This is a genomic window from Microbacterium sp. LMI1x-1-1.1, assembly GCF_040676205.1.
GTDB classification, from domain to species: domain Bacteria; phylum Actinomycetota; class Actinomycetes; order Actinomycetales; family Microbacteriaceae; genus Microbacterium; species Microbacterium aquilitoris.
This window is the reverse complement of record NZ_JBEGHM010000001.1, coordinates 1-224,393: the sequence shown is the minus strand read 5'-3', so window position 1 is coordinate 224,393 and position 224,393 is coordinate 1. Positions and strand designations below refer to the sequence as shown.

Below are 224,393 nucleotides of genomic sequence, written 5' to 3'. Positions count from 1 at the left end.
CACTCGACCTTCACCGGAAGGCCCGCGAGGCCCTCCGCGACGGCCTGCGACTGCTCGGCGACCTGCCGCAGCGTCTCCTCGCCGTAGAGGTTCTGGCTGCCGGTGACGAACCAGACGGTGTACTGCTCGAGGCTGGTGGAGAGGGTCATGCTGTTCCTTCGTTCGATGAGCGGATGCCGCGCAGCGGCAGAGCGGTGATGGCGGCGCTCTCGACGGCCAGGCCGTCGCGGTAGCGCGCGAGGTAGTCGGCGAACCCGGCGACGTCGGCCGGGTCGGGGTCGGCCGTGACGGAGGCGGCCCCCGCGAAGACCTGGTCGGTGAGGTACGACGCGAGGTCCTGGCCGGGCTCCGCGGCGGCGAACGCCGCGAGGACCGCCATGCCCCATGCGCCGCCCTCAGCCGCGGTGTCGCCGACGGTGACGGGCGCGTCGAGCGCGCCGGCGAGGAAGCGCTGTGCGACACCGGCGGTGCGGAACACGCCGCCGTGCGCGAACATAGCGTCGAGCGCGACACCCTCCTCGGCGAGCGTCTGCATGCCGATCGCGAGCGTCGCGAAGACACCGTAGACCTGTGCGCGCATGACGTTCGCGAGCGAGAAGTCCGCGTCGGGGGTGCGCACCACGAGCGGCCGGCCCTCGTCGAGACCGGCGATCGGCTCGCCGCTCAAGTGGTTGTACGCGAGGACCCCACCGGCATCCGCAGCGCCCTCGAGCGCTTCGCGCAGGAGCGTCTCGTAGACGGCGTCCGTCGTCATCGACTGACCGGATGCCGCGGCGAACCGCGCGAACAGCGACGCGTACGACGCCAGCTCGCTCGCTCCGTTGTTGCAGTGCACCATCGCGACCGGGTCGCCGGCGGGCGTCGTGACGAGATCGATCTCGGTGTGGACGCGCTCCAACGGACGCTCGAGGACCACCATCGCGAAGATGCTCGTGCCGGCGCTGACGTTGCCCGTGCGCGGCGATACCGCGTTCGTGGCGACCATGCCGGTGCCGGCGTCGCCCTCTGCGGGGGCCGCCACGGCGCCCGGGCGGAGCGTGCCGGTCGGGTCGAGGAGGGCGGCGCCTGCGGCAGTGAGAGTCCCGGCATCCGCCCCCGCGGGAAGGACCGCGGGCAGGAGGTCCGTCAGGCTGCGTCCGGCGAGGAACCCGGCGGCGTGCGCGTCGTACGCCGCGATGCGGCCGCGGTCGTAGCCGCCGTTGGTGCCGATCGGGAACATGCCCGACGCGTCACCGACGCCGAGCGCGAAGCGTCCGGTGAGCTTCTCGTGGACCCATCCGGCGAGGGTGTTGATCTTCGCGAGCGAGGCGAGGTGCGCCTCGTCGTCGAGGACGGCCTGGTGCAGGTGGGCGATCGACCAGCGGAGCGGGATGTTGACGTCCAGCAGGTGGGTCAGCTCGGCCGCGGCGGCACCGGTGGACGTGTTGCGCCAGGTACGGAACGGCACGAGGAGGTTCCCCTCGGCGTCGAAGGCGAGGTAGCCGTGCATCATCGCGGAGACGCCGATGCCGGCGAGCTCCGTGAGTTCGGCGCCCTGTCGGCGGACGTCGGCGACGAGGGCGGCGTATGCCGCCTGCAGGCCCGACCAGATCGCGTCCTCGGAGTAGGTCCACACGCCGTCTACGAGGGCGTTCTCCCACTCGTGGCTGCCGACGGCCAGCACGGTGGTCGGGTTGCTCGCGTCGACGAGGCAGGCCTTGATGCGGGTCGAGCCGAGCTCGATGCCCAACGCTGCGCCGCCGGAGAAGATGACGCTCATCGGCGGGCGTCCGTGCTCTGGCCGTACACGTTCTGGTACCGGTTGTAGAGGGCGTCGATCTTCTCCTGCGGGATCGGGATCAGCTCGCCCCCCTGCCGCGCGAAGTGCACGGTGCGCGCGGCGTCCTCGCACATGACGGCTGCCTTCACGGCATCCTTCGCGCTGACGCCGATCGTGAACGGTCCGTGGTTCTGCATGAGCACGGCGCGCGAGCGGTGGCCGGTCAGCGTCTCGACGATGCCGCGGCCGATCGAGTCGTCGCCGATGATCGCGAACGGCCCGACCGGGATCGGGCCGCCGAACTCGTCGGCCATGCCGGTGATGACGCAGGGGATCTCCTCGCCGCGCGCCGCCCAGGCAACCGCGTAGGGAGAGTGGGTGTGGACGACGCCGCCGACGTCCGGCATGTTCCGGTACACGTAGGCGTGCGCGGCGGTGTCGCTCGAGGGCGAGCGGTCGCTGCCCGGGGTGCCGGGAACGACGGTGCCGTCGAGGTCGCACAGGATCATGTTCTCGGGCGCGAGGTCGTCGTACGAGACGCCGGACGGCTTGATGACGAAGAGGTCGGCACTGCGGTCTTCACCAACGCGCACGCGTCCCGAGACGTTGCCCCCGGTCCAGACGACGAGGCCGTAGCGGACGAGTTCGGCATGCAGGGCGGCGACGTCCGCGCGGACGGCCGCGATCGCCTCATCGAGATCGGTCATGCGGTTGATGTTACCGGTAACATCTCGGTCGCGCCAGAGTTGGCTCAGCCGGGCGGCGCGGCGCTCGATGCGCGTGCGATGAGCACCGGCTCCGCGACGTCGCCGCGCGCGGGCAGGCCGAGGGCCTCGGCGACCACGCGCTGCGCCTCACCGGCCGTGTCGACGCGCACCGTGGTGAGCGCGGGCGTGTAGAAGGCGGCATCCGCGTTGTCGTCGAAACCCGTGACCGAGACGTCCTCGGGAACCCGCAGGCCCTCGGCGACGAGGCCGGCGATGAGGCCGAGCGCCATCTGGTCATTGGCCGCCGCGACCGCCGTCGGCCCGTCCGCTCCGCGCACCGCGACGGCCACCTCGCGCGCGATCGAGGCTCCCGCCGCCGCGCTCCAGTCGCCGTGCCAGATCGCCGCGGGACGGATGCCGGCGGCATCCAGCGCACCATCGACGCCCTCGTCGCGGGCCGTGGCCTCGAGCCAGTCGGCGGGTCCCGCGAGTCGCGCGATGCGCCGATGGCCGAGCGTGACGAGGTGGTCGACAGCGAGCGCCGCGCCGGCGCGCTGCCGGGCGGCGCCCTCACCGGTGTGCAGCGCGGCGAGCGGGGTGTCGCCGGCGACCTGTCGCAGGGCGGGGAGCGTGGCGGTGTGCGGGGCGACGACGATCAGCGCATCGACGCCCTGGGCGAGCAGCCGCTGGGCGGCATCGGTGACGGATGCCGGGTCCGCGGCATCCGCGTAGGTCGTCGCCAACCAGCGGTCCGCCGCCCGCGCCGCCGCGTCGAGCGCGGCGATGCCCGCGCCGGGGCCCCACAGGGTGGCGTCGGAGGCGACGACCCCGACGGTGCGGGTCGTCGAGGTGCCCAGGGATCGTGCGGCGTTGTTGACGCGGTAGCCGAGTTCGGCGATCGCCGCTTCGACGCGGGCACGGGTCTCGGGCCGAAGGTTCGGGCTGTCGTTGATGACGCGCGAGACGGTCTGCGTCGAGACTCCGGCGCGGGCGGCGACGTCGCGGACGCTCGCGCGCATCGTCCCGGCCCGTCCCATGGCGCTCACTGTAGCCCTGCCCGCGGCGGCCCCTTGCACGCCGAGTCGCCCGATGTCGAGGAGCGGGAGCTCATCGGCCAGCAGGATTACGGTGGAGGATTCACGCCGACGACGGAGGAGGGACCGGATGCGGCTGCTGCAGCGACTCGCGCTCGGGCGCTTCTACGCGCGCCTGCCCGAGTGGGTGCGGGTGATCGTCGCGGTGGCGGCGGTCGTGCTCGGCGTGGTCATCGTCATCCGCCCGACCACGGCCCTCGGCGTGCTCGCCTGGCTCATCGGCGGCGGCATGGTCCTCACCGGCGTGCTCGATCTGACCGGCCGCGACGGCGAGGGCCAGCGCCCCCGCTGGCGCACGATCACCGGCGGAGCGTGGGTGGTCGGCGGGCTCATCGTGCTCCTCACCCCCGGCCTGACGGTCCGTGTCGTCGCGACCCTCGTCGGCATCCTGCTGTTCGCCGCGGGCGCGGCGGGACTCGTGGCCGTCTTCGCGAAGGGACGCACGCTGGATGCCCGCGTCGCGGATGCCGCCTTCTCGATCTCGGGTGTGATCTTCGGCGTCCTCGCGCTGTTCTGGCCCGACATCACCCTGCTCGTCGTAGCCGTCGTGTTCGGGGCCCGCCTCATCATGAGCGGGGTCACCGACCTCTGGATGCGGCTGCGCCGTCGCCGCGACACCCGCGCCGAGCGCCGCCACGAGCCCCGCAGGCTGCGCCGGTGGGGGCGCACCGTGACCGCTCTCGTGTCGGTCGCGCTCGCCGTGACGACCGCGCTCGTGACCGTGCCGCTGCGTGAAGGCTCGACCGTCGTCGACGACTTCTACGCCGCGCCCCGTGACATGCCCGGGCAACCGGGCCGGCTGATCCGGGCGGAGCCGTTCACCGCCGGCATCCCGGTCTCCGCGACCGCGTGGCGGATCCTCTACACCACCACGGGTGCGACGGGCGAGGTGCGCGTCGCGAGCGGTGTCGTCGTCGTGCCGACGGAGGGCGACGGGAAGTGGCCGATCGTCGACTGGAACCACGGGACGACGGGCTTCTCGGAGAGCTGCGCCCCCTCGCTGCAGCCGCGCGGTCTGTGGTCGGGTGCGCTGTACATTTTGCCGACGATCATCCGGCAGGGATGGGCGGTCGTCGCGACGGACTACATCGGCCTCGGCACCGAGGGGCCGCATCCGTACCTCATCGGTCCGCCGAGTGCGACGGCGTCGCTCGACGCGGTGCGCGCCGCGCGGGAGTTGCAGGATGCCGACCTCGGCACCCGCACGGTCATCTGGGGCCACTCGCAGGGCGGCGCGGCCGCGCTCTGGGCCGGCTCGATGGCGCGCGAGTACGCGCCCGAGCTCTACGTGCAGGGCGTCGCGGCGCTCGCGCCGGCGAGTGATCCGTCCGCCCTCGTGCAGAACATCTCGAGCGTGACCGGCGGCAGCATCTTCGCCTCGTACGCGTTCGCGGCGTTCTCGTCGATCTACGACGACGTGTCCTATGACGAGTACGTGAGGCCGGGTGCCGACACCGTCCTCCGGCAGATGTCGGAGCGATGTCTGTCCGATCCCGCGATCGTCGTCTCGGTCGCCGCCTCGCTCGGCATGAGCGGCGATCCGCGGCTGTTCTCGGAGCCCCCGGCATCCGGTCCCCTCGGCGTGCACCTGCGCGAGAACGCGGCGCCCCTCCGGCAGAACGCGCCCGTGCTGCTCGCCCACGGCGGGGCGGACAGTGTCATCCCCGTGGCGACCCAGACCGCATTCGTGCAGCGGATGTGCTCGGCTGGTCAGGTCGTCGACTACCGCGTCTACGACGGCTACGAGCACGCGGCGGTCGTCGAGCGTCCGTCGCCGCTGCTCGACGAGCTCATCGAGTGGACGACCGCCCGGTTCGCGGGCGAGCCGGGCCCGGAGAAGTGCTCGACGACGAGGAAGTGAGCCGGGGGTCTGGGTGCGCCCATAGGGTGGGACGCATGACCGAGAACACCCTTCCCTCCGGCATCCATCTCGACGAGTTGAGCTCCGACGTCCGACCGCAGGACGACCTGTTCCGTTACGTCAACGGATCGTGGCTCGACCGCACCGAGATCCCCGAGGACAAGGCGCGGTGGGGGTCGTTCCACCTCGTCGCCGAGCAGGCCGAGCACGACGTCCGGGCGATCATCGAGGAGTCGACGGACGCAGAGCCGGGCACCGAGACCCGCAAGATCGGCGACCTGTACGCGAGCTTCATGGACACCGACACGATCGAGGAGCGCGGCGCCGACGCCGTCGCCCCGCAGCTGGCGCTCGTCGACCGGGTCACCGGCATCCCGAGCTTCCTGAGCACCGCCGGGTCGCTGGAGCGCGAGGGCGTCTCGGGTGTCTTCGGCACCTACATCGAGCCCGACCCGGGCAACCCGCAGCGCTACGTGATGTTCCTCGTGCAGGGCGGGCTGTCGCTCCCCGACGAGAGCTACTACCGCCTCGACAACTTCGAGAAGACCCGCATCGCGTTCCGTGCCTACGTCGCGAAGCTGTTCAGCCTCGCCGGTGTCGACGATGCCGAGGCGCAGGCCGACCGTGTCGTCGCCCTCGAGACCGAGATCGCGTCCCACCACTGGGACAACGTCCGCAGCCGTGACGCCGTCGCGACCTACAACCTGATGTCGTGGGATGCCGCAGTGCAGCTCACCGGGGTCGACCTCGCCCCGTGGCGCGACGCCGTCGCCGCCGGCAAGACGGGCGTCATCGAGGAGGTCGACGTCAACCAGCCGAGCTTCTTCGAGGGCCTCGGCACGCTGCTGGTCGAGGGCCGCCTCGAGGACTGGAAGGCGTGGCTGCGTCTGCAGGTCATCCGTTCGTCCGCTCCGTTCCTGTCGCAGGCCTTCGTCGACGCGAACTTCGCGTTCTACGGCACCGAGATGACCGGCGTGCCCGTGAACCGCGAGCGCTGGAAGCGCGGTGTCTCGCTCGTCGAGGCCGCGCTCGGCGAGGCGGTCGGCAAGGTGTACGTCGAGCGCCACTTCCCGCCGCGCGCCAAGGAGGAGATGGACGTCCTCGTCGACAACCTCATCGAGGCGTACCGGCAGTCGATCTCGTCGCTCGAGTGGATGACGCCCGCCACGCGCGAGCGCGCGCTCGAGAAGCTCGAGGCCTTCACCCCGAAGGTCGGCTACCCCGTGAAATGGAAGGACTACTCGGCTCTCGAGGTCGACGCATCCGACCTCATCGGCAACGTCCGCCGCTCGAACGCGTGGCAGCACGACCAGCAGGTCGCGAAGCTCGGCTCGCCCATCGACCGCGACGAGTGGTTCATGACCCCGCAGACGGTCAACGCGTACTACAACCCGCTCATGAACGAGATCGTGTTCCCCGCGGCGATCCTGCAGTTCCCGTTCTTCGACATGGAGCGCGATCCGGCCGCGAACTACGGCGGCATCGGTGCGGTCATCGGGCACGAGATCGGCCACGGCTTCGACGACCAGGGGAGCGCATTCGACGGCACCGGTGCGCTCAACGACTGGTGGACCGACGAGGACCGCACGGCGTTCACCGAGCGCACGAAGACCCTCATCGAGCAGTACAACGCGCTGGTCCCGCAGGGGCTGTCCGAGGGGCACACCGTCAACGGCGCCCTCACGATCGGCGAGAACATCGGCGACCTGGGCGGCCTCGGCATCGCGATCAAGGCGTACCGGCTGCACCTGAAGACGACCGGGTCGACGGATGCCGACGGTCCCGTCATCGACGGACTCACCGGCATCCAGCGTCTGCTGCTCAGCTGGGGTCAGATCTGGCAGCAGAAGGGGCGCGATGCCGAGACGATCCGTCTGCTGACGATCGACCCGCACTCGCCGAACGAGTTCCGCTGCAACCAGATCGTCCGCAACATCGACGAGTTCTACGCCGCCTTCGACGTGACCGAGGCCGACGCGCTCTGGCTCGATCAGGACAAGCGCGTCACCATCTGGTGACCGCGGTGCGCGGCGCGCCGGTCGTCAGCATCGAGCTCGAGTTCGATGCGGCGACCGAGCGCGCCGTGCGCGCGGAGTGGCAGGCGCTCGCCGACGCCGGGCTGTCGAGCCTCGCCGCGCACACGTCGCCCTCGAATGCCCCGCACGTGACGCTGCTCGTGCGTCCCGCGGTGACCCGCGCGCGGGTGCCGCTGCCCGCGGCGTTCCCCGTGACGCTGGGTGCGGTCGTACTCTTCGGGGCGGGGGAGCGGCGGGTGCTGGCCCGTTCGGTCGTCCCGTCGGCCGAGATGCTCGCCCTGCACGCCGCCGTGCACGAGGCCGCCGGCGCCGGCGACGACGCTCCGCACACCGCGCCGGGCGAATGGATGCCGCACGTCACCCTCGCGCGCCGGATCAAGGTGTCCGACCTCGAGCGCGCGCTGCCGCTGCTCGGCGACCCCATCCTCGGGACGGCGCGCGGGCTGAGGCGGTGGGACGCGGCATCCGCCACCGTCACCTCGCTGGGAGAGTTCGGGGGCTGAGCGCGGGGTCTGTGCGCCCGTCGCGCTGTGTGCGGGGTCTGTGCGCTCATCGCGCTGTGTGCTTCCCCTGTCGCGACACGCCGTGTGGCGCTGCCGTTTGCGACAGGGGAGTGCGGGGCGTGGTCGCCCCCTGTGCTTCCCCTGTCTCAACACGCGGTGTGGCGCTGCCGTTTGCGACGGGGGAGTGCGACGGGCTGAACGCGCGCTCAGTCGCGCCGGATGGCGGGCTGCGAGCGTCGCGGGCCGCCGTTCGGCGCCGATGAACGCTTCCGGGGACGCAACGGGCCGCCCTGACGGCTCGCGGCGGCGAATCGCGTCCCCGGAACCCCGCGTCAGAAGACGATCGTGTGGTTCCCGTGCCGGATGACGCGGTCCTCGGCGTGCCAGCGCACCGCGCGGGACAGCACCTGGCGCTCGACGTCGGCGCCGCGGCGCACGAGCTCGGCGGTGGTGTCGGCGTGGGTCACGCGGATCGTGTCCTGCTCGATGATCGGGCCCTCGTCGAGGTCGCCGGTGACGTAGTGGCTCGTCGCGCCGATGAGCTTCACGCCGCGCTCCTTCGCCTTGCGGTACGGCTCGGCGCCGATGAAGGCGGGCAGGAACGAGTGGTGGATGTTGATGACCGGCACCGCGAGCTCGGCGAGGAACTCCGGCGAGAGGATCTGCATGTAGCGGGCGAGCACGACGAAATCGACGTTGCCCTTCAGCAGCTCGAGGATCTTCGCCTCGGATGCCGACTTGTCGGGACCCGGCGTCGACGGCACGTGGAAGAACGGCACCCCGAACGAGCGCACGTCATCGGCCGACGTCGCGTGGTTCGAGACGACCATCGGCACCGTGATGGGCAGCTCGCCGCGGCGGTTGCGCCACAGCAGGTCGAGCAGGCAGTGGTCCTGTTTCGACGACAGGATCGCCATGCGCTTGGGCACCGACTGGTCGGTGAGCGACCACTCCAGATCGAACGGAGCGAGCGTGTCGCCGATCTCGGTCTCGATCGCGGGGCGCTGCCCCGCGAAGCCCGGGCGGTGGAACACGACGCGCTGGAAGTACGCGCCGCCGCGGGGGTCGTCCGAGTACTGGTCGAACTGGACGATGTTGCCACCGATCCGCGTGATCATCGCCGAGACCGCGGCGATGATGCCGGGGCTGTCCTTGCCGTGCACGATGAGGCAGGCGTGGTCGGGGTGGAGCTGCGACACGGACGAAGTCATCCCTCGATTCTGCCCTGTGCGATGACGGATGCCGACCGCGTGACGCGCGGCATCCGTCAGCGCACGCCCTTCATGAGCGACAGCACCGGCTTCACGCAGACCAGCAGCAGCACGCCCATCGCGATCGAGATGAGGCCGAGGGTCGAGAAGTAGGGCACTTCGTTCTCGGGGTCGTACAGCGTCGCGAGCTGGCCGGCGATGGCGGTGCCGAGCGACACCGACAGGAAGAACAGCGCGACCATCTGCGTCTGGAACCGCTCCGGCGCGAGCTTGGTCGCCGCCGACAGTCCCACGGGCGAGAGCATCAGCTCGGCGACCGTGAAGACGAGCAGGATGCCGACGATCGCCAGCAGCGGCGTCGAGTTCGCCCCGCCGCCTGCGAAGGGCAGGAACAGCAGGAACGCGACGCCCATGACGCCGACGCCGAACGCGAACTTCACCGGCGTCGACGGCTGGCGTGAGCCGAGCTTCGACCACACCGCCGTGAAGACGCCCGCCAGCAGGATGATGAACACCGGGTTGATGGACTGCACCCACGGGATCGGCATCTCCCAGCCGAACAGGTTGCGGTCGAGGCGCTCGGCCGAGTACAGCGTCACGACCGTGAACTGCTGCTGGTAGAGCGACCAGAACACGACAGACGTGAGGAACAGCGGCAGGAAGCCCCACACGCGGCTGCGTTCCTGCGAGGTGATCTGACGGCTGAGCAGGATGACGGCGAAGTACGCGACGGCCGCGAGGATCACCGCACCGATCACGATCAGCGCCAGGTTGTCGGCGCGGATGACGCCGGTCAGGACCAGGACGACGATGACCACCACGGCGGCGACGCCGATCCCGGCGAACAGCGGGTAGCGTCCGCGCGGCAGCGGGTTGGGCACCACGCGCGCCTCGGCGGGCAGGCTCCGGCGGCCGAACGAGTACTGGGCGAGGCCCAGTGCCATGCCGAGTGCGGCGAGCCCGAAGCCCCAGTGGAACCCGAGGGTCGACTGCAGCAGTCCGGTCAGCAGGGGGCCGGCGAAGGCGCCGAGGTTGATGCCGAGGTAGAACAGCGAGAAACCGGCATCCCGTCGGGAATCGTCGGCGGCGTACAACGTGCCCACGACGCTCGTGGCGGTCGCCTTGAGCCCGCCCGACCCGAATGCGACGAGGATGAGGCCGACGGTCACACCCGCGAAGCCGGGAAGCAGAGCGAGGGCGATGTGCCCCGCCATGATGACGATCGCGCTGAGGAAGAGCACGCGTTCGGCGCCGAGGATGCGGTCGGCGACCCACGCCCCGAGGACGGTCGACAGGTAGACCGCGCCGCCGTAGGCGCCGACGATGCTCGCCGCGACCGTCTTGTCGACGCCGAGACCGCCGTCGGTGACCGAGAAGTACAGGTACAGCAGCAGGATGCCCTGCATGCCGTAGAAGCTGAAGCGCTCCCACATCTCGACGCCGAACACGTGCGCGAGCACGAACGGCTGACCGAAGAATCGGGTGTCGCGCGCTGCGGTGTCGTCGGAGGACGGGAGGTCGACGGGAGGTACGTTCCGCATTCGTCCCAGGTTAGGCACCGGTCCTGGACGAGGCACCCAGGTTGTGCGACACCCCGCGCGGGTGTATCAGTCCTCGCCGACGGCGGCGCGGGTGGCGTGACGATCGGCGAGCAGCGTGTCGCGGACCCGACGGCGGAGCACCTTGCCGATGAGGGACTTCGGCAGCTCCTCCCAGACGACGTAGGTCGTGGGCCGTTTGTACTCCGCGAGGCGCTCGCGGGCGAGCTCGCGCGCGGCGGCCTCGTCGAACGTCGCGCCGTCCTCCAGGACGACGACGGCGGTGACGACCTCGGCTCCGCCGCCGCGGGGGATGCCGACGACCGCGGTCTCGGCGACGCCCGGCGAGGCTGTCACGACCTGCTCGACCTCCGAGGGGGCGACGTTGAAACCGCCCGTGATGATGAGCTCCTTCTTGCGGTCGACGACCGTGACGAAGCCGTCCTCGTCCTGTTGCACGAGGTCGCCGGTACGCACCCAGCCGCCCTCGAGGAGGGTCGCGGCGGTCTCCTCGGGACGGTTCCAGTACCCCGCGAACACCTGCGGTCCGTGGATGAGCAGCTCGCCGGTCTCGCCCTGCGCGACCTCGCGGGTCGGCTCCTCGGGATCGACGACCTTGATGTCGGTCGAGGGGAACGGGATGCCGATGGCCCCGATGCGGCGCGACTCGTCGAACGGGTTGGCCAGGGCGATGGGGCTCGTCTCGGTGAGGCCGTACCCCTCGTTGAGCATGCTGCCCGCGAGCTTCTCCCAGCGTGAGACGACCGTCGGGGTCAGGGTCATCGCTCCCGAGATGGAGTACACGACGCGGCTGAGGTCGAGGGCGCCGTCGCGGGCGACCCGGGCCAGCCGGTCGAACATCGGCGGGACGGCGGGGATGAACGTCGGCGGGAAGGTCTTCGCGGCATCCACCACCAGTTCGGGGTCGAAGGTGGGGAAGAGCACGGCGCGCGACCCGGTCTCGACCGAGTAGATGACCGACAGCAGCAGACCGAAGGAGTGGAACATCGGCAGCAGGCCGTAGATGCTGCCCTCGCCGTGGCGGAAGTCGGGCATCCACGCGGCGCCCATGCGCGCGTTCGCCCACAGGTTGCCGTGGGTGATCATGGCGCCCTTCGGGTCGCCCGTCGTGCCCGAGGTGTACTGCAGGCAGGCGAGGTCGTCGCGCCCGGGCCGCGGGTGCCCCGGGGCGATCGGTGCGGAGTTCTCGAGCCGTGTGAACGGGATCGTGCCGGGCGCGGCGGCCGTGAGCTTGCCGCGCGACTCCCGGGCCTTCGCGACGGGCAGGCGCAGCAGCATCCGCATCTTCAGCGGCATCGCGGTGGTCACGTCGACCGAGACGACGTCGCGGATGCCGAGCTCGGCCGGCAGCGACTGCACGAGCGGTGCCACCTTGTCCCACGCGATCACCGTGCGGGCGCCGTGGTCGCGGAACTGCACCTCGAGCTCGTCCCGCGTGTAGAGCGGGTTGTGCTCGACGACGACCGCGCCGAGTCGCAGCACCGCGTAGAACGCGACGACGTGCTGCGGGGCGTTCGGCATGATCAGGGCGACGCGGTCGCCCGCGCCGATGCCGAGCTTCCGCAGCCCCTCGGCGACGCGCGCGACCCGCGAGCCGAGCTCGTCGTAGGTCACCGCCCTGCCGAAGAACGCGATCGCGTCGCGCTCGCCGTACCGGCCGACGCGCTCGTCGAGCAGGTCGATGAGCGACCCCGTCACGGGTTCGATGTCGACCGGCGTGCCGGCGGCGTAGAAGCGGTTCCAGGCGCGGGTCTCGTTCAGCTGCACGGCGACGATCCTAGGTCGCGCAGGTGCCCAGCGCGTTCCCCCTTGCTCGGTGCGTGCCCGCGCGCAAGCGGGTGGCCGGAGTGTCGGGGCGCCTGCGACGCTCGAGGCATGACCGACGATGCGCTCACCGCCCGCCGCGCCCACTACGCCGGGTTCTTCGGCGACCTTCCCCGCACGGACTACGGCGTCGTCGTCGGCAACTGCCAGGCCGAGTCGGTGCGCATCGTGCTGGACTCCGACGACCTGACGCTCCTGCGCGTCCCGCCGGTCTACGAGATGGATGCCGCCGAGGCCGCACGCCTGCACGAGGTGCTCGCGGGCGCCTCGGTGCTCATCGCGCAACCCGTGAAGGACGATTACCACGACCTCCCGCTGGGGACGCGGCAGCTCGCGGCATCCCTCCCCGCGTCGGGTCGGGCCGTCACCTTCCCGGTCGTCCGCTTCTCGGGCCTCTACCCGTTCCAGGCGGTCCTGCACGTGCCGGGGACGGAGGAGGATCCGCCGATCGTCGCGTACCACGACGTCCGCACCCTCGCCGAGGCGGGCGGCATCCCCGTCCGCGATGCGCTGGGCGCTGGCGCCGTCCGTGCCGAGGCGGCCGACTCGATCGCGGAGCTCGAGCGGCGTGAGCAGCAGCTCGACGTCGGGGTCTCGGACCTGTTCGCGGCGCCGGGCTTCGACCTCGTCCGCACCGTGAACCATCCGGGCAACCCCGTGATCCTCGCGATCGGCGACCGCGTGCTGCGGGCCCTCGGGCGACAGGGCGCGGCGATCGATCCGGGCCGGCCGCTGCTGGACGCCGTCCACGCGCCGCGCGAGGACTGGGTCATCGACGCGTGGGGACTCGACGCCGTGCCTGAGCCGGTGTGGCGGGTCAACGGCGATCTCGTCGATCCCGCCGAGATCCGCGAAGCGCACCTCGAGTGGTACCGCCGGAACCCCGACTTCGTCCGCGGCGCCCTCGAGCGACTCCGCCCGACGCTCGAGCGCTGGCGGCGCTGACCGGCGTAGCGTGGCGGGATGGCTGACGCGCTCGACATCCGCGAACTGCACACGATCGACGAGATGGTCGCCGCGAGCGGCGTCTTCGAGGCGGTCTGGGGTTCTCCGGACGGCGGGATGCCGCCGAACCTGCTGCGGGCTCTGCAGCACGCCGGCAACTACGTCGTCGGCGTGTTCGACGGCGAGCGTATGGTCGCGGCATCCGCTGCCTTCTTCGGGCCGCCGTCCTCGCGCAGCATGCATTCGCACGTGACGGGCGTCCTGCCCGAGGCGCAGGCGCGGGGCATCGGCCGCGCGCTCAAGGCGCATCAGCGCGAGTGGGCGTTCGCGCGCGAGGTCGGCACCATCACGTGGACGTTCGATCCGCTCATCGCCCGGAACGCCCACTTCAACCTCGAGGTCCTGGGCGGGCGGGTCACCGATTACCTCGTCGACCACTACGGCGACATGGGCGACGCGATCAACAGCGGCGACGAGAGCGATCGGCTGCACGTGGCGTGGCACCTGGCGTCGCCTGTCCCGACGCCCGAGGCATCTGATGTGATCGCGACGGTCGCGATCCCGAGCGACATCGAGGCGCTCCGCCGGGAAGATGCGGATGCCGCGGCCCGCCTCCGCCGCGAGGTCCGCGACGCGTTCCGCACGCAGCTCGACGCCGGCCTGGTCGTCGGCGGCTTCCGCACCGGCGAGGGGTACCTGTTCGTCCGGAGCTGAGGCGCGGCGTCAGCCCGCCCGTCGGGCCCCTTCTCCGAGCGACTCGAGCTTCGCCCAGGCGATGTCGGGGTGGATGCGCCCGCCGAGGCCGCAGTCGGTCGACGCGATGACGCGGTCGGCGCCGACGATGTCGGTGTAGCGGCGGATGCGCTGCGCGACGAGGTCGGGGTGCTCGACGACGTTCGTCGCGTGGCTGACGACGCCCGGGACGAGGACGAGGTCCTCGGGGATCCGTGCGTCGGCCCAGACGGCGAACTCGTGCTCGTGGCGGACGTTTCCCGCCTCGAACGAGATCGACCCGACGTTCGCCTCGAGGACGACGTCGAGGATGTCCTTCAATTCGACGTCGGTCGTGTGCGGACCGTGCCACGAGCCCCAACACAGGTGCAGGCGCACCTGCTCCTTCGGAAGGCCCTCGATGGCGCGGTTGATCGCCTCGATCCGGATGCGGGTGAACGCCCGGTAGTCCGCGGCCGAGGGCTCGGGGTCGATCTGGTCGAAGTTCTCGGCCAGCGACGGGTCGTCGAGCTGCAGGATGAGGCCCGCGTCGGTGATGGCCCGGTACTCCTCACGGAGGGCATCGGCCCACGCGTCGATGTGCTCCTGCTCGGACGCGTAGTAGTCGTTGTGCACGCGTGCGGCGGACCCGGGCGCGATCGCCGTGAGGAAGCCCTGCTCGCCGTCGTGGAGCGCTGCCGTGAGGTTGCGGATGTCCGCCGCCACCGCGTCGTGGCCGCGGTACGAGAGCGGACCCGTCGTGGTCGGGAAGGCCGAGGCGATGCGCCCGGTCTCGACGGCCTCGGTATAGACCGCGGGGAACCGCTGCCGGTCACGACGACCCAGGAAGCTCGTGAGGCGGACGTTCCCCGGGCTCGACAGCACGGGCGGCTCAGTGAAGGCGTTCACCTCGGTGAGCGACAGCCCCGCGACGCGCTGGAAGGAATATCCCCACCACGCGCCGTAGTCGACCGGGTTCGTCATGGCCTTCCCGAACTCGCCGTCGCCGACGAGGGTGATGCCCGCGGCGCGCTGGCGTTCGACGACGTCGGCCACGGCACGCGCCGTCAGCTCCTCGGCCTCGGCGCTCGGCAGCAGGGTGAAGCCGTCGTCGGCGAACGCGCGCGCGGCGTTCGCCTCGATCAGCGCGGTCGAGCGGGGAAGGCTTCCGGAGGTGGTCGTCTCGAGGGGCATGGGCCGAGTCTAGGAATCGACGGATGCCGCTGCACCCGTCGTGCAACGGCCCGTAACCTGACCCCATGCCGCTCGCTCAGCACGCCGCATCCGTCCGCCTCGACGAGATCGAGCTCCGGGTGCTCCGCATCCCGCTCGTCGCTCCGTTCACGACGTCGTTCGGCACCATGACCGACCGCGAGGTCATCGTCGTCCGCGCGAGGACCGATGCGGGCGAGGGGTGGGGCGAGGTCGTCACGCAGAGCGCACCGGTGTACTCCAGCGAGTACACGCAGGGTGCGTGGGACGTCACGACGCGCTGGCTCGGTCCGGCGCTCCTGCAGCGCGGGACCCTCGCGCCCGAGGACGTCGTCGGCGTCCTCGACCCGTTCGTCGGCCACCGGATGGCGAAGGCGGGGCTCGAGCTCGCCCTGCTCGACGCCGCCCTCCGCGGCGAGGGGCGCTCGTTCGCGTCGTACCTGGGCGGGACGGCGGCGACCATCCCGTCGGGGGTGAGCGTCGGCATCCAATCCGATCCGGCGGCCCTCGTCGAGACCGTCCGCGGGTACCTCGACGAGGGGTACGTCCGGATCAAGATCAAGATCAAGCCCGGCCGCGACATCGCCGAGACGGATGCCGTGCGCACCGCGTTCCCCGACATCCCGCTGCAGGTGGACGCGAACTCCGCTTACACGCTCGCCGACGCCGACACGCTGGCGCAGCTCGACCGGTTCGGCCTGCTGCTCATCGAGCAGCCGCTGCAGGAGGACGACCTCGTCGACCACGCCGCCCTCGCGCAGCAGCTGAAGACGCCCGTCTGCCTCGACGAGTCGATCACCTCCGTCAAGGCCGCGCGCGACGCGCTGGCCCTCGGCGCGACGACGGTCATCAACGTCAAGGCGGGTCGCGTCGGCGGCTACCTCGAGGGGCTCCGCATCGCCGACCTCTGCGCGTCGGCCGGGATCCCGGTCTGGTGCGGCGGCATGCTCGAGACCGGGATCGGCCGCGCCGCGAACGCCGCGCTCGCCGCGCACCCCGCGTTCACGCTGCCGGGCGACGTCTCGGCATCCGCTCGGTTCTACGACCGTGACATCGTGGCGGAGCCCGTCGTCCTCGAGGACGGACACGTGCGGGTGCCGACGGGGCCGGGCCTCGGCGTCGAGGTCGACCTCGACGCGGTCGAGGCGTTCACCGTCGCGCGCGCGACGCTCCGCGCCTGACGGTCAGGCGGGCGTCGCCCCCGCATCGTCGAAGGCGATCAGCGAGAACGCGCGCCGTACGACGTCGGCGGGTGGTTCGTCGCCGCCGTGGAACGCCCACCAGACGAGGGCCGCGTTCGACGCGCCGCTGAGCGCCTGCGCGCGGACGACCGTCGTCAGGTCGTCGGCCGACGAGCCGTCGCGCTCGGCGATGAATTCCACGACCGCGTCGGCCAGCGCTCCGATCCTCGCGGAACCCATGGCCCAGAGGGTCGGGTTGTCGCGGATGACGTGGAGTCGATGACGGGTGACCTCGATCATCTCGTCGGGGATGGTCGCAGCGGCGGCGAAGGCTCTCCGGATCGCCTCCCAGGTGTCATCCTCTGCCGCGCTGCTCGCGAGGCAGGCGTGGAAGCGATCGACCGCCTCGTCGAGACCGCCCCAGACCAGCGAGGCCTTGCTGGGGAACAGCCGGAACAGTGACCGGCGGCTCACATCGGCTGCAGCCGCGACATCGTCCATCGACACGACATCGAACCCGCGCTCGTCGAAGAGTCGGAGCGCGAGGAGGGAGACGCGGTCGGGGTCGATGGTGCGGGGCCGGCCCGAGGGGCGTTCGCTGGGGGAGTTCATAGACACCTTTCGGCACTGAGTGCTAAAACTGTACCGGCGCACCGAGCGCCACTCTCGAAGGAGGAGACATGACCGAAGCGACCACCGGCCGATTCGCAGGCAAGACCATCATCGTCACGGGCGCGGGTTCGGGCATCGGACGCGCCACCGCGGTCCGGATCGCGCGCGAGGGCGGACGCGTGATCGCGACCGACGTCGTCGCCGAGCGCCTCGACGACGTGCGTGCGGAACTGTCGGACCTTCCCGTCGAGACGGTCGTCGGCGACGTGTCCCGCGCCGAGACGATCGACCTCATCATGCGCGCCGCCGCGGACCGCGTCGACGGGCTCGCCAACGTCGCCGGCATCATGGATGCCTTCCTCCCGCCGAGCGAGATCGACGACGCCACCTGGGAACGAGTGCTGAGCGTCAACCTCACCGGCCCGATGCGGCTGACGCGAGCCGTACTGCCGCTCATGATCGCCGCGGGATCCGGCGCGATCGTCAACGTCGCATCCGAGGCGGCCCTGCGCGGATCCACGTCCGGCGCCGCCTACACCTCGTCCAAGCATGCGATCGCCGGGTACACGAAGAGCGTCGCGTTCTTCCACGGACCGCAGGGGATCCGCGCGAACGCCGTCGCTCCGGGAGCCGTGGCGACGAACATCGAGGCCCCGATGCGCAGTGAATACGCGGCATCGCGAGTCGGTCCGATCTTGCAGGCGATCGTCCCTCCCGTGGCCCAGCCCGAGCAGCTCGCCGCAGCCATCACGTGGCTGCTCAGCGACGACTCGGCCAACGTGAACGGCGTCCTCCTGCCGAGCGACGGCGGGTGGTCGGCGATCTGAGCCGGCGGTCAGGGGGCGTCACCAGACGATGCCGCCGCCCACCGAGATGCCGCCCCACGTGAGCAGCACGAAGATCGCGGCGAAGACGACCGGGGCGATGCCCTTGCCCCTGCGGGCGAGGCCCTTGAACAGGGCGATCACGACGAGGATCGCGGCGACGATCGACAGCCCGCCGCCGACGAAGAAACCGATGAACAGCGGGATCGGCATGAGGATGAGGCCGAGCAGGCCGACCCAGAAGGCGGCCCAGGCGGTCGGGTTCGAGCGGCGTTCGGTGGCGTAGGACATCACCCCATCCTGGTGTCCTGCGCCCGATCCCGCGACGGGGCTGTCGTGGATCCCGAGACCTGATAGAGGGTGAGCGAGCGGTCGAACGGCCCCCGCTGCGCGCCGAGCGGCTGCGTCAGCGGGGCATCGAGGGACGCGCCTCGTGCGGGTCGCGGCGCTGCGGGATGAACAGGGCGACGCCGAGGGCGATGACGGCGGCGCCGAGACCGAGGGCGAAGGAGAGGTGGAACGCCTCGGGCGCCGGGACGGGTGTGCCGCCGAGGTCGACCGTCAGGGCGGCGAGCACCGCGCCGACGACGGCCGCGGCGATCGAGGTGCCGAGCGAGCGGAACAGCGCGTTGAGGCCGTTCGAGGCGCCCGTCTCGTGCTGGGGTACCGAGCGCATGATCAGCATCGGCATGCCGGCGTAGCCGAAGCCGATGCCCACGCCGATGAGCAGGTTCGCGACCAGCAGGTGCCAGACCTCCGACGCCCACAGCAGCGAGTAGCCGTACGCGAGGATCAACGCGCTCGCACCCATGATGAGCAGCAGGCGCGGGCCGATCGTGCGGGCGAGGCGTCCCGAGAAGGGCGAGAGCACCATCATCACGAGACCGGCGGGCATGACGATGAAGCTCGCCTGGACGAGGGTGAGTCCGAATCCGCCGACGGATGCCGGTAGCTCCAGCATCTGCGGGTACGACACGTTCGAGGCGAACAGCGAGAAGCCCATCGCGACCGATGCGAGGTTGGTGAGGAGCACGGCCGGACGCGCCGCGACCCGCAGGTCGAGGAGGGGCTCACGGATGCGGAGTTCGAACCAGCCCCACACGAGCAGCACGGCGAGGCCGCCGAGCCCCAGGGCGAGCGTCGCCGGCGACGTCCACCCCCACTCGTTGCCGCGCGAGACGGCGAGCAGGGCGCCCGTCAGACCGATCGCGAGGCCGATGGCCCCGGCGAAGTCGAACCTGCCCGCGGTCCGCAGGACGCTCGCCGGCACGACGAGGGAGACGAGGACGAAGACGACCACGCCGAGTCCGGCAGCCATCCAGAAGAGCACGTGCCAGTCGCTCGTCTCGGTGATGATCGCGCTGACCGGCATGCCGACGGCGCCGCCGACCCCGAGGGTCGCGGACATCAGGGCGATGGCGGCATCCACCCGGTCCTCGTGCAGCACGTCGCGCATGATCGAGATGCCGAGCGGGACGACGCCGGTGACGGCGCCCTGCAGTGCACGTCCGACGATGATGCCGCCGATGCCGGGGGAGAGGGCGGCGATGACCGACCCGACGATGAGGAGCCCCAGCAGGATGAGGACGATGCGGCGCTTGCCGTACATGTCGCCCAGTCGCCCCGCGATCGGCGTCGAGACCGCCGCCGCGAGCAGGGTCGCCGTCACGACCCACGCGGTGTCCTCGCGCGAGGCGTTCAGGAGCTCGGGGAGCTTCGCCTGGATCGGCACGACCAGGGTGAACATGAACGACGACGCGAGTCCCGCGATCGCCAGAACGGCGACGATGGCGCCCTGTCGTGGCATGCGGGTGAGTCTGCGTCTGTCGTCCGAGGGCATCCCTCCAGGTTAAGCCCGGCCGACGACGTCGGAGCCTGCCGGGCTCATCCCCGGCGGATCATCCCGCCGAACGCCAGTCGTCCGACTCCATGTGCGAGCCCGCCTGCGGGCCCATCTGCAGCATCCCGCCGTCGACGACCCAGGTCGCGCCCGTCACATACGACGACGCCGGTGAGGCGAGGAAGGCGATCACGTCGGCGATCTCCTCCGGCTTGCCGGGACGGGGGATCGGGATGCCGGGGCGATGCGTGTTCTCGGCGTCCTCGGCATCCATGTCGTTGATGGGCGTCGCGATCTCGCCCGGGGCGACGGAGTTGACCGTGATGCCCTTCGGGCCGAGCTCCTGGGCCATCGTCTTCACGAGCCCTTCGAGGCCGTGCTTCGATGCGACGTAGGCGGCCGAGCCGACGCGCGGCTGCGAGCCGTGGACGCTCGTGACGGCGATGATGCGCCCCTCCTGGCCGGCATCGGCCATCAGCTTCGCGGCCGTGTGCATGCCGACGAAGGCGCCGTCGAGGTTCAGCCCGACGACGGTGCGCCACCCGTCGATGTCCATGTCGAGGAACGGTCCGCCGGTGCCGCCGCCGGCGTTGTTGACGAAGACGTCGAGACCACCCAGCTGCTCGGCGAGGTGGCGCACCGTGCCGGGGACCGACTCGAGGTCGGTCGCATCGAACTGCGCGACGACGGCGTTGCGGCCGCGGCGGCGAACCTGCTCGGCCGTCTCGTTCGCGCCGTCCTCATCGGAGTGCCACGTCACCCCCACGTCCATCCCGGCGTCGGCGAGGGCGAGGGCGGTCGCGCGCCCGATCCCGGAGTCGGAGGCGGTCACGATGGCGCGGCGGGGCGAGAAGGTCATGGTCCGACGCTACGAACCGACGCGACCGCGGCACACCCGCTTGACAGCACTGCGGCCCCGGACGTACCGGAGCCGCAGTGCTGTCAGTGCGAGGTGGTCGAGCGCAGGTGGGTGATGTCGGCGTCGGACAGGAGTGCCCGCGGCATGACCGCGACCGGTCCGAGCGGCGAACCGACCTTCAGCAGGAGCGCGTCGCCGGCGGCATCCACTCGGCGGAAGGCCGTGTAGCGGATGTCACTCGTACCGAGTGCCGAGGTCGCCCGCATGCCCTCGGCGGTGAGCGTCGCCGTCGCGACGAAGCCCACCGGGTAGGCGCGCAGGATCGAGGATCGGACGGCGATCCACGACGCGATCACCGCTCCGCACAGGATGACCACCATGGCGATGCCCACCCACGCAGCGCCCTCACTCCCCGTGGCGGTGAGGAACACACTCAGGATCACGATCAGGGCCGTGGCGGTCATCAGCACGATCCAGGACGGCCGCGTCAGCTGCCAGCGGAGGAAGCCGCGCGCGAGGCGGGAGGCCAGCTGCTCGTCGACGACGAGCGACCGGCCTCCCTCGGGCGTGCTCACACCGCGTCCGGCGAGGGGGTGTCGACGGGCGCTGCCGGCTCAGCGGCGGGCTCCGCCGCCCGGCGACGCAGCGGCGCGGCGTCCTGCGCCGCCTGCTCGTTCTGCAAGCCCTGGGCGATCCCGCGACCCGTGGCCTGGCCCTGGATGATGCCGCGCAGGTCGATGCCCGTCGCCGCCTGGACGGCGTCGAACGTCGCGCGCATGCTCGAGGCGCTCTCGCCGGCGATGTGGCTCGATGCCCCCTCGCCGCCGAGCACCGTGATCGAGCCGACCTTGTCGAAGCCGCGTGCGAACTCGGTCATGAGCGGCACGAGCGACTCGATGGCGCGCTGCGCGAGCAGGGCCTGCTGGTTCTCGGCGAGGGCGTGTGCCTCTGCCGTGAGGGCCGCAGCGCGTGCTTCACCCTCCAGCCGCACGGCGGCGGCGTCGGCCTCGGCGCGCAGGCGCGTGGCCTCGGCTTCCTGGGCGGCGATCTGCGCACGGGCCTCAGCGGCCTTGACCTGCGTGTAGGCGTCGGCGTCGGCGGAGCGCTCGCGCTCGTAGAGCGAGGCGTCGGCGACCTTCTTGACGTCGGCGTCGAGCTGCGCCTGACGGTTCTCGGCCTGCTGCAGGAGGACGGCCTGCTCGCGCTCGGCACGGGCGAGGGCCTCGGCCTGCTCCGCCTCGGCGCGGGCACGACCGACCTCGGCCGCGGCTGCGGCGGAGTTCTTGTCGTACGCGGTCTGCTCGATGAGGTTCGCCTCGTCGGTCGCGATCTGGCGCGCCTTGACCTCGCGGGCGGCGTTGATGCGCGCGACCTCGGCCTCGCGGCGGACGCGCTCGACCTCGGTCGCGCCGAGGGCGTCGATGTAGCCGTTCTTGTCGGTGACGCCCTGGATCTGGAACGAGTCGAGGATGAGGCCCTGCGACAGCAGGTCGCTCTTGATGCCGTCGGCGATCTGGTCCGACAGCTTCTGCCGGTCGTTCATGAGCTGCTCGACGGTCAGGGTCGCCACGACTCCGCGGAGCGCACCCTCGAGCTGCTCGGTCGTGAACTGCTCGATCGCACCGTCCTGCGAGAGGAAGCGCTCGGCCGCACGACGGACGAGTTCGGGGTCCGAGCCGATCTTGACGAGGGCGACACCGCTGACGTTGACCGTGACACCGGTGGATGACTGGGCCGTCGGCTCCATCTTGATCTGACGCGCGCGCAGCGAGATCATCTCGGCCCGCTGCGTCAGTGGGTTGACGAGCGCGCCGCCGCCGGTGATGACCGAGATGCGCGATGAATCCCCCGACGCGTTCTTCTGGTTGCGTCCGACGATGACGAGCGCCTGGTCGGCCTTGGCGACCTTGTACCACGCCCGCAGCACCACCATGAAGATGATGATGAAGACGATGACGGCGACGACGGCGATGGCGCCGATGACGAAAGCCCCGCCTGTGACGAGTGCGTCCATGTGTGATTTCCCCCGAGTCTCGATGTCTCTGCGCGGCACGGTGCACGTGCCCACTACGAACGTATCGGTTACTCCAGCCGCGTGACGAGGGTGCGGCTCCCGCCCTACGCTGGCCTCATGACCACCCCTCCTCCTCCGCAGCCGCCCCAGCCCCCGTTCGGGGCGTACACGCCTGTGCCGCCGATGCGTCCCGAGGACGAGAAGTTGTGGGCGACCCTCACGCATCTCAGCGGCATCTTCACGGGATGGGTCGGGCCACTCGTCGCCTACCTCGTGCTGCGCGACCGCGGTCCGTTCGTGCGCGCGCACACGGCCGCCGCGCTGAACTTCCAGCTCACGATGCTCATCGCCAGCATCGTCGGTGCCATCCTCATCCTCATTGGCATCGGTCTGCTGATCCTGCTGGTCGTCTACGTGCTGCTGATCGTGATCGCGATCATCGGCGCAGTGAAGGCGAACCAGGGGCAGTGGTACAACCCGCTGGTGACGATCCGTTTCGTCTCCTGAGCCGCGTCGCCCCGGCGAAGAGGCCCGGATAGACTGACGGATGCCGCGTTCTGTGGCATCCGCGCTGTCGCGCACCCTCTTCACAACGACCATTGGAGCCACCGTGGCCGAGCAGTCCCGTCTCGACAAAGTCATCGCCCTCGCCCGCCACCGCGGGTTCGTCTTCCAGGCGGGCGAGATCTACGGCGGGTCGCGGTCGGCGTGGGACTACGGCCCCCTCGGGACCGAGCTCAAGGAGAACATCCGCCGCCAGTGGTGGCAGACGTTCGTCCGCGGACGCGGCGACATGGTCGGCCTGGACTCGTCGATCATCCTCCCCAAGCGCGTGTGGGAGGCATCGGGGCACGTCGCGACCTTCACCGACCCGCTCGTCGAGTGCCTGCAGTGCCACAAGCGTTTCCGCGAGGACACGCTGATCGAGGACTTCGAAGCCCGCAAGGGCCGCAAGGCCGAGAACGGTCTCGGCGATGTGCCCTGCCCGAACTGCGGCACCAAGGGTCAGTACACCGAGCCGAAGTCGTTCTCGGGTCTCGTGAAGACCTACCTCGGCGTCGTCGACGACGAGAGCGGGCTCTACTTCCTGCGCCCCGAGACCGCTCAGGGCATCTTCGTGAACTTCTCGAACGTGCTGACCGCGTCGCGCAAGAAGCCGCCGTTCGGCATCGGCCAGGTCGGCAAGGCCTTCCGCAACGAGATCACGCCGGGAAACTTCATCTTCCGCACGCGCGAGTTCGAGCAGATGGAGATCGAGTTCTTCACGCCGCCCGCCGAAGCCGGTGAGTGGTTCGACCACTGGGTCGAGGCGTGCTGGAACTGGTTCCTCGACCTCGGCATCGATCCCGAGAACATGCGGCAGTTCGACGTGCCCGAAGAGGACCGCGCCCACTACTCGACCGCGACGATCGACGTCGAGTACCGGTTCGGCTTCGCGGGCAAGGAGTGGGGCGAGCTCATGGGCGTCGCCAACCGCACCGACTATGACCTTTCGAGTCACATCGAGGCGTCCGGGCAGAAGCTCGCGTACTTCGACCAGGCATCCGGCGAGACCTACGTCCCTTACGTCATCGAGCCGTCCTTCGGTCTCACCCGCGCCATGATGGCGTTCCTCGTGGACTCCTACCGCGAGGAGGAGGTGCCGAACGCGAAGGGCGGCACCGACACCCGCACGGTCCTGGGCCTCGACCCGCGCCTGGCGCCGGTAAAGGTCGCCGTCCTGCCGCTGAGCCGCAACGAGCGCCTGTCGCCCCTCGCCCGCAAGGTCGCCGACGATCTGCGCGCCAACGGCTGGAACGTGGACTTCGACGACGCGGGTGCGATCGGACGCCGGTACCGGCGCCAGGACGAGATCGGTACACCGTTCTGCGTCACGGTCGACTTCGATTCGCTCGACGACGACGCCGTGACGATCCGCGATCGCGACTCGATGGCGCAGGAGCGCGTTTCGCTCTCCGAGCTGCACACCTACCTCGCCCCGCGCCTGCGCGGCGCCTGACCCCGCGACGCCTCGTGCGCGCTGCGGCGCGAGGCGTCAGCCCTTGGCGGCCTTGGCTTCCGCCTTCGCGGCGCGCTTGTGCTCCCGCACCTTCGTGAGCGATTCCGGCGAGACGATGTCGGCGACCGAGCGGAACGAGCCCTCCTCGCCGTAGGCGCCGGCGGCCTCGCGCCACCCGTCGCCCGCGTAGCCGTACTGCTTGCCGAGCAGGGCGAGGAAGATGCGCGCCTTCTGGTCGCCGAACCCCGGAAGGGCCTTCAGCCGCTTCAGCACCGTCCGCCCGTCGGGCTCGCCCTGCCTCCACAGCGCCGCGGCGTCGCCGCCCCACTCGTCGACCAGCGTCTGGCAGAGCGCCTGCACGCGAGCGGCCATCGAACCGGGGAAGCGGTGGACGGCCGGGGTCTGGCTGAAGGCGGCCGCGAACTCCTCGGGATCGGCCGCGGCGATCTGCGCGGCATCCAGCCCACCTGTGCGGTCGCGGATCTTCAGCGGGCCGGCGAACGCGGTCTCCATCGCGATCTGCTGGTCGAGCAGCATCCCGATCAGGAGGGCGAGCGGTTCGTCGGTGAGGAGTGCGTCGGCGGCACCGTCGCCGGTGATGTGCAGGGCCATGCCTCCATGTTCCCACCGTAGGCAAGGTGCGGGTGGGGGAGGATGGGAGGATGACCGCCGACGCCGCCACCGACCTCATCTCGCAGGCCCGACGGGCGCGGGTCGCCGTCGTCGGGGGCGGGATCGCCGGGCTCGTCGCGGCACTCCACTGCGCGAAGGTCGGGATCGGTGTGACGCTGTTCGAGGCGGGCGATCGCCTCGGTGGGATCGTGGCCTCCGCCGAGCTCGACGGCAGGGTCACGGATGTCGCCGCCGACGGCTTCCGCGTCGCCCGTGGCGCCCTGGCCGAGCTCATCGACGAACTGGGCCTGCGCGACGCCGTGGTCCCGGCGCAGGATGCCGACACCTGGGTCGCCGGTCCGCACGGCGTCGCGCCGCTGCCGGCGGCGTCGATCCTCGGCATCCCGGCCAACCCGTTCGACCCCCGCGCGCGCCGGATCATCGGTGCACGCGGCGCGTGGCGGGCGTACGTCGACCGCCTGCGCCCGCCGCTGACGATCGGTGCCGAGCGGAACCTCGGCACCCTCGTGCGCCAGCGCGTGGGGGAGCGGATCCTCGACCGCATGGTCGCTCCCCTGACCTACGGCATCCATGGCGTGCCGCCCGAGCAGGTGGACGTCGATCGCGCTGCTCGCGGTCTGAACTCCGCGCTCACCCGCACCGGTTCGCTCTCGGGCGCGGTCGCGCAGCAGCTGGCCGGGAAGGATGACGCCGCCCCTTCTCGCGCGAGCATCGCGGGTGGGATGTCGGTGTTCGTCGATGCTCTCGCGGAGCGCCTGACGGACCTCGACGTCGAGGTCCGCGCGGTGGCGGAGGTCACCGCGATCGAGCGTGCGGGTGCCGGGTGGTCGCTGTCGTGGGCGGCGGCGGACGGCGAGAGCGGCGTCCACGAGGTCGATGCGATCATCGTCGCGACACCCGAGCGCACCGCTCGACGGCTGCTCGCCCCGCACCTGGACGGCCTCGACGGCCCGACCCTTTCTCCGGAAGACGTCGACGTCGTGACGCTCGTCCTCGACGCCCCGGGCCTCGACGCGCGTCCGCGGGGACACGCGGTCTACGCCGTCCCGGGCGAGGCGGCGGCGCTCGCGGTCGTCCACGCGACGGCGACGTGGCCGCATGAACACGGCGAACCGCACATCGTCCGTGTGACCCTGCCCGCCGGCGAAGGGACGGATGCCGAGGCGATCGCCGCAGCCACGGCGGCGGCCGCCGAGCTCCTCGGCGCCGACGTGGGCACCGTCCGCGCCGCGTACCGGGCGCGCTGGCCGCGTGCGCTGCCGTCGTCGGCCCTGTCGCCCGCGCGGGACGAGCTGCGCCGTGCGGCCCGCACGAACGAGCGCCTCGGCGTCGTGGGTGCCTGGATCGACGGCACCGGGCTCGCCCGGGTCGCCACCGATGCCGAGACCGAAGCGGAACGCATCCGATCGGGCCTCCTATGGCACTCCGACGGTGAGGGTGCAACGACCTGAGCCGCCTGTCAAGGGTGGATACCGCGAACGGCATGCGCCGATACGCTGGGTGCTCGGCACCACATCGCTTCGAACGTGAGGAATCGCCATGAAGGGCAAGATCGGAATCGTCGTCGGACTCACCGCCGGCTACGTCCTCGGGGCCCGCGCGGGCCGCCAGCGCTACGAGCAGATCAAGGACGCCTACCTGCGGGTGTACAACACGCCCGCCGTGCAGAAGCAGGTGGACAAGGTCGCCGAGTTCGGCAAGTCCGCCGCGTTCGCCCTGCCGAGCGTTCTCTGGAACGGTGCCGTCAAGGTCACCCGCGCCGCGACCACCTCGGGCACCCCGGGCCAGAAGCTCGACGCCGCGCTCGACGCATCCGAGGATGCGGCCGACGACGTGAAGGATGCCGCCAAGACCACCGCTGACGCCGTGTCCGGCTCCGCGAAGAAGCCGGCGAGCCGGGCCTCGTCCGGTTCGACGGGCGGCTCGCGCAAGAAGCCCTCGTCCGCGTCATGAGCACCCCCCGCGGATTCCGGGACCGCCGCGACGAGAGTCTCCTCGGTCTCGTCGGAGAGCTGCCCGAGCTCGTCAAGAACCTGATCGTCGCCGAGATCACCGCGGCGAAGACGTGGGCGGCGCGGACCGGGAAGGATGCCGGCATCGTCGGCCTCTGGTTCGTCCTCGCCCTCTTCTTCCTGTTCTGGACGCTGCCGGCCATCGGCGCGTTCACCGTCATCGGGCTGTCGTCGTGGATGGCGCCCTGGCTGGCGGCTCTCATCCTCGTCGTGCTCGGATTGCTGCTGGTGGTCATCACCGCGTTCCTCGGGTACCTGAGGGTCCGGCGTATGAAGAATCGTGAGAATCCCGCGAAGGCACTGTCCACCGACGCCCGAATCGTGAAGGAAGTGGCCGATGAGTTCTGACCTCCCCCGCACCGCCGTCCCGCTCGGGATCACCGACCCGGTCGAGCGTGCGCGCGCTGAGCTGAAGGCGGCCCTCGCGGCCATCGAAGAGAAGGCGAACGTCCCCAAGCGGGCGGCTCGCGCCACGCGGCGTGCGCAGGTCTCGGCGCGTGGCTTCGCGGACCGCAACCCGTCCGGTGCCGCAGTCGCCGTGGTCGGCACTGCGCTGGCCGTCGGCGTGGTCGTCTGGGGCGTCGTCCGCCTGTACACGCGCTGACGCCTCCCCGCGTCGTCGCTCCCGACGCCGGGGGTATGCTCGGAACAGGCAGCGGCGACGGCGCGAGTGCTGCCGACGACACGGTCCCGAACGTGCGCATCCGCGCTCATGTCGATGAGCGTCGGCCGTCTCGCTGCGGGGCGGCCACCGCCTATACGAGAGTCGAACCATGAACACATCCGCTGCGACAGCACCGAAGCCCCTCAAGGGCTGGCGTGTGCTCGTCCCGCGCGGAGGTCCCTGGGGTGACAGCGTCGCCGCCGCTCTGCGTGCCCAGGGAGCGACGCCGGTCATCGCCCCGCTCATCAACTTCGCACCCTCCGAAGACCCGACCGACCTCGAATCCGCACTCCGCGACCTCGCCTCAGGCGCGTTCGACTGGGTGACCCTCACGAGCTCGACCACGGTCGACGTCCTGCATGCGTACCGAGCGGTCATCCCGCACACGACGCGCGTGGCCGCCGTCGGCGAGACGACCGCCGCCGCTCTCGGCGCCGTCGGCTACCGCGTGGATCTCGTCCCCGAGGAGGACAACTCCGCCGCCGGCATGGCCGCTCAGCTCATCGCGCTCGAGCCCGACCCGATGCGCGTGCTCACGCTTCGCAGCGAACTCGCCAAACCCGTCCTGACCCGACTGCTCGAAGAGGCGGGGCACGACGTCCGGAGCGTCATCGCGTACCGCACCGTCGGCGTGCCCGTGACCGACAAGGTCGCCACCGATGTCCGTTCCGGACGCATCAACGCGATCCTCGTCACGAGCGGATCGGTCGCCGAGCAGGTGTACGAGCAGTTCCCCGAGATCCCCGAGGCGACCGTCATCGCCGCCATCGGCCCCCGTACCGCGAAGGATGCACGGCGTGCGGGCCTCGGCGTCAGCGTCACGGCGAAGGAGCAGACGGTCGCCGGTCTCATCGCCGCCGTCGGTCAGTTCCCGCTCCCGCACGCGATCGACGAACTCGCCCCTCCCACCGGTTCGTTCCCCCGAATCCAGGGCTGAGGCCGTGGTCGAGACCGTATCGTTGCGGCTCGGGCATCCGTCGCGGTGGATGCGTTTGGCAGACTGATCCCATGGTGACGCTGCTGCTCGATTCGTCGCGACTGGAGGTCGCGCTCTCCGCCACCGAGCGTGTGCTGGCGTTCCGCAAGGATGCCGTCCGCGTCGAGCGCGCGCACATCGTCAAGGTGCAACTCGTCGACGATCCGTGGACGTGGCTGCGCGGCGTCCCCGCTCCCGGCACCGTCGTCCCCCGGACGGTTGCCATGGGGGTCTGGCGTTCCGCCGGCGGCGACGATTTCGTCCTCGTCCGGCGTCGGAGGCCGTCGGTCGTGATCGACCTCGAGGGCGACGCGGAGTTCCAGCGGCTCGTGATCACGACCCGCCACGGTCTGGCGCTCGTGCAGGCGCTCCGCCTCGACGTCGAGGATGAGCCGACCGACGTCGTCCAGCTCGTCACGACCGAGATCCCGGTGCAGAGCGGCGATGCCTCGGCGCGCCCGACGGGCCGGCCGTCCCGGCGTCGCGCGCCGCGCCCGGCGCAAGCCTGACCGGTACAGTCCTGACCGACGCCGCTCTCGGCCGGTGCGGGGGAGCGGCCCGGTAACGTTGCCCGGGTGAGTGAACCCGCGGCATCCCGTCTGCTCGTCCGTGCGGAGGGCAGTGTCGGGCGCATCACCCTCGACCGGCCCGAAGCGATCAACGCCGTCGACCACGGCATGATCCGCGGCATCGCCGACGCGCTCGACCGCTGGGAGCACGATCCCGACATCCGCCTCGTCCTGCTCGACGGCGCGGGTGACCGCGGCTTCTGCGCCGGCGGCGATGTCCGGACCCTCCGCGAGCAGATCCTGGCGGGGGATGCCGAGGCCGCGATGGGCTTCTTCCGAGACGAGTACGCGCTCAATGCGCGCATCGCCGCTTACCCGAAGCAGATCGTGGTCTTCGCCGACGGCGTCACGATGGGCGGGGGGATCGGCTTGGCCGGTCACGCCTCGGTGCGCATCGTGACCGAGCGTTCGCGCCTGGCGATGCCCGAGACGCGCATCGGTTTCACCCCCGATGTCGGCGGCTCGTGGCTGCTCGCGCACGCTCCCGGCCGCATCGGCGAGTACCTCGCGCTGACGGGCAGGACGATGGATGCCGCCGACGCGATCTACGCCGGATTCGCCGACCACCTCGTGCCCGCCGATCGGCTGGACGACGTCCGCCACGCGCTCGTCACGCGCGCCGACCCGGACACCCCGACCGAGATCACGATGCTGTTCGATGAGACGCCCGAACCGTCGCGCCTGGCGTCGGCGCGCGGCTGGATCGACGACGCCTTCGCGGCCGAGACGGTCGCCGACGTCATCGTGCGCCTGCGGGCGCGGCCCGAAGCGGATGCCCGCGCCACCGCGGACGAGCTCGAGACCCAGGCGCCGACGGCGCTCATCGTGACCCTGGCCGCCGTGCGGTCCGCCCGAGGGGTGCCCGGGCTGCGGGCGGCGCTCGCGCAGGAGTACGCCCTGGTCGACTGGTTCGGGCGGACGCAGCCCGACCTCGTCGAGGGCATCCGCGCGCAGCTCGTCGACAAGGATCGCTCGCCCCGGTGGCGGCCGGCGACCCTGGCCGAGGTCCCTGCGGGCACGGCGGCGCAGGCGCTGTCGTTCGCCCCCACCGTCCCCCTCTGGAGCTGACGTGTTCGACAGTCCTCTCTCCGCCTCGGCCTACGAGGTGCTCGGCGTCGCGGTCGATGCGACCGACGACGATCTCCGCAAGGCCTATCGCCTGCGTCTGAGGCAGACCCACCCCGACACCGGCGGCGACGCCGCGCAGTTCGTCCAGGTGCAGCGTGCGTGGGAACTCGTCGGCACCGCCGAGGCGCGCGCCTCGTACGACCGGGGGCAGGGGTTCGGAGACACCGTGTCGTACGCGCCCGACGCGTCCGCTCCGATGTGGCGTCCGGCCGCGCGCCAGACCGACACCCGGCCGCGCGCCCGGTCGTTCGGACAGCCCGGCGGCTGGCGCCGCGAACGCTACCTCGACCTGATCCGCGAGTGGGCCGGCCGCGGCGTCGACCTGCCCGATCCGTACGACCCGGCCCTGGTGCGGAGCGCGCCTCACGAGGTGCGGCGGCTCTTGGCGGACGCGCTCGCCGAGGAGGCTACGGCGCGCATCGTCGCCGAGCTCGGGATGGGGTACACGGTCTGGCACGACGTCGCCGCCGACCGCCGCGATCCCGACGTGAAGCTCGATCACATCGTGCTGGGCCCGAGCGGCCTGTACGCCGTTCTCTCCGAGGACTTCGGAGCGCCCGTCCGCACCCGCCGGGGCGAGATCGAGGGCGACGCGGTCGTGGGCTCGCCGGTCGCGCAGCTCGTGCTCGCGGCGCGCGGGCTCGGCCGCGCGGCGAAGGTGAAGTTCAGTGCGGCGCTCGTCGTCCTGCCCGACGACGACGTCGTCTCGGCGGTCGAGGAGCTCGGCAAGGTGAAGGGTCTCCCCGTGGCCGTCGTCGCCCGCAGCGCCCTCGCGACGGTGCTCCGCCGTGGCGTCAGCGGAGCGCGCGAGATCGGCGGCAACGAGCTGTTCGACGTGCGGACCCGACTGCAGCAGACGGTCCGGTTCGCCTGAGCGTCAGCCGCCGATGCCCGTGAGCTCGAGCGGGTGCGTCAGCCGCCACCAGGCGTCGGGGCCGGGGAGGGCTTTCTCGACGCTGAGCGGCACCTCGACCTCGGCTGCCGGACCCGTCAGCGTGAGGTCTCCGGCGTCCGCGCCTGCCGTCGCATCGCCCTCGACGTCGAAGGATGCCGCGCTCTTCGCGGTCGCGCCGTTCCACAGCAGCAGCGACGCATCCTTCTCCGTGACGATGCGGCTCTTCGCGCCCCACGCCGTCCTGGCCTCACCGACGACGGTCCCCGCCGGAAGGACCGTCGGAGCAGCGGCCTCGTCGGCGAGGTCGCCGAGCAGGCGCTCGGCCTCGCCGGCACGCGCATCGTTCGTGGGCTGCCCGGCGACCGAGGCGAAAATGGTCGTGGGGATGCCGCCGACGTCGATCTTCTGCGCGGCGACGAGGTTGTAGTACCCCGCGTAGCTACCGGTCTTCAGCCCCACGACGCCGTCCGTGCCGAGGAGGGCGTTGGTGTTCTCGAACGTCCCCGCGCCGGGGAGCTCCGCGGTCTTGGTCCCGACGATCTCGGCGATCACCGGGTTCTCGAGGGCCTTCTCGGCCAGCGCGATCATCGCCGCCGGGGTCGCCACGTTGCCGCGGTCGTGGCCGGAGGCATCCGTCACCGTGATGCCGTCGAGGCCGTTCTTCTCGAGCCACGTATCGGCAGCCGTCGCGTAGTCGGCGACGGAGCCGAACGCGTCGGTCGCGAGACGGTTCGCGTAGTTGCTGGCCGACGCCATCAGCATGCCCTGGAGCATCTGGTACTCGGAGAGGGAGCCGTCGTCGGGCACGTTCAACGCCGACTGGTTCTGCGCGACGTAGCGCCAGTACTCCTGCCGGTCCGCGAAGCCGAAGTCGTAGGCGGGCCCCTGCTCGCCGGACGCGAGCGGCTTCTGATCGAGGATGACGAGGGCGGTCACGAGCTTCGTGGTGCTCGCCATCTGTGCGGGATCGTTCGACGAGACCGCCGCGGGGAAGCCGTCGATGCCGACCGCGGCCTCGCCGTCGGTGGGCCACGAGATGGCGCTTGGAGCACCGGCCAGCGGCGCCGTCTCGGTCGCCGTCGCCGTCGCGGAGGTGGACGAAAGAGGCCAGAGCAGCATGGCCGTCGTGTAGGTCGTCGCAAGAGCGACGATCGCGAGCGCGGGGATCCCGATCACGCGTCCGCGGGTCCGCCGCCGACGTCGCATCGGCGGCAGCAGGTCGTACGCCGCCCCGCTTGTCGCCGGTGCGACGCGCGTCGTCGGATGCCCGTCGTCGTCGACCCAGGCGAGAGCGAGCCTCGTCGCCGGCGCGGGGTCGTCGGAGGGCCGGGTGCGCCGGGGCCGGCGCGTGCGGGTAGCGGCGTCGTCCACGGTCACGGGACCACGGTATCGCGCCCGGGGCTGCGGCTATACTCGACGCACAACCACGGGAGTCCGGTGAGCCGGGCTGAGAGGAAGCGACCCACGCTTCGACCGTCGAACCTGATCCGGATCATGCCGGCGCAGGGAGGAGAACACACATGCACGCTGTCGCGTCCGAAACCGACACGCTCACCGCTTCGTCACCGAACCGCTCCCGCTGGCGCGTCGTCGACATCGTCGTCGCCGCCGTCCTCGGCGTCGCCGTCGGCCTTCTGTTCTGGTTCTGGAACGGGGTCGGCTACGGCTGGTTCGAGGTGATGGATGCCGCGACCCCCGGCCTCGGCGGCTTCGCCGTCGGCATCTGGCTGATCGGCGGCGTCATCGGCGGCCTCGTCATCCGCAAGCCCGGTGCCGCGCTGCTGGTCGAGGTCGTCGCCGCCGTGGTGTCGATGATCATCGGCAACGTCTGGGGCGCCTCGACCCTGCTGTCGGGGCTCGTGCAGGGTCTCGGCGCGGAGCTCATCTTCGCCGTGTTCCTCTACCGCCGCTTCGGAATCGGGGTGGCCGCACTCGCGGGCGTCGGCGCGGGCGTCGCGGCCTGGATCTTCGAGTTCTTCTTCGGCTCGTCGCCCAACATCGCCAAGACGCTCGAGTTCAACCTCATCTACCTCGGCACGATCATCGTCTCGGGCATCGCGCTCGCCGGTGTCGTGGGGTGGCTGCTCGTCCGCGCCCTCGCCAAGACCGGCGCACTCAGTCGGTTCGCGGCCGGTCGAGAACAGGCGGACGAGGTCTGACCGGCGGGTCCCGGCCCGCGGGACTGCGCGCCCGCGGGTGGGGCTGGCGCTACGCCGGCCGGCGCCTCCCCGCCGTGCGCGACGTCGATCTCGACATCGCGCCCGGGGAGCGCGTGCTGCTCCTCGGTGCGTCGGGTGCAGGCAAGTCGACGCTCCTCGCCGGGATGGCCGGTCTGCTCGGCGGCGACGAGGACGGGACGACGTCGGGGCGGATGACCGTCGACGGTGCCGACCCGACCACCCAGCGCGGCCGGGTCGGGCTCGTGTTGCAGGACCCCGACGCCGGTGTCGTCCTGTCCCGTGTCGGCGACGACGTCGCCTTCGGGTGCGAGAACCTCGGCGTCCCGCCCGAGCGCATCCCCGAGCGGGTGCGCGCGTCGCTCGACGCCGTCGGTCTCGACGTGCCCCTGGACCGCGAGACGGCGAAGCTCTCGGGCGGACAGAAGCAGCGGCTCGCGATCGCGGGCGTGCTGGCGATGGATCCCGGCCTGCTCCTGCTCGACGAGCCGACCGCCAACCTCGACCCCGTGGGGGTGCGAGAGGTCCGGGCCGCGGTGGGGCGGGCGGTGGATGCCACCGGCGCCACGCTCGTCGTCATCGAGCACCGCACGGACGTCTGGGTCGACCTGATGACGCGCGTCGTCGTGCTCGACGCGGACGGGGGTCTCCTCGCTGACGGCACGCCCGCCGAGGTGTTCACGCGTCACGCCGACGCGCTCCTCGCCGCGGGGGTCTGGCTGCCGGGGCATCCCGTCGACCTCCCTGCGCTGCCGCCGGCCGCGGCGGGCGGTCCGGTCGCGCTCCGCGCTCGCGGGCTCGCTGTCTCGCGCGACGGGCGGACCCCGGTGCGCGAGGGACTCGACATCGACGTGCCGGCAGGCGCGGCATCCGTCGTCACCGGTCCGAACGGCGTCGGCAAGTCGACCCTCGCCCTCACCCTGGCGGGCCTGCTGCCGGAGTTCGCCGGGACGGTCGAGGCGGGCGTCGTGCCGGCGGGACGAAAAGGTGTGCGGCCGTCGCGGTGGACCTCGCGCGAGCTGCTCACCCGCATCGGCACCGTCTTCCAGGACCCCGAGCATCAGTTCCTCGCCTCGACCGTCCGTGCCGAGCTCGAGGTGGGTCCGCGCGCGCTGAAGCTGCCGGCCGCCGAGATCGACGCGGTCGTCGACGACCTGCTCGACCGTCTCGGACTCGTGGCCCTCGCGCGGGCGAACCCGTTCACCCTCTCGGGCGGGCAGAAGCGGCGGCTGTCGGTCGCCACCGTGCTGGCCACGTCGCCGGAGGTCATCGTCCTCGACGAGCCGACGTTCGGGCAGGATCGCCGCGGGTGGGCGGGCATCGTCGCGCTCCTGCAGGAGCAGATCGCCGGCGGCCGGGCGGTCGTTGCGGTCACGCACGACGACGACATCGTCCGGCTGCTCGGCGGGCGGCGCATCGACCTCGGGGCGGTGGCGCCATGACCCTCGCCCGCTCCGGCATCGAGACGGCGAGGCGGGACGCCTGGCTCGACGGCGTGAACCCGGCCGTCCGCATCCTGATCGCCTTCGTCCTGTCGATCCCGCTGCTGACGACGATCGACGCGGTCAGCGCAGCGGTCGCGGTCGTGCTCCTGACACTCTGCATCCCCCTGACCGGCATCGGCATCGGGACGGTCCTTCGCCGTATGGCGCCGATCCTCGTCCTCATGCCGGTCGCGGGGCTCAGCATGCTGCTCTACGCGGAACCGGGCGGACGGGTCTACGCGTCGTTCTGGTACGCCACGATCAGCGACGACTCCATCGCCTTCGCGGTGGCCGTCGGCATCCGCGTCATCGCGTTGGCCCTGCCGACGATCCTGCTGTTCAGCCGCGTCGACCCGATCGAGCTCGCGGCCGCCCTCGCCCAGATCGTGCGGCTGCCCGCGCGGCTCGTGCTCGGCGTCCTGGCCGGCACGCGGACGCTCGGCCTGTTCGTCGACGATTGGCGCGCGATGCGGCTCGCACGGCGTGCCCGCGGCGTGGGGGACCGGAACGCGGTGCGCCGGTTCTTCTCGATGGCGTTCGTGCTGCTCGTGTTCGCGGTGCGACGCGGGACGAGACTCGCGACGGCGATGGAGGCCCGCGGGTTCGGCTCGGCGATCCAGCGCACGTGGGCGCGCACGTCACGGCTCTCGCGGCGGGACGCTATCGCCGTGGTCGGCGCCCTCGCGATCATGGCGGCGGCGATCGGCGTTGCGTTGGCCGTCGGCTCGTTCCGGTTCGTCTGGATGTGACGCGCCTGGCGCATCTGTCGCGCGGGCGCCCTCAGCACACGTACGCGAAGCAGATCGAGCGGGGCATCGTCTCGGCGTACGGCTCGTAGACCGGGATGCGGGTGAACCCGAGCGACTCGTAGAGGGCGACCGATTCGGGCTGCGGGATGCCGGTCTGCAGGATGACGCGCTCCGCGCCGCCCGTGCGGGCCCGGTCGAGGGCAGCATGCATGAGGGCGCGCGCGATGCCGCGACCCCGAGCCGCCGCGGTGACGACGAGTCGCTTGATCTCCCATTCGTCGCCGAGGCGGCGGAGGATGACGTGGCCCGTGGGGGTGCCGTCGGCATCCACCGCGATCAGCGTCGCGACGATGTCGTCCGGGTGCATTGCGAGCGCGCGGGAGCGGGCGGCGCGGCGTTCGGCCGGCTCGTCGCCGTGGAACCCGTCGTAGCGGGCGCCGAGGTCGGCATCCAACTCGTCTCGGAGTGCCGTCGCGCGCGGGTCGTCCCACGCGACCTCGAGGAGGCGGGGTCCGGTGCTCGTCCGTTCGCTCACCGAACGAGCCTATGCGCCCGGCCGCGGGTCGGTCTTCGCTCGCGCCATGTGGCGGGTGTTCCGCGCCGCGCGTCGCCCTTCGGCGCGAGCGAACGACCCCGGCGGCTGGTAGCGTCCGCGGTATGACCGCCGGCACCGCAGCGTCGCGCCCCACCGGTGTGGCCGCGGTCCTCGCGGTCGCCGTCATCCAGGTGCTCGCGATCGTCGTCACCGCGGTGCTCTGGTTCTTCCACACCGTCTTCGCCGGCGGTGCCTGCGGGGCGTCGTGCGACGGGGCTGCAGCGGATGCCGCGGGCATGCTGTTCATCGCGGCGGCGGTGTTCGACGCCGCCATGCGCTGACGCCTCACGTCGCGTTCCACAGGTCGCGGTAGTACGCGAGGCGTTCCTCGTCGGGGTCGACGCCGTACGCCTCGAGCAGCAGAGCGTCCCACCCGGGGCCGTAGTTCCAGCCGGTGCTCATCGCCGCGACGGCGATGTCGCCCCACCGGTCGCCGAGGCCGAGCTGTCCCATGTCCACGTGACCGCTCCACCGGCCGTCGTCGCCGATCAGCGTGTTCGGCGCGCACGCGTCGCCGTGGCACACGACGAGCTGCTCGATCGGCGGCCCGTCCCGAAGGTCGGCCGGCACGACGACACCCCGTTCCGCCGCGTTCGCGACCCGCGACGGCACAGTCCAGTCGAAGGGGCAGGATGCCACGGGCAGGCTCTCGTGCAGCGCGCGAAGGCCCTCGCCGATTGCCCGGACCACCGTCTCGGGACGCGCGACCCAGTCGGGGTGCACCGCCGAGAGCCCGGCGATCGATCTGGTGACGAGCCACTCGGTCTCCCCGTCGTCGCCCTGCTCGACGACGGTCGGCACGCGGACGTACGGCGCAGCCCAGGCCAGCCGTTCGGCCTCGTCGGACATCGAGGTCTCGAGGTGGACCGGTCCGATCTTGATGTAACGCTCGTCGTCGGTGCGCAGCGTCATCCCGCCGAGCTTGTTGGTCCAGACCGGCGTGAGGGCAGCGCCGCGCGCGAGCCGGCGCGCGATCGGCGGCACCGGAGCGTCGTGCTGCGGGATCGACATCCCTCCATCCTGCCGTCGCGGGGACGGGTTTGTCGTGCCCGCAGCGTGGGACGGCTAGCCTGGAGGCATCCCGTCGCCGTGGCACCCAGTCGCGCGTCGGGTGGAACCCGATACCGTTCGAAGGAGAGCGCATGGACATCGCCGGATCATCCGCCGTCGTCACCGGGGGAGCCAGCGGGCTCGGGCTCGCCACCGCTTGCCGCCTCGCCGCGCAGGGCGCGCACGTCGTCATCGTCGACCTGCCGTCGTCCGCCGGAGCCGACATCGCGGCCGAGCTCGGTGGGACGTTCGCCGCCGCCGATGTGACGGATGCCGCCCAGGTCGAGGCCGCGGTGGCCGCGGCATCCGCCGTCGCCCCGCTTCGCGTCGCCGTCAACTGCGCCGGGATTGCGCCGCCCGCGAAGGTCCTCGCGCGGGACGGGTCGCCCAACCCGGTCGCGGACTTCGAGCGCATCGTCCGCATCAACCTCATCGGCACGTACACCGTCATCGCGCACGCGGCGGCGGCGATGGCGGCGACCGAACCCACGGCATCCGGGGACCGCGGCGTCATCGTCAACACCGCGTCCGTCGCCGCCTTCGACGGGCAGATCGGGCAGCCGGCGTACTCCGCGAGCAAGGGCGGCGTGCACGCCATGACCCTGCCGATCGCGCGCGAGCTGGCGCGCTCCGGCATCCGCGTCTGCACGATCGCGCCCGGGATCATGGAGACCCCGATGCTCGCGGGGCTCCCCGAGGCGGCCCAGGAGTCCCTCGGTCAGCAGGTGCCGTATCCCGCCCGGCTCGGCAAGCCCGACGAGTACGCGGCGCTCGTGCAGCACATCGTCGAGAACGGGTACCTCAACGGTGAGACGATCCGCCTCGACGGCTCGATCCGCATGGCCCCCAGATGAGTGGAGAACCGATGAGCGACACGATCCTGCTGCAGCGCGACGGCGCTCTCGCGCGGCTGACCTTCAACCGCCCCGCGTCGCTGAACGCGATGGACTTCGAGATGGGCACGCGCTGGCGCGACCTCGCGCACGAGCTGACGGGCGACGACACGGTCGGGGCGATCGTGCTGGATGCCGCGGGCCCGGCCTTCTGCGCCGGCGGCGACGTCGTGCAGATGGCGACCTCGGGCGGCAGCGGCGGCACGATCACCGAGATGGCCGGGGTCATCCACGACGGCATCCGGACGTTCGTGGAGTCATCGACCCCGATGGTCGCCGCGGTGCAGGGCGCGGTCGCCGGCGGTGGACTCGGCCTGATGCTGACGGCCGATTACATCGTCGCGTCGCCCCGCGCGGTGTTCGTCAGCAAGTACGCGAACATCGGGCTCACTCCCGACCTCGGGGTCTCGACGCTGCTGCCCGCGGCCGTCGGTCAGCGTCGGGCACTGCAGCTGCTCCTCACCGACACGACGATCGATGCGCCCACGGCGCTCGAGTGGGGGCTCGTCGCGGAGGTCGTCGACCAGCCCCGCGAGCGTGCCGAGCAGATCGCGCGCACCTGGCTCGACGGCGCCACCGGCGCGTTCGGCCAGGCGAAGCGCCTCGTCCGCTCAGGTGCCCACCGGTCCTTCGCCGACAACCTCGACGACGAGGCCCGCACGATCGGCGCCGCGCTCGACACCGCCGACTCGAAAGCCCGCGTCGCCGCGTTCGCCGCGGCATCCCGTTCGCGTCGATCCTGATCCCCTGGAGAACCCATGACCCTCGCCGGAAAGACCATCCTCATGTCGGGCGGCAGCCGAGGCATCGGCCTCGCGATCGCCCTTCGCGCCGCCCGTGACGGCGCGAACATCGCCCTGCTCGCCAAGACCGACACGCCTCACCCGAAGCTCGAGGGCACCGTGCACTCCGCCGCGGAGCAGATCCGTGCGGCCGGCGGCAACGCGCTGCCCATCGTCGGCGACGTCCGCGACGACGGCGACATCACCGAGGCCGTCATGAAGACGCAGGGCGAGTTCGGCGGCATCGACATCGTCGTCAACAACGCGTCGGTCATCGACCTGTCGGGCTCGCTCGAGCTGGCCGCGAAGAAGTACGACCTCATGCAGGACGTCAACGTGCGCGGCACCTTCATGCTGTCGCGCGCGGCGCTGCCGATCCTGAAGGATGCCGGCAACCCCCACATCCTCTCGCTGTCGCCGCCCCTCAATTTGTCGCCGAAATGGCTCGGCGCGCACACCGGCTACACGCTCGCGAAGTACGGCATGACGATGGCGACGCTCGGCATGGCGGCGGAGTTCGCGAAGGACGGCGTCGCCGCCAACACCCTCTGGCCGCAGACGACGATCGCCACGGCCGCGGTGCAGTTCGCCCTCGGCGGCGACCGGATGATGAAGGTCAGCCGTACGCCCGAGGTCTACGCCGACGCCGCGTACGAGGTGCTCTGTAAGCCGGCCCGAGAGTACACGGGCCAGACGCTCATCGTCGAGGACGTGCTGCGCGAGGCCGGCGTCACGGACCTCTCGGGCTATGCGGCGACGCCGGGCACGCCCGACACCGAGCTGTTCCCCGACATCTTCCTCGACTGACCCGTTCGCGGGAGCAGGAGTCTCGGCGCGACACGCCGAGGGTCACGAGCGGATGCCGGGGCGTCGCGCCCGATCCATTGCATCCGCGCACGCGCCGCCGCATCCGCGCTGCGGATCGATCGCCGCGCGCAGCCTCAGACGAGGCCGAGCTTGACGAACGCGTTCCAGACGCCGTCGTCGAGCACGTCGGTCGTGACGTTCCCGGCGCGCTCCTTGAGGGCGGGGTCGGCGTTGCCCATCGCGACGGGGCAGCCGACGACGTCGAACATCTCCGCGTCGTTCCAGCTGTCGCCGATGCCGATCGCGTCGGCGACGTCGAGGCCGAGCGTGTCGAGGACCCGGAGGATCGCCGACCCCTTGTTCACGCCGCGCAGGCCGATCTCGCCGTTCGATCCGCCGGGGAGCGGGATGCTGCCGGGGATGACGTGGAACCGGTCGCCGAGGTCGGCCTGGGCCCGGTCGACGCTGTCGGAGCGCTTGCTGATGAACGTGGTCTTCGCGATCGCGTCGAGGTTCGCTTCGCTGATGGGTCGATACGTGACGATCGGCTTCGGCTCGATCGTGTCGGTCTGGCCGAGCCGGCGCGCCGCTTCGAGGTGGCGCTTGCGGCGCTCGGCGAAGTACTCGTCCAGCATCCCGCCGACGCCCTCGCTCGCGAAGACGGCTTCATCGGACTGCAGGAAGAAGTCGATGTCCTCGGACTCGAAGTACGAGATCAGCCGGTCGGTGTCCTCGCGGGGCATCGGGTCGGCGAACAGCAGCTCCTCGCCGCGGACGGCGTACGCGCCGCCGTTCGTGATGGCGCCGTCGTATCCGATCTCACGGACCTTGGGGTGGATGTCGCCCGCCGCGCGTCCCGTGCAGAGGTAGACCAGGTGCCCGTTCTCACGCGCCGTCCGGATGGCGGTGATCGTCGAGTCGGCGATCGCCGTCCCGTGCTCGAGGATGGTTCCGTCCACGTCAAGGAAAGCGATGCGCGTCATCCCTCCATTCTCCCGGATGGAGATGGACGGCCGGTGCGCGCCGGGGTCAGAGCTTCTTGCGCAGGAAGACCTGCTCGGTGCCGTTGTCCCCGGGCACCCGCTCGCTCTCCTCGTACCCCTCGCGCTCGTACAGGCGGATGTTCGCCTCGCTGAGCGACCCGGTGAACAGCTCGGCCGTCGTCGCGCCGGCCTCACGGCCCCGCTCCTCGACCGCGGTGAGCAGGCTCGTGCCGAGCCCGGAACCCTGCTGGTCGGGGGCGATCGCGATGCGGCCGATGAGCAGCAGATCCCCGTCGACGCGGGCACGCACGCAGCCGACGATGCGCTCGCCCTCGAGAGCGACGCAGCCGAGGTTCTCCTCGAGCTCGGCCCGCACCTCGTCGAGGGTCTGCGTGAGCGGCGGCATGTCGACCGCGTTGTAGATGAGCGCCTCCTGCACGAAGGCGGCCCGTTGCAGGGTGAGGACCTCGCCCGCGTCGTCGACGGAGATCGGGCGGATGCGGGGAGTCGTCACATCATTCAGCGTAATGCGGGACCGGGGCCGAAGCCCCGCGAGCCTAAAGTGACCGCATGCCCGATGTCCGCACCGCGATCGCCGACCGCCCCCTGATCCTGGACGGGGGACTCGGGACGATGCTCGAGGCTCGGGGGCACGATCTCACCGGCGCGCTCTGGTCGGCCGGCGTCCTCATCGACGCGCCCGGAGACGTCCGCGACGTGCACGCCGAGTTCGTCGCTGCGGGCGCCGAGATGATCACCACCGCCTCGTACCAACTCGGGTACGACAACCTCGGCGCGGCCGGGTACGACGGGGCGGCCGTCGACGGGCTGCTCGCGGCGTCGGTCCGGCTCGCCCGCGAGGCGGCGGAAGGACGGGCGTGGGTCGCGGCATCCGTCGGGCCCTTCGGAGCCGTGCGCGCCGACGGCAGCGAGTACACGGGCGACTACGGGATGACGGTCGCCGACCTCGCCCGCTGGCATCGCCGTCGGATCGAGGTGCTCGCCGGTGCGGGACCCGACCTGCTCGCTATCGAGACCATCGCCTCTCCCGCCGAGGTCGAGGCGATCGCCCTCGCGCTCGAGGGGATCGACGTCCCGGCATGGATCTCGCTCTCGGCAGCGAGTACGGCGTTCGAGGGCGACGGCCTCGCAGGCGCGCTCGCCGCGGCGGCCTCCGCCCCGGGCGTCGTCGCGGTCGGCGCCAACTGCTGCGCGCCGCCGCTCATCACCACCGTGCTCGACCGTGTGCCGATGGGGACGGCCGCCGTCGTCTACCCGAACAGCGGCGAGACGTGGGACGCGGCATCCCGGTCCTGGCGGGGCGAGGCGGGAGCGGCGTTCACCGAGGCGGAGGCATGGGTGGATGCCGGTGCCCGCCTCATCGGCGGATGCTGCCGGACGACCCCCGCCGACATCGCGGCGCTCGCCGCACGGCTCGGCGGCCCGGGACACAGCGATGCGGCCGTGGCGAACCACGACCGCATCGGGGGGTGAGTCAGCGCGAGAGCGATGCGCCGTTGGTGCGGATCACCTCGGCGTACCAGTCGAACGACGCCTTCTTGTAGCGATCGAGCGATCCCGATCCGTCGTCGTTGCGGTCGACGTAGATGAATCCGTAGCGCTTGCTGAGCTGCGCGGTCGACGCCGAGACGAGGTCGATGCAGCCCCACGTCGTGTAGCCCATGAGATCCACGCCGTCGGCGATCGCCTCGCCGACGGCTTCGAGGTGCGCCTGCAGGTAGGCGATGCGGTAGTCGTCCTGGACGGTCTTCACACCGTCGACCTCGACCAGCTGGTCCTTCGCACCGAGGCCGTTCTCGACGATGAACAGCGGCTTCTGCCAGCGGTCCCAGAACTGGTTGAGCACGAGGCGAAGGCCCACGGGGTCGATCTGCCAGCCCCACTCCGACTCCTTGAGCGTCGGGTTCTTGACGCCGCCGAAGAGGTTGCCTTCGCCCATGACGCGCTTCGACTCGTCGGTGGTCTCGCAGATCGAGGAGTAGTAGCTGAACGACACGAAGTCGACGGTGTTCTCCTTGAGGAGCGTCCGGTCCTCGTCGGTGATGGTCAGCTCGACGCCCTGTTCGCGCAGGCTCCGCAGGTAGTAGCCCGGGTACTCGCCGCGCACGTGGATGTCGCCGAAGGCGAGGTTGACGCGCTCGGTCGTGAGGGCGGCGAAGACATCGTCGGGGTTCGGCGTCAGCGGGTAGACCGGCATGGACAGCACCATGCACCCGACCTGCGCGTTCGGCGCCAGCTCTCGGGCGGCCTTCGTCGCCAGGGCGGATGCCACGAGCTCGTGGTGGATCGCCTGGTACAGGTCCGAGGGGGACAGCTCGTCCTTGGGGGTGTTGATCCCGCCCGACATGAACGGCGCGTGGACGATCGAGTTGATCTCGTTGAAGGTCAGCCAGTACTTCACGCGCGCGCCGTAGCGCGAGAAGAGGGTCCGCACGTAGCGCTCGTAGAACCCGATCATGTCGCGGTTCACCCAGCCGTCGTAGGTCTCGGCGAGGTGCAGCGGCGTCTCGTAGTGAGAGATGGTCACGAGCGGCTCGATGCCGTGGCGCTCGAGCTCGTCTAGGACGCGGTCGTAGAAGGCGAGGCCGGCTTCGTTGGGCTCCGTCTCGTCACCCTTCGGGAAGATGCGGCTCCAGGCGATCGAGAACCGGAAGGTCTTGAACCCCATCTCGGCGAAGAGCGCGATGTCCTCGGCGTAGCGGTGGTAGAAGTCGATGCCGACCTGCTTGAGGTTGTCGTCCGTCGGGCCGTCGGTCCGGGGGGTCATGATGCCCTGCGGCATCACGTCCTGGATCGAGAGTCCCTTGCCGTCTTCGAGGTATGCGCCCTCGAGCTGGTTCGCGGCGGTCGCGCCGCCCCAGAGGAAGCCGTCGGGGAACGAGATGGTGCTCATGAGTCGCTTTCGTGTCGTGTCGTGTGTCTTCGAGGGGGAGGGTGGATGCCGGGCGCCCCCGCTTCGGGTGCGGGCGGCACCCGGCATCCGGATCGGGTCAGGCCGTGACGGCAGCGGACTCGACCGAGACCGCCGTGAACAGCGGCTCGCCGTGCGCGACGGGGCCCGAGGCGAGGTCCGTGATCGCCGGGTAGAGCTCGCCGTTGGTGACGACGACCGGGGTGGTCAGGTCGTACCCGGCCTTCTCGATCGCGTCGCCGTCGAACTCGAGGAGCAGATCGCCGGCCTTCACCTGCTGGCCGGTGGTGACCTTCACATCGAAGTGCTGTCCGGCGAGCTTGACGGTGTCGATGCCGATGTGGATCAGCACCTCGGCGCCGTCGGCGTGACGCAGACCGATCGCGTGACCGGTCGGGAAGGCCGCGGCGACCGTCGCATCGAACGGCGCGTACAGGGCGCCGCTGCGGGGGAGGATCGCGACGCCGTCGCCGAGCGCACCCTCCGCGAACGCGGCATCCGGCGTCTCGGACAGGTCGACGACCGTCCCGTCGAGCGGGCTGAGGACGACGAGGTCGTTCTCCGCCGAGGCCGGCGCGGGGGCGGCATCCTCGGCCGGCTCGACGAAGCCGACGATCGCGGTGAGCAGGAACGGGACGACGATCGCGACGCCGAGGCCGATGATGAGCATGATCATGTTGCCGTTGCCGAAAAGCGCCGGGAGGGCGAGACCGGAGGGGACGACGAACGCCTTCGCGAAGACGCCGCCGATGCCGATGATCGCGCCACCGATCGCGCCGCCGACGATACCGAAGGCGAACGGGCGCTTGAGCGGCAGGTTGATGCCGTAGATCGCGGGCTCGGTGATCCCGGCGAGGAAGCCTGACAGCGTCGCGGGCGCGGCCAGCGACTTGAGGTTCTTGTTGCGGGCGCGCACCCAGACGCCGGCGACGGCGGCTGCTTGCGCGAGGACGGCGGCGAACACGGGCCCGACGAGCAGGATCTGCCCCGTCGTCTGGAACTCGAGGGTGAACAGCGGGACGAGGCCCCAGTGCAGACCGAAGATCACGAAGACCTGCCAGAGGCCGCCCATGATCGCGCCGCCCGCCCACGGGGCGTTGTCGAAGACCCAGCCGATGCCCTTGCCGAGGCCGCCGCCGAGGAGGTCCGAGATCGGGCCGATGACGACGAACACGAGCGGGACAGCGAACAGAACCACGATCATCGGGGTCATGAAGCGCTTCACGGCGCCCGGCAGGACGCGGTAGAGGAATTTCTCGGCGTGGCTCTGCAGCCACACGACCACGATGATCGGGATGACGCTCGAGACGTAGCTGACCATCGTGAACGGGATGCCGAAGAAGGTGAGACCCGGCTGGCCCACGAGGCCCGCCATCGTCGGGTAGACGAGGGCTCCGGCGATGGCCAGCGAGGTCCACTCGTTCGCCTTGAAGTACCGCGCGGCGGTGATCGACAGCGCGATCGGCAGGAAGTTGATGAACGCGTCCGACAGGGCGTTGAGGACGGCGTAGGTGGTCGTGTCCGTCGTGATCCAGTTGAAGGTCACCGCCGCGGCCAGGAACGCCTTCAGCAGACCGGTTCCGGCGAGCGCCCAGAGGACGGGGGTGAAGATCGACGAGATCATCGAGATGAAGCGGTTGAACAGATTGCCCTTCGGGGCATCGTTCGCGGCGCCGTCGGAAGAGGCTGCACCGAGCTTCGAGATCTTGCCGATCTCGGCGAAGACGTCGGGGACGTCGTTGCCGATGACGACCTGGTACTGGCCACCGGCCTGAGCCACCGTCACGACACCGGGCGTCGCCTTCACGGCGGCGGTGTCGGCCTTCGACTCGTCTTTCAGCACGAAACGCAGCCGGGTCGCGCAGTGCACGAGCGAACTGACGTTCTCTTCTCCGCCGACGCCCTGGAGGACTCCGGCCGCGGTCTTCGAGTAGTCCATGGGGACACGCTCTTCCTTGCCGCATCGGCGCGGCAGTCTCGGGTGGGGCACGCGTCGGGTCCGTTTCCGGGCAACAAAAAAACCTGAACTCGTTCATCGCTCGAAAGCGATGTGAGTTCAGGTTTTGCCTGCTGCCGCAGTAACAATCCGTCGCGTGCAGGGCTGCATCGCCCTGCGGAACGTCACGTTAGCATGCGCCCGCATGAAAGCGCCAGGGGTTCAGTCCTCGGCGGTCCCCGTGGCTGCGGCGCCGACCTGGGAGGCCAGGCGCTCGACGTGGACGATCACGTAGAGCAGTTCCTCATCCGTCAGCTCTGACTCGGTCGCCGCCATGACGTAGGCCTTGACCTCCTGGGCGATGGCGAACGAGCGCGGGTAGCTGTGCTTCGCGAACTCGAAGAACGAGCTGTCGCCGCTGCGGAGCATCGTGCGCGACACGAGGCGCTGCAGCAGGAACTGGATGTGCAGGACGAACCGCGCGTAGTCGGGGCTGTCGACGTCCAGCGAGACGCCGAGGCCGTTCTCGACCGTCATCACGACGTGCTGCACGCGCCGGAACAGCAGTGCCGCCGTGCCGTTGGGTTCGTCGCGGGTCGCGTTGAGGACGTGCATCGTGAGGAAGACGGCTTCCTCCGCAGGCAGCTCCGTGTCAAGGGCAGCCGAGATCGACTCGGCCATTGCCTTGGCGGCTGCGAACTCCGCGGGGTGCAGGACCCGCAGCTCCGGCATGTTCGCCACCGGGATGCGGATGCCCTTCGCGAGCCGCTCGAGCACGAACTGCACGTGATCGATGACGGCGATCGTCAGCGGGCGGCCGAGCTGGTGACCGAGCGATCGTTCGGCCTGGTCGACGGCCCGCGAGACCGCTTCGATGATCGCGTAAGGGGTGTCGGTGAGCATGCGGCGCTCGCGCTCGCCGTCCTCCCCGGTGTCGAGGATGAAGGTCTTCTCGACCTTGGCGGGGTCGAGGGTGTCGGACGGCTTCAGCTGGAACCCCAGGCCGCGGCCCATGAGCACCCGCTCCCGACCCTGCTCGTCGAGGGAGATCACGACGTTGTTGTTGAGCACCTTGTGCGCAACCGTTCCGCGACGCTGCGGAGCCCCATCCGTCATGCCCCGAGTCTACGGTCGCCCGGCGTCCATCCAGCCCGTCCCCGGTAGCCTGGAACCCATGACCGAGTCCCCCTCCGCGCGCCCTGAGGGCATGTCCGCCGTGCGCACGACGACACCCAAGCAGGTGCGGCCCACGACCGAGGGGTGGACGCAGGCGAAGGATGCCGAGGGTCGCCCGCTCCTGCAGTTCGCGAGCCCCAAGCGCGGCAAGCCGCCGGTGCACCTCGCCGACCTCGATCACGCCGCGCGCGTCGAGAAGCTGACCGAGCTCGGGATGCCGGGCTTCCGCGCCGGTCAGCTCGAGAAGCACTACTTCCAGCACTACACGTCGGACCCCGCCCACATGACCGACCTCCCGGCGGGCAACCGCGAGGAGCTGGTCGGCGGCCTCCTGCCGAACCTCATGACCGAGGTGCGCCGCCTCGAGACCGACGGCGGCGACACGATCAAGTTCCTGTGGCGCCTGCACGACGGCGCCCTCGTCGAGTCGGTGCTCATGCGCTACACCGGCCGCATCACGCTGTGCGTGTCGAGCCAGGCCGGCTGCGGCATGAACTGCCCGTTCTGTGCCACCGGCCAGGCCGGGCTCACGCGCAACATGTCGGCGGCCGAGATCGTCGACCAGGTCGTCCGTGCCAACCGGCTCATCGCCGACGGCGGCCTCGGCGACCCCCGCAAGGTGGGACACAAGGACGAGCGCGTCACGAACATCGTCTTCATGGGGATGGGTGAACCCCTCGCCAACTACGCCCGCGTCATGCAGGCCGTCCGCACGATGGTCGACAAGAAGCACGGCCTCGGCATGAGCGCCCGAGGCATCACGATCTCGACCGTCGGCCTCGTCCCCGCGATCCGCAAGCTGAGCGCCGAGGAGATTCCGGTCACCTTCGCGCTGTCGCTGCACGCGCCCGACGATCTGCTGCGCGACGAGCTCATCCCGGTGAACTCGCGGTGGAAGGTCGACGAGGCCCTCGACGCTGCGCGCGAGTACTTCGAGAAGACCGGCCGACGCGTCTCGATCGAGTACGCGCTCATCAAGGACATGAACGATCACGCCTGGCGCGCCGACCTCCTCGCCGAGAAGCTCAACCAGCGCGGCCGCGGCTGGGTGCACGTGAACCCCATCCCGCTCAACCCGACGCCCGGATCGATCTGGACCTCGTCGGACGTCGACGTGCAGAACGAGTTCGTCCGGCGCCTCAACGAGGCCGGCATCCCGACGACCCTCCGCGACACCCGCGGCAAGGAGATCGACGGCGCGTGCGGCCAGCTCGTGGCGACCGAGGACGACCAGGTAGCCGCGGCAGCATCCGTCTGAGCCCGGTCACTCCGTCACGCCGGTGGCGACGGTACCTTCCGTCACGCCGGCGGCGTGAAGGCGATCGTCGGCCGACCGTCGTCGACCGTGACACGGCACCGGACGCCGTAGACCTCCTCGATGAGTCCGTCCGTGAGGACCTCGGCCGGAGGGCCGGCCGTGACGGCGCGGCCGGCGGCCAGGACGAGCACCTCGTCGCAGAACATCGCCGCGAGGTTGAGGTCGTGGAGGGCCACGACGACGGTGACGGGGAGGGTCCGCACGAGGCTCAGCAGCTCGAGCTGATGGCGGATGTCGAGGTGGTTGGTCGGCTCGTCGAGTAGGAGCTCGCGGGGTTCCTGCGCGAGGGCGCGGGCGATCTGCGTGCGCTGCTGCTCGCCGCCCGAGAGGGTGTGCCAGCGGGCATCGGCCTTCGCCGTCAGGCCCGCTTGCGCGAGGGCGGCGTCAACGACCTCATCGTCGCGGGCGCGATCCGGCCCCCAGAGCGAGGCGTGCGGTGTGCGGCCGAGGCGGACGACGTCGCGGACCGTGAGGTCGACCTCGGTCGTCGCGTGCTGCGTGACCGCGGCGACGGTCCGCGCCACCTCGCGACGTCCGCGGTGGCGGATGTCGGAACCGTCGAGCAGGACCCGGCCCGCGTCGGGTCTCGCGATGCCCTGCAGCAGGCGCAGGAGCGACGACTTGCCCGACCCGTTGGGGCCGAGGAGGCCGACGACGGATCCGGGCTTCGGTATGAGCGAGACGTCGTCGACGACGAGGGCGCCACCGCGGCGCCACGACACGTGCTCGGCGACGAGACTCATGCGCGCCTCCGACGTCGGACGAGGAGGGCGACGAAGACCGGCACACCGATCAGCGCGGTGCCGACACCTACGGGGAGCGGTGTCGGCGCGAACGCGACGCGGGACACGGCATCCACCCCGATCATGAACACCATGCCGAGACCGATCGTCACGGGGATCACGCGGGCGTGACGGGAGCCCACGATCAGGCGTGCGGCGTGGGGCAGGACCAGCCCGACGAACCCGATCGCGCCGGCGACGCTGACGAGGGTTGCGGCGATCAGCGCCGTCAGGACGAGGAGCAGCATCCGGGTGCGCGCGACATGGATGCCGAGGGATGCCGCGACGTCGTCGCCGAACGCGAAGGCGTCGAGTGGGCGCACCGAGGCGACCGCGACGACCGAGCCGATGAGGACGACGACGGCGCAGAGGACGACGTCGTCCCAGCGGACGCCCTCGAGCGAGCCGAGGAGCCAGAACATCACGCCGCGCGTCTCGTCGGAGTCGGCGAAGGCGAACACGGCGAGTGAGGTGAGCGCGGAGAAGAACTGCGTCGCCGCGATGCCCGCCAGGATGAACGATGCGGTGCCCCCGCCCGTGAAGCGCGACACGACGAGGACGAGCCCGAACGCCACGAGTGCGCCGAGGAACGCGCCGCCCGAGAGGGTGAGGATGCCGCCGCCGATCCCGAACACGCCGAACAGGACCGCGCCGGTCGAGGCGCCGGAGGAGACGCCGAGGACGAACGGGTCGGCGAGGGGGTTTCGCAGCAACGACTGCAGGATGATGCCGCAGAGGCCGAGTCCGGCACCGCACGCGGCGGCCACGAGCGCCCTCGGCAGACGCTCCTGCCAGACGATCGCATCGGCCGCGACGCGCACCGGGATGTCGGTGACGCCGAGGTGATTGGTGATGACGTCGCGGACGTTCACGAGCGACACGTTCGCGGGGCCGAGCGTCAGTGCGACGGCGATCGTCAGGACGACGAGGCCGACCGACAGCGCCGTGGCGACGATCGCGAGCGGGATGCGGCGGGCCCGGCGATGAGGCAGCGCCGCGGTGGCGGTCAGCGCCCCGCCTCGTTCTCGTCCCACCAGGCGCGGATCTTCTCGAGCCCGTCGACGAAGCGGATCGAGGGGTTCATCTCGGCGCCGTGCAGGGCGATGAAGCGGGTGTTCTTCACGGCGTCGAGCGAGCGGGTGACGGGGTCGCTCTCGAGGAAGGCGACCTTGTCGTCGAGTCGGTCACCGGGGAAGCGGTCGCGCTGCAGGTCGCCGAGGACGATCACGTCGGGCGCGGCGTCGACGACGGCCTCCCAGGAGGTGGCCGGCCAGTCGTCGGTCTCGGCGGGGAACGCGGGAGTCATGCCGGTCTCGCGCGCGAGGATCGCCGGGGCGCCGCTGCCGCCCGCGACGTAGGGCGTGCGGGTGTCGGCGAACCAGAACAGCACCTTCTCGCCGCCGAAGTCGACGCCCTCGACGGCTGCCGCGGCGCGCTTCTTCAGTGAGGCGATGAGCGCGTCGCCGCGGGACGGGACGTCGAAGATCTCGGCGAGCTCACTGATCTCGCGGTAGAGGTCGTCGACGGTCAGTGGGGCGGTGCGCGTCCCGCCGCCGTTGACGCTCCGGTCGTCGGAGCAGTCGGTGGGCGAGAGGTACGAGCCGATGCCGGTTTCATCCAACCGATCGCGCGTGACGACGCCGCCCTCGGCGTAGTGGCGCCCGAACGACGCCGTCACGAAGTCCGGATCGGTGCCGAGGACGACCTCGTAGGTCGGGGCGTTGTCCGCGAGGCGCGGGACGTCCTCGTTCGCCTCGGCGAGCGATGGGAGCACGGGGTCCGTCCACGACGCGGTGCCGACGATGCGGTCGGCGAGGCCGAGCGACAGGAGGATCTCGGTCGAGTTCTGATCGAGCGACACGACGCGCTGCGGCGCCGCATCCACCTCGACCGTCCGCCCGCAGTTCTCGATCGTGAGCGGGTAGTCGGTCGATTCCTCGCCGGAGGAGGCGGCCTTCTGCGCCACGACCTCGGAGGCCCCGCAGCCCGAGAGGGCGAGGGCGGCGACGGTCAGGGTGGCGAGCAGAGCGGAACGGCGGGGGAAGGGCATCGATGGTCTCTCGTCGGGGGCCGGGGACGTCGATGGTCGATCGTAGCAAGGTAAGCCTTACCTTCCCGAATCGCCTCGCTCGGCACCGGGTGCCTCGACGCCGTCCGCCGCGTTTGGCGAGACTCTGTCAAGGGGCGAATCCGGACGAGGCCCGGGAGTAGCGTCGGTGACATGGTCAACTATCGATTCCTGGGCAACAGCGGCCTCAAGATCACCGAACTCACCTACGGCAACTGGCTCACCCATGGGTCCCAGGTCGAGAACGACGCGGCGATCGCGACGGTCCACAAGGCCCTCGACCTCGGCATCAGCTCGTTCGACACCGCCGACGCATACGCCAACACGGCGGCCGAGTCTGTCCTCGCCGAGGCACTCAAGGGTCAGCGCCGCGAGTCCCTCGAGATCTTCACGAAGGTCTACTGGCCGACCGGCCCCAAGGGTCCGAACGATCACGGGCTGTCGCGCAAGCACCTGCTCGAGGGCATCAACGGCTCGCTGAAGCGGCTGAACACCGACTACGTCGACCTCTACCAGGCGCACCGCTACGACTACGAGACCCCGCTCGAGGAGACGATGCAGGCCTTCGCCGACATCGTCCGCCAGGGCAAGGCGCTCTACATCGGCGTCAGCGAGTGGACCGCTGAGCAGCTCCGCGCCGGACACGCTCTGTCGAAGGAACTGGGCTTCCAGCTCGTATCGAACCAGCCGCAGTACTCCGCACTGTGGCGCGTCATCGAGGGCAAGGTCGTCCCGACCTCCGAGGAGCTCGGCATCTCGCAGATCGTCTGGTCGCCGCTGGCGCAGGGCGTCCTCACCGGGAAGTACAAGCCGGGTCAGCCGCTCCCCGAGGGGTCGCGCGCGACCGACGAGAAGGGCGGATCCGACATGATCAAGCGCTTCATGAAGGACGAGACCCTCTCCGCCGTGCAGAAGCTGCAGCCGATCGCCGAGGGTGCGGGCATCACGATGCCGCAGCTCGCCCTCGCGTGGGTGCTGCACAACCCGAACATCGCCGCGGCGATCATCGGGGCGTCGCGTCCCGAGCAGCTCGAGGACACCGTGAAGGCCTCGGGCATCGAGCTCGACGACGACACGTACGCCGCCATCAACGATGCGCTCGCGCCGGCAGCGGTCACCGACCCGGAGGAGACGTACTCGGTCTCACCGAAGTCCCGCCTGATCTGACGCGCGTCGCCCGTCCGTGGCCACGCACAGCGCCGGCATCCTGCTCTACCGTCTCGACGGTGAGGGCGGGGTGTCGGCGTTCGTCGCTCACATGGGCGGGCCGTACTGGGCGAACAAGGACGAGGGTGCCTGGTCGATCCCGAAGGGCGAGCTCGAGGACGGCGAGGATGCGCTGGATGCCGCGAAGCGGGAGTTCCACGAAGAGCTCGGCGTCCTGCCGCCCGAGGCCGACTACGCCGAGCTCGGCACGTTCGCGTACTCGTCGGGCAAGCGGGTGACGGTCTTCGTCGCCGACGGCGCCGGCTTCGAGGCGGACGCGTTCGTGTTCGGCGAGTTCGAGATGGAGTGGCCGCCGCGATCGGGCCGGACGGCATCGTTCCCGGAGGTCGATCGCGCCGAGTGGATGCCGCTGGCCCGGGCCCGTGAACGCGTCGTGAAGGGGCAGCGGCCCGCACTCGATCGGCTGGTGGAGCTGCTGGCTCAGGCCCGCTGAGTCAGCGCTTCTTCTTGGGCGCCTCGGACACGTCGAGCTTCTCGTGCTTGCCGCCGAGCGACGACCACGCGGATTCCTTGCCGGATGCCGCGTGTTCCGCCCCGCGCACGGCGCGCTCGTCGGCCCACTCGTTGAGGACGTGACCCCGGTGGCCGCGGACATGCTCGAGTACGACGTCGGGAAGGCCTGCCGCGCGGCGGGCGTCACGAGCCACGATCAGCTGCTCGAGAAGGTCGACGTTCTTGGTCGGCGCACCGGTGGAGGTCTTCCAGCCGCGGCGTCGGTGACCGTCCATCCACCTCTCGTAGGTGTCGATCGCGTACTTCGAGTCCGCCTGGACCACGAGCTCGCTGACATCCGCGTGATCCTCGATCGCCTTCAGGAGACCGAGCAATTCGCCGACGTTGTTGGTGCCCTGGATGACCGAGCCCGCGGCCCAGTGGCCGTCCTCGCCGACCCAGGCCCACCCCGTCGGTCCGGGGTTGCCCTTGCAGGCGCCGTCGGTGGCCACGACATAGCGGGAGGTTTCGGTCACCGGTCCACGGTACCCGTGCGCGGCACGGAGGCCGCGCACAGGCCCCGGGTCACGGGCGCAGCAGGACCTTGCCGACGCGGCCGGCGGTCAGGCTCGCACGGGCGGCGTCGCGCGCCTGCTCGAGCGGGAAGGTCGCCGAGACCGGGAGGGTCAGGACGCCGGACGAGAGGTGCTGGGCGAGCTCGCCGAAGAGCTGGCCGCGCTTGGCGGCATCCATCTGGGTGCTGACCTTGCTGCCCCAGAAGCCCTTGATCGTGATGTGACGGAAGATGACCGGGCCCGAGGCGAGCTCCATGACCGGGGCATCCATCGCGCCGAAGACGACGAGGGTGGCGTTCTCGCCGAGGAGCGAGAGGACATGGCCGCTCGACTCGCCGCCGACGGAGTCGACGCCGGCGATGATCGAGGCGCCGCCGGTGATCTCGGCGACCTTGTCGCGCCAGTCGTCGGTGTCGACGGCGACGATGCGGTCGATACCCTGATCGGCGAGCTCGGCGACGGCGGCGCTGCGGCGGACGAGGCCGACGACGTTCAGGCCGCGGGCGCGACCCATCTGAGCGACCATGCGGCCGACGGCGCCGTTGGCGGCGTTCTGGACGATCCAGTCGCCGGGCTTGAGGTCGAGGAAGTCGATGAGGCTGATCGCGCTGAACGGCATGGAGACCAGCTGCGCGGCCTGCTCGTCGGGAAGGCCCTCGGGCACGGGGATGAGGCCTGCGGCGCGGGCGACGAACTGCTCGGCCCAGACGCCGAAGGTGCCGCCGGTGGCGACACGCTGACCGACCTGCAGGTTCTCGACGCCCTCGCCGAGCTCTTCGACGACACCGACGGCCTCGGTGCCGGAGCGGGCGGGGAGTTCCGGCTTGAAGCCGTAGGTGCCGCGGATGGTCCACAGGTCGTGGTTGTGGATGGGGGAGGCGAGGAGGCGGACGCGGACCTCACCGGCGCCGGGCGTCGGGTCGGGGGTCTCCGTCGTCTCCAGGACGTCGGCCGGTTCGCCGAAAACGGGGTGGGTGACTGCGCGCATGTTTTCTCCAAGCGTCATTGTGTAACGATCGGTACAATATACTACGAGTGACCGAGAGGATCCACCATGGGCCGCACCAGCGCATTCGACCGCGACGACGTCATCCGCGCCGCGCGCGACGTCTTCTGGGCGCGCGGCTACGCCGAGACCGGCATCGGGGAGCTCGAGCAAGCGACCGGTCTGAAGCGCTCGAGCCTCTACCACGCCTTCGGCAGCAAGAAGGGGCTCTTCGAAGCCGTCGTAGCGCGGTACCTCGATGAGGTCGTGCGCTCGCGCATCGGTCGCCTACATCAGGCGGATGCCGGTCCCGAGGCGCTCGAGCGGTACATCGCCGAGATGCGCGCTGCGATCGCCAGCGGCACCCCCCGGGCGCAGGCGGGATGCCTGCTGCTCAACGCCGCGTGCGCACCCGTCGTCGACGACGATCCGGACGTGCGTGCGCTCGTCACGGGGTACACGGATGAGCTCCGATCCGCGATCGCTGCGGGCGTCGACTCCGCGCGACCCGAGATCTCCGCAGGGTCGCGAGCGGCGCTGGCGGAGGTCTGCGCATCGCTCGTCATCGCGGCGCTTGCCGTCGCGAGGGTGGATCCGGATGCCGCGGACCGCAGCCTCGAGGCCGTGCTGACGGCCGTCGCCTCATGGGATGCCGGTGCCGTGTCCGTGTATACATAACTTCCCGATTCAGGCTCGCCCGCCCCCGGAGGGTCGCCTTGTGCATACACTGAGGCCATGACCGATGCCCCCGCGCGTTTCGCCGGCGTGCGCGCGTACGAGACGCTGCTGGCCGAGATCCAGGACGGCACGCTGCGCCCCGGCGCCGTGCTGGGCGAGGTCGAGCAGGCTGCGCGGCTCGGGGTGAGCCGGACCCCGCTGCGTGAGGCGCTCCGCCGTCTGGCCGCCGATGGGCTCGTCGAGCAGGCATCGCCGCGGGTCACCGTCGTCACCGGCATCGACGTCGACGACATCCGCGCGCTCTTCGACGTCCGCCGCGCGCTCGAGGAGACGGCGGCGCGGTTGGCCTCGCGTGCGCCGGACCGCTCGATCTTCGCTGCGCTCGCCGCGGACTTCGCCGCCGTCGACGCCGGCGATGGGCCCGTCTCCGATGCCGACGCGTACTACGCGCTCATCGCGCGATTCGATGCGGAGCTCGACGCGGCCGTCGGCAACGACTACCTGACGTCCGCGTTGCGCACCGTCCGCACGCATCTCGTACGCGTCCGGCGTCTCGCCCGCGACAAGCCCGAACGACTCGCGGCATCCGTCTCGGAGCACCGTCTCATCGCGAGCGCGATCGCGTCAGGCGATGCCGACCTCGCCGCGCACGCGACGCACGTGCACCTGCACAACGCCCTGACCTCGATACTCGACTCCCTGTCCGACACCCCGGAGGAAACGACATGACCGTCACCCACCACGTCCGCGTCTACCGCAGCGACGAGCCGCTTCCCCGCGAGGAGCAGCTCGCCTACAAGATCGCCCAGGTCGCCGTCGACCCGGTCGCGGTCGAGTCCGACGTCATCGACATGATCATGAACCGGATCATCGACAACGCGGCGGTGGCCGCGGCATCCCTCACCCGTCGACCCGTCAGCGCGGCCCGTTCGCAGGCGCTGTCGCACCCGGTGTCGACCGGCGGCCACGGCGGAACGGTCTTCGGCGTCGACAACGAGACCCGCACGAGCCCCGAGTGGGCGGCGTGGGCGAACGGCGTCGCCGTGCGTGAACTCGACTACCACGACACCTTCCTCGCGGCGGAGTACTCGCACCCGGGCGACAACATCCCCGCGATCCTGGCCGTCGCGCAGCACGTCGGCGCCGACGGCGCCGCGCTCGTCCGCGGCCTCGCCACCGGATACGAGATCCAGGTCGACCTCGTCCGAGCGATCAGCCTGCACAAGCACAAGATCGACCACGTCGCACACCTCGGCCCCTCCGCGGCCGCGGGCATCGGCACACTCCTCGGCCTCGACGTCGACACGATCTACCAGGCCGTCGGCCAGGCTCTCCACACCACGACCGCGACGCGTCAGTCGCGCAAGGGCGAGATCTCCACGTGGAAGGCGCACGCCCCCGCCTTCGCCGGCAAGACGGCGGTCGAGGCCGTCGACCGTGCGATGCGCGGCGAGACCTCGCCGTCCCCCATCTACGAGGGGGAGGACGGCGTCATCGCGTGGCTCCTCGACGGCAAGGACGCCGCGTACGACGTGCCGCTCCCGGCAGCCGGCGAGCCGAAGCGCGGCATCCTCGACACCTACACGAAGGAGCACTCGGCCGAGTATCAGGCGCAGGCGTGGATCGACCTGGCCCGCAAGCTCGGCACCGAGCGTCCCGAGCTCCGCGACCCGGCGAACATCGCCTCGATCGTGCTGCACACGAGCCACCACACGCACTACGTGATCGGCTCGGGCGCCGGCGACCCGCAGAAGTACGACCCGACGGCATCCCGCGAAACCCTCGACCACTCGATCCCGTACATCTTCGCGGTCGCGCTGCAGGACGGCGGGTGGCACCACGTCGACTCGTACGCGCCCGCGCGCGCCGGTCGGCCCGACACGGTCGAGCTCTGGCACAAGGTGACGACGGCCGAGGATGCCGAGTGGACGCGCCGCTACCACTCGGAGGACCCCGACGAGAAGGCGTTCGGCGGTCGGGTCGAGATCACGCTGACCGACGGCTCGACCGTCGTGGACGAGATCGCCGTCGCGGATGCACATCCCCTCGGAGCCCGCCCGTTCGCCCGCGCGGACTACGTGCGCAAGTTCCGGCTGCTGGCGGAGCCCGTGCTCGAGCCCGCCGAGATCGACCGGTTCCTCGCGCTGGTGGAGCGCCTGCCCGAGCTGACGGCCGACGAGGTGCGGCAGCTCGACATCGTTGTGGCGCCGGGCGTGCTCGAAGCGGCGCCGGCCCCGAAGGGGCTGTTCTGATGACCGGGCTGATGGGTCGAGCGTTCGGTATTCAGTCTCTGCGCTCGGGCGTCCGGCCTGGCGGGTGTCTCGAACCGCGCGGTTCAGGGGCGCGTGTCGACGGCGACGATACGTCGGGACTGAATACGGAACGCCCCGTGGGCGGAAGGGAGGCGCGCTGATGCTGTACGCACAGACACCCGCGCACGAGAAGCGCCGTCTGTTCCGCGAGCGGCTCGCGACGGGGGAGCTGCTGCGCTTCCCCGGCGCGTTCAACCCGCTGTCGGCCCGCCTCATCGAACGGAAGGGCTTCGAGGGCGTCTACATCTCGGGCGCCGTCCTCTCCGCCGATCTCGGGCTCCCCGACATCGGACTGACGACACTGACCGAGGTCGCCGCCCGCGGCCAGCAGATCGCCCGCCAGACGGAGCTCCCCGCGATCATCGATGCCGACACGGGGTTCGGCGAGCCCATGAACGTGGCGCGGACGATCCAGACCCTCGAGGACGCCGGCATCGCCGGTGCGCACATCGAGGATCAGGTGAACCCGAAGCGCTGCGGCCATCTGGACGGCAAAGCGGTCGTCGACGAGGACACGGCACTCAAGCGCATCCGCGCCGCCGTCGACGCGCGTCGCGACCCGAACTTCCTCGTGATGGCGCGCACCGACATCCGGGCCGTCGACGGGCTGGATGCCGCGACCGACCGCGCGCGCAAACTGGTGGATGCCGGCGCCGATGCGATCTTCCCCGAGGCGATGCGGACCCTCGAGGAGTTCGCCGCCGTGCGCGAGGCGGTCGACGTGCCGATCCTCGCGAACATGACCGAGTTCGGCAAGAGCGACCTGTTCACGGTCGACCAGCTGCGGGACGTCGGGGTGAACATCGTGATCTGGCCGGTGTCGCTCCTGCGCATCGCGATGGGCGCGGCCGAGCGTGCGCTCGATACGCTGATCGACGAGGGGCACCTGACGTCCCGCCTCGGCGAGATGCAGCACCGCGCCGACCTGTACGACCTCATCGACTACGAGTCGTACAACCACTTCGACACGAACGTCTTCACCTTCCGCATCGACCGCTGACGGTCGACGAACAGGAGCGAACATGAGCGACCCCGACATCAAGAAGGGCCTCGCCGGCGTCTACGCCGACACGACGGCGATCAGCAAGGTCAACCCCGAGACCAACTCCCTGCTGTACCGCGGGTATCCCGTACAGGAGCTCGCGGCGACGCAGCCGTTCGAGGCGGTCGCCTACCTGCTGTGGCACGGCGAACTGCCGACCGGCGACCAGCTCGCCGAACTGCAGGCGGTCGAACGGGCGAACCGGGCGCTGCCCGCCGACATCCGCTCCTTCATCGACGCGATGCCGACCTCGGCGCACCCGATGGACGAGGCGCGGACGGTCGTCAGCCTGCTCGGCGCGTTCGAGACCGCGGGCATCGCGAACGTGCTGGATGCCGCGGGGACGCCGGCGGAGAACCTGGACCGCAGCATCCGCCTGTTCGCGATCCTCCCCGCCGTCGTCGCGTACGGTCAGCGCCGCCGCCGGGGGCAGGAGATCGTCGAGCCGCGTGAGGACCTCGGGTACGCCGCGAACTTCCTCTGGATGACCTTCGGCGAGGAGCCCGACGAGGCCGTCATCGACGCGTTCAACCGTTCGATGGTCCTCTACGCCGAGCACTCGTTCAACGCGTCGACGTTCACCGCCCGCGTGATCGCGTCGACGCTGAGCGACCTGTACTCGTCGGTGGTCGGTGCGATCGGCGCGCTGAAGGGACCGCTCCACGGCGGCGCGAACGAGGCCGTCATGCACATCTTCGACGAGATCGGCTCGGCCGACGCCGTCGTGCCGTGGCTCGACGAGGCCCTCGCCGCCAAGCGCAAGATCATGGGCTTCGGCCACCGGGTCTACAAGCGCGGCGACTCGCGCGTGCCGACGATGAAGGCCGCGCTCGACACACTCGTCGAGCACTACGACCGGCCCGACGTCGCCGAGTTGTACGAGACGCTCGAGTCCGAGTTCGTCTCGCGCAAGGGCATCTACCCCAACCTCGACTACCCGTCGGGCCCGGCGTACAGCCTCATGGGCTTCGACACGCTGACGTTCACGCCGCTGTTCATCGCCGCCCGCATCACCGGGTGGGCGGCGCACATCATGGAACAGCAGGCATCCAACGCCCTCATCCGCCCCCTGGCGGCGTACAGCGGTTCGGTCGAGCGGCACATCGAGGGTTACGTTCCGGATGCCGCCGAGGTCGAGGCGCTGGAGCGGCCGGAGGAGGCCGCGGGCTGATATTTTCCCACGCGGACGCGTGGGCGTGGTATCCAGGAGGTCCTGGCGATGGAGCAGGGCTCATCTGTGACGCGCCGGGAGATCCTGGGGTGGTTCTCATGTCATATCGTCCTGTGCGGAGGTGGGCGAGAGTCCACGCCGTTGTCGCCATGCTGGCCGGGGCCGTCGTCCTCGGCGCGCTGACCGCGGCGCCGTCGAGTGCCGTCTCGGAGAATCCGCGCCTGTTCTGCGATCTGCCCGGGCAGAAACTCGCGATCTCGCCGATGAATCTCCTCAAGGCGGGCCAGCGGATCTGGTGGAAGACGAGCCTGACGGGCGAGTACGCCAGCACCCTCTCGGGTGAATACGTCGGCAAGCTGTACAACGCGCTGGGGGCGGACACCGCGGGCCAGCCGCGGGACCTGCTGCTGGTGAGGCTCGATGGCATCAACGGCGAGCCGGGCGAACTCGACACAGGAGTATGGGCCGGGATGTCCGGCTCACCCGTCTACGACGACCGGCAGAGACTCATCGGAGCGATCTCCTACGGATTCAGTTCGCTGCCGAACAACGTGGTCGGCGTCACTCCCGCCGCGTACATCAAGTCGCTCGGCGTCCTGCCGGCGTCCAAGACCCTCGGCCGCTCGCAGACCGAGAGCGTTGAGGACATGGTGAACGAGCCGTCGACCGCGCGCAGTGCCACCCTCAAGCGCATCGACCCGGTCCGAGTGACGATCGGCTCCTCGGCGTCCGACATCGATGAGACGACAACCCGGCTGAGCGATCGCATCGACGGATTCCGGGGCGTTGCCGCGACCGGGCGCGCGGTCCCCGGCGGGGAGTATCGTGCACGCGATTATCCGATCCTCGCGGGCGGCAACATCGCGGTGTCGTATGGGTACGGCGCGATCACCGAGGCCAGCGTCGGCACCGTGACCGCTGTCTGCGGCACGGAGGTCTTCGCTTTCGGTCATCCGAGCAGCGGCAACTCGAAGCTGTCCGCCAACATCCACGGCGCACTGACCGCGCGGATTGTTCCGGATCCGGAGGGCTCCTACAAGCTGATCAGTGCGATCGGCAAACCGAAGGGCAAGCTCGTCGAGGATCGGACCGTCGGCGTCCGCGCGAAGTTGGGGATCATCCGCCCGACGATCGAAGTTCGCACGACCAGCGCGTATGGGGATGTGAAGAACGCCATGACCACGAATGTCTCGGAGCAGCAATTCGTCGCGAGCGCGGCGTACACGCAGCTCGGGAACGAGGTCGTCCGCATGCTCGACAACGTGCAAGAGGGTTCTGCCCGGGTGGAATGGAGAATCACCTACCAGCGTGCCGACGGAAGTACAGCGATCCTGAAGAACGCCAATCGGTATTCGAGCAAGACGGATCTGCCGTACGTCGTCGGTGAGGGCGTCGCCAACGACGTGGCTGCCTTGCAGAGCAACTCTTTCGAGGAGGTCCGGATTCAGTCAGTCCATGTCTTGACGCGTTTCGAGTCGGACCACCGGATCGCGAAGGTGGGCGGTGTGCAGATGCTCAAGGGCGGTAAATGGGTGACGGTGGAATCGGGCAGTGTCACCAAAGTCGCTCGCGGCGGGTCGTATTCGTTCCGCGCGGTGCTCAGCCCTGCCCCGGGAGCGGAGAAGGTGACGGAGTACGCGCCGTTTACGCTGACGGTGCCGAGGGATGTGCGCAGCACGTACCAGGTCGAGCTGTTCGCTCCGGATGCCGATGACGAGTTCGGGGGAGAAGGGCCCGCGCCGCGGACCTTCGCGCAGTTCGTCGCGGGGCTCGACGACAACCATCGTTCCGATGTCGTCACGCGGGAGGTGTCCTACACGTCGACGGCGGGCCCGCGGAAGGCGAGCGAGGCCACGATCGTGACACCCACGGTGCTGGTCGCGAACGGGGCATCCGTGTCCGTGCGGTTCGAGGTCCCCGCGGCACGCTGATTTTCCCCACCGGGACGCCCCACGTGGTATTCAGGACATCTGCATGACCAGTGGCCGAGCACCTTCGGTCTCGGCGCGCACACGTCACCCTGGGGGGAACGCACCATGTCATACCGTCCTGCGCGGAAATCGGGGGTCTCGCGCGTCGCCGTGGCGACCGCTGCCGCCACCGTCCTCATCGCGTCACTCACGGCGGCGCCGGCGAACGCCGTCTCGTCGGACCCGAACCTCTTCTGCGATCTGCCGGGCCAGCGCCTGGCGATCTCGCCCATCAGCGGCCTGAAGGAGGGTGAGCCCGTCACCTGGCGCTCCACCGTCAAGGGCACCAAGCCCACGACCTTCACCGGTGAGTACATCGGCAAGCTCGACAACGCGTTGGGGACGGATGCCGCGGGCAAGCCGCGCGATCTGCTCCTCGTGAAGCTCGACGGCGACATCGTCAACGGCACGTCGGGTTCGCTCGCCGCGGGCGTGTGGGCCGGGGCATCCGGCTCGCCCGTCTACGACGCGGACGGCGCCCTGCTCGGCGCGGTGTCGTACGGTTTCAGCTCGCTTCCCGACAACGTCGCGGGGGTGACGCCGGCCGCGTACATGAAGGCGATCGGCGCACTGCCGGCATCCAAGACGCTCAGCCCGTCGCAGACGCAGACTGTCGAGCGGATGGCCGACGAGAAGTCGACGGCTCGTCGCAGCAGCACGCTTCGCCGCATCGAGCCGGTGCGAGTGACGATCGGGACGTCGGCGAGTGACCTGGACGACGCCACCGACAGACTCAGTGAACGCATCCCCGGCTTCCGCGGCGCGGTGGCAGGCGGCCTCGCCGTGCCCGGTGGCGAGAATCGCGCGGCCGACTATCCGATCGTCGTCGGCGGCAACATCGCGATGTCGTACGGCTACGGCGCCGTCACCGAGGTCAGCGTCGGCACCGTGACCGCTATCTGCGGCACGGAGGTCTTCGCCTACGGCCACCCCGGCAGCGGCAACTCAGCTCTCTCCGCCAGCATCCACGGCGCATCGGCGGCGCGCATCGTCCCCGACTCCGCCGGCTCGTACAAGATGGTCAGCGCGATCGGCCGGGTCAAGGGCAAGCTCCTCGACGATCGGACCGCCGGCATCCGCGGCAAGCTCGGCGTGCCCGCTCCGACGATCGAGATCCGGACCACCAGCGCCTACGGCACCCTGAAGAACACGACGGTCACGAAGGTGTCCGAGCCGGGGTTCATCCCCGGCGCCGCGTACGCGCAGATGGGCAACGAGGCGGTCCGGATGCTCGACAACGTGCAGAAGGGCTCTGCGCGGGTCGAGTGGACGATCACGTATCAGCGGGCGAACGGTGCGACGGCGACCCTGAAGAACGTGAACCGCTACGCGAGCCCCTCCGAACTGCCCTACTACGTGGGTGACGGTGTCGCGAATGACGTGGCGGCGCTGCAGAGCAACCCGTTCGAGGATGTACGGATCCTGTCGGTGAACGTCCTGACGCGTTTCGAGTCGGATTACCGGGCGGCGGCTTTCAGCGGTGTGCAGATGCTGAAGAGCGGCAAGTGGGTGACGGTGGATTCGGGCAGTGTCCTGAAGGCCGCTCGTGGCGGGTCGTATTCGTTCCGTACGGTGCTCGCTCCGGCTCCGGGTGCCAAGAAGGTGACGGAGTACGCACCGTTCACGGTCACCGTGCCGAAGGATGTGCGCAGCACGTACCAGGTCGAGTTGTTCGCCCCGGACGCCGACGACGAGTTCGGTGGAGAAGGGCCGGACCCGCGGTCCTTCGCGCAGTTCGTCGCGGGGCTCGACGACAACTACCGTTCCGATGTCATCACGCGGGAGACGTGGTACACGTCGACGGCGGGGCCGAGGAAGGCCGGCGAGGCCACGATCGTCGCACCCACGGTGCTGATCGGCAATGGGGCATCCGCGTTCCTCCGGTTCGAGGTCCCGGCCACGCGCTGACGTCATCGATCCCGGCGACCGCGCCGCAGCTCATCACGGGCTGCGGCGCGGTCGTATGTACGGCGTCGGCGCGGTCTGCGAGCATGAGGCCATGGTGGACACCACGAGCACGGAGCGCATCGTCATCGTCGCCGGGGCGCGCACTCCCGTCGGCCGCTTCGACGGCGCCTTCCGAGGGACACCCGCACACGAGTTGGGCGCGCAGGCGGTGTCCGCCGCTCTCGACCGCTCGAGGGTCGACCCGTCCCGCGTCGGCGAGGTGGTGATCGGCGCGATCGGTCAGGTCGCCGGCGACGCCTACATCGCTCGACGCATCGCGCTCGCGGCAGGCCTCGCCGACGACACTCCCGCCTTCACGGTGAACCGGCTGTGCGGGTCGGGGCTGCAGTCCATCTGGTCGGCGGCGCAGGAGCTGCGCTGGGGCGGCATCGATGTCGCCGTCGCCGGCGGCGCCGAGAACATGACGCGGATGCCGTTCTACGACATGGACGCTCGCTCGGGCGCGACGCTCGGACACCGCCGGCTGCTCGACGGCACCCTCGCGATGCTGACCGATCCGTTCACCGGGCGGCACATGGGGACGACCGCCGAGACCGTGGCCGAGCGCTTCGGGGTGACGCGCGCCGAGCAGGACGCGTACGCCCTCGAGTCCCAGCGCCGCGCATCGACGGATGCCGCCCGCGCCGCCTTCGCCGAAGAGATCGTCGCCACGACGACCACCGATCGACGGCCCGTAGAGGTGACACGGGATGAGCACCCGCGTCCCGACACGACGCTCGAGGCGCTCGCCCTGCTGCGTCCGGCGTTCACCCCGGACGGCACCGTCACCGCGGGGAACGCCTCGGGGATCAACGACGGCGCCGCCGCGACGGTGCTGATGCGGGAGTCGGACGTGCGCGCCGAGGGACTCCCCGCGCTCGCGACCATCGAGGCCGTCACGACCGCGGCGCTCGACCCGGCGATCATGGGGTACGCGCCGACGATCGCGCTGCGGAAGCTCTTCGCCCAGACGGGGCTGAGCCCTGCAGACGTCGCGACCGTGGAACTCAACGAGGCGTTCGCGTCGCAGGTGATCGCGGTCATGCGCGACACGGGGCTCGACCCGGAGCGGACGAACCCCTACGGCGGGGCGATCGCGCTGGGCCACCCCGTCGGTGCGACCGGCACCATCCTGACCGTCCGTGCGGCGCTGACCCTGCAGCGCACGGGCGGAGAGTTCGCCATCGTCACGATGTGCATCGGCGGCGGCCAGGCGCTCGCTGCGCTGTTGCGACGCTGGGACGCCTGACCGAGGCATCCATCTGCGAGCATGAAGGGATGACGGATTACGCGACCATCCTCACCGAGACGCGCGGACGCGTCGGGTGGATCACCCTCAACCGACCCGAGGCGCTGAACGCCCTCAATGCGCAGGTCATGCACGATGTCGTGGATGCCGCGGAGGCCTTCGACGCCGACGCCGGGATCGGCGCGATCGTCGTCACCGGCAGCGAGCGGGCGTTCGCAGCCGGCGCGGACATCAAGGAGATGGAGGCGCTCAGCGGCAGCGAGATGCTGCTCGCGAACCACTTCGGCCAGTGGTCGCGGTTCGCAGCGGTGCGGACGCCGACCATCGCCGCGGTGGCGGGCTATGCGCTCGGCGGCGGGTGCGAGCTCGCGATGATGTGCGACATCATCCTCGCGGCCGACTCGGCTCGGTTCGGGCAGCCGGAGATCAGTCTCGGGGTCATCCCGGGGCTCGGCGGGACCCAGCGGCTCGTGCGGGCGATCGGGTCGTTCAAGGCAGCGGAACTCGTGCTGACGGGGCGGCAGCTGACGGCGGACGAGGCGGAGCGGTCGGGCCTCGTCTCGCGCGTCGTGCCGGCGGCGGAGCTTCGGGACGATGCGCAGCGCACGGCGGAGACCATCGCGTCGAAGCCGCTGCCCGCGCTGTACGCGGCGACGGCGGCGCTCGACGTCGCCGTGGAATCGACACTGGCGGAGGGGCTGCGGTTCGAGCGGCAGGCGTTCGCCGGGCTGTTCGACACCGCGGACCAGAAGGAAGGCATGGCCGCCTTCCGCGAGAAGCGCGCACCGGAGTTCCGGCACCGATGAGCGCCGTCCGCCTTGTGCGCTCCGAGGGTCTTGCGGCAGCGCCGTATGCGTATGCGGCGCACGTCGAAGCAAGGGCCGAGCTGATCTTCCTCGCAGGTGCGTGCCCGCTCGCCGACGACGGCTCGACGGTCGCTGTCGGTGATGTGGCGGGTCAGGCTCAGCGCTGCGTCGAGACGATGCTCGTCGCGCTGGATGCCGCTGGTGCGACCCTCTCCGATGTCGCGTCGACGCGGGTTCTGGTGGCTTCATCGGACCGGCACGACCTGGTGGCGGCGTGGAACGTGGTGCGTGAGGCCTTCGGTGAGCATGACGTGCCCAGCACTCTGATGGGCGTGGCAGCGCTGGGGTACGAGGATCAGCTGGTCGAGATCGAGGCCGTTGCGGCGGTCCGAGGAGGTTGAACTGCCCGCCGCAGTCGGGGCCCGACCGGGAGCCTCGCGCCCGACCGTAGACTCTGAGGCGATACCGAGGAGGAGTCAATGAAGATCGTCGTCCTGCTGAAGGAAGTGCCGGACACCTGGGGTGACCGCACGCTCGATCTCGAGACGGGGCTCGCCGCGCGTGACGCATCCGAGCGTGTCCTCGATGAGATCGGTGAGCGCGCTCTCGAAGCCGCCCTCACGTACTCCGAGGCGAACGAGGGCACCGAGGTCGTCGTCATGACGATGGCATCGGATGCCGCGACCGCCTCCCTCCGCAAGGGGCTCGCGATGGGGGCTCACTCCGCCGTCCAGGTCACCGACGATGCGCTGCGCGGCGCCGACCTCGGCGTCACGGCCCGCGTCCTCGCCGCAGCTCTCCGCCGCACCGGCTTCGACCTCGTCATCACCGGCAATCTCTCCACCGACGGCGCCGGCGGCGTGCTCCCCGCGATGCTCGCCGAGCACCTCGGCGTCCCGCAGGCCACCGCTCTGTCCGCCGTCGAGATCACGACGGATGCCGTCAGCGGCACGCGCGCGACGGACTTCGGCACCGCGTCGGTCACCGCGACGCTGCCCGCCGTCATCTCGATCACCGAGGCGCTGCCCGACGCTCGCTTCGCCAACTTCAAGGGCATCATGGCGGCGAAGAAGAAGCCGTTCGAGGTGCTGTCGCTCGCCGATCTCGACGTCGACGTCGACCCGGCATCCGCCCCGCAGTCGATCATGACCGCGGTCGCGCAGAAGCCGCCGCGGCAGGCGGGGACGAAGATCGTCGACGAGGGGGATGCCGGCGAGAAGCTCGCAGCCTTCCTGCTCGAGAACCGGCTGGCGTGAGAGACCGAGGAGAACATCGTGACCGACTTCGCCCCTGACGCAGTCCTCGTCTGGCTCGACGTGACCCCCGGCGGAGACCTCGCCGCTTCCGCAGCTGGGCTCATCGGCGCCGCCGCCTCGATCGGCACCCCTGTGGTCCTCGTCGTCGCCGACGAGTCCCGGCACGCCGACCTCGCCGCCGCGGCCGGATCCCTCGGCGCGTCGACCGTTCTGACCGCCGGGCTCGGCGGCGCCGACGCCGCGCTCACGGTGCCGATCGTCGACGCGGTGGCCGCGGCATCCGCTCTCGTGCAGCCTGACGCCGTCCTCATCTCGAACTCCATCGAAGGCCGGGACGTCGCGGGACGGTTCGCTGCCCGGACCGCTGCGGCCCTCTGCGTCGACGCCGTGGGCGTCTCGCGCGACGACGACGGCGTGCTCGCGCAGCACTCCGTCTACGGCGGCGCCTACAACGTCATCGCGGGGGCGACGTACGGACCGCTCGTGGTCACGGTCCGGCAGGGGTCGATCGATGCGCGGGCCGAGGCCGTCGACGCGCCGACGATCGTCGGACTGCAGGTCGAGGCATCCGGAGCGCCCGCCGCCACCGTCACGGGCTTCGACGAGGCGGTCGCCGCCTCGAGCCGCCCGGAACTCCGCGGCGCGGCGAAGGTCGTGTCGGGCGGGCGCGGGCTCGGCTCGGCCGACCAGTTCTCCCTCGTCGAGCAGCTCGCCGACGCTCTGGGCGCGGCCGTCGGAGCCTCCCGCGCTGCAGTGGATGCCGGTTACGTCCCCTACTCGTACCAGGTCGGCCAGACCGGTGTCTCGGTGTCACCGCAGTTGTATGTCGCACTCGGCATCTCGGGCGCCATCCAGCACAAGGCGGGCATGCAGACGGCGAAAACCATCGTCGCCGTGAACAAAGATGGAGAGGCACCGATCTTCGACATCGCCGATTTCGGTGTCGTCGGAGACCTGTTCACCGTCGTGCCGCAGCTGATCGCGGCGCTCGAGGCGGGAAAGAAGTAGGAGCGGATGGCGACATACGCGCGTTCCGTGCGCCGCGGACTCCCGCGCGCCTCCGGCGGCGACCCCTGGCCGCCCGCCGAGGAGGCCCCTGCGCCGGTGGCCGGCGCACCGACGCCGGTCGACCCGCCCGCGCCCGTCGACCCGCCCGCGCCCGGCGCGCCACCCGTTTCCGTCGAGCCGACGGAAACTGCGCCCACCGGTACCGCGTCGATGCAGAACGCGTCGGCTCGAGGTGCTGCGACGCGCCGGGGGCTCCCGCGCACGCCGGGTGGCGAGGCCTGGCCGCCCGCGGCGTCGACGGCGCCGGATGCCGCGACCCCGGCCTTCCCCGCCGTCGAGAACCTGCCTCGCGAGGCTCATGGCCACGGAGCGGACCCGGTCCTCGTCGACGCGGCTGAGCCCGCGGCATCCACCCCCGCGGCCTCCACAGTCGCAGCCTCCACCGTTGCGGCCTCCGCAGCCGCGGCCTCGGCGGACGACGCAGGCTCCGGCGCGGTCCGCCGCGGCCTCCCGCGCGCCGCCGGCGGAGACGCCTGGCCCCCCGCCGAGACCACGCCCGCCCCGCGCGCCGCGCCTCCCTCTCGCGAGACTGCACGTGGGGGCCCAGACAGCGGTCTCGCGCCGCAGTCTCGGAGCGCGGATGCAGTCTCGGCGTCCTCGGAGCTCGAGCCCGCGGCCGCCACCCCGGAGCCCGCGCCCGCCGCCCCGGCCGCCGCCGCGCCGGCCACGCCGCGCGCACCGCTCGCCGAACGGCCGCTCGCGCACGCCGGCGTCGCCCGGCGGCCGGCCGCGAAGCCGAACCCCGCGCGCATCGGCCCGTTCACGAAGGTGCAGTGGGCCGGCGTGGTCGTCCTCGGCGGCGCGGCGGTCCTCTACGTCGCGGCGATGGCGGTCCTCGCCGTCCGGTGGATCCTCAGTCTCGAACCGCTGCAGGACTTCCTCACGACCTACCCGGGCGAGTACCACCTGCCCGAGGGGGCGCCCGTCGGGTTCCCCGCGTGGCTCAACTGGTCGCACTTCCTCAACGCGTTCTTCATCGTGCTCATCATCCGCACCGGGCTGCAGGTCAGGTCCGAGAAGCGCCCCGCGGCCTTCTGGATCTCGAAGAAGGACCGCAAGCGTCGCATGAGCCTGACGCTCTGGCTGCACCAGGCCCTCGACGTCCTGTGGCTAGCCAACGGTGTGATCTTCGTCGTGCTGCTGTTCGTGACCGGCCAATGGATGCGGGTGATCCCGACCTCGTGGGAGGTGTTCCCCAACGCGGTGTCGGCGGCTCTTCAGTACGTCTCACTGGACTGGCCGACCGAGAACGGCTGGGTGAACTACAACGCGCTCCAGCAGCTCGCCTACTTCGCCACTATCTTCATCGCCGCCCCCCTCGCCGCGATCACGGGTTACCGCATGAGTGCGGTGTGGCCGAAGCAGGCGACGACGCTGAACCGGATCTACCCCGTCGAATGGGCGCGCAAGATCCACTTCCCGACGATGCTCTACTTCGTCCTGTTCATCGTCGTCCACGTCGCTCTCGTGCTGTCGACCGGGGCTCTCCGGAACCTCGGCCACATGTACGCGGCGACCGGTTCGACCGACCCCCAGGCGTACGCCGACAACTGGACCGGCTTCTGGTTCTTCGCGCTCTCGATCGCGGTCACCGTCGCGGCCTACGTCGCGATGCGTCCGCTCGTCGTCGCCCCGATCGCCCGCCTGTTCGGCGAGGTCAAGAGCCGCTGACGCAGCCCGGCGCGCGCGTCGGGTGACACATGCACGACCGGCGGCGCTGGTGTCGCCGCCGTGCGCCGCGCAGGCGGCATCCGCCCCACCGGTCGTGCATCCCTCGCCTCACCGGCGCAGCCGGAACAAAGTCCGACGGCGCGGCATCCGAAACGGGATGCCGCGCCGTCGAGTCTCGCGCTCGTGCGTCAGCGCACGAAGCGGACTTCCGTCAGCGTCTCGCCGAGGAAGGGTTCGGTGTGGTTCGCCCCGTCGAGCGTGAACCCGTTGCGCGTGTAGAACCGGTGCGCGCGGGGGTTGTCCTCGGCGACCCAGAGGTACAGGTCGGTGTCGTCCTCGGGCACGACGGCGTCGAACAGGCGCTGGCCGATGCCGGTGCCGTGCCACGCGTCGAGGAGGTAGATGAAGTACAGCTCGCGGTTGCGCGGTGCGTCGCGGTCGCGGGCGGGGCCGGACCCGGCGAAGCCCACGATCTCGCCGTTCACGAGGGCGGCGACCATGCGGAAATCGGGGCCCTGCTGAGCCCAGTGGGTCCACAGCTCGGCGAGTCGGCGGGCCGACACGTTCTCGAGGGCGGCCTTGCTGATGAGGTGGTCGTAGGTCTCGTGCCAGCACGTCGCGTGCACACGGCCGAGGGCTTCCGCATCCACGTCGCGAACGGGACGGACGACGGTGTCGGTCTGCAGTTCGGGCTCCATGGCCAGACTCTACGCACGGCCCGTCGGATCGTGAAATCGACAGTGGCGGGCCTGCGCGGGCCGCGCCGGCACTGTCGACAAGCGACAACGGATGCCGCACTGTGCGCGTGTACATGGCTAGGCTCACCGCTCGTGAACGTATGGTGGCGGACCCTGTTGACCCTGATGCGCGCGCGGGTGATGTACCGTCGCCGCGGACCGATCCCGCCCGATGCCGTCGGTCGCATCCGGCTCCGGACCCTGCCGACCGACATCGACCTGCTCGGCCACATGAACAACGGCCGGTACGCGTCGCTGTTCGATCTCGGCCGGTTCGACCTGCTGACCCGCACCGGCATCTGGCAGACGATGAACGAGCGCGGCTGGTACGGCGTGGTCGCGAGCGAGACCGTCACCTTCCGGAAGTCCCTCCAGCTGTGGCAGCGGTTCACCGTCGAGAGCCGCATCATCGGCCACGACGACAAGGCCGTCTTCCAGATGCACCGTGCCGTGGTGAAGGGAGAGGTCTACGCCGAGATGATCCTGCGGGTCCGGTTCCTCCGCCGCACGGGCGGGATCGTGCCCCTCGAGGAGCTCTTCGACGCCCTGCACCGCCCCGACACCCTGGCTCCGATCCCGCAGTGGATCCAGGACTGGGCCGCGGCATCCGCTCTGCCTTCGACGCGTGCGGAAGCGCCGAGCATCTGGCCCTAGCGCCCGGCCCTCGCGTGTCCCGCCGCGCGCGCCCGAGGCGCCCTTAGGCTGAGCCTCATGTCGGACACGTCTGCCGCGCCACAAGCGCCCACCGCCGACCTCGCCGAGCGGGCCATCGCCCTCGCAGAGCGCTGGGTCGCCGAATCCGCCGAGGTCGCTGTCGACCCCGCCGCCGAGCGTCTCGCGGGGGTGCTGAAGGACCCCAACGGCCTGCCGTTCACGCTCGGTTTCGTCGACGGTGTCATGCGGCCGGAGTCGTTGACGGCCGCGGCGACGAACCTGCAGCGGGTCGCCCCGCTCGCGCCGGCCTTCCTGCCCTGGTACCTGCGGGCCGCTGTCCGTGCGGGGGGTGTCGTCGCGCCCCTGCTTCCGACCCCGGTCGTCCCGATCGCCCGACGCGTGCTGCGCGAGATGGTCGGCCACCTCATCGTCGACGCCCGCCCCGACAAGCTCGGCCCGGCGCTCCAGACGCTGCGCGAGTCCGGCGCGCGCCTGAACCTCAACCTCCTCGGCGAAGCCGTCCTGGGCGAGTCGGAGGCGCTCCGTCGCCTCGAAGGCATCCACGAGCTCGTCCGCCGAGACGACGTCGACTACGTCTCGGTCAAGGTGTCGGCCATCGCCAGTCACCTCTCGATGTGGGCCTTCGACGAGATCGTCGAGCGCGTCGTCGAGCGGCTGCGTCCCCTCTACCTGTCGGCGGCGGAGGACGGCACGTTCCTCAACCTCGACATGGAGGAGTACCGCGACCTCGACCTGACGATGGCCGTGTTCATGCGCGTCCTCGACGATCCGCGCCTGCGCGACCTCGAGGCCGGCATCGTGCTGCAGGCCTACCTGCCCGACGCCCTCCCCGCCCTCCGCACGCTGACCGCGTGGGCGCGCGAGCGCGTCGCCGCGGGTGGTGCGCGCATCAAGATCCGTCTCGTCAAGGGCGCGAACCTCGCGATGGAGCACGTCGACGCCGTCATGCACGACTGGCCGGCCGCTCCGTACGACACCAAGCTCGACACGGACGCGAACTACGTCCGCTGCCTCGACGAAGCGCTCCGCCCCGAGAACACCGAGGCCGTGCGCATCGGCGTCGCCGGCCACAACCTCTTCCACATCGCGTACGCCTGGCTGCTCGCCGGTCAGCGCGGCGTGCAGCGCGACCTCGAGGTGGAGATGCTCCTCGGCATGGCGCAGGGCCAGGTGCAGGCCGTCGCGCGCGAGATCGGGCACGTCCTGCTGTACGTCCCGGTGGTGCGCCCCGACGAGTTCGACGTCGCCATCAGCTACCTCGTCCGCCGTCTCGAGGAGAACGCGTCGAGCGAGAACTTCCTCTCCGCCGCGTTCGACCTCGCCTTCGACCGCGCCATGTTCGTCCGCGAGCGCGACCGCTTCACGGCGTCGCTCGAGCGTGCCGCCGACCGCGCGCTGATCACGGGCCCGCGGCGCCGCCAGGATCGCACCGCGAACCCCGACGCCGGTGAGAACGCGGCGACGACGGATGCCGCCCCCGCGACCGACGCCGACGACGCCGCTCTCACGCAGGTCGTCCTCGGGATCGCGGCCAGGGACTCCCGCCCGACCGACCTCGGCGAGACTCAGCCCGCCGATGCCACCGGACGTCCCGCCCTCTTCGGCGGCGACGCGTTCGTCGAGACCGCCGTGTTCTCCTCGCGCGAGACCGCGGTCTCCGCGGGTGCCCCCGGCTTCCGCAATACGGCCGACACCGATCCGGCGCTCCCCGCGAACCGTGAGTGGGCGCGATCGATCCTCGGCCGGGTCGCGACCTCGACGGCGGGGGATGCCGCGATCACCGCCGCCCGCATCGGCACCGAGTCGGAGCTCGAGGCGACCCTCGGCCGGGTGACGGCGGCGTCCGACGCGTGGGGTTCGCTGCCGGCTGCGGATCGCGCCGAGGTGCTGCTGCGCGCGGCGCGTGCGCTCGAAGGCCGCCGGGGCGAGCTCATCGAGGTCGCGGCATCCGAGACGGGGAAGACCCTCGCCGAAGCGGACGTCGAGGTCAGCGAGGCGGTCGACTTCGCCCGCTACTACGCCGCGACCGCGCGAGAGCTCGACAGCGTCAGCGGCGCGGTCTTCGTGCCGGCCCGTGTGACCGTGGTCACCCCGCCCTGGAACTTCCCCGTCGCGATCCCGGCGGGGGGAGCGCTCGCCGCGCTCGCGGCCGGATCGGGTGTGGCCTTCAAGCCCGCGCCCCAGGCGCGACGCTGCGCCGCCGTCGTCGCCGAGGCGATCTGGGAGGCGCTCGACGAGGCCGGTGTCGGTCGCGACGTCCTCGCCCTGGTCGACCTCGACGAGGGTGGGCTCGGAAAGCAGCTGATCACGCATCCGGTGGTCGACCGGGTGATCCTCACCGGGTCGTTCGAGACGGCGTCGCTGTTCCGCTCGTGGCGGCCCGACCTTCCGCTGCAGGCCGAGACGAGCGGCAAGAACGCCATGATCGTGATGCCGTCGGCCGACCTCGACCTCGCGGCATCCGATCTCGTCCGTTCGGCGTTCGGTCACGCGGGTCAGAAGTGCTCGGCTGCGTCGATCGCGATCCTCGTCGGCCCGGTCGCCCGGTCGCAGCGTTTCTCTCGTCAGCTGGTGGATGCCGCGACCTCTCTCCGCGTCGGTTCGCCCGAGGACCCGCTGACCGAGGTCGGACCTCTCGTCGAGAAGCCCTCCGGCAAGCTCGCGTGGGCGCTCACGACGCTCGACGAGGACGAGCAGTGGCTCGTCGAGCCGCGCGAACTGCCGAGCGAGCGGTACGACGGTCGGCTGTGGAGCCCCGGCATCCGCACCGGGGTGAAGCCGGGGTCGCGCGTGCATCTCGAGGAGTTCTTCGGTCCGGTCCTCGGTGTCATGCACGCGCGTTCGCTCGAGCACGCGATCGAGCTGCAGAACGCGGTCGACTACGGGCTGACCGCCGGGCTCTACACGCAGAACCCCGACGACCTCGCGCTCTGGCTCGACCGCGTCGAAGCCGGCAACCTCTACGTCAACCGCGGCACGACGGGCGCGGTCGTCCAGCGTCAGCCGTTCGGCGGCTGGAAGCGCTCATCGGTCGGCGGGGGGGCGAAGGCAGGCGGCCCGAACCACCTCATCGGGCTCGGATCGTGGCGGCCGACGTCGGGCGCCGGAACGTCGTCGACGCTGCACCTGAAGGGTCTCGACTCGTCGATCACCGACGTCATCGAGGCCGCGCAGCCTGCCCTCGGCTACGAAGCGTTCGAGTGGCTCCGCCGGGCCGCTCTCTCGGATGCCATCGCGTGGAACCGCACCTTCGGCAAGGTCGTCGACGTGTCGCACCTGGGTGTCGAGCGCAACCTGTTCCGGTACCGGCCCGCGAGGGTCGAGATCCGTTCGACGACGGATGCCGCGCCCCAGGCGTTCGTGCGGGCGATCATCGCGGCGGTGCGCGCCGGGTCGGCGTTCACCGTCAGCACCCCGACGGGTCTTCCCGCCACGGTCCGCTCGGCGCTCACGGCACTGGAGGTTCCGGTGTTCGTCGAATCGAACGAGCAGTGGATCGCGCGGATGGCCGGGCCCGCCGCGGAGGACGGCCCGTCGCGGGCAGATCGCGTGCGGCTGGTCGGGTCCCGCGCCGAGATGGACGAGGTCGCGGGGGCGCTCGGCGTGGCGATCGCGGGCGACGCCGACCTCGCCGTCTACGCCGACGAGATGACGCAGGCGGGGCGCATCGAGCTGCTCCCGTTCCTCCGGGAGCAGGCCATCTCCATCACCGCTCACCGGTTCGGGAACCCCGATCACTGGAGCGAATCGGTCATCTGACGGACGCCGGCGGTCTGATGTGCCTGGATTTATCGATCCGCAGAAGAAAACAACTTATCTTTCTGGATTCGACGGCGCTCGTGTTGTTTGAATAGTCGAGCGCTTCTGGGGAGCGCGCATGGAACACTTCGGGGGGAGTGTCGCCCCGGGTCCGAGATCCTCTGGTCTCGGGCTCGGGGCATCCGTCCTTCAGGCGTAGCGCGGCAGGCGGACGGCGGCCTCGGGGTCCGCGTCGTCGCGCGGCGTCATGAACGAATCGACGAGCGCCCGCACCGTGAGGCCGAGCAGCGTCCACTCGCCCGCCGGGGTGCCGTCGGCTCCCGAGAGCTGATACGTCGGGTGGCCGAGTCGCTCGAGTGACCGGATCGCGAATCCCTCCGCCAGAGCGGCCATCGCCTCGGCGAAGTCCTCGATCGTCAGGCCCTCCCGGAGGCGCATGCCGTAGGCGTCGATGACGTACTGGTACACCTCGATGAAGGCTTCGATCGACTCCCGGTGGCGCTCGTAGCTGGCCTCGGTCAGCTCGGGCCACGTGTCCGCGGTCGTCCGCAGGGCGAGGGCGACGCGGAACGACTGCGCGTCCAGGAGGTCGGTGGGATCCTCGGTCGTGAGCTCCGAGGCCTGCACGTGCGCGAGCGCTGCCCCGCGGATGATCTCCTCGCCCGAGGCGCCCGCGGCGATCAGCTCATCGACGCGGGCGCGGATCGCATCGGCCGGGCCGGCCACCCGCATCCGCACCATCGCCACAGCGAGGTCGCGGTGGTAGTCGGCCTGGTCGTCCCACAGGCGGTACGCCGCTCCGGTCGTCAGGCCTGCGCGGCGGAGGACGTCCTGAAGTCGGATGTGCTGCACGCCCGCGCTGACCCCGCGTTCGAGGAGCATCTGCATCCCGGCGCGCAGCAGGAGGGCTCTGGTCTGTTCACCCGTGCGTCTGGCCATGGTCTGCATCCTGTCAGTTACCGGCCACCCCGCGCGGCATGCATCCACCGGCTACGGCGTCGGTGCGACCTGCCATGATGGAATCCGGCGTGCCCGATCCGTCGGCTTCTGCAAGCTCCGTCGGGCCTCTGGACAGCGTCCGCCGCCCCGGAGACGAGGAGCGAGAATGACGACGCAGTCCGACACGGTCACCCGCATCGCCCAGCACCGTCGATACCTGATGTGCCGGCCCGAGCACTTCACGGTGTCGTACAGCATCAATCCGTGGATGGAGCCCTCGCGGCCCACCGACACCGCGAAAGCCGTACGCCAGTGGCAGGCGCTCCACGACGCGTACGTCGCGCTGGGCCACGAGGTCGAGCTCATCGACCCGGTGCCGGGTCTGCCCGACATGGTCTACACCGCGAACGGCGGTTTCATCGTGGGCGGTCGGGCGTTGGGCGTCCGCTTCCGCGTCGACGAAAGGCGCGGCGAGGAGCGTCCGTTCATGGACTGGTTCGCCGCGCACGGCTTCGAGGTCGTCGAACCCGTCGAGGTCCAGGAGGGCGAGGGCGATTTCCTGCTCGTCGGCGACACGATCCTCGCCGGGACCGGGTTCCGCTCCGTCGGCGACAGCCACCGCGAGCTGGCTCGGGTCTTCGAGCGCGAGGTCGTCTCGCTGCGCCTCGTCGACCCGCGGTTCTACCACCTCGACACCGCGATCACCGTGCTCGATCCCGTCGAGGGGCCGGGCGGCGTCGAGCGGGCCAACATCGCCTACCTCCCCTCCGCCTTCGAGGACGAGTCGCGTCGGATCCTCACCGAGCGCTATCCCGACGCGATCCAGGTGTCGGATGCCGACGGTGCCGTCTTCGGGCTGAACGCGGCCAGCGACGGACTCCACGTCTTCGTCTCGCCCCGCGCGACCGCCTTCGCCGCGCAGCTCGAGGAGCGCGGCTACATCCCCGTCCCCATCGACCTGTCCGAGCTGCTGCTCGGCGGCGGCGGCATCAAGTGCTGCACGCTCGAACTGCGCGGAGGTGCGCGATGACCGATCTCGATCTGCCCACGTCGGACGCCGTGATCTCGGCCGAAGAGGCCCACGTCGCCCACAACTACCACCCGCTCCCCGTCGTCGTCGCCGAGGGCGAGGGTTCCTGGGTGACCGACGTCGAGGGCAAGCGGTACCTCGACCTGCTGTCGGCCTACTCGGCGCTCAACTTCGGGCACCGGCATCCGGCCCTCGTCGCCGCGGCGACCGAGCAGCTCGGCCGGCTCACGCTCACGAGCCGCGCGTTCCACAACGACCGGCTCGGTGCCTTCGCCGCGGCGCTCGCCGAGCTGTCGGGCAAGGACATGGTCCTGCCGATGAACACCGGCGCCGAAGCGGTCGAGACCGGCATCAAGGTCGCCCGCGCGTGGGCGTACCGGGTGAAGGGCGTCCCCGAGGGGCGTGCCAAGTTCCTCGTCGCGTCGGGCAACTTCCACGGTCGGACGACCACGATCGTCGGCTTCAGCGACGACCCGCAGGCGCGGGACGGCTTCGGCCCGTTCGCGCCCGGATTCGAGATCGTGCCCTACGGGGATGCCGCGGCGCTCACCGCGGCAATCGACGACGACACCGCCGCGGTGCTGATCGAGCCCATCCAGGGCGAGGCCGGCGTCGTCATCCCGCCGGACGGGTACCTGCGCGCCGTCCGCGAGGCGTGCACGGCGGCGAATGTCCTCTTCATCGCCGACGAGATCCAGTCGGGGCTCGGCCGGGTCGGCACGACGTTCGCGTGCGAGCGCGAGGGTGTGGTGCCCGACCTGTACCTGCTCGGCAAGGCGCTGGGCGGCGGCATCCTGCCGGTGTCGGCCGTCGTCGGCGACCGCGACGTCCTCGGGGTGATCCACCCCGGCGAGCACGGGTCGACCTTCGGTGGCAATCCGCTCGCCGCAGCGGTCGGGCTCGCCGTCGTCGAGATGCTCGCGACCGGAGACCTGCAGCGTCGCGCGCTCGCGCTGGGCGACCACCTGCGCGCGCGCCTCGAGCCGCTCATCGGCGCGGGGGTCACGGGGATCCGCGTCGCGGGCCTCTGGGCGGGCGTCGACATCGACCCGGCGAAGGGGGCCGGGCGCGAGGTCGCGGAGCGGCTCCTCGCACGCGGCGTCCTGGTCAAGGACACGCACGGTCAGACGATCCGCATGGCGCCGCCGCTGATCATCCGCGCCACCGAGATCGACTGGGCCGTCGAGCAGCTGCGCCTCGCGCTCGCGGACTGACCGCACGGCGAAACACTTCGGCAACACCGCCCGGATTAGGCTCGTCGCATGGGTGACCTCTTCGACGGATACGGCTCCACGCTGGCGCCTCGCAAGACCCCGTCCGGTATTCCGGCGTTCGACGAGATGTTCGCCGAGATCGCGCACCCGGGCGAGGCGGCCCGGTCCCGATCGTCGTATCGCGAGCTCTATCAGGCGCTCGCGCAGATGACCCAGGAGGAGCTGCGCGGGCGCACCGAATCGCTCGCCAGTTCGTACCTCGCGCAGGGCGTCACGTTCGACTTCGCGGGCGAGGAGCGACCCTTCCCGTTGGATGCCGTGCCCCGCGTCATCGCCTACGACGAGTGGTCGCGCATCGAGAAGGGCGTGCAGCAGCGCGTCCGCGCGCTCGAGGCCTTCCTCGACGACGCCTACGGGCACCAGCACGTCGTCCGCGACGGCGTGCTGCCGGCGAAGCTGATCGCGTCGTCGCAGTACTTCTACCGTCAGGCCGCCGGCATCCGTCCCGCCAACGGCGTCCGCATCCAGGTCTCCGGCATCGACCTCATCCGCGACGAGCACGGCGAGATGCGCGTTCTCGAGGACAACGTCCGCGTGCCGTCGGGGGTGAGCTACGTCATCTCGAACCGCCGGGTCATGGCGCAGACGTTGCCCGAGCTCTTCGTCTCGATGCGCGTGCGGCCGGTCGGCGACTACCCGAACAAGCTGCTGCAGGCGCTCCGCAACTCCGCCCCTCCCGGGGTCGACGACCCGAACGTCGTCGTCCTCACGCCGGGCGTCTACAACTCCGCGTACTTCGAGCACACGCTCCTCGCGCGGCTCATGGGCGTCGAACTCGTCGAGGGGCGCGACCTGGTCTGCCAGGGCGGCCGGGTGTTCATGCGCACGACGCGCGGACCGCGCCGCGTCGACGTCATCTACCGCCGCGTCGACGACGACTTCCTCGACCCGCTGCAGTTCCGGGCCGACTCGATGCTCGGCGCCCCCGGGCTCATGCTCGCCGCACGGCTCGGGAACGTCACGATCGCGAACGCGGTGGGCAACGGCGTCGCCGACGACAAGCTGCTCTACACGTACGTTCCCGATCTCATCCGGTACTACCTCGCCGAGGAACCGATCCTCAAGAACGTCGACACGTGGCGCCTCGAGGATCCGGGCGCCCTCGAAGAGGTGCTCGACCGGCTCGACGAGCTCGTCGTGAAGCCCGTGGACGGCTCCGGCGGGAAGGGGCTCGTCGTGGGCCCCGACGCGAGTCCCGCCGAACTCGACGCGCTCCGCACGAAGCTCCGCGCCGATCCGCGCGGCTGGATCGCACAGCCCGTCGTGATGCTCTCCACGATCCCGACCCTGGTCGACGACGGGATGCGTCCGCGCCACGCCGATCTGCGCCCCTTCGCCGTCAACACCGGCGACGAGGTGTGGGTGCTCCCCGGCGGGCTGACGCGCGTCGCCCTCCCCGAGGGCCAGCTCGTGGTCAACTCGAGCCAGGGCGGCGGCTCGAAGGACACCTGGATCGTCGGCGGCGACGCGCCGAATCGCGGCGAGTACGGGCAGTCGCAGTCCCTCGCCGGTCTCGTCGCCGAGCAGGCCACCGCGACCTCGGCCATCCCGATCATCTACGACGCACAGGACGAGCCGGATCACTCCCCGCAGGATCGGCCGCGCACGCTGTCCGAACAGCAGGAACAGCAGCAGCAGGGCAGTGACGCCGAGGGAGGGGATGAGGGATGCTGAGCCGCATCGCCGAGAGCCTGTTCTGGATCGGCCGCTACATCGAACGCTCCGACGGCACCGCCCGCATCCTCGACGTGCACCTGCAGCTCCTCCTCGAGGACCCGTGGATCGACGAGGACACCGCGTGCCGGTCGCTCATGGGCGTCATGGGTGCGACGCCCCCGAAGGGCGGCGGGGAGGTCACCCGCACCCACGTGCTCACGCTCCTGGCCGTCGACCGGGTCAACCCGTCGTCGATCGCATACTGCCTGCAGGCGGCCCGCGAGAACGCCCGTCGGGCGCGGGAGATCGTGTCGACCGAGCTCTGGGAGACGCTCAACACGACGTACTCCCGGATGCCACGCCGCCTCAATGACGAGAAGACCCACGAGTTCTTCCAGTGGGTCCGCGAACGGGCCGCGCTCGCCGTCGGCGTCACCGACAACTCGTCGAGCCACGACGAGGCGTGGCAGTTCTTCACGCTCGGTCGGTCCATCGAGCGCACCGACATGACCGCGCGGATGCTGGCGACGCGGTCGCTGACCGAGGCATCCGGTCCGTCCTGGACGACCATCCTGCGCTCGTGCGGCGCGTACGAGGCGTACCTCCGGACCTACCGCGGGATGCCGAGCTCGCAGAACGCGGCGGAGTTCCTGCTGCTCGACCGGCTCTTCCCGCGGTCGATCATCCACTCGATCCGCACGGCCGAGCAGTGCATGAGCGCGATCGACCCCGTAGCCGATCGCGTCGGGCACTCCAACTCGGTGCTGCGGGCTCTCGGGCGTATGCGCAACGAACTCGAGTACCGCCCGATCGACGAGGTGCTGACCGAGCTCCCCGCCCACATGCAGAGCGTGCAGTCGGTGACGCGCGAGGCGTCCGAGGCCATCCGGGCGCGGTTCTTCCCCACCCAGGCCGAACCCAGCTGGATCGGAGAGACCTCATGAAGCGCCTGCGCATCGAGCACACGACCGGTTTCGACTACCCGGGCGAGGTGGGGGCGTCGTACAACGAGGCGCGGATGCTGCCGACGACGAGCGACAGTCAGTTCGTCCTGAGCTCCCAGCTCGACATCGACCCGTCGACGAACGTGAACTACTTCGTCGACTACTTCGGCACGCGGGTGGCGGCCTTCGACGTGCTCGCCAAGCATTCGGCCCTGCAGATCACGGCGCGCTCGCTCGTCGAGGTGCGCGCACGGCCGCTGACCCACCCCGACATGTCGTGGGACGCTCTGGCGCGCGACGCTCAGCGGTCGATCGGCACGGTCGAGATGCTGTCGCAGACGCGGCGCACCGAGCCGCATCCCGAGGTCGCCGACCTCGCCGCGGGCATCGCCGCCCAGCACGAGAACCCCTCGCACGCGGCCCTGGCGATCGCGACGGCGATCGGTCAGGCCGTCGAGTACGTGCCGGGTGCGACCGAGGTGCAGTCGACCGGCGCCGAGGCATGGGCCGAGCGGAAGGGCGTGTGCCAGGACATGGCGCACATCGCCCTCGGCGCGCTGCGCTCGGTCGGCATCCCGGCGCGCTACGTGTCGGGATACCTGCACCCGAACCCCACCGCCGAGGTCGGCGTCCCCGTCATCGGGGAGTCGCACGCATGGATCGAGTGGTACGCGGGGTCCTGGCACGGCTTCGACCCGACGAACGACGCCGAGATCGGCGATCGTCACGTGACGGTCGGTCGCGGGCGCGACTACAACGACGTGCCGCCGCTGCGCGGCGTCTACGCGGGCCCGTTCAAGAGCCGTCTCGAGGTGAAGGTCCTCATCACCCGCGAGGCCTGATCGCGCGGACGAGGCTCCCCGTCAAGCGGGGGAGTCGTTCGGGTCGAGGGCTTTGAGGGTGTCCTCCTCGACGGCGTTGTCGGCATCGAGCTGATTCTCGGTGCCCTCGTCGCCGCCGGTCGGGTCGTCCTGTTCGGGGGTCGTGGATGCGTCGCTCATGGCGGTGACGCTACGCACCGCGGGCCGCGGCATCCGCCCCCTTGACAGTCGGCCGCCGACGGGAGGGGCTCGGGGCCGGGACTTCCCCCGAAGTCGACCGGTCCCCGATCCGCCGAATCGAAGCCTGATCCGACGGTTCCCCCGTGGCATACGATACGGGCGCGGCGGCGGGCGGGAAGGCGCTCGAGTGCCGCGATCCGGCGCGGATACGGTCGTCGCCCCGGTCGGGCCTTCCGATCGGCCGCCGAGTTTCATCCGATTGAGTGAACCATTCCTCCACCGGCTCGACGTAACCGCTGAGAGGCGTCAGTCGTGGCATGCTCCTAGGCGACCCGCACCGAACCGGACCTCGCCGCATCACGGAAACACGCCCCGATGACTTCACCCCCGCTCGTCACGACCGACACCGCGAACTCGCATATCGCACTGCAGGGATCCGCCCGCGCCTCGTGGTTCTTCGTCGTCGCGGTCTTCCTCACGACGGTCGTCCAGGCCCTCGTCTCACCGACCGTCGCGTTGCTCGAGGGAGGCCAGCCGTGGCCGCTCCCCGTGCCGGTCGGGGCCGTGTACGTCCTCCTGACCCTCGGCTGCGCCGTGCAGGCCGGCGTCCTCTTCCTGTCCCAGCGGCTGCCGCGCTCCACGATCGTCGTCGTCGTCGGCATCCACCTCGCCCTGGCGACGGGACTCTCGGTGCCGACGTGGCTCATGGGGATGTCCCTGCCGATCTCGGTGGCGATCTTCCTCGCGGCGACGCGGTTGGCCGCCGCCCGGGCCATCGCCTGGTGCGTCGTGGTGATCCTGGCCGAGTCCGTCGTCCTGCTCTGGTGGGTCATGACGACGGGTGCGAGCCTCACCGCAGCGGTCGGGTGGATGGCGGCCCAGGTCGTGTCGATGGCGGCCCCGGCGGTCGGCGGGACGGCGCTCGGCCTCTGGTGGTCGGTGAAGGCGAGACGGATGCGGGTGGCCCGGCAGCAGGCTGAACTCGCCGCGCGTGAGCACGATGACCGCGTCGCCGATGCGCAGCGCCGCGAGCGGGCCCGGATCGCGCAGGAGCTCCACGACATCGCCGGGCAGCACCTCGCAGGACTCATCACGCTCGCCGACGCCGCCCTGAAGGTCGCGCCGACGCACGCCGGCCAGGCGTTGGCGTTGATGCAGGACGTCCGCGACGAGGGTCGGTTCGCGGCGGCGGGACTCGCCGGAGCCCTCGCGGATCTGCGCGCAGGCGACGTCGGCCCGTCCGACGCCACGCAGGACCTGCGGCATCTCGAGGAGCTGGTCGGCTTCTGGCGTGCGCGTGGTGTCGCCGTCGCGCTCACGGCGACCGGCGATCTCGACTCCCTTCCCGCCGTGGTCTCGGCGACGGCGTTCCGCTGCACGCAGGAGGCGCTGACGAACGCCGCGAAGCATGCGCCCGGGGCGCCGGTCGACGTCCGGATCTCGCGGAACGCCGACAGCATCGCCGTCACGGTCTCGAACGGACCCGCCGTCCCGGTCGGCGACCTGTCCGGCATCGGGCTCGGGTGGGGCCTCGGCGGCATCCGTGAGCGGGTCGAGATCCTGGGCGGCTCGTTCTCGGCAGGAGCGGATGCCGGTGGCGGCTGGACCCTGGCCGTCGGCATCCCGGTCGCCTCGGACGAGGGGACGGCGCCGTGACCGCCCCGCGTGCGCCGATCCGGGTCCTCATCGCGGACGACAACAGGTCGGTCCGGAAGGGCCTCCGCCTCCAGCTCGAAGCCGCCGGCGGCATCTGCATCGTCGGCGAGGTCGGCAACGGTCTCGATGCGGTGCGCGTCGCGCAGGCCGAGACGGTGGACGTCGTGCTCATGGACATGCAGATGCCGGGCATGAACGGCGCGGATGCCACGCGGCGGCTGCTCGCTGCCGAGGGCGACGTGCCCGCGGTCATCGTGATGACGAGCTTCGCGGTCGACGGCTACATCACCGACGCGATCGACGCGGGCGCGGTCGGATACCTCCTGAAGAGCTACGACTCCGACCAGGTGGTCGCCGCCGTCGAGGCCGCGGCACGCGGCGAGTCGATCGTGTCGCCGCGTGCCATCGCACCGGTTCTCCGGGAGTTCGTCCGACGGCGCGGCCCCGATCCGGACGTCGAGCGGCTCGCCTCGCTCAGCCCCGCGGAGCGGCGCGTGGTCGCCCTGCTCGCCTCGGGGATCACCGCGAACGAGGCGATCGCGGCATCGCTGCACGTCTCCGTCCACACGGTGCGGACGCAGTTGCAGTCGGCGCTGCGCAAGGTCGGCGTCGCGGACCGGACGCAGCTCGCGCTGTGGGGTGTCCGCAACCGGCTCGACTGACTTCGGGCTGCGCGGGAGTCGATTCAGGGACGCGGGCGGGCCGCGGCATCCTTCCGCGTCGCGATGTCCGTATCGGGGAGCCGGATCGGGGTGGTCCCGGCGACCTCGTCGCTGAACTCCTCGGGAGCGACGACGCTGATGGGCCGGGTCTCGTCGATCGTCACCGCGAACCGGCGCGACTCGTGGCGGTGCAGGCGGCCCGAGAAGAGCAGCCAGCCGCCGCCGACGGCGAAAGCGATGAGGGCCGCGGCCGCGCCGAGCAGGATGGCGGCGCGGGGGCCGAAGGCATCCGCCACCCAGCCCACGATGGGTGCGCCGAACGGCGTGCCGCCCATGAGGATCGCCATGTAGAGCGCGAGCACGCGTCCGCGGAGCGCCGGCTCGGTCGTCGTCTGCACGTACCCGTTCGCGGTCGTCAACGTCGTGACGGTCGAGAAGCCGATGAGCATGAGCGTCGCGGCGTAGGCGATGTAGACCGGCATGGCTGCCGACAGCGCCGACGCGACCGCGAAGAGTCCGAGCCCGCCGATCACCAGGCGCAGGCGCGCCCGGTCGCGCCGGGCCGCCAGGAGGGCGCCGGCGAGCGATCCGATCGCGAGGATCGAGCTCAGCACGCCGTAACCGTCGGCGTTCTGCCCGAACTCGAGGGCCATGGTGGATGCCAGGATCGGGAAGTTCATCCCGAAGGCGCCCAGGAGGAACACCATGATGAACGTCACGACGAGGTCGGGCCTGCCTCCCACGTAGCGCAGCCCGTCGGCCATCCGTGACGCGGTCCGGAGCTTCGGGCGCGGTACGAGTTCGGCGGGACGGATGAGGATCAGCGCCACGAGCATCGCGAGGAATGTGAGGGCGTTCACCATGAACACCCATCCGGTGCCGACCGCGACGATCACGATGCCGGCGACGGCGGGCCCGATCATGCGGGCCGTGTTGAAGGATGCCGCATTCAGTGCGACGGCGTTCGAGGCGTTCTCACGTGCGACGAGGTCGGAGACGAAGGCCTGTCGGGTCGGGTTGTCGAAGGCGGCCACGATCCCGAGGGCGAACGCGAAGGCGTACATCGTCCACAGGTTCATGCTGCCCGTGAGCAGGAGGACGCCGATGATGAGGCCGAGCAGCATGAGCGAGCCCTGCGTGAAGAACAGGAGCTTGCGGCGGTCGAACCGGTCGGCGACGAGACCGGTGACGCCGACGAGCAGCAGTGGGGGAGCGAACTGCAGCGCCATCGTGACGCCCATGGCCGTCGCGTCGTTGTCGGTCAGCTGCGTCAGCACCACCCAGCTGAGGGCGGTCGACTGCATCCACGCGCCCACGTTCGAGACGAGGGCGCCGATGAACCAGACGCGGTAGTTGAACACCGAGAACGAGCGGAACATGGCGGAGCTCATCGGCCGGCCACCTCCTGCATGATCGCAGCGGCCTTCGCGAGCGTCGCGCGCTGCGCGGCGCTCAGTTCCTCGAACGCGTGCTCGAGCCACGAATCGCGCCGGCGGACGGTCTCGACGACCACCTCGCGACCCGGCTCGGTGAGGTCGATGACGACCTTCCGGCGGTCGCTCTCGTCGGGGGTGCGGGTGAGGTAGCCGAGTTCCTCGAGGCAGTTCACGGTGCGGTTCATGGACGGCGCCGAGACGCGCTCACGCTCGGCGAGCTCGCCGAGCGTGTGGGGCCCGTGCACCTTGAGGCCGGCGAGGACGGCGAACTGCCCGTCGCTCATCGTGTCGACGGCGCGCTGCGAGCGGAGGCGCCGCGCGAGACGGAAGGTCGCCATGCGGAAGTCGGATGCCGCGAGCGCGAGCTCCGTCGTCGAATCGTCCGTCGTCGAGGTCTCGGGTGCACTGCTCATTTTCGTTAGCATAACTCATTAGTCTGGCTAAGAGCTTGGAGTCCGGCATCCGTCGACCGCGTCAGCGCCCTAGGATTCGAGCCATGCCCGAGTTCATCGATGCACACGGCATCGCGATCGTCTACGACGTCCACCCGGCGCAGGGCAACCCGCGCGGCGTCGTCCAGCTCCTCCACGGCGTCGGCGAGCACGCCGGCCGCTACGGCAGCACCATCGCCGCCCTCACCGCCGCCGGCTTCATCGTCTACGCCGACGACCACCGCGGCCACGGCCGCACGGGACTGCGCCAGCACGGCGGCGATCACTCCCGCCTCGGGCGGCTCGGCCCCGGCGGCCTCCGCGCCACCGTGGCGGGACTGCAGCTGTTCACGCGCGTCATCCGCGACGAGAACCCCGGGCTCCCGCTCGTCCTCCTGGGGCATTCGTGGGGGTCCTTCCTCGCGCAGAAGCTCGTGAACGCGGACCCCCGCGCGTACGACGCCGTCATCCTCTCGGGCTCGTCCCTCCTGTGGCCGGGGGACTTGAACGCCGCGCCCCTCAACAAGCGCTGGGCAGGACCGGACGCCACCGGCGTCGAATGGCTGTCGACGGATGCCACGGTCGGCCGTGCGTTCCTCGACGACCCGCTCACGACCACGGTGCCCCTGCTGAAGCTCTTCGGTCCGGTCGACACCCTGCGCCTGATCGGCAAGCCGAAGCGCGACCTCGGCGTCGACGTCCCCGTGCTCCTCATGGTCGGCCGGGACGACCCCGTCGGCGGACCGCGGAGCGTCCACCGCCTGGCCGACGCGTACCGTTCGCGCTCCGGCCTCACCGACGTGACGACGCTCGTGTACCCCGAGGCGCGCCACGAGATCTTCAACGAGCGCTGCGCGCCGGAGGTGCGCGCCGACCTCGTCGCATGGCTCGACGCGCGCATCGCGCGGCGGGACGCGGCATCCGTCCCCGAGAGTGGATCCGCACCCGTTGCGGGCACGGGAGAATAGGACCATGCACGGCGAGTACAAGGTCCCTGGCGGCAAGCTGGTCGTCGTCGACCTCGAGGTGGAGGACGGCCGCATCGCGGACTTCCACCTCGCGGGCGACTTCTTCCTCGAACCCGACGACGCGCTGGCCGACATCGATGCGGCGGTGACGGGTCTGCCCGTCGAAGCCGACGTCGCGACGATCGCCGCCGCCGTCCGCGGCGCGCTCCCCGAGGGGGCGCAGCTGCTCGGCTTCACGCCCGAGGCCGTCGCCACCGCCGTCCGCCGCGCGCTCATCGTCGCGCCGGGCTGGGCCGAGTTCGAGTGGGAGGTCGTCCACGAGAAGGCTGTCTCGCCCGCGATGAACCTCGCGCTCGACGAGGTGCTGACCGCTCGCGTGGGCGACGGTCGACGCACCCCCACGCTCCGCATCTGGGAGTGGAACGAGTCCGCCGTCGTCATCGGATCGTTCCAGTCGTACCGTAACGAGGTCGACCCCGAGGGTGCCGCGAAGCACGGCTTCCAGGTCGTCCGACGCATCTCCGGCGGCGGCGCGATGCTGATGGCCGCGAACTCGATCGTCACCTACTCGCTGTACGTGCCGGCATCCCTCGTCTCGGGCATGACCTTCGCAGACTCCTACGCGTTCCTCGACGACTGGGTGCTGCACGCGCTGCGCTCGCTCGGGATCGACGCGACGTACCAGCCGCTCAACGACATCGCATCGTCGAAGGGCAAGATCGGCGGCGCGGCGCAGAAGCGCCTCGCCAACGGGGGAGTGCTGCACCACGCGACCCTGAGCTACGACATGGACGGCCAGGTGCTGACCGAGGTCCTGCGCATCGGACGCGAGAAGCTCTCCGACAAGGGCACGGCATCGGCGGCCAAGCGCGTCGACCCGCTCCGCAGCCAGACCGGCATGGCGCGCGCCGACATCATCGAACGCTTCAAGGAGACGTTCACCTCGCTCTACGGCGCGAAGGCGGGCTCGATCTCCGAGGAGGAGTACGCCGAGGCCGAGGCGCTCGTCGAGTCGAAGTTCTCGACGGACGCCTGGCTGCGCCGCGTTCCGTGACCGTCGAGATCCATCTCGGCGACAACCTGGAGGTCGCCCGGCGCCTGCCGGACTCCTCGTTCGCGCTCATCTACCTCGACCCGCCCTTCAACACCGGGCGTACCCAGGAGCGGGCGATCGAGTCCGCGGTCCGCACGGCGGGGTTGCAGCCCGATCCCGACGCGCCCGCGCCGGCCGTCGGTCCGGTCAAGGGCGGCTTCCGCGGCGCTTCCTACGCCCGCACGCGTGGCGCGTTGAAGCTGTACGACGACCGGTTCGACGACTACTGGGGGTTCCTCGAGCCGCGGCTGCGCGAGGCGTGGCGGCTCCTGGCCGACGACGGCACCCTCTACGTGCACCTCGACTACCGCGAGGCGCACTACGCGAAGGTCATGCTCGACGCCGTCTTCGGTCGGGAGTGCTTCCTCAACGAGATCATCTGGGCCTACGACTACGGCGCGAAGTCGCGCAAGCGCTGGCCGAGCAAGCACGACACGATCCTCGTCTACGTCAAGGATCCGTCGGCGTACTTCTTCGACTCCGATGCCGTCGACCGAGAGCCCTACATGGCTCCGGGGCTCGTCACCCCCGAGAAGGCTGCTCGCGGCAAGCTGCCGACCGACGTCTGGTGGCACACGATCGTCCCGACCTCGGGGAGGGAGAAGACCGGCTACCCGACCCAGAAGCCCGAGGGCATCCTGCGGCGGATCGTGCAGGCGTCGAGCCGGCCGGGCGATCGGGTGCTCGACCTCTTCGCCGGCTCGGGGACGACCGGCGCGGTCGCCCACGCGCTCGGCCGCGACGCCGTGCTCGTCGACCACAGCCCCGAGGCGCTCGCCGTCATGCGAGCCCGGATCCCCGAGGCGACCGTCGTCGGCTGAGCCCCGGCATCCGCTCGCCTGTCACGACGCGCCGTCGGCGGGCGCGGTTCGGGACAGGGGAGCGTCGTCAGGGGCGACGGATGCGGGGAGCCGCAGCGCGCAGGCGCGACACGTCGGCGTCGTCGAGGAGCTCCCGCGGCACGATGATCGCCGGTCCCGTGAGTCCGGTGATCCGCACCATGACCGAGTTCGGCGCCGTCGAGACGCGCCAGATGGCGGATGCAGCGACCGTGAGGCTCGTGGCCGAGGTGGTCACCGTCAGGCCGGCGTCGGTCGCCGCGACGGTGAGGCGGTCTCCGTGCGGGTAGATCCCCTCGATGACGCGGGCGAGTTTCTGCGACCCCATCCGGCGGACGGAGAAGAGGGCGATGACGAGGACCACGGCCCAGAACCCGGCGATCACGAGGGAGCGGAAGTTGCCGTTCAGGGCGAACATCCCGACGCCGAGCAGGAGGAACAGGGCGATCCCGGCCGCCCATGGCCCGGGCTCCTTCGTCCGCTGATGGTCGCGTGCCAGGCGTGCGGTGACCGCACGGTCGATGACCATCGACTTCCCCGTCGTCGTCTCCTGCACTGCGGCATCCGCCATGGCGACCCCCTCGCTCGTGCCTTCATCGTGGCATGCGGCCTGTCCACGCACCAGCGCCGGCAGCCCACCCGGCGACGGGCGGACTGCCGACAGGAGGCATCAGTCCTGCAGGAAGTCGAGCAGCACCTCGTTGACCTCGGCGCCGTGGGTCCACAGCAGGCCGTGCGGGGCGCCCTCGATCTCGACGTACGTCGCCTCGGGCAGGAGCTCGCGGAACCGCCGCGCGGTCGCGTCGATCGGCAGGATGTTGTCCGCCGTGCCGTGGACGATCAGTGCCGGAACGGTGACGGCGGGGATGTCGCCGCGGAAGTCGGTCGGCCACGTCAGGGGCGCGGCGGCGATGGCGGCGTTCCCCGCCTGGTTCGCGACGGCGATCGACGCGTCGACGGCCTCCTGCGAGATGCGGTCCCCGAGGTAGTCGTCGAGGTTGTAGAAGTCCCGGAAGAACCCGGTCAGGAAGGCGTACCGGTCCTCGGCGACGGCAGCCGCCGTTCCGTCGAAGAAGGCTTGGTCGCCGGCGCCGTCGGGGTTGTCGTCGGTCTTCAGCAGCCACGGCTCGAGCGAGCCGAGGAAGGCGACCTTGGCGATGCGGTCCGCGCCGTAGCGCGACAGGTAGCGTGCGATCTCGCCGGTTCCCATCGAGAAGCCGACGAGCACCGCGTCGGTGAGCTCGAGTTCCTCGATGAGCGCGTGCAGGTCGGCGGCGAAGGTGTCGTAGTCCGAGCCCGACGCCGTCTTCGTCGACGCGCCGAACCCACGGCGGTCGTAGGCGATGACGCGGTAACCGGCCTCGAGGAGCGCGGCCTGCTGCTTGCCCCAGGACTCCCCGTTCAGGGGGAACCCGTGGATCAGCACGACGGGCTGGCCCGATCCCTGATCGGTGTAGAAGATGTCGACGTCGACCGAGTTCTCGGTCCCCACGGTGATGTGCGCCACAGCGGCTCTCCTTCCAGCCGGAGCGGACCTCCGGCGACACCTCGACGCTACGGTCCGCGCGGCTGCCCGACCAGCGGTTGACGGATCCTTCGTCCGTCGTTCACCGCACGACCACCGGTACCGTGGCCTCATGGCGTCGATCGACCTGAACGCGGACCTCGGTGAGACCGTCGACGGCGTGCCGACCGCCGACGACGAGGCGATGTTCGCGGTCGTCTCCAGCGCGTCGGTGGCCTGCGGCGGACACGCCGGTGACGCCGCGTCGATGACGGATGCCGTCGCCCGCGCGACGGCTGCGGGCGTCGCCGTGGGCGCACATCCCTCCTTCGTCGATCGGGCCGGCTTCGGCCGTGTCACGCGCGCCGTCGCGCCCGACCTCCTCCGCACGCAGGTGCGCGAGCAGATCGGCGCGCTCGTCGCCGCCGGCGCCGACCTCCGCTACGTGAAGCCGCACGGTGCGCTCTACCACTCCGTCACGGTCGATTCCGCGTCGGCGGAGGCCGTCGTGGCCGCCGTGGCCGACATCGCCCACGATCTCGGCAGGCCGCTGCCGTTGCTCGGGATGCCGGGTGTCGTCGTTGAGGCCGCGGCGGCCCGCGGCATCCCGTTCCTCGTCGAGGCGTTCCTCGACCGCGGCTACCTGCCGTCCGGCGCGCTCGTGCCCCGCGGCGAAGCGGGCGCGCTGCTGCACGACGCCGACGCGGTCGCCGCGCGGGCGGCCCGGCTCGCCGGCGACGGGCTGGTCGACGCGGTCGACGGGTCGATGCTCCGCGTGCAGGCGGCCTCCCTGTGCCTGCACGGCGACACCGCGGGGTCGGTCGCCATGGCGCGGGCGGTGCGGGCCGCGCTCGACACGGCGGGGGTCGCGGTGCGCGCCCCGTGGTGATCCGCCCGTTCGGCGACAGCGCGCTCCTCGTCGAGGTCGGCGGGCTCGCGGATGTCCTCGACCTCCATGCGCGACTCGCCGACGCGGCCCCGCCCGGCGTGCTCGATCTGGTCCCGGCGGCGCGGACGGTGCTCGTGCACGTCGACACCGCCGTCCTCCCGCTGTCCGCAGCCCGCACCTGGATCACGGCGGGGGAGAGCGCCGAGAGGCGCGCCGGCACGGCGCCGGCGCAGACCGAGGTCGAGCTGCCCGTCGCCTACGACGGCCCGGACCTCGCCGAGGCGGCATCCCTCGTCGGTCTCTCACCCGACGCGCTCATCGGGCGGCACCTCGCGGCGCGGTGGCGCGTCGCGTTCACCGGCTTCGCACCCGGGTTCGGGTACCTCGTCAGCGACGACTGGAACCTCGACATGCCGCGACGGGCGACGCCGCGCACCCGCGTGCCCCGCGGCGCGGTGGCGCTCGCCGGCGGGTTCACCGGCGCCTACCCGCGCGAGACCCCCGGCGGGTGGCAGCTGATCGGCACGACGGACGCGCCCCTGTTCGACCCCGCCGCTGCCGAGTCCGTCCTCCTCCACCCCGGAACGCTCGTGCGGTTCCGCCGCGTCGCCTCGGTGGCCGTCGCCGCGCCCGCGCAGGCCGTCCGGCCGGCGGGAGCCCCCGCGTTCGACGTCGTCGACCCGGGCGCCCTCGCGACGGTGCAGGATGCCGGTCGCCCCGGACGCCTGGCCGACGGGATCGCCCTCTCGGGAGCGGCTGACCGTCCAGCGTTCGCGGCTGCGAACCGGCTCGTCGGCAACGCCGAGGGTGCTTCGGCGATCGAGATCACCCTGGGCGGGTTCCGCGCGACCTCCTCCCGCGATCTCTGGATCGCCGTGACGGGTGCGTGGGGCCCGGTCCGCATCGCCGACCGTGACGTCGACGCCTACCGCCCGGTGCCGTGGCCGGCCGGCACCGACCTCTCGATCGGCGCGTTCCGGGCCGGCGTGCGCGCGGTCCTGGCCGTGCGCGGCGGTGTCGCCGCGGCAGCGGCGCTCGGGTCGGCCGCGACCGACTCGCTCGCCGGTCTCGGGCCGGCGCCGCTGCGCGCGGGCGACGCGGTCGCGACGGCGGATGCCGCGCGGCATCCGGTCCCCGCAGTGGACCTCTGGCCGTGGACGCCGCCGGCCGATGTGCTCGAGATCGCGATCGCCGCGGGGCCTCGCGCAGCGTGGTTCACCCCCGAGGCGCGTCGGGCGCTCGTCGAGAGCCGGTGGGTGGTCGGGGCGCGGGCGGATCGCGTCGGCATCCGCCTCGACGGTCCGTCGCTCGCGCGGACGCCGGACGCGGTGGGGCGCGAGCTCCCGAGTGAGGGGATGCTGCCGGGCGCCGTGCAGGTGCCGCCCGACGGCGTCCCGGTGATCCTCGGTCCCGACGGTCCGGTCACGGGTGGATACCCCGTGATCGGTGTCATCACGGCGGCCGGCCGGGCGGCACTCGCGCAGGCTCGGCCGGGCTCTCATCTTCTGTTGCGGAGCGCAAGCCCCCGCCGGTGACACGCCTCGCCGCGTAGGGTCGGCGGCATGTCCCTCCGCCGCGCCTCCGCCGTCCTCCTGCTCCTGGCGGGACTGGGTCTCGCCGGATGCGCCGCGGAGTCCGCTCCGCCCGCCGAGTCGAGCCAGGCGGCTCCCGAGAGCGACGCCGTCGAGTTCGCGCCGGCGTCGGGCGAAGTGATCACCGCCGAGCAGTACACACTGACCCTGCCCGAGGGATGGGGCTACCCCGACGGTGCTCCCGACGGCTTCGACGAGACGACCTTCGCGGCCGACCTGACCATCGAGGACGGCTACCGCGACAACGTCAACATCCTGGTCTCCCCCGGGGGAGAGGTGACCTCCGAGCAGGTCGAGGAAGCGGGGGTCGCCCAGCTCGAGGAGGCCGGCGCGTCCGACGTGAAGGCGCTCGAGCGCGTCACGGCAGCCGGCTCCGAGTCGGCCCACCTGTCGGCACGCGTCGAGCAGGGGGAGACGCCCTACGTGATCGACCAGTTCTACCTGGTCAACGCGGGACAGACCTACATCGTGACGTTCGCGTCGGATGTGGAGAAGTCGCAGGAGGAACGGGACGCCCTCGCGCAGTCCGTCCTCGTGACCTGGCAGTGGACCTGACCCACGCCCGCGAGTTATACCGCAGCCCGTCGAACTCGTCAACGATTCGACTGGACACGGCGCGTCGCGCGTCCTATAGTGGGTAGTTGCGCTCCCCTCTACTTGCCCTCATATGGTGGTCGGCTTGTGCCTGCGCCCCCGACGGTCTCCGTCGGCGCGCGCCGCAGGCGTTGACGGGAGTACTCCACCTGACGACAAGGAAAACCAGCCCTCCCCGGGCTCACGGAGGTAATCCCCTTGGCTGCTGCGCGCAACGCAACTTCCACCACCACCAACAAGAACGGTCGCGGAGCATCCCGCCTCTCGTTCGCCAAGATCTCCGACACGCTGGAGGTCCCTGACCTCCTCGCGCTGCAGACCGAGTCGTTCGACTGGCTCGTCGGCAACGAGGCATGGAAGGCACGCGTCGCTCAGGCGCAGGCCGAGGGCCGCACCGACGTGCCCGAGATCAGCGGCCTCGAGGAGATCTTCGAAGAGATCTCGCCGATCGAGGACCTGGGCGAGACCATGCAGCTCTCGTTCACGAACCCGTACCTCGAGCCCGAGAAGTACTCCATCGAGGAGTGCAAGGAGCGCGGCAAGACCTACGCCGCCCCGCTCTACGTCGAGGCCGAGTTCATGAACCACCTCACGGGTGAGATCAAGACGCAGACGGTCTTCATGGGTGACTTCCCGCTCCAGACCGCCAAGGGCACGTTCATCATCAACGGCACCGAGCGCGTCGTCGTCTCGCAGCTCGTGCGTTCGCCCGGTGTCTACTTCGACAAGACGCCCGACAAGACCTCCGACAAGGACATCGTTTCGGCGCGCGTCATCCCGAGCCGCGGTGCGTGGCTCGAGTTCGAGATCGACAAGCGCGACCAGGTCGGCGTCCGCATCGACCGCAAGCGCAAGCAGTCGGTCACCGTCTTCCTGAAGGCCCTCGGCCTGTCGAGCGAAGACATCATGCAGGAGTTCGCGGGCTTCAGCTCGATCGAGGAGACCCTCGAGAAGGACACCATCCTCACGAAGGAAGATGCGCTCCGCGACATCTACCGCAAGCTCCGTCCGGGCGAGCAGGTCGCCGCCGAGGCCGCCCGCGCGCTGCTGGACAACTTCTACTTCAACTCGAAGCGCTACGACCTCGCCAAGGTCGGTCGCTACAAGATCAACCAGAAGCTGGGCATCGACAAGGCCCTCAGTGACTCGGTCCTGACCGTCGAGGACATCGTCGCGACGATCAAGTATCTCGTCCGTCTGCACCGCGGCGACGTCAGCTACGACGGCGTCCGCAGCGGCAAGCCCGCCGAGATCCGCCTGGACGTCGATGACATCGACAACTTCGGCAACCGTCGCATCCGTGCCGTCGGCGAGCTCATCCAGAACCAGGTCCGCACCGGTCTGTCCCGCATGGAGCGCGTCGTCCGCGAGCGCATGACCACGCAGGACATCGAGGCGATCACGCCGCAGACCCTGATCAACGTCCGCCCCGTCGTGGCCGCGATCAAGGAGTTCTTCGGAACCTCGCAGCTGTCGCAGTTCATGGACCAGAACAACCCGCTCGCGGGTCTGACCCACAAGCGTCGCCTGTCGGCGCTCGGCCCCGGTGGTCTGTCGCGTGAGCGCGCCGGCGTCGAGGTCCGTGACGTCCACCCCTCGCACTACGGCCGCATGTGCCCGATCGAGACCCCGGAAGGCCCGAACATCGGCCTGATCGGTTCGCTCGCATCGTTCGCTCGCATCAACGCGTTCGGCTTCATCGAGACGCCGTACCGCCGCGTCGTGGGCAACAAGGTCACCGACCAGATCGACTACCTGACGGCGGCTGAAGAGGCCGACTACGTCGTGGCCCAGGCCGGTGTCGAGCTCAACGCCGACGGCACGTTCGTCAACGACCGCATCCTGGCCCGTCGCGGTCAGGGTGGCGAGGTCGACCTGTTCCCCGTCGACGAGATCGGCTACATGGATGTCTCGCCGCGCCAGATGGTGTCGGTCGCGACCTCGCTCATCCCGTTCCTCGAGCACGACGACGCGAACCGCGCCCTCATGGGTGCGAACATGCAGCGTCAGGCCGTCCCGCTGCTGCGCAGCGAGTCGCCGATCGTCGGCACCGGTATGGAGGGCTACGCCGCCATCGACGCGGGTGACGTCCTCACGGCTCAGAAGGCCGGTGTCGTCTCCGAGGTCTCGGCCGACGTCGTCACCGTCCAGCTTGACGAGGGTGGCACGCAGGACTACTTCCTCCGGAAGTTCGACCGCTCCAACCAGGGCACGTCGTACAACCAGCGCGTCGTGGTCTCGGCCGGTGAGCGCGTCGAGGTCGGCGAGGTCATCGCCGACGGTCCCGCCACCGAGGAGGGTGAACTCGCCCTCGGCAAGAACCTCCTCGTCGCGTTCATGACGTGGGAGGGTCACAACTTCGAGGACGCGATCATCCTCAGCCAGGAGCTCGTCAAGAACGACACCCTCTCCTCGATCCACATCGAGGAGTACGAGGTCGACGCTCGCGACACCAAGCTGGGCAAGGAGGAGATCACCCGTGACCTCCCCAACGTCAGCCCCGACCTGCTGAAGGACCTCGACGAGCGCGGCATCATCCGCATCGGCGCCGAGGTGCGTCCCGGCGACATCCTCGTCGGCAAGGTCACGCCCAAGGGCGAGACCGAGCTCTCGGCCGAGGAGCGCCTGCTCCGCGCGATCTTCAACGAGAAGAGCCGCGAAGTCCGTGACACCTCGCTGAAGGTTCCCCACGGTGAGCAGGGCACGATCATCGCCGTCAAGGAGTTCAACGCCGAGGACGGCGACGACGAGCTCGGCTCGGGCGTCAACCGCCGCGTCGTGGTCTACATCGCCCAGAAGCGCAAGATCACCGCGGGCGACAAGCTCGCCGGTCGTCACGGCAACAAGGGCGTCATCGCGAAGATCCTGCCCGTCGAGGACATGCCGTTCATGGCGGACGGCACCCCGGTCGACGTCGTCCTCAACCCGCTCGGCATCCCCGGTCGAATGAACTTCGGCCAGGTCCTCGAGACCCACCTCGGATGGGTCGCGAAGCAGGGCTGGAAGGTCGACGGCTCGCCGGAGTGGGCTGCGAAGCTCCCCGAGCAGGCTCGCGAGGCCGCTCCCGGCACGAAGGTCGCCACCCCGGTGTTCGACGGCGCGTTCGAGGAGGAGATCGCTGGTCTCCTCGACTCCACGAACCTGACCCGCGACGGAGAGCGTCTCATCGACAGCTCCGGCAAGGCGAAGCTGTTCGACGGTCGCTCCGGTGAGCCGTTCCCGGCCGGCATCTCGGTCGGTTACATGTACATCCTGAAGCTGCACCACCTTGTCGACGACAAGATCCACGCACGCTCGACGGGCCCCTACTCGATGATCACCCAGCAGCCGCTCGGCGGTAAGGCCCAGTTCGGTGGCCAGCGCTTCGGTGAGATGGAGGTCTGGGCGCTCGAGGCCTACGGCGCCGCATACGCGCTGCAGGAGCTGCTGACGATCAAGTCCGACGACATCGTGGGCCGCGTCAAGGTCTACGAAGCGATCGTCAAGGGCGAGAACATCCAGGAGCCCGGCATCCCGGAGTCGTTCAAGGTCCTCATGAAGGAGATGCAGTCCCTCTGCCTGAACGTCGAGGTCCTCTCGGCCGACGGCACCGAGGTGAACCTGCGTGACAGTGACGACGAGGCCTTCCGTGCAGCGGAAGAGCTCGGCATCAACATCTCCACCCGGTTCGAGTCGACGTCGATCGACGAGATCTGACCCGTACCGGCAACGAACAGAATTCCGACACAGGAGAATCAGTGCTCGAGTCACACACCTTCGATCAGCTTCGCATCGGTCTCGCCACCGCCGACGACATCCGTCGTTGGTCCTTCGGCGAGGTCAAGAAGCCCGAAACCATCAACTACCGCACCCTGAAGCCCGAGAAGGACGGCCTCTTCGGAGAGCAGATCTTCGGACCTTCGCGCGACTGGGAGTGCGCCTGCGGCAAGTACAAGCGCGTCCGCTTCAAGGGCATCGTCTGCGAGCGCTGCGGCGTGGAGGTCACCAAGTCCTCCGTCCGTCGTGAGCGCATGGGCCACATCGAGCTCGCCGCCCCCGTCACCCACATCTGGTACTTCAAGGGCGTTCCCTCGCGCCTCGGATACCTGCTGGACATGGCGCCGAAGGACCTCGAGAAGGTCATCTACTTCGCCGCCTACATGGTGATCTCGGTCGACGAGGATGCGCGTCACCGCGACCTCCCGACCCACGAGGCGAACCTCCGCCTCGAGATCAAGAACATCGCCGACCGTCGTGACGCTCGCGTCGCCGACCGCCTGCAGAAGCTGGAAGACGAGCTCGCCGCCCTCGAGGCGGAAGGAGCCAAGGCCGACCAGAAGAAGAAGGCCAAGGACGCCGCCGAGAAGGAGATGACCACGATCCGCAAGCGCGGCGACGAGCAGGTCGCCAAGCTCGAGCGGATGTGGGACGAGTTCCGCGGTCTCGAGGTCGGTCAGCTCAAGCAGGAAGACGACATCTTCCAGGAGCTGCAGGACCGCTTCGGTCAGTACTTCGAGGCCTACATGGGCGCGGAGTCGATCAAGCGTCGCCTGCTGGCGTTCGACCTGGCCGCTGAGGCCGAGTCGCTCCACCTGCAGATCTCCGAGGGCAAGGGCCAGCGCAAGATCCGTGCGATCAAGCGTCTGAAGGTCGTCAACTCGTTCCTGTCGACGGGTATGAGCCCCGCATCGATGGTCCTGGACGTCGTCCCGGTCATCCCGCCGGAGCTCCGCCCCATGGTCCAGCTCGACGGTGGCCGTTTCGCCACGTCCGACCTGAACGACCTGTACCGTCGCGTGATCAACCGCAACAACCGTCTCCGTCGCCTGATCGACCTCGGTGCCCCCGAGATCATCGTCAACAACGAGAAGCGGATGCTGCAGGAGGCCGTCGACGCCCTGTTCGACAACGGCCGCCGCGGTCGTCCCGTCACCGGTACCGGCAACCGCGCCCTGAAGTCCCTCAGCGACATGCTGAAGGGTAAGCAGGGTCGTTTCCGCCAGAACCTGCTCGGCAAGCGCGTCGACTACTCGGGCCGTTCGGTCATCATCGTCGGCCCGCAGCTGAAGCTGCACCAGTGTGGTCTGCCCAAGCAGATGGCGCTGGAGCTCTTCAAGCCGTTCGTCATCAAGCGCCTGATCGACCTCGGTCACTCGCAGAACATCAAGGCCGCCAAGCGCGCCGTCGAGCGCACCCGTCCCGAGGTCTGGGACGTGCTCGAGGAGATCATCCGCGAGCGTCCGGTTCTGCTGAACCGTGCGCCCACGCTGCACCGCCTCGGCATCCAGGCGTTCGAGCCGCAGCTCGTCGAGGGCAAGGCCATCCAGCTCCACCCGCTCGTCTGCGCCGCCTTCAACGCGGACTTCGACGGTGACCAGATGGCCGTGCACCTGCCGCTGTCGGTCGAGGCTCAGGCCGAGGCCCGCGTGCTGATGCTCGCCTCGAACAACATCCTCAAGCCGTCTGACGGCCGTCCGGTCACCCTGCCCTCGCAGGACATGATCATCGGTCTGCACCACCTGACGACCCTCAAGGAGGGCGCTGCCGGTGAGGGCCGTGTGTTCGGTTCCGTCGGCGAGGCCATCCTGGCCAAGGACGAGGGCACCCTCGACCTGCAGGCCAAGGTCCGCATCCGCGTCCCCGGCCTGACCTTCCTCGAGGGGGAGGCTCCGGAGGGCTACGAGCGTCACGGTCTGGTGGATGCCTCGCTCGGCCAGGCGATCTTCAACGACACCCTCCCCAAGGGCTACCCGTTCGTTCGCGAGCAGGCCGACAAGGGCAAGCTGTCGCAGATCGTCAACAAGCTGGCTGAGGAGTACCCGAAGACCGAGGTCGCGGCATCCCTCGACCGGATCAAGGACGCCGGCTTCTACTGGGCCACTCGTTCGGGTGTGACCGTCGCCCTCAGCGACGTCCTCACGCCGCCGAACAAGAAGGAGATCGTCGCCGCCTACGAGAAGCAGGCAGCGAAGGTCCAGGGCCAGTTCGAGAAGGGCCTCACGACCGACGCCGAGCGTCGTCAGGAGCTCATCAAGATTTGGACCGAGGCGACCGACGAGGTCCAGAAGGCGATGCGGGACAACTTCCCGGCCGACAACACCATCAACCGCATGGTGAGCTCGGGTGCCCGTGGTAACTGGCTGCAGATCCGCAACATCGCGGGTATGCGAGGCCTGGTGAACAACCCCAAGGGTGAGATCATCCCCCGTCCGATCATCTCCTCGTACCGCGAGGGTCTGTCGGTGGCGGAGTACTTCATCGCGACGCACGGTGCCCGCAAGGGTCTGGCCGACACGGCCCTCCGTACGGCGGACTCGGGGTACCTCACGCGTCGTCTCGTCGACGTCTCGCAGGATGTCATCATCCGCGAGGAGGACTGCGGCACGACCAAGGGTCTCGAGTTCACGATCGCCGCTCCCGGCGCCGACGGCGAGCTCGTCCGCGACGCGAACGTCGAGAACTCGGTGTTCGCCCGTACCCTCGCCGCCGCTGTGGTCGACGCTCAGGGCACCGTCCTGGCCGAGGCCGGCGACGACGTGGGCGACGTCCTCATCGACAAGCTGGTCGCCGGTGGCATCGAGAGCATCAAGGTGCGCTCGGTCCTGACCTGCGACTCGGCCGTCGGTGTCTGCGCGAAGTGCTACGGCCGTTCGCTGGCCAGCGGCAAGCTCGTCGACATCGGCGAGGCCGTCGGCATCATCGCCGCTCAGTCGATCGGTGAGCCCGGTACCCAGCTGACGATGCGTACGTTCCACACCGGTGGTTCGGCATCGGCGGACGACATCACCCAGGGTCTGCCCCGTGTCCAGGAGCTGTTCGAGGCTCGTACCCCCAAGGGTGCGTCCCCGATCGCCGAGGCCGACGGTGTCATCAAGATCGATGAGACCGACAAGGCCAAGAAGCTCATCCTGACTCCGGACAACGGCGACGAGCCGCACGTCTACCCGGTCCTCAAGCGCGCCACCCTCCTCGTCGAGGACGGCCAGCGCGTCGAGGTCGGTCAGCCCCTGCAGGTCGGCACGCTCGACCCCAAGGAGGTCATGCGTGTCATGGGTGCCCGCGAGGTGCAGAAGTACCTCGTCGGCGGCGTGCAGGGCGTCTACCGCTCGCAGGGTGTGCCGATCCACGACAAGCACATCGAGGTCATCGTGCGCCAGATGCTGCGCAAGGTCACGGTCGTCGACCACGGCGAGACGGACCTGCTGCCCGGTGAGCTGGTGGACTTCAAGCGCTACCAGCAGATGAACCGCGAAGCGGTCGCCGCGGGCAAGCGCCCCGCGTCGGGTCGTCCCGAGCTGATGGGTATCACGAAGGCGTCGCTCGCGACCGAATCGTGGCTCTCGGCCGCGTCGTTCCAGGAGACCACCCGCGTCCTCACGCAGGCGGCCATGGAGGGCAAGAGCGACCCGCTCGTCGGCCTCAAGGAGAACGTCATCATCGGAAAGCTCATCCCCGCCGGCACCGGCCTTGCGAAGTACCGCAACGTCGTGGTCGAGGCGACGGAGGAGGCCAAGAGCGAGCGGTACCCCAACCGCATCTTCGCCTCGGACGGTGCGTACAGCGACGCCGACCTGAGCTACGTCGACTTCGACAGCTTCTCGACCGACGACTTCACCCCCGGCAGCTACAACTGACCGAGGTGTGATCGTCTGACCGAAGGCCCCTGGGACTCGTTCCCGGGGGCCTTCGGCGTTGCCGCGCGGAGGTGGCGCGGCGGGGCCACTACCGTGGACGCATGGCACGGGTGGGTGGGCGCAACGCCGCTTTCGCATGGTTCGTCGGCATCGTCAGCGCGGCGATCGTCGTGACGTTGCTCGTCCTCGCGATCCCGATGTTCCCGGTGGCGTCGCAGTGGCTCGCGCAGAGCGGACGGACGTCGGACGGGTCCGACGGTGCCGGGGCTCCGTCGCCCGGGGCATCGAGCGCCTCCGGTGCCGCGTCATCGCCGCAAGGCTGCCGCGACCTCTACAACGACGCCGCGTGGGCGGTCCTGCGGCAGACCGACGGCGCCGTGGTCACCGCGTCGACGGACCCACCCGTCTCGACTGCGAAGGACGTCGTGGCCGCGCTCCAGCCCGCGGTCGTCCTCACGTGTCGCTGGACGTCCGATGCGGGTGAGATCTCGACGACGGTCGCGACCGTGCCGACGGATGCCGGGGCCATCGCTGCCGCATCCCTCCCCGCCAAGGGGTTCACGTGCGCCGACGACGACGGGCGCGTCCGATGCGAACGCACGGACGGCGATCTGGTCGAGTCGGTCGAGGCGGGCGGTGGCCGGTGGCTGTCGACGTCGCAGCAGGCGTGGCATCCGTCCCGGTACGCCGAAGGCGTGGCGGATGCGGTGTGGCCGGCCGAGGGGTGAGCCCTCAGCCCCGGACCCGAGCCCTCAGCCCCAGATCTTCGACACGATCGCCGCGGTGTAGCCCTGCGGGGCGAGGTTCGAGTACTGCGTGTCGATCGCCACTCCGTCGCGCCAGTAGACGGTGCGACCCACGGGGAGGCCGAGGTCGTCGGTGCCGCTCTTCTCGCACCGCAGGCCTTCGTCCGGCTCGTAGCAGAGGTAGCCGTCGTCGACGCCGAGCAGGTACAGGGCGTCGCGCGCTTCGCGCTCGGGGGAGTAGCCGACGACCGTGACGAGACTCGTGCGGCTGGCGCCCGGGTCGGCCCACACGCAGACGCGGCTGCTGTCGGGACGGATGCCGCCGCCCATCCCCGGGGCGTTCAGCGGGATGCCCTGGAGGGTGGTGAGGATGCTGTCGCTCAGGATGCTCTTGCAATCCGAGGGGAGTGGAGTGGTCGACGTCGAGGGGCCGAACGGGAAGTCGGCGATCGCGACGGGTGTCATCGTCGGTGTGGGGGTTCCGGATGCCGCATCCGTCGGTGCGGGCCGGAGCGTGTCGGGCTCGGGGGCGCAGGCCGACACGGCGGCCGCGAGCGCGGCGGCGCCGACGAGGGCTCCGACGGCCCGTCCGATGCGTGCGCGCCGAGAGGACATGGTCACCACGATACGCACACCGCGCCACGCCGCCTGAAGAAACGACGGGGCGCCTCCCCGGCGCCCGCGGAACGCCGGGATACGCTCGCTTGAGCGGTGGCGCACGCCCCCGCGTGAGGAGTGACACGGCAATGAGCGACCCCAAGTTCGGCGAGCGGAACGACCAGGCCAACGAGCCCGCTTACGGTGAGCCGATCGAGGAGCCGACGACCTCCGACGACTCCCGCGGTGTCGACGACGTCGTCGGCAGTGCGAACGACAGCCTCGCCGACGCGGAGGCCGCCTCGCGCACCTCGGATGAGCGCACCCGCGGCGACCGTTCCTTCGACGTGACCGATCGGGGCTCCGACCTGTCGATCGACTACGGCAAGTACAGCGAACCCGACGCGCCCGTCGCCTCCAGCGCGGTCAGCAGCGAACCGCTCTACCGCCCGTCGGCCGAGACCCGCGACGATGCGGTGACCGAGGCCATGCCTCACGCCGATGCTCCCACCCGCGTCAATGAGTCCGTCCCCGCCGATTCGACGACGGATGCCGCGCCCCCCGCCGCAGCGACGGCTGCCGCCTCCCACGTAGACCAGACCCCGACGACGGTCACCTCCAGCGAGCCCGCCGCCGCGCCGACGGCCGCGTACTCGCAGCAGCCGATCTTCGTGCAGGCGCCCGAGGCTCCCCGCCCGCGCGGCAACCGCGGCGCTGCCGGCCTCATCGGCCTGCTCGCCGCGCTCGTCTTCGCCGTCCTCTACCTCGTGGCGATCCTCGGGCTGGATGCGCTCGAGAACGGACTCACGGTCGACACCGTCGGGCAGCGGCTCGTCGAGGTCGTGACGACCTGGGCATTCTGGGTCCCCGTCGCCGTGTTCTTCCTCGGCTTCTGGCTGCTCGGCGCGTTCATCAACCGCGGTCGCTGGGGTCTGTGGGTCGTCTTCGGGCTGATCGTCGGTGCCGTCGCTTACGGCGGGCACATCCTCGGGCAGCTCTTCCAGGCCCCGTTCTGGTCCATCGCGCCGTCGCGCGCGAACGAGATCGTCGGCGAGCAGCTCCTCGCACCGCTCGCCGTCATCGCTTTCGTCCTCGGTCGCGAGATCACCATCTGGTTCGGTGCCTGGGTCGCCCGCCGCGGTCGTCGGGTCACCGAGCTGAACGACGAGGCGCAGCGCGAGTACGAGCGCACCCTCGAGGCCGGCCCCCAGCTCCACCAGTACTGATGACTGCCCGCGGCTGATGACCCAGCCCGCCGGCGTCGCAGCGCCGATCGCCACGTTCTTCGCGGCGGTCGGCTTCGCTGCGCTCGCGATCTGCGGATTCGGCTTCACGAGCCTGGTGACCGACACCGACGTCATCGCCGCACCGGGCCTCGGGCAGGGCGCCGGCATCGCCGCGATGCTGCTCGCGGCGGCCGCGTTCGCGGGCGCCGAGTACGGCGCGGTGCGCCGCGGACGGTACCCCGCCGCGGTGTGGGTCATGATCGCGACGGTGGCCGGTTATCTGGCGGGGATCGTGCTCGGGGGAGTGCTGACGGGTGCGGATGCGGCGCTCGCTCTGGGGGCGGCGGGCACGTTCTCGCTGTCCTGGTTCGCCCTCGTCCTCGCCGTCACCGCCGCCGCGGCGTCATGGGCCGGGATCGCCCTCGGGCGGACGCGCGCACGCCGACCCGAGTGGCCGTGGGAGCGCAGCGACGAGGACGAGTGACGGGCGCGGCATCCCGATGGCCGGAAATACCCCCGATCGGCCCGGATCTCCGCGAGAATGGGTCCGTGGAGCGCTCGCTCGAGACGCAGGTGAACCAGGCCGTCGAGGCCTGGTTGCGCTGGTTGCCGCGCTGGGAGCCCGCGACGCACCGTGGCCGGGTCGCTCCGTGCCGCCGATGTCTGGGGTCGCCGATCCTGTCGGCAGCGGGCCTCGGCTCCGACGTCCCGCACGGTGTGCAGCACGGCCTGTCGACGCGGATCAAGACGATCGTCGACTCGTCCGTCGCGCAATACACCGAGCGCAACCTGCCCATGCTGCAGGCCGAACTCGATCAGCAGGCTGATCGCAACAGGTCCCGCACCTACCGCCCGTCCGAGGGACTCGAGCCCGAGTTCGAGGGCCTTCCCCTCGACCCCGACCCGGTTCCCGGCGCGCCCTTCCTCTTCACGATCGCCGGCATGGCCGATGAAGCGGATGCCGCCGTGCCCGCGCTCCCGCCGCTCACCGAGGATGCGAAGGCCGCACTCCGGCAGGAGGTCCGGCTGGCCGACGAGTACGCGAGCATGGTCGGCCGCGAGGTGTGCACGATCCTCCTGCGCCACCGGCTCCGGATCCAGACCGCGGTCGCGCAGTACGTGGAGCCGCAGATCGCCGCGATGCTCGAGGAGCTGACACGGTCGCTGGATGCGCCGTTCGACACCGGCGAGGGACTCCCGGGCGTCTGACCGTATGCCTCACCTGCTCATTTAGGGTGGGGGGATGAACACGGGTGTCGACAGCGGTGCGGGTGTCGTCCTGGGACTGCTGTCGATCATCCTCGGCCTCGCCGTCTACGTCTGGATCGCCCTTGCACTGTCGGCCGCCTTCCGGAAGATGGGCGAGGAGTCGTGGCATGCCTGGGTGCCGGTGCTGAACGTCGCCGTCCTCCTCCGCTGGGGCGGGTTCTCGCCCTGGCTCGCCCTCCTCGTGCTCGTCCCCGGCCCCGGGACCGTCGCGGTGTGGGTGCTGATCGTTGTGACGATCCACCGCCTGAACCCCGGTTTCGGCTACGGCACCGGGATGACGGTGGTCGGTGCGCTGCTGTTCCCCGTATGGGTCACGATCGTCGGGTTCGGGCCGGCGGAGTGGCGCGGTGCTCGTCCCGCCCACCTGCGACCCGCGTCACCGTCGCCTGCCCCCTCCCCGCTGTATCCGCCGCTCGACTCGTTCTCCTCGGAGTTCGGCGCCCCGCTCCCGCCGCCGGCATTCCCCGCACCCGCCGAGCCCGCCCCGGCCGTCCCGCGCGCCGGGACGACACCGCAGCCCCCGGCATCCGTCGCCCCGGAGCCGTGGACGCCGGTGGCGCACGATGCGCCCGCGGTCGAGCAGTCCGCTCCCGACGAGGCGCCTCTCGAGCAGCCCGATCCCACGTCACCGAATCCGACCTTCCGTTCCGAGTCGCCCTGGCGGGAGGACGTGGACGAGGTGTCCGCGGTGTCTCCTGCGCCCTTCCCGCCGAACGCAGCCCGCGGCGGGGCCGTCGATCCCGCCGCCGACCCGGGGATCATCTCCGCGGTTCCGGGCCGCGACGAGGCACCCGTCGCCTGGGTGCGCCCGGCTGCGGTGGGAGCCGACCGCGACGAGAGCGACGTGTTCCCGGAACTGACCGACGAGGTGTCCGCCGTGGCGGGCTCCCCGGCGGCGGGCGCACCGGTCGCGGCGACGCGGTCGGTGTCGGCGCAGGAGCGCCTGCGCGACGAGGCCGATGTCGCTCCGATGGACGACGAGCTCGAACGCACGGTCGTTGTCCGGCGTGGCCACGCCCGGTGGGAGCTCGTGCTCCCGGACGGGGCGACCGTGCCGCTGTCGGGAGACGTCGTCGTCCTCGGGCGCAACCCCGTCGCCGACCCCGCGCATCCTCGGGCGCAGCTCGTGGCGATCGCCGATCCGACGCGCACGGTGTCGAAGACCCACGCGCGTCTGGAACGCCGCGGCGACGCGTGGCGCATCGTCGATCTCGGCTCGACGAACGGCATCCTGCTGCCGAATCTCGGGGCGGACGTCGAGGTCGAACCGGGCGTCGACGCCGAGGTCGCCGATCGCTTCCTGCTCGGGGACGCATCGATTCGTCTGCAGCGAGTGGATGCCGGTTCCTGAGGCTCGACGATCGTCACCTGAGCACTCGCGGTGAACACCGGCCTCGTTTGACCCGGGTTCGCGATCCCGCGTATCATTGACCGGGTGTGCGCATACGCGCGCCCTGCGACGTGCCTCGGTTCGGAGCAGGCGAGGCGAACGCATCCAGGGACAGGGCCTGCGAACAGGTCACCCCCACGGCATATCCATCACCCCGCACGTCGCACTCGCGGCGCGCTGATGGATCTGTGGTGAAACCACGAACGCTGTCACCGTGCAGCACCTGTGCGAGGCGAGAGCCGAGCGCAGATCGACAAGGAGAGAACGTGCCAACCATTCAGCAGTTGGTTCGCAAGGGTCGCTCGCCGAAGGTCACCAAGACCAAGGCGCCCGCCCTGAAGGCGAACCCGCAGCAGGCGGGTGTCTGCACCCGCGTGTACACGACCACGCCCAAGAAGCCGAACTCGGCGATGCGCAAGGTCGCCCGTGTGAAGCTCCGCAACGGGACCGAGGTCACCGCCTACATCCCCGGTGAGGGCCACAACCTGCAGGAGCACTCGCTCGTGCTGGTCCGTGGTGGTCGTGTTAAGGACCTCCCCGGTGTGCGTTACAAGATCGTCCGCGGCGCCCTGGACACCCAGGCCGTCAAGAACCGTAAGCAGGCTCGCAGCCGCTACGGCGCCAAGAAGGGTTGAGTTAGATGCCTCGCAAGGGACCCGCACCCCGCCGCGTCGTCGTCAACGACCCGGTCTACGGTGCTCCGATCGTCACCCAGCTGGTGAACAAGATCCTCGTCGATGGCAAGAAGTCCATCGCCGAGGCCATCGTCTACAACGCCCTCAAGGGCGTCGAGGCGAAGAACGGCCAGGACGCCGTCGCGACGCTCAAGAAGGCGCTCGACAACGTCCGCCCCACCCTCGAGGTCAAGAGCCGCCGCGTCGGTGGCTCGACCTACCAGGTTCCCGTCGAGGTCAAGCCGCACCGCGCGAACACGCTCGCGCTGCGCTGGCTCGTCTCGTACGCGAAGGGTCGCCGTGAGAAGACCATGACCGAGCGCCTCCAGAACGAGATCCTGGATGCCTCGAACGGCCTCGGTGCCGCGGTGAAGCGCCGCGAGGACACCCACAAGATGGCCGAGTCGAACCGCGCCTTCGCGCACTACCGCTGGTAATCAGCACCTCGGTGGCCGGCCGGGCAACCCCCGGCCGGTCACCTCGCGACATCCGTCACTACACGTAAGGACACCCCGTGGCACAAGAAGTGCTCACCGACCTCAACAAGGTCCGCAACATCGGCATCATGGCGCACATCGATGCCGGCAAGACGACGACGACCGAGCGCATCCTCTTCTACACGGGTGTCAACCACAAGCTGGGCGAGACCCACGACGGCGCCTCGACCACCGACTGGATGGAGCAGGAGAAGGAGCGCGGCATCACGATCACGTCTGCCGCCGTGACCTGCTTCTGGAACAAGAACCAGATCAACATCATCGACACCCCCGGTCACGTCGACTTCACGGTCGAGGTGGAGCGTTCGCTCCGCGTCCTCGACGGTGCCGTCGCCGTCTTCGACGGCAAGGAGGGCGTCGAGCCCCAGTCCGAGACCGTGTGGCGTCAGGCCGACAAGTACGACGTCCCCCGCATCTGCTTCGTCAACAAGATGGACAAGCTCGGCGCGGACTTCTACTTCACCGTCGAGACCATCATCAAGCGCCTCGGTGCCAAGCCGCTCGTGCTGCAGCTCCCGATCGGTGCCGAGAACGACTTCGTCGGCGTCATCGACCTCGTCGAGATGCGCGCACTGGTGTGGCCCGGTGACTCCAAGGGTGACGTCACCATGGGCGCCAAGTACGAGGTCCAGGAGATCCCCGCCGACCTCAAGGACCGCGCCGACGAGTACCGTCAGAAGCTCCTCGAGACCGTCGCCGAGTCCGACGACGAGCTGCTCGAGAAGTTCTTCGGAGGCGAAGAGCTGAGCCTGGCCGAGATCAAGGGCGCCATCCGCAAGATGACCGTCGCCGGCGAGCTCTACCCCGTGCTCTGCGGCTCCGCGTTCAAGAACCGCGGCGTCCAGCCGATGCTCGACGCGGTCGTCGACTACCTCCCGTCGCCCCTCGACGTGCCCGCCATCGAGGCGCACGACCCGAAGGACGAGGAGAAGGTCATCGAGCGTCACCCCGACGCCAACGACCCGTTCGCCGCGCTGGCCTTCAAGGTCGCCGTGCACCCGTTCTTCGGCCGCCTGACCTACATCCGCGTCTACTCGGGTCAGCTCGACTCGGGTGCGCAGGTCATCAACTCGACCAAGGGCAAGAAGGAGCGCATCGGGAAGATCTTCCAGATGCACGCCAACAAGGAGAACCCGGTCGACGCGGTCACCGCCGGCAACATCTACGCCGTCATCGGCCTGAAGGACACCACCACCGGTGACACCCTGGCCGACCCGAACGAGCCGGTCGTCCTCGAGTCGATGACGTTCCCCGAGCCCGTCATCGAGGTCGCCATCGAGCCGAAGACCAAGGCCGACCAGGAGAAGCTGGGCATCGCGATCCAGAAGCTCGCCGAAGAGGACCCGACGTTCCGCACCGAGCTCAACCCCGAGACCGGTCAGACCGTCATCAAGGGCATGGGCGAGCTGCACCTCGACATCCTCGTCGACCGCATGAAGCGCGAGTTCCGCGTCGAGGCGAACGTCGGCAAGCCGCAGGTCGCGTACCGCGAGACGATCAAGAAGACCGTCGAGCGTCACGACTACACGCACAAGAAGCAGACCGGTGGTTCGGGTCAGTTCGCGAAGATCCAGTTCGCCCTCGAGCCCCTCGAGGTCACCCCGGACAAGATCTACGAGTTCGAGAACAAGGTCACCGGTGGCCGCATCCCGCGTGAGTACATCGAGCCCACCAACCAGGGCTTCCAGGACGCCATGCAGGTCGGCGTGCTCGCCGGCTTCCCCATGGTGGGTGTCAAGGCGATCCTGACCGATGGTGCGTCGCACGACGTCGACTCGTCCGAGATGGCGTTCAAGATCGCCGGTTCGATGGGCTTCAAGGAGGCCGTCCGCAAGGCGAACCCCGTTCTCCTCGAGCCGCTCATGGCGGTCGAGGTCCGTACTCCCGAGGAGTACATGGGCGACGTCATCGGCGACCTGAACTCGCGTCGTGGCCAGATCCAGTCCATGGAGGACGGTGCGGGCATCAAGATCGTCCGCGCCCTCGTCCCCCTGTCGGAGATGTTCGGCTACATCGGCGACCTGCGCTCGAAGACCTCGGGTCGTGCGGTCTACGCGATGGAGTTCGACAGCTACTCCGAGGTCCCGCGCGCGGTGGCCGACGAGATCGTCCAGAAGACCAAGGGCGAGTAACACCCGCTCTTCGGATGCCGGGGGCCCGGCCCCCGGCATCCGCCCAAACTGAATATCGTCACGTCAACTACACTGACAACATCCCCGTAGAAACCCGGTCGCAATCCAGCGCCCGGATGACTACACGACAGTCCTGAGGAGGACCCAGTGGCCAAGGCCAAGTTCGAGCGGACCAAGCCGCACGTCAACATCGGAACGATCGGTCACGTCGACCACGGCAAGACCACGCTCACCGCTGCCATCTCGAAGGTGCTCGCCGACAAGTTCCCGTCGGCCACCAACGTGCAGCGTGACTTCGCGTCGATCGACTCCGCTCCCGAAGAGCGCCAGCGTGGCATCACGATCAACATCTCGCACGTCGAGTACGAGACCCCGAAGCGTCACTACGCGCACGTCGACGCCCCGGGTCACGCTGACTACATCAAGAACATGATCACCGGTGCTGCCCAGATGGACGGCGCGATCCTCGTGGTCGCCGCCACCGACGGCCCGATGGCTCAGACGCGTGAGCACGTCCTGCTCGCCAAGCAGGTCGGCGTGCCGTACCTGATGGTCGCGCTGAACAAGGCCGACATGGTCGACGACGAGGAGATCCTGGAGCTCGTCGAGCTCGAGGTCTCCGAGCTGCTCGCCTCGCAGGGCTTCGCCGAGGACGCTCCGGTCGTCCGTGTTTCGGGCCTCAAGGCGCTCGAGGGCGACGAGAAGTGGGTCCAGTCGATCCTCGACCTCATGGAGGCCGCGGACGAGAACATCCCCGACCCCGTGCGTGACAAGGACAAGCCGTTCCTCATGCCGATCGAGGACGTCTTCACGATCACCGGTCGTGGAACGGTCGTCACCGGTCGCGCCGAGCGTGGCACCCTCGCCATCAACTCCGAGGTCGAGATCGTCGGCATCCGCCCGACGCAGAAGACCACGGTCACGGGTATCGAGATGTTCCACAAGCAGCTCGACGAGGCCTGGGCCGGCGAGAACTGTGGTCTGCTCCTCCGTGGTCTCAAGCGTGACGACGTCGAGCGTGGCCAGGTCGTCGTGAAGCCGGGTTCGGTTACGCCGCACACCAACTTCGAGGGCACTGCCTACATCCTCTCGAAGGAGGAGGGTGGCCGTCACAACCCCTTCTACACGAACTACCGCCCGCAGTTCTACTTCCGTACCACGGACGTCACCGGCGTCATCTCGCTGCCCGAGGGCACCGAGATGGTCATGCCCGGTGACACCACGGACATGACGGTGGAGCTCATCCAGCCCATCGCCATGGAAGATGGACTCGGCTTTGCGATCCGTGAGGGTGGCCGCACCGTCGGCGCCGGCACGGTGACCAAGATCATCAAGTAAGTCCTTTCGGACTCACCGACAAGGGGTCGGGCCTTCGGGCCCGGCCCCTTCGTCGTTGCCGCGAGGGGTGCCGCCCGAATCCTCGGCGACCTAGACTGACCGCGCCGCGACACCCGCGCGGGCATCGATGGAGATGAGGGAGAGTATGGGAATCGACGACATCGTGGGCAAGGGGAAGCAGTTCCTCGAGCAGCACAAGGACGAGATCGAGAAGAACCTGAAGTCCGACCAGGCCGAGGACGTGAGCGACAAGGTGCTCGACGCGGCGGCCGAGTTCGTGAAGAAGGTCGCTCCCGACTCCGTCGACGCCAAGGTCGACGAGGTCCGCGACAACGTGGATCGGCGCATCGGCAACGAGTGACGATCGCGCGAAGGGGACGGATGCAGCTCGCATCCGTCCCCTTCCGCGTCCCCGGCCGGCGGTCCGCCGTCTGACAGAATGAACGTCGGATGGTGAGGATCGGATGACGCAGGTGAAGCGGGACGCGTCGTGAGCGGCATCCTCGTCCACGAGTGGTTGTCTCGGCACGGGGGCTCTGAGAACGTGTTCGACGTGCTCGGCGGGGTGTTCCCCGACGCCGAGCGGTGGTGCCTCTGGAACGAGAGCGAGGGACGATTCTCGGGCGTCCACGAGACCGCTCTGGCCCGGACCCCCCTCCGCGGGCACAAGGCGGCCGCCCTGCCGCTCATGCCGCTGGCCTGGCGGGCGCTGCCGGAGCGGGAGGCCGACTGGGTTCTCTGCAGCAGTCACCTCTTCGCTCACCACGCACGATTCCGCGGGGCCGCGCGCGAGGCGCCGAAGCTCGTCTACACCCACACCCCGGCGCGGTACATCTGGACGCCCGAGCTCGACGGCCGGGGTGGCGGCGTCGCCGCTCGCGCCGCCTCCGCCCTCCTGAAGCCGCTCGACCGGCGCCGCGCAGCCGAGCCCGTCGCCATCGCCGCCAACAGTGCCTTCATCGCCGACAGGGTCGCGCGTGCCTGGGGCCGAGACGCCACCGTCATCCACCCGCCGATCGACGTGGCACGGTTCGCCGACGCGCAACCGACGGACGAGACGGATGCCGCCGTCGCCGGCCTTCCGCGCGACTATCTGCTCGGGGTCTCGAGGTTCGTCCCGTACAAACGCCTCGAGCTCGTCATCGACGCCGGGGTCGCGTCGGGCCTCCCCGTGGTGCTGGCGGGTGGGGGAGCGGACGAGGAGAGGCTGCGCGCGTACGCGGCGGATCGGCGGCATCCCGTCACGATCGTCCGCGACCCGTCGTCCATCCTGCTCGCCGCGCTCTACCGGGGCGCGCTCGCGCTCGTCTTCCCCGCCGTGGAGGATTTCGGCATCATGCCGGTCGAGGCGATGGCGGCGGGCACGCCCGTCGTGGGCAACGCCGTCGGGGGAGTCGCCGAGAGCGTCATCGACGGGGTCACCGGCGCGCTCGTCCACGAGTGGGCGGGCGAGGACCTGCGCGCCGCGGTCGAGCGCGCGGTGGCGTCGAGCCGCGAGGCGTGTGTGAGGCGCGCATACGAGTTCGATCGTCCCGTGTTCGAAGCGCGCATCGCCGACTGGGTCGCGGAGAAGACAGCGTGAGCGGGCTCCTCGTCGACGACCGGTACCGCGGTGCGCACGGGATCGGGCGCTACGCCCGCGAGGTGCTCGGTCGTCTCGATCGCGACTGGCGCGGCCTGGGACTGGACGGCACGCCCTACAGCCCGTTCGACGCGTTCCGTGCCCTGCCGGATCTCGCCGCGGGATCCGTGGTCTACTCGCCCGGGTACGGGGCGCTGGTCCGCGCGCCGCGGCAGGTCCTGACGATCCACGACCTCATCCAGCTCGAGAGCCCCTGGCCTGGCCGCGCGAAGTTCCTCGCCTACTACGGCGGCCCCGTGCGGCGTGTGGTCCGGCGAGCCGGCATCGTCCTCACGGTGTCCGAGACCTCGGCCGAGGCGATCCGGCGGTGGCTGCGCGACGACGCCGTCGACGTCGTCAACGCCGGCAACGGGTGCTCCGCCGCCTTCACCCCCGACGGCCCGCGCGAGGTCGCATCCGACCCGTACGTCCTGTTCGTCGGGAACGTCCGAGCGCACAAGAACCTCGACGTCGTGCTGCGCGCCCTCGCGGTGACCAGTGGCATCCGTCTTCGCGCGGTCGTGCCGGCCGGCGAGTCGGACCAGGTGCGGCAGGCCGCCGAGCGACATGGAGTCGAGGCCCGGGTCGACGTGGTGAGCGGTGTCGACGACGCGCGGCTCGCCGAGCTCTACCGGGGCGCCGCCGCGACCGTCATGCCGTCGTTGCTCGAGGGGTTCGGACTGCCCGCCCTCGAATCCGTGGCGAGCGGGACGCCGGTCATCCATTGGGCCGGATGCCGCGCCGTCGCCGAGATCGTGGACGGGCGCGGCCCGGCGATGACCGACGCGCACGATGCGCACGAGTGGGCCGCCGCGATGACGGATGCCGCCGCATCCCCTCGCGCCGTCGACCCGCCGCGCGGCACGTACGACTGGGATCGCACGGCGGGGATCGTCTCCGCGACGCTCGCGCGTGCGGGCGGGTGAGCGGGTGCCGGGTGAATTCGCGCTCCGGGGCGAACGTATAGAGTGACTGGGCGGCACCGGTGGCGTGTGGCTCCGGCCGCCGTAACGCAGCCCGGCCACCGCAGCGAACGTGCTCGGTCGGACACGATCTGATTCGGGGATGTCGGCGGCGCCGTGGCGTGTGGACGTCCTCCCGATCGATGAGGGGTGCGCGCGTCGGCGGGGGCGATGCCCCGCCAAGGGCGAGTGGGCGCGAGCCTGCCGCAGACATGCGCCGAACGACGTGTTCGGCTCGTCGCCACCCGGGGGCGAGGATGCGATATGGATAAAGTGGGGATCTATGCGATTGATTGAGTACGACGCGTCCGAATTGACTCCTGAGGAGTGGCGCGACGGGGGCGAGGCTCGAGCGTTCAACCCGACGATCGCAGAGGTCGATGGCGGCTACGTCATCGCCTATCGCGTCGTCCAGGTCGACTCCGACCATCGGCGCATCGCCACCGCCCGCCTCGACGCCGATCTGGCGTTGGTGCAGGGCAGCGTCCGTCCTCTGTCGGACGAGATCGTATTCGCTGACGAGGGGCTTCCCGAGCGCGCGAAGACGTGGCACGCGGACCCCGTGTACCTGTGGCTGCGCGGCCGCCTCTACCTCCTCTGGAACGACGGGGGTGCTCGTCCGAGCAACCACCAGTTCCTTCTCGAGATGACGTCCGACGGTCAGCACCCGGCGTCGCCCGCCCGGGAGCTGACGACCCTCGACCGACGCCCGATCGAGAAGAACTGGACCCTCTTCGAGGCGGACGGCGAGGTCTACGCGAGCTACTCCTACCGGCCGCACCGCGTTCTCCGCGTCGACCTGGACAGCTCCGACACCCGCATCGTCGCGACGACGGCCCACCGCAGCAACTTCACGACGGACTACGAGCGCATCTTCGGCATCATCCGTGGCGGGGCACAGCCCGTCCGCCGCGGCGACAGCTTCCTCACCCTCGCGCACACGAGCTTCAAGACGGCCGACGGCCGTGTCTACCGGGGCGTGCTGCTCGAGTTCGAGGCGACGGCCCCCTTCCGGATCACCCGGATCGACGAGGTGCCCTTCGACCTCCCGAACCCCCGCGGCGCCAACTTCAAGCACGAGAAGCTCAACCCCGACGTGCACGAGGTCGTCTATCCGCGCGGCATGGTCCAGCGCGGCGACGACTGGGTGGTCGCCTACGGTCTCAACGACGAGGAGTGCGCTGTCGCCATCGTCCCCGGGGACGCGATCACGTCCGCCCTCGGTACGCAGGTGCGCAGCATCTTCACCACCGCGGATGCCCGTGCCCGCCTGACCTCGCTTCCTACCGAGGACGTCAGTTCCGGCTCGTCACCGAGCCTGCCGGTGTTCTGGTACGACGCGAAGAACAAGCTCTTCGACCCGTTCCCCGCCGGCCGTCGTTTCAAGACGGGCAACTTCGGCGACCTCGCCTCGCGCTGGGCGGCGAAGCGGGTTTCGGGCGTCGAGCTGCGCGAGCCCGCTCCCGGGGCACCTCGGCTGCTCGCGATCGGCTCCGTCCTGCAGCGCGCGACGGACGGCGATGTCGTCTGGGGCTCGGGCGTGAAGGGTGGCTCCGATCCGCTGCCGGTCGGGATCGACCTGGACGTGCGCGCGGTGCGTGGACCGTACTCACTGGAGTATCTGGCCGAGGCGGGCGTGTCGACGGAGCGCGTCACGCACACCTTCGACCCGGGCGTGCTCTTCCCGACCCTCTTCGCCTCGGAACTCGCTCAGACGCCCGACCGTCCGGGGCTCCGGATCGTGCCGCACTATCGCGATGACCTGGTCCTGCGCCGGAAGCACTACGAGAACCTCGATGCCTTCATCTCGGTCGACACGACTCCGCTCGGCATGATGCGAGCGATGAAGGGTGCGGACCGCGTGATCGCGAGTTCGCTGCACGGCATCATCTTCGCCGAGGCGATGGGGATCCCCGCCTACTGGTTGGCCCCGGTTGGCGGCGAGGACGAGCTCAAGTACTACGACTACTACTACGGCACGGGTCGTACGGACGTGAAGCGGTTCGAGTCGATCGACGACGCGATGCGGGCAGACCCCATGCCGCTTCCGACGTTCGACATCGAGGCGTACCTCGCGACGTTCCCCCACGACGCGGTCGACCGCCTGACCTCGGACATGATCCGTCCTGGCCAGCGGTTCCCGTTCACGCAGTGGGGACTCCACCACTTCGCCCGCAACTTCCAGCTGGCGGGTTTCGGCATCCGCGATCAGCAGGGCGTCTGGATGACGGAGCCCCGCGCCGCACTCAGCGGCGAGCTCGAGGGAGCTCCGGGCGACGTATTCGACGTCACGATCACCTTCGCCCCCGGCGACCCCACCCTGTTCGCCAACTCGCAGAGCCTGCGCGTCCAGGCGAACGACGGCCCCGCGCAGGTCGTGCGGTGGCGCCCGGGAGGACGCGACCCCGTCGAGGTCACCTTCCAGGTGACCGCTCGCTCGACGAACCCCCTCCTGCAGCTGGACTTCGGTGTGACCCCCTCGCCGGCGACGACGAACATCACCCTCGTCGACAAGCTGGCCCGCCGCGACCCGACCGGGCTGCTCCGGAAGATGATCCCCGCAGCGCCGCTCGGCAAGAAGCCGCGCTACGGCGTCATCAAGGCGGTGCGGGTGTCGTCGCTCACGCGACGCGCGTGACTGCGCCGCGGGTGGGGCGTCCCTCGGGGCGCCTCACTCGCGCGGCGGGATGTCCGCGGGGTAGAGGCCCCGCAGATTCGCCAGCTCTTTCTTGTAGGTGAGCGCCTCGCTCATTCCCCACTTCTCGGCGAAGTCGAGTGACTGGCGGCCTTTGTCCTTGCCGGTGAAGTGCAGGACGAAGTGCTCGAAGCCGCCCGCGACGAAGTGGCGCGGCCGGCAGTTGAACGCGGTGTAGTCGAGTTGGGCGTAGAAGCCGTCGACCGCGAAATCCGGGTTCGTCATCATCTGATAGACGAGCGCATCCTGATCTCCACCCGTCCAGTACCCGTAGACCGAGTCGTCCCACCACTCGCGTGCCTTGGCCAGATTGGTCGCGATGGTGGCGTCGATGAGCTTCCGGCCCAGCTCGGTGTTGCGGATCAGCATCGTGCCCGAACTCATCCAGGTCCAGAGGCCGGTGTCCTTCGGGCTCGCGCAGAAGATGATCGTCGCATCCGGATGCGCCTCGATGAAGCTCGTCAGGGTCGTCTTGCGGCCGGTGAAGAACGCGTCGTCGTCGATCCAGAAGAGCCAGTCGAACAGCGGCAGGAATTTCTTGATCTTGGCGAGCTTCAAGAAGAAGTTCTTGTGCTGAGCGGGTTCGGCCACTGGGGCGATGTCGAAGATGTAGGTGTACCCGTGGGCGCGCGCGTAGAGCTCGTGATTGACGTGCGCGTTCGTCCGCAAGCGGTCGCAGTAGCTGATGATCCCGACCCGCGGACCGGTTGGCTCGCTCATGGTCGGGATGTTACGGCACGGGTCGGAACGACCGCAGGCACTTGCGCTTCGCGGTGGCGCAGGGCATGTGGCCGGATGCCGCCGGGTAGGATTCTCGTGCCTCACACCGCATACCGGCGCGCGCGCGTCAGACAGGTCTCGCTTTGTCTCTTCCCCCTGATGTCATCGTCTGTTCGTTCTTCACCGATGACGAGTACTACCGCGGATGGGCCAAGAAGCTCGAGGAGAACCTCGACGATCTGGGCATCGCGCACGTCTTGCGTGAGGTGCACAAGGAGCCTGGTCAAGACTGGGCTGACATCTGCCGCCAGAAGGTCGCCTTCCTCGACACCGTGTGCCGTGAGAACCCGGACGCGCGCGTGTTCTGGACGGATGTCGACTGCGAGATCCTCGACCTTCCCGCGTACGTCCGCAACTTCACGGCCGACATCATCGGCTTCCAGCACGGTTTCTCCCGCCCGATGGAGATCGGCTACAAAGCCGCCACTCGTTTCTGGGCGCCGAGCTTCATCGGCGTGAACACGACCCCGGCGGCCCGGAAGTTCGTCTCGGATGCCGCCGACTTCGAGCGCCTGTCGACGCTCAAGGCCACGGATGACTACTTCTTCGAGGAGTCCTGGCGCGCGAATGCGGACTCGCTCAGCTTCCAGGTGATCCCCGCCGGCGGCGTCCTGGGACGCGGTAACGGCGACGTCACCGCCTTCTACGCGTTCGGGTCGAGCGGCAACGTTCCGCAGTTCCGGAACCTGGTCGTGCAGCACACCGCTCCCGGAGCCAAGGCGGCTCCGACGTCCCGCGAGGCCGGCGCGATCGCCTGGAAGGTGCGCGTCAAGGTCGCCGCCTACCGGGCGCTCAAACAGGTCGACGCCGTCGTGACGCGGGTCGCGCCGCAGCGTGCGCCTCTCGTGCGCGACTGGGTCAAGCAGCATCCGCTCATCCACCGCATCCGTCCGATCACGCCTCCCAAGGCCGACAACCACCGTTCCCGCCTTCTTGCGCAGGCCGTGGCCGTCGGTCAGCGGGGCGACCTCGAGCGTTTGGACGCGATCGAACGTCGGCTGCACGCCGGTGGCATCCTCTCCGCTGCGGAAGCCGCCACCGTCGATGCGGCGAAGGCGTTCGCGTCGTACGCCACCTTCGGGTCCCCGGCCGCTGACTCGGCCGACACGACCGCGGCGGTGCCCCTCGTCTGGTGGCCCCGTCCCTTCCCCGGCAACTTCGGGGACTGGTTGAGCCCGCTCATCGTGGCGAGCGTCGCGAACACTCCGGTGGAGTTCGTGCCGGCGACGGGCAACGCGCGCAAACCGCATCTCGTCGGCCTCGGTTCGATCGCGAAGTTTGCGAACGAACACTCCGTCGTGGTGGGTTCCGGTGCGTCTGCGGGCGATGCGGAGCTCCACCCCGGGGCGCGGTACCACTCGCTCCGTGGTCCGCTGACCGCCGACATCCTCACCGCCCGCGGCGGCCCCGCCGTCACCACCTTCGGCGATCCCGGAGTGCTCCTGCGTCGCGTCCTGCCCATGGAGCGCCCCGAGACGAACGGCCGGCTGGCACTCGTCCGTCACTTCACCCACGCGACGCTCCCGGTGCGCCGGCCCGCCGGCCTCGATGAGATCAGCGTGCTCCAGTCCAGCCCCGAGAGTCTGCGGACGTTCATCGAGAAGCTGCACCAGTACGACGGCATCGTCACGAGCGCGATGCACGTCGCGATCGCGTGCCACAGCTACGGCATCCCGGTAGCGTTGATCGGGTTCGAAGGTGCGGCGAGCACCGTCGCCGGCGACGGGATGAAGTACCGCGACTACTCGCTCGGCGCGGGGCTCGAGCGGCTCTGGGAGCCCCAGCAGCTGATCCTCGACCTGCGCAACGTCGACCTTCGATCGATGCTCGACACCGAGTACGTCGCCGAGGAGAAACTCGACGAGGTCGAAGCAGCCATCAAGAACGCGGTCGCCGACTGGCGAGATATCGTCGCCTGAATGTTCCGGGACATCTTCGCGGCGTTCGCCCAGCAGTTCCCGCGCTGGCGGGAGCGGCGCATGATCATCGCGCTCCTCGTCCTGATGGCGATCCTGCCGGTCGGGGAGCTCCTCGTCCTGCAGGTGTTCTCGAACCTGCTGGTCGAGGCCTCGCAGTCCCTCGCCGGGAAGCTCGGCACGGTGGTGCTCCTCCTGTCGCTCTTCCTCGCGGGGTTCGCGGTGACACGAGGACTCCAGCACGGGACGAAGTTCTGGCGTGTGCGCATCTTCCGCGCCGCTTTCGCCGACCTGCAGGACCGAACCGGAGCGGGCGCCGCGAACTGGCAGTGGGCGAGGGCCTTCGGCGTCTCGTCGATCATCGCCGACCTGATGCAGATCGTCGCTGTGCTGGGCGTGCTCTTCTACTTCGATCTCGTCATCGGAGGCGTGAGTGCCGTCCTGACGGTCGTCGTGATCATTCCCCTGTCCCTGCTGTACCGGCGTCAGCTTCGGGTTCAGCTCGAGTTGATGGATGCGCCGGTGAAGCGCGTCGAGGCGCCCATCCGGGAGCGCATCTACTCCGGCGAGTTCGCCGCGATCGCGGCATCCGCCGGAAGTGGGATCGCCCTCGCGCTCGTCGTGCTGCGGATCTTCTCCGGCGGGCTCGACGTCGCCACGGCGATCGTGCTCGCCATGGCCCTGCGCATCTACTTCGGTCGCATCGCGGCGCTGTCTCCCACCTTCATGCGCTTCGCGCGTGACTCGCTGCGCCACCAGCGGGACGTCGAGCGGTATCTCGCCCGAAACGGGGGCGCCCCGGATCCGGCGGCCGACGGCGATTTCGACAGCGATACCGACGCCGACCCGGATGCCGTCGCCGCTCCCGTCAAGGACGAGAAAGCGGAGAGCCGGCGTCGATCGGCTCTGGTCGGCCGGATCCTCCTCGAGGCGCAGCGGGGCGAGAGCGCCCGCTTCCACCGGGCCGCGTCGCAGCTCTGGTCGAACGGCGATGTGACCGGGCCGGAACGTAACGCGATGCGAGGCGCCGAGGCCTTCCTGGCCTATGCGACCGCGTCCTCCGCCGAGGCGGTAGCCGACGATCCGGTTCCACTGTTCTGGTGGTCCAAGCCGTTCCCGGGTTCGTTCGACGAGTGGTTGAACCCCTATCTCCTGGGAGCATCGACAGGGCGGGCGGTGCGGTTCGCTGCCGCGACGGGCGCGCAGGAGGTCCCGCCCCATCTCATGATGGGCGGGTCGCTCGCGTCCCATGCGCAGTCCCGCTCGATTCTCGTCGGAACCGGTGTCTCCAAACTCGAGGCCACCGTCGAGCCGACGGCCGAGTTCATCTCCCTCCGCGGACCGCTCACTCATCGCGTCGTCCGCCGCAACGGCGGCAGCGTCACCGACAGCTTCGGCGACCCCCGCCTTCTCCTCCGGCGCGTGCACCCGCTCACGCTCGGGGGCAACAACGGGCGGCTGGCCTTCGTGCGCAACCACTCGGATGCCGGCGTCCCCTACGTGCTCGCCGAGAACATGGATGAGATCTCCATCAGCGGTTCCGCTCCGGAACAGGTCGTCGGCCTCGTCGACCGACTCGCGACCTATCGCGGCGTCGTGACGACGAGCCTCGGCGTCCTCGTCGTCTGCCAGAGTTACGGCATCCCGAGTGCCCTCGCCTGTGAGGAAGAGAGCCGGCGGATCAAGCGTATGGACATGGAGCTCCGTGACCACCTGCTGGGCTCGGGTGCAGAGGGGGACTGGGAGCTCCACAAGGTTCCTCTCGACCTCGGCCGCGTGCCGTGGTCGCTCCGCCTCGTCGGCGAGAGGATCGCCGACACCAAGCTGGACGAGATCTCGGCGGCGCTCGAGTTCGGACTGAGCCGGCAGGCCGAAGCGGTCGCGGACGCCCTCGAGCGCGAGCTCGCGGATCAAGAGCTCCCGGGCGATGGCTGACCGTCCGGGTCGTCGCCTTCGCGTCATGCAGCTGCTCGCTGACCCGAACCGGTCCGCTCGCCCCGTCGAGAACCCCTACACGTCGCTGCTCGTCTCCTCGTTGCCGGACGAACGGATCGAGACGCGGTACTTCGGATGGGCGGACGTGCTCACCTCGGACGCTGACGTGGTCCACATGCACTGGCCCGAGAACTCCCTCCGGCATCCGCGAACGGCTGTGCGTCTCCTCAAGCGCGCCCTGTTCCTGCTGTTCATCCTGCGCCTCCGGATGGGTCGGATCGCCGTCGTGCGGACGGTGCACAACGCGCGGCCGCACGAAGAGGGGGACCGCGGTGAGCGATGGATCCTCGGCCTGCTCGAGGCTCGGACGACGCTGTGGGTGACGCTCAACGACGTGACGCCGACGCCGGATCCCCGCAGGACGGTGGTCATCCCGCACGGGCACTATCGGGATCGGTTCGCCTCTCCGACGCCGGAGCCGCGGCGAGGGAATCTCGTCCACTTCGGGATGCTGAAGCCCTACAAGGGCGTCGATGAACTGATCAGCGCCTTCGCCGCCGTGCCCCACGAGCTCGATTACCGCCTGCACATCGTCGGGGAGAGTCACGACGGGCCGCTGACCGAGCGGGTGCGCGCGGCTTCGCGCCGCGATGAGCGGATGGACATCGACCTGCGGTTCGTCGACGAGACCGAACTGGCGGATGCCGTCGGTGCCGCGGAGATCGTCGTCCTGCCGTACCGCGCGATCGAGAACTCCGGCTCGGCGCTGCTCGCCCTGTCGCTGCATCGCCCTGTCATCCTCCCCGAGTCCCCTTCGACCCGGCTCCTGGAGGAGGAGTTCGGTGACGAGTGGGTCGGCCTCTACCGGGGACCGCTCACCGCCGAGACCCTCCAGCGCGCAGTCGAGGACCTCCGCGATCGACCGAGGGACGCCGCCGGCCCCGACATGTCGGAACGCGACTGGCCGCGCCTCGGCTCGCTGCTGGCCGATGCATACGACCGCGCTGCCGCATCGCTCAGGCGCCGGGCCTGATCACAGGCCGCCGACGAATGTGAGGATGGCGGCCACCTTCGCCGTCCACGAATGGGACTGGGCGAGTTGCGCGCCGGATCCGTTCGGCTCGCGCCTCTCCAGAGCCGCCTGCAGTGCGCTCTGGGCCTCCGCCTCGTCGGCGTAGGTGTAGACCCCGTTCGGGGGATCGGAGGCGATGACCGGAGTGCGACGCGAGACCACGTTCAGCCCGCTCGCGAGGTATTCGTACAGCTTCATGGGGCTGCGACCGGCGTTGCCGGGGTCATCGGACAGGGGCAGCAGGCCCACGCGGGCCGCCGCGAAGCGCGCGGGGAGCTCGTCGTAGGGGAGAGCGCCGAGGACGGCGACGTTGTCGGGGAGCGTCGGGGGCTCGCCGGTGAGCGGCCCGATCAGCTCGAACCGCACGTCACGGTGCGCACCGGCCCAGCGTGCCACCTGCCCCCAGTCGAATCGCCGGTCGAGGGCGCCGGCGTAGACGCACGTCTCGGCGCGGGTGCCGTTCGTCTCGGTGAACCGCGCCGTGTCGACACCATTGGGCACGACGATCGCGGGCACGCGCACGTCGCCGAGGCCCCGCAGCACCTCGACCGATGTCGCGATGACACCGTCCACGTGGTGGAGGGCGTCACGCTGCAGACCGGCCTTCATCCCGCGCGGGTACTCGTCGGTCGGGCGGTAGACGACGATGTCGGCGAGCTCTCGCACGGACTGGTGCCACATCAGCGGTTGGTCCACGAGGACGAGGTCGAACCGGTCGAGCCGGCGCCGTCGTAGTTCGGTGGCGACGGAGAAGGTGCCGATGCCCGCGGGGAGCACGGTACGCGGCACGATGTGTCGCACCCCCGAGGCATCCACCTCATCCGAGGGCGTGGCGCGCGCGCGACTGCGAGGGACGCGACCGAGCACGCGATGGACCATCGAGATCGGCGTCGAGAGGTGGACGACGTCGTGGCCGAGGCGGGCGAGTTCCGCGGAGAGGTGGTGGCTGCCGACGCGGAAGATCCCGTGGCTGTCGGTGTGGCTGACGAAGAGGATGCGCATGGGCTGATTCACGGCGTCTGTGCCGCCGATGTGCTCCAGAGGTCATCAGGGAACGCCTCGAGCAACGCCGCGGCATCCCACCCGCGGAGTGGAGGGGCAGGAGGCGTGTCCAGAGCGGCGCGCCAGTCGGATGCCGCGACGGGAAGCGCTCGGCCCGTCCCCGCGTAGTAGTCCTCGTACTTGAAAGCCGGCTCGGTGCTCGCGGCGACGAGGACGGCGGGGACGCCGAACGCCTCCGCGACGACGATCCCGTGGAGCGAGCTCGCGATCACCGACTCCGCCGATGCGATCTGCCGGACCTTCTCGAGCGCCGGTCCCCTCGGCGACAACGCCGTCGGGGGGAAGCGGTGCCGGTCGTGCAGATTGGGGACGAGGACGGTGCCGCCGGAGCCGCGCACGATGCCGAGCTCGTCGTCCGTCCACAGGTGGGGGAGGAGGAGAGCCGGGTCGCCGAACACCTCGCTCGAGCGGTTCCCTCCCTCACGCAGGCGGGCCGCGGTCAGCGGGCCGCGCACCGCGCGGACGTCGAGGTCCCTCGGGATCGGGGCGGGCTCCTTGACGTTCGCCCCGCTTCCCCAGACGACGTCGCCGGGGCGGGCGAGGTGCAGGATCGAGCCCACGGCGAGGATGCGGCGCAGCTCCGGCCGCTCCTCGAGTCCTCGCGATCGTGCGATGCGGGCCACGATCTCCGGGCCGAGCAGGTCGCCGAAATTGTTGACACGCGGACCCACGTGGATCCGTGCCGTCACCCGACCGGATCCGAGCTTCCGGCGAGGGTTCCAATACACGACGCGCGGCACGGTCCCTCATCTCGGTCGGCGAACGCCCCGAGCCTAGTCGACGGATGCCGCGCCCCCTCCGCCGGGCCGAGCGCAGCGATCCGCCGATTCGGTGAGGCCAGGGACATCTGTGAGGATGGGGGCCGACTGTAGACGTATCGAGAGGCTGCGACAGGTGCGGATCAAGAAGTGGCAACTTTTCGCGGGCGGTGCTGTCGTGCTCGCCGGTGGGCTCACGACGGCGATCATCGTCTCCAACTCCTTCGCCTCGAACGGCGTGGCGCCCACGACGCGGCCGACGGCCGAGGCGCAGCAGACGCCCACCCCGACACCGACTCCCGAGCCGCAGCCGGCACCGGAGCCGCAGTCCGCGCCGTCGTACGGTGATCTGGTCGGGTGGGATCAGGCAGGGACGACCACGGTCGCCCGGGTGCTGCCGCAGGTCGGCGATGCCGCGGCCGGGTCCGTCGCCGCGTACGTCGACGCTCCCGTGGTCGACAAGCAGACGACGGTCCTCCAGTCCGTCGCGAAGGTCGATGCGGGTGCGCAGTACACCTTCACGGCGCAGGTCCGCTCTGCCACGGCGTTCCCCGAGCCGGTCGACGCGAAGATCGTCGTCGGCGACACCGAGATCCCCCTCCCCGACATCAGTGCCGCATGGTCCGAGGTGACCGCGGACGTCCGCGTTCCCGCAGGCGCCGACACCGTGGCGGTGGGCCTCGTCGTCACCGGCCCGGTGCGCGGCCTCGGGCTCGACGCCGTCTCGCTCACTGCGGTGACCGGCGGATCGAACGCCGTCGCCAACGGCTCGTTCGAGGACGTCAAGACAGACGACCGCATCCTCAACCGCTCCCTCATCCTGCCGGCGAGCCGACCCGTGCTGGCCGTCCGGCTGCCCGAGGGCGCCGCTTCCTGGAAGGCTCTGGATGCCGCAGGCAAGGTCGCCGCGTCCGGTAAGGCCGATCTCTCGAGCCCCATCAGCAGTGTCGACCTGACCGGCCTGCCTCAGGGGTACTACGACGTCTCGGTCGAAGCGGGCGGCACGTCGGTGTCGACGCTTCTCGGCGTCGTCGATTTCGACGGGGTCGAGATCGCGAAGGACGACCGGTTCGGGGTGGGCCTGCACGTCGAGAACGGAATCTACGCCGGCGCCGCCGACCTCGCGGCATCCCTCGGGATCGGGATGGCGCGCAACGACGTCCTCTGGCGCGACAACGAGACAACGAAGGGGAGATACGACTTCGCGGACCACTACGTCGACGGCTTCGCCCGCCTCCACGCGCACGACATCAAGGTGCTCGGCATCGTCAACTACGGCAACTGGCTCTACGGCAACGGGCAGGTTCCGGTGTCGGGCAACGCCATCGCCGCCTACGGCAAGTACGCGGCTGCGATCGCCGACCGCTTCGACCTGGTCGGGCTCGAGGTCTACAACGAGTTCAATCACGCTCGCTTCAACAAGTCCTCCTGCGGCACCTCGCCGCGCTGCTACGTGCCGCTGCTGAAGTCCGTGCATGACCAGGTCCGCAAGGTCGACCCGAAGCTCCCGATCATCGCGGGGGCGACGGCGCGGTACGAGTCGGACTGGTTCGACGGGCTGTGGCGCGCGGGCGGACTGAGGTACTCCGACGCCGTGAGCTTCCACCCGTACGAGGTCTCGAGCAAGCCCGAATCGCTCGCCGGCATCATCGACGAGGCGAACAGCAGCATGACGGCGAACGGCAAGACGACCCGACCGATCTGGATCACCGAACTCGGAAGCTCGTCGAAGACGGGCGGCCGCACGGTGTCCGCTCAGGCGGACTACCTGGTCCGGACCGCGACGACCGCCCTCGCCGGTGGAGCCGAGAAGTTCTTCTGGTACGACCTCATCAACGATGATCCGGATCCCGGCAAGCACGAGGGCAACTTCGGCATGTACTACCAGAAGAGCAAGGGCGTCGCGGCCCTCCAGCCCAAGCCGGTCGGCTACGCCCAGGCCCTGATGATCTCGCAGCTCCAGGGGCGTGCGTTCGCGGCATCCGAGTCGGTGGGCAAGGGCATCCAGTCGCACCGTTTCGGCGACGAGGCGAATGCGGTGCGCATCGTCTGGTCGCCCGCCGGCGACGGCGCGATGACGCTCAAGAGCGACGTCCCGGTGGCCGTGACGAACATGAACGGGGCCACCCGGTCGGTCGCCCCGGTCGACGGCGTCGTGACGATCCCCGTGAGCCCGCGTCCCCAGTTCGTCCAGACGAGCGCGGCGCCCGCCAACGCGACTCCGACGCCGACTCCCACTCCGACGGCCTCCCAGGCTCCCGCCGAATAGACTGTGACCCATGCCTCCTGAGACCCGTCGCGGCGCCCGCGAAGCGGCCGCCCGAGCTGCGGGAGACGCGTCGCCGTCGACCGATGCCTCCACCGAAGCCAAGCCCAAGGCCTCGCGTCGCAGAATCGTGGGCCGCGTGGTCCTCGGCCTCGTGATCGTCGTCCTGGGGCTCTCCGCGTGGTTGGCCGTGAAGGTCGTCATCGCGAAGAACGGCCTCGAGTCCGCGCAGGCGGCGGTCGCGTCCATTCAGAACGGCGGGCAGGTCTCCGAGGCCATTCCGCGGCTCTCCTCGGGCGCGGCGGATGCGGCGGGCGCTGCAGCCGACCCGGTCTGGCGCATGGCGGAGTTCCTCCCCTTCGCCGGCGACAACCTCCGCGGCGTGCGGCTGGCGTCCGAGACGCTCGACGTCTTCGCGAACGGCGTCGGTCGCCCGGTCTTCGCCATGCAGGATGACGGCAAGGGCAAGATCCTCGCCCGTGCGCTGCCGCTCATCGAGGCCGCAGCGCCGAAGCTCGACAAGCTCCGCGGCGAGCTGACGGGTGTCGCCGCTTCGGGCAGTCTCGTCGGGCCGGTGAAGGCCGGCGTCGAGCAGGTAGCAGAGGTGGCGGATGCCGCCGGGCCGCTGTTCGATCTCTTGCCCCGACTCCTCGGCTCGGACGAGAAGCAGAACTACCTGCTGGTGTTCCAGAACAACGCGGAAGCCCTGCCTCTGGGAGGAAGCTCCGCCTCGCAGACGCTCATCACCGCCGATGCCGGTGACCTCGCGATCGCCAACCAGGCCAGCAGCGCCTCCTTCGTCGAGGGGTCGTTCGTCGACATCGACCTGCCCGAGTCCGCGAAGACGCTCTACGGCAGCCGCTACGGCAGCTACATCAACCTCGCGCCGTCGCAGCCCGACTGGCCCGGGGCGGCCGCCATGGTCAAGGCGTTCTGGAACCGCGACATCGACGACACGCGGATCGACGGCGTCATCTCGGTGGACCCCGTCGCCCTGCAGCGCATCCTCCTCGCGACCGGCCCCATCGAGGTCGACGGGATCACCATCGATCACAACAACGCCGTGAAGACCCTCCTGAGCGACGTCTACAAGTGGTGGAACCCGTACGACGATCCCGACCTCAAGTCGGACGCCTTCTTCGCCGGTGTGGCGGGCTCCGTTTTCAGCAAGATCGCCAGTGGCGACTTCAACATCAAGGACATGGCCTGGGCCATGACCGAGAGCATCAACCGCGGCAGCATCCTCGCGTGGAGCAGCGATGCCGAGACGCAGGAGATCATCGGTGAATCGGGACGCCTGTCCGGCATCCTGCCGAAGGAGAACACCGCGCAGACGGTGAATGGCGTCTTCTTCCGCAACGTCTCCGCGTCGAAAATCGACTACTACACGAAGACGGCCGTCGAATCGACGCTCTCCTGTGCCGATGGGGTCGCGACCCTCACGACCACCGCCAAGGTCTCGCTCGACATCACCCAGGGTGCAGCCGAGGATCTTCCGACGTACGTGCAGAGTCGGGCTCAGGGCGCGAAGTACTTCGGCACGCAGGTCTACATGTACGCGCCTCCGGGAATGGAGCTCGCCTCCACCGAGACCACCGGTGGTGCCTCCGCCTTCCGGCAGGGGAACGTCGACCTCGGCCGGGTCGTCGAGCCCTTCCAGGCCCGATTGACCCCCGGCGGGACCTTCACCGTGACCGCGACCTTCACGGGGAAGGGCGATTTCGGACCCCTCGAGCTGTGGACCACCCCGATGATCCACGAGACCAAGACGACGGTCACCGACACGTGCCATTGAGCGGCTGAGCGGGTATTTCCAGCTGTTTGATAACATCCTCGGAGACCGGCACCCGTCCGTCGTCGAAGATGCGAGGCCTGCCGGAGGAGTGGACGTCGTCCGCGCCGTCGACAGGAAGGCAGACCTCCGTGATGCAGACCGCTCGCACTCCGGCGTGGGGTCACCGCACCGGTCGGGCGGGCGAAGGGTGCCCGTGCTGAGGCGGGCCGCCGAACGGCAGGGCACTCGCATCGGGCGGCGCCTCGGCCGGCGCCCGAGCAAGCCGTCGCTGGTCGTCCCCGCGCGTCGCTCCGCGCGTGATTGGCCGGCGCGGTTCAGCGGTCGCATCGCCTACAGCGATCTCGTCGTCATCGTCGCCGTGCTGTTGGCCTTCCGGTTCCTGGTCCTCCCCGACACGCAGCGGGACGTGACGTGGCCGAGTGGTCCGCAGATCCCGTACGACGTCGCCCTCGGTCTGATCGGGATCGTCTGGCTGGTGGCGTTGAGCGTCTTCGAGACGCGGGATCGCAACATCGTCGGTGCGGGCGAACAGGAGTACCGCCGGTTGGTGAACGCGACGATCGCCGTGTTCGCGATCTTCGTGTCGGTCGCGTTCTTCCTGCGCATCGAGGTCTCGCGCGGTCTGTTCCTCGTCGCGATGCCGGTGGGTCTCGTGGCGCTCATTTTCTCGCGCTGGCTGTGGCGCATCTGGCTGCGGCGGCAGCAGCGCCGGTCGAAGTACGTCTACCGCGCACTCGTCCTGGGAGAACCGGCGAAGGTCGGCATGATCATCCGCGCGATCCGGCGGGCGGACACCTCCGGATTCGACATCGTGGGTGTTGTGACGAATGCGCGGGGTCGGCAGTCCATCGGCGACGTGCCGGTCGTCGGCGGCTTCGCCCACGCGATGCAGGCGATGGATGCCACCGATGCCGACACGATCATCGTCGCGGAGGCGGACGAGGTCCACCCCGAGATGATGCGTCAGCTCGGATGGGATGTCGCGGACCGCAACGGCAACCTCGTCGTCGCTCCGGCGCTGACCGATGTGGCGGGCCCCCGCATCCATTCCCGCCCTGCGGCGGGTCTGCCGCTCGTGCACGTCGAGTTCCCCCGCCTCGAGGGCGTCCGTCGATTCGCCAAGCGGACGTTCGACCTGTTCGGCTCCGTGGCTCTCATCGTCGTCTTCTCCCCGGTCATGCTCGTCACCGCCGTGGCGATCCGGATGGAGACGCCGGGGCGCGTGCTCTATCGCCAGCCGCGGATCGGCCTGGGCGGCGACGAGTTCGGGATGCTGAAGTTCCGCTCGATGGTCGCGGACGCCGACGACCAGCTCGCAAGTCTGCTGGACATGCAGGGGACGAACGACAGTCCTCTGTTCAAGGTGGCCGACGACCCGCGCATCACGAAGGTCGGCCGCGTCATCCGCAAGCACTCGCTGGACGAGCTCCCGCAGCTGTTCAACGTCCTCGTCGGCACGATGAGTCTCGTCGGGCCCCGCCCGCAGCGTGCCGCCGAGGTCGCGCTGTACGACGACGCCGCCCACCGCCGGCTGCGTGTGAAGCCGGGGATGAGCGGTCTTTGGCAGGTCAGTGGACGGTCCACCCTGTCGTGGGAGGATGCGCTGCGCCTCGACCTCTACTACGTCGAGAACTGGTCGTTCATGCAGGACCTGCAGATCCTGGTGCGCACGCTGACGGCTGTCATCGCGCCGGGCCGGACGGCGCACTGAGGCCGACGGGGGAGCGTACCCCGGTGCGCGACACGCCCGGGTTTGCGACACGCCCGGACGGCACGTAGACTGTACAGGTTCCACATTCCTGCGCTCTGCGCGGGATCACTGCCAGGGCAGTGCATAGGCGTGAAGCCTAGGCCGCGGGCAGCAGAACATCACATCCCCACACCCCACTCCGGAAACGGATCTGCACGCATGCGTGCGCGGGGGACGGGATGCCGCAGGTAGCCCTGCGGACTGACATCAGAACAGCGGTGCCGATCACCTCGCCTCCGGGCGGGGAGAAGTGCCCGGCGCGTAAGCGCCCCGTGCGTCCAATGCCCCCGAGGTACGACGCGAGAAAGAGAGTGAGCAGACAATGGCGGGACAGAAGATCCGCATTCGCCTGAAGTCGTATGACCATGAGGTCATCGACTCGTCGGCACGCAAAATCGTCGACACCGTGACCCGTGCGGGCGCGACGGTCGTGGGCCCCGTGCCCCTTCCGACCGAGAAGAACGTGATCGCCGTGATCCGTTCGCCGCACAAGTACAAGGACAGCCGCGAGCACTTCGAGATGCGCACCCACAAGCGCCTCATCGACATCATCGACCCGACGCCCAAGGCCGTCGACTCGCTGATGCGTCTCGACCTCCCGGCCGACGTCAACATCGAGATCAAGCTCTGAGGTCGATCATCATGGCTGACATCAACTCCAAGGTTTCCAAGGGCCTGCTGGGCACCAAGCTCGGCATGACCCAGGTCTGGGACGAGAACGGCAAGGTCGTTCCCGTCACCGTCATCGAAGTCGCCCCCAACGTGGTGACCCAGGTGCGCACGCCCGAGCGCGACGGCTACAACGCCGTTCAGATCGCTTACGGCCAGATCGACCCCCGCAAGGTCAACAAGCCCCAGACGGCTCACTTCGACGCCGCTGGTGTGACCCCGCGCCGCCACCTCACCGAGGTGCGCACGGCGGATGCCGCTGACTACTCACTCGGTCAGGAGCTCACCGTCGACGCCACCTTCGAGGCCGGCCAGCTGGTCGACGTCGTCGGCACCAGCAAGGGCAAGGGCTTCGCCGGTGTCATGAAGCGTCACAACTTCAAGGGCGTCTCGGCTTCGCACGGTGCGCACCGCAACCACCGCAAGCCCGGCTCGATCGGCGCATCGTCGACCCCGAGCCGCGTCTTCAAGGGCATGCGCATGGCCGGCCGTATGGGTGGCGAGCGCGTGACCGTCCTCAACCTCACGGTGCACGCCGTCGACGCCGAGAAGGGTCTGCTGCTCGTCAAGGGCGCCGTCCCCGGTGCTCGTGGCCGCATCGTCTACGTCCGCAACGCAGTGAAGGGTGCCTGATCATGGCTGACTCGACTCTCGCGCTCGACGTCGTGAAGGCAGACGGCAAGAAGGCCGGCTCCGTGGAGCTGCCCGCCGCACTGTTCGACGTCAAGACGAACATCCCCCTCATCCACCAGGTCGTCGTCGCGCAGCTCGCGGCGGCTCGCCAGGGCACCCACTCGACCAAGCGTCGCGGTGAGGTCTCGGGCGCCGGCCGCAAGCCCTTCAAGCAGAAGGGCACCGGTAACGCCCGTCAGGGCTCGATCCGCGCGCCGCACATGACCGGTGGTGGCATCGTCCACGGACCGAAGCCGCGCAACTACTCGCAGCGCACCCCCAAGAAGATGGTCGCCGCCGCCCTCCTGGGTGCGCTCAGCGACCGGGCACGCGGTGGTCGTCTGCACGTTGTCGACTCGTTCGGCATCGAAGGCGCTCCCTCGACGAAGGCCGCTGTCGCGGTCCTCGGCCAGCTCGCGCCGACCAAGAACGTCATGGTCGTCATCACCCGTGATGACGAGCTGACCGTCAAGAGCGTCCGCAACCTCGCGTACGTCCACGTGCTGACGTTCGACCAGCTCAACGCCTACGACGTGCTCGTCTCCGACGACATCGTCTTCACCAAGGCCGCCTACGACGCGTTCGTCGCTGCGAAGGCCGGCGCCACCGAGGAGGTCTCGGCATGACCGCCGTCAACAAGGACCCGCGCGACATCATCCTGAAGCCGGTCGTCTCCGAGAAGAGCTACGGGCTCATCGACGAGGGCAAGTACACGTTCCTCGTGGACCCCCGCGCCACCAAGACCGAGATCAAGCTCGCCATCGAGAAGATCTTCGGTGTCAAGGTCGCGTCGGTGAACACGCTCAACCGCCCGGGCAAGGCCCGCCGCACCCGCTTCGGCACCGGTAAGCGCAAGGACACCAAGCGCGCCATCGTGAGCCTGAAGTCGGGCACCATCGACATCTTCACGGCCGTCGGCTGACAGCTGGGATAGAGGACTAGAGACATGGCTATTCGCAAGTACAAGCCCACGACCCCCGGTCGTCGCGGTTCGTCGGTCGCCGACTTCGCTGAGATCACGCGATCGACGCCCGAGAAGTCGCTCCTTCGCCCGCTGGCGAAGACCGGTGGTCGCAACAACCAGGGCCGCATCACGACCCGTCACATCGGTGGTGGCCACAAGCGCCAGTACCGCGTCATCGACTTCCGTCGTAACGACAAGGACGGCGTCAACGCCAAGGTCGCTCACATCGAGTACGACCCCAACCGCACCGCACGCATCGCGCTGCTGCACTACTTCGACGGTGAGAAGCGTTACATCCTCGCCCCGAACAAGCTGTCGCAGGGTGACATCGTCGAGTCGGGTGCTGGCGCCGACATCAAGCCCGGCAACAACCTGCCGCTGCGCAACATCCCCACCGGTACCGTGATCCACGCGATCGAGCTCCGCCCCGGCGGCGGCGCGAAGATGGCGCGCTCGGCTGGTGCGTCCGTCCGCCTCGTGGCGAAGGACGGCCCCTACGCGCAGCTTCGTCTGCCCTCGGGTGAGATCCGCAACGTCGACGCACGTTGCCGCGCCACCATCGGTGAGGTCGGCAACGCCGAGCAGTCCAACATCAACTGGGGTAAGGCCGGCCGTAACCGCTGGAAGGGCATCCGCCCGACCGTGCGTGGTGTCGCCATGAACCCGGTCGACCACCCGCACGGTGGTGGTGAGGGTAAGACCTCCGGTGGACGTCACCCCGTCACTCCTTGGGGCCAGGCCGAGGGTCGTACCCGGCACCCCAACAAGGAAAGCGACAAGTTGATCGTTCGCCGTCGCAACGCCGGCAAGAAGCGGAAGTAGGAGTAGAGGAAGATGCCTCGCAGCCTTAAGAAGGGCCCCTTCGTCGACGAGCACCTGCTTCGCAAGGTCGTCTCGCAGAACGAAGCCGGTACCAAGAACGTCATCAAGACCTGGTCGCGCCGTTCGATGATCATCCCCGCCATGCTGGGACACACCATCGCCGTGCACGACGGACGCAAGCACATCCCCGTGTTCGTGTCCGAGACCATGGTCGGTCACAAGCTGGGCGAGTTCGCGCCCACCCGCACCTTCCGCGGCCACGAGAAGGACGACAAGAAGGGTCGTCGCCGCTAAGGCGGTGGCGCTCTCAGAGAGAGGAAGAGGAGGAGTAGTAATGGTGGAATCCATCGCACGCGTGAAGCACATCCGCGTGACCCCTCAGAAGGCTCGTCGTGTCGTCGCGCTCATCAAGGGCAAGCAGGCTCAGGAGGCTCTCGCCATCCTGAAGTTCGCTCCCCAGGGTGCCAGCGAGCCCATCTACAAGCTCGTGGCCGCCGCGGTCGCGAATGCTCGTGTGAAGGCCGACAAGGACAACGAGTTCCTGGACGATCAGGATCTGTACGTGAAGAACGCCTACGTGGACGAGGGCACGACGCTGAAGCGTTTCCAGCCCCGCGCCCAGGGTCGCGCGTTCCAGATCAAGAAGCGCACCAGCCACATCACGGTGGTGCTCTCGACCCCCGAGGTCGCTGACACCGCTGCGGCTGACACCAAGAAGGCGAGCAAGTAATGGGACAGAAGGTCAACCCGTACGGCTTCCGCCTCGGCATCACCACCGACCACGTGTCGCGCTGGTTCTCGGACTCCACCAAGCCCGGGCAGCGTTACGCCGACTACGTGGCCGAGGACGTCAAGATCCGTCGTCTCCTGACGACGTCGCTCGACCGTGCCGGCGTGAGCAACATCGAGATCGAGCGCACGCGTGACCGCGTCCGCGTCGACATCCACACCGCCCGTCCGGGCATCGTGATCGGCCGCCGCGGCGCCGAGGCCGAGCGCATCCGCGCCGACCTCGAGAAGCTCACGGGCAAGCAGATCCAGCTGAACATCCTCGAGGTCAAGAACCCCGAGGCCGACGCTCAGCTGGTCGCCCAGGGCATCGCCGAGCAGCTCTCCGCTCGTGTGGCGTTCCGCCGCGCGATGCGCAAGGGTCTGCAGGGCGCGCAGCGTGCCGGTGCCAAGGGTGTCCGCATCCAGGTCTCCGGCCGTCTCGGCGGCGCTGAGATGAGCCGGTCGGAGTTCTACCGCGAAGGCCGTGTGCCCCTGCACACGCTCCGCGCGAACATCGACTACGGCTTCTACGAGGCCAAGACCACTTTCGGCCGCATCGGCGTGAAGGTCTGGATCTACAAGGGCGACCTCACCAACAAGGAGCTCGCTCGCGAGCAGGCCAACGCACCGAAGTCCCGTCGTGATGACCGTGGCGGCGACCGCCGCCGTGGCCCGCGCAACGAGGCCCCCGTCGCAGAAGGAGCGTCAGCCTGATGCTTATTCCCCGCAAGGTCAAGTACCGCAAGCAGCACCACCCGAAGCGCGACGGCGCCGCCACCGGCGGCACCACGGTCAGCTTCGGTGAGTACGGCATCCAGGCGCTGACCCCCGCTTACGTGACGAACCGTCAGATCGAGTCCGCTCGTATCGCCATGACGCGTCACATCAAGCGTGGTGGAAAGGTGTGGATCAACATCTACCCCGACCGTCCGCTCACGAAGAAGCCGGCCGAAACCCGCATGGGTTCCGGTAAGGGTTCGCCCGAGTGGTGGGTCGCCAACGTCAAGCCGGGTCGCGTCCTCTTCGAGGTCGCGGGCGTCAACGAGGAACTCGCTCGTGAGGCCCTGACCCGTGCTATCCACAAGCTGCCGCTCAAGGCACGCATCATCAAGCGCGAGGAGGGCGACGCGTAATGGCTGTCGGCACCAAGACGCTCGCCCCGAGCGAGCTGGACACATTCGAAGACCAGCGCCTCGTGGAGGAGCTGCGCAAGGCCAAGGAAGAGCTGTTCAACCTGCGCTTCCAGTCGGCCACCGGCCAGCTCGAGAGCCACGGCCGCATCCGTGCGGTCAAGCGCGACATCGCGCGGCTCTACACCGTCATCCGCGAGCGGGAGCTCGGCATCCGTGCCACCCCCGCCCCGGTCGAGACGGCCACCAAGGCGAAGAAGAGCAAGGCCAAGAAGGCGGACGAGTCCGCTGAGGCCGCGAAGGAAGAGGCCGAGTGATGGCTAAGAAGGATGCCGCCGAGGCGACCGTGGCCGCTGGTCACGAGTCGTCCGAGCACGACGTCCGCGACGTCAACGCCCGTGGGTACCGCAAGTCCCGCCGTGGCTACGTCGTCAGCGACAAGATGGACAAGACGATCGTCGTCGAGGTCGAGGACCGCGTGAAGCACCCCCTCTACGGCAAGGTCATCCGCCGCACGTCCAAGGTGAAGGCTCACGACGAGCAGAACTCCGCGGGCATCGGTGACCTCGTCCTCATCAACGAGACCCGTCCGCTCAGCGCCACGAAGCGCTGGCGCCTGGTCGAGATTCTCGAGAAGGCGAAGTAACCCATGATCCAGAACGAGTCCCGCCTCAAGGTCGCTGACAACACCGGCGCCAAGGAAATCCTCACGATCCGCGTTCTCGGTGGTTCCAACCGCCGCTACGCCGGCGTGGGCGATGTCATCGTGGCGACCGTCAAGGACGCGATCCCGGGCGGCAACGTCAAGAAGGGCGACGTGGTCAAGGCTGTCGTCGTCCGCACCGTCAAGTCGACCCGTCGGCCCGACGGTTCATACATCAAGTTCGACGAGAACGCCGCCGTCATCCTGAAGAACGACGGGGAGCCCCGCGGCACCCGCATCTTCGGCCCGGTCGGTCGTGAGCTTCGCGACAAGAAGTTCATGAAGATCGTCTCGCTGGCACCGGAGGTCATCTGATCATGGCGCACATCAAGAAGGGTGACCTGGTTCAGGTCATCAGCGGCCGCAAGCAGGACAAGGGCGGCGACCGCGGCAAGCAGGGCGAGGTCCTCGAGGTCCTCGTCGAGCAGAACCGCGTCGTCGTGCAGGGCGTGAACTACGTCACGAAGCACTCCCGTGTCGGTCAGTCGCAGCGCGGCACCAAGACGGGCGGCATCGAGACGATGGAAGCCCCGATCCACATCTCCAACGTGGCGCTGGTCGACCCGTCGACCAAGAAGCCGACCCGAGTCGGTCACCGCGTCGAGGAGCGGACCAAGGACGGCGTCAAGCGCACCGTCCGCGTCCGTTACGCCAAGAAGAGCGGCAAGGACCTCTGAACATGAGCAACGCAACTGCCGCGGCGGCTGGCAAGATCCAGCCCCGCCTGAAGCAGAAGTACCAGAGCGAGATCAAGAAGGCTCTGCAGGAGGAGTTCGGTTACGCGAACGTCATGCAGATCCCCGGTCTCGTCAAGGTCGTCGTCAACACCGGTGTCGGTGAGGCTGCGCGCGACAGCAAGGTGATCGATGGTGCGGTCGACGACCTCACCAAGATCACCGGCCAGAAGCCGGTCGTCACCAAGGCCCGCAAGTCCATCGCGCAGTTCAAGCTGCGTGAGGGTCAGGCCATCGGTGCCCACGTCACCCTTCGCGGTGACCGCGCGTGGGAGTTCGTCGACCGCCTCGTCAACCTGGCGCTGCCCCGCATCCGCGACTTCCGTGGACTCTCGGCTGCCCAGTTCGACGGCAACGGCAACTACACCTTCGGTCTCCAGGAGCAGTCCGTGTTCCACGAGATCAACCAGGACAAGATCGACCGCGTCCGCGGTTTCGACATCACGATCGTGACGACGGCCAAGACGGATGACGAGGGTCGGGCGCTGCTGAAGCACCTCGGCTTCCCGTTCAAGTCGGCCGACGCTCAGGCGTGATCCGATAAGATCGATCGTTCGGCCTCGGGGCGTGCTCCGGGGCCGAACGACTGCACAACTGAATATTGCTCATTCATAGAAGGTCGGCTGTCGTGTAACGGCAGTCGAAACCTCATGACTAAAGGAACATACTCATGACGATGACAGACCCGGTCGCAGACATGCTGACCCGTCTGCGCAACGCGAACTCCGCGCACCACGACTCCGTCGCGCTGCCGAGCTCGAAGCTCAAGACGCACATCGCCGAGATCCTCCAGCAGGAGGGCTACATCTCCGGCTGGGAGGTCTCCGACGCTCGTGTCGGCCAGACCCTCACCCTCACCCTCAAGTACGGCCCGAACCGCGAGCGGTCGATCGCCGGAATCAAGCGCGTCTCGAAGCCCGGCCTCCGCGTCTACGCGAAGTCGAACGAGCTTCCCAAGGTCCTCGGTGGCCTCGGTGTCGCGATCCTGTCCACCTCCTCTGGCCTCCTCACGGACCGCCAGGCCGAGCAGAAGGGCGTCGGCGGGGAAGTCCTCGCCTACGTGTGGTGATCTGACATGTCGCGTATTGGACGTCTTCCCATCGACATCCCCGCCGGCGTGACCGTTTCGGTCTCCGGCCAGGACGTCGCCGTCAAGGGCCCCAAGGGTGAGCTCAGCCTCACCGTTGCACAGCCCATCGAGGTCAAGGTCGAGGAGAACCAGGTTCTGGTCTCCCGCCCCGATGACGAGCGCGAGTCCCGTGCTCTCCACGGGCTGACCCGTACCCTCATCAACAACAACATCATCGGCGTGACCCAGGGCTACACCAAGGGCCTCGAGGTCGTCGGCACGGGTTACCGCGTCGCTCAGAAGGGCACGGCGGTCGAGTTCGCTCTCGGCTTCTCGCACCCCGTTCTGGTCGAGGCTCCCGCGGGCATCACGCTCACCGTCGAGGGCAACAACAAGGTGACCGTCGCCGGTATCTCGAAGCAGGCCGTCGGCGAGGCAGCTGCCAACATCCGCAAGATCCGCAAGCCCGAGCCGTACAAGGGCAAGGGTGTGCGGTACGCGGGCGAGGTCGTTCGCCGCAAGGCCGGAAAGAGTGGTAAGTAACCATGGCTCTTAAGTCGAAGTCCGACGCACGTTCGCGTCGTCACCTCCGTCTTCGCAAGAAGATCGTGGGCTCCGAGGTGCGTCCGCGCCTCGTCGTGACCCGCTCCGCCCGCCACGTCTTCGTTCAGCTCGTCGACGACAGCAAGGGCACCACGCTGGCCTCCGCCTCGACCCTCGAGTCGGACCTGCGCACGTTCGACGGTGACAAGACCGCCAAGGCCCGCAAGGTCGGCGAACTCGTTGCTGAGCGTGCCAAGGCTGCCGGCATCGAGACGGTCGTGTTCGACCGCGGCGGCAACCGCTATGCGGGCCGCGTCGCTGCGATCGCCGATGGCGCTCGCGAAGGAGGTCTGAAGCTGTGACCGAGAACAAGGAGAACGAAGTGACCGCGACCGAGCAGCCCGCTGCGGCTGCGGCTACGGCCGAGGCTCCCGCCGAGCGTGAGCGCGAGCCGCGCCGCGGTGGCCGCGAGCGCAGCCAGACCCGCGACCGCAACTCGCGCGACCGGGGCGACAACCAGTTCCTCGAGCGCGTCGTCACGATCAACCGTGTGTCCAAGGTCGTCAAGGGTGGTCGTCGCTTCAGCTTCACCGCACTCGTCGTCGTGGGCGACGGCAACGGTCTCGTCGGTGTCGGCTACGGTAAGGCGCGCGAAGTCCCCCTCGCCATCTCCAAGGGTGTCGAAGAGGCCAAGCGCAACTTCTTCCGGGTGCCGCGCGTCGGCTCCAGCATCCCCCACCCCGTCCAGGGTGAGGCTGCTGCCGGTGTCGTGCTGCTCCGTCCGGCTGCTGCCGGTACCGGTGTTATCGCCGGTGGTCCGGTCCGCGCCGTCCTCGAGTGCGCCGGCATCCACGACGTGCTGTCGAAGTCGCTCGGTTCGTCGAACACGATCAACATCGTGCACGCGACCGTTGCGGCGCTGAAGCAGCTCGAAGAGCCGCGCGCCGTCGCCGCTCGTCGTGGTCTCGACTTCGACCAGGTCGCGCCCGCGCGTCTTGTTCGTGCCGAGGCTGACGCCGCCAAGGCTGCAAAGGTGGGTGCATGATGGCTGCTCGTCTGAAGGTGACCCAGGTCAAGTCCAAGGTGAGCGAAAAGCAGAACCAGCGTGACACGCTGCGTTCGCTCGGTCTTAAGCGGATCAACGACTCCGTCGTTCGTCCCGATGACGCGCAGACGCGCGGTTACATCAAGACCGTCGCGCACCTCGTGAAGGTTGAGGAGATCGACTGATGGCTGAGAAGAAGGACGAGACGGTCGAGACCGTCGAGCCCAAAGCCAAGAAGCCGGCAACCCGGAAGGCTGCGGCCAAGCCCGCTGCCGACAAGGCTGCCCCGAAGAAGGATGCGGCACGCCCCGGCGTGCTGAAGGTCCACCACCTGCGTCCGGTCCCCGGATCCAACGTCGCGAAGACCCGTGTCGGTCGCGGTGAGGGCTCCAAGGGTAAGACGTCGGGCCGCGGTACCAAGGGTACGAAGGCTCGTTACCAGGTCAAGGTGGGCTTCGAGGGTGGGCAGATGCCCCTCCACATGCGTACGCCGAAGCTGCGCGGGTTCAAGAACCCGTTCCGCGTCGAGTACCAGGTGGTCAACCTCGACAAGCTCGCGGAGCTGTACCCGAATGGTGGCGACGTCACCATCACGGATCTGGTCGCCAAGGGCGCCGTCCGCAAGAACGAGAAGGTCAAGGTGCTCGGCACCGGCGACATCTCGGTTGCGCTGACGGTCTCCGTCGACAAGGTCTCGGGATCGGCCGAGCAGAAGATCGTCGCCGCTGGCGGTTCGATCAAGTAATCACGTGCCAGGGGCCGGAGGGTAACCTCCGGCCCCTGTTGCCGTATGTTGGAGTGCGGCCCGTCTGGGCGGGCCCGGCATCCCACTGGAGGAAATCCCCTTGTTCAGCGCCATCGCGCGGGTCTTCCGCACCCCGGATCTGCGTCGGAAGATCGGTTTCACGCTCGGCATCATCGCCATCTACCGATTCGGCGCGCACATCCCGGCTCCGTTCGTCGACTTCCCGAACGTGAAGACCTGTCTCGACCAGTCGGGCTCCACGCAGGGCCTCCTGTCGCTGGTCAACCTCTTCTCCGGCGGCGCCCTGCTGCAGCTGTCGATCTTCGCCCTCGGTGTCATGCCGTACATCACGGCGACGATCATCGTTCAGCTCCTGCGCGTCGTCATCCCTCACTTCGAGACGCTGTACAAGGAAGGCCAGGCCGGTCAGGCCAAGCTGACCCAGTACACCCGGTACCTGACGATCGCGCTGGCGCTGCTTCAGTCGACCACTCTCGTCACCGTGGCCCGTTCGGGCCAGCTCTTCGGCATCTCCGGGGTCGCCGAGTGCCAGCAGCTCCTCACCGATGAGGCCTGGTGGGCACAGCTCCTCATGATCGCCACCCTGACTGCAGGCACCGGCCTCATCATGTGGATGGCCGAGCTCGTCACCGAGCGCGGCATCGGCAACGGCATGTCCCTCCTCATCTTCACCTCGATCGCGGCGACGTTCCCGTCCGCGCTGTGGAGCATCGCCGTCGCGCGCAGCTTCGAGATCTTCCTCCTCGTCCTGGCTGTCGGCATCGCCACCGTCGCGCTCGTCGTCTTCGTCGAGCAGTCGCAGCGACGCATCCCGGTGCAGTACGCGAAGCGCATGGTCGGTCGCCGGACGCTCGGCGGCAGCAACACCTACATCCCGATCAAGGTGAACATGGCCGGCGTCGTGCCCGTCATCTTCGCCTCCTCGCTGCTGTACATCCCGGCGCTGATCGCGCAGTTCAACGCCAACCCGGCGGCGGACGGCAGCGTCCCCGGTTGGGTGTCCTGGATCCAGGCGAACTTCGTCAACGGTGACCACCCGCTGTACATGGCGGTGTACTTCCTCCTCATCATCGGGTTCACCTACTTCTACGTCGCGATCACGTTCAACCCCGTCGAGGTCGCCGACAACATGAAGAAGTACGGCGGGTTCATCCCCGGCATCCGTGCGGGTCGTCCCACGGCCGAGTACCTCGACTACGTCCTGACCCGCATCACCCTGCCGGGTTCCATCTACCTGGGCCTCATCGCCCTGCTTCCCCTTCTCGCCCTCGCCACGGTCGGCGCCAACCAGAACTTCCCGTTCGGCGGCGCCTCGATCCTGATCATCGTCGGCGTCGGTCTCGAGACCGTGAAGCAGATCGACGCCCAGCTCCAGCAGCGCCACTACGAAGGACTCCTCCGATGACGCAGACCCCCGCCCGCCTCCTGATCATCGGCCCGCAAGGTTCGGGCAAGGGGACGCAGGGGGCCCGGATCGCCGATCTGCTCGGCATCCCGACCGTCTCCACCGGAGACGTCTTCCGCGCGAACGTCAAGGACGGCACCGAGCTCGGACTGAAGGTCAAAGCGCTGATCGACGCCGGCGACCTGGTTCCGGATGACCTGACGAGCGAGATCGTCCGCGATCGGCTGGAGCAGGAGGATGCCGCAGAGGGCTTCCTCCTCGATGGGTACCCGCGGAACCTCGGCCAGGTCGGTGACCTGGATGCGTTCCTCGACGGGCGAGGTGAGCCGCTCACCGCCGTCATCGAGCTCTCGGTTCCCCGCGACGAGTCGATCGCACGGCTCTCGCGTCGCGCGGCCGAGCAGGGCCGGTCCGACGACAACGAGGAGTCGATCGCCAAGCGGCTCTCGATCTACGAGTCCGAGACGACACCCATCCTCGACGTCTACCGCGAGCGCGGCATCGTCGACGAGATCGACGGTGTGGGCTCGCTCGACGAGATCACCGAGCGCATCGCGGCGGCCCTCGCAGCGCGCGGCATCACCGCCTGATGGTGTTCCGCCGCTCCATCTACAAGACTCCCGCGCAGCTGCGCGCGATGGTCGCCCCCGGCCTCATCACGGCGGCTGCGCTGGATGCGGTGCGTCCGGCGGTCCGAGCCGGTGTCACGACGGCCGAGCTCGACGGGATCGCGGAGGCGACGATCGTCGATCGCGGTGCGGAGTCGAATTTCCAGCTCGTCCGCGGCTACCGCCACACGACCTGCATCTCGGTCAACCAGGAGGTCGTCCACGGCATCCCCGGCGACCGTGTCCTGCAGCCGGGCGACATCGTCTCGATCGACTGCGGTGCGCAGTTCGAGGGGTGGAACGGCGACTCGGCCATCACGATCGTCGTCCCGGATCCGGAGCGGCCTGAGCTCGTCGCGCGTCGGCAGCGACTGTCCGATGTGACCGAGGGGTCGCTGTGGGCCGGCATCGCCGCGTTGGCCTCGGCGTCACGCGTCGGTGAGATCGGCGACGCCGTGCAGACCTACGTCGAGTCGTCGGGGGAGGGCTACGGCATCCTTCGCGACTACGTCGGGCACGGGATCGGCCGCAAGATGCACGAGGGGCCGACGGTCTTCAACTACCGCGTCGAAGACCTCGGGCCCGAGGTGCGGCCCGGTCTGTGCGTCGCCATCGAGCCGATGATCGTCGGCGGAGACGAGGCGACCCTGGTCGAGGACGACGACTGGACCGTCAGCACCGTCGACGGTGAGGACGGCTCCCATTGGGAACATAGCGTCGCGGTGCACGATGGAGGCATCTGGGTGCTGACCGCACCCGACGGCGGTGCCGCGGGTCTCGCCGCTTTCGGTGTCACCCCGACCCCCATCTCCTGAGAGGACACGCTCATGGCCACCGCCACGCGCAAGACCAACTGGTTCGCGATCTGGATCAGCGTGGGGGTGGTGGTCGTCCTCGTGGGCCTCGTCGCCGTCGTCGCCGTGTTGAACTCCCGCGCGACCGACCCGGGTCCGGTGCCCGCGGCCAGCGGCATCAACCGGGAGACCGGTGCGATCACCTTCGGCAAGGGGCCCGACAAGGTGTCGACGTACGTCGACTTCATGTGCCCTTACTGCGGTCAGTTCGAAGAGGCAGAGGGCAAGACCATCTCGGGCCTGGTCGACGACGGCAGCATCACCCTCGAGGTCCACCCCGTCACGATCCTCGACCGTCTCTCGCAGGGCACCGAGTACTCGAGCCGTGCGGCATCCGCCATGTACGCCGTCGCCGAGGCCGACCCGGCCAACGCGTACGCGTTCTTCCGGGCCCTGTACGACAACCAGCCCAAGGAGCAGACGCCGGGCCTGACCGACGACGAGCTGATCTCGCTGGCAAAGGACTCCGGCGTGAAGATGACCGCGAAGCTCGAGAAGGCGATCAAGGACCACGAGTACAAGAGCTTCGCGCAGTCGCAGGAGCTCCCCGAAGGCGCCACCGGCACGCCGACGCTTCTGGTCAACGACCAGATCGTGCCGGTCACCTACGACGCTCAGAAGGACATCGTCGCCAACCTCACGTCGCGCTGACCGGTAGCCCCCGGCGCGTGACGCGCCCGAGTGGCGGGGTGGTCCGATATCACGTACACTAAATCTTTGGTGCGTTGCGCCTGTTTCGGCGTGTCACCACAATCCCCACTCACCGCAGACCGACCGGTCTGCCAACTGTAAGCGAGCGTATGGCCAAGAAAGACGGTGTCATCGAGATCGAGGGCGTGATCTCCGAGGCTTTGCCGAACGCGATGTTCCGCGTCGAGCTCAGCAACGGTCACAAGGTCCTGGCCACGATCTCCGGCAAGATGCGGCAGAACTACATCCGCATCATCCCCGAAGACCGCGTGGTCGTGGAGCTGTCGCCCTACGACCTGACCCGCGGCCGCATCGTCTACCGCTACCGCTAGACCGGTCGAGAAGTAACGCCGCGCTCGTCAGAGCGTCGGCGAAGACAGCGAATCAGGAACATCATGAAGGTCAACCCCTCCGTCAAGCCCATCTGCGACCACTGCAAGGTCATCCGCCGCCACGGCCGCGTCATGGTCATCTGCAAGTCGAACCCGCGTCACAAGCAGCGCCAGGGCTGATGGGATGCCGCGCCTCGCGCGGCCCGCAGGCTCCCAACTGAATACATCTCGGCAGGATCAGAACCCGCTCAGCGGGGGACACCTCGGGTCGGAGGCCCGGGCACCGATCCTGCTCCACACCTCCACCGACTCCTAGGAGACATCGCATGGCACGTCTTGCCGGCGTTGACATCCCGCGCGACAAGCGCGTGGTGATCGCCCTCACCTACATCTACGGCATCGGCCGTACCCGCTCCGTCGAGATCCTCACCTCGACCGGTATCGACGAGTCGATCCGCGTCAAGGACCTCAGTGACGAGCAGCTGGTCGCTCTCCGCGACCACATCGAAGGCACCTACAAGGTGGAAGGTGACCTCCGCCGTGAGGTCGCCGCTGACATCCGCCGCAAGGTCGAGATCGGCTCGTACGAGGGCATCCGCCACCGTCGCGGCCTGCCTGTGCGCGGCCAGCGCACGAAGACCAACGCGCGTACCCGCAAGGGTCCCAAGCGCACCGTCGCCGGCAAGAAGAAGGCGCGCTAAAGCGCCGCCGCCACAGGTTTAGGAGAACACTCACATGGCACAGGCCAAGTCCGCAGCGCGCAAGCCGCGCCGCAAGGAGAAGAAGAACATCGCGTTGGGCCAGGCCCACATCAAGTCGACGTTCAACAACACGATCGTCTCGATCACCGACCCCTCGGGTGCGGTCATCAGCTGGGCCTCCTCGGGTGGCGTCGGCTTCAAGGGCTCGCGCAAGTCGACCCCGTACGCCGCCGGCATGGCCGCCGAGTCCGCTGCGCGTCAGGCGCAGGAGCACGGCGTCAAGAAGGTCGACGTCTTCGTCAAGGGTCCCGGCTCGGGCCGCGAGACCGCGATCCGTTCGCTGACCGCTGCCGGCCTCGAGGTCGGTTCGATCCAGGACGTCACGCCCCAGGCTCACAACGGCTGCCGTCCCCCGAAGCGCCGCCGCGTCTGATCCTCGACGGATGCCGGGGGTGGCGACGCGAGTCGCGCCCCGGCATCCCGGACACAACTCAACACTTCACCAATTGCACGTGTCATATAGCGGTCACGTGATTGAAAGGAACACATAGTGCTCATTGCACAGCGTCCCACTCTGACCGAGGAGAAGGTCGGCGACTTCCGTAGCCGATTCGTCATCGAGCCCCTGGAGCCCGGCTTCGGCTACACGATCGGCAACGCGCTGCGTCGCAGCCTCCTGTCGTCGATCCCCGGTGCCGCGGTCACCAGCATCCGCATCGACGGCGTGCTGCACGAGTTCAGCACGGTCCCCGGTGTGAAGGAAGATGTCACCGAGATCATCCTGAACATCAAGCAGCTCGTGGTGTCGAGCGAGCGCGACGAGCCCATCACGGCGTACCTGCGCAAGACGGGTGCCGGCGAGGTCACGGCCGCAGACATCTCCGCTCCGGCGGGTGTCGAGGTCCACAACCCCGACCTGGTCATCGCGACGCTCAACGACTCGGCGAAGTTCGAGCTCGAGCTGACGATCGAGCGTGGCCGCGGCTACGTCTCGGCCACGCAGAACCGCAACGAGTACGCCGAGGCTGGTCAGATCCCGATCGACTCGATCTACTCGCCCGTCCTCAAGGTCAGCTACCGCGTCGACGCCACCCGTGCCGGTGAGCGCACTGACTTCGACAAGCTCGTCCTGGACGTCGAGACCAAGTCGTCGATCAGCCCCCGCGACGCCGTCGCATCGGCCGGTCGCACGCTGGTCGAGCTGTTCGGTCTCGCCCGCGAGCTGAACGTCGAGGCCGAGGGCATCGAGATCGGCCCCGCGCCGGTCGCCGAGGTCCTGACCAACGAGCTCTCGATGCCGATCGAGGACCTCGACCTGTCGGTCCGGTCGTACAACTGCCTCAAGCGCGAAGGCATCAACACGGTGTCCGAGCTCGTCGCCCTCTCGGAGACGCAGCTCATGAACATCCGCAACTTCGGTCAGAAGTCGGTCGACGAGGTCAAGGACAAGCTTGTCTCGCTCGGTCTGTCGCTGAAGGACTCGGTCCCCGGGTTCGACGGCTCGCACTTCTACGGCGGCTACGACGACGAGACCGTCTGATCGGATCTCGGTTCGCCGGGTCCTTTTGACTGACTTTCATTCCCAGGAGTAATTGACATGCCCAAGCCCACGAAGGGTGCCCGCCTCGGAGGCGGCCCCGCACACGAGCGTCTGATGCTGGCGAACCTCGCCGCTTCGCTGTTCACGCACAAGTCGATCACGACGACCGAGACCAAGGCCAAGCGCCTGCGTCCGTTCGCCGAGCGTCTCGTGACGTTCGCCAAGCGCGGCGACCTGCACGCCCGCCGCCGCGTCCTCGCGGTCATCGGCGACAAGAGCGTCGTGCACGAGCTGTTCGCCGAGATCGCCCCGCTGGTGGCCGAGCGTGAGGGTGGCTACACCCGTATCACGAAGGTCGGCAACCGCAAGGGTGACAACGCCCCCATGGCCGTGATCGAGCTCGTCCTCGAGCCCGTCACCCCGAAGGCGAAGTCCACCAAGAAGGCTGCTCCGGCCGCTGCCGCTCCGGCTGCTGCCGAGGAGCCCGCGGTCGAGGAGACCGAGGTCGAGACGCCCGCTGAGGACGCCGCTGCCGGTGCCGAGTCGCCCGAGGAGGGCGCTGCTGCCGAAGCCACCGCCGAGGACGCCGTCGCGTCTGAGGACGAGAAGGCCGACGAGGCCAAGTAAGGCTCCCTCTTCGGAGGGAATCCGAGGGCCCGCCCCCGTTTCGGGGCGGGCCCTTTCTCGTACCCTGCGCCGTGCACGTGTCATGACAGGGCGAGCGGATGCCGGGGCTGCGCCGTCAGCGCGGGTGCGGTCAGCGCGCGCGGTGGAAGGTGTCCCCGACGGCCCACTGGGCGAGCTCGAGCCGGTACTGCAGTTGTGCGCGGCCGTTCTCGACACCGTCGATGGTGGAGGCGACCGCGGCAGCGTAGCGCGCACCTCCGGTGGCGCCGGGGTGGATGCCGTCGCCCGCCAGCAGGTCTTCGTGGCCGCTGATCGCGCCCGACCAGTCGGCGACGGCGACGCCCGGCGTCCGGGCGGCGAAGTCCCGCAGCTCGTCGTTGACGCCGGGGATCCAGTCCCGCGGCGCATGCGCCGTGACGAGGACGAGCGTGCGGTCGGCGCCGACATCCTTCTTCAGCCGCGCCAGGTCATCGGGGTCGACCGGCCCGTTGGTGCCGAGTCCCACGACGACGAAGTCGCGCAACTCGCCACGGGCGGCGAGACGGTCGACGATGGCGACGCCGGCGCTCATCGACCGTGAGACCTTGGCGTCGATGGCGACACCCGGCATCCGGTCGAGCAGTCCTCTGGCGGAGGCGAGCATGACGGAGTCGCCGACGGCGGTGACGCGGGTTCCGGCGACACGGGCGGGCGCCGGGGGAGCGGGGCGGCCGTCGGGGGCGACGCAGAATCCGTCGTCGTCGGCGAGGTGCGCCGAGGGGCATTCGGGGCGGAGCATCGGATCGTCGGTCTGGATCGCGGCGCCGGGGAGGGTCGCGTGCTGCGAATCTGCGGAGTCCGCGTCGAGCGCCGCCTGACCGTCCTGCACGACCGCCTCGCTCGAGGCCATGGGTGGAGCGTCGGCGACGGCGGCGGTGGTCCCCGCCACCACGAGCAGGCCCGCAGCGACCGCGGTGGTCGCGGCGAGGCGCCGGATCGGTCCGCCGCGGAACGCCCGGGCCAGCGACCGCAGCGCGGCGCGGAGGCCGAGGCGCCGGACGGGTTGCTCGACGAAGCGGTACGACACCTCGGCCGCGAGCACCATCAGGGCGAGGGTCAGGAGTGCGACCTCGACCGGCACCGCGACGTCGGGGGAGGTGCGGGTCGTGGCGACGGTGAGGAGGACGACGAGCGGCCAGTGCCACAGATAGATCCCGAACGAGCGCTCCCCGACCCAGCGCAGGGGCGGGGTGTCGAGCAGTCGCCCCAGCGTCGAGGCGGGACGCACCGCGGCCGCGATGGCCACTGCCGTCAGAACGGATGCCGCGACGAGAAGCCCGGGGAACGTCTCCACGCCCCTTCCGGGCGTCACGAAGGCGAGCCCGACGACGCCGACGACTGCCGCCCCGCCCACGACGCCGGGGACGCCGCGAGAGCGCTCGGAGGGGCGCAGGAACGCGAGGGCCACGCCGAGGAGCAGCCCGAAGGCATGCGTGTCGGTGCCGTAGTAGACGCGCGTGGCGTCGCCGCTCGCGAGGGCGACGGCTGCCAGAGCGGATGCCGCGGCCAGAGCGATCGCGATCGCGACCCGGCCCCGCCGCAGCAGCAGGACGAACGGCAGGACGAGCGGCCAGAGCAGGTAGAACTGCTCCTCCACAGCGAGGGACCAGAGGTTCCGGAGCAGTTCTGGGGTGGAGGCATCGAATCCGCCGCCGAAGTAGGAGGACCCGGCAGCCACCGCGACCCAGTTGTAGGCGAAGGTCGCCGCACCCGCGAGCTGCGCGCCGAGCCCGACGAGGACGTCGCCGCCCACCATCCAGGCGAGGGAGGCGCAGACGAGGACCATGACCCCGATCGCGGGGAGCAGGCGCCGAGCCCGGCGGCGCCAGAAGTCCCACAGGCGGAGCCGGCCGTGCTCCTCGTGCTCGCGGACGAGGAGGGTGGTGATGAGGAATCCGGAGATCACGAAGAAGACGTCGACGCCGAGGAACCCCGCCGGAAGCGCGGGGAAGAGGTGGTAGACGACGACGAGCAGGACGGCGACGGCGCGGAGTCCGTCGAGTCCTGACAGGCGCGCGGAAGGGGTTCGGTTCATGTCGAGGGCAGACATCGGGGGAGGGCGATCACGGGCCGGACGGCGAAGGGCGGCATCCAGTCTAAAGAGCCATGCTGAGGACCGAGAGTCTCTTCCGGCGCGGCGCCTTCGCGGATAGGTTGGCAGCACCGAGACACGGACGAGCGCCGCAGACGTCACCGCGATCCGGCTGGCGCCTCGTTCCCAGGAAGGGACGGCCATCATGGCGGGGAACATCATCGTCGGAGTCACGGGCGCGGCGGTGTCGCGTCGGGCAGTGGACTGGGCGATCGAACGGGCGGCGCGACGACGGCAGTCCATCGAGCTCCTCGCGGTCGTCGGCGGAGCCATCGGCGCCATCGGCGAGGCAGAGGTCCTCGGGGCGGCGCAGACCGCGACGCAGCAGCTGCTCGATGCGGAGGCGCGGCGCGTGACGGATGCCGGTGTCCCGGTGTCCACGCGGGTGGAGTCGGGAAACCCCGTCACGAAGCTCGTCGAGGCGTCGTCGGGAGCGGCGATGCTCGTGATCGGCAGCGACTACCGCGGCCCCGGCACCGGCCCGGCGCGCGGGGTCCACGGCATCCGGATCGCAGCCGGCGCGGCGTGCCCCGTCGTCGTGATCCCCGACCGGGACCTCGGCGAGGGGATGGGCGTGGTGGTCGGCGTCGACGGGTCGGACGTCTCGGAGCACGCGATCGAGTTCGCGGCATCCGAGGCCGACCGTCTCGGCGAACCCCTCATCACGGTCAGCGTCTGGACACCGGTGCACACACCGCGGAACGCGATGGAGGTCTACCCCGACCTCTACCTCGCGAACATGCAGTCCACGACCGAGGAGATCCTGGCGTTGTCGCTCGCCGGGCTCTCGGCGCGCTACCCGGACCTGCGCATCATCCGCCGGGTGGAGCGGGGACACCCCTCGCACGTGCTCGCCGGTATCGCGGCGGATGCGCGCATGGTCGTCGTCGGCACTCACGGTCGGGGCGCGCTCGCTCGCTTCCTGCTCGGTTCGATCAGTCAGGAGCTGCTCTCGCACCTTCCGACGGTGACCGCCGTCGTCCGGTGACGCGCGGCGGCGGGGGACGTGCGAAAGTGAGGGCATGACCCACGCGACCTCCGTCCTCGTCATCGGCGAGGCCCTGATCGACATCGTCGAGCGCGACGGCGGCGACGTCGAGTTCGTCGGCGGCAGCCCCGCCAACGTCGCCGTCGGCATCGCGCGACAGGGCGTGGCCGCGAGCCTCCTGACGCGCCTCGGGCGCGACGACCGCGGCCGCCGCATCGCCGCGCAGGTGACGGCGTCGGGCGCGGCGATCGAAGAGGCGTCATGGACGGATGCCCCGACCTCCACCGCGAAGGCGCGGCTGCGCCCCGACGGGTCGGCGGAGTACGAGTTCGACATCGTCTGGGCCCTCGATGCCGAGGCGGCTGAGGCGGCGGCAGAGGCGGCATCCGTCGTCCATGCGGGGTCGATCGCGCTGTTCCTCCAGCCCGGGGGAGAGGTCGCGCTCGCGACCCTTGAGACCGCGCGACGTGACGGCAGGATCGTGACGGTCGACCCGAACGTCCGCCCCGCGCTCGTGGGCGACGACCCGCGGCCGATCGCCGAGCGCGCGTTCGCGGCCGCGAGCCTCGTGAAGCTCAGCGACGAGGATGCCGAGGCGCTCTACCCCGGCATGCCCGCCGACCGGGTGCTGCAGACGATCGCGGCTCTCGGCCCGGGCGTCGTCGTGATGACCCGCGGCGGGGAGGGGGCCCTCGCCCTCGGTCCGTCGGGGCCGTCGGAGGTCCCTCCGATGGCGGTCGAGGTGGCCGACACGATCGGGGCCGGGGACGCGTTCATGGCGAGCCTCATCACGAGCCTCGTCGACGACCCGGACCTGCTGGCCGGAGACCCCGCAGCACTCGACCTGGCGCTCCGCCGCGCCGCCCTCACGGCGGGCATCACGGTGTCCCGCGAGGGCGCGAACCCGCCCACGCGGGCCGAGGTCGACGCGGCGCTTTGATGGCCGCGGATAGGCTGGCAGCGTGCGCCTGCGGATCGATCTCGCCTACGACGGCACCGACTTCCGGGGTTGGGCGCGCCAGCCGAACCTCCGCACCGTGCAGGGCACCCTCGAGGCGGCGATCGCGCGCATCCTCGGCGGCGATCCCCGCCTGGTCGTCGCAGGACGAACGGATGCCGGGGTGCACGCGTCGGCGCAGGTCGCCCATCTCGACCTCACCGACGGGCAGGAGCGACGGCTGCTGTCGGGACGGCGTCCCGAGCCGGCCGCCCTCGCGGGCCGCATCAACGGCGTGCTGGGGCCGTACCCCGACGTCGCGGTCCATCGCGTCGACGTCGCGCCCGCGGGGTTCGACGCGCGGTTCTCCGCCGTCTGGCGCCGATACGCCTACCGCGTCGCCGACCGCGTCACGGGCTACGATCCGCTCGAGCGGGGCCGCACGACGTGGGTCGCGGCCGAGCTCGACGTCGACGCGATGGATGCCGCCGCCCGCAGCCTCCGCGGACTCCACGACTTCGCCGCCTACTGCAAGCCGCGCGAGGAGGCTACGACGATCCGGACGCTCCTCGAGTACGGGTGGCACCGTGACGCGTCGGGCATCCTGATCGCCTCGGTGAAAGCCGACGCGTTCTGCCACAGCATGGTGCGGGCGCTCGTGGGGGCGTGCGTCGCCGTCGGTGAGGGGCGGATCGAGATCGGCCGGGTCGCGGAGATCCGCGACGAACTCGAGCGCACGAACGAGGTCAAGGTGCTCGCCGCGCGCGGGCTGACCCTGACGGAGGTCGGGTATCCGTCGCACGATCTGCTCGCTGCGCGGGCCGAGCAGACGCGGGCGCGTCGAGAGCTCGGATCGCCTGACGCGTGATCGTCGCCTCTCGGGCAAAAAAGGAACTCCCCTCGGGCCGTGACCCGGGGGGAGTTCCTTTTGCGTTGGTTCGCGAGAGCCTTATGCCCGACGAGCGCGGCGCACCGACGTGGCGACCGCGATGCTCGCGCCGGCGAGGACGAGCACGCCGCCGCCGACCCAGAGGCCGAGGAGAGCGTCACCGTCGAAGCCGGTGTTCTGGAGGACACCGCCACCGCCTTCGCCACCTGCACCGCTACCGGTCGCCGCGACGGAGATGGTCGTCGACGCAACGGTTCCACTCTCCTGACCGGTTCCGGTCAGTTCGTAGGAGCCGCTTGCGTTGGAGGGGAGGGTGACCTCGACCGAGGCGTTGCCTTCCGCATCGGCCGCCTTCGTGACGGACGTCGAGTCCACGACGAAGGCGACGAAGGCGAGCGAGCCGCCGGAGGCGTTCTCGCCCCGGAGGGTGAACGTCACATCCTCGTTGGCGGCGAAGTCCGTGAACGACACCGTGCCAGGAGTGCCCGGAACCAGGGCGCCGGGCGCGGAGACGACCACGGGGTCGGAAGTGTAGGCGCTCGCGACGGCCGGTGCCGCGAAGACCGCCGCGACGGCGATGGCGAGAGCCGCCGATGCCTTGCTGATCTTGTTCTTCATGGTGACTGCTTTCGGTCGTCGAGAGTTCGAGGCTCGGACGGCAAGAAAAAATCCAACCGACCGCCCCTCGTTGGTTGGACATAGCCAGTATCCAGGAACCACTCAGAATCAGCAAGGTAATCGGGTTTCGGTCTGGTAAACAGTGCCTCACTCCGTCACATCCCCCGCGGCGGTGAATCCGCCGATGCGCGCATAGACTGACGGGACCGCGGGGAGGGGTCATGATGCGGATGAGAGCCATGCGTCTGGCCGCAGCCACTGCGATCGTCGGTGCCGCCGTCGTCCTGTCCGGCTGCGGACCGTCGCCCTGGGCCCTGCAGAGCCCGACCCCGTCCGCGCCCGCGCCGTCATCCTCGGCTCCCGTCGTCGTCGCCCCGCCCGTCGAGAACGACCTCTCGAGCGGCTCGACGCAGCGCGACCTCACGGCCGGCGCCGTGAAGGCAGCCGTCAACTACTGGTCGGATCTGCGGATGGACCGGTGGACGCCGAACGCCGTCAAGCCGGTCAGCCTGTCTCTCGTCACGACCATCACGCCGAACGACGGCCAGAAGGTCTACCTGCAGAAGGCGACCATGCTCGCCGTCCCGGCCAACGCCACGGAGACGTTCCCGGCGCTCGACCCGCAGACCGACGAGGCGACCGTCAAGAACGGCTACCTGGTGCTCAAGCCCTACAGCTATTCGCAGACGTTCAACGTCGGTCAGGTCCCCGAGAGTGCGACCTACGTGACCCTGCAGTTCACGTTCGACTTCCTCGTGCAGACCAAGCCGAAGTCCGACGAGTACGCCAAGCAGACGGCCACCGACACGGTGACGGTCGCGATCGCAGCACAGGTGGCATCCGGAACCGACGGCTGAGCCGGCGGATGCCGGGGCCCGCCCGGCGCCGCAACCTCAAGAACCTCAAGATCAGGTAAAGGCCGCCGCGAGGCTTCGCGAAGTCCGCAGTCCGCGGGCCGCCGCGCCCGTACGGTGAAGACGTGGCACTGGCGGCGGTGACCCGAACCCCGCCGCCGGTGCCCTCCATCCCTTCACTCGAACGAGGTTCGCGCATGCCCATCCGTCCCCACGCCCGCCGCCGGCTGGCCGTCGTCGTGCTGGCTGCTGCGGTAGCGGCCTCGCTCTCGGGCTGCGCTCAGATCGTCGAGGCGTTCAACTCCGTCTCGGGTTCCAGCGGTGATGCGGCGGCGACGCCCGCACCGAACGCGACGCCCGCGGTCGGAACGACCGACATGCCGTTCGACTCGCAGTTCAGCTACGACGGCTCGGTGCAGATGACGTACGAGGTCGCGGACGGCCTGCAGATCGTCCTCGACTTCTGGGCCGTCGATTCCAAGCGCACCCAGGAGTGGCATCCCGACAACCCGAAGACGTTCGGCTTCGCCGTCAACGTCAAGGACACCCGGGTCGATGAGAAGGCCGTCCTCAAGCAGAAGCGTCGCGTCTTCCTGTCGAACGTCACGATCAGCTCGCAGACGGCGCAGACGTCCAATCAGGTGAGCTCGCCGTTCCAGTTCAGTGCGGACCCTCGCACGCTCGTGCCCACCGACACGCTCCGCTCCGCGCGCGGCCTGCTCATCAACAGCTACCAGGGCGGTCTGCTCGTCCCCCAGACGACGATCAACCAGCTGCCGCAGGACACCTACGGGATCACGCTGCAGTTCGCGCTCGACATCTGGGTCGAGGGCACCGCCGACGACGACAAGTCGTTCGCGCAGCAGACGGTCTACCCGGTCATCCCCATTGCGATCTATCCTCGTGAGACAGGAACCGACGGATCCACGGGGGGATCGTCCGACGGAACGTCGTCGAACGACACGACTCAGGGAACCACGGGTACCGACGGTTGGACTTCGACCGGCGGCACCGGCGGTCCCACCACTCCGTGAATCCAGTTCGAGGAACCGACGTGACCAGTCCGTACATCCCCGGCCCTCAGGGCTGGCAGCCCGCGCAGCCGCCTGTCGGCGCGTGGCCCGGTCAGAACGCTCCGGAGGGGTCCCCGTGGCAGCAGCAGGCGTGGCCCGCCGCACAGGGGCAGCAGCAGCCCGCAGCGCCGCACCAGCCGGCCGCGCAGCAGCAGCCCGCTGTCCAGCAGTGGCAGCCGGCTCAGCAGTGGTCGCAGCCGGCTGAGCAGCAGTGGCAGCAGCCTGCGGGAGCGTGGCAGGATGCCGCGCCGCAGGGTTCGTGGCAGGCAGCTCCCGAGCACGCCGGCTTCGGGGGTGCGCCGAGCGGTCCGGGCGAGATCGTCCCCGTCGACGAGTTCGCCGACGACTTCTCCTCCGTGCTCGAGAACTCCTCGGTCCACCGATCGACGATCGGATGCATCGTCCCGGCGTACAACGAGGCCGAGTCGATCGCCGACGTCATCCGCTCCCTCCTCGAGCAGAGCCGTGTGCCCGACGTCATCCACATCGTCGTCAACAACACCTCGGATGACACCGTGAAGATCGCGTCCGAGTTCTCGGGACCGCACGAGGTCGAGACCGAGCTCGGGCTGCAGTTCACCGAGGTGTTCGTCCACGACATCGGGAAGAACCCCGACAAGAAGGTCGGCGCGCTCAACTACGGCTACGCGCTCGTCGAGGGCTACGACTACCTGCTCGGTGTCGACGGCGACACGACCGCCGACCGCCGCGCCGTCGAGTACCTCGAGAACGAGGCCGTGGCCGACTCCCGCATCGGCGGGATCTCCGCGATCTACACGATCGACGACCGGCCGATCAAGGGATTCATCGCCAAGTGGCTGATCGCCGGTCAGCGCACGCAGTTCGCCGCGTTCAACATGCAGAACCTGCTGCGCGGTCGCAACATGGCCGTGCTCGGCGGACAGTTCTCGATCTTCTCGACCACGGCGCTCCGCGACATCATGAAGGAGAACCACCAGAACTCCCCGTGGGTGAAGGACTCCGAGGTCGAGGACTCGCTGCTCTCGCTGCAGATCAAGTCGGCTGGCTACCTCACCAAGATCAGCCCGTTCGCCCGGGCGGATGTCGGTGGCATGACCACGCTCAAGGGCTACGACGCCCAGCAGGTCAAGTGGACCTACGGGGCGATCGAGCTCATGTGGCCCGGCCAGCGCGGTGACACGAAGGGTCAGCCCTTCCACCCGAACCTGCGCCTGCGGTGGTTCGAGCAGTTCTCGATGCTGACGAACTTCTTCGTGCGCGTCGCGTTCATCACGCTGCTCATCGCGTCGCTGTCGATCAACGCCTTCGTCTTCTCGCCGTGGTGGCTGCTCCCGCCCCTCGTGGCCGCAGGGCTGAACTTCCGCATGGCCCGGTCGATGCAGAAGGCGAACGGACGCGACATCGCGTTCGCGGTACTGCTGTTCCCGGCCGAAATCTTCATGTGGATCCGCATCAGTCACTTCATCCGATCGTGGACCCGCTTCCTCTCGAAGAAGAAGGTCGACAACTGGGCCCTGCAGGCGCGAGCCGAGAAGGGCGGTGTGAGCTTCGGCCACTGGACGCCGTTCATCATCTTCGGCATCGTCGCGATCGCGATCGCCGTCATCTGGAACCTGCTCGACCCGGTGACGCAGTCGGCGATCCTGTGGGTCGGCTGGCCGATCGTCGGTGTCGTCACCGTCCTGCAGACCCTCACCATGGCGATCAAGCTGTTCCAGCGTCACCAGGGCTTCAAGGTCTGACCCCTCGCCTGCGGGTGTGCGCGGGTGCAATGGTTTCGCCGCGACACGCCGGTGTCTGAGGCGGGGATGCCGGGTGTCGCCCGGCATCCATTGCATCCGCGAACAGCGCGCAGGGGCTTGGCGCGGAGCCGTCGCGCTCGCGGAATCCGCCCGTCCGTCGGGTGGTAACCCGGCGCGGGGCCCGGAGGCTCGCGCCGGGGTGTTCACGGATGCAAGGGATCTGCGGCGACACGCCGGGGATGAGCCTGAGGATGCCGGGTGTCGCGCGGGATCTATTGCATCCGCCTACGCGCACCCACGCGCGCCCGGGTCAGGCGCTGGCGACGGTTTCGGAGGTGAGGCGGTAGCCGACCCCGCGGACGGTCTCGATGTAGCGGGGGTTGTTCGGGTTGTCGCCGAGCTTGCGGCGCAGGTTGGTCATGTGCGCTTCGATCGCGCGCTTGTCGGCCTCGCCGACGAAGTAGCTCGTGACGTAGGACTCCCCGCGCAGCACGAGGGTCAGGTCGGCCTTGCTGCGGACGCGACGCTTGGATTCCATGAGGGTCGACAGCAGGTCGAACTCGGTGCGCGTGAGGGTGAGCTCCCGGCCGGCGACGAGGACCATGCGATGCTCGGCGTGCACGGCCAGGTCGCGGTGCACGGTCCATCCCGGCCCTCCCACGGGAGGGGTGGCGGATGCCGGGGCCACCGCGGTGCCCGGGTGACCGCCCTGCGGCGGCATGCCCTGGGGCGGCATCCCCTGCTGCGGGGCGCCGTACGGGGGCGCACCGTACTGGGGGCCGTTCGTCTGCGGGACGACGACGGCGGCACCCGGCTGGGGCTGCTGCGGGTCGGTGTAGACGGGCGTCATGATGCGCTCGTCGAAGACGGGCGAGGTCGGGGCGGCGTCGAACTGCGGCTGCGCGGCGGGGCGTGCTCCGGGGAAGGAGGGGCCGGCGGCATCCTGTCGGGGAGCGGCGGCAGCCGACGAGCCGGTCGCACGGGGGCGTCGCAGCAGCGACTCGACGCGGGCGCGCAGCTCGCGCGGACGGAAGGGCTTCACGACGTACTCGTCGGCGCCGGCGCCGAGACCGAGGACGACGTCGGCCTCTTCTTCGAGACCGGTGATCATGATGATGTAGGTGTCGCTTTGCGCACGGATGCGGCGGGCCGCCTCGAACCCGTCGATGCCGGGCATGTTCACGTCGAGCGTCGTGATGAGGGGCTGGTACGACAGCACGGCGCGCACGCCGTCGATGCCGTTGCCGACCGAGACGGTCGAGAAACCGGCGGCTTCGAGCACCTCCACGATGAGGTGGCGGATGTCGGGGTCGTCCTCGACGATGACCGCTGTCTTATGCATAGACATCGAATCGCTCATCGTTCTCTGCCCCCCGTCCCGGTGTGAAAGTCGGTCCTCATGCTACACAGGGCGCGGACCCGCGTTCGGGACTCACCGCACGCCGTCGGTCAGCTCGACGCCCGCCTGCGGCCAGTACACGCCGGCGGCGGGCCCGCCGTTGCACTCGCCGTCGCTCTCACCGGCCGGCTTGATCCAGAGGTTCGTGTCGACCACGCCGTCGTGGAACGTGCCGCCCGGTTCGCCGACCCGCTGGCCCGGCGGATTGCACCATTCGCCGTTCGACGTCGCCTCGCCGTTGCGCGAGGTGTCGACGATCGCGTGCGCGCCGCCGAGGAGGGCCGACAACGATCCGGCGTAGGCGAACTCGTCAGCGGATGCCTGATAGTTCGACACGTTCGTCGCGAACCCGCGCACCCGGTCGATCACGCCTGTCTGGCGGATCAGGTCGGCCATCTCCTGCGGCGGAAGCCAGTTGCTGTGCCCGCCGTCGATGTAGATCCAGGTGCCCGCCGAGGTGATCTCGTCGACAGCGGTGCTCAGCTGGCGGGCGCGTTCGGCGATGTTGCCGCACTCCTCCGCAAGGGCGATGCTGTCGGGTTCGAGCACAACGATCTTCTGCACCTCGGGAGCCGTGTCGAGCGCCGCGCCGATCTCCCGCAGCCACACCGGGTAGTCCTGTTCCGAGAGTCCCCCGGCGGAGTGGTTGCCGCAATCCCGGCCGGGCAGGCCGTAGACCACTAGGGCGACGGAGCGACCCTGGTCGCGTGCCTGCGAGATGAGGTCGAGCACGGTGCCGCCGGCGGTGCCGATCGGGTCCTGCTCGGGGGTCAGCCAGTAGGCGGTGGGCTGCGCGGCCAGGTAGTCGGCGGCCTCCTTCTCATCACCGGCCAGGTCGCGTGCGGCCGCGGCCGCTTTCGCCTGCGACGGCGCGATGACGGTCGTCCCCAGGTGGGGAGGTTGAGCGGTGAGGGCGTGGATGCCGCGGGTCACCGCGCCTCCGATCACTCCGATGAGAACCAGAACCAGGACGAGGACCACGATGATCGCCACGGGGACGAGTACGCGGGCCGGCGGCATCCGCAGCTTCCTGGGAGCCACTCTTGAACTCTAGTCATAGGCTGAACATCGATGATCACCGTCGTCTCTTACAACCTGCGCAAGCACGCCGCCGCGGGCGAACTCACCGAGCTGGTGGGCCGCTACGACGTCGACGTGCTGTGCCTGCAGGAGGTGGACACGACCGACATGCCCGAGCGCATCGGCGGTCTCGTCCTCGCCGACGCCACGAGGTCGAACCGCCTGGGCTTGGCGATCTACTACCGCGAGAACGGCTTCCGCGCGGGTGCGAGCAAGACCTTCTCGCTCAAGAAGTCGCTGCACGACATCGTCTTGAAGCCGGCGGACGAGCGGATGCTGGGGCTCAACCTGCACGACATCGATTCCGGCACCGACTTCATCGTCTCGTCGTTCCACGCGGCTCCGCTGACGGCGCTGAACTCGCTGCGCCGGCATCAGATCCGCGCGGCGCTGAAGGAGCTGTCGACGCTCGGCAAGGGCGCGCCGATCCTCATGGTCGGGGATTTCAACTACCCCGTGTTCAAGGAGAACCTGAGCCAGGTGATCCGTGAGAGCGGCTACGAGTTGAGCCTCAGCGACGCGCGCACCTACACGCGCTACAAGTTCTTCAAGGGGTACTACGACTTCGCGACCTCGAGCGGTTTCGAGATCGAGCAGGTGCGGACGCTCCCGCAGGGCGCGAGCGATCACCTTCCGATCCTGGTGACGGCGAAGCCGATCCAGCCGAAGAAGCCGAACGCCGCCTGACTCAGTCGTCGGTGCGGTTGCGGTGACGGCGGACGGCCGCCGCGACGAGCACGACGGCTCCGGCGGCGATGAGCGCGCCGGCTCCGATCCACAGGCCCATGAGCTGGTTGCCGTCGAACCCGGCGCGCACGAGCGGGTCGCTGCTGTCGCTTGTGTCGATGACGGCGCTCGAGGTGCCGCCGGCGGAGGTCGCTGAGACGGCGGCGATGTTGTAGACACCGCGCGCATCGGAGGGCAGGGTGATGCGGATCGCGGGCAGAGCCCCCGACGCGTCGGAGGTGAACTGCGCGCTCGCCGTCGAGACGGCGGTGCGAACGAGTGCGAAGGTTGCCGCGGCGCCGTTCTCACCGGTCACGGTGACGGTGACGGTCTCGTTCGCGCCGAAGGTGGTCGAGTCGCACTCGAAGGTGATGGTGTCGCCCGCACCGGCACCGGCGGCATCCGACGAACAGGCGTCGACCGGCGGGTAGATGGTCGACGCATTCGCGACGGCGGGCGCGCCGAAAGCCATCGTGACGATGAAGAGGACGGTCAGAAGGGCGCGGGGGGAACGGCGCATGGGGTGCTGCTTTCGGGCCGGGTACTTACCCGAGTGTAACTGAGGCGTTCCGACCTGGGGTTTCTGCCCGATGACGTTTGCGCAACTCCCGGCTCAGCGGAGGGTGAGGTCCGACCCGGCCGGCTCGCACGACGCGTCGACGATCGGCGACCGCGAGGCGTCAGCCGTCGGCGTGACCCATGCCTCAGCATCTCGGATGTCGGTGTCGGCGACGAGGTCGATGCTCACCGACTCGGTCTCACCCGGCTTCAGGTCGAACGAGTACGAGAGCACCTGGCGGCCGTCGATCATGCCCCCGCCGAAGCCGGCGCCCGTCGAGGTGGTGGAGGGTCCGATCGCGAATCCCGCGGGCAGGTAGACCTCGCCGACGACGCGGGCGATGCCCTCGGGAACTCCGTAGACGCCGCTGCCGGTGATGTACTCGGGCAGCGATGTCGCCGCGTCGGCGGGAACGGTGTTGGTCAGCGTGACCCGCAGTGAGAGCGTCCGCGGTGTCGCGCCGGTGCCGCAGCCCGACCAGCTCAGCTGCACGTCGGGTGTCACGTAGTAGTCCATCTTCGAGCCCGTGCCGTCGTTGAAGTAGACGCCCAGGCGCGCCGTGTCGGCGGTGCTCTGCACCGGCTCGCCCGCCAGCGTCGTGCCGGCGAGGACGGCCTCGTCCGCTTTCTTCGCGCTCCACAGGTAGAGGCGGTGCTCGGAGCCCGCGCGGCCGAGCGCGGTGATGAGGGCACCGGGGTTCACGTCGCCCTTCGTGAGGGCGGTGAAGACGGCGCCGGCGGCGGCCGAGAACACCAGGTCCTGCTGGTCGGCGTCCGGGTAGCGGATGTAGACCTCGTTGAGGAGGAAACCCGCCGCGTTCTCACTCGTGAGCACGTCGCCCGTCGGGAGGGTCACCGGTCCCGTGGCCTCGAGCAGGTACGACAGCGCCACGGGGTCGATGGACATGACGCCGTCGGCTGTCACCTCGTTGCGCTTCGCGAATTCCGTCGCGAGCTGGGACGTCAGGCGGAAGTCGGGTACCTGCGTGATGTTCTGCAGGAAGCGGCCCGGCTTGGCGTTGTAGATCGTGCGGTAGTCGCCGAGGTCGAGCACGGAGTCCGGGTAGGACGGGATGCCGCGCGCCTGGATCTGCTCGCCCAGAGTGAGCGTCCCGTCCTTCGCGACGATGGGGGTCATCGACCCGACGATGCCGCCGAGCGTTCGCCATTCGGAGTTGTTCTGCACGAGCAGCAGGTGGGTGCGGGGGCCGTCCGCGCCGAGCATCGACGGCAGCAGGGCGCTGGCGCGGGCGAGGGCGTCGGTCCCCGAGGCGACCTCCGACAGCAGGCCGCCGAGCTTGTCGACGGCATCCGCGATGGGGGTGACGAGGGGAGTGCGGTCGATCGACGCGACGTCGTCGCGAGCGGATACCGCGACCTTCGCCGCCTTCGCTGCGGGGTCGGCGAGCGCCGAGAAGACGGACGTGTCGATGCGTCCGTCCACGGGAACGAATGCCTTCACGCCGAAGCCGCCGGCCACCGAGGCGATCGGACGGGCCGTGCCGTTCACGACGTCGTCCACCGCCTCAGCGACATCGGCGACGGCGGCCAGCTGCGGCCCGACCCACGGCACTCCTTCGGCTCCCTGCCAGATGGGGTCGGACGTCAGCGACCGGGCGTTCGAGGTGTCCTCGGCGAGGTCGTCGAGGGCGGCGCGCGCGGCGCTCAGGTTGTCGATGTCCTTGGCGATCGCGGGCGCCTTCTGCTGCGCGGCCGAGAGGTGCCAGTAGGCGAGGTAGCCGCGCACCCCGAGCCATCCGATCGCGAAGACGAGCAGCAGGAGCGCGAGCCCGAGGACCCAGACGACGACGCGGCCGGCGGTGCGGGCGGCGGGAGGGAGGAAAGTCTCGGGCATCGGCATGATCCTACGGCGATGCCGTGACGGACAGATGTCAGATGTCTGAGGTCGGGTGTCAGGGCGCGAACACCGCGCGCTCCCACCGGTCACCGCCCGCAACCTGCGCGTGCGCGGCGGCGTCGGCGGCGGCGGCGCAGAGCCGGTCGAGGTCGTAGTCGGCCAGCGGTGCCGCTGCGACCCCGATGCTCGCGGAGAGACGGATGGGGACGGACCGCTGATCGGTGATCGCGCCGATCTTCTCGAGCAGCCGGGAGAGGTAGCCCCGCACGGCCGTGTCGGGGCGCGGCAGGAGGACGAGGACCTGCGTCGGCGACACGACATGGACGTCGGCCTCGGGTGGCATGACGTCGCGGATGTCGCTCACGAAGCGCGCGGAGATGCGCTGGAAGGCCCGGCCGCTCGAGGCCTCGAGGAGCTCGGTCGGGTCGTCGAGGCGCACATCGATCAGCGACCACCAACGGTCGTCGGCTTTCTTCGCACGCGCCAGTCGGTCGTGCGCGATACGGAAGAAGTCGACCGTCCGCTGCTGCTCGGGCTTCTGCGCCCCGCGCCGCGCGAGATAGAGCAGTGTGACGAGCGCACAGATGAGGAAGAGCAGTGCCACGAGTTCGTTGAGATCGTAGAGATCCCTCATGTCGGATTCGGTCTGACCGACCGTGCCCTGTGCCAGGCGGATGATGCCGTCGATCGCCACGACGACGCCGAGCCCGACGAAGCCGAACGAGGCGACGAGCAGCGGAAGGGCCATCTCCCTCTCGGGGGCGCGGAGGCGCAGCAGCTCCCACACCGTCAGCCCGCAGGCGACGGCCCCCATGGCGAAGGCGACTCGGAACACCGGTCCGTAGGCGGGAGTCTCGGCAGTGAGGCCGAGCGCGATCGTGAAAGCGCTGAACGCGATGATGGTCGGGACGAGCATGACCGGCTCGCGTCCGCGACGGGCACGCAGACCCACCCACGCGTAGGCGGCGGCGCAGAGGATCGGGCCGTGAGCGGCACCGCGCAGCTGCTGCGACCCGAGTTCGTCGGCGGCGACGAGCAGGTAGCAGCTGAGCATCGCGAGGGCGAAACCCGCCGACCAGATGGATGCCGCGCGACCGGGGAACGGCAGGAAGCCGAGGCCGATCATCATGATCGTGCAGGTGGTGGCGATCGCGACGAGGACGATCGTCACATCGATGTGCGTCATTGCTCGTCCCCCTCTCCGCGGCCTGCGGCAGGCAGACGGACCGTGACGGTCGTCCCGTGTCCGAGGGCGCTCTCCACCGTGATGCTACCCCCGTGGCTCTCGACGATTTCGCGCGCGATCCCCATGCCGAGCCCCGTGCCCGGCACGCCGCCTTCCTGCGCGGCCTGCGCACGGAAGTACGGGGTGAACACCCGCTCGACGTCGTCGGGCGACATGCCGATGCCCTCATCGGCGACGGTCACCGCGCCCCAGCCGTCTTCGTCGACCGCGGCCACGACTCGAAGCGTTCCCCGATCGCTGTACTTGATCGCGTTGCTGATGATGTTGTCGATGACCTGGCGCAGGCGGAACTCGTCGCCGTCGACCTCGATCGGGCCGGCCACGACGGCGTCGATCGCCAGGGCGGAGGCGGATGCCGCCGGCTCGAATGCCTCGATCGACGCGGTGACCAGCCGGGTGAGATCGAAGCGCGCGGGGGGGTCCTCGGCATCCGTCGACTGAGCGAGCAGGCCCTGGATGAGGGTGAGCATGCGTTCGCTCGCGGATTCGATGACGTCGACGTGGTCGCGCTGCGCGGGTGTCAGGGGGGCGCCTTCGAGGAGGAGGTCGGCGTGGCCGAGGATCGCGGTCAGCGGGTTGCGCAGCTCGTGGGCGACGACCCGGGTGACGTGGGGGCGTTCGCGTTGGACGTCGGCGACCGCCGTGAGATCTTCGAGCTCGACGACGAACGTCTCTTCGCCCAGGGAGTTGGCGGCGGCAGGGCGGATGGACAAACCGAGCGCACGCCAGGTTCCGGTGCGGTCGAAGAGCCATATCCGCTCGTCCGCGACCGTCTCACCGCGACCGGCGCGGGCGACTGCTGTCTCCGCGGGGGCCAGGGCGCGGCCACGGTAGCCGGTGTACTCGACGGCGCCGCCGACGGGAAAACGCAGGTCCTGCGTGTCGAGAGAGTAGAGCCGCCGATAGGCCGCGTTCGCCGAAACGATCTCGCCGCCGCGGGCCACCCGGGCGAGCGCGACCGAGATGGAGTCGAAGACCGCGTTGACGCGCTGTTCGGCGGACTGGACGCGATCGACGGTGGTGGCCAGTCGGCGAGCTTGGTTGCGGGCCAGGTACCGGAAAGCTCGCGTGCGCTGGGCGCCGACGGAGATCGTGATGGCGAGGAATGCCAGGGCCAGCAGGATGATGAGCAGGTCGACGAGTACCGCGGCCGAGAAGTCCCAGTGGGACGGATCGGCAAGGTTCATGAGCGCCACAGCGGCCAGCGAGGCGGCTATCTCGACCGTGCCGTAATAGGTCGCGATCCACGCGATCGGGAACACCCACAGGTAGCCGAGGCTGGGCTGGCTGAGCGTCAGGAACCCGATGGCGACGATGTCGACCACGGGCAGCACGAAGGCGGAGTGCTTCGGCGTGCGCGCCCACGGAACGACGAGGGTCGCGATCGAGGCGACGATGATGACGAGGATGCCGAAGAGGAATCCCGGCGTTGCGAGAAGACTGACATCGAGGACGCCGACGGCGACCGTGATGACGACGACGCTGAAGGTGAAGATCAGCTGCCACTGCCACACCGAACGCACACGGGTGCCGATCAGTTGACTGTCGGCCCAGCGGCTTTCGATCATCGGCATAAGGGCTCCGCCGCCAGTGTGGCACGGATCGCGCACCCGCGTCAGAAAGCGGTGTCTCCCGGAGCGAGCGCGGCACGCGCCGTCTTGACGAGGATGACGAAATCGCCGACGAGGGTCCAGTTCTCGACGTACGACAGGTCGAGGCGCACCGATTCCTCCCACGACAGCGACGACCGGCCGCTGACCTGCCACAGGCCCGTGATCCCGGGCTTCACGAGGAAGCGGCGGTGGACGTGGTCGGCGTAGAGCTCGACCTCGCGGGGGAGGGGCGGGCGCGGCCCGACGAGCGACATCGACCCGCCGATCACGTTGAACAGCTGGGGGAGCTCGTCGAGGCTGAGCCGCCGCATGATGCGCCCGATGGGGGTGACCCGCGGATCGTGCTTCATCTTGAAGAGGACCGCATTGCCGGCATCCCGGTCCTGCTCCATCAGTGCGGCGAGCCGGTCTTCGGCGTCGGTCACCATCGAGCGGAACTTCAGCATCGTGAACTCGCGACCGCCGTGGCCGACGCGCGTCTGTCGGAACAGCACGGGGCCCGGGCTCGAGAGCCGGATCGAGATGGCGAGGAAGGCGAGGAGCGGGCTGATGACGGCGACGCCGATCGAGGCGGCGCTGACGTCCATGACGCGCTTCAGGACGCGCTGGCCGCCGCTGAAGCGCGGCGTCTCGACGTGGAGCAGGGGCAGGCCGGCGACGGGCCGGCTGCTGATGCGGGGGCCGGCGATGTCGGCGATGCCGGGCGCGATGACGAGGTGCTGACGCCCCGCTTCGAGGCCCCAGGAGATCTCCTTCACCTTGTCGGCGGGCAGCTCGTCGGTGCTCGTGATGACGACGGTGTCGGCAGAGGTCGCCGCCATCGCGTCGCCGAGCGCCGAGATCGATCCGATGATCGGGATGTCGGTGCCCTCGATCGTGTCGGCGACGGCGCCGCCGGGCACGCAGGCGCCGACGACGTAGTAGCCGGCGCTCGGCGTCCGCAGCAGCTCGTTGGCGATGTCGATGACAGAGCGCCGCGACCCCACGAGGAGCACGCGGGCCGAGAACGCGCCGCTGCGCCGCTGGGCGATGAGCCACTGGCGCCAGAGCCAGCGTTCGAACAGCAGGATGAGGATGCCGAGGGGCAGGCTGATCAGCAGGAAGCCCCGGGCGACCTCGGTCTGGGTGAGGAACGCGACGATCGCGATGACGCCGAAGAGCGTGACGCTGGACCGGGCGATGCGGGCGTACTCGGCCGAGCCGGCACCGATGACCCGGTGGTCGCGGGTGTCGGCGAGGCTGAGGGTGAGCATCCACAGGAGGATGAGGGCGGTCGAGAACCCCCAGTACGAGACCTCGCCGGCCACGCGTCCCGCTTGGATCGCGAGGTCGGCCGCGCCGAGGCCGAACCAGGCGAGCTGCGTGCCGTAGACGACCCAGATGAGGACGAGCAGGTCGCTGATCCACAGCCGCCGCGCGTAGGTGCGGCGCCACCGTTTGACGGGTTCGTCGTGACGCGCGCCCGTCGCCTTCTCGTCACTGCCCGTAGATTTCGATGTCACCGTGATCGCCATCGTTTCGCCACTCCCCGCGAGACGTGAAACTCCCCGTGCGTGGAAGCTACCAGCAGCGTGTGACGTCCGTGTGTCCAACCCGTCATGCAACGCCACCGTCCGTCAGCGCCGGCAGGCGGAGCGCCGCCGAGACGCCGTGGCCCACGTCGGACGAGAGGGTGACGTCACCGCCGTTGCGGCGGGCGAGGTCGCGGGCGCTGCCGAGACCGAGGCCCAGTCCGCCCGCCCCGCGACCCTCGGCCTCGGGGCCGCGGTAGAACCGGTCGAAGGCGTGCTGCAGAGTCGTGGGCGACATCCCGGGGCCGTCGTCGGTGACGGTGATCCACACGTCGCCGTCGATGCGTGAGGCGGTGACGGCGATGGTGCCGTTCTCGGCGAAGGTGACGGCGTTCGAGACGAGGTAGGTCAGCGCGCGTTCGACGTCGATGGGGGCCGCGCGGGCGACGAGGCCGCTGGCCACCGTGACGATGGACGCGTGGCGGGCGGCGGCATCCGTCGCGAAGGCGGCCCTCACCCGCTCCATGAGGGGGTCGACGGCGACCGCGTCGGAGGTGCTCGCCTCCCGCGACTCGATGAGGCCGTCGACGAGCGTCGTCAGGCGGTCTGCACCGCGGCGGACCTTTGCGATCCACCCGCGCTGCTGGTCGTCGATGTCGGTGTCGAGCAGCAGGTCGGTGTAGCCGACGATGTTCGTGAGCGGCGTCCGCAGCTCGTGGCTGGTGGTGGTCGCGAAGTCCTCGCGCTGGCGCTGCAGTTCGAGCTGTGCGGCGAGGGCGGCGACGCGGGCGCGCTCGGCTTGGGCCACGTCTTCGGCAGCCTGCAGGGCGAGGGCCGCGTTCGCGCGGCTCTCGTAGCGCGCGACGGAGACGAGCAGCGTGAACACGCCCACCGTGCTCATGAAGATGACGAGGTCGACCGGCGCGATTCGGGACGCGGCGAGGTCGAAGCCGAACGAGCCGCCGGCGGTGAGGGCGAGCAGCAGCGCGGCGATGGAGATGATGAGCGATTGCAGGATCGCGGTGCGCAGGGGGAAGCGCAGGCACCCCGCAGCGAGGACGGCGAACACGAGGAAGCTCAGGTTGGTCGCTCCGCCGGGCCCGAAGGTCAGGAGCAGCGTGGGCACGGTCACGGCGGCGTGCACGGCGAGCTCACCGGCCTGCGGGGTGCGGGTTTCCCTGGGCGGGACGATCGCCAGTGCGCCGATCAGCATCGTTGCGGAGCTGTGCGAGGCGAAGCCGACGATGGCGACGGGGAGGAACGACGAGCCGACCAGCAGGACGCCGGCCGTGGCGATCGTCAGGCCCAGCACCGCCGCTCCGGCGAGGGATGCCGCGACGAACCGCACCGCACGCGTGAGGGTCGTGAGGCGGAAGCCGTCGTCGTGGCGTCCGAGCACCGAGAGGAGGACGGCGATCTCGATCGTGTTGCAGAACCCGTACAGCAACGCCACCGACCAAGGCCTGCCGACCAGGGCGTTGCTCGCCGAGGTGGCGACGAAGGTGGCGAGCAGGGCCCACCGCCGCTCGCCGGGCTTGGCTCGGAGCGCGAACCACGCGGAGGCGCCCGCGGCGGGCCACCACCAGGCGATCGGGAGGCCTGGCGCCTGCAGGGTCAGGCCGACCATGCCCAGCGCGATGATGACGACGGGGGTGGCGATCCAGAACCACCAGCGCCGCGACCGGGACGACGCCGGGGAAGGCGCCTTCCCCGCTGCGGTCGGAGTCGTCACGCGTACACCGTACAGCGCGTGTGTGTCGCGTATAGTCTCACGGAACAGTCGGTGTCTCGATCGACTAGCGAAAACAAGGTGGGTGCTCGGTGTCACGAGTCCTTGTGGTGGAAGACGACGTGGACGTCGCCTCACTCCTGACCCACGTCCTCGCCTCCGTCGGGCACGACGTCGAGGTGGCCCACGACGGCGGCGCCGGCCTCGAGTTGGCCTACGAGAAGCATCCCGACATGGTGATCCTCGACTGGATGATGCCCATCAAGACGGGCATCGAAGTGTGCTCGACGCTGCGGTCCGACCCGGAGTTCTCGTCGACGCGCATCATGATGCTGACGGCGCGTTCCTCGCCGCAGGATGTCGCCCAGGCGCAGGCTGCCGGTGTCGACGACTACGTCGTGAAGCCGTTCACGCCGCGTCAGCTGCGCGAGCGCGTGGCCACGCTGCTCCAGGCCGGCTGACTCATCCGGCCTGCGCGACCGGGACGGCGAACTCGCCTTCGAGGACGACCCGGTCACCTCTCTGCCGCAGGGTGGTCCGCGCCCCTCGCGTGCCGATGCCCGTCACGTGCTCTCCGCCGGGCGCGCCGGTGAGGCGAAGGATGCCGGGGCTGCCGACGCGCACGCTGAGCTGATCGTCGACGCGCTCGATCGCGACCTCGGCCCACCGGGCGCCGGAGTGCTTGACCGCGTTCACGAGTCCCTCGTTGACGAGGCTGGTGACCGCCTCGCCGACGATCGCGTCGTCGAGGCTCGCGCGGGCGTCGTCGTGGATCGCGAGTGAGACGTCCATCACGACCGACCACGCGCGCACCAGGTCGTGGATGTCCTCGGCGTCGACTGCGGCCGGGGCATCCGCGGTGCTCACCTGGTCGAAGATCTCGTCGGTCTGCGCCCGGAAGGTGGCGAGCATTTGCTCGTCGGCGGGGTTCTCGTCGACGTGCGCGGCGAGGATCACGCACCGCCCCTGCAAGCGGCCGTGCAGCAGGTCGGTGGCGCGGCGCAGGGGGAGCTGCGCGGCATCCACCTCAGCGGCGAGGGTGCGCGCCGAGTCGAGCAGCACGGTCGTGGCGCGCTCCTCCTCGGCGCGGGCGCGGCGGTACGCGTCGACGGAGATGCTGATGATGACGGCGACGAGGGGGACCGCGACGAGAGGCACGAGCCCGAGTGAACCGACGCTCGGGATGAGGGCGAACGAGAGCGCCATCACGCCGACGCCCACGGCCAGCCAGGTGGCGACGAAGACGGCGCCGCGCAGGCGTGGACGCAGCCGGCGGGTGGATCGGATGATCGCCGAGGCGACGAGGTCGAGCGCCGCGCACACGAGGATCGCGGTGAGGGCGACCGACGGTCCGCCGTGGGCGAGGCCGAACGGGAGCGTCGCGCCGACGTACGTGAGGCCCACTGTCAGCAGGGGGGTCCTGCCGAGTCGTCCGACGAGCGGGACGCGCTGGGCCTCGCCGACGCTGACGTCAGCGGGCGAGCGGGGCGTGGGGGCGGTGCGCACGGCGTCGAGCGCGTGCGACGCGGCCCGCACCCGGTCGGAGTACTCCCGGACCGCGTCGTAGGTCACCGGACGGCCCAGCAGATCGTCGCGCGATGCGCGCAGCTCGGCGACGAGACGGTCGCGCTCGGCGTCGCCGTCGGTACGTAGCCGATTCACCTCGGCGATGGCGGCGCGCATCTGGGCGCCGGCGAGCTGTAGGCGGGTCGTCGTCGCCCGCAGCCGACGCTGGTAGGTGATGGCCACCGCGCACGCCGTGAACAGGGCGACGCACGTGACGAGGTTGGTGGTGATGCGGTTCGGCCAATTGCCGCCGGTGGAGGTGCCGAAGACGAGGGTGCTGATGCCGTCGTTGACGAAGGGCCGGATGCCGGAGATCAGGACGATCGCTCCGATGATCGCCCATGCCCTCGCCGCCGGCCGCTCGAGGCGCCGCTCGGCCCAGGTCGCCGCGAAGCCGATCGCGATGAGCGGAGGCGAGCCGAGCGCCGCCACGGCGACGCCGCGGAGATAGCCGAGGAACGAGGGGTCGCCGACGCTGGGCACGCTCAGGAGGACTCCGACGGCGAGGGCGAGGATCAGCGACCAGCGGCTGAAGTACTCACCGCTGACGAACGTCGCGCCCAGCGTCCGCCAGACGCGTCGTACTCTTCCCATCAGCGTGTCGTGCTGAGGAGCTGATCTCCCACCCACACCCGCACGGTATCGCTCGTGAGGGCCAGGGCGACAGGTCCGGTGGCGTCGGTGGTGAGGCAGTCGATGGGTGCACTCTCGGGGGCGAGCGTCGCGACCTGGATGCCGTCGCAGTCGGGGCTCGTGGTGGCGCCGACGATGTCGCCGTCGAGCACATCGACGGCGACCACACCGGTGCCGATCTCGGTGGTCTCGCCATCGGCCACGGCGTAGGCCGTGCCGTCGCAGATGAACGCCGCGGTGCCACTCGAGGTGCGAAGGCCCCACGGCTGCGCGCACGGGGCGTCGACGGTGGTGCCATCGATGACCAGGCTGTCGCCGGTGATGTAGGCGGATGCCGGCAGCAGGTCGTCGTACGGCGACCAGAACGTGCCTTCGGTGAACGTGCGCAGAGCCTGGGTCTCGCAGTCGTCGCCGAGGTCGGCGACGAGGTCGGCCTGGGTTTCGGCGAACGGCGTCAGGGCGCGGATCTGCGTGATGTCGCGGTAGGTGGGGGTGACGTCGACCCAGGTGTCACCGTCGTCATCCGATCGTTCGACGACGGGTGCGGGGCCGTCGCACCGGCCCGCGGTGGCGCGCCACATCATGTCGGCGTCGACGGCGAGGAATCGTTCATCGGCGTCGGGCGGTGCGATCGCGGCGGCGCTCGCCGAGGGCGACGGTGAGGGCGCCGGGGGAGCGAGGCCCACGGTGGGCGCCGGACGGGTCGCCGGGTCGACGCCGTCGCCCTGGCCGCGCTGCAGGGCCAGCACGACGAGGGCGCCGACGGCGACCGTCAGCGCGACGACGAGCAGCGCGACGACGACCGAGGGCAGCCCGCGTCGAACGGGCGAGCGGCGTGCCATGACTCAGCGGGCGGCGGCGTCGCCGGCATCCCGCGCGCCGCGACGCGAGTCGACGCCGATCTCGCCGAAGGCGGGCGCCGTGTCGGGGACGACGGCGACGGGCGTCTTGCGCTTGCGGCCACGGGCGGCCTTCGGCTGCTCCTGCGTGTAGCCGTAGGCACCGTACCCGTACCCATAGCCGTACCCGCTGTAGTACGAGTCGGGTCCGCGGGTGGGCACCATCGACATGACGAAGCCGGCGACCTTCGCGCCCACCGTGTGCAGGGCCTCGACGGCGCCTTCGAGCTGGTGGCGGGTGACCTTGCCGGCCGAGGCGACGAGGATGGCGCCGCTCGTGCCGCGCGCGAGGATCGCCGCGTCGGTGACGGGCAGCAGGGGCGGGGCGTCGCAGAGGACGACGTCGAAATCGCGTTCGAGCACGTCGAGCAGGGTCGCCATCTGCTTCGATCCGAGCAGCTCGCTCGGGTTGGGCGGGATCTTGCCGGCGGGCAAGACGAACAGGCTGCGCCCGCCCCACGGCAGCATGACGTCGCCGACGCGGGTGCGGCCGATGAGGACATCGGTCAGGCCGACGCCGCCCTCGATGCCGAGGTACTCGGCGACCTTGGGCTTGCGCAGGTCGGTGTCGAGCAGCGCGACCTTCTTGCCGGCGTCGGCGAGGGCGATCGCGAGGTTGATGGTCGTCGTCGACTTGCCTTCGCTCGGCACCGAGCTCGTGATGACGAAGCTCGCGCGGCCGCCCATGTCGAGGAACTGCAGGTTCGTGCGGAGGGCGCGGAACGACTCGGCGCGCGGGCTGAGCGGATCGGCGTGCACGATCAGCGGACGTTCCTTGGCCTTCGAGTCGAACGCGATCGCGCCGAGCGAGGGAGCGGACGTGATGGCCTCGGCATCCCGCGGGGTACGGACCTTGTTGTCGAGCACGGTGCGCAGGACCGCGATACCGATGCCCAGGGCCAGGCCGACGAGCAGACCCAGCGCGAGGTTGAGCGGCACGTTGGGGCTCGCCGGCGAGAGGGCGGGCTGCGCGTCGCTGACGCGGGTGAGCCGGATGGGGCTGCCGCCTTCTTCGATCTGCGGCTCGATCTCGGGGACGACGGTCGACAGGCTCGCCGCGACCTGATTGGCGAGGTTCGCCGCAACGACCGGATCGGGGTCGGATGCCGTGATCGTGATGATCGTGGTGTTGAGCGCCGACGACGCGGTGACCTGCTGAGCGAGGCTCTGCGCGGTGACGCCCAGGTCGAGCTCGGCGATCACCGGGTTGAGCACGATCGGGGTCGTCACGAGCCCGACGTACGTGTTGATACGCGTCTGGGCGAAGTTCGCACCTTGCTGGATGTCGGATGCCGTGCCGCCGGTCTGCGTCGAGACGGCGACGCTGCTCGACGACTCGTACACCGGGGTGCGCGTGAGTGAGTAGGCGGCTGCAGCGCCCAGACCGACCAGCGTCAGCACGACGATGACGAGCCAGTTCTTGCGGAGGACGCGGATGTAGTCGCTGAGCTCCATGGTGCCTCTCGTGCCTACGCCCGGCGGACGTGCGAACAATGCGGCTCAGTCTGCCACAGGGCTGTGTCGGGCAGATGACACGCGGGGATCGTGCCGCGATCGGAGTGCGCGGGTCGGCTAGTCAGGCCTCGTAGTCGCCGATCCACCAATCGGAGATCGCCGCCATCTCGGCCGCGACGGTCTGGTGTCGGGGATGCGCGCGGAACGCGGCGAAGGTCTCGGCGCTCTCGAACGTCGCTTCTTCGACGACGATGCGGCCCTTGCGTTCGTCGAGCGACCGGGAGATACGCCAGTCGACGATGCCGGGCAGGTCGGCGAGGGTGCCCAGCCGGTCGATCGCACCGGCGACGTCGTGCTCTTCGACGTGGTCGTAGATGCGAAAGAGCACGACGTGGCGGTACGCCATCGGGTTACTCGCGGATCGTGTCGACGTGGTCGCGGTACCAGGCGACAGTGCGCTCGAGGCCCTCCTGCAGGCTGATCTTCGCGGTCCAGCCGGCGTCGGCGAGCTTCGAGACGTCGAGGAGCTTCTGCGGGGTGCCGTCGGGCTTGGTGGTGTCCCATTCGGTGTCGCCGGTGAAGCCCGTGACGTCGGCGATGGTCTCGGCGATCTCGCGGATGGTGACGTCGCTGCCGGTGCCGACGTTGACCTGGTCGGGGCCGTCGTAGTGCTCCATGAGGTGCAGGACGGCGTCGGCCATGTCGTCGGAGTGCAGGAATTCGCGGCGGGGCGTGCCGGTGCCCCAGTTGGTCACGGCGTCGGCGCCGGTCTTGGCGGCGTCGTCGTAGCGGCGGATGAGGGCGGGCAGCACGTGCGAGCCCTTCGGTGAGAAGTTGTCGTTCGGCCCGTAGAGGTTGGTCGGCATCGCGCTGATCCACGGAAGCCCGTACTGGCGGCGCACGGCCTGGGTGTGGAGGATGCCGGCGATCTTGGCGATCGCGTACGCGTCGTTCGTGGGCTCGAGGTGCCCGGTGAGCAGCGAGTCCTCCCGGATGGGCTGCTCGGCGAACTTCGGGTAGATGCAGGACGATCCGAGGAACGCGACGCGCTCGACATCCTGGGCGAGCGCCGCGTCGAGCACGTTGGTCTGGATCCGCATGTTGTCGGAGAGGAAGTCGACCGGGTAGGTGCTGTTGGCGAGGATGCCGCCCACCTTCGCCGCCGCGAGGACGATGTAGCTGGGCTTGATCTCGGCCATGTAGGCGAACACGTCGTCGCGGTTCTTGAGGTCGAGCTCGGCGGAGGTCTTGCCGACGACGTGGGTGAAACCTTCGGCTTCGAGCTTGCGGACGATCGCGGAGCCGACGAGGCCCCGGTGGCCGGCGACGTAGAACGTCGCGTCCCGGTCGAGCGCGCCGGGTGTGTAGGTGACGCCGTCGACCGCGCCGGTCACGCGGTGCCCCACGAGGCGAGCTTGACGGTGTCGATCCATTCCGGACCCTTTTCAAGTGCTTCCACGTCGGCGTCAACCATGAGGGTCGCGAGTTCCTTCCCGTGGATGGTGGGAACCCAGCCGAGCTTGTCGGCGGCCTTCGACGGGTCGCCGATGAGCGCGTCGACCTCGGTGGGTCGCAGGTAGCGCTCGTCGAACTTCACGAACTCCTGCCAGTCGAGCCCGACGTGACCGAACGACGTCTCGAGGAAGTCCTTGATCGTGTAACCGACCCCCGTGCCGAGGACGAAGTCCTCGGGCTCGTCGGCCTGCAGCATCCGCCACATGCCTTCGACGTACTCGGCGGCGTAGCCCCAATCGCGGATGGATTCGAGGTTGCCGAGGTAGAGGTCCTTCTGCACGCCGGCCTTGATGCGGGCGACGGCGCGGGTGATCTTGCGGGTGACGAACGTCTCGCCGCGGCGGGGCGACTCGTGATTGAAGAGGATGCCGTTGACGGCGAACATGTCGTACGCCTCGCGGTAGTTCTTCACGATCCAGTACGAGTAGAGCTTCGCGACGCCGTAGGGCGACCGCGGGTAGAAGGGGGTGTCCTCGCCCTGGGGCGGGGGAGTGGCACCGAAGAGCTCCGACGTGGATGCCTGGTAGAACCGCGTCTTGATGCCCGAGAGGCGGACGGCTTCGAGCAAGCGGATCGTGCCGGTGCCTGTGGTGTCGGCGGTGTGCTCGGGCTCGTCGAACGAGACGCGCACGTGCGACTGGGCGGCGAGGTTGTAGACCTCGTCGGGGTTGATCTCGCTCATGAGGGTGACCATGCGGGCACCGTCGCTGAGGTCGCCGTAGTGCAGGAAGAGCTTGGCGCTCGGGTCGTGCGGGTCGACGTACAGGTGGTTGATGCGGTGCGTGTTGAAGGTCGACGCGCGACGGATGAGTCCGTGCACCTCGTAGCCCTTCCGCAGCAGCAGTTCGGCGAGGTAGGAGCCGTCCTGTCCGGTGATGCCGGTGATGAGAGCGCGCTTGGTCACGATGTGGTTCCCCCTGGGCTGAACGAGGCCGTCAGCTCGTCGATACGGCCGAACGCGGAGGCCGCGCACGGTCTCCATCGATGAGCGTTTGGAGAAGAGTAGCGAACGACTCGATCGCGAATGTTTCGTCGAGGACCGTCTCGCGGTAACGCTTGCCGCTCTGACCGAGATGCTCGGCGCGCTCGTGGTCGCGGCCGAGCTCGAGGCTCGCGTCGAGAAGGGACTGCGGGCTGGCCGCCGGGACGACGACGCCGGCTCCCGCCGCGCGGATCTCGTCGGCGGTGATGCCGTTCTTGTCGGTCGCGGCGATGACGGGGCGGCCGCTGGAGAAATAGGACGTCAGCTTGCTGGGGACGGCCATCTCGCTGACGCCGGGGTACTCGTTGACGAGCAGGATGTCGGCCGCGGCGAGGGCGGCCGAGAACTCGGCATCCGGAAGCGGGTCGAGGAACTGCACGGTCGGCACGCCTTCGGCGAGGGCCTTGAGGCGGTCGCGCTCGCCGCCGCCGCCCATGAGCACGAAGCGGATGGGGGCGCCCTGCGCCTCGGCGAGCCGGGCGGCGTCGATGACGTTGCCGAGGCCCTGTTTGATGCCCATGTTGCCGGCGTGGAGCACGACGACCTCATCGCCCCAGCCGCGCGCGGCGCGCGCGACGCTGCGATCGACGGGGGCGGTGGGGGCGAGGTGGGTCCAGTTGCGGACGACGTGGATGCGTTCAGGCGGAATGCCGTAGTCGTCGGCGACGCGGGCAGCGAAACGGTCGTGGATGACGACGACCCGATCGGCGGTGGCGAGCAGCCACTTCTCGGTCACCTTGATGACCTTGCTGCTGAGGCCGCCGTCCTGGCCGGTCTCGCGCAGGCCAAGCCAATAGAGGTCCTGCACCCAGACGACGACAGGTGTCTTCTTGCGGAAGAGCCGCAGCCGGAACGCGGCGAGGGCCGAAGAGAAGAGGGCGGGCGAGACGAGCACGGCGGCGTCGCGACCACCCAGAGGTGCGAAGAGCAGACGCAGTCCGAAGCTGAGCTCGGAGAGCAACCGACGGATGCCGCTCGGCTTCGACGGCACGTAGTGGCGAACCCGCAGGGCGTCGACGCCGTCGAGATGTTCCCTCCGTGACCACTGCCCGTAACCTGCCGACACACGCCACTCCGGATAATGAGGATGCGTCGTGACCACGTGCGTCCGGTATCCCCGCCTCGACAAACCACGTGCCATGGCTCCGGTGTAGGGGGAGATGCCGGTCGGCTCGGGAGGGTAGTTCACTCCCAGTACAGTGACTGCGGGGGCGGGACGCGACATGTTCTCGACCCTAGCCGCGCGTCGGTTTCGGCCTGGTTTCGGAAGGTGGACGATGTCTGACATCCCGGTAATCGATCTCTCGAAGGCCCCTGGTGAGCGTGCGGCGTGGGATCGGCCGGCGTGGGTCGTCTACCTCTGGGCCGTATGCGAACTGCTGTTCGTCACGAATCCGTGGCAGATCAGTTCAGGGCTGCGTGTGCGGGTCCTTCGGGCCTTCGGAGCACAGATTGGGCGAGGCGTCGTTTTTCGGCCTCGGACCCGCGTGAAGTTCCCGTGGAAGCTGAGCATCGGCGATCGCTCGTGGATCGGTGAGGGCGTGTGGTTCCACAATCAGGATCAGGTCGACGTCGGGTCAGATGCCGTCATATCGCAGGATGCATTCGTCACAACTGGCAGCCACAGGCACCGGTCGGACATGGCTCTCGTGACTAAGCCCGTGGCGATTGGTGACGGTGCGTGGGTAACGAGTCGATGTGTGGTCCTGGGCGGGTCGAGGATCGGACGATCGGCTTTGATCCGGCCTCTCACGCTGGTGGACGGTGTCTCTGTGCCGCCAGGGGAGATCTGGGGCGGGAGCCCCATCGAGAAGTGCGGGACGCGCTTCGGGAACGGCGGCAACGTATGAAGAAGATCGACTTCCTCTCGGTGATCGTGCTGACGAAAAACGAGGAGGCTGGAATCGGCAACACTCTCGACAGGCTCCGAGCCTTCGACGAGGTGGTGATCGTCGATTCCGATAGCGAAGACCGAACCGTAGACATCGCAGAGTCCGCCGGTGCACGGGTCGTCCAGTTCCGCTGGGACGGGACATACCCGAAAAAGAAGCAGTGGGCGCTCGAGAACGCTGGCGTGCGAAATGATTGGGTCTTGCTCCTCGATGCCGATGAGTACCCGTCCGATGCGTTGATCGAAGAACTATCTGGCATGCAGGCTGTCCTCAGCAGCACTGTTTACTCAGCGTTCGATATTCACCTTTCATATCGCTTCGCGGGCAGGATTCTTCGCCACGGTCACGTCGTCACCAAGCGTTCACTGCTGCATAAAGACTTTGCGCGTTTCCCCGTGATTGATGACTTGAATGCTCCCGGCATTCGCGAGGTGGAAGGGCACTATCAGCCAGTCGCCGACCGCCGCATTGGTCAGCTGAAGGCTCGCCTGGTCCACGACGACCGTGATCCGGTGTCGAGTTGGTTCGCCAGGCACAATCGATATTCAGATTGGGAGGCGCACCTTTCACAGAACCGAAAGCTCCGCACAGAGATCGCAAGCAAGCGAACAGCAAAGGGGCGCTTATTTGACGCGGTGCCATTCAAGCCCGCGCTTTTCTTTATTTACGCGTACGTGGTCCGGATGGGCTTCCGCGACGGGCGGGCGGGATTCGATTATGCGGTGGCGCTGTCGATGTACTACTGGCAGATCGGAGTGAAGAGTCGGGAACTTGCTGCGGCGCAGAGTCAGCGAATCCGCGTAACACAGTTGGCTAACACTCTGGATCGAGGCGACGGCGGTCCTGCGCATCACGCATTGGAAGTGAACATTGCACTCAATGCCGACGGGGTTGCGACGCAGTTGTTGGTGCGTCGGGCGTCGGGTGGCCTTTCTACGTTTGACGATGCGGTGGCGGCGAACCGCGCGCCAAAATATAAGCCCCTCGGGATCCTTTCGATCGCTGGCATTCGAACGGCTATCGCCTCGGATGTTTGGATCATCCACGGTTACTACCTTCCGTGGGTTCCGATCGTGGTTTTGACCGGCCGCTTCCTTCGTAAGGGCATCCTGCTCATGCCTCACGGATCACTAACCAGCTATCAAGAGCAGCAGTCGCGTTTCCAAAAGAAGGTCTTCAATAAGCTGTTTGGGCGGCTGATCAATCGATCGGTCAAGTTTGTTGTCGCCACCCCTTCAGAGATGGCGGAAGCGGAGGGCCCCTCGCGAGAGATCGCTGTGGTGGGTGCTGGCGTGGAAGTGCCCGACCGTCTAGGGGACCGGGATGAAAGCGCATGGAGGTTGCTCACTCTGTCTCGAATCGCGTCAAAAAAGCGGATCGATCGTGCCATCGACGTTCATGCCGAGCTCGTTCGAAGGGGGCGTCCGGTGCGTCTGACCATCGCGGGAGATGGTGGCTCCGACATCGTCCACGCGTTGCGAGAGAGGGTGAAGTCCTTGGGGGTCGCCTCCAGCGTGCAATTCGCAGGTCCCGTGTATGGCGCGGCCAAGACTGATCTTCTCCTCAACACGCATGTTCTCCTCGCTCCCAGCGAGGACGAAAACTTCGGGTTCGGCCCGGTCGAAGCCCTCGCCCACGGTGTCCCGATCGTCGTGACTGACCAGGTCGCCTCAGTCGCATCCATTTCCTTGCCAGCTGGCTACGCCGCGTCTTTTGACGTGCAAGCGGCGGCCGACGCTGTTGAGAAACTCATGCAGGACCACGACGTAAGCTCGGCTGCGGCCCGGTCATTTGTTCGCGAGCGATTCTCGTGGAATTCGGTTGCGCGGAAGTGGACTGAACAGATCGACCTGGTTTCATGAGGATCGGCCTGGTCGTATCGACCTTCTCCGACAATTCGGTTGGGAGAGCATTCGCGCTGTGGCTTATCGCGGAGCGGCTCGGCTGGGACAGCCAAGTGATCTCCACCCGTGGTGGAGATATCTGGCGTCCGTTGCGGCACTCCCCATTCGCGGAGGCGTGTGTTCTCGCGGACGGTCTCGAAGGCAGGCCGACGTTGGCGGATGTAGCTGAGTCGCGTGATCTGTTGGTGGCGGTGAAGCCTCTGCCTGCCTCTTTCGGCGAAGTCCTCAAGTTGCACAAGCGAACGAACGCCCGGGTTCTGCTCGATATTGACGATCCGGATCTAGAGGCATGGATGTCCGTGCACAGCCGCTCGAGGCAGTTGGCGAAGGCTACTTTCAGGCCGCGTAATTACTGGCGGGCCTGGAAGTTGCGCCGTGCGTCGCGATCGTTCCCGAAGATCGTCAGTAACCCTGAGTTGCAGCGCCTACACGGTGGCACGATAGTTCCGCACGCGCGACTCGATTTCGGGGTGGGCGGCGCCCAGCGCGAAGCGCCTGTCCGTGTCGTCTTTGTCGGCACAGTTCGTGCTCATAAAGGGCTACCGCTGTTGCGAGCGGCCCTCTCTCGCGTGCAGGGTGAGGGGTTCGAACTGGTCATCACGGATGAGCCGCCGGAAGACGCCCAGCCGTGGGAGTCGTTCGTCGGAACGACAGATCTCGAAGCGGGACTTCGGCTAGTTCAAGGGGCCGACGTCGTTGTCATTCCAAGCACCGGTTCTGGAGGGATCTCGCGGCTACAACTTCCCGCGAAGCTCATGGACGCAATGGTCGCGGGTAGGGCAGTAGTGGCTGCGGACCTCCCACCCATTCGATGGGCGCTAGGTGGTTCAGGAGAACTTTTCCTGCCCGATGACGAAGACGCTCTGGTTGCAAGTCTCAGGTCGGTGCTGGAGAAAAGTCGTCGCAGTTCCATGGGTGAGATGGCTCGACAACGCGCACTCGCTGTCTTTGAAGTGTCTTCGGTGATGGATGACTTTAGACGAGCTTGCGAGGACGCTGTGGTGCGGGGGGCTAAGTAACTCTCGCGTGCACGGCACGAAAATCCAGGCGCGTGGTTCGCTGTTTCTAGTCCGCAAGACCCGTACACCGGGGTGGGACTGGTCGAATCAATTTCCTGTGCGGCGCGTGTGTGTTCGGAGAGTGATGAACTGAGTCAAAAGGACCGCCGATTCGGAAGTCAGTACTCCGATGAATGCACCATCTGTTCCGAACCACAATGTGAGTAGTGGGATGGTCAAGATGCCCGAAGCAGCGCCAAGCAGAGCGCTTGTCAGCAGTGCTCGGTCTCCCGAGATTACGACCAGGCCGAGACCACCGGTCGCTCGGCTTGTGCATACGACCAGAATGATCGCCCCGATCAGCAGAGCCTGAACAGCTGTGACGCCGACAACCCCCGAAAATATGATGCTCAACAGGAGTGGTGAGCACAGAGCGAATACGAGGCCAACGAGGCCGCCAACGGCCGCGTTTGCTCCGATAGCCAGCTTTGCGCGTCGCCAGCGTTCTGCTGTCTCGGGCGGAGAGTTGACCCACCTCTGACTAATGCTGGGCACCGGCGCGAGACCGGTAAGCGTCATCCGCATCAGTCGATCTCCTGCTGCGTACGCGGCTGCCGTGCCGACAGACGCGACCGCTGTCACGATCACGACGGGTGATTGGGTGTAGACGCTACTCGCTATGCGCGCCAGAGCGATTTTCCGTTGTCGCCGGATGGCGTGCAGGACCCTCCGATGGGTTACGCCTCGGAAGGAAGCTCGGCCCGCGCGAATCTGCGCCAACGTTAGGCATTGAGTAATGAGGGCGGGGGCGACGACGGCGATCAGAGGGTAAAAGATCAGTGGCTGAGAGGCGTAGATCATGACTGCGGCGGTGGCTGCGCCAAGAGCTCGCGGAACCATCTCGATCGTTATGAGGCTCCATGGTCGGCCGAGGCCTATATATAGCCAACTCGGACTTAGGCCGATGAGGCTGGTGCCGATGGCCGTCAGCAGGGCCGTGACTTGGTGCCCAGGCGCCAGGTAGTAAGCAAGCAATGCTGCGGGCGGTGTCGCAACCAGCGCCGCAGCCGATCTTGTCATTAGAGCGGTTGCCCACACCCGCGGGAGCGCGCTCGGCGACGCGCGGGCGGCTCGGGCGGGCCCATTCCAGCCCCAGCCGAGTTCGATCACGGTTGATGCAATGGCGCCGATGGCCAGACCGACCGCGACAGCCGACCAACCAGTAGCTCCGTACATCGCGGTGATTGCGGGAATCGCTAGGAGAGGAGTGACCACCGAGAATGCGGGCACGAGAACGAAGCCCATCACTGCTGAGATTCGCGACATCAACAGGCGCTCCCCTGATCCGAGCTTCTCGGCCACCACGATGTCGGCTGTGTTCTCAACCGTAGCGACGTCGTGAGGGGGATGCTGCTCGCGTATAGAGCTGGCGCCGTCTTCGTCGGGATCACGTCTTGCTCGACTTTCGGTCCGGCGCTGGGGTTACGCAAGCCAGCATCGCCGCCCGACTGCGACGAATTGAGGTGAGATGGGCACTTGAGCAGGTTCCGTAACGCGGCCATCAAATGAAGCCGGTTTCGGCGAGTGCGACTGTCCGTTCGGCCACTGCGATCGCCAGCCCTGGTTCAACAGACGCCTGCGACTCACTCACCCGCGGATCATATCCAGCGCGGAAGTCGGCTACGTAAACTACCGGACGCCGCCGAACCTGATTCCCGGTTCTGTGCGAGTCCGGTCGTGGTAGAGTCATTCTTCGGTGCCTGCGCCCTGCTGGCCTCGCACCGCGAACGTGAGCCCTCCACTGGCGTGTTCGACCGGCATCCCGAGCGAACCACCCCGGAGTGGGATTCACGAACTCCTCCGTTCGAATCTATGAAAGCAGCACTACTGTGACGCGCACTTACACGCCCAAGGCTGGTGAGATCACCCGCGAGTGGGTGGTCATCGACGCATCCGACGTCGTCCTCGGCCGCCTCGCCTCGCACGCTGCCACGCTCCTGCGCGGCAAGCACAAGCCCACGTTCGCGAACCACGTCGACACCGGCGACTTCGTGATCATCATCAACGCCGACAAGGTGGCCCTCACCGGCCAGAAGCTCGAGCAGAAGAAGGCCTACCGCCACTCGGGTTACCCGGGCGGCCTCAAGTCGGTCACCTACGCCGAGCTCCTCGAGAAGAACTCGGTTCGCGCTGTGGAGAAGGCCGTCCGCGGCATGCTCCCCAAGAACAGCCTGGGTCGTCAGCAGCTGACGAAGCTGAAGGTCTACCGCGGTGCTGAGCACCCCCACGCTGCCCAGCAGCCCACCACGTACACCTTCGACCAGGTCGCCCAGTAAGCGCCGCCGAGAAGAACAAGGATTATCTGATGGCGAAGATCGCTGACTCCCTCGACCAGACCCCCGAGAACTACTCGACCGAGACCCCGGCCGCCGCTGAGGCTGCCCCGGTCCGTCCCGTCCTCTCCGTCCCCGGTGCCGCTGTCGGCCGCCGCAAGCAGGCCATCGCCCGCGTGCGTCTGGTCCCCGGCTCGGGCACCATCACGGTGAACGGCCGCACGATCGAGGACTACTTCCCCAACAAGCTGCACCAGCAGCTGATCAACGACCCGTTCACGGTCCTCGGCCTCGCCGGCGGCTACGACGTGATCGCCCGCATCTCGGGTGGTGGCCCCTCGGGCCAGGCCGGCGCCCTGCGCCTCGGCATCGCCCGGTCGCTGAACCAGATCGACGAAGAGAACAACCGCCCGACCCTCAAGAAGGCCGGCTTCCTCTCCCGTGACGCTCGCGTCAAGGAGCGCAAGAAGGCTGGTCTCAAGAAGGCGCGTAAGGCTCCTCAGTACTCGAAGCGTTAATCCTTCGATGGCACTGTTCGGGACGGACGGTGTGCGGGGCCTCGCAAACGGCCCCCTCACCGCCGATCTCGCGCTCACCCTGGCCCAGGCGACTGCTGTCGTCCTGGGCCAGGGTCGTATCGCGAACGCACGCAAAGCCGCCGGCAAGCGCCTCACCGCTGTCGTCGCACGCGACCCCCGGGTCTCGGGCCACTTCCTGAGCGCGGCCGTCGCCGCAGGTCTCGCCTCGTCCGGCGTTGACGTCCTCGACGCCGGAGTCCTGCCGACCCCGGCGGCCGCCTTCCTCGTCGGTGACATCGACGCTGACTTCGGCGTCATGATCTCGGCCTCGCATAACCCGGCGCCCGACAACGGCATCAAGATCTTCGCGCGCGGCGGCGTGAAGCTGCCTGACGTTGTCGAGCAGCGCATCGAAGAAGCGATGACCGGCCCCAAGCTCGCCCCCACCGGGGGAGCGGTCGGCCGCATCAGCCGCTTCGCCGACGCCGAAGACCGCTACGTCGTGCACCTGCTCGCGTCGCTGCGCACCAGTCTGCGCGGCCTGCACGTCGTCCTCGACTGCGCGCACGGCGCCGCATCCGGTGTCTCGCCCGAGACCTTCCGCGATGCGGGAGCCAAGGTCACCGTCATCGGCGCAGACCCCAACGGCCTCAACATCAACGAAGGCCTCGGCTCCACCCACCTCGACGTCCTCGTCGCCGAAGTGCTCCGCACCGGCGCTGACCTCGGCATCGCGCACGACGGCGACGCCGACCGCTGCCTCGCCGTCGACGCCGACGGCCGCATCATCGACGGCGACCAGATCATGGCCATCCTCGCCGTGTCTATGAAGGAACGCGGACTGCTGCACGACAACACCCTCGTCGCGACGGTCATGAGCAACCTCGGGTTGCACCGCGCGATGGCGGCCAACGGCATCCACCTCGAAACCACCGCCGTCGGCGACCGTTACGTCCTCGAGCGCATGAACGAGGGGGGCTACTCGCTCGGCGGTGAGCAGAGCGGCCACGTCATCATGAGCGAGTACGCCACCACCGGTGACGGTGTGCTCACGGGACTGCACCTCGCTGCGGAGGTCGCGCGTCAGCGCAAGCCGTTGTCGGAGCTGGCCAAGGTCATGACCGTGTTCCCGCAGGTACTCATCAACGTCAAGGGCGTCGAGCGGTCGCGCTCGACCGATCCTGATGTGCTCGAGGCGGTCGCTGCCGCTGAGGCAGAGCTCGGGGACTCCGGCCGGGTGCTGTTGCGCCCGTCGGGCACCGAACCGCTCGTGCGCGTGATGGTCGAAGCTGCGTCCGAAGAGGACGCACAGCGGGTTGGGGAGCGGCTCGCCTCGGTCGTCCGAGGCTAGGCTCGGCCTGTACTTCTTGCCATTTTCGTCGTAGTTCGGACTCCAACAGGTAGCCCTTGGCGTCAGATACTTACGTCGTCATCACGCTCGACAAGACCCTCAGTGGGATCACCGCGAGCCCGGTCGCGGGCCCGTTAGTTTTGCCGTGTCGTCGGGATCAGTCGCGAGCTACCGTGCGAGACCTTGCGCCGATCGACGGGCCGGACCGGAACGAGCGGGGGAGCGGTGCGAAAGCTCCGGATCTACCGTCTGCTCACCAGCTGATCCCGCACTGGTGGAATGGCGTTGCGCCGCGCAAGCGGCCACGACTGTCAGGACTAGGTTCGCCGGAGCAACCTCGCCAATGTTGTACACGGCGCCCAGAAGGATCGTGGTTGGTACGAGAAGATAGGCGGCCCTGAGAGGCGTCTTCCTGATGATCGCTACCACAGCCCAGAGGATTATCACTACGCCGACGACGCCGAAGGACAGGTAGGTCGAGAGCAGCTGCGAGTCAGCGACGGTGCCAGCGACGTGGTCACGCCCGTATAGCGACAATGTGGCGTTCGATCCCATGCCGATGCCCAACCCGAAGAACCAGTCGTCTAGAGGTACTCCGCTGAGAATGAGGAGCCACTGGTCGAACCGGCCCTCACCTCGGATTTCTCGACCAGAGAAGCTCGCACTGGAGAGCACGTAGAGCGCGACGACGACGATCCCCGCTCCGAACGGAAGTAGCAGGGCGCGGTACGGGATGCGATAAGCCACCAGCGCACCGATGATCAGGAGGGTCCCCAGCGTCCCAGTCCTCGATCCCGTTATGAATGCGACGGCCAGGCAGAGCGTCATCCAGAGAGCCCACCGTTTGGGTCTTGCCACTGTGTAGAGGAGTGCGAACGCCACCATCGCGGCGGCCAGACTGTTCGGGGTCGGCATAGTGCCCCACGGTCGCGGCCCGAGGAACGTCGTTCCATAGAGCCCGGCTGCGGTCGCTACCTGGTAGGCAGCAAGCAGGGCTTCGACGACGATCAGAGGCTTCGCGTAGCGAGATATGCGCTGGAGCAGCGATGATGCGATGCCACCGTCGAGCCATCGCAAGGCGATGTAGAGCAGCGGGAAGACCAGGATCCGTACGCCGTAGGAGATGACCTCGAATGAGATTCCTGCGAGCGCGGACCGTACCAGAGCCACGAGGACGAGCACGCCAATGAAGACGGCCAGAGGGCTGAATTGCAACGCGCGTCTGCCAGCTCGTCGGCGTATGAGGATCATGTGATTGACAGCGACTGCCGCCAATACAAGTAGCGCGCCCTCGCGGACGTACTGTAGAGCGCCTACGTTCGCGAAGGTCTCAGGTGGCACGCTCCCGGCCTGCATCATGAACAGTGCCCGCGGGAGGCTGGTGACAAGGCCGAGAGTGACGATGAGAGTGGCTGCCACCGCATACCTGCGTGCGACAAGATCCGCCGCCGGACGCTTTGCGCGTCTCGCGCGTGGAAGTCCCGGCGTCATGAGACGGAGCCTACTACTGGCGTGTTTCGGTCGTGCGCCGACCGGACTAGTCGCGGGGCGCTGAGGGTAGGAGACGCGGCAGGAGCTTGTCAGCAACCCAGGCGAGCACGACTGTCAGGAGTGCCGCAAGGCTGAACGACCACCACGAAGAGTTCGCTCCGGTCTGCACGAGTAACGGGTAATGCATGACGTAGAGCCCGTAGGAAATCCCGGCGACCGAAGCAGCCGATCCCGCGACGCGCACGCTCATCGTGCCTAGCCATCTCCGTACTGGGGTGAACACCAGGATGAATAGCAGGAGCACGAACGCGCTGTGACGGAGGGGCAGCACCGGGAACACTCCGACTCCGTCGTAGTCGTAAAACAACACGCCGACTGCGGCGATGACGTTCAGCCCGACTAGGCCCGCCAACTCCGGGAAGGCCGCGCTGAGTCGTAGGCGGTCGTTTGTCCAGAGGTGCGCGAGCATTGCTCCTGCCCACCACATCAGGAAGTACGCGGCGACGAGGGAAAAGTGGTTCGGTGCTGCGAGGTACGACCCGTATGCGACGATCGCAACCGCGGGCACCACGATGCGAGCGGCGCGCTCGGACCGTCGCCACATGATCATCACGAGCGGGAACGCAGCGTAGAACGCGATCTCATACGAGAGGGACCAGAGCGGCGAGTTGCCGAGGTAGGGGTCGGTGATGACGCCCGGCTTCAGGAACGAGATGTCCTGCACTGCGAACAGAGTGCCGATCGCGCTCGTCAGGGTCGGGGTCGCGGTGATGAGGCCGACCGCCCAAAGCGCAGTCGAGACGAGCATCGCGAAGACCATGGGTGGGTAGATCCGCCGGAGCCGGCGGAGAAAGTAGCCGCCCGGCCGCACTGAGCGGTCGCGCTCATTCGCGAAGATCACGAAGCCACTCAGCAGGAAGAACACCAGAACGGCTTCCTGACCGAACGAGAACAGCACGCCGACTGGTCCGCCCACGTGAATCGCGTGGTGCAGCACTACGTACACCGCAGCAGCAGCGCGCGCAACGTCGAGCCCCGCGCGCACTCGTGGACTGAGCTTGCGCTCGCTAATGACCTGGACCCCCGCAACCATGGTCGGAGCATATCGGCGGGATGTTTCGGTCACGAATCGCGACCGCTTCAGGCCTCTACACACGAACGCACAAGTAGTAGGCCCGGATGACGACGCCGAGCGGCGATCGCGATAAATCATCCCGACGAAGCTTGTTCTCACGGCCAAGGCCTGTCCATCAGCGCCGTCGAGACTCGCGAACGCACGTAGCTACGCTCAGCCCGGACGACAGGTTCGTCTCTGCTGGCCGCAGCTCGCCGCAGTCGTTCGCCGCTGACCGGCATCCCTAGTTCCAGGTGTGCACCGGCTCGTTCGTGTGCATCGCCTGCTGGTACTCGAGCAGGGTGGCGCGCAACGCGTCGAAGCGTTCCATGCCTTCGCGGGCGCGCATCTTGCGGGCGAACCATTCCGCGCCGTTCGTCTTCGTCACGCACCGCTGTTCGATGATGCCGAGGTAGCGCTCGCGTTCCTCGTCGGAGACACCCCACGCCGCGAGACCTTCGTGTGCGAGCGGCAGCAGGGTGTCCCGCACCAGCTCGGTCGCCGGCACCCGGCCGACGCCCGGCCACGAGAGTCGAGCGTCGATGCCGAGGCGCGCGGCCGACTGGAAGTTGTCCCGCGCGGTGCCGAACGACATCTGCGACCACACCGGGCGGTCGCTCTCGGCCAGCGCACGCACGAGACCGAAGTAGAAGGCGGCGTTCGCCACGGTGTCGACGACCGTCGGGCCCGCGGCCAAGATGCGGTTCTCCACCCGCAGATGCGGCACCCCGTCGGCCACGTCGTACACGGGACGGTTCCAGCGGTACACCGTGCCGTTGTGCAGCTTCAGCTCGGCCAGCGACGGCACCCCGCCCGACTCGAGCACCTCGAGCGGATCCTCGTCGTCGATGATCGGCAGAAGGGCCGGAAAGTAGCGAACGTTCTCCTCGAAGAGGTCGAACACCGACGTGATCCACCTCTCGCCGAACCACACCCGCGGACGCACGCCCTGCGCCTTCAGCTCCTCGCTGCGGGTGTCGGTCGCCTGCTCGAACAGAGCGATGCGCGTCTCGCGCCACAACTCGCGCCCCAACAGGTACGGCGAGTTCGCCGCCAGCGCGAGCTGCGCGCCGGCGATCGCCTGCGACGCATTCCAATACGCGGCGAACTCCGCGGGCGCGGTCTGCACGTGGAACTGCGTACTCGTGCACGCCGCCTCGGGGACGATCGAATCCGCCGTCGTGTCCAGCTCCTCCTGACCCGCGATCGAGATGACGATGTCCTCACCGCGCGCGTCGAGCACCTGCTCGTTCAGCATGCTGTACCGGGGGTCGGCGCTCAGCGCACTGCGACTCAGGTGCCGATCGGTCAAGGTCGGCAGGATGCCGATCATCATCAGGTGTGCGCCCTGCTCCGACGCGCGCTCCTCGGCGTCGTTCAGCTGTTGCCGCATCCCGCTCTCGAACGTCGTGAGGCCGCCGCTGCGCAACCGCGCGGGCGGGACGTTGATCTCCACGTTGAACCGGCCGAGCTCGCTCACGAACGCCGGGTCCGGGATCGCCTTCAGTACCTGCTCGTTGCGCATCGCCGGGTCGCCGACCTCGTCGACGAGGTTCAGTTCGAGCTCGAGACCCGTCATCGGGTCATCCGCCTCGAACCTCGACTCACTCAGCATCCGTTCGAAGACGTCGAGATTCTGACGGATCTTCTCGCGATGAAGGGTGCGATCGGCCCCGGTGATCTCTTGCGACTCGACTGTTTCTCCCACCCCGCCACCCTAGGTGGGCACCGGGCGCGCACCCCGGGCGGTTGACAAGCCAGGCATCGTGCCGAAACTCCACGCGACTAACCCATCGCATGCGAAAGCACCACCCCCTCACCTGTCGACCCCACCCGGACGTAGCCTCGGGGAACCCGGGGCGCACCGATTCCGGGAACGATCGACGGAAGGACCAGATCATGGGACTCGACGACAAGATCAAGAACGCCGCCCAGGACCTCACCGGCAAGGGCAAGGAGGGCGCCGGCAAGGCGACCGACAACGAGAACCTCGAAGCCGAAGGCCACAAGGACCAGGCTTCTGCCAACCTCAAGCAGGCCGGCGAGAACGTCAAGGACGCGTTCAAGTAAGCCATCACACCGAACGCCCGGGCCCCTCGTGGACCCGGGCGTTCGTCGTGTCACCAGGGGGCGCGAAGGGCGTTCACGTACACTTCACTCGACGTTCCCCCGACGTCGACGCCTGCTTTTCTCGTCTTGCACGGCCGTCGACGGACGCCCCAGGAGACCCATGAAACGGCTGACATCGCTCGACGGTCTGCGCGGTCTGGCCGCGCTCATCGTGCTGGTGCACCACATCATGCTGACGTTCCCGCTGTTCGCCGAGCCCTACCTCGAGGGACGAGCAGCGAACGGACTTCCCGAGCTCCTGTCGTACACCCCCCTGCACACTCTGTGGGACGGCCAGGGCGCCGTCGTCATCTTCTTCGTCCTCAGCGGCGTCGTGCTCACCCTCCCCGTCCTCAAGCAGGGCCGCGACTTCTCGTGGGTCGGGTACTACCCGCAGCGCCTGCTGCGCCTCTACCTGCCGGTGTGGGGCGCGATCATCCTCTACCTCGGCTGGGTGCTGATCATTCCGCGCACCACCGCGATGGAGAGCGCCTGGCTGGGCATCACCGACAAAGCCGTCAGCCCCGAAGCCCTGTGGGGCGACGCGACCCTGCTGTTCGGCACCGGCGACCTCGTCAGCCCGCTGTGGTCGCTGCAGTGGGAGATCGCCTTCTCGTTCCTGCTGCCCGTCTTCGTCTTCCTCGGGGTGCGGTTCGCCCGCTACAACTGGATCCTCGCCGTCGCGGCCGTCATCGGGATCGCCGTCTCGAGCAGCCTCGGCAATCGCGCCCTCGTCTACCTGCCCATGTTCCTCATCGGCGTCGTCATCGCCACGTGGCTGCCCACCATCCGAAAGTGGCAGCCCAGCCGCGGCACCCAGGCGCTCCTGCTGCTCAGCGCGCCGATCCTGCTCATCTTCCCGTGGCTCATCCGCCCCTTCGAGATGCTCCGCCCCCTCGTGAAGCCGTTCGACGCGGTGACGACCATCGGCGCCACCATCGCCGTCATCGCCGCGATCGTCGTTCCGATCTTCCGGCGCTTCCTCGAAAGCCGCGCCATGCAGTGGTTCGGGCTCATCTCCTTCAGCCTGTACCTCGTCCACGAGCCCGTCGTCATTTCGATGGCGCACCTGTTCGGCGACCAGAACCTGCGCATCGCCGGCCTCGTCAGCGTCGTCATATCGATCCCGCTCTCATGGGTCTTCTTCAAGTTCGTCGAGATCCCCAGCCACAAGCTCTCGCGCCGGGTCGGCGACTTCGTCCGCTCCCGCACCAAGAAGCGCCCGCAGCCGCACGCCCCGATCGCCCCCGACATCCAAGCGCACCAGGCCTGACCCGCCGCTAGACTGTCGCCGGGCCGACAGGCCCCTCTGGGGAGAGAAGCATGAAGGCTGGGCGGGTACCCGAACTCGCTGTGCATCAACGAGTCGGTCTCGGCGTCCACGTGTGGTGGGATGCCGTCACCAGTCGCGCCTTCTTCACGCGCCCCGCGCTCTGGATCAGCCTCATCGTCTGCCTCACCGTGATGGCGCCGTTCCAGTACATCTCCGCTCCCTCGGGGTACGTCGGGGTCGAGGTCGTAGCCGCGATCGCCTGGGCGCTGCTCGTTGTCGTACTCATCCCTGTGGCCCTCGTCGAGCGCCGTCTGTCGCGCGCAGTGCACCGCGGCATCCTCGTCCTCTCCGCCGTCATCCTCGTCGCGACCGCCCGGCCTTTCGTCCACGAAAGCGCGTACGTCCTCGTGTACGGCGGCGTCTTCGACCTGACCGGCATGACGGCGCGGATCGTCTCGAACGTCGCCGTCTGGCTCGCCGGCCTGTCGATCATCGCGATGACCTCCCGCTCGATCGAGCTGACCCGCGGCAGTCGCCGGCGTCTCACCGCCGCCATCGCCGCGCTCACCGCCGGCCGCCGCCGGCTCGCGCGGTTCGAATCCGAGAATCGCGAACTGCTCGGCCCCGTCATCTCCGACCTCCGCCATCGTCGCGACGAGATGCTCGCCGGCGACATCGACTTCACGGCCGTCCGCGACTACGCCGACGAGGTCCGTACGGCCAGCCACCGGTTCGAGGAGCGCGCCGGGCTCGACCTGCGCGTCATCCCGACCGACGATGACCACGAGACCGTCCAGCCCCCGCGGTCGGCCCTCACGATGCTGCGACCCGCGCCGTACTTCGTCACCGGCTTCGTGTTCCTGCTCGGTGCGATCCCGTACACGCACCTCGTCGCGGGACCCTGGGTCGCGTTGGCGGCGATCCTCGTCGGCATCCCCGTGACCCTGGGCGCCGACCTCGCCGTCCGGGTGCTCGCCCGGGGGAGGACGAGCGCCCGACGCGGGTGGATCCTCGTCGCGGTCTGGTTCGTGACCGGGATCGTCATGACGGTCGTCGCGCACCTGCTCATCGGTACTGACGAGCCCACCCTGCTCGTCCCTGTCGCGTCGCTGCCCCTCGTGGCCGTTGCGCTCGCCGCCTGCACCGACGCGATCGCCCGCGCTGCCGACACCGCGCACCGCCTCGAAGCGGTGCTCGCGATGGTCGCCCGCACCCTCACCGCCAAGACCGCGTCGGCCCGCCGGCCGCTGCGGAACGCCGCGCACGTCCTCCACGGCCGCATCCAGGGCCGCTGCGTGCTGCTGGCCGCTGCCGCAGACGAAGACGAGGCGACACCCGAGGTCGTCCTGTCGTTCCGCAGAGAGACGGATGCCGCCTTCGACTCCGTCCTCGCCTTCATCGCCGAAGTCGACTCCGCCGCCCTCGAGGGTTCGGTCCAGAGCGCCCACGAAGACCTGTTCGAGCTCGTCGCGACCTGGCGGTCGGTGCTGGACGTCTCAAGCGAGATCTCACCCGCCGCCGCGCACGCGCTCGACGACCCGGCGCTCTCGCGTCGCGTCGCGACCATCGTCAACGAAGGCTTCGTCAACGCGATCAAGCACTCCATCGCGAAGAAGGTGTGGGTCGAGATCGACGTCGACGGCGACATGCTCTTCGTCCGGACCTGGTCGACCGGGGTGCTCGACCGCACGCCCGCCGTCGGACCCGAGCTGCGCGGCATCAGCGTCCTCGGGGTGGGTGCGCGCATCTACCAGCGGGGCGATGCCGTCGTGCTCGAAGTGCCCGTGCCGCTCCGCCCCGAGCGCGAGGCCACCCCCGCGCCGATCATCGCGCTACCCCGCCGCGCGTGGTGGGCGCGACGCGCCCCGCGGGCGTCGCGCGTCGGCTGACGTGTCGCGCGCCGGCTGTCGTCAGTACTCGAGCAGCGCGGCGATGACGAGGATGATCGCCCCCAGGGCGACCACGATGAGAGCGGCATACGCCCACCACCGCAGCCCGGGAGGTTTTGGGGCGGAGCGCTGACGTGAACGGCGGTGCGACGAACGACCCGACATCGGTTTCCTCCCCAGGGCGGCAGCGCGAGAGCGCTCAGGCCTTCCGTTCGGCGCCGTTGACGAGGACCTGCGGCCCACCGTAGTGGATGCGTGTATCGGCGGGATGACGCGGTGTTGGTGGGTGTCCCCCGCTTCTGCCATGCTGAGCGCGAGGAGCCCGACGGCGGGGTCCCGGGGAAGTCGGGCGCTGGGGTGCTCGAGGGGGAGTACACGCATGCGCAGTCGGCGCCGTCTTTTCGCGCGCGGATCGGCCGTCCTGGCCGTCTGGGCGATCCTGGTGGGCGGGCTCGCGTCCGCTCCCGCTGCCATCGCGGCCGAGCCCGCGGCATCCGCCACCGCCGAGCGCACCGTCGTGGTCGAACCGTCCGGCACGGTCGTTGCCTCCGCTGATGACGCCGCGCCGACGACGGATGCCGGTGCCCCCGCCGACCCGAGGCGCGACGACCGCGCCCGTCCCGTCGACGCGAAGAAGAGCGCGGCGAGCCTCCGCGCCGAGAACAAGCTGGCGACCTCGGGCACGGCATCCATCTCGGGAACGGTCACCGACACAGCGAAGGCCCCCCTCAAGGGGATCACCGTCACGCTGTACCAGGACTTCGGGGACGACGGATCGAGCCCCGCGGGCGACACCACGACGAATGCCGCCGGTGCCTTCACGTTCGCGAAGCTGCCCGCCGGGCGGTTCACGCTGCGCTTCACCGATGAGGCCGGCAAGCACGTCGGTCAGTGGTTCGGTGGCGCCGAGAGCCTGTGGGGAGAGCCGGTCTGGTTCGCCGTCGCGCCCGGTGCGAAAGTCACCGGAAAGAACGCGCGGCTCGCGCTCGGCAGCAGCATCGCCGGATCGGTGCGCGGTCCCGACAACGTCGCCGTCGCGGATGCGTTCGTCCAGCTCTTCATGTGGAACGCGGAGTGGGCGGATTGGGAGGATGTCGGTGGGACGTCCACCGACTCCCACGGCGCCTATCGGCTCACCGGCCTCCGCGCGGGGAAGTACACCCTGTACGTGCAGAGCGCATTCGGCTCCGACCTGCAATCGGAATGGTGGAACGACGCGACCTCGCAGAAGGCGGCGACCCGGATCGCCGTCAGCGCCGGAAAGTCCATCACCGGGCTGCGCACCACCCTGGCCCTCGGTGCCTCGCTGGCAGGACGCGTCACGACCAGCACGGGCGCTGCGGTCTCGGCGTCCATCACGATCTACCAGCGCGTCAACGGACAGTGGGAGTACGTCGACTCGCCGTGGGTCGCCGACGACGGTACCTTCCGCGCCAGCGGGCTCAGCGCCGGCGACTACACGTTCTCGGTCGAGCCCGACCCGTCATCCGGTCTGACCGTCACGTGGTGGGGAGGAGGGCACCGCGAGAAGGACGCCAAAGTCATCACGCTGGCCGACGGCGCTGCCAAGAAGGGCCTGAACCTCGTCCTCACCTCGGGAGCAACGCTCTCGGGCACGGTGACCGGCGGTGGCAAAGCCCTCGCCGGCGCCACTGTGGCGCTCTACTCGGCGTCGAAGACCAGCGCCGACGACTCCGAATGGGTGGCCGAGACGACCACCGGGGCCGACGGTCGGTACCGGCTCGTCGGCATCCGAGCCGGCACGTACACGCTCCACTACGAGCCGCCCACCGGAACCAACCTGATGGGCGAGTGGTGGAAGGATGCCGCCAGCGCCGAGACGGCGACCCGCGTCGACATCGCGAAGAGCGGCGCGCGGACCGGGTTCGACGCCACGCTCAGCCTCGGCTCGAAGATCGAGGGCGTCGTCCGCGGCGACGGCGGCAAGGCTGTGGCAGCGAACGTCGCGCTCTACAGCGTGGAACGATCCGCTGAAGAGGGCACCGTCCGCCAGGAGATCGCCTCGTTCGCGACCCGGGCCAACGGAACGTTCTCGTTCGGAGGCCTCGCGGCAGGCACGTACACGCTCCGGACCTCGGTCGAGAAGGGCACCTACGCGACCGAATGGTGGGACGACCGCGGCTCCGAATACACGGCCAAGACGATCACGCTCGGGACGAAGAAGAGCGTCACCGGACTCGTCGTCACCCTGGCGCGCGCTGCCGTGCTGGGCGGTGTGGTGACCGATGAGAGCGGGGACCCCGTGGCATCCGCCACCGTGGAGGTCTTCGTCGGAACGGACCGCGAATTCCTCACTCAGGCGACGACAGACGGCGACGGACGTTGGCGGGTGGGCGGGTTGCGCGCCGGCACCTACACCCTGCACATGCAGGCTCCCGAGGGCAGCGGCCTGGTGCCGCAGTACTGGCGAGGCGCACTGGAGCGGGAGGACGCGAGCGGGGTGAAGCTCTCGAGCGGTCAGTCCCGCACCGACCTCGACGTCGAGCTGCGTCTCGGCGGGACGATCTCGGGCGCCGTCACCGGTCCCGGCGATCGCGCGGTCGCGGGGGTGACGGTGCGCGCGCTCCAGTGGGTCGACGGCGGGTGGTCGTCGGCCACCGAAACCACGACCGACCGTGCCGGCCGGTACGTCCTCGTGGGACTGCCCGGTGGGCGGTACACGGTTGAGTTCGCGCCGGACAACGACAGTGAACTCGGCGCCCAGTGGTGGAAGGACGCCTCGCGTCACGCCGAGGCGGCCACCTTCGAGGTCGCCTACGGAGCGAAGATCGCCGGAATCGACGCGCGTCTGATCACCGGCGCGACCATCGGCGGTACGGTCACGAACGCGCAGGGCGCCCCCGTCGCCGGCGTCAGCGTCAGCGTGGGAGTCGGCAACAGTCGGCGGTGGGCGCAGACCGACAAGAAGGGTGTCTGGCGGATCACCCAGCTCGACGCCGGCAGGTACACGCTCTTCTTCGAACGTCCCGAGGGCAAGAACCTCGTATCGGAGTGGTGGAAGAACGCGGCGACCGAGGCAGCCTCGACGCCGATCCAGGTGAAGGCAGCCTCGCGCACCCTCACCTTCAACGCCTCACTGGATGCCGGCAGCACGATCATCGGCAAGGTCACGGACGCCGAGGGTGCAGGAGTCAGCTCGGTGCGCGTCGTCTACACCCCGCGCCCCTCGAGCCAGCCGGCGAACGAGAACGAGGTCGAGACCAGGCCCGACGGGACCTATCGGATCGACGGTCTGCGCGCCGGCTCGTACGACGTCGAGTTCCGCCCGTCGGATGACGTGAACCTCGTCGGCGAGTGGTGGCGCGACGCGGTCGATCGCAGCGCGGCGACCGCGGTCGTGGTCGGGACGAAATCCACCGTGAAGGGGATCGATGCATCCCTCGCCGCAGGCGGTGCACTCTCGGGTCGGGTCACCGATGCCGACGGCAAGCCGCTGGCGGAGGCCGTCGTCTTCGTCGTCAACCCCGACACGCGCCGCTGGTCGGATGCCACGACATCGCGGAACGGGACGTGGACCATCCGCTCGCTGCCCGCGGGTACCTACCGGGTGCAGTACCTCGCACCCTACGGTGTCAACGCGGTCGGCCAGTGGTGGAAGGGCGCGACGACGATCGACGCCGCGGCCACCGTGACTGTGGCGGACGGCAAGACGGTGCGTGGACTCGACGCCCGGCTCGCCCGCGGCGGCACGATCAGGGGCGTCGTGACGGGACCCGGCGGTGCACCGGTTGCCGATGCCGAGATCGCCGTGTCCCGTGGCGGGGAGATCATCGCTTGGGCCCAGACGAATGCCGGCGGCTCGTACGTGGTCACGGGACTCGAAGACGCGACCTACACGCTTCGCGTCCGCCCCGCCCTCGGATCCGACTTGGCCGAGCGCTGGTGGAAGGCGAAAGCTCCCGGCGCGAAGCCCACCACGCTGAAGATCGCGAAAGCGAACGAGATCCGTGACATCGACGTCGCCCTGGTGCCGGGCGCGAAGATCACGGGCACGCTCCGCGCCGCGTCGGGCACACCGCTCGCCGGCGCGTACGTCGAGGCCTATCGACAGGGTGACGGCGACGGGGAGCGGGTGGCCGAGGCGAGCACCGACACGGCCGGCTCCTACACGCTGCCGGGGTTGGCCGCCGGCACGTACGCGGTGAAGTTCACGTACGAGGACGGCACCGACTCGCGGGTCGTCTGGTGGGGCCGAAAGCCGACCGCCGAGACCGCCCGGACGATCACGGTGACGAAGGCCGTCGCGATGCCCGGCCACAACGCCACGCTGCCGCGCGGGCTCGACTCCGGGACGCTCGTCCTCTCGGGCGCACCGCGCGTGGGGTCAACCTTGACGGCGGCGACGGCGTCGTGGTCGAAGGGGACGCACTTCCTGTACCGGTGGTGGGTCGGCGGCAATCGCGTCGACACCGCGACCGGGCGGACCCTGAAGCTCACCGCCGCGCACCGCGGATCGTCGGTCACCCTCGAGGTCGTCGCATGGGGGACGGGCACCAGTGCGGTCGAGCGGATGGTGTGGATGGACGAACCGATCCGCTGACCGCCCGCCGACCCGGACGTCAGCGCGCGGCGAGCATGAGGTCGGCGGTCCGCAGCGCGAGCGCCATCTGGGTCAACGCCGGGTTCGCCGTGAGCGCGCTCGGGAACGTCGAGTTGTCGCAGATCCAGAGGTTGTCGACCTCGTGGGACCGACCGGATGCGTCCACGACGCTGTCCTCGGGATCCGCGCCCATTCGCGCTGTGCCGAGCGTGTGGCACGAGCGCTGCAGCACTCGCGTGCTCCGCGCGCCCGCAGCGCGCAGGATCCGCTCCATCACCGCGACGCCGTGCCGGTCGATTGCCCGCTCGTTGTCGCCCTGCGAGAACGTGACCTCGGCCCGCGGCATTCCGTCCTCGGCGAGCTCATCGCTGAGGGTCAGGGCGTTGCGGTCGTCGGGCAGGCACTCGCCATTCATGCCGACGCCCGCGCTGAAGGGGTACTCGCTCATGGCCGACATGAGGTCGTCGCCCCACAAACCCGCCCCGCGGACGAGCTGCGTGCCGAAGTTGAGCGGCATGACGCCGAGGCTCTGCAGCAGGTAGCCACCCGCGAAATCGGCGTCTTCGGGACGCACGAAGTCCTCGCTGATGATCGACGACGGGTACCCGCGGTAGCCGCGGATCGGCTCGTCGAACCTGCCCCACACCTGTACGCCGCCGTGCGCCATGAACCCGCGACCCACGACGCCGTTCGCGTTGCCGACGCCCGTGTGCAGCAGCAGGCGAGGCGTCTCGACGCCGCCCGCCGCGAGCACGAGGGCCGCACACCGCTGCCGGTGGTCGGTGCCGCCGGAGCGGTAGACGACCGCGGTGACCTTGCCTGAGGCATCCCGTTCGATCCCGTGGACGAACGCGCCGGCGCGCACCTCGGCTCCGGCGGCCACGGCGGCCGGCAGGTAGGTGTTCGCCGTCGTCGCCTTCGCGCCGAAGCGATCGCCTTGGTGGATGTCACCGTTGTCGAGCGTCGCCGAGCGGAGGCCGTGGTGCTGCTGGTCGCGGTCGCGGGTGAGGATCGCCGCCGGGCCGTCGGTCGCTGTGATGCCGAGGGCCTCGCAGCCGCGGATCATCACGTCGGACGAGCCGTTGCGCCGCACGGGCGGGTACGCGTACGAGCGGGACGGGTCCCACGGGTAGTGCGCGGGACCGCTCACGCCGATGTCGGATTCGACCCGCTCGATGTAGCGGATCAGCTCGGCATGATCGATCGGCCAGTCGCGGCCCTGACCCGTGTCGGTGCGTAGGCGCAGGTCGCGGGCGTCGGGACGCGGCGTGAACGCTCCCCAGTGCAGCGTGCTGCCGCCGACGCCGAACCCGCTGTTGTTGGGTCCGAACGCCGTCGGGTCGTCGCCGCCGCTCAAGCGCTCGGACATCCAGTTGATCTTCGTGGACTCGAGCTCGTCCGGCGTGAACTCGCTCGGCGAGAAGTCCGGACCGGCTTCGAGGGCCACGACCCGCATCCCCGCCTCGGCGAGACGCGCGAGCAGGGGAGCGCCACCGGCACCCGTCCCCACCACGACGACGTCGACGACCTCGTCCAGATCGAACCTCTGCATGCCCGGGTGATCTGTCACCCGGCGATGATCGCCGGTCACGCGGCATCCTCCACTACTGTCTTGCCGAGCTCGCTCGGCTCCCATGTCTCTCGTTCGCCCGTCGCGATGGTCGCCCACCCCGCCGGACGCGGGCCGGTCCCGCCGACCGCGAAGCCGTCGAACCCGATGCGCGCCAGCGACGCGGGGTGCGCCAGCCACATGCGCAGCAGGTCGTTGCGTGCATCCTCGAACCACGACCGGATGCCGTCGGTACCGAGGCCCGCCGCGTCGATTCCGTCGGTGATCAGCCGCACGATCAGGCTCCGCTGCTCAGTCACCTCGCTCGGCCACACGGCGGCGATCGCGTCGAGCCCCAGGCCGTAGGCGACCGGGTCGGCGGGGGAGCCCACCGGGCGCCAGCCGTCGGTGCCGCCCTCGGCGAGCATGTCGTCGATGCGGACGGCGAGGTCGATCGTCCCGCCCTCGCCCTGCGGCACGAGGAGCGCCGCGAGCGCGCGGAGCGTCTCGACCTGCGCACGGTTCAGCGTGCGGGGGGCGCGGTCGCGGTCGTCCACGAGAGCCCGCTGCGCGAGCGTCCGTCGCACCGCGACGTCGACGCGCGACGACGCGATGACGCGTCCCCACTCCGCCGGCACCACGGGAGCCGCGGCGCGGATCGCCTGCCACGTCTCGGCGAGCACCGCCGCGACCCGCTCCGGAGCCTCGTAAGGCTGCAGATGGCCGACACCCGGCATCCGCTCGACCCGGGCACGCGGGTACACATCGGCCACGAGATCGGGCTGCGCGTCGGCGCCGAGCGCCTCGTCGCCGTCACCCGCGAGCACCACGACGGGCAGGTCGAGCACGCCCACGAGGCGCGTCGCGTCCTCGAGGCTGCCCGCGGTCAGCCAGTCACGCCAGGCGGATGCCGGCTGGCGCACGACGGCATCGATCGCCGCGTCGTGCAGATCGGCGGCGAGCGGGGCGGCGACGTTCGCGGCGACGAAAGCCTCGGCATCCGCTCGCGACAGGTGCTCGCCCTGCGCGGTCGCGAGCATCTCGGCGCGCTTGTCGTCGGGCATCGGCTCGGGAGTCGGGGGAGAGGGGGCCAGCAGGACCGCGCCCACCAGCCCGAACACCGGCTCGGTGCCGGCGAGAACGCGCGACATGACACGGGCGGCGACCTTGCCGCCGAGGCTGTGTCCGCACACGAGGAACGGGCCGCCGTCGGCCTCGGCCGCGATCCGCTCGAGCGCCGTGTCGGCGAGGTCGTCGACGGATGCCGCGCGCCCCCGGTCGAGCAGGTCGATCCCCACGACGCGCAGCCGCGGATCGGCTGCCGCCGCGATGGCGCCGGCAGAGGCGGCATCCAGTCCCAGTCCCGGAAGGAAGAAGACGGTGCACTCGTGAGGGTGGTTCGCAGCGCTCGGCACGCGTCAACCCTAGGAACGCGGATCGTCGGGACCGACTGCTTGCGCACCGGTCGAGGAGATGCGATGATCGCGCGCTCCACTGGCCCGGCACTGCACTGCACCGCCGACGCTCCTCCCGCAAGGGGGTGAAGGGATGCCGCCTCCCGACCTACCGTGGCGGGATGACCGACCAGTACACGTTCGACAACCCCGTCACGCGCTACGCACGCGTCGAGCCGCCGGTGCAGCACCAGCCCGAGCCCGGCATCCAGGCGCGGATGACCCCGGTCCCCGACCTGGGTGAGAGCACCTACCGCGGCACGGGACGTCTGCAGGGACGCAAGGCACTGGTCACCGGGGGCGACTCGGGCATCGGAGCGGCGGCGGCGATCGCGTTCGCCCGCGAGGGCGCAGACGTCGTCATCGTCCACCTCCCCGACGAGCAGGAGGACGCCGACCACGTCCTGCAGGTCATCGCCGACGCCGGCGTCCGCGGGCACTCGATCGCGGCCGACCTCACCGACCGCGCGCAGTGCCGCGAACTCGTCGCCGAGGCGGCGGAGTTCCTCGGCGGCATCGACATCCTCGTCAGCAACGCCGGCAAGCAGGTCGCCGTCGAGCGCATCGAAGACCTCTCCGACGAGCAGTTCAGCGAAACGTTCGAGACGAACGTGTTCGCCTTCTTCTGGATCGTGAAGGCCGCCCTCGTCCATATGCCCGCCGGTGCATCCATCATCAGCACGGCGTCGCTCGAGGCCTATAAGCCCGCACCCGACCGCCTCGACTACGCCGCGACCAAGGCGGCGGTCAACAACCTGTCGAAGGGTCTCGCGCAGCAGTTGGCGCCCCGCGGCATCCGCGTCAACGTCGTCGCGCCCGGCCCGGTCTGGTCGGCGCTTCAGGTGAGCGACGGCGTCTCGGACGAGCAGATGAAGGCATTCGACGAGGAGAACGAGTACAAGCGGGCCGGTCAGCCCGCCGAGATCGCGCCCGCGTTCGTGTTCCTCGCGTCGGCCGAATCGAGCTACGTCTCGGGCGAGACCCTCAACGTCAACGGCGGCATGGTCACGCCCTGACCGTCAGTCCGGCCGCGCGCTCGGGCGCTAGCGGGTGACCGAGAGCGACAGCACGGGCTTGGCCGGCGGCTTCGAGGCGTTCAGGATCGCCCCGACCTCGACCCGGGCGCCCTGCGAGAGGTTCGCCACGCCCCACTCGATGCCCGAGCAGGCAACTCGAGCACTCGCGGTGCCGGGCTTCGTGACGCGGCAGGCCATGCCCCACGCGCTGTCGGCTCCCGTCGCGCCGGGGGAGGCCCAGGAGGCGGTCCAGGCCTTCACCTTCGCGCTCGAGGACGCGGTGAGGGCGAGGGCGACCTGGTACTTGCCGGGCCACGCGCTCGACACTGTGAGCGTCGCCGAGACGCCGTTGGACGAGGCGCTCGACGACTGCCCCACCGTCGGCGGCGGGGTGTTCCCCGGCTGCGACGGCTGCGGCGACGGCTGCGGAGGCAGCGGCGACGGTGCCGGTGCGGGAGCGGCCGGGTAGGCGACCTTCTTCGGCGTCAGGATCGGCTTCAGCGCGGCGAGCTTGTCCTTGTCGCGGGTGACCCAGTCGTCCTTGAGCAGACCGCCCGTGTCGCCGCTGTTCGGGTTGAACGACCAGTACGCCCAACCGAGACCGCGGTCCTTGATGTAGCCGACAAGCTTCGCGAGCCACTTCTTGTCGGACGACGTCTGCAGTTTCGTGCCGAACTCCCCGATCAGGACGGGGGCGATCTTCTTCGACGCGATGTAGCCCCAGTTGCTCTCCCACACGCCGGGGAGGTTGGCGGGGTAGTCGGCGTTGTGGAACCACGGCTGGTCCGAGATCGACGAGGGGTACTCGTGAGGGGAGTACACGACCCGGTTCTTCACCTTCAGGGTGACCGGCTTCTTCGCGACGCCGCGGAGGTTCCCGCCCCACCACGTGGCGCTGCCGTCGGGACCGTTCTGGACGCCCTCGACGATGACGAGCAGATGCGGGTTCACATCAAGCACGGCGTTGCCAGCACGGACGGCGGCCGCCTGCCAGTCGCGCGAGCGGTCACCGCACCCCCAGCACGCCGCGCCCCGGGGCTCGTTGTGCAGGTCGACGCCGATCACGGTGGAGTTGTTCCGGTACCGCTGCGCGAGCATCTTCCAGTCGGAGATCCACCGCTTCTCGGAGTACTGCGGGGTGTACCAGAGCTCGGACTGCGCATCGGTCCCCGGGCGGTGACGGTCGAGGATGACCCGGATGCCGTAGGCACGCGCCGTCGCGACGACGGCATCCATGATCTTCAGCGGCGAGGCCGTCGCGAGCGTCGGATTCAGTGCCTGGTTCACCGAGTTGGCCGTCTTGCGGGTGAGGCACTCGTTGGCGAAGGGAAGCCGGATCGTGTTGAAGCCCATCCCCGCGATCTGCGCCATGCCCTGCTTCAGCGAGATCGACCACAGTCCGTGCGGCGCGCAGGTGTCGGTCTCCATGCCGAACCAGGACGTCGCCTTGACGGTGAAGGTCGCACCCGTGGCGGCGACCTGGATCTTCGCGCCGCTCGTGCGCAGCCACTGGGCGGTCGCCGCGTCGGCGGGCGCCGCGGGCACGGTGAGGGATGCCGTCAGCACCACTGCGGCAAGGACCGCCAGGACACGTCGCAGCATCGAAAACCTCTGGTGAGAGCGGCTGAACGGCCGCGGGTGGACATCGATGCTCAGCGTACGGTACGCGCGCCCGCGACGCTGGCCGGCCTCCGCACGCGGGGGCGCTCGCCGGGGCGGACTAGAGTTGCGGCAATGTCCCCCGATGAGACGCCGACGACCATCGACTCGCTGTACCGCGAGATCCCCCGTGCCGAATGGGCGCGCATGGCCGCCGGAATGGAGCAGCCCCTCACCGAGACCGAGGTCGTGCAGCTGCGCGGCATCGGCGACCGCCTCGACATCACCGAGGTGCGGGAGGTCTACCTTCCCCTCAGTCGGTTGCTGTCCCTGTACGCCTCAGCCACCAAGCGACTCGGCGCCGACACCGCCGGCTTCGTCGGTGAGGAGGATGCGACGACACCGTTCATCGTCGCCGTGGCCGGGTCCGTCGCCGTCGGGAAATCCACGGCGGCCCGTCTGCTGCGCGAACTGATGAGCCGGTGGCCCGGCACGCCCCGTGTCGAACTCGTCACGACCGACGGGTTCCTCTACCCCAACGCCGAACTCGAACGGCGGGGGATCATGGACCGCAAGGGGTTCCCCGAGTCCTATGACCGTCGCGCGCTCGTGGAGTTCCTCGTCGCCGTGAAGTCGGGGGAGCCCGAGGTTCGGGCGCCCTACTACTCGCACATGCGGTACGACATCATCCCCGATGCGCAGGTGACGGTCCGCCGCCCCGACGTGATCATCGTCGAGGGCCTGAACGTGCTCGCGTCGGCTCCGAACCCGCACGACATCGCCGTCAGCGAGCTGTTCGACTTCTCCATCTACGTCGACGCCGACGTGACGCACATCGAGCAGTGGTACGTCGAGCGGTTCCTCGCCCTCCGCGAAGCCGCCTTCTCGAACCCGAACTCGTTCTTCAAGGTCTTCGCCGACATCTCCGACGACGAGGCCGTCTCGCTCGCCCTCGGTTTCTGGAACGACATCAATCTGCCGAACCTGCGCGAGAACGTCGAGCCCACGCGGCACCGCGCGAAGCTGGTCCTCCAGAAGGGCGCGAACCACACGGTCGAGACGGTCCGGCTCCGCAAGCTCTGACCGCGCCCGGCCGGTGGCTCAGCGGCGTCTGACCCGCTGCCACACGGCGAGACCCAGCATCCCGACACTGGCGCCGGTCACGTTCGCGACGATGTCGAGCACGCTCGGCACCCGGGCCTGCAGGACGAGCGCCTGCGTGCACTCGATCGTCACCGTCGCCACGAGGGCGATCGGCAGCACGAGTTCCTTCGCGCCGCGGAGGATCAGCGTCAGCAGCACCCCGAACGGGACGAACAGGGCCACGTTCGCCGCGAACTCCACCCGGGGGCGCGTGATCGCCGGCAGTCGGCGCGACAGTGCGTCGATCACGGGAGCCACGCCGGCGTCGACGGGCGTCGGCCAGAACGCGATGACCGCCAGCGCTAGCAGGTAACCGGCCAGCACGAGCACCGGGGCGGTGGTCGACGCCCGCCGGTGCTTCGGCGGCAGCGGCGGCTTCGGCGGAATCTGCGGCGGCGGGACGGCGTCGGGCATCGGTCCTCCTCACGGGACAGGACGCGACGCTGCGGTGGTCGACGAGTCTACGGCGCGAGCGGATGCCGCATCACCGCCGAGTCAGGAGGGGTAATACCCGAAGACCTGCGTGTAGAAGGGGAGGCCCTTCGACGAGCAGGCCACACCGATCCCGATGCGGTTGTACGACCCGAGGATGTTCGCGCGGTGTCCGGCGGATTTCATCCACGCGGGCGTGACCTTCGACGGCGCGTACCCGAAGGCGACGTTCTCGCCCGCCCTCGTCCAGCCCGACGGGATCTGCGACGAGTACTTCGGGTTGTGGCTCATCCTGTTGGCGGCGGCCTGCTTGCCCGACCAGGTGACGGCCACCTTCGACATGGCGGAGCTCAGAGTCAGCGCCTTCTTGCCGCCTGCCTTCCGTGCGGCGTTCACGTCGGTGAGGATGCGCTTCTGCACGGCGGCCTGGGTCGTCCCGGTGCACGAGGTCGACACCGCCGCCGAGGCGACTCCGGCGGGCACGACGGCGAAGCCGAGGGCGAGGGCGGCCGTGAGGGCGAGCGCCGACCGTCGTCGGACGCGGGGGGATGCGGGCATGGGGGACTCCATCGTGTTGGGGGGCACGACCGTGCGGGGGACACGGTGCCTCATGGGTACCAAAGGATGCCGCGCCCGCCAAGTCCTTGCGCCCGGCGACGCGCCCGGTGCGGCGCCGCGCGGCGGAGTCCCAGTCGCCCGCGCCTAGCATGGAGCCCATGTGTGGAATCGTCGGATACGTGGGGCCTCGTGACAGTCAGGCCATCCTCCTCTCGGGTCTTGCCCGCCTCGAGTACCGCGGTTACGACTCCGCCGGTATCGCCGTGATCGACGCGGACGGCGACCTCGAGATGCGCAAGCGCGCCGGCAAGCTCCAGGTGCTGCGCGACGACCTCAGCGCCCACCCGATGGTGGACGGGACGACCGGCATCGGTCACACCCGCTGGGCCACGCACGGCGGACCGACCGACGTCAACGCGCACCCGCACCTCGCCGACGACGGCAAGCTCGCCGTCATCCACAACGGCATCATCGAGAACTTCGCCGAGCTGAAGGACGAGCTCCTCGCGGAGGGCTACACCTTCGTGAGTGAGACCGACACCGAGGTCGCCGCCGTCCTGCTCGGGCGCGAGTTCGCGGCATCCCACGACCTCGTGGCCGCCTTCCGCGCCGTCGTCGCCCGCCTCGAGGGCGCGTTTACGCTGCTCGCGATGCACCAGGACCAGCCCGGCCTCGTCGTCGGCGCTCGCCGCAACTCGCCGCTCGTGATCGGGCTCGGCGAGGGCGAGAACTTCCTCGGCTCCGACGTCGCCGCCTTCGTCGAGCACACCCGCAACGCGCTGGCCATCGGTCAGGACCAGATCGTCGCGATCACGCCCCAGGGCGTCGAGGTCACCGACTTCGCCGGTGGCGCCGTCGAGGTCGAACCGTTCGAGGTCGTGTGGGATGCCTCCGCCGCCGAGAAGGGCGGCTGGTCCTCGTTCATGGCCAAGGAGGTCTCGGAAGAGCCGGAGGCCGTCGCCAACACGCTGCGCGGGCGCCTCCACGACGGCGCCGTCGTCATCCCCGAGCTCGACGGGCTCGACGACCTGTTCGCCGGCATCCACCGTGTGATCGTCATCGCCTGCGGCACGGCCGCGTACGCGGGCATGGTCGGCAAGTACGCGCTCGAGCAGTGGACGCGCGTCCCCGTCGACGTCGAGCTCGCCCACGAGTTCCGCTACCGCGACCCGGTGATCGGCCCCGACACCCTCGTCGTCTCGATCTCGCAGTCGGGCGAGACGATGGACACGCTCATGGCCGTCAAGTACGCCCGCGAGCAGGGCGCCAAGACGCTGTCGATCTGCAACACCCAGGGGGCGACGATCCCGCGCGAGTCCGATGCGATCGTCTACACCCACGCCGGCCCCGAGGTCGCCGTCGCCTCGACGAAGGCGTTCGTCGCCCAGATCACGGCGCTGTACCTGCTGGCCCTCCACATCGGTCGCGTGCGCGGCTCGCTCTCGGCGGACGTCTCCCGTGACGCGGTCGCCCAGCTCGAGGCGATTCCCGCCGGCATCTCGCGTGTCCTCGAGACCGAGCAGGAACACATCGAGCAGTTCGCCCGCTGGATGGGCGACACCCAGTCGGTGCTGTTCCTGGGTCGTCACGTCGGCTACCCGATCGCCCTCGAAGGTGCGCTCAAGCTCAAGGAGCTCGCCTACATCCACGCCGAGGGCTTCGCGGCCGGCGAGCTCAAGCACGGCCCCATCGCGCTCATCGAGCCCGGTCAGGCGGTCTTCGTGATCGTCCCGTCGCCCCGCGCCTCGAGTGAGCTGCACAAGAAGGTCGTGTCGAACATCCAGGAGATCCGCGCCCGCGGCGCCCGCGTCATCGCCGTCGCCGAAGAGGGGGATGCCGCCGTCCTCCCGTTCGCCGACGAGGTGCTGCGCATCCCGCTCGCGGGTCCGCTGTTCGAGCCGCTGCTGGCGGTCGTGCCGCTGCACATCTTCGCGATGGGCCTCGCCACGGCGAAGGGTCTCGACGTGGATCAGCCCCGCAACCTCGCGAAGTCCGTCACCGTCGAGTGAGTCAGGCCGGGTCCGGGCGTCTGCCGGGACCGAACGACGCGCCGCGCGCCTCGTCGACCCACGCGCGCAGCTGCCACGGCGCGAAACGGAACAGCCGGGCCACGTCGGCCTCGGCATGGCCCGCTTCGAGGACGGCGGCGACGGCGAAGTCCTTCATGGACGAGAACTCCCGTCCCTCCAGCGGACCGGTGCGCAGGTCGCGGAAGCTGCGCAGCACCGGGGGCTGACCAGGAGCGACCGGACGTCCCGTCCGCTCGGGTGAGGGCGCCGGGGCACCCTCGTAGGGCGCCGAGATGACGTAACCCGGTGCCGGTGCGTGCGGCGCCGGCGGTTCGGGGGTCGGCGGTTGCTGCGCGGTAGGGGCGTAGGGCGCGTACGGCCACGGTTCGGGGGCCGGCGGTGGTGCCGAGGCCCGCGCGGCCGGTTCCGGTTCCCTGATCTCGGGCTCCCTGGTCTCGGGTTCCCAGGGCGCGGGCATCTCGAGAGGTCGATATCCGGGTGGTGCTTCGGCCAGGAGGTGGGCTTCGGGCCAGAGCAGCGACGCGTCCTCGGGTGCCACCCGGTCGTCCGGGGTGTATCTGGGCGCGGGTGCGGGAGAGGGCTGGACGGATCCGCCCTCCGGAAGCCCTTCTGCGGAGGTGCTCACTGTGACGTCCTCTTCGGGTGAGGTGATGTCAGAACTCGGAAGTCGCGACGCGGCTGTCCGCCCACGATATCCATCCCGCCCCTGCCCGTCGAGCGTGATTCCGGTGCGGCGTTGATGGTTCCGGGAGCCTGCGCGACACAGGCGCGATAAGCGGCGGACACACCGATCTGGTACACAGAGCGAGGCGCCTTCCATCCGGCGCTTCGACGAGGGGGACTCTTCATGCGACTGTCTGTCATCGGATGCGGTTATCTGGGCGCCGTTCACGCGGCCGCCATGGCATCGATCGGCCACGAGGTCGTCGGCATCGACATCGACGAGCGGAAGATCGCCACTCTCGCGGCCGGCGAGGCGCCGTTCTTCGAGCCCGGACTGTCCGAGATCCTCGCGGACGGGATCGCCTCGGGGCGACTGACGTTCACGACCGACTTCGCCGCCGCCGCCGGTGCTGCCGTCCACTTCGTGGGTGTCGGCACCCCGCAGGTCAAGGGCGGGTACGCCGCTGACCTCACTTACGTGAACGCAGCCGTCGACGCGCTCCTGCCCCACCTCTCCGAGGGGGACATCGTCGCCGGCAAATCGACCGTGCCGGTGGGCACAGCGGCATCCCTCGCCCCTCGCATCACCGACACCGGCGCGACCCTCGTCTGGAACCCCGAGTTCCTGCGCGAGGGGTTCGCGGTGCAGGACACGGTCGACCCGGACCGCCTCGTGGCCGGAGTGCCGGCGGGGCCCGACGGCGAGCGGGCGACCGGCATCCTGCGCGAGGTGTATCACCCGTCGGTCGCGAAGGGCACGCCCTTCATCGTGACGGACTACGCCACCGCCGAACTCGTCAAGGTGTCGGCGAACGCCTTCCTCGCCACGAAGATCAGCTTCATCAACGCGATGGCCGAGATCGCCGAGGTCGCCGGCGCCGACGTCACGATGCTCGCCGACGCCATCGGGCACGACGCGCGCATCGGCCGCCGCTTCCTGGGCGCCGGCATCGGTTTCGGCGGCGGATGCCTCCCCAAGGACATCCGGGCGTTCTCCGCTCGTGCCGAAGAGCTCGGCCGCGGTGAATCGGTCGCGTTCCTGCGCGAGGTCGACGACATCAACATGCGCCGCCGCGAGCGCGCCGTCGAACTCGTCGTCCAGGGCCTCGGCGGCAGCGTCCACGGCAAGAAGGTCACCGTCCTCGGCGCCGCGTTCAAGCCCTACTCCGACGACACCCGTGATTCGCCGGGTCTCGACGTCGCCGTCCGTCTGCACGGGCTCGGCGCGGTCGTCTCGCTCACCGATCCCGAGGCGATCGACAACGCCCGTCGTCAGCACCCGCAGCTCACCTACGTCGCCGACCGTGACGAGGCCCTCACCGGAGCCGACGCCGTGGTCCTCGTCACCGAGTGGGATGAGTACCGCCGTGACCTCACGCCCGAGCACGCCGCGAGCCTCGCCGCAGGGCGCGTCGTCGTGGATGGTCGGAACGCCTTCGACCCGGCCGCCTGGCGCGCCGCCGGATGGACCTACTACGGAATGGGTCGCCCCTGACAGGCGGTCCGGTCGCGGGCGGGTGGCGTCACTGGCCGGTCGCGACGACCGATCCGGCAGCGATCAGCAGCAGCATCGTCACGTTGTAGACGAGGTGCACGAGCACGGCACCCCAGATGCGTCCCGTCAAGATGACGAGAGTCGCGCACACGAGGCCGACCGCGCCCACCGAGATGGACTCGCTGAGCGGAAGCGACCCGTCGACGACGTGGATGAGGATGAAGCTCGCCGTCGAGACCAGGACCGCGGCGATCGCCGCTGACGCGCGGCCGACGGGGCGGCGCAGCAGCGAATAGACCGCGACGAGGATGACGGTGCGGAAGAAGAACTCCTCCACGACGGGCCCGACGAGCCCCGCCGGGACCGCATCCGTCCACAGCCAGTACGGCGTGAGCGTCGCGCGGGGGAACGGCTGCGACGCGGCATCCGTCACCCAGCCGTCGAGCACGCGCAGTGCGAGCCCGAGCGTGAGCGCGTAGACGAGGTCGGCCGGTCGGAACCGCAGCAGCCCGGCCGGACGTCCCCGGCGGAACGCGACCACGACCGGCGCGATCATCCCGACCCAGAGGATCGCGGTCGACGCCAGCGGCGCCCATGGGGAGCGCCACAGCAGGGTGACGAGCGATCCCGCGAAGATGGCAGCACCGAGACTGACGAGCGCGACGATCAGCAGCCCGCCGTTCCACGTGCGGACGGCCGTTCCCCCCAGCCGCCAGTCGGTGCGGCGGCGCCGGCCGCGGCGGCGGTGCGGCTTGCCTCGAGTGTCCGCTTCGAGCGCGGGATCGGGCGCCTCGGCGTCCGCGAGGGGGGACGGGTCGCCGTCGCTAAGCTGATCCTGCACGGGCCTACCGTATCGGGTGCCCGTCCGCGTCCCGTCGCGGGACCCCGTTCCGCCACGCAGAGGGCGCGGGATGAGCCGCGGCATCCGTCTCGAAGGGCTCCGCGTGATCCAGATCCTCACCGTCTGCACGGGCAACATCTGCCGGTCGCCGCTCGCCGCTCTCGTCCTGCAGTACCGCCTCGGGGATCTCGGCGTCGCCGCGACGAGCGCCGGTGTGCGCGCCCGACAGGGCGATCGGATGCCGCGCGAGGCCGTCGAGCTCGCCGTCGCCCACGGGGTGCCCACCGAGCAGATCGCGGCGCACGGATCGCGCTACCTCACCGAGGCGCTGCTGCGCGAGCCCGACCTCGTCCTCGCGATGGACCGCGACCACCGCCGCGCGATCGTCGAGCTCGCCCCGGCGAAGCTCCGCGTCGCGTTCACGATCCGTGAGTTCGAGCGCCTCGCCGCCGCGACATCCGACGACGCGATCAGGGCCGGCGCAACCGGCGACGACCCTCGCGACCGGCTGCGCGGCGCGCTCGCCGTCCTCGGCGGGCAGCGGGGTCTCGTCCTCCCGCCCGTCGACCCGACCGACGACGACGTCGTCGACCCGTATGGCCGCTCCCGCGAGACGTACGCCCGCTCGGACGCGCAGCTCTCGCCCGGCCTCGACGCCGTCGAACGCGTCGTGCGGCTCGCCGTCGGCTGAGCTGCGCCCGATATCCTGATCTGATGCCGTAGCGCGCGGCGACAGGAGGCGGGATGATCATCGGAATCGGTGTCGACCTCGTCGACATCCCGCGGTTCGAGCGCTCGATCGAGCGCACGCCGAAGCTCATGACGCGGCTGTTCACGGCATCCGAGCAGACCCTCAAGCCCCACTCGCTCGCGGCTCGCTATGCCGCGAAGGAGGCGCTCATCAAGGCGCTCGGCGGATCCGAGGGCGTGCACTGGACCGACATCGAGGTGGCCTCCGAGCCTTCGGGCCGTCCCGTCTTCGCCCTGTCCGGCGAGACCGCAGCCACGGTCGCGAGCCGCGGCATCGCCACCGTCCACCTGTCGCTCTCGCACGACGCGGGACTCGCGACGGCGTACGTGATCGCGGAGTCCGCGTCATGACCCGGATGCCCCTCCCTCACCGGATGCCGGAGGGCATCGCGCGCGAAGCGGTCATCGACGTCGGCGCGATCGAGCACAACGTCCGCCACCTCGCACGGCTCACCGAGTCCGAGGTCATCGCCGTGGTCAAGGCCGACGGGTACGGTCACGGCGCGGAGCGCTCGGGCCGTGCCGCGCTGGCCGGGGGAGCGGCGCGTCTCGCGGTCGCCGACATCCCCGAGGCTCTCCAGTTGCGGGATGCCGGGATCGACGCGCCCGTGCTCGCGTGGCTGCACGCGCCGGGCACCGATTTCGCCGCGGCCGCCGCCGCGCACATCGAGCTCGGCGTCTCGAGTCTCGAGCAGCTCCGCGCCGCCGCGCGCGCCGGATCGACGGATCGTCCGGTGACCGTGCAGCTCAAGGTCGAGACGGGCCTCGGCCGCAACGGCATCGCCCCCGCCGACTACGGGGCGGTCTTCGCCGAAGCGGCGGAATACGAGCGTCAGGGCGTCATCCAGGTGCTCGGCATCTTCAGCCACCTCTCCAACACGTCGTCCGACGACGACCGCACGGCGCTCTCGCGCTTCACGGTCGCCCAGGCCGCCGCCGAGTCCGCCGGTCTCCGGCCGCGGCTGCGCCACATCGCCGCCTCGCGCGCTGCCATCGGCCTGCCCGAAGCGCGGCTGGGCTGCGTCCGTCTGGGCGTCGCGATCTACGGGCTGTCACCGTTCGAGGACCGCTCGTCGGCCGACCTCGGTCTCCGCCCCGCCATGACCCTCCGCGCGTCCGTCGCCGCCGTCCGTCGGGTGCCCGCGGGCCAGGGCGTCTCGTACGGCTACCTGCACCGCACCGAGCGCGAGTCGACGCTCGCGCTCATCTCGATCGGTTACGCGGACGGCGTGCCGCGCGCGGCATCCGGCGCGGGTCCCGTCTCGATCGGCGGACGCACGTTCCCCGTCGCCGGCCGGATCGCGATGGACCAGTTCGTCGTCGACGCGGGCGACGAGCCCGTGCAGGTGGGCGACGAGGCCGTGCTCTTCGGTGACCCGGCCACGGGCGTGCCGTCCGCGACCGACTGGGCCGACGCGGCGAGCACCATCAACTACGAGATCGTCACGCGCATCGGCCCGCGCGTTCCGCGACGGGAGGTACGGTCGTGACCGGCATCGAGCAGTTCGAGGGGCGTCGCGAGATCGCCTCGCCGGACGACATGGAGGCCCTCGGCCGCGAGCTCGGCGCCGTCCTGACCGCCGGCGACCTGATCGTGCTGACCGGTCCGCTCGGGGCGGGCAAGACGACCCTGACCCGAGGGATCGGTGCGGGTCTCGGCATCCGCGGTCCCGTGCAGAGCCCCACGTTCGTCATCGCACGTACGCACCCGTCCGAGGTCGGCGGCCCGCCGCTCGTGCACGTCGACGCCTACCGGCTCGGTTCGCCCGCCGAGCTCGACGACCTCGGCCTCGACCCCGACAACGCCGTCACGATCGTCGAGTGGGGGCGCGACATGGTCGACGGGCTCGTCGACACATGGTGGGAGCTCGAGATCGAACGCGGGTGGAGCGGCACCGGCATCGACAACGCCTGCGGCACCACCGGCCATTACGCCGCCGAGCTCGAGGACGCCGCTCCGCGCATCGTGACGGTCACGCGCCGCCCCTGACGCCGCTCGGCCGCCGCCCGCCCGGATACCCTTGATCCTGTGATCCTCGGCATCGACACCTCCCTCGGCACGGCCGTCGCCGTGATCGACGCCGACGGTGCGGTGCGAGCGGATGCCGCCAGCGCCGACGCCCTCGGCCACGCCGAGATCATCGGCACGCTGCTCGAGACGGCGATGACGGATGCCGCGCACGGCCCCATCGGTGCGACGGGTGCTCCCGAGGCCGTCGCCCTGACCCACGTCGCCGCGGGCATGGGCCCGGGCCCGTTCACGGGGCTTCGGGTCGGGATCGCGGCGGCGCGCGCGTTCGCCCTGGGACGCGGCATCCCGGTCGTCCCGGTGCGGAGCCACGATGCCGCCGCCCTCGCCGTGCTGCTCGCCGACCCGTTCGCCGACGTCCCCCGCTTCGCGGTCGTCACCGACGCCCGCCGCAAGGAGTTCGCGTTCACGGTCTACGACGGCATCGACGACGACGGGCTCCCGATGCGCATGACCGAGGCAACGCTCGTGAAGCGCGACGACGTCGACGCCGCGCTCGCCGAACACAGCGCCGAGCGTCGCGACACGACGGTCATCCCGGGCGCCATGGTCGCCCTCGTGGCGGCGCGCGCCGTCGCCGCCGGCCGCGTCGAGGACCTCGGCGAGCCGCTGTACCTGCGCGCCCCCGACGTCACCATGCCCGGCCCGCGGAAGAAGGTCGGCCAGTGACCCTCCGCACGGCCACCGGCGACGACCTCGACGACATCATGCGTCTCGAGCGCACCTCGTTCCCCACCGACGCCTGGAGCGATGCGCTCATGGCCGGCGAGCTCGCCTCGCCCCATGGTCGCTACGTCGTCGACATCGAGGCCGGTCGACTCGTCGGCTACGGCGGAGTGCGGGCCGTGCAGGGCGCAGCGGATGCCGACATCCAGACCATCGCGATCGCCGCCGACGCGCGGGGTCACGGCCGTGGGCGCGCGCTGCTGCGCGAGCTGCTGACGACCGCCCGCAGCCGCGGCGCGCGGGAGATGTTCCTCGAGGTGCGGGCGGACAACCCCGGCGCCACGGCGCTGTACCTGTCGGAGGGCTTCTTCGAGGTCGGCCGCCGCCCCCGGTACTACCAGCCCGACGATGTCGACGCGGTCGTCATGCAGCTGAACCTCGTCGCCTGGGAGGCACGGACCACGGCTGCCCCGACGGCCGAGAAGGGCTGGTGCTGACATGACGCGCGAACCCCTCGTCCTGGGTATCGAGACGAGCTGCGACGAGACCGGCATCGGCATCGTCCGCGGCCGCACCCTGCTGTCCAACACGATCGCGAGCTCGATGGACGAGCATGCCCGCTACGGCGGCGTCGTCCCCGAGGTCGCCGCCCGCGCCCACCTCGAGGCCCTGCAGCCCGCCATCGAGGCGGCGCTCGCCGAGGCGCAGGTGACCCTCGCCGACATCGACGCGGTCGCCGTCACGAGCGGTCCCGGTCTCGCCGGTGCGCTCATGGTCGGCGTCGGCGCGGCGAAGGCCCTCGCCGTCAGCCTCGGCAGGCCGCTCTATGCCGTGAACCACCTCGTCGGCCACATCGCCGCCGACATCCTGACCGGCGACGAGGTCGAGTATCCGACCGTCGCCCTGCTCGTCAGCGGCGGACACACGTCGCTCCTGCTCGTCCGCGACCTCGTCTCGGACGTCGAGCTCCTCGGCGAGACGATGGACGACGCCGCCGGCGAAGCCTTCGACAAGATCGCCCGCATCCTCGGTCTGCCCTACCCCGGCGGACCCGAGATCGATCGCGCAGCGTCCACCGGGGACCCGAACGCCATCCGGTTCCCGCGCGGCATGTCCCGGGCCTCCGACATGGCCGAGCACCGGTACGACTTCTCGTTCTCGGGGCTCAAGACCGCCGTCGCGCGCTGGGTCGAACAGCACGAGGCGACGGGGCAACCGGTGTCGGTGCCCGACGTCGCGGCATCCTTCCGCGAAGCGGTCGTCGACGTCCTCGTCACGAAGGCCCTCGACGCCTGCGCCCGCCACGGCGTGCCGCGCCTCCTGCTCGGCGGTGGCGTCATCGCGAACAGGCGTCTGCGCGACGTCGCGCTCGAGCGCGCCGAGGCCGCCGGGGTCGCCGTCCGCATCCCGCCTCTCTCGCTCTGCACCGACAACGGAGCGATGATCGCCGCTCTCGCCTCGGAGCTGATCATGAGCGGCCGCCCGGCCTCGACCCTCGCCTTCGGCGCCGACTCCACACTGCCGGTCACGACGATCCAGGTGGCGACGTCCTCATGACCGACGAGCGGATGCCGCCCCCCGCCTCCCCGTCACGAGGCCCCGCCTCTTCAGCTCAGGGTCCGGTCGTCGAGCCGCCGTCCGTCGACGTCGCGTCCGCGCCGACCGATTCCGCGCTCCCGGGGGCGCACCGCGGCGGGTTCCGGCGCGAGCTGACCCAGCCGCTCCCCGTCGCGCCGCCCCTCGCCGTGCACCCGGACCCCGACGAGGAAGCCTCGCCCGACGTGCGGTGGATCCCGCCGGCGCCGGTGCTGCCGCGGAGCGCGGGCTGGTCGCTGCTGTTCGGCGCGCTCGGTCTCGTCCTCGCGTGCTTCGTCGGCTGGGGCTTCCCGGTCGGGATGATCGGCGTCGTCCTCGCGGTCCTCGCCCTCCGCCGGCCGTGGGAGAAGCGCGAGACCGCGTACTGGGGTCTCGGGCTCAGCATCGCGTCCCTGCTGTACAGCGCCGGGTGGCTGTGGTGGGCCGGAACGCAGGGCGCCCTGGTCGGCTGAGTCAGACCCGGTCGGCCAGTATCGCGACCCGCTTCGCGTCCCGCCCCTCGCCCATCCGCGTGAGGATGAGGGTGGCGGATGCCGCGCCCCGCAGCGTGAGCTTGCGCCGGAACTGCGCCGGGTCGACGTCGACGCCGCGCTTCTTGATCTCGAGCGTGCCGATGTCGGCTTTCCGAAGCGCCGCATCGATGGCGCCGGTCTTGAGGGGGAGGGCCTCGCGCACCCGGAACGACTGGACGAACGGGTTCGTGAGCGGGGTGTCGGAGGTGAGGTACGCGATGCCGCCGCCGAGCATGCCGGCGTCGAGGCTCCGTGCGACCTCGCCGATGAGGCGCGCGCGGATGACGGCGCCCTCGGGCTCGTGGACGAACGCACCGAGGTCGCGGACGGGCTCGTCGTCGGTGTCGCCGGGCGCGGTGAGCTCTGCGGCGCTGCCGCCGCGCAGCACGAGCGCCGACCGGCGGACGTCCTCGCGGCGCAGCGATCCCGACCAGAGCACGAGCTCGACCGTCGAGCCGTCGACGCTGATCCACTGCGCTTCGGCGTCGTCGGGGATGAGGTCGCGATCGAGTCCGGGGCCGAGCTTGATGCCCACCGGCATCCGTCCTGCGAGGTCGAAGGCCCAGTCCAGCGACGGCGACCAGTCCTCGGGCGCCGTGCGCGAGGTCTCGGAATGGCCGGCGGTGCGCCGGGCCGGGTCGAGCCAGACCGCATCCCACCCGTCGAGGTCGGTCTCCTCGGCACGGCCGTGCCGCACGGTGACCGATTCGCCGAAGGGGGCGAGGTTGTACGCCGCGAGCGCGGCCGTCGTCTCGTCCGCGTCGACCGCGAGCACGTCCAAGTCGATGCCCGCGAGCCCCAGAGCGTCGCCCCCGATGCCGCAGCCGAGGTCCGCGACGCGGTGCGCACCGGCATCCCGGAACCGCCCCGCGTGACGCGCAGCAACCTCGAGCCGCGTGGCCTGCTCGAGACCCGCCCGGGTGAACAGCATGCGGTCCGCGAACGGGCCGAACTTCGCCGCAGCGCGCACCCGCAGGTGGGCCTGGCCGACGACGGCCGAGACGAGATCGGGGGAGTGGCCGGCCGCGCGCAGGCGCGAGACGGCGGCGGCGACCTCGGTGGTGGATGCCAGGGGTCCGACCTCGTCCACCATGCGCAATCCCTGGGCGGTCAGGAGGGCGGTGAGCTCGGCCTGTTCCATCCGGCCAGCCTAGGCCGTGCGGCATCCGGACCTCGGTTGGCACTCGCGTTGCATGAGTGCCAACCGCGCCCTAGACTTTCGTTAGCACTCTCGACAAGCGAGTGCTGATGAGTCTTGAAGCAGGACCCCACCAGCAAGAAAGAGGTAGACCGTGTCGGTTTCCATCAAGCCGCTCGAAGACCGCATCGTCATCAAGCAGGTCGAGGCCGAGCAGACCACCGCAAGTGGCCTGGTCATCCCCGACACCGCCAAGGAGAAGCCCCAGGAGGGCGAGGTCGTGGCCGTGGGCCCCGGCCGCATCGACGACAACGGCAACCGCGTTCCGCTCGACGTCGCCGTCGGCGACCGCGTCCTGTACAGCAAGTACGGCGGCACCGAGGTCAAGTTCGGCGCCGACGAGTTCCTCGTGCTCTCGGCTCGCGACGTCCTCGCGGTCGTCGTCCGCTGACACGCAGCACCTTCGACAGGGCCCGGATGCTTCGGCATCCGGGCCCTGTGCTTTTGCCTTGCCGATGGCAGGATCCGCGCGAACGTCGGCAGTCGCCATGACGCGCAAGCTGTCATGACCGTCGTAGGCTCGTACTCATGACACCCGAGGAGACCGCCCGCGAGAAGTCCCTCGGGGGGATCTTCGTGTTCTCGGCGTACGTGCTCTGGGGTTTCCTCCCGCTGTACTTCGTCAGCCTTGCGCCAACGACGCCGTGGGAGGTCGTCGGCTGGCGCATCGTGTTGAGCCTCGTCTTCTGCGTCGCGCTGATCGCGGTCACCCGCGGCTGGGGGCGGATGCGCGTCATCCTCCGCGATCGTCGGCTCCTGCTCTGGACCCTCGTCGCCGGTCTCCTGATCTACGTCAACTGGCAGGTCTTCCTCATCGGCACCCTGACGGGTCACGTCGTCGAGACGAGCCTCGGCTACTTCATCAACCCGATCGCCACCGTGCTCCTCGGCGTGATCGTGCTGAAGGAGCGTTTGCGCCCCGCCCAGTGGACCGCCGTCGGCATCGCCGCCGCGGCTGTCGTCGTCATCATCGTGGCGGTCGGCAACGTGCCGTGGATCGCCCTGACCCTCGCCGCGAGCTTCGCGACCTACGGGCTGGTGAAGAAGCGCATCGGACCGTCGGTGGATGCCGTCAGCGGCCTCACGCTCGAGTCTTTCTGGCTCGTGCCGATCGCCGTCATCCAGCTCGTCGCGGTCGGAGTGACGTCGGGGCTCACGATGGGGCGCGAGGGCACCGGCCACACGATCCTGCTCCTCCTGGCCGGAGCCATCACGGCGATCCCGCTCCTCTTCTTCTCCGCCGGAGCCCGACGCACGTCGCTGACCGTGGTCGGCATCCTGCAGTTCATCGCGCCGATCATGCAGTTCCTCACGGGCGTGCTCATCCTGCACGAACCCATGCCGTTCGAGCGATGGATCGGATTCGGGCTCGTCTGGGTGGCGATCGCGGTGTTCGCCGTCGACTCGCTCCTGGCCTCGCGTCGCCAGCGTACGCGCGCCGTGACAGCCGTTCCCGACCCCGTCTGAACCGCATCGGATGCCGCTTTCCCGACCGTTATGGGAGCGTGCCCACCTCGTTACACATCGTTAACGAACGGCAACACTCGCGAGACGACCTCCCCGCTAGGTTGATCACACCGGGCCGGACCCGATCCGACTCGTGTCACCACAGCAAGGAGCACAATGAGCGTTCTCACCCGATCGCGCACGGCAAAGGTCATGGGCGCATTCGCCCTGATCGGCGCGAGCGCACTGGTCCTGGCCGGTTGTTCCGGCTCACCCGCACCCGCCGGCTCGAGCGCCGCGGCCCCTGCTGCAGAAGCAGACTTCCCGGTGGACTGCGACAAGGCAGCGCCCGCGTCCTACACGCCGGAGTACGCGTCCACCTCCGAGGGTCCGGCGAAGGACCTCACGTACACGATCGGCACGGCCCTGCCCGTCACCGGTAACCTCGCCTTCCTCGGCCCGCCCGAGATCGCCGGCACCGAGTTCGCCGCCGACGAGGTCAACAAGGCCGACAAGGGCGTCACCATCAACCTGGAGCAGGGTGACTCGGGTGACACCGACAACAAGGCGTACGAGACCGAGATCCCGCGTCTGCTGAACGCCGGCGCCACCGCGATCATCGGCGCCGCCTCGTCCGGCACGTCGCTGCAGTTCATCGACCAGGTCATCGCCGCCGACGCGATCCAGTTCTCGCCCGCCAACACCTCGGCCGCCTTCACGGGTTACAAGGACAAGGGCCTCTACTGGCGTACCGCCCCCTCCGACGTGCTCCAGGGGCAGGTTCTCGGCAACCTCATCGCCGGTGACGGCGCTGAGACGGTCGGCATGATCATCCTCAACGACTCGTACGGCACTGGTCTCGCGTGCTTTGCGAAGGCCGCGTTCGAAGAGGCCGGCGGCTCCGTCGTCTCGGCCGCCCTGTACAACACGGGCGACACGAACTTCTCGTCGCAGGTCGAGACCGTTCTGGCGGCCGACCCCGACGCGATCGCGCTGATCACGTTCGAAGAGGTCAAGACGATCATCCCCGAGCTGGTGGCGGCCGACTTCCCGAAGGACAAGATGTACTTCGTGGACGGCAACCTCGCCAACTTCGGTGACGAGTTCGACGCTGGCACCCTGACCGGTGCCAAGGGCACGTACCCGGCCGTCGACCCGACGAGCACGGCGACCTTCCGGGAAGACCTGAACTCCTACTGGACCGGTACCGGCAAGCCCGAGCTGAAGGACTTCACGTACGGCCCCGAGTCGTACGACGCGGTCATCCTGCTCGCTCTGGCGGCCCTCGAAGCCGGATCGGCCGAAGGCCCCGACGTCGCCGCGCACCTGCAGCAGGTCTCCGGTGGCACCGGTGAGGGCACGAAGTGCACCACCTACGCCGAGTGCGCCGACATCATCAACGCCGGTGAGGTAGCCGACTACGACGGTGTCTCCGGCCCGATCACCTTCGACGAGGTGGGCGACCCGCAGGGCGCCACGATCGGCATCTTCCAGTACGGCGAGGACAACAACTACTCGTTCCTCAACCTCGGCTGATCTGATCCGCCGCTGACGTACTCGAGCGGCCCCGGTCTTCGGACCGGGGCCGCTCTCTCGTGCGCGCGGCGGTCGTAAGAAATCGGCGCCGGTGCATCCGAGTCGTCCGGGCGAACGATGATGCCCCCGGCCTGCAGGCCGGGGGCATCATGCGTCGCTGTGCGGAGCGGTCAGGTTCCGAGCGTGCCCAGGTACAGGCCGATGACCTTGGGGTCGTTCAAGAGCTCGCGCCCGCTGCCCGTGTAGGCGTCTCGCCCCTGGTCGAGGACGTAGCCGCGGTCGCAGATCTGCAGGCAACGACGTGCGTTCTGCTCGACCATGATCGTGGTGACGCCGGCCTTGTTGATCTCCGAGACCCGCAGGAACGCCTCGTCCTGACGCGACGGCGACAGTCCGGCCGACGGCTCGTCGAGCAGCAGGACGTAGGGGTCCATCATGAGGGCTCGACCCATGGCGACCATCTGTCGCTCGCCGCCCGAGAGCGACCCCGCACGCTGCTGCAGACGCTTGGAGAGGTCGGGGAAGATCGACGTCACGAAGTCGATCCGTTCCGCCACGACCTTCGGGCGCTGGTAGGCGCCCATCTGCAGGTTCTCGGCGATCGACAGGCTGGGGAAGACGTTGTTGGTCTGCGGCACGAACCCGACGCCCTTGGAGACGAGCTTGTTCGCGCGCAGGCCGGTGATGTCCTCGCCGTTGAGCGTGACCGCTCCGGAGCGGATCTTCACCTGTCCGAAGATCGCCTTCAGCATGGTCGACTTACCGGCGCCGTTGGGTCCGATGATGCCGATGAGTTCGCCCTTCGCGGCGGTCAGGTTCGCGCCGTTCAGGATGTTGACGCCCGGAAGGTATCCGGCGTGGACGTCCCGGAGTTCGACGACGTTCTCGGTCGCCGCGGTCGAGGTGCCGCCGACGGGGGATGCTGCGGTGTCGCTCACTTGTCGTCCTCCGTCCGGTCCGCAGCGCGTGCGGGCGTGCCTGGCGCCGAGGAATCCTCCGCGGCGTGGGTAGTGGCATCCGCCTCGACCGCCTCCTGCAGCTCGTGCTGGGCCTCGAGGAGCTCTTCCGCCTCGGGGGTGAGCTCACCGGCGTAACGGCCCGTCACGACGCCCAGGTCGACATCCTGATGCGCACCGAGGTACGCGTCGATGACGGCCTGCTCCTTCATGACGGTGTCGGGCGGACCTTCGGCGACGACCTTGCCCTCGGCCATGACGATGACCCAGTCGGCGATGTGGCGGACCATGTGCATGTCGTGCTCGACGAAGAGCACGGTCATGCCGAGGTCCTTCAGGTCGAGGATGTGGTCGAGCAGTGACTGCGTCAGTGCGGGGTTCACACCGGCCATCGGCTCGTCCAGCATGACGAGGGTCGGGTCGCTCATCAGCGCGCGGGCCATCTCGAGGAGCTTCCGCTGCCCGCCCGACAGGGACGCGGCGAAGTCCTTCTCCTTGGCGTCGAGCTTGAACCGCGCGAGCAGGCCACGGGCCTTCTCCTCGATCTCGTTCTCCTGCTTGCGCCACAGGAAGGGGAGGATGCCGCGCCAGATGCTCTCGCCGCCCTGGCCGGGCGCGCCGAGCTTCATGTTCTCGAGCACGGTCAGGAGCCCCAGGGACTTCGTCAGCTGGAAGGTCCGGACCTGGCCCATGCGAGCGGCCTTGAAGGCGGGGATCCCGGCGAGGTTGGTCCCGTCGAACGACCACTGACCCTGGTTCGGCTTGTCGAAGCCGGTCAGGAGGTTGAACAGCGTGGTCTTGCCGGCGCCGTTCGGTCCGATGAGGGCGGTGATGGCGTTCCGGGGGATCTCGACGTGGTCGACGTCCACGGCGGTGAGTCCGCCGAAGATGCGCTTCACGCCGTCGGCGACGATGATCGGATCGACCTTCTCCACGCCCGGACGGATCTCGCCCTTGTGGAGGCCGGTCGCCTTGGGACGCGGTGCGGGGGGTGCGACGTCAGCGGACAAAGGTCAGCTCCTTCTTGCTTCCGAGGATTCCCTGTGGCCGGAAGATCACCAGGACCATGAGGGCGACACCCACGAGGACGAACACCAGCATCTGGCTCTGCTCGGAGGTCAGGAACGGCAGGACGCCGATCTTCGACAGCGCGGGCAGGAGGTTCGAGAGGAACGCGCGGACGACCCAGAACAGCACCGCGCCGAGCACCGGGCCGAAGATCGTGGCGGCGCCGCCGAGCAGCAGCGCGGTCCACACGTAGAACGTCTGGGACGTCACGTAGACGTTCGGGTTGACGTTCGTGCCGAGGGCGGTCACGATGCCGCCCGCGGCGATGATGACGCCGCCGACGATGAGCGCCTGCATCTTGAACGCGAAGACGTTCTTGCCGAGCGAGCGGACGGCGTCCTCGTCTTCACGGATGCCGCGGATGACGCGGCCCCACGGGCTCCGCATCAACAGCCAGACCAACGTCACGACGATCGCGATCGTGATGATGCCGATGATGATCACCCACCACTGGTCCGACTGGTACGTCCACGGACCGAAGCCGTAGCGTCCCGGGGGCAGCAGGTTGCTGGCGCGGAAGTCGGCCTGGAAACCGACCAGGCCGTCGGCTGATCCCGTCGTCTCGCGGAAGGTCGCCGTCAGGAACAGCAGGCGCACCACCTCCGCCGCGGCGATCGTGACGATGGCCAGATAGTCACCGCGGAGGCGCAGCGTCGGGATGCCCATGACGATCGAGAAGAGCACCGCCCCGACGAGGCCGACGAGAGCCGCGACGGGCCACGGCAGGCCGAAGGTGAGCGTCGAGATGGCGAAGCCATAGGCGCCGATCGCCATGAAGCCGGCGACACCCATGTTGAGCAGCCCGGCGAAACCGAAGTGCACCGAGAGACCGATGGCCGCGAGGACGAAGCCGAGCGTGACCGGCGACAGGATCTGAGCCGCCGTGTTGTTGAGGATCTGCAGGAAGTCCATGAGCCGTTATCCGATTCGCTCTCGGCGTCCGAGGAGACCCTGCGGACGGAACAGGAGGATGACGATCAGCACGACGAGCGCGCCGACGTACTTCAGGTCGGAGGGGATCCAGAGCGTCGAGACCTCGACGAGCAGACCCACGATGATCGAGCCGACGAGCGCGCCGAACGCGGTGCCGAGACCGCCCAGCGTGATCGCGGCGAAGACCAGCAGCAGGATGCTGGTGCCCATGTCCCACTTGATGCCGGGACGGAAGTAGGCCCAGAGCACACCCGAGAGTCCGGCCAGCGCGGCCGCCATCACCCACACGATGCGGACGACGGCGTCGACATCGATGCCGCTCGCCGCGGCGAGCGACGGGTTGTCGGATACGGCACGGGTCGCCCGTCCGATGCGGGTCCTCATGAGCCAGAAGGCGAACGCGATGATAACGACGACCGAGACGGCCATGCTGACGACGTCGGTGACCGACAGGCTGATGGGTCCGAGGCCGGGGATGTTGGCCGTCGCCCTGCCCGGCAGGTTGACCGTGCCACCGCCCACGAACATCTGGAAGATGTAGCGCAGCGCGAGCGAGAGGCCGATCGAGACGATCATGAGCTGCACGGTGCCGATCCCCTTGCGGCGCAGCGGCCGCCACAGTCCGGCGTCCATTCCGTACCCGAAGAGCGCCGAGGCGACCACCGCGAGGGGGATCGCGACCCAGATCGGGATGTTGACCGCGACGGAGAAGAAGAGCGCGGCGAGTGCGCCGAACGTGACCATCTCGCCGTGCGCGAAGTTCGAGAGTCCCGTGGTGCCGAACACCAGCGAGGCGCCGATCGCCGCCAGGGCGAGCATCAGTCCGAAGTTGAGGCCGTTGACCGCTCGGGACAGGAATTGGTCGAGGAACGAGGTCGTCGTCCGCTCCGCTGCACCGAGGGTGAAGTTACGGGTGACGTTGCTCGTGGGGCCGAACGTCACCTCCTGCGTGAACGCGAACCCTTCCGGAGCGGCCACCCCGCTCGGAAGCGAGTCCTTCACGAGTTCGACCGTGTAGGGGACGTCTTTCGTCGGGACCGGCACGCGCCAGGAACCGTTGGCCGCCGTCTTCGCCTCGCCGGTGTACTCGCCGCCCGTCACGACGACCGTCGCGCCTTCGACGGGGTCGCCGGCGACACGGACGTTGCCCTGCACCGCGAACGGGAAGGTCTCCGGGCTCTTCGTGTCGGCGGCGGCGGGATTCGCCAGCCCGAACAGCAGTGCGCCGGAGAAGACTCCGGCGATAAGGGCTACGAGTGCGCGTCGCCATCGATCGTGGGCGCGCACAGAGCGGGTGGTCGTCACCGACACCTCCTGGTTGAAGCATGGCCAGCGCGCAGAGGTACGGGTGCCCCCGGCGCCACACGACCGTATCCAGCGATTGTTGCGGGTGTGTTTCCCTGCCGCAACCATCGACACTCCGTCGTTTCGCGCGACCTCGCCTGCGCCTTATATCAAGGGCGACGCACGCGGGGAATGAATCGAGGCTCGTGCGCCTTAGAATTCAGACAAGCCGATCGACGCAGGAGAGCACATGGAGCACAACGACCCGTTCGGATTCGTGGGACTGACGTACGACGACGTCCTCCTGCTGCCCGGCCACACGGACGTCATCCCGTCCGAGGCCGACACCTCCTCCCGGGTCACGCGGCGCATCACCGTCGCGACTCCGCTCCTGTCCGCCGCGATGGACACCGTCACCGAGGCCCGCCTCGCGATCGCCATCGCACGCGAGGGCGGTATCGGCATCATCCATCGCAACCTCTCCATCGCCGATCAGGCCAAGATGGTCGATCGCGTCAAGCGCAGCGAGTCGGGGATGATCACCGACCCGATCACGACGACTCCCGACGCGACCATCGAAGAGGTCGACACCCTGTGCGGTCAGTACCGCATCTCGGGACTCCCGGTCATCGACGACGACGGCAAGCTCGTCGGCATCGTCACGAACCGCGACATGCGTTTCGTCTCGGGCTTCGAGCGTCAGACCACCAAGGTGCGCGACGTCATGACCGTCGAGGGTCTCGTCACGGGGCACGTGGGAATCGGGGCCAACGAGGTGATCGCCCTCTTCGCGCATCATCGCGTCGAGAAGCTCCCGCTCATCGACGACGACGGCAAGCTCGCCGGCCTCATCACCATCAAGGACTTCGACAAGAGCGAGAAGTATCCGCTCGCCACCAAGGACGACCAGGGACGACTTCGTGTGGGAGCCGCGATCGGCTTCTTCGGGGACGCATGGGAGCGCGCAGAAGCGCTGCGGGATGCCGGGGTCGACGTCATCGTGGTCGACACGGCCAACGGTCAGTCGGCCGGTGTCATCGACATGGTGAAGCGCATCAAGGCGGACGAGTCGTTCGCGCACATCGACGTGATCGGAGGGAACGTCGCCACCCGCGAGGGTGCGCAGGCTCTCATCGACGCGGGAGTGGATGCCGTCAAGGTCGGCGTCGGTCCGGGGTCCATCTGCACGACCCGCGTCGTCGCCGGCGTGGGCGTCCCGCAGGTCACCGCGATCTACGAGGCATCCCTCGCCGCGCGGGAAGCCGGCGTCCCGATCATCGCGGACGGCGGACTCCAGTACTCCGGTGACATCGCGAAGGCGCTCGTCGCCGGCGCCGACACCGTCATGCTCGGCTCTCTCCTCGCCGGCACGGATGAGTCGCCGGGTGAAGTGGTGTTCCAGGGCGGCAAGCAGTTCAAGCTGTACCGGGGGATGGGATCCCTCGGTGCGCTCCAGACGCGCGGCAAGAAGACCTCGTACTCGAAGGACCGCTACTTCCAGGCGGACGTCCCGAGTGACGACAAGCTCATCCCCGAAGGCATCGAGGGACAGGTCGCGTACCGCGGACCGGTCTCCGCCGTCGCCTATCAGCTGGTCGGGGGATTGCGGCAGTCGATGTTCTACGTCGGCGCGCGCACCGTGGAGGAGCTCAAGGCCCGAGGCAAGTTCGTCCGGATCACCTCGGCGGGCCTCAAGGAGTCCCACCCGCACGACGTGCAGATCGTCGTCGAAGCGCCGAATTACAAGCGCTGACAGGGATCCGGGGGCTCGACACGCCCGGGATGCGAGGCAGATTTGCCGAGTCCCCGATCCCCGCGTAACTTATTACTTGTTCGCCCCACAGGGAAGAGCGAGAGGCTGAAAAGCCCGCCGCCCCCTCAAGCTGGCGGACCACCCCCTCCAAGAAGAAACTGTCGCTCTGCGATTGGGTCTGACCTCAGGTCTAGGACGGGTCATCGGGACGTGCTCTTCGCCGTCATCCGAACTCCACGATCTCTCGAGATCATCGGCGTGTCGGGTTTGACGGTTTCAGAGGCTCGTCCTAAGGTAGAGAA

The 224,393-nt window shown here is 69.5% G+C and carries 212 protein-coding genes and 1 riboswitch (1 of these 213 running past the window's edge); of the genes, 140 read left to right on the top strand and 72 right to left on the bottom strand.

Annotated features, from left to right (window positions below; genetic code table 11):
- The 4 genes in view from araA to MRBLMI1x_RS01045 are tightly spaced (at most 44 nt apart) and all read right to left on the bottom strand, a layout consistent with a single transcriptional unit that may run on beyond the window.
- On the bottom strand, nucleotides 1–149 hold the 5' end (the start) of the coding sequence (gene araA, locus MRBLMI1x_RS01060) for an L-arabinose isomerase (RefSeq protein ID WP_363455089.1). 1,354 nt of this gene lie to the left of the window's left edge; only the first 149 of its 1,503 coding nucleotides appear in the window; its start codon is at nucleotides 147–149; its stop codon lies off the left edge, out of view.
- On the bottom strand, nucleotides 146–1,759 hold the full coding sequence (locus MRBLMI1x_RS01055; RefSeq protein ID WP_363455086.1) for an FGGY-family carbohydrate kinase: 1,614 nt from the start codon (nucleotides 1,757–1,759) through the stop codon (nucleotides 146–148). Before MRBLMI1x_RS01055 ends, araA begins: the two co-directional genes overlap by 4 nt.
- Entirely contained in the window at nucleotides 1,756–2,466 is a 711-nt protein-coding gene (locus MRBLMI1x_RS01050; RefSeq protein ID WP_018187490.1) for an L-ribulose-5-phosphate 4-epimerase, read from the bottom strand. The genes MRBLMI1x_RS01055 and MRBLMI1x_RS01050 overlap by 4 nt, the downstream gene beginning before the upstream one ends.
- Before the next feature lie 44 nt (nucleotides 2,467–2,510).
- A complete protein-coding gene (locus MRBLMI1x_RS01045) occupies nucleotides 2,511–3,503 on the bottom strand; it encodes a substrate-binding domain-containing protein (RefSeq protein ID WP_363455082.1) in 993 nt (330 codons plus the stop codon).
- Nucleotides 3,504–3,630: 127 nt separating this feature from the next.
- Between MRBLMI1x_RS01045 and MRBLMI1x_RS01040 the strand changes: the two genes are divergently transcribed.
- From MRBLMI1x_RS01040 to MRBLMI1x_RS01030, 3 genes are read left to right on the top strand one after another with little or no spacing between them, the layout of a single operon-like run.
- Nucleotides 3,631–5,421: an alpha/beta fold hydrolase gene (locus MRBLMI1x_RS01040; protein WP_363455079.1), complete on the top strand. Its 1,791-nt coding sequence runs from the start codon at nucleotides 3,631–3,633 to the stop codon at nucleotides 5,419–5,421.
- A gap of 35 nt (nucleotides 5,422–5,456) precedes the next feature.
- Entirely contained in the window at nucleotides 5,457–7,439 is a 1,983-nt protein-coding gene (locus MRBLMI1x_RS01035) for a M13 family metallopeptidase (RefSeq protein WP_026302919.1), read from the top strand.
- Complete coding sequence (locus MRBLMI1x_RS01030) at nucleotides 7,436–7,960, top strand: 2'-5' RNA ligase family protein (RefSeq protein ID WP_363455076.1); 525 nt, start codon at nucleotides 7,436–7,438, stop codon at nucleotides 7,958–7,960. Before MRBLMI1x_RS01035 ends, MRBLMI1x_RS01030 begins: the two co-directional genes overlap by 4 nt.
- Nucleotides 7,961–8,292: 332 nt before the next feature.
- Here the strand turns inward: MRBLMI1x_RS01030 and purU are convergent, their stop codons facing one another.
- The 3 genes from purU to MRBLMI1x_RS01015 all read right to left on the bottom strand — a co-directional run bounded on the left by purU (nucleotide 8,293) and on the right by MRBLMI1x_RS01015 (nucleotide 12,497).
- On the bottom strand, nucleotides 8,293–9,171 hold the full coding sequence (gene purU, locus MRBLMI1x_RS01025) for a formyltetrahydrofolate deformylase (RefSeq protein ID WP_363455073.1): 879 nt from the start codon (nucleotides 9,169–9,171) through the stop codon (nucleotides 8,293–8,295).
- Between the two features lie 56 nt (nucleotides 9,172–9,227).
- A complete protein-coding gene (locus MRBLMI1x_RS01020; RefSeq protein ID WP_363455070.1) occupies nucleotides 9,228–10,712 on the bottom strand; it encodes a peptide MFS transporter in 1,485 nt (494 codons plus the stop codon).
- Nucleotides 10,713–10,778: 66 nt separating this feature from the next.
- Nucleotides 10,779–12,497 (bottom strand): long-chain-fatty-acid--CoA ligase, encoded by a 1,719-nt coding sequence (locus MRBLMI1x_RS01015; protein WP_363455067.1) that lies wholly within the window; start codon nucleotides 12,495–12,497, stop codon nucleotides 10,779–10,781.
- Nucleotides 12,498–12,605: 108 nt separating this feature from the next.
- Between MRBLMI1x_RS01015 and MRBLMI1x_RS01010 the strand changes: the two genes are divergently transcribed.
- Nucleotides 12,606–13,499 (top strand): WcbI family polysaccharide biosynthesis putative acetyltransferase, encoded by an 894-nt coding sequence (locus MRBLMI1x_RS01010; RefSeq protein WP_363455064.1) that lies wholly within the window; start codon nucleotides 12,606–12,608, stop codon nucleotides 13,497–13,499.
- 18 nt (nucleotides 13,500–13,517) lie between these two features.
- Entirely contained in the window at nucleotides 13,518–14,213 is a 696-nt protein-coding gene (locus MRBLMI1x_RS01005; protein ID WP_020098567.1) for a GNAT family N-acetyltransferase, read from the top strand.
- A gap of 9 nt (nucleotides 14,214–14,222) precedes the next feature.
- Here the strand turns inward: MRBLMI1x_RS01005 and MRBLMI1x_RS01000 are convergent, their stop codons facing one another.
- Nucleotides 14,223–15,404 (bottom strand): cobalamin-independent methionine synthase II family protein, encoded by a 1,182-nt coding sequence (locus MRBLMI1x_RS01000; RefSeq protein WP_311868064.1) that lies wholly within the window; start codon nucleotides 15,402–15,404, stop codon nucleotides 14,223–14,225.
- A gap of 65 nt (nucleotides 15,405–15,469) precedes the next feature.
- Here MRBLMI1x_RS01000 and menC point away from each other — a divergent pair, with 65 nt between their 5' ends.
- Nucleotides 15,470–16,603 carry an o-succinylbenzoate synthase gene (menC, locus tag MRBLMI1x_RS00995; protein WP_363455060.1) on the top strand — a complete coding sequence of 378 codons (1,134 nt, stop codon included), beginning with the start codon at nucleotides 15,470–15,472 and terminating at the stop codon, nucleotides 16,601–16,603.
- Nucleotides 16,604–16,606: 3 nt separating this feature from the next.
- On the opposite strand, the gene MRBLMI1x_RS00990 is transcribed toward menC, so the two are convergent.
- Complete coding sequence (locus MRBLMI1x_RS00990; protein ID WP_020098570.1) at nucleotides 16,607–17,215, bottom strand: TetR family transcriptional regulator; 609 nt, start codon at nucleotides 17,213–17,215, stop codon at nucleotides 16,607–16,609.
- A 68-nt stretch (nucleotides 17,216–17,283) separates the two neighbouring features.
- On the opposite strand from MRBLMI1x_RS00990, the gene MRBLMI1x_RS00985 reads away from it, so the two are divergent.
- Nucleotides 17,284–18,042 (top strand): SDR family NAD(P)-dependent oxidoreductase, encoded by a 759-nt coding sequence (locus MRBLMI1x_RS00985; protein WP_018187477.1) that lies wholly within the window; start codon nucleotides 17,284–17,286, stop codon nucleotides 18,040–18,042.
- A gap of 18 nt (nucleotides 18,043–18,060) precedes the next feature.
- On the opposite strand, the gene MRBLMI1x_RS00980 is transcribed toward MRBLMI1x_RS00985, so the two are convergent.
- From MRBLMI1x_RS00980 to MRBLMI1x_RS00960, 5 genes are all read right to left on the bottom strand, one after another.
- Nucleotides 18,061–18,330 (bottom strand): hypothetical protein, encoded by a 270-nt coding sequence (locus MRBLMI1x_RS00980; protein ID WP_116227553.1) that lies wholly within the window; start codon nucleotides 18,328–18,330, stop codon nucleotides 18,061–18,063.
- Between the two features lie 115 nt (nucleotides 18,331–18,445).
- Nucleotides 18,446–19,846 carry an MFS transporter gene (locus MRBLMI1x_RS00975; RefSeq protein ID WP_363455055.1) on the bottom strand — a complete coding sequence of 467 codons (1,401 nt, stop codon included), beginning with the start codon at nucleotides 19,844–19,846 and terminating at the stop codon, nucleotides 18,446–18,448.
- A gap of 91 nt (nucleotides 19,847–19,937) precedes the next feature.
- Nucleotides 19,938–20,738 carry an SDR family oxidoreductase gene (locus tag MRBLMI1x_RS00970; protein ID WP_363455052.1) on the bottom strand — a complete coding sequence of 267 codons (801 nt, stop codon included), beginning with the start codon at nucleotides 20,736–20,738 and terminating at the stop codon, nucleotides 19,938–19,940.
- Between the two features lie 83 nt (nucleotides 20,739–20,821).
- On the bottom strand, nucleotides 20,822–21,313 hold the full coding sequence (locus MRBLMI1x_RS00965; RefSeq protein ID WP_116227550.1) for a hypothetical protein: 492 nt from the start codon (nucleotides 21,311–21,313) through the stop codon (nucleotides 20,822–20,824).
- Nucleotides 21,310–22,752 carry a flotillin family protein gene (locus MRBLMI1x_RS00960; protein ID WP_363455048.1) on the bottom strand — a complete coding sequence of 481 codons (1,443 nt, stop codon included), beginning with the start codon at nucleotides 22,750–22,752 and terminating at the stop codon, nucleotides 21,310–21,312. Before MRBLMI1x_RS00960 ends, MRBLMI1x_RS00965 begins: the two co-directional genes overlap by 4 nt.
- Nucleotides 22,753–22,869: 117 nt before the next feature.
- On the opposite strand from MRBLMI1x_RS00960, the gene MRBLMI1x_RS00955 reads away from it, so the two are divergent.
- Both MRBLMI1x_RS00955 and MRBLMI1x_RS00950 read left to right on the top strand, forming a co-directional pair.
- Nucleotides 22,870–23,259, top strand: coding sequence for a DUF4870 domain-containing protein (locus tag MRBLMI1x_RS00955; RefSeq protein WP_020098573.1), 390 nt, complete (start codon nucleotides 22,870–22,872; stop codon nucleotides 23,257–23,259).
- Between the two features lie 103 nt (nucleotides 23,260–23,362).
- The gene (locus MRBLMI1x_RS00950) at nucleotides 23,363–24,751 is read left to right on the top strand and encodes a glycine--tRNA ligase (RefSeq protein ID WP_018187470.1); all 1,389 of its coding nucleotides are present in this window, start codon (nucleotides 23,363–23,365) and stop codon (nucleotides 24,749–24,751) included.
- A gap of 36 nt (nucleotides 24,752–24,787) precedes the next feature.
- On the opposite strand, the gene MRBLMI1x_RS00945 is transcribed toward MRBLMI1x_RS00950, so the two are convergent.
- A complete protein-coding gene (locus MRBLMI1x_RS00945) occupies nucleotides 24,788–25,363 on the bottom strand; it encodes an HhH-GPD-type base excision DNA repair protein (RefSeq protein ID WP_336124875.1) in 576 nt (191 codons plus the stop codon).
- A gap of 50 nt (nucleotides 25,364–25,413) precedes the next feature.
- Here MRBLMI1x_RS00945 and MRBLMI1x_RS00940 point away from each other — a divergent pair, with 50 nt between their 5' ends.
- From MRBLMI1x_RS00940 to MRBLMI1x_RS00905, 8 genes are all read left to right on the top strand, one after another.
- Entirely contained in the window at nucleotides 25,414–26,835 is a 1,422-nt protein-coding gene (locus MRBLMI1x_RS00940) for a protoporphyrinogen/coproporphyrinogen oxidase (protein WP_363455043.1), read from the top strand.
- Nucleotides 26,836–26,923: 88 nt separating this feature from the next.
- Nucleotides 26,924–27,337 carry a hypothetical protein gene (locus MRBLMI1x_RS00935; protein ID WP_020098576.1) on the top strand — a complete coding sequence of 138 codons (414 nt, stop codon included), beginning with the start codon at nucleotides 26,924–26,926 and terminating at the stop codon, nucleotides 27,335–27,337.
- A complete protein-coding gene (locus MRBLMI1x_RS00930) occupies nucleotides 27,334–27,744 on the top strand; it encodes a phage holin family protein (protein ID WP_018187466.1) in 411 nt (136 codons plus the stop codon). The genes MRBLMI1x_RS00935 and MRBLMI1x_RS00930 overlap by 4 nt, the downstream gene beginning before the upstream one ends.
- Nucleotides 27,734–28,000, top strand: coding sequence for a hypothetical protein (locus tag MRBLMI1x_RS00925; RefSeq protein ID WP_363455039.1), 267 nt, complete (start codon nucleotides 27,734–27,736; stop codon nucleotides 27,998–28,000). Before MRBLMI1x_RS00930 ends, MRBLMI1x_RS00925 begins: the two co-directional genes overlap by 11 nt.
- 169 nt (nucleotides 28,001–28,169) lie before the next feature.
- Nucleotides 28,170–28,997, top strand: a complete 828-nt coding sequence (locus MRBLMI1x_RS00920) for a uroporphyrinogen-III synthase (RefSeq protein ID WP_018187464.1) — start codon at nucleotides 28,170–28,172, stop codon at nucleotides 28,995–28,997.
- A gap of 71 nt (nucleotides 28,998–29,068) precedes the next feature.
- Nucleotides 29,069–29,545: a hypothetical protein gene (locus MRBLMI1x_RS00915; RefSeq protein ID WP_363455036.1), complete on the top strand. Its 477-nt coding sequence runs from the start codon at nucleotides 29,069–29,071 to the stop codon at nucleotides 29,543–29,545.
- A 66-nt stretch (nucleotides 29,546–29,611) separates the two neighbouring features.
- Nucleotides 29,612–30,673, top strand: a complete 1,062-nt coding sequence (locus MRBLMI1x_RS00910; RefSeq protein ID WP_363455033.1) for an enoyl-CoA hydratase/isomerase family protein — start codon at nucleotides 29,612–29,614, stop codon at nucleotides 30,671–30,673.
- Nucleotide 30,674: 1 nt separating this feature from the next.
- Complete coding sequence (locus MRBLMI1x_RS00905) at nucleotides 30,675–31,607, top strand: J domain-containing protein (protein WP_020098580.1); 933 nt, start codon at nucleotides 30,675–30,677, stop codon at nucleotides 31,605–31,607.
- 3 nt (nucleotides 31,608–31,610) lie between these two features.
- Here the strand turns inward: MRBLMI1x_RS00905 and MRBLMI1x_RS00900 are convergent, their stop codons facing one another.
- Nucleotides 31,611–33,005 (bottom strand): D-alanyl-D-alanine carboxypeptidase family protein, encoded by a 1,395-nt coding sequence (locus MRBLMI1x_RS00900; protein ID WP_363455030.1) that lies wholly within the window; start codon nucleotides 33,003–33,005, stop codon nucleotides 31,611–31,613.
- 39 nt (nucleotides 33,006–33,044) lie between these two features.
- Nucleotides 33,045–33,154: riboswitch (TPP riboswitch) on the top strand.
- On the opposite strand from MRBLMI1x_RS00900, the gene MRBLMI1x_RS00895 reads away from it, so the two are divergent.
- The 3 genes from MRBLMI1x_RS00895 (at nucleotide 33,149) to MRBLMI1x_RS00885 (ending at nucleotide 36,038) form a co-directional block, all read left to right on the top strand.
- Nucleotides 33,149–33,787, top strand: coding sequence for an ECF transporter S component (locus MRBLMI1x_RS00895; RefSeq protein WP_018187459.1), 639 nt, complete (start codon nucleotides 33,149–33,151; stop codon nucleotides 33,785–33,787). It overlaps the preceding riboswitch by 6 nt.
- Nucleotides 33,788–33,861: 74 nt before the next feature.
- Entirely contained in the window at nucleotides 33,862–35,247 is a 1,386-nt protein-coding gene (locus tag MRBLMI1x_RS00890) for an ABC transporter ATP-binding protein (RefSeq protein ID WP_363455026.1), read from the top strand.
- Nucleotides 35,244–36,038 carry an energy-coupling factor transporter transmembrane component T family protein gene (locus tag MRBLMI1x_RS00885; RefSeq protein WP_363455023.1) on the top strand — a complete coding sequence of 265 codons (795 nt, stop codon included), beginning with the start codon at nucleotides 35,244–35,246 and terminating at the stop codon, nucleotides 36,036–36,038. The genes MRBLMI1x_RS00890 and MRBLMI1x_RS00885 overlap by 4 nt, the downstream gene beginning before the upstream one ends.
- Before the next feature lie 31 nt (nucleotides 36,039–36,069).
- Here MRBLMI1x_RS00885 and MRBLMI1x_RS00880 read toward each other — a convergent pair whose 3' ends face one another.
- Nucleotides 36,070–36,573, bottom strand: coding sequence for a GNAT family N-acetyltransferase (locus MRBLMI1x_RS00880; protein ID WP_018187456.1), 504 nt, complete (start codon nucleotides 36,571–36,573; stop codon nucleotides 36,070–36,072).
- 122 nt (nucleotides 36,574–36,695) lie between these two features.
- Between MRBLMI1x_RS00880 and MRBLMI1x_RS00875 the strand changes: the two genes are divergently transcribed.
- Nucleotides 36,696–36,914: a hypothetical protein gene (locus MRBLMI1x_RS00875; protein WP_363455020.1), complete on the top strand. Its 219-nt coding sequence runs from the start codon at nucleotides 36,696–36,698 to the stop codon at nucleotides 36,912–36,914.
- A 4-nt stretch (nucleotides 36,915–36,918) separates the two neighbouring features.
- Here the strand turns inward: MRBLMI1x_RS00875 and MRBLMI1x_RS00870 are convergent, their stop codons facing one another.
- Nucleotides 36,919–37,644, bottom strand: coding sequence for an aminoglycoside 3'-phosphotransferase (locus MRBLMI1x_RS00870; protein ID WP_363455017.1), 726 nt, complete (start codon nucleotides 37,642–37,644; stop codon nucleotides 36,919–36,921).
- Nucleotides 37,645–37,775: 131 nt separating this feature from the next.
- On the opposite strand from MRBLMI1x_RS00870, the gene MRBLMI1x_RS00865 reads away from it, so the two are divergent.
- The 3 genes from MRBLMI1x_RS00865 to MRBLMI1x_RS00855 are packed head-to-tail and all read left to right on the top strand — an operon-like array spanning nucleotide 37,776 to nucleotide 40,165.
- Nucleotides 37,776–38,537 (top strand): SDR family NAD(P)-dependent oxidoreductase, encoded by a 762-nt coding sequence (locus MRBLMI1x_RS00865; protein WP_336124847.1) that lies wholly within the window; start codon nucleotides 37,776–37,778, stop codon nucleotides 38,535–38,537.
- Nucleotides 38,538–38,548: 11 nt separating this feature from the next.
- Entirely contained in the window at nucleotides 38,549–39,319 is a 771-nt protein-coding gene (locus MRBLMI1x_RS00860; RefSeq protein ID WP_363455012.1) for an enoyl-CoA hydratase/isomerase family protein, read from the top strand.
- 15 nt (nucleotides 39,320–39,334) lie between these two features.
- Nucleotides 39,335–40,165: an SDR family oxidoreductase gene (locus MRBLMI1x_RS00855; protein WP_363455009.1), complete on the top strand. Its 831-nt coding sequence runs from the start codon at nucleotides 39,335–39,337 to the stop codon at nucleotides 40,163–40,165.
- A 134-nt stretch (nucleotides 40,166–40,299) separates the two neighbouring features.
- Here the strand turns inward: MRBLMI1x_RS00855 and MRBLMI1x_RS00850 are convergent, their stop codons facing one another.
- Together MRBLMI1x_RS00850 and MRBLMI1x_RS00845 are read right to left on the bottom strand one after the other, a co-directional pair.
- Nucleotides 40,300–41,148, bottom strand: coding sequence for a Cof-type HAD-IIB family hydrolase (locus MRBLMI1x_RS00850; protein ID WP_363455006.1), 849 nt, complete (start codon nucleotides 41,146–41,148; stop codon nucleotides 40,300–40,302).
- A gap of 46 nt (nucleotides 41,149–41,194) precedes the next feature.
- Complete coding sequence (locus tag MRBLMI1x_RS00845) at nucleotides 41,195–41,662, bottom strand: GNAT family N-acetyltransferase (RefSeq protein ID WP_363455003.1); 468 nt, start codon at nucleotides 41,660–41,662, stop codon at nucleotides 41,195–41,197.
- 56 nt (nucleotides 41,663–41,718) lie between these two features.
- Here MRBLMI1x_RS00845 and mmuM point away from each other — a divergent pair, with 56 nt between their 5' ends.
- Nucleotides 41,719–42,642 carry a homocysteine S-methyltransferase gene (mmuM, locus tag MRBLMI1x_RS00840; protein ID WP_363455000.1) on the top strand — a complete coding sequence of 308 codons (924 nt, stop codon included), beginning with the start codon at nucleotides 41,719–41,721 and terminating at the stop codon, nucleotides 42,640–42,642.
- A 1-nt stretch (nucleotide 42,643) separates the two neighbouring features.
- Here the strand turns inward: mmuM and MRBLMI1x_RS00835 are convergent, their stop codons facing one another.
- The 3 genes from MRBLMI1x_RS00835 to MRBLMI1x_RS00825 form a co-directional block, all read right to left on the bottom strand.
- Nucleotides 42,644–44,062, bottom strand: a complete 1,419-nt coding sequence (locus MRBLMI1x_RS00835) for a glycoside hydrolase family 1 protein (RefSeq protein WP_363454997.1) — start codon at nucleotides 44,060–44,062, stop codon at nucleotides 42,644–42,646.
- Between the two features lie 97 nt (nucleotides 44,063–44,159).
- Complete coding sequence (locus MRBLMI1x_RS00830) at nucleotides 44,160–46,019, bottom strand: beta-glucoside-specific PTS transporter subunit IIABC (protein WP_363454994.1); 1,860 nt, start codon at nucleotides 46,017–46,019, stop codon at nucleotides 44,160–44,162.
- A 219-nt stretch (nucleotides 46,020–46,238) separates the two neighbouring features.
- Nucleotides 46,239–47,132, bottom strand: a complete 894-nt coding sequence (locus tag MRBLMI1x_RS00825) for a PRD domain-containing protein (protein ID WP_020098595.1) — start codon at nucleotides 47,130–47,132, stop codon at nucleotides 46,239–46,241.
- Between the two features lie 58 nt (nucleotides 47,133–47,190).
- On the opposite strand from MRBLMI1x_RS00825, the gene rlmN reads away from it, so the two are divergent.
- Entirely contained in the window at nucleotides 47,191–48,450 is a 1,260-nt protein-coding gene (rlmN, locus tag MRBLMI1x_RS00820) for a 23S rRNA (adenine(2503)-C(2))-methyltransferase RlmN (RefSeq protein WP_414685561.1), read from the top strand.
- Between the two features lie 41 nt (nucleotides 48,451–48,491).
- Here rlmN and MRBLMI1x_RS00815 read toward each other — a convergent pair whose 3' ends face one another.
- Genes MRBLMI1x_RS00815 through MRBLMI1x_RS00805 form a run of 3 tightly spaced genes read right to left on the bottom strand, consistent with a single transcriptional unit; the run spans nucleotide 48,492 to nucleotide 51,342 of the window.
- Nucleotides 48,492–49,253 carry an ABC transporter ATP-binding protein gene (locus tag MRBLMI1x_RS00815; RefSeq protein ID WP_363454990.1) on the bottom strand — a complete coding sequence of 254 codons (762 nt, stop codon included), beginning with the start codon at nucleotides 49,251–49,253 and terminating at the stop codon, nucleotides 48,492–48,494.
- Nucleotides 49,250–50,326, bottom strand: coding sequence for a FecCD family ABC transporter permease (locus tag MRBLMI1x_RS00810; protein WP_363454987.1), 1,077 nt, complete (start codon nucleotides 50,324–50,326; stop codon nucleotides 49,250–49,252). The genes MRBLMI1x_RS00815 and MRBLMI1x_RS00810 overlap by 4 nt, the downstream gene beginning before the upstream one ends.
- The gene (locus MRBLMI1x_RS00805) at nucleotides 50,299–51,342 is read right to left on the bottom strand and encodes an ABC transporter substrate-binding protein (RefSeq protein ID WP_363454984.1); all 1,044 of its coding nucleotides are present in this window, start codon (nucleotides 51,340–51,342) and stop codon (nucleotides 50,299–50,301) included. The genes MRBLMI1x_RS00810 and MRBLMI1x_RS00805 overlap by 28 nt, the downstream gene beginning before the upstream one ends.
- A gap of 171 nt (nucleotides 51,343–51,513) precedes the next feature.
- Here MRBLMI1x_RS00805 and MRBLMI1x_RS00800 point away from each other — a divergent pair, with 171 nt between their 5' ends.
- Nucleotides 51,514–52,527: an aldo/keto reductase family protein gene (locus tag MRBLMI1x_RS00800; RefSeq protein WP_018187440.1), complete on the top strand. Its 1,014-nt coding sequence runs from the start codon at nucleotides 51,514–51,516 to the stop codon at nucleotides 52,525–52,527.
- A 16-nt stretch (nucleotides 52,528–52,543) separates the two neighbouring features.
- Complete coding sequence (locus MRBLMI1x_RS00795; RefSeq protein ID WP_363454981.1) at nucleotides 52,544–53,020, top strand: NUDIX domain-containing protein; 477 nt, start codon at nucleotides 52,544–52,546, stop codon at nucleotides 53,018–53,020.
- Between the two features lies 1 nt (nucleotide 53,021).
- On the opposite strand, the gene MRBLMI1x_RS00790 is transcribed toward MRBLMI1x_RS00795, so the two are convergent.
- Both MRBLMI1x_RS00790 and MRBLMI1x_RS00785 read right to left on the bottom strand, forming a co-directional pair.
- Nucleotides 53,022–53,555: a ribonuclease H family protein gene (locus MRBLMI1x_RS00790; RefSeq protein ID WP_018187438.1), complete on the bottom strand. Its 534-nt coding sequence runs from the start codon at nucleotides 53,553–53,555 to the stop codon at nucleotides 53,022–53,024.
- 49 nt (nucleotides 53,556–53,604) lie between these two features.
- The gene (locus tag MRBLMI1x_RS00785; protein WP_311857974.1) at nucleotides 53,605–54,582 is read right to left on the bottom strand and encodes a zinc-binding dehydrogenase; all 978 of its coding nucleotides are present in this window, start codon (nucleotides 54,580–54,582) and stop codon (nucleotides 53,605–53,607) included.
- A gap of 66 nt (nucleotides 54,583–54,648) precedes the next feature.
- Between MRBLMI1x_RS00785 and MRBLMI1x_RS00780 the strand changes: the two genes are divergently transcribed.
- The 13 genes from MRBLMI1x_RS00780 (at nucleotide 54,649) to MRBLMI1x_RS00720 (ending at nucleotide 69,749) form a co-directional block, all read left to right on the top strand.
- Complete coding sequence (locus MRBLMI1x_RS00780; RefSeq protein ID WP_018187436.1) at nucleotides 54,649–55,257, top strand: TetR/AcrR family transcriptional regulator; 609 nt, start codon at nucleotides 54,649–54,651, stop codon at nucleotides 55,255–55,257.
- A 57-nt stretch (nucleotides 55,258–55,314) separates the two neighbouring features.
- Nucleotides 55,315–55,986 (top strand): GntR family transcriptional regulator, encoded by a 672-nt coding sequence (locus MRBLMI1x_RS00775; RefSeq protein ID WP_363454976.1) that lies wholly within the window; start codon nucleotides 55,315–55,317, stop codon nucleotides 55,984–55,986.
- A complete protein-coding gene (locus MRBLMI1x_RS00770) occupies nucleotides 55,983–57,509 on the top strand; it encodes an MmgE/PrpD family protein (RefSeq protein WP_363454973.1) in 1,527 nt (508 codons plus the stop codon). The genes MRBLMI1x_RS00775 and MRBLMI1x_RS00770 overlap by 4 nt, the downstream gene beginning before the upstream one ends.
- A 160-nt stretch (nucleotides 57,510–57,669) precedes the next feature.
- Entirely contained in the window at nucleotides 57,670–58,569 is a 900-nt protein-coding gene (gene prpB, locus MRBLMI1x_RS00765; RefSeq protein WP_116227516.1) for a methylisocitrate lyase, read from the top strand.
- Between the two features lie 22 nt (nucleotides 58,570–58,591).
- On the top strand, nucleotides 58,592–59,782 hold the full coding sequence (locus MRBLMI1x_RS00760; RefSeq protein ID WP_363454970.1) for a bifunctional 2-methylcitrate synthase/citrate synthase: 1,191 nt from the start codon (nucleotides 58,592–58,594) through the stop codon (nucleotides 59,780–59,782).
- A 98-nt stretch (nucleotides 59,783–59,880) separates the two neighbouring features.
- Nucleotides 59,881–61,713: a hypothetical protein gene (locus tag MRBLMI1x_RS00755; protein WP_363454967.1), complete on the top strand. Its 1,833-nt coding sequence runs from the start codon at nucleotides 59,881–59,883 to the stop codon at nucleotides 61,711–61,713.
- Between the two features lie 105 nt (nucleotides 61,714–61,818).
- Nucleotides 61,819–63,660, top strand: a complete 1,842-nt coding sequence (locus MRBLMI1x_RS00750) for a hypothetical protein (RefSeq protein ID WP_363454964.1) — start codon at nucleotides 61,819–61,821, stop codon at nucleotides 63,658–63,660.
- Between the two features lie 91 nt (nucleotides 63,661–63,751).
- Entirely contained in the window at nucleotides 63,752–64,948 is a 1,197-nt protein-coding gene (locus tag MRBLMI1x_RS00745) for a thiolase family protein (RefSeq protein WP_363454961.1), read from the top strand.
- A 29-nt stretch (nucleotides 64,949–64,977) separates the two neighbouring features.
- Complete coding sequence (locus MRBLMI1x_RS00740; RefSeq protein WP_020098609.1) at nucleotides 64,978–65,754, top strand: enoyl-CoA hydratase-related protein; 777 nt, start codon at nucleotides 64,978–64,980, stop codon at nucleotides 65,752–65,754.
- Nucleotides 65,751–66,155, top strand: coding sequence for a RidA family protein (locus MRBLMI1x_RS00735; RefSeq protein WP_363454958.1), 405 nt, complete (start codon nucleotides 65,751–65,753; stop codon nucleotides 66,153–66,155). The genes MRBLMI1x_RS00740 and MRBLMI1x_RS00735 overlap by 4 nt, the downstream gene beginning before the upstream one ends.
- Before the next feature lie 78 nt (nucleotides 66,156–66,233).
- On the top strand, nucleotides 66,234–67,010 hold the full coding sequence (locus MRBLMI1x_RS00730) for an electron transfer flavoprotein subunit beta/FixA family protein (RefSeq protein WP_020098611.1): 777 nt from the start codon (nucleotides 66,234–66,236) through the stop codon (nucleotides 67,008–67,010).
- 18 nt (nucleotides 67,011–67,028) lie between these two features.
- Nucleotides 67,029–68,018: an electron transfer flavoprotein subunit alpha/FixB family protein gene (locus MRBLMI1x_RS00725; RefSeq protein ID WP_363454955.1), complete on the top strand. Its 990-nt coding sequence runs from the start codon at nucleotides 67,029–67,031 to the stop codon at nucleotides 68,016–68,018.
- Between the two features lie 6 nt (nucleotides 68,019–68,024).
- Complete coding sequence (locus MRBLMI1x_RS00720) at nucleotides 68,025–69,749, top strand: cytochrome b/b6 domain-containing protein (protein WP_363454952.1); 1,725 nt, start codon at nucleotides 68,025–68,027, stop codon at nucleotides 69,747–69,749.
- Nucleotides 69,750–69,937: 188 nt separating this feature from the next.
- On the opposite strand, the gene MRBLMI1x_RS00715 is transcribed toward MRBLMI1x_RS00720, so the two are convergent.
- Entirely contained in the window at nucleotides 69,938–70,447 is a 510-nt protein-coding gene (locus MRBLMI1x_RS00715) for a GNAT family N-acetyltransferase (RefSeq protein ID WP_018187424.1), read from the bottom strand.
- Nucleotides 70,448–70,579: 132 nt separating this feature from the next.
- Between MRBLMI1x_RS00715 and MRBLMI1x_RS00710 the strand changes: the two genes are divergently transcribed.
- Together MRBLMI1x_RS00710 and MRBLMI1x_RS00705 are read left to right on the top strand one after the other, a co-directional pair.
- Nucleotides 70,580–71,140, top strand: coding sequence for an acyl-CoA thioesterase (locus MRBLMI1x_RS00710; protein ID WP_028497530.1), 561 nt, complete (start codon nucleotides 70,580–70,582; stop codon nucleotides 71,138–71,140).
- A gap of 57 nt (nucleotides 71,141–71,197) precedes the next feature.
- Nucleotides 71,198–74,920: a bifunctional proline dehydrogenase/L-glutamate gamma-semialdehyde dehydrogenase gene (locus tag MRBLMI1x_RS00705; RefSeq protein WP_363454947.1), complete on the top strand. Its 3,723-nt coding sequence runs from the start codon at nucleotides 71,198–71,200 to the stop codon at nucleotides 74,918–74,920.
- Nucleotides 74,921–75,109: 189 nt separating this feature from the next.
- Here MRBLMI1x_RS00705 and MRBLMI1x_RS00700 read toward each other — a convergent pair whose 3' ends face one another.
- Nucleotides 75,110–75,859: a hypothetical protein gene (locus MRBLMI1x_RS00700; RefSeq protein WP_363454944.1), complete on the bottom strand. Its 750-nt coding sequence runs from the start codon at nucleotides 75,857–75,859 to the stop codon at nucleotides 75,110–75,112.
- Nucleotides 75,860–76,025: 166 nt separating this feature from the next.
- On the opposite strand from MRBLMI1x_RS00700, the gene ddaH reads away from it, so the two are divergent.
- From ddaH to MRBLMI1x_RS00675, 5 genes are read left to right on the top strand one after another with little or no spacing between them, the layout of a single operon-like run.
- A complete protein-coding gene (gene ddaH, locus MRBLMI1x_RS00695) occupies nucleotides 76,026–76,889 on the top strand; it encodes a dimethylargininase (RefSeq protein ID WP_363454941.1) in 864 nt (287 codons plus the stop codon).
- A complete protein-coding gene (gene rocD, locus MRBLMI1x_RS00690; RefSeq protein ID WP_363454938.1) occupies nucleotides 76,886–78,103 on the top strand; it encodes an ornithine--oxo-acid transaminase in 1,218 nt (405 codons plus the stop codon). The genes ddaH and rocD overlap by 4 nt, the downstream gene beginning before the upstream one ends.
- A gap of 48 nt (nucleotides 78,104–78,151) precedes the next feature.
- Complete coding sequence (locus MRBLMI1x_RS00685; protein WP_018187418.1) at nucleotides 78,152–79,837, top strand: circularly permuted type 2 ATP-grasp protein; 1,686 nt, start codon at nucleotides 78,152–78,154, stop codon at nucleotides 79,835–79,837.
- The gene (locus MRBLMI1x_RS00680) at nucleotides 79,831–80,763 is read left to right on the top strand and encodes an alpha-E domain-containing protein (protein ID WP_363454935.1); all 933 of its coding nucleotides are present in this window, start codon (nucleotides 79,831–79,833) and stop codon (nucleotides 80,761–80,763) included. Before MRBLMI1x_RS00685 ends, MRBLMI1x_RS00680 begins: the two co-directional genes overlap by 7 nt.
- Nucleotides 80,760–81,605, top strand: coding sequence for a transglutaminase family protein (locus MRBLMI1x_RS00675; RefSeq protein WP_018187416.1), 846 nt, complete (start codon nucleotides 80,760–80,762; stop codon nucleotides 81,603–81,605). The genes MRBLMI1x_RS00680 and MRBLMI1x_RS00675 overlap by 4 nt, the downstream gene beginning before the upstream one ends.
- 21 nt (nucleotides 81,606–81,626) lie before the next feature.
- Here MRBLMI1x_RS00675 and MRBLMI1x_RS00670 read toward each other — a convergent pair whose 3' ends face one another.
- Complete coding sequence (locus MRBLMI1x_RS00670) at nucleotides 81,627–81,764, bottom strand: hypothetical protein (protein ID WP_018187415.1); 138 nt, start codon at nucleotides 81,762–81,764, stop codon at nucleotides 81,627–81,629.
- Between the two features lie 375 nt (nucleotides 81,765–82,139).
- Between MRBLMI1x_RS00670 and MRBLMI1x_RS00665 the strand changes: the two genes are divergently transcribed.
- Both MRBLMI1x_RS00665 and MRBLMI1x_RS00660 read left to right on the top strand, forming a co-directional pair.
- On the top strand, nucleotides 82,140–83,420 hold the full coding sequence (locus MRBLMI1x_RS00665; protein WP_020098620.1) for a sensor histidine kinase: 1,281 nt from the start codon (nucleotides 82,140–82,142) through the stop codon (nucleotides 83,418–83,420).
- Nucleotides 83,417–84,082: a response regulator transcription factor gene (locus MRBLMI1x_RS00660; protein WP_020098621.1), complete on the top strand. Its 666-nt coding sequence runs from the start codon at nucleotides 83,417–83,419 to the stop codon at nucleotides 84,080–84,082. The genes MRBLMI1x_RS00665 and MRBLMI1x_RS00660 overlap by 4 nt, the downstream gene beginning before the upstream one ends.
- Before the next feature lie 23 nt (nucleotides 84,083–84,105).
- Here MRBLMI1x_RS00660 and MRBLMI1x_RS00655 read toward each other — a convergent pair whose 3' ends face one another.
- On the bottom strand, nucleotides 84,106–85,473 hold the full coding sequence (locus MRBLMI1x_RS00655) for an MFS transporter (protein ID WP_311859859.1): 1,368 nt from the start codon (nucleotides 85,471–85,473) through the stop codon (nucleotides 84,106–84,108).
- Entirely contained in the window at nucleotides 85,470–85,931 is a 462-nt protein-coding gene (locus MRBLMI1x_RS00650; RefSeq protein ID WP_018187384.1) for a MarR family winged helix-turn-helix transcriptional regulator, read from the bottom strand. Before MRBLMI1x_RS00650 ends, MRBLMI1x_RS00655 begins: the two co-directional genes overlap by 4 nt.
- Nucleotides 85,932–86,014: 83 nt before the next feature.
- Here MRBLMI1x_RS00650 and MRBLMI1x_RS00645 point away from each other — a divergent pair, with 83 nt between their 5' ends.
- The 3 genes from MRBLMI1x_RS00645 to MRBLMI1x_RS00635 are packed head-to-tail and all read left to right on the top strand — an operon-like array spanning nucleotide 86,015 to nucleotide 88,831.
- Nucleotides 86,015–86,917: an alpha/beta fold hydrolase gene (locus MRBLMI1x_RS00645; RefSeq protein ID WP_363454928.1), complete on the top strand. Its 903-nt coding sequence runs from the start codon at nucleotides 86,015–86,017 to the stop codon at nucleotides 86,915–86,917.
- 4 nt (nucleotides 86,918–86,921) lie between these two features.
- Nucleotides 86,922–87,971 carry a lipoate--protein ligase family protein gene (locus tag MRBLMI1x_RS00640; protein ID WP_018187382.1) on the top strand — a complete coding sequence of 350 codons (1,050 nt, stop codon included), beginning with the start codon at nucleotides 86,922–86,924 and terminating at the stop codon, nucleotides 87,969–87,971.
- Nucleotides 87,968–88,831, top strand: coding sequence for a DNA-methyltransferase (locus MRBLMI1x_RS00635; protein ID WP_363454924.1), 864 nt, complete (start codon nucleotides 87,968–87,970; stop codon nucleotides 88,829–88,831). The genes MRBLMI1x_RS00640 and MRBLMI1x_RS00635 overlap by 4 nt, the downstream gene beginning before the upstream one ends.
- A gap of 67 nt (nucleotides 88,832–88,898) precedes the next feature.
- On the opposite strand, the gene MRBLMI1x_RS00630 is transcribed toward MRBLMI1x_RS00635, so the two are convergent.
- Nucleotides 88,899–89,420 (bottom strand): YcxB family protein, encoded by a 522-nt coding sequence (locus MRBLMI1x_RS00630; RefSeq protein WP_363454921.1) that lies wholly within the window; start codon nucleotides 89,418–89,420, stop codon nucleotides 88,899–88,901.
- A 99-nt stretch (nucleotides 89,421–89,519) separates the two neighbouring features.
- Nucleotides 89,520–90,356 (bottom strand): alpha/beta fold hydrolase, encoded by an 837-nt coding sequence (locus MRBLMI1x_RS00625; protein ID WP_363454918.1) that lies wholly within the window; start codon nucleotides 90,354–90,356, stop codon nucleotides 89,520–89,522.
- 130 nt (nucleotides 90,357–90,486) lie between these two features.
- Here MRBLMI1x_RS00625 and pxpA point away from each other — a divergent pair, with 130 nt between their 5' ends.
- From pxpA to MRBLMI1x_RS00595, 6 genes are all read left to right on the top strand, one after another.
- Entirely contained in the window at nucleotides 90,487–91,242 is a 756-nt protein-coding gene (gene pxpA / locus MRBLMI1x_RS00620) for a 5-oxoprolinase subunit PxpA (protein WP_363454915.1), read from the top strand.
- Nucleotides 91,236–92,777 (top strand): 5-oxoprolinase/urea amidolyase family protein, encoded by a 1,542-nt coding sequence (locus tag MRBLMI1x_RS00615; RefSeq protein WP_363454912.1) that lies wholly within the window; start codon nucleotides 91,236–91,238, stop codon nucleotides 92,775–92,777. Before pxpA ends, MRBLMI1x_RS00615 begins: the two co-directional genes overlap by 7 nt.
- A 27-nt stretch (nucleotides 92,778–92,804) precedes the next feature.
- A complete protein-coding gene (locus MRBLMI1x_RS00610; RefSeq protein ID WP_018187376.1) occupies nucleotides 92,805–93,389 on the top strand; it encodes a hypothetical protein in 585 nt (194 codons plus the stop codon).
- Nucleotides 93,390–93,626: 237 nt separating this feature from the next.
- A complete protein-coding gene (locus MRBLMI1x_RS00605; RefSeq protein ID WP_018187375.1) occupies nucleotides 93,627–97,124 on the top strand; it encodes a DNA-directed RNA polymerase subunit beta in 3,498 nt (1,165 codons plus the stop codon).
- Between the two features lie 41 nt (nucleotides 97,125–97,165).
- Nucleotides 97,166–101,041, top strand: coding sequence for a DNA-directed RNA polymerase subunit beta' (rpoC, locus tag MRBLMI1x_RS00600; protein ID WP_018187374.1), 3,876 nt, complete (start codon nucleotides 97,166–97,168; stop codon nucleotides 101,039–101,041).
- Between the two features lie 101 nt (nucleotides 101,042–101,142).
- Complete coding sequence (locus tag MRBLMI1x_RS00595) at nucleotides 101,143–101,769, top strand: hypothetical protein (protein WP_363454907.1); 627 nt, start codon at nucleotides 101,143–101,145, stop codon at nucleotides 101,767–101,769.
- A gap of 24 nt (nucleotides 101,770–101,793) precedes the next feature.
- On the opposite strand, the gene MRBLMI1x_RS00590 is transcribed toward MRBLMI1x_RS00595, so the two are convergent.
- The gene (locus MRBLMI1x_RS00590; RefSeq protein WP_040570586.1) at nucleotides 101,794–102,402 is read right to left on the bottom strand and encodes a hypothetical protein; all 609 of its coding nucleotides are present in this window, start codon (nucleotides 102,400–102,402) and stop codon (nucleotides 101,794–101,796) included.
- Between the two features lie 131 nt (nucleotides 102,403–102,533).
- On the opposite strand from MRBLMI1x_RS00590, the gene MRBLMI1x_RS00585 reads away from it, so the two are divergent.
- From MRBLMI1x_RS00585 to MRBLMI1x_RS00530, 12 genes are all read left to right on the top strand, one after another.
- Nucleotides 102,534–103,610, top strand: coding sequence for an ABC transporter (locus MRBLMI1x_RS00585; RefSeq protein ID WP_363454904.1), 1,077 nt, complete (start codon nucleotides 102,534–102,536; stop codon nucleotides 103,608–103,610).
- 16 nt (nucleotides 103,611–103,626) lie between these two features.
- On the top strand, nucleotides 103,627–104,094 hold the full coding sequence (locus MRBLMI1x_RS00580) for a hypothetical protein (RefSeq protein ID WP_018187371.1): 468 nt from the start codon (nucleotides 103,627–103,629) through the stop codon (nucleotides 104,092–104,094).
- A 65-nt stretch (nucleotides 104,095–104,159) separates the two neighbouring features.
- Nucleotides 104,160–104,819: a hypothetical protein gene (locus MRBLMI1x_RS00575; RefSeq protein ID WP_018187370.1), complete on the top strand. Its 660-nt coding sequence runs from the start codon at nucleotides 104,160–104,162 to the stop codon at nucleotides 104,817–104,819.
- 34 nt (nucleotides 104,820–104,853) lie between these two features.
- The gene (locus tag MRBLMI1x_RS00570; RefSeq protein ID WP_363454900.1) at nucleotides 104,854–106,230 is read left to right on the top strand and encodes a DUF5684 domain-containing protein; all 1,377 of its coding nucleotides are present in this window, start codon (nucleotides 104,854–104,856) and stop codon (nucleotides 106,228–106,230) included.
- A 305-nt stretch (nucleotides 106,231–106,535) separates the two neighbouring features.
- Nucleotides 106,536–106,904, top strand: coding sequence for a 30S ribosomal protein S12 (gene rpsL, locus MRBLMI1x_RS00565; RefSeq protein WP_018187369.1), 369 nt, complete (start codon nucleotides 106,536–106,538; stop codon nucleotides 106,902–106,904).
- 5 nt (nucleotides 106,905–106,909) lie between these two features.
- The gene (rpsG, locus tag MRBLMI1x_RS00560; protein WP_018187368.1) at nucleotides 106,910–107,380 is read left to right on the top strand and encodes a 30S ribosomal protein S7; all 471 of its coding nucleotides are present in this window, start codon (nucleotides 106,910–106,912) and stop codon (nucleotides 107,378–107,380) included.
- A 77-nt stretch (nucleotides 107,381–107,457) separates the two neighbouring features.
- Nucleotides 107,458–109,572, top strand: a complete 2,115-nt coding sequence (gene fusA, locus MRBLMI1x_RS00555; RefSeq protein ID WP_028497534.1) for an elongation factor G — start codon at nucleotides 107,458–107,460, stop codon at nucleotides 109,570–109,572.
- A 147-nt stretch (nucleotides 109,573–109,719) separates the two neighbouring features.
- Nucleotides 109,720–110,910 carry an elongation factor Tu gene (gene tuf, locus MRBLMI1x_RS00550; protein ID WP_018187366.1) on the top strand — a complete coding sequence of 397 codons (1,191 nt, stop codon included), beginning with the start codon at nucleotides 109,720–109,722 and terminating at the stop codon, nucleotides 110,908–110,910.
- A gap of 145 nt (nucleotides 110,911–111,055) precedes the next feature.
- Nucleotides 111,056–111,271 carry an Rv0909 family putative TA system antitoxin gene (locus MRBLMI1x_RS00545; protein WP_018187365.1) on the top strand — a complete coding sequence of 72 codons (216 nt, stop codon included), beginning with the start codon at nucleotides 111,056–111,058 and terminating at the stop codon, nucleotides 111,269–111,271.
- A gap of 129 nt (nucleotides 111,272–111,400) precedes the next feature.
- A complete protein-coding gene (locus MRBLMI1x_RS00540; protein ID WP_363454895.1) occupies nucleotides 111,401–112,492 on the top strand; it encodes a glycosyltransferase in 1,092 nt (363 codons plus the stop codon).
- On the top strand, nucleotides 112,489–113,457 hold the full coding sequence (locus MRBLMI1x_RS00535) for a glycosyltransferase (RefSeq protein WP_363454892.1): 969 nt from the start codon (nucleotides 112,489–112,491) through the stop codon (nucleotides 113,455–113,457). The genes MRBLMI1x_RS00540 and MRBLMI1x_RS00535 overlap by 4 nt, the downstream gene beginning before the upstream one ends.
- 319 nt (nucleotides 113,458–113,776) lie before the next feature.
- On the top strand, nucleotides 113,777–116,131 hold the full coding sequence (locus MRBLMI1x_RS00530) for a polysaccharide pyruvyl transferase family protein (RefSeq protein WP_363454889.1): 2,355 nt from the start codon (nucleotides 113,777–113,779) through the stop codon (nucleotides 116,129–116,131).
- A gap of 33 nt (nucleotides 116,132–116,164) precedes the next feature.
- Here the strand turns inward: MRBLMI1x_RS00530 and MRBLMI1x_RS00525 are convergent, their stop codons facing one another.
- Complete coding sequence (locus tag MRBLMI1x_RS00525) at nucleotides 116,165–116,908, bottom strand: hypothetical protein (protein WP_363454886.1); 744 nt, start codon at nucleotides 116,906–116,908, stop codon at nucleotides 116,165–116,167.
- Nucleotides 116,909–117,051: 143 nt separating this feature from the next.
- Between MRBLMI1x_RS00525 and MRBLMI1x_RS00520 the strand changes: the two genes are divergently transcribed.
- From MRBLMI1x_RS00520 to MRBLMI1x_RS00510, 3 genes are read left to right on the top strand one after another with little or no spacing between them, the layout of a single operon-like run.
- Nucleotides 117,052–118,887, top strand: coding sequence for a polysaccharide pyruvyl transferase family protein (locus MRBLMI1x_RS00520; RefSeq protein WP_116227490.1), 1,836 nt, complete (start codon nucleotides 117,052–117,054; stop codon nucleotides 118,885–118,887).
- Complete coding sequence (locus MRBLMI1x_RS00515; RefSeq protein ID WP_363454883.1) at nucleotides 118,888–120,819, top strand: hypothetical protein; 1,932 nt, start codon at nucleotides 118,888–118,890, stop codon at nucleotides 120,817–120,819.
- Between the two features lie 25 nt (nucleotides 120,820–120,844).
- Entirely contained in the window at nucleotides 120,845–121,852 is a 1,008-nt protein-coding gene (locus MRBLMI1x_RS00510) for a glycosyltransferase (RefSeq protein WP_363454880.1), read from the top strand.
- Here the strand turns inward: MRBLMI1x_RS00510 and MRBLMI1x_RS00505 are convergent, their stop codons facing one another.
- Both MRBLMI1x_RS00505 and MRBLMI1x_RS00500 read right to left on the bottom strand, forming a co-directional pair.
- Nucleotides 121,853–122,893, bottom strand: a complete 1,041-nt coding sequence (locus MRBLMI1x_RS00505; RefSeq protein WP_363454877.1) for a glycosyltransferase — start codon at nucleotides 122,891–122,893, stop codon at nucleotides 121,853–121,855.
- 8 nt (nucleotides 122,894–122,901) lie between these two features.
- The gene (locus tag MRBLMI1x_RS00500) at nucleotides 122,902–123,642 is read right to left on the bottom strand and encodes a polysaccharide pyruvyl transferase family protein (RefSeq protein WP_231370973.1); all 741 of its coding nucleotides are present in this window, start codon (nucleotides 123,640–123,642) and stop codon (nucleotides 122,902–122,904) included.
- 205 nt (nucleotides 123,643–123,847) lie between these two features.
- Between MRBLMI1x_RS00500 and MRBLMI1x_RS00495 the strand changes: the two genes are divergently transcribed.
- The 33 genes from MRBLMI1x_RS00495 (at nucleotide 123,848) to rplQ (ending at nucleotide 146,167) form a co-directional block, all read left to right on the top strand.
- Entirely contained in the window at nucleotides 123,848–125,980 is a 2,133-nt protein-coding gene (locus MRBLMI1x_RS00495) for a cellulase family glycosylhydrolase (RefSeq protein ID WP_363454874.1), read from the top strand.
- Nucleotides 125,981–125,990: 10 nt separating this feature from the next.
- A complete protein-coding gene (locus MRBLMI1x_RS00490; RefSeq protein WP_363454872.1) occupies nucleotides 125,991–127,772 on the top strand; it encodes a DUF4012 domain-containing protein in 1,782 nt (593 codons plus the stop codon).
- A gap of 193 nt (nucleotides 127,773–127,965) precedes the next feature.
- Complete coding sequence (locus MRBLMI1x_RS00485; protein WP_363454869.1) at nucleotides 127,966–129,483, top strand: sugar transferase; 1,518 nt, start codon at nucleotides 127,966–127,968, stop codon at nucleotides 129,481–129,483.
- Nucleotides 129,484–129,844: 361 nt separating this feature from the next.
- Complete coding sequence (gene rpsJ / locus MRBLMI1x_RS00480) at nucleotides 129,845–130,153, top strand: 30S ribosomal protein S10 (protein ID WP_018171443.1); 309 nt, start codon at nucleotides 129,845–129,847, stop codon at nucleotides 130,151–130,153.
- 11 nt (nucleotides 130,154–130,164) lie between these two features.
- Nucleotides 130,165–130,824 (top strand): 50S ribosomal protein L3, encoded by a 660-nt coding sequence (gene rplC / locus MRBLMI1x_RS00475; RefSeq protein ID WP_018187352.1) that lies wholly within the window; start codon nucleotides 130,165–130,167, stop codon nucleotides 130,822–130,824.
- Nucleotides 130,825–130,826: 2 nt separating this feature from the next.
- Nucleotides 130,827–131,489 carry a 50S ribosomal protein L4 gene (gene rplD, locus MRBLMI1x_RS00470; RefSeq protein WP_018187351.1) on the top strand — a complete coding sequence of 221 codons (663 nt, stop codon included), beginning with the start codon at nucleotides 130,827–130,829 and terminating at the stop codon, nucleotides 131,487–131,489.
- Nucleotides 131,486–131,785: a 50S ribosomal protein L23 gene (gene rplW, locus MRBLMI1x_RS00465; protein WP_018187350.1), complete on the top strand. Its 300-nt coding sequence runs from the start codon at nucleotides 131,486–131,488 to the stop codon at nucleotides 131,783–131,785. The genes rplD and rplW overlap by 4 nt, the downstream gene beginning before the upstream one ends.
- Before the next feature lie 24 nt (nucleotides 131,786–131,809).
- Complete coding sequence (gene rplB, locus MRBLMI1x_RS00460) at nucleotides 131,810–132,649, top strand: 50S ribosomal protein L2 (protein ID WP_018187349.1); 840 nt, start codon at nucleotides 131,810–131,812, stop codon at nucleotides 132,647–132,649.
- A 12-nt stretch (nucleotides 132,650–132,661) separates the two neighbouring features.
- Nucleotides 132,662–132,943 (top strand): 30S ribosomal protein S19, encoded by a 282-nt coding sequence (rpsS, locus tag MRBLMI1x_RS00455; RefSeq protein WP_018187348.1) that lies wholly within the window; start codon nucleotides 132,662–132,664, stop codon nucleotides 132,941–132,943.
- Nucleotides 132,944–132,983: 40 nt separating this feature from the next.
- Entirely contained in the window at nucleotides 132,984–133,379 is a 396-nt protein-coding gene (gene rplV / locus MRBLMI1x_RS00450) for a 50S ribosomal protein L22 (RefSeq protein WP_018187347.1), read from the top strand.
- Nucleotides 133,379–134,134 (top strand): 30S ribosomal protein S3, encoded by a 756-nt coding sequence (gene rpsC, locus MRBLMI1x_RS00445; RefSeq protein WP_018187346.1) that lies wholly within the window; start codon nucleotides 133,379–133,381, stop codon nucleotides 134,132–134,134. The genes rplV and rpsC overlap by 1 nt, the downstream gene beginning before the upstream one ends.
- A complete protein-coding gene (gene rplP, locus MRBLMI1x_RS00440) occupies nucleotides 134,134–134,553 on the top strand; it encodes a 50S ribosomal protein L16 (RefSeq protein WP_018187345.1) in 420 nt (139 codons plus the stop codon). The genes rpsC and rplP overlap by 1 nt, the downstream gene beginning before the upstream one ends.
- A complete protein-coding gene (gene rpmC / locus MRBLMI1x_RS00435) occupies nucleotides 134,553–134,867 on the top strand; it encodes a 50S ribosomal protein L29 (RefSeq protein ID WP_018187344.1) in 315 nt (104 codons plus the stop codon). Before rplP ends, rpmC begins: the two co-directional genes overlap by 1 nt.
- Nucleotides 134,867–135,196, top strand: coding sequence for a 30S ribosomal protein S17 (gene rpsQ, locus MRBLMI1x_RS00430; RefSeq protein WP_091356761.1), 330 nt, complete (start codon nucleotides 134,867–134,869; stop codon nucleotides 135,194–135,196). Before rpmC ends, rpsQ begins: the two co-directional genes overlap by 1 nt.
- Nucleotides 135,197–135,199: 3 nt before the next feature.
- Nucleotides 135,200–135,568 (top strand): 50S ribosomal protein L14, encoded by a 369-nt coding sequence (gene rplN, locus MRBLMI1x_RS00425; protein ID WP_018187342.1) that lies wholly within the window; start codon nucleotides 135,200–135,202, stop codon nucleotides 135,566–135,568.
- 2 nt (nucleotides 135,569–135,570) lie between these two features.
- Nucleotides 135,571–135,930, top strand: coding sequence for a 50S ribosomal protein L24 (gene rplX, locus MRBLMI1x_RS00420; RefSeq protein ID WP_018187341.1), 360 nt, complete (start codon nucleotides 135,571–135,573; stop codon nucleotides 135,928–135,930).
- 2 nt (nucleotides 135,931–135,932) lie between these two features.
- Nucleotides 135,933–136,523, top strand: a complete 591-nt coding sequence (rplE, locus tag MRBLMI1x_RS00415) for a 50S ribosomal protein L5 (RefSeq protein WP_018187340.1) — start codon at nucleotides 135,933–135,935, stop codon at nucleotides 136,521–136,523.
- A gap of 134 nt (nucleotides 136,524–136,657) precedes the next feature.
- Complete coding sequence (gene rpsH / locus MRBLMI1x_RS00410; RefSeq protein ID WP_018187339.1) at nucleotides 136,658–137,056, top strand: 30S ribosomal protein S8; 399 nt, start codon at nucleotides 136,658–136,660, stop codon at nucleotides 137,054–137,056.
- Between the two features lie 6 nt (nucleotides 137,057–137,062).
- Nucleotides 137,063–137,599: a 50S ribosomal protein L6 gene (gene rplF / locus MRBLMI1x_RS00405; protein ID WP_018187338.1), complete on the top strand. Its 537-nt coding sequence runs from the start codon at nucleotides 137,063–137,065 to the stop codon at nucleotides 137,597–137,599.
- 2 nt (nucleotides 137,600–137,601) lie between these two features.
- Nucleotides 137,602–137,961 (top strand): 50S ribosomal protein L18, encoded by a 360-nt coding sequence (gene rplR, locus MRBLMI1x_RS00400; RefSeq protein WP_018187337.1) that lies wholly within the window; start codon nucleotides 137,602–137,604, stop codon nucleotides 137,959–137,961.
- Nucleotides 137,958–138,644, top strand: coding sequence for a 30S ribosomal protein S5 (rpsE, locus tag MRBLMI1x_RS00395; protein WP_020098643.1), 687 nt, complete (start codon nucleotides 137,958–137,960; stop codon nucleotides 138,642–138,644). The genes rplR and rpsE overlap by 4 nt, the downstream gene beginning before the upstream one ends.
- The gene (rpmD, locus tag MRBLMI1x_RS00390; RefSeq protein ID WP_020098644.1) at nucleotides 138,644–138,829 is read left to right on the top strand and encodes a 50S ribosomal protein L30; all 186 of its coding nucleotides are present in this window, start codon (nucleotides 138,644–138,646) and stop codon (nucleotides 138,827–138,829) included. The genes rpsE and rpmD overlap by 1 nt, the downstream gene beginning before the upstream one ends.
- Nucleotides 138,829–139,389, top strand: coding sequence for a 50S ribosomal protein L15 (gene rplO, locus MRBLMI1x_RS00385; protein WP_020098645.1), 561 nt, complete (start codon nucleotides 138,829–138,831; stop codon nucleotides 139,387–139,389). The genes rpmD and rplO overlap by 1 nt, the downstream gene beginning before the upstream one ends.
- A gap of 100 nt (nucleotides 139,390–139,489) precedes the next feature.
- Entirely contained in the window at nucleotides 139,490–140,815 is a 1,326-nt protein-coding gene (secY, locus tag MRBLMI1x_RS00380; RefSeq protein ID WP_020098646.1) for a preprotein translocase subunit SecY, read from the top strand.
- Nucleotides 140,812–141,405, top strand: coding sequence for an adenylate kinase (locus tag MRBLMI1x_RS00375; RefSeq protein WP_363454854.1), 594 nt, complete (start codon nucleotides 140,812–140,814; stop codon nucleotides 141,403–141,405). The genes secY and MRBLMI1x_RS00375 overlap by 4 nt, the downstream gene beginning before the upstream one ends.
- Entirely contained in the window at nucleotides 141,405–142,238 is an 834-nt protein-coding gene (gene map / locus MRBLMI1x_RS00370) for a type I methionyl aminopeptidase (protein WP_363454851.1), read from the top strand. The genes MRBLMI1x_RS00375 and map overlap by 1 nt, the downstream gene beginning before the upstream one ends.
- A gap of 12 nt (nucleotides 142,239–142,250) precedes the next feature.
- The gene (locus MRBLMI1x_RS00365; RefSeq protein ID WP_363454848.1) at nucleotides 142,251–142,928 is read left to right on the top strand and encodes a DsbA family protein; all 678 of its coding nucleotides are present in this window, start codon (nucleotides 142,251–142,253) and stop codon (nucleotides 142,926–142,928) included.
- A 149-nt stretch (nucleotides 142,929–143,077) separates the two neighbouring features.
- On the top strand, nucleotides 143,078–143,299 hold the full coding sequence (gene infA / locus MRBLMI1x_RS00360; RefSeq protein ID WP_017201569.1) for a translation initiation factor IF-1: 222 nt from the start codon (nucleotides 143,078–143,080) through the stop codon (nucleotides 143,297–143,299).
- 63 nt (nucleotides 143,300–143,362) lie between these two features.
- Nucleotides 143,363–143,479, top strand: coding sequence for a 50S ribosomal protein L36 (gene rpmJ / locus MRBLMI1x_RS00355; RefSeq protein WP_005050492.1), 117 nt, complete (start codon nucleotides 143,363–143,365; stop codon nucleotides 143,477–143,479).
- 146 nt (nucleotides 143,480–143,625) lie between these two features.
- Nucleotides 143,626–144,000 carry a 30S ribosomal protein S13 gene (gene rpsM, locus MRBLMI1x_RS00350; protein WP_018187329.1) on the top strand — a complete coding sequence of 125 codons (375 nt, stop codon included), beginning with the start codon at nucleotides 143,626–143,628 and terminating at the stop codon, nucleotides 143,998–144,000.
- Between the two features lie 34 nt (nucleotides 144,001–144,034).
- Entirely contained in the window at nucleotides 144,035–144,433 is a 399-nt protein-coding gene (gene rpsK / locus MRBLMI1x_RS00345; RefSeq protein ID WP_018171470.1) for a 30S ribosomal protein S11, read from the top strand.
- Nucleotides 144,434–144,550: 117 nt separating this feature from the next.
- The gene (locus MRBLMI1x_RS00340; RefSeq protein ID WP_018187328.1) at nucleotides 144,551–145,540 is read left to right on the top strand and encodes a DNA-directed RNA polymerase subunit alpha; all 990 of its coding nucleotides are present in this window, start codon (nucleotides 144,551–144,553) and stop codon (nucleotides 145,538–145,540) included.
- 57 nt (nucleotides 145,541–145,597) lie between these two features.
- Nucleotides 145,598–146,167, top strand: a complete 570-nt coding sequence (rplQ, locus tag MRBLMI1x_RS00335; protein WP_020098650.1) for a 50S ribosomal protein L17 — start codon at nucleotides 145,598–145,600, stop codon at nucleotides 146,165–146,167.
- Between the two features lie 130 nt (nucleotides 146,168–146,297).
- Here rplQ and MRBLMI1x_RS00330 read toward each other — a convergent pair whose 3' ends face one another.
- Entirely contained in the window at nucleotides 146,298–148,241 is a 1,944-nt protein-coding gene (locus MRBLMI1x_RS00330) for an acyltransferase family protein (RefSeq protein WP_363454843.1), read from the bottom strand.
- A 202-nt stretch (nucleotides 148,242–148,443) separates the two neighbouring features.
- Between MRBLMI1x_RS00330 and MRBLMI1x_RS00325 the strand changes: the two genes are divergently transcribed.
- The 3 genes from MRBLMI1x_RS00325 to truA are packed head-to-tail and all read left to right on the top strand — an operon-like array spanning nucleotide 148,444 to nucleotide 151,091.
- Nucleotides 148,444–149,286, top strand: a complete 843-nt coding sequence (locus MRBLMI1x_RS00325; protein ID WP_020098652.1) for a universal stress protein — start codon at nucleotides 148,444–148,446, stop codon at nucleotides 149,284–149,286.
- Between the two features lie 34 nt (nucleotides 149,287–149,320).
- Nucleotides 149,321–150,226, top strand: a complete 906-nt coding sequence (locus MRBLMI1x_RS00320) for a PfkB family carbohydrate kinase (RefSeq protein WP_363454840.1) — start codon at nucleotides 149,321–149,323, stop codon at nucleotides 150,224–150,226.
- Between the two features lie 22 nt (nucleotides 150,227–150,248).
- Complete coding sequence (gene truA / locus MRBLMI1x_RS00315; RefSeq protein WP_363454837.1) at nucleotides 150,249–151,091, top strand: tRNA pseudouridine(38-40) synthase TruA; 843 nt, start codon at nucleotides 150,249–150,251, stop codon at nucleotides 151,089–151,091.
- A gap of 81 nt (nucleotides 151,092–151,172) precedes the next feature.
- On the opposite strand, the gene MRBLMI1x_RS00310 is transcribed toward truA, so the two are convergent.
- Nucleotides 151,173–151,730 (bottom strand): hypothetical protein, encoded by a 558-nt coding sequence (locus tag MRBLMI1x_RS00310; protein ID WP_363454834.1) that lies wholly within the window; start codon nucleotides 151,728–151,730, stop codon nucleotides 151,173–151,175.
- 239 nt (nucleotides 151,731–151,969) lie between these two features.
- On the opposite strand from MRBLMI1x_RS00310, the gene MRBLMI1x_RS00305 reads away from it, so the two are divergent.
- The 3 genes from MRBLMI1x_RS00305 to MRBLMI1x_RS00295 all read left to right on the top strand — a co-directional run bounded on the left by MRBLMI1x_RS00305 (nucleotide 151,970) and on the right by MRBLMI1x_RS00295 (nucleotide 155,381).
- Complete coding sequence (locus MRBLMI1x_RS00305; RefSeq protein WP_363454831.1) at nucleotides 151,970–152,587, top strand: hypothetical protein; 618 nt, start codon at nucleotides 151,970–151,972, stop codon at nucleotides 152,585–152,587.
- Nucleotides 152,588–152,781: 194 nt separating this feature from the next.
- Complete coding sequence (locus MRBLMI1x_RS00300) at nucleotides 152,782–153,618, top strand: fructose 1,6-bisphosphatase (protein WP_363454828.1); 837 nt, start codon at nucleotides 152,782–152,784, stop codon at nucleotides 153,616–153,618.
- 20 nt (nucleotides 153,619–153,638) lie between these two features.
- Nucleotides 153,639–155,381 carry a glycosyltransferase family 2 protein gene (locus MRBLMI1x_RS00295; protein WP_020098657.1) on the top strand — a complete coding sequence of 581 codons (1,743 nt, stop codon included), beginning with the start codon at nucleotides 153,639–153,641 and terminating at the stop codon, nucleotides 155,379–155,381.
- Between the two features lie 310 nt (nucleotides 155,382–155,691).
- Here the strand turns inward: MRBLMI1x_RS00295 and MRBLMI1x_RS00290 are convergent, their stop codons facing one another.
- Both MRBLMI1x_RS00290 and MRBLMI1x_RS00285 read right to left on the bottom strand, forming a co-directional pair.
- Complete coding sequence (locus tag MRBLMI1x_RS00290; protein ID WP_018187318.1) at nucleotides 155,692–156,723, bottom strand: response regulator transcription factor; 1,032 nt, start codon at nucleotides 156,721–156,723, stop codon at nucleotides 155,692–155,694.
- 90 nt (nucleotides 156,724–156,813) lie between these two features.
- Nucleotides 156,814–157,821, bottom strand: a complete 1,008-nt coding sequence (locus MRBLMI1x_RS00285; protein ID WP_363454825.1) for a glycoside hydrolase family 6 protein — start codon at nucleotides 157,819–157,821, stop codon at nucleotides 156,814–156,816.
- 30 nt (nucleotides 157,822–157,851) lie between these two features.
- Here MRBLMI1x_RS00285 and MRBLMI1x_RS00280 point away from each other — a divergent pair, with 30 nt between their 5' ends.
- On the top strand, nucleotides 157,852–158,547 hold the full coding sequence (locus MRBLMI1x_RS00280) for an endonuclease/exonuclease/phosphatase family protein (protein WP_018187316.1): 696 nt from the start codon (nucleotides 157,852–157,854) through the stop codon (nucleotides 158,545–158,547).
- 1 nt (nucleotide 158,548) lies between these two features.
- On the opposite strand, the gene MRBLMI1x_RS00275 is transcribed toward MRBLMI1x_RS00280, so the two are convergent.
- The 6 genes from MRBLMI1x_RS00275 to MRBLMI1x_RS00250 form a co-directional block, all read right to left on the bottom strand.
- Nucleotides 158,549–159,106, bottom strand: a complete 558-nt coding sequence (locus tag MRBLMI1x_RS00275) for a hypothetical protein (RefSeq protein ID WP_020098658.1) — start codon at nucleotides 159,104–159,106, stop codon at nucleotides 158,549–158,551.
- 93 nt (nucleotides 159,107–159,199) lie between these two features.
- Nucleotides 159,200–160,999, bottom strand: coding sequence for a DUF4012 domain-containing protein (locus MRBLMI1x_RS00270; RefSeq protein WP_363454821.1), 1,800 nt, complete (start codon nucleotides 160,997–160,999; stop codon nucleotides 159,200–159,202).
- Between the two features lie 58 nt (nucleotides 161,000–161,057).
- Nucleotides 161,058–162,188 (bottom strand): hypothetical protein, encoded by a 1,131-nt coding sequence (locus MRBLMI1x_RS00265; RefSeq protein ID WP_363454818.1) that lies wholly within the window; start codon nucleotides 162,186–162,188, stop codon nucleotides 161,058–161,060.
- Nucleotides 162,185–163,816: a sensor histidine kinase gene (locus MRBLMI1x_RS00260; RefSeq protein ID WP_363454815.1), complete on the bottom strand. Its 1,632-nt coding sequence runs from the start codon at nucleotides 163,814–163,816 to the stop codon at nucleotides 162,185–162,187. The genes MRBLMI1x_RS00265 and MRBLMI1x_RS00260 overlap by 4 nt, the downstream gene beginning before the upstream one ends.
- Before the next feature lie 47 nt (nucleotides 163,817–163,863).
- Nucleotides 163,864–165,375 carry a sugar transferase gene (locus MRBLMI1x_RS00255; RefSeq protein ID WP_363454812.1) on the bottom strand — a complete coding sequence of 504 codons (1,512 nt, stop codon included), beginning with the start codon at nucleotides 165,373–165,375 and terminating at the stop codon, nucleotides 163,864–163,866.
- 82 nt (nucleotides 165,376–165,457) lie between these two features.
- Nucleotides 165,458–167,104, bottom strand: a complete 1,647-nt coding sequence (locus MRBLMI1x_RS00250; protein WP_363454809.1) for a sensor histidine kinase — start codon at nucleotides 167,102–167,104, stop codon at nucleotides 165,458–165,460.
- 107 nt (nucleotides 167,105–167,211) lie between these two features.
- On the opposite strand from MRBLMI1x_RS00250, the gene MRBLMI1x_RS00245 reads away from it, so the two are divergent.
- Nucleotides 167,212–167,562: a response regulator transcription factor gene (locus MRBLMI1x_RS00245; protein ID WP_020665451.1), complete on the top strand. Its 351-nt coding sequence runs from the start codon at nucleotides 167,212–167,214 to the stop codon at nucleotides 167,560–167,562.
- 1 nt (nucleotide 167,563) lies between these two features.
- On the opposite strand, the gene MRBLMI1x_RS00240 is transcribed toward MRBLMI1x_RS00245, so the two are convergent.
- The 7 genes from MRBLMI1x_RS00240 to MRBLMI1x_RS00210 all read right to left on the bottom strand — a co-directional run bounded on the left by MRBLMI1x_RS00240 (nucleotide 167,564) and on the right by MRBLMI1x_RS00210 (nucleotide 175,376).
- A complete protein-coding gene (locus tag MRBLMI1x_RS00240) occupies nucleotides 167,564–169,261 on the bottom strand; it encodes a hypothetical protein (protein WP_363454804.1) in 1,698 nt (565 codons plus the stop codon).
- A complete protein-coding gene (locus MRBLMI1x_RS00235) occupies nucleotides 169,261–170,142 on the bottom strand; it encodes a hypothetical protein (protein ID WP_363454801.1) in 882 nt (293 codons plus the stop codon). The genes MRBLMI1x_RS00240 and MRBLMI1x_RS00235 overlap by 1 nt, the downstream gene beginning before the upstream one ends.
- Nucleotides 170,143–170,145: 3 nt before the next feature.
- Nucleotides 170,146–171,654: a polysaccharide biosynthesis tyrosine autokinase gene (locus MRBLMI1x_RS00230; RefSeq protein WP_363454798.1), complete on the bottom strand. Its 1,509-nt coding sequence runs from the start codon at nucleotides 171,652–171,654 to the stop codon at nucleotides 170,146–170,148.
- A 121-nt stretch (nucleotides 171,655–171,775) separates the two neighbouring features.
- On the bottom strand, nucleotides 171,776–172,060 hold the full coding sequence (locus MRBLMI1x_RS00225) for a Dabb family protein (RefSeq protein ID WP_363454795.1): 285 nt from the start codon (nucleotides 172,058–172,060) through the stop codon (nucleotides 171,776–171,778).
- Between the two features lie 4 nt (nucleotides 172,061–172,064).
- Nucleotides 172,065–173,087 (bottom strand): GDP-L-fucose synthase family protein, encoded by a 1,023-nt coding sequence (locus tag MRBLMI1x_RS00220; protein ID WP_363454792.1) that lies wholly within the window; start codon nucleotides 173,085–173,087, stop codon nucleotides 172,065–172,067.
- Nucleotides 173,045–174,073: a GDP-mannose 4,6-dehydratase gene (gmd, locus tag MRBLMI1x_RS00215; RefSeq protein WP_336124687.1), complete on the bottom strand. Its 1,029-nt coding sequence runs from the start codon at nucleotides 174,071–174,073 to the stop codon at nucleotides 173,045–173,047. Before gmd ends, MRBLMI1x_RS00220 begins: the two co-directional genes overlap by 43 nt.
- A gap of 31 nt (nucleotides 174,074–174,104) precedes the next feature.
- Nucleotides 174,105–175,376, bottom strand: a complete 1,272-nt coding sequence (locus MRBLMI1x_RS00210) for a glycosyltransferase (protein WP_363454788.1) — start codon at nucleotides 175,374–175,376, stop codon at nucleotides 174,105–174,107.
- A gap of 621 nt (nucleotides 175,377–175,997) precedes the next feature.
- Between MRBLMI1x_RS00210 and MRBLMI1x_RS00205 the strand changes: the two genes are divergently transcribed.
- From MRBLMI1x_RS00205 to glmM, 5 genes are all read left to right on the top strand, one after another.
- Nucleotides 175,998–177,905 (top strand): glycosyltransferase, encoded by a 1,908-nt coding sequence (locus MRBLMI1x_RS00205; protein WP_363454785.1) that lies wholly within the window; start codon nucleotides 175,998–176,000, stop codon nucleotides 177,903–177,905.
- Nucleotides 177,902–178,966 (top strand): glycosyltransferase, encoded by a 1,065-nt coding sequence (locus MRBLMI1x_RS00200; protein ID WP_363454782.1) that lies wholly within the window; start codon nucleotides 177,902–177,904, stop codon nucleotides 178,964–178,966. The genes MRBLMI1x_RS00205 and MRBLMI1x_RS00200 overlap by 4 nt, the downstream gene beginning before the upstream one ends.
- A 1,868-nt stretch (nucleotides 178,967–180,834) precedes the next feature.
- A complete protein-coding gene (gene rplM, locus MRBLMI1x_RS00195; RefSeq protein WP_018187296.1) occupies nucleotides 180,835–181,281 on the top strand; it encodes a 50S ribosomal protein L13 in 447 nt (148 codons plus the stop codon).
- 29 nt (nucleotides 181,282–181,310) lie between these two features.
- Nucleotides 181,311–181,796 carry a 30S ribosomal protein S9 gene (gene rpsI / locus MRBLMI1x_RS00190; protein WP_020098671.1) on the top strand — a complete coding sequence of 162 codons (486 nt, stop codon included), beginning with the start codon at nucleotides 181,311–181,313 and terminating at the stop codon, nucleotides 181,794–181,796.
- Nucleotides 181,797–181,803: 7 nt separating this feature from the next.
- Nucleotides 181,804–183,147, top strand: a complete 1,344-nt coding sequence (gene glmM, locus MRBLMI1x_RS00185) for a phosphoglucosamine mutase (RefSeq protein ID WP_363454778.1) — start codon at nucleotides 181,804–181,806, stop codon at nucleotides 183,145–183,147.
- A gap of 168 nt (nucleotides 183,148–183,315) precedes the next feature.
- Here glmM and MRBLMI1x_RS00180 read toward each other — a convergent pair whose 3' ends face one another.
- From MRBLMI1x_RS00180 to MRBLMI1x_RS00170, 3 genes are all read right to left on the bottom strand, one after another.
- A complete protein-coding gene (locus MRBLMI1x_RS00180) occupies nucleotides 183,316–184,566 on the bottom strand; it encodes an O-antigen ligase family protein (RefSeq protein ID WP_363454775.1) in 1,251 nt (416 codons plus the stop codon).
- A 118-nt stretch (nucleotides 184,567–184,684) separates the two neighbouring features.
- Nucleotides 184,685–185,731: an acyltransferase family protein gene (locus MRBLMI1x_RS00175; protein ID WP_363454772.1), complete on the bottom strand. Its 1,047-nt coding sequence runs from the start codon at nucleotides 185,729–185,731 to the stop codon at nucleotides 184,685–184,687.
- A gap of 265 nt (nucleotides 185,732–185,996) precedes the next feature.
- The gene (locus tag MRBLMI1x_RS00170) at nucleotides 185,997–187,460 is read right to left on the bottom strand and encodes a glutamate--cysteine ligase (protein ID WP_363454769.1); all 1,464 of its coding nucleotides are present in this window, start codon (nucleotides 187,458–187,460) and stop codon (nucleotides 185,997–185,999) included.
- Nucleotides 187,461–187,651: 191 nt separating this feature from the next.
- On the opposite strand from MRBLMI1x_RS00170, the gene MRBLMI1x_RS00165 reads away from it, so the two are divergent.
- The 3 genes from MRBLMI1x_RS00165 to MRBLMI1x_RS00155 all read left to right on the top strand — a co-directional run bounded on the left by MRBLMI1x_RS00165 (nucleotide 187,652) and on the right by MRBLMI1x_RS00155 (nucleotide 191,023).
- Nucleotides 187,652–187,822 carry a CsbD family protein gene (locus MRBLMI1x_RS00165; protein ID WP_018187284.1) on the top strand — a complete coding sequence of 57 codons (171 nt, stop codon included), beginning with the start codon at nucleotides 187,652–187,654 and terminating at the stop codon, nucleotides 187,820–187,822.
- Between the two features lie 160 nt (nucleotides 187,823–187,982).
- Nucleotides 187,983–189,134, top strand: a complete 1,152-nt coding sequence (locus tag MRBLMI1x_RS00160) for an acyltransferase family protein (protein ID WP_311859660.1) — start codon at nucleotides 187,983–187,985, stop codon at nucleotides 189,132–189,134.
- Nucleotides 189,135–189,184: 50 nt separating this feature from the next.
- Complete coding sequence (locus MRBLMI1x_RS00155) at nucleotides 189,185–191,023, top strand: hypothetical protein (protein ID WP_363454765.1); 1,839 nt, start codon at nucleotides 189,185–189,187, stop codon at nucleotides 191,021–191,023.
- Nucleotides 191,024–191,044: 21 nt separating this feature from the next.
- Here MRBLMI1x_RS00155 and MRBLMI1x_RS00150 read toward each other — a convergent pair whose 3' ends face one another.
- On the bottom strand, nucleotides 191,045–191,188 hold the full coding sequence (locus MRBLMI1x_RS00150; protein ID WP_363454762.1) for a hypothetical protein: 144 nt from the start codon (nucleotides 191,186–191,188) through the stop codon (nucleotides 191,045–191,047).
- Between the two features lie 214 nt (nucleotides 191,189–191,402).
- Here MRBLMI1x_RS00150 and MRBLMI1x_RS00145 point away from each other — a divergent pair, with 214 nt between their 5' ends.
- Nucleotides 191,403–195,584 carry a carboxypeptidase regulatory-like domain-containing protein gene (locus MRBLMI1x_RS00145; protein WP_363454759.1) on the top strand — a complete coding sequence of 1,394 codons (4,182 nt, stop codon included), beginning with the start codon at nucleotides 191,403–191,405 and terminating at the stop codon, nucleotides 195,582–195,584.
- A gap of 19 nt (nucleotides 195,585–195,603) precedes the next feature.
- On the opposite strand, the gene MRBLMI1x_RS00140 is transcribed toward MRBLMI1x_RS00145, so the two are convergent.
- Both MRBLMI1x_RS00140 and MRBLMI1x_RS00135 read right to left on the bottom strand, forming a co-directional pair.
- Nucleotides 195,604–197,154 carry a GMC family oxidoreductase gene (locus MRBLMI1x_RS00140; RefSeq protein WP_363454756.1) on the bottom strand — a complete coding sequence of 517 codons (1,551 nt, stop codon included), beginning with the start codon at nucleotides 197,152–197,154 and terminating at the stop codon, nucleotides 195,604–195,606.
- Nucleotides 197,155–197,171: 17 nt separating this feature from the next.
- Complete coding sequence (locus MRBLMI1x_RS00135; protein WP_363454753.1) at nucleotides 197,172–198,548, bottom strand: alpha/beta fold hydrolase; 1,377 nt, start codon at nucleotides 198,546–198,548, stop codon at nucleotides 197,172–197,174.
- A 161-nt stretch (nucleotides 198,549–198,709) separates the two neighbouring features.
- Here MRBLMI1x_RS00135 and MRBLMI1x_RS00130 point away from each other — a divergent pair, with 161 nt between their 5' ends.
- Nucleotides 198,710–199,603: an SDR family oxidoreductase gene (locus tag MRBLMI1x_RS00130; RefSeq protein ID WP_363454750.1), complete on the top strand. Its 894-nt coding sequence runs from the start codon at nucleotides 198,710–198,712 to the stop codon at nucleotides 199,601–199,603.
- A 27-nt stretch (nucleotides 199,604–199,630) separates the two neighbouring features.
- Here the strand turns inward: MRBLMI1x_RS00130 and MRBLMI1x_RS00125 are convergent, their stop codons facing one another.
- Nucleotides 199,631–201,205 (bottom strand): glycoside hydrolase family 5 protein, encoded by a 1,575-nt coding sequence (locus MRBLMI1x_RS00125; RefSeq protein ID WP_363454747.1) that lies wholly within the window; start codon nucleotides 201,203–201,205, stop codon nucleotides 199,631–199,633.
- A gap of 132 nt (nucleotides 201,206–201,337) precedes the next feature.
- Here MRBLMI1x_RS00125 and coaA point away from each other — a divergent pair, with 132 nt between their 5' ends.
- Entirely contained in the window at nucleotides 201,338–202,285 is a 948-nt protein-coding gene (gene coaA / locus MRBLMI1x_RS00120) for a type I pantothenate kinase (protein ID WP_018187275.1), read from the top strand.
- Nucleotides 202,286–202,303: 18 nt separating this feature from the next.
- Here coaA and MRBLMI1x_RS00115 read toward each other — a convergent pair whose 3' ends face one another.
- The gene (locus tag MRBLMI1x_RS00115; protein ID WP_363454743.1) at nucleotides 202,304–202,759 is read right to left on the bottom strand and encodes a VanZ family protein; all 456 of its coding nucleotides are present in this window, start codon (nucleotides 202,757–202,759) and stop codon (nucleotides 202,304–202,306) included.
- A gap of 81 nt (nucleotides 202,760–202,840) precedes the next feature.
- On the bottom strand, nucleotides 202,841–203,335 hold the full coding sequence (locus tag MRBLMI1x_RS00110) for a CAP domain-containing protein (RefSeq protein ID WP_116227441.1): 495 nt from the start codon (nucleotides 203,333–203,335) through the stop codon (nucleotides 202,841–202,843).
- A gap of 158 nt (nucleotides 203,336–203,493) precedes the next feature.
- Here MRBLMI1x_RS00110 and glmS point away from each other — a divergent pair, with 158 nt between their 5' ends.
- A complete protein-coding gene (glmS, locus tag MRBLMI1x_RS00105; RefSeq protein ID WP_026302898.1) occupies nucleotides 203,494–205,344 on the top strand; it encodes a glutamine--fructose-6-phosphate transaminase (isomerizing) in 1,851 nt (616 codons plus the stop codon).
- A 1-nt stretch (nucleotide 205,345) separates the two neighbouring features.
- Here glmS and MRBLMI1x_RS00100 read toward each other — a convergent pair whose 3' ends face one another.
- Nucleotides 205,346–205,990 carry a hypothetical protein gene (locus MRBLMI1x_RS00100; protein ID WP_363454738.1) on the bottom strand — a complete coding sequence of 215 codons (645 nt, stop codon included), beginning with the start codon at nucleotides 205,988–205,990 and terminating at the stop codon, nucleotides 205,346–205,348.
- 222 nt (nucleotides 205,991–206,212) lie between these two features.
- On the opposite strand from MRBLMI1x_RS00100, the gene MRBLMI1x_RS00095 reads away from it, so the two are divergent.
- Nucleotides 206,213–207,523, top strand: a complete 1,311-nt coding sequence (locus MRBLMI1x_RS00095) for a UDP-glucose dehydrogenase family protein (RefSeq protein ID WP_363454735.1) — start codon at nucleotides 206,213–206,215, stop codon at nucleotides 207,521–207,523.
- Between the two features lie 28 nt (nucleotides 207,524–207,551).
- Here MRBLMI1x_RS00095 and MRBLMI1x_RS00090 read toward each other — a convergent pair whose 3' ends face one another.
- Complete coding sequence (locus tag MRBLMI1x_RS00090; RefSeq protein WP_363454732.1) at nucleotides 207,552–208,364, bottom strand: CPBP family intramembrane glutamic endopeptidase; 813 nt, start codon at nucleotides 208,362–208,364, stop codon at nucleotides 207,552–207,554.
- 70 nt (nucleotides 208,365–208,434) lie between these two features.
- On the opposite strand from MRBLMI1x_RS00090, the gene MRBLMI1x_RS00085 reads away from it, so the two are divergent.
- The 8 genes from MRBLMI1x_RS00085 to MRBLMI1x_RS00050 are packed head-to-tail and all read left to right on the top strand — an operon-like array spanning nucleotide 208,435 to nucleotide 213,857.
- Nucleotides 208,435–209,055 (top strand): low molecular weight phosphatase family protein, encoded by a 621-nt coding sequence (locus MRBLMI1x_RS00085; RefSeq protein WP_363454730.1) that lies wholly within the window; start codon nucleotides 208,435–208,437, stop codon nucleotides 209,053–209,055.
- Between the two features lie 53 nt (nucleotides 209,056–209,108).
- Nucleotides 209,109–209,465 carry a holo-ACP synthase gene (locus tag MRBLMI1x_RS00080; RefSeq protein WP_065570889.1) on the top strand — a complete coding sequence of 119 codons (357 nt, stop codon included), beginning with the start codon at nucleotides 209,109–209,111 and terminating at the stop codon, nucleotides 209,463–209,465.
- A gap of 23 nt (nucleotides 209,466–209,488) precedes the next feature.
- Complete coding sequence (gene alr, locus MRBLMI1x_RS00075) at nucleotides 209,489–210,604, top strand: alanine racemase (RefSeq protein WP_363457768.1); 1,116 nt, start codon at nucleotides 209,489–209,491, stop codon at nucleotides 210,602–210,604.
- Nucleotides 210,601–211,104 carry a tRNA (adenosine(37)-N6)-threonylcarbamoyltransferase complex ATPase subunit type 1 TsaE gene (gene tsaE, locus MRBLMI1x_RS00070; RefSeq protein WP_336124650.1) on the top strand — a complete coding sequence of 168 codons (504 nt, stop codon included), beginning with the start codon at nucleotides 210,601–210,603 and terminating at the stop codon, nucleotides 211,102–211,104. Before alr ends, tsaE begins: the two co-directional genes overlap by 4 nt.
- A gap of 39 nt (nucleotides 211,105–211,143) precedes the next feature.
- Nucleotides 211,144–211,812: a tRNA (adenosine(37)-N6)-threonylcarbamoyltransferase complex dimerization subunit type 1 TsaB gene (tsaB, locus tag MRBLMI1x_RS00065; RefSeq protein WP_363454725.1), complete on the top strand. Its 669-nt coding sequence runs from the start codon at nucleotides 211,144–211,146 to the stop codon at nucleotides 211,810–211,812.
- Nucleotides 211,809–212,306: a ribosomal protein S18-alanine N-acetyltransferase gene (gene rimI / locus MRBLMI1x_RS00060; RefSeq protein ID WP_363454722.1), complete on the top strand. Its 498-nt coding sequence runs from the start codon at nucleotides 211,809–211,811 to the stop codon at nucleotides 212,304–212,306. Before tsaB ends, rimI begins: the two co-directional genes overlap by 4 nt.
- Nucleotide 212,307: 1 nt before the next feature.
- Nucleotides 212,308–213,366 (top strand): tRNA (adenosine(37)-N6)-threonylcarbamoyltransferase complex transferase subunit TsaD, encoded by a 1,059-nt coding sequence (gene tsaD / locus MRBLMI1x_RS00055; protein WP_363454719.1) that lies wholly within the window; start codon nucleotides 212,308–212,310, stop codon nucleotides 213,364–213,366.
- Nucleotides 213,363–213,857 carry a hypothetical protein gene (locus MRBLMI1x_RS00050; protein WP_363454716.1) on the top strand — a complete coding sequence of 165 codons (495 nt, stop codon included), beginning with the start codon at nucleotides 213,363–213,365 and terminating at the stop codon, nucleotides 213,855–213,857. Before tsaD ends, MRBLMI1x_RS00050 begins: the two co-directional genes overlap by 4 nt.
- A 1-nt stretch (nucleotide 213,858) precedes the next feature.
- On the opposite strand, the gene MRBLMI1x_RS00045 is transcribed toward MRBLMI1x_RS00050, so the two are convergent.
- Nucleotides 213,859–215,058, bottom strand: coding sequence for a class I SAM-dependent methyltransferase (locus MRBLMI1x_RS00045; RefSeq protein ID WP_363454713.1), 1,200 nt, complete (start codon nucleotides 215,056–215,058; stop codon nucleotides 213,859–213,861).
- A gap of 151 nt (nucleotides 215,059–215,209) precedes the next feature.
- Here MRBLMI1x_RS00045 and groES point away from each other — a divergent pair, with 151 nt between their 5' ends.
- The 3 genes from groES to MRBLMI1x_RS00030 all read left to right on the top strand — a co-directional run bounded on the left by groES (nucleotide 215,210) and on the right by MRBLMI1x_RS00030 (nucleotide 218,097).
- Entirely contained in the window at nucleotides 215,210–215,506 is a 297-nt protein-coding gene (gene groES / locus MRBLMI1x_RS00040; protein WP_017203655.1) for a co-chaperone GroES, read from the top strand.
- A gap of 137 nt (nucleotides 215,507–215,643) precedes the next feature.
- Nucleotides 215,644–216,582, top strand: a complete 939-nt coding sequence (gene rarD / locus MRBLMI1x_RS00035) for an EamA family transporter RarD (protein ID WP_018187259.1) — start codon at nucleotides 215,644–215,646, stop codon at nucleotides 216,580–216,582.
- 156 nt (nucleotides 216,583–216,738) lie between these two features.
- Nucleotides 216,739–218,097 (top strand): ABC transporter substrate-binding protein, encoded by a 1,359-nt coding sequence (locus MRBLMI1x_RS00030; protein ID WP_363454709.1) that lies wholly within the window; start codon nucleotides 216,739–216,741, stop codon nucleotides 218,095–218,097.
- Between the two features lie 170 nt (nucleotides 218,098–218,267).
- Here the strand turns inward: MRBLMI1x_RS00030 and MRBLMI1x_RS00025 are convergent, their stop codons facing one another.
- From MRBLMI1x_RS00025 to MRBLMI1x_RS00010, 4 genes are read right to left on the bottom strand one after another with little or no spacing between them, the layout of a single operon-like run.
- Entirely contained in the window at nucleotides 218,268–219,035 is a 768-nt protein-coding gene (locus MRBLMI1x_RS00025; RefSeq protein ID WP_018187257.1) for an ABC transporter ATP-binding protein, read from the bottom strand.
- On the bottom strand, nucleotides 219,032–220,063 hold the full coding sequence (locus MRBLMI1x_RS00020) for an ABC transporter ATP-binding protein (protein WP_018187256.1): 1,032 nt from the start codon (nucleotides 220,061–220,063) through the stop codon (nucleotides 219,032–219,034). The genes MRBLMI1x_RS00025 and MRBLMI1x_RS00020 overlap by 4 nt, the downstream gene beginning before the upstream one ends.
- Nucleotides 220,053–221,033: a branched-chain amino acid ABC transporter permease gene (locus MRBLMI1x_RS00015; protein WP_018187255.1), complete on the bottom strand. Its 981-nt coding sequence runs from the start codon at nucleotides 221,031–221,033 to the stop codon at nucleotides 220,053–220,055. Before MRBLMI1x_RS00015 ends, MRBLMI1x_RS00020 begins: the two co-directional genes overlap by 11 nt.
- A gap of 6 nt (nucleotides 221,034–221,039) precedes the next feature.
- Complete coding sequence (locus tag MRBLMI1x_RS00010; RefSeq protein WP_018187254.1) at nucleotides 221,040–222,359, bottom strand: branched-chain amino acid ABC transporter permease; 1,320 nt, start codon at nucleotides 222,357–222,359, stop codon at nucleotides 221,040–221,042.
- A 229-nt stretch (nucleotides 222,360–222,588) separates the two neighbouring features.
- Here MRBLMI1x_RS00010 and guaB point away from each other — a divergent pair, with 229 nt between their 5' ends.
- Nucleotides 222,589–224,091 carry an IMP dehydrogenase gene (gene guaB / locus MRBLMI1x_RS00005; RefSeq protein ID WP_018187253.1) on the top strand — a complete coding sequence of 501 codons (1,503 nt, stop codon included), beginning with the start codon at nucleotides 222,589–222,591 and terminating at the stop codon, nucleotides 224,089–224,091.
- Nucleotides 224,092–224,393 lie beyond the last annotated feature (302 nt).

Bases quoted from the DNA above. Each gene is read 5' to 3' on its own strand.
- MRBLMI1x_RS00755 (WP_363454967.1), top strand. From the start codon at position 59,881: ATGTCATATCGTCCTGTGCGGAGGTGGGCGAGAGTCCACGCCGTTGTC.
- MRBLMI1x_RS00975 (WP_363455055.1), bottom strand. From the start codon at position 19,846: ATGCCACGACAGGGCGCCATCGTCGCCGTTCTGGCGATCGCGGGACTC.
- coaA (WP_018187275.1), top strand. From the start codon at position 201,338: ATGTCCCCCGATGAGACGCCGACGACCATCGACTCGCTGTACCGCGAG.
- map (WP_363454851.1), top strand. From the start codon at position 141,405: ATGGTGTTCCGCCGCTCCATCTACAAGACTCCCGCGCAGCTGCGCGCG.
- MRBLMI1x_RS00675 (WP_018187416.1), top strand. From the start codon at position 80,760: ATGAAGCGCCTGCGCATCGAGCACACGACCGGTTTCGACTACCCGGGC.
- MRBLMI1x_RS00525 (WP_363454886.1), bottom strand. From the start codon at position 116,908: ATGAGCGAGCCAACCGGTCCGCGGGTCGGGATCATCAGCTACTGCGAC.
- MRBLMI1x_RS00815 (WP_363454990.1), bottom strand. From the start codon at position 49,253: ATGAGTCTCGTCGCCGAGCACGTGTCGTGGCGCCGCGGTGGCGCCCTC.
- MRBLMI1x_RS00895 (WP_018187459.1), top strand. From the start codon at position 33,149: ATGCACGCTGTCGCGTCCGAAACCGACACGCTCACCGCTTCGTCACCG.
- MRBLMI1x_RS00630 (WP_363454921.1), bottom strand. From the start codon at position 89,420: ATGGCGGATGCCGCAGTGCAGGAGACGACGACGGGGAAGTCGATGGTC.
- MRBLMI1x_RS00265 (WP_363454818.1), bottom strand. From the start codon at position 162,188: ATGACGCACATCGATGTGACGATCGTCCTCGTCGCGATCGCCACCACC.
- rpsS (WP_018187348.1), top strand. From the start codon at position 132,662: ATGCCTCGCAGCCTTAAGAAGGGCCCCTTCGTCGACGAGCACCTGCTT.
- rplP (WP_018187345.1), top strand. From the start codon at position 134,134: ATGCTTATTCCCCGCAAGGTCAAGTACCGCAAGCAGCACCACCCGAAG.
- rplW (WP_018187350.1), top strand. From the start codon at position 131,486: ATGACCGCCGTCAACAAGGACCCGCGCGACATCATCCTGAAGCCGGTC.
- MRBLMI1x_RS01020 (WP_363455070.1), bottom strand. From the start codon at position 10,712: ATGCGGAACGTACCTCCCGTCGACCTCCCGTCCTCCGACGACACCGCA.
- MRBLMI1x_RS00545 (WP_018187365.1), top strand. From the start codon at position 111,056: ATGGGAATCGACGACATCGTGGGCAAGGGGAAGCAGTTCCTCGAGCAG.
- rpmD (WP_020098644.1), top strand. From the start codon at position 138,644: ATGGCTGCTCGTCTGAAGGTGACCCAGGTCAAGTCCAAGGTGAGCGAA.
- MRBLMI1x_RS00670 (WP_018187415.1), bottom strand. From the start codon at position 81,764: ATGAGCGACGCATCCACGACCCCCGAACAGGACGACCCGACCGGCGGC.
- rplN (WP_018187342.1), top strand. From the start codon at position 135,200: ATGATCCAGAACGAGTCCCGCCTCAAGGTCGCTGACAACACCGGCGCC.
- MRBLMI1x_RS01005 (WP_020098567.1), top strand. From the start codon at position 13,518: ATGGCTGACGCGCTCGACATCCGCGAACTGCACACGATCGACGAGATG.
- rplX (WP_018187341.1), top strand. From the start codon at position 135,571: ATGGCGCACATCAAGAAGGGTGACCTGGTTCAGGTCATCAGCGGCCGC.
- MRBLMI1x_RS00655 (WP_311859859.1), bottom strand. From the start codon at position 85,473: ATGAGCTCCGCCATGTTCCGCTCGTTCTCGGTGTTCAACTACCGCGTC.
- MRBLMI1x_RS00930 (WP_018187466.1), top strand. From the start codon at position 27,334: ATGAGCACCCCCCGCGGATTCCGGGACCGCCGCGACGAGAGTCTCCTC.
- MRBLMI1x_RS00175 (WP_363454772.1), bottom strand. From the start codon at position 185,731: ATGGTTGCGGGGGTCCAGGTCATTAGCGAGCGCAAGCTCAGTCCACGA.
- menC (WP_363455060.1), top strand. From the start codon at position 15,470: ATGCCGCTCGCTCAGCACGCCGCATCCGTCCGCCTCGACGAGATCGAG.
- MRBLMI1x_RS00825 (WP_020098595.1), bottom strand. From the start codon at position 47,132: ATGACGGATGGGGCTCCGCAGCGTCGCGGAACGGTTGCGCACAAGGTG.
- rpmJ (WP_005050492.1), top strand. From the start codon at position 143,363: ATGAAGGTCAACCCCTCCGTCAAGCCCATCTGCGACCACTGCAAGGTC.
- MRBLMI1x_RS00255 (WP_363454812.1), bottom strand. From the start codon at position 165,375: ATGGCGATCACGGTGACATCGAAATCTACGGGCAGTGACGAGAAGGCG.
- MRBLMI1x_RS00300 (WP_363454828.1), top strand. From the start codon at position 152,782: ATGCCCATCCGTCCCCACGCCCGCCGCCGGCTGGCCGTCGTCGTGCTG.
- MRBLMI1x_RS00580 (WP_018187371.1), top strand. From the start codon at position 103,627: ATGACCCAGCCCGCCGGCGTCGCAGCGCCGATCGCCACGTTCTTCGCG.
- glmS (WP_026302898.1), top strand. From the start codon at position 203,494: ATGTGTGGAATCGTCGGATACGTGGGGCCTCGTGACAGTCAGGCCATC.
- MRBLMI1x_RS00570 (WP_363454900.1), top strand. From the start codon at position 104,854: ATGAACACGGGTGTCGACAGCGGTGCGGGTGTCGTCCTGGGACTGCTG.
- MRBLMI1x_RS00925 (WP_363455039.1), top strand. From the start codon at position 27,734: ATGAGTTCTGACCTCCCCCGCACCGCCGTCCCGCTCGGGATCACCGAC.
- MRBLMI1x_RS00225 (WP_363454795.1), bottom strand. From the start codon at position 172,060: ATGGCGTACCGCCACGTCGTGCTCTTTCGCATCTACGACCACGTCGAA.
- MRBLMI1x_RS00235 (WP_363454801.1), bottom strand. From the start codon at position 170,142: ATGGCACGCCGCTCGCCCGTTCGACGCGGGCTGCCCTCGGTCGTCGTC.
- MRBLMI1x_RS00665 (WP_020098620.1), top strand. From the start codon at position 82,140: ATGACTTCACCCCCGCTCGTCACGACCGACACCGCGAACTCGCATATC.
- MRBLMI1x_RS00115 (WP_363454743.1), bottom strand. From the start codon at position 202,759: ATGCCCGACGCCGTCCCGCCGCCGCAGATTCCGCCGAAGCCGCCGCTG.
- mmuM (WP_363455000.1), top strand. From the start codon at position 41,719: ATGCCCGATGTCCGCACCGCGATCGCCGACCGCCCCCTGATCCTGGAC.
- MRBLMI1x_RS00985 (WP_018187477.1), top strand. From the start codon at position 17,284: ATGACCGAAGCGACCACCGGCCGATTCGCAGGCAAGACCATCATCGTC.
- purU (WP_363455073.1), bottom strand. From the start codon at position 9,171: ATGACTTCGTCCGTGTCGCAGCTCCACCCCGACCACGCCTGCCTCATC.
- MRBLMI1x_RS00650 (WP_018187384.1), bottom strand. From the start codon at position 85,931: ATGAGCAGTGCACCCGAGACCTCGACGACGGACGATTCGACGACGGAG.
- MRBLMI1x_RS00920 (WP_018187464.1), top strand. From the start codon at position 28,170: ATGAACACATCCGCTGCGACAGCACCGAAGCCCCTCAAGGGCTGGCGT.
- MRBLMI1x_RS00780 (WP_018187436.1), top strand. From the start codon at position 54,649: ATGGGCCGCACCAGCGCATTCGACCGCGACGACGTCATCCGCGCCGCG.
- MRBLMI1x_RS00885 (WP_363455023.1), top strand. From the start codon at position 35,244: ATGACCCTCGCCCGCTCCGGCATCGAGACGGCGAGGCGGGACGCCTGG.
- MRBLMI1x_RS00145 (WP_363454759.1), top strand. From the start codon at position 191,403: ATGCGCAGTCGGCGCCGTCTTTTCGCGCGCGGATCGGCCGTCCTGGCC.
- MRBLMI1x_RS00800 (WP_018187440.1), top strand. From the start codon at position 51,514: ATGGTCAACTATCGATTCCTGGGCAACAGCGGCCTCAAGATCACCGAA.
- MRBLMI1x_RS00160 (WP_311859660.1), top strand. From the start codon at position 187,983: ATGAAACGGCTGACATCGCTCGACGGTCTGCGCGGTCTGGCCGCGCTC.
- tsaD (WP_363454719.1), top strand. From the start codon at position 212,308: ATGACGCGCGAACCCCTCGTCCTGGGTATCGAGACGAGCTGCGACGAG.
- MRBLMI1x_RS00095 (WP_363454735.1), top strand. From the start codon at position 206,213: ATGCGACTGTCTGTCATCGGATGCGGTTATCTGGGCGCCGTTCACGCG.
- MRBLMI1x_RS00325 (WP_020098652.1), top strand. From the start codon at position 148,444: ATGGCGGGGAACATCATCGTCGGAGTCACGGGCGCGGCGGTGTCGCGT.
- MRBLMI1x_RS00970 (WP_363455052.1), bottom strand. From the start codon at position 20,738: ATGACCTTCTCGCCCCGCCGCGCCATCGTGACCGCCTCCGACTCCGGG.
- rpsM (WP_018187329.1), top strand. From the start codon at position 143,626: ATGGCACGTCTTGCCGGCGTTGACATCCCGCGCGACAAGCGCGTGGTG.
- MRBLMI1x_RS00830 (WP_363454994.1), bottom strand. From the start codon at position 46,019: ATGGACTACTCGAAGACCGCGGCCGGAGTCCTCCAGGGCGTCGGCGGA.
- MRBLMI1x_RS00865 (WP_336124847.1), top strand. From the start codon at position 37,776: ATGGACATCGCCGGATCATCCGCCGTCGTCACCGGGGGAGCCAGCGGG.
- MRBLMI1x_RS00640 (WP_018187382.1), top strand. From the start codon at position 86,922: ATGCACGGCGAGTACAAGGTCCCTGGCGGCAAGCTGGTCGTCGTCGAC.
- rpsC (WP_018187346.1), top strand. From the start codon at position 133,379: ATGGGACAGAAGGTCAACCCGTACGGCTTCCGCCTCGGCATCACCACC.
- MRBLMI1x_RS00030 (WP_363454709.1), top strand. From the start codon at position 216,739: ATGAGCGTTCTCACCCGATCGCGCACGGCAAAGGTCATGGGCGCATTC.
- MRBLMI1x_RS00775 (WP_363454976.1), top strand. From the start codon at position 55,315: ATGACCGATGCCCCCGCGCGTTTCGCCGGCGTGCGCGCGTACGAGACG.
- rplD (WP_018187351.1), top strand. From the start codon at position 130,827: ATGGCTGACTCGACTCTCGCGCTCGACGTCGTGAAGGCAGACGGCAAG.
- MRBLMI1x_RS00515 (WP_363454883.1), top strand. From the start codon at position 118,888: ATGTTCCGGGACATCTTCGCGGCGTTCGCCCAGCAGTTCCCGCGCTGG.
- rpmC (WP_018187344.1), top strand. From the start codon at position 134,553: ATGGCTGTCGGCACCAAGACGCTCGCCCCGAGCGAGCTGGACACATTC.
- MRBLMI1x_RS00240 (WP_363454804.1), bottom strand. From the start codon at position 169,261: ATGGGAAGAGTACGACGCGTCTGGCGGACGCTGGGCGCGACGTTCGTC.
- MRBLMI1x_RS00785 (WP_311857974.1), bottom strand. From the start codon at position 54,582: ATGCGCGCAGTCACCCACCCCGTTTTCGGCGAACCGGCCGACGTCCTG.
- rplC (WP_018187352.1), top strand. From the start codon at position 130,165: ATGGCTGACATCAACTCCAAGGTTTCCAAGGGCCTGCTGGGCACCAAG.
- rpsI (WP_020098671.1), top strand. From the start codon at position 181,311: ATGGCGAAGATCGCTGACTCCCTCGACCAGACCCCCGAGAACTACTCG.
- rpsH (WP_018187339.1), top strand. From the start codon at position 136,658: ATGACGATGACAGACCCGGTCGCAGACATGCTGACCCGTCTGCGCAAC.
- MRBLMI1x_RS00260 (WP_363454815.1), bottom strand. From the start codon at position 163,816: ATGATCGAAAGCCGCTGGGCCGACAGTCAACTGATCGGCACCCGTGTG.
- MRBLMI1x_RS00015 (WP_018187255.1), bottom strand. From the start codon at position 221,033: ATGGACTTCCTGCAGATCCTCAACAACACGGCGGCTCAGATCCTGTCG.
- MRBLMI1x_RS00045 (WP_363454713.1), bottom strand. From the start codon at position 215,058: ATGGAACAGGCCGAGCTCACCGCCCTCCTGACCGCCCAGGGATTGCGC.
- MRBLMI1x_RS00955 (WP_020098573.1), top strand. From the start codon at position 22,870: ATGACCACCCCTCCTCCTCCGCAGCCGCCCCAGCCCCCGTTCGGGGCG.
- MRBLMI1x_RS00330 (WP_363454843.1), bottom strand. From the start codon at position 148,241: ATGAACCGAACCCCTTCCGCGCGCCTGTCAGGACTCGACGGACTCCGC.
- MRBLMI1x_RS00375 (WP_363454854.1), top strand. From the start codon at position 140,812: ATGACGCAGACCCCCGCCCGCCTCCTGATCATCGGCCCGCAAGGTTCG.
- MRBLMI1x_RS00875 (WP_363455020.1), top strand. From the start codon at position 36,696: ATGACCGCCGGCACCGCAGCGTCGCGCCCCACCGGTGTGGCCGCGGTC.
- MRBLMI1x_RS00365 (WP_363454848.1), top strand. From the start codon at position 142,251: ATGGCCACCGCCACGCGCAAGACCAACTGGTTCGCGATCTGGATCAGC.
- rplF (WP_018187338.1), top strand. From the start codon at position 137,063: ATGTCGCGTATTGGACGTCTTCCCATCGACATCCCCGCCGGCGTGACC.
- MRBLMI1x_RS00610 (WP_018187376.1), top strand. From the start codon at position 92,805: ATGTCCCTCCGCCGCGCCTCCGCCGTCCTCCTGCTCCTGGCGGGACTG.
- MRBLMI1x_RS00680 (WP_363454935.1), top strand. From the start codon at position 79,831: ATGCTGAGCCGCATCGCCGAGAGCCTGTTCTGGATCGGCCGCTACATC.
- rpsJ (WP_018171443.1), top strand. From the start codon at position 129,845: ATGGCGGGACAGAAGATCCGCATTCGCCTGAAGTCGTATGACCATGAG.
- MRBLMI1x_RS01035 (WP_026302919.1), top strand. From the start codon at position 5,457: ATGACCGAGAACACCCTTCCCTCCGGCATCCATCTCGACGAGTTGAGC.
- MRBLMI1x_RS00050 (WP_363454716.1), top strand. From the start codon at position 213,363: ATGACCGACGAGCGGATGCCGCCCCCCGCCTCCCCGTCACGAGGCCCC.
- MRBLMI1x_RS01010 (WP_363455064.1), top strand. From the start codon at position 12,606: ATGACCGACGATGCGCTCACCGCCCGCCGCGCCCACTACGCCGGGTTC.
- MRBLMI1x_RS01050 (WP_018187490.1), bottom strand. From the start codon at position 2,466: ATGACCGATCTCGATGAGGCGATCGCGGCCGTCCGCGCGGACGTCGCC.
- MRBLMI1x_RS00130 (WP_363454750.1), top strand. From the start codon at position 198,710: ATGACCGACCAGTACACGTTCGACAACCCCGTCACGCGCTACGCACGC.
- rplQ (WP_020098650.1), top strand. From the start codon at position 145,598: ATGCCCAAGCCCACGAAGGGTGCCCGCCTCGGAGGCGGCCCCGCACAC.
- rplR (WP_018187337.1), top strand. From the start codon at position 137,602: ATGGCTCTTAAGTCGAAGTCCGACGCACGTTCGCGTCGTCACCTCCGT.
- MRBLMI1x_RS00945 (WP_336124875.1), bottom strand. From the start codon at position 25,363: ATGGCCCTGCACATCACCGGCGACGGTGCCGCCGACGCACTCCTCACC.
- MRBLMI1x_RS00705 (WP_363454947.1), top strand. From the start codon at position 71,198: ATGTCGGACACGTCTGCCGCGCCACAAGCGCCCACCGCCGACCTCGCC.
- rlmN (WP_414685561.1), top strand. From the start codon at position 47,191: ATGACCGAGTCCCCCTCCGCGCGCCCTGAGGGCATGTCCGCCGTGCGC.
- MRBLMI1x_RS00960 (WP_363455048.1), bottom strand. From the start codon at position 22,752: ATGGACGCACTCGTCACAGGCGGGGCTTTCGTCATCGGCGCCATCGCC.
- MRBLMI1x_RS00740 (WP_020098609.1), top strand. From the start codon at position 64,978: ATGACGGATTACGCGACCATCCTCACCGAGACGCGCGGACGCGTCGGG.
- rpsG (WP_018187368.1), top strand. From the start codon at position 106,910: ATGCCTCGCAAGGGACCCGCACCCCGCCGCGTCGTCGTCAACGACCCG.
- MRBLMI1x_RS01055 (WP_363455086.1), bottom strand. From the start codon at position 1,759: ATGAGCGTCATCTTCTCCGGCGGCGCAGCGTTGGGCATCGAGCTCGGC.
- MRBLMI1x_RS00855 (WP_363455009.1), top strand. From the start codon at position 39,335: ATGACCCTCGCCGGAAAGACCATCCTCATGTCGGGCGGCAGCCGAGGC.
- MRBLMI1x_RS01045 (WP_363455082.1), bottom strand. From the start codon at position 3,503: ATGGGACGGGCCGGGACGATGCGCGCGAGCGTCCGCGACGTCGCCGCC.
- MRBLMI1x_RS00280 (WP_018187316.1), top strand. From the start codon at position 157,852: ATGATCACCGTCGTCTCTTACAACCTGCGCAAGCACGCCGCCGCGGGC.
- MRBLMI1x_RS00205 (WP_363454785.1), top strand. From the start codon at position 175,998: ATGAAGAAGATCGACTTCCTCTCGGTGATCGTGCTGACGAAAAACGAG.
- MRBLMI1x_RS00645 (WP_363454928.1), top strand. From the start codon at position 86,015: ATGCCCGAGTTCATCGATGCACACGGCATCGCGATCGTCTACGACGTC.
- infA (WP_017201569.1), top strand. From the start codon at position 143,078: ATGGCCAAGAAAGACGGTGTCATCGAGATCGAGGGCGTGATCTCCGAG.
- MRBLMI1x_RS00290 (WP_018187318.1), bottom strand. From the start codon at position 156,723: ATGCATAAGACAGCGGTCATCGTCGAGGACGACCCCGACATCCGCCAC.
- MRBLMI1x_RS00935 (WP_020098576.1), top strand. From the start codon at position 26,924: ATGAAGGGCAAGATCGGAATCGTCGTCGGACTCACCGCCGGCTACGTC.
- MRBLMI1x_RS00210 (WP_363454788.1), bottom strand. From the start codon at position 175,376: ATGTCGCGTCCCGCCCCCGCAGTCACTGTACTGGGAGTGAACTACCCT.
- MRBLMI1x_RS00915 (WP_363455036.1), top strand. From the start codon at position 29,069: ATGGTGACGCTGCTGCTCGATTCGTCGCGACTGGAGGTCGCGCTCTCC.
- rarD (WP_018187259.1), top strand. From the start codon at position 215,644: ATGACACCCGAGGAGACCGCCCGCGAGAAGTCCCTCGGGGGGATCTTC.
- MRBLMI1x_RS00745 (WP_363454961.1), top strand. From the start codon at position 63,752: ATGGTGGACACCACGAGCACGGAGCGCATCGTCATCGTCGCCGGGGCG.
- rplV (WP_018187347.1), top strand. From the start codon at position 132,984: ATGGTGGAATCCATCGCACGCGTGAAGCACATCCGCGTGACCCCTCAG.
- MRBLMI1x_RS00510 (WP_363454880.1), top strand. From the start codon at position 120,845: ATGCAGCTGCTCGCTGACCCGAACCGGTCCGCTCGCCCCGTCGAGAAC.
- MRBLMI1x_RS00990 (WP_020098570.1), bottom strand. From the start codon at position 17,215: ATGAACTCCCCCAGCGAACGCCCCTCGGGCCGGCCCCGCACCATCGAC.
- rocD (WP_363454938.1), top strand. From the start codon at position 76,886: ATGACCGATCTCGATCTGCCCACGTCGGACGCCGTGATCTCGGCCGAA.
- MRBLMI1x_RS00270 (WP_363454821.1), bottom strand. From the start codon at position 160,999: ATGCCCGAGACTTTCCTCCCTCCCGCCGCCCGCACCGCCGGCCGCGTC.
- MRBLMI1x_RS00305 (WP_363454831.1), top strand. From the start codon at position 151,970: ATGCGTCTGGCCGCAGCCACTGCGATCGTCGGTGCCGCCGTCGTCCTG.
- MRBLMI1x_RS00860 (WP_363455012.1), top strand. From the start codon at position 38,549: ATGAGCGACACGATCCTGCTGCAGCGCGACGGCGCTCTCGCGCGGCTG.
- MRBLMI1x_RS00685 (WP_018187418.1), top strand. From the start codon at position 78,152: ATGGGTGACCTCTTCGACGGATACGGCTCCACGCTGGCGCCTCGCAAG.
- MRBLMI1x_RS00940 (WP_363455043.1), top strand. From the start codon at position 25,414: ATGACCGCCGACGCCGCCACCGACCTCATCTCGCAGGCCCGACGGGCG.
- pxpA (WP_363454915.1), top strand. From the start codon at position 90,487: ATGGCGTCGATCGACCTGAACGCGGACCTCGGTGAGACCGTCGACGGC.
- MRBLMI1x_RS00870 (WP_363455017.1), bottom strand. From the start codon at position 37,644: ATGTCGATCCCGCAGCACGACGCTCCGGTGCCGCCGATCGCGCGCCGG.
- ddaH (WP_363454941.1), top strand. From the start codon at position 76,026: ATGACGACGCAGTCCGACACGGTCACCCGCATCGCCCAGCACCGTCGA.
- MRBLMI1x_RS00310 (WP_363454834.1), bottom strand. From the start codon at position 151,730: ATGAAGAACAAGATCAGCAAGGCATCGGCGGCTCTCGCCATCGCCGTC.
- MRBLMI1x_RS00320 (WP_363454840.1), top strand. From the start codon at position 149,321: ATGACCCACGCGACCTCCGTCCTCGTCATCGGCGAGGCCCTGATCGAC.
- MRBLMI1x_RS00110 (WP_116227441.1), bottom strand. From the start codon at position 203,335: ATGCCCGCATCCCCCCGCGTCCGACGACGGTCGGCGCTCGCCCTCACG.
- rpsQ (WP_091356761.1), top strand. From the start codon at position 134,867: ATGGCTAAGAAGGATGCCGCCGAGGCGACCGTGGCCGCTGGTCACGAG.
- MRBLMI1x_RS00230 (WP_363454798.1), bottom strand. From the start codon at position 171,654: ATGGAGCTCAGCGACTACATCCGCGTCCTCCGCAAGAACTGGCTCGTC.
- MRBLMI1x_RS01000 (WP_311868064.1), bottom strand. From the start codon at position 15,404: ATGCCCCTCGAGACGACCACCTCCGGAAGCCTTCCCCGCTCGACCGCG.
- MRBLMI1x_RS00590 (WP_040570586.1), bottom strand. From the start codon at position 102,402: ATGTCCTCTCGGCGCGCACGCATCGGACGGGCCGTCGGAGCCCTCGTC.
- MRBLMI1x_RS00585 (WP_363454904.1), top strand. From the start codon at position 102,534: ATGAGCGACCCCAAGTTCGGCGAGCGGAACGACCAGGCCAACGAGCCC.
- MRBLMI1x_RS00505 (WP_363454877.1), bottom strand. From the start codon at position 122,893: ATGCGCATCCTCTTCGTCAGCCACACCGACAGCCACGGGATCTTCCGC.
- glmM (WP_363454778.1), top strand. From the start codon at position 181,804: ATGGCACTGTTCGGGACGGACGGTGTGCGGGGCCTCGCAAACGGCCCC.
- MRBLMI1x_RS00770 (WP_363454973.1), top strand. From the start codon at position 55,983: ATGACCGTCACCCACCACGTCCGCGTCTACCGCAGCGACGAGCCGCTT.
- MRBLMI1x_RS00750 (WP_363454964.1), top strand. From the start codon at position 61,819: ATGTCATACCGTCCTGCGCGGAAATCGGGGGTCTCGCGCGTCGCCGTG.
- MRBLMI1x_RS00835 (WP_363454997.1), bottom strand. From the start codon at position 44,062: ATGAGCACCATCTCGTTCCCCGACGGCTTCCTCTGGGGCGGCGCGACC.
- MRBLMI1x_RS00275 (WP_020098658.1), bottom strand. From the start codon at position 159,106: ATGCGCCGTTCCCCCCGCGCCCTTCTGACCGTCCTCTTCATCGTCACG.
- MRBLMI1x_RS00850 (WP_363455006.1), bottom strand. From the start codon at position 41,148: ATGACGCGCATCGCTTTCCTTGACGTGGACGGAACCATCCTCGAGCAC.
- guaB (WP_018187253.1), top strand. From the start codon at position 222,589: ATGGAGCACAACGACCCGTTCGGATTCGTGGGACTGACGTACGACGAC.
- MRBLMI1x_RS00150 (WP_363454762.1), bottom strand. From the start codon at position 191,188: ATGTCGGGTCGTTCGTCGCACCGCCGTTCACGTCAGCGCTCCGCCCCA.
- rplO (WP_020098645.1), top strand. From the start codon at position 138,829: ATGGCTGAGAAGAAGGACGAGACGGTCGAGACCGTCGAGCCCAAAGCC.
- MRBLMI1x_RS00700 (WP_363454944.1), bottom strand. From the start codon at position 75,859: ATGGCCAGACGCACGGGTGAACAGACCAGAGCCCTCCTGCTGCGCGCC.
- MRBLMI1x_RS00085 (WP_363454730.1), top strand. From the start codon at position 208,435: ATGAGCCGCGGCATCCGTCTCGAAGGGCTCCGCGTGATCCAGATCCTC.
- MRBLMI1x_RS00805 (WP_363454984.1), bottom strand. From the start codon at position 51,342: ATGCCCTTCCCCCGCCGTTCCGCTCTGCTCGCCACCCTGACCGTCGCC.
- MRBLMI1x_RS00730 (WP_020098611.1), top strand. From the start codon at position 66,234: ATGAAGATCGTCGTCCTGCTGAAGGAAGTGCCGGACACCTGGGGTGAC.
- MRBLMI1x_RS00155 (WP_363454765.1), top strand. From the start codon at position 189,185: ATGAAGGCTGGGCGGGTACCCGAACTCGCTGTGCATCAACGAGTCGGT.
- MRBLMI1x_RS00080 (WP_065570889.1), top strand. From the start codon at position 209,109: ATGATCATCGGAATCGGTGTCGACCTCGTCGACATCCCGCGGTTCGAG.
- MRBLMI1x_RS00715 (WP_018187424.1), bottom strand. From the start codon at position 70,447: ATGGAGCCCGAACTGCAGACCGACACCGTCGTCCGTCCCGTTCGCGAC.
- MRBLMI1x_RS00200 (WP_363454782.1), top strand. From the start codon at position 177,902: ATGAGGATCGGCCTGGTCGTATCGACCTTCTCCGACAATTCGGTTGGG.
- prpB (WP_116227516.1), top strand. From the start codon at position 57,670: ATGCTGTACGCACAGACACCCGCGCACGAGAAGCGCCGTCTGTTCCGC.
- rpsK (WP_018171470.1), top strand. From the start codon at position 144,035: ATGGCACAGGCCAAGTCCGCAGCGCGCAAGCCGCGCCGCAAGGAGAAG.
- MRBLMI1x_RS00980 (WP_116227553.1), bottom strand. From the start codon at position 18,330: ATGTCCTACGCCACCGAACGCCGCTCGAACCCGACCGCCTGGGCCGCC.
- MRBLMI1x_RS00720 (WP_363454952.1), top strand. From the start codon at position 68,025: ATGGCGACATACGCGCGTTCCGTGCGCCGCGGACTCCCGCGCGCCTCC.
- MRBLMI1x_RS00490 (WP_363454872.1), top strand. From the start codon at position 125,991: ATGCCTCCTGAGACCCGTCGCGGCGCCCGCGAAGCGGCCGCCCGAGCT.
- alr (WP_363457768.1), top strand. From the start codon at position 209,489: ATGCCGGAGGGCATCGCGCGCGAAGCGGTCATCGACGTCGGCGCGATC.
- MRBLMI1x_RS00165 (WP_018187284.1), top strand. From the start codon at position 187,652: ATGGGACTCGACGACAAGATCAAGAACGCCGCCCAGGACCTCACCGGC.
- MRBLMI1x_RS00595 (WP_363454907.1), top strand. From the start codon at position 101,143: ATGGCACGGGTGGGTGGGCGCAACGCCGCTTTCGCATGGTTCGTCGGC.
- rplB (WP_018187349.1), top strand. From the start codon at position 131,810: ATGGCTATTCGCAAGTACAAGCCCACGACCCCCGGTCGTCGCGGTTCG.
- MRBLMI1x_RS00530 (WP_363454889.1), top strand. From the start codon at position 113,777: ATGCGATTGATTGAGTACGACGCGTCCGAATTGACTCCTGAGGAGTGG.
- MRBLMI1x_RS00735 (WP_363454958.1), top strand. From the start codon at position 65,751: ATGAGCGCCGTCCGCCTTGTGCGCTCCGAGGGTCTTGCGGCAGCGCCG.
- MRBLMI1x_RS00125 (WP_363454747.1), bottom strand. From the start codon at position 201,205: ATGCTGCGACGTGTCCTGGCGGTCCTTGCCGCAGTGGTGCTGACGGCA.
- MRBLMI1x_RS00760 (WP_363454970.1), top strand. From the start codon at position 58,592: ATGAGCGACCCCGACATCAAGAAGGGCCTCGCCGGCGTCTACGCCGAC.
- MRBLMI1x_RS00220 (WP_363454792.1), bottom strand. From the start codon at position 173,087: ATGGATCGACACCGTCAAGCTCGCCTCGTGGGGCACCGCGTGACCGGC.
- MRBLMI1x_RS01040 (WP_363455079.1), top strand. From the start codon at position 3,631: ATGCGGCTGCTGCAGCGACTCGCGCTCGGGCGCTTCTACGCGCGCCTG.
- rplE (WP_018187340.1), top strand. From the start codon at position 135,933: ATGAGCAACGCAACTGCCGCGGCGGCTGGCAAGATCCAGCCCCGCCTG.